The following is a 183433-nucleotide window of genomic DNA, read 5'->3' as shown; positions in this document are numbered from 1 at the left end:
GCATGTATTAGGCACGCCGCCAGCGTTCGTCCTGAGCCAGGATCAAACTCTCCATAAAGTGTTTGACTTGCTCATTCCTTGCTGACGTTCGATTACTCGAACATTTTAATTCAAATCCCATTTGTTCAGTTTTCAAGGAACTTACTTTTCTTAACAACTCTTAGAGTATATCATTTTCAGAAAAGCGTGTCAACCTTTATTTTTTCTTGTGAATTGCAATGTCTCAAAGGCGACTTAAATAATATATCATATTTATTTTAAGGAAGCAAGTGTTTTAGCAAATTATTTTACATTCTATTTTGAGCATATATAATACGCAATTTATTCATTACCTACCTGTATAGAAAAAGATAGTTCGTATTGTGTTATTTATTACTATAGAAGAAAAAGATTCTACCTTCTTTTAAAGCTACCTTTGATCAGCTTTTAAAGTAAATATATGAAACGAGAAAAAATGTCATACGTTTCAATATATCCATCTGTACTTTTCCCGCTTTATTTATATATTACTTAGTACATAATACCTTTTTGCTAATTTGCTAGTTCTCAGTTGTGCTCTATTTAAGGAATTAAATGGATAGTATAGAGCTTATACTGCTTACTGACTTGTTTACTTTTTTAATTTTATAATAGTAGATTCCTTTATCTTTCAATCCGCTATTTATATAGTGATGCGCTTTTAGATTCGAGACTATTGTCTATAGGAGCTTTTTGTATCTGATTGCAATGAAATATGACTGTTCGCTGTATCTACAAAACTCCAACTGATTTTCACTTTTCGATTTACTTATTCATCTACACTATTGGATACACGTACCAACGTACCCTCCACCTCAATTTCATGCAATTTTGCAATCATGAAAAAACCGTATAACCGTAAAGCAATAACGACTGTTAATATAACCGGATAACTGACTTCTTTTTTACTTTTATATCATTTATTCTTCGGGCTACAAACATGATCACCCTCTGTTAAATAGCATACTGTCTATTTAAAGAAAGCCCCTTCCAAAAAAGGGCTTTCTGTCTTCGGGCGATTCCTGTTTATTCAAGCCCCTATGTTCTGACTCGAAGTCTAAAGCAGCGGCTCTGGTAGTCTTTGGCCTCATAGCGAAGAGCCAGACCAAGCTGCATGAGCTGATCCCCTCCATATATACTGCTTTCTTCATCTATATCTGACTTCACTTCATATTCAAGTTCCGGCTTAAGTCCATCCAATCTCAGAATGCGTTGAGGACCATTCGGGATCGCCATTACTTGAAAGGCGTAAACCAGGGCTTCCATTTGATCTTCTGATACAAACATCCAGGCCGATTCATTCTCTTCAAATGGGCTCTTCAGCCGGTACAGATTTCCCTGCTGAACAAGGCTGCGAATCTCCTTGTAGTTGGCAACCTGACGCTGAACAATATCTTTTTCTTCTTCGGTAAATGCCGTGAGATCCAGCTCATATCCAAAATTGCCGGACATGGCGACGCTACCGCGGAACTCCAGCGGTGTAATGCGTCCCACCTGGTGATTGGGTACAGCCGATACATGCGCGCCGATAGAACTCACCGGGTAGACAAGACTGGTTCCATACTGAATCTTGAGTCGTTCCACCGCATCGGTATTGTCGCTGGTCCAGGTCTGCGGCATATAATAGAGCATTCCGGGATCAAAACGCCCTCCACCACTAGAGCAGCTTTCGAACAAGATCTCCGGGAAGTTCGCAGTAATCCGCTCTAGCAGCTCATACAATCCAAGCACATAACGATGTGCAGTCTCAGCCTGACGTTCCGGCGGAAGTGCTGCAGAACCAATCTCTGTCAAAGCCCGGTTCATATCCCATTTCACATAAGAGATCGGAACCGTGGAGAAAATCGCAGCAAGTGAATCATAAATATAATCACGCACTTCCGGACGCGTATAATCCAGGACAAGCTGCCATCTGGCTTCACTGCGTCGTCTACCCGGAACATGCAGGCACCAATCGGGATGCTTGCGGTATAGCTCGCTGTCCGGTGAAATCATCTCCGGTTCGAACCAGAGTCCGAACTGCAGGCCGGCTCCCTGAATACGCTTTGCCACATCAGCGAGTCCTTCCGGCAGCTTGCGGCGGTCCTCATACCAGTCTCCTAACGATGAATTGTCAGCATCACGTTTACCAAACCAGCCATCATCCAGTACGAATAATTCAATGCCCAGCCTCGCACCCTCTTCTGCGATAGCAACCAGCTTGTCGGCATTGAAGTCAAAATAGGTTGCTTCCCAGTTATTGACCAGAATCGGTCGTTCCTGGTCCCGGTACTTGCCACGGCATAGCCGGCTGCGATATAGACGGTGATACGTTCGGGACATCTCTCCCAGTCCCTCTTCGGAATAGACCATAACAGCTTCCGGAGTCTGGAACTCTTCACCGGCATTCAGCTGCCAGGCAAAGTCGAATGAGTTCACGCCAATCCCCAAACGGGTAGAACCAAAAGAGTCCACTTCTGCCACCGCTTCAAATCCACCGCTGTATACCAGACTGAACCCATAGGCGTCTCCCACGCGTTCTGTCGTTTCCGGTGTTACCAAAGCAGCAAAAGGATTAAACTGATGACTGCTCATTCCCCGTTTGCTATCGATCCGTGTCTCTCCCTGCGGAAGTGTTCTGCGCTGTATATTGCTTTCTCGTCCCCATGCTCCCGAAAGATATACCATCTCCAGTTGCTCTTGACCATACATATCGATACTGGCACTCAGGGCACGGCGAAGCCGTAGTGTCTGCTGCCCCTTATTGACCAATCGGGTGGATCGTACGATCACATTGTGATCCCGAAAAATGGAATATCGCAAAACAACCTGTAATCCCGAATAATCATCTTTTAAAAGAAGTTCAAGTGTCTCTGCTTCGGCTTCATGCTCTGTATATACAGCGGGAAGTCCACTTAACACCGGTTTTCCTTTTACCAGCCGATAACTATCGTATTTGAGCTCTGTAATTCGTGTTCCATCCTCCAGTTCAATCTGATAGGCCGGATTACGAAAATCACCACTTCCATACTGCGGATATTCCTGAGGCAGTCGGTCCAGTCCCATTCCCTGCCAAGTATGAACAAGCAGATGATTTATCGCTGCACGATGCTGCAGTCTTCCTCCCCAATAGACATGTACCGGATAACCATCCACGATTTGAATAAGATAGCTCATGCCGGATGATTGCAGATGAAACAAACCTTCTTCTTCCTGTACGATCACATTCATATCAAACACCCTTTCATTTTGATCAGATGATGTATATTCCTGTCTCTGCTTCTCTTCCTGCCTGTATAATATGGTCTGAGGATGGTTAGGTCATTTGCAGAAAACAAGATGTCACTATAGAAATGGTATATGAATACAGGCCAATTCGTATATGGCATAAGGATTAGAAAATATGTCATTAGGCTTGATATTGTGAAGATAAGGAGAATCGCCAATGATTGAGTATCTGCCACGAAGCAAACAGCATACCGAGTTGTATCTGACTCAATTCGGTATAGAGGAATGTATAGCCGGTCATGAATTTGGTCCAGCAGTAAGAACACATTATCTGCTGCATTATGTTTTTGAGGGAAAAGGAATCTTTGAGGTAAATGGGATACGGCACTGTATCGAGCCGGGCCAGAGTTTTTTGATCTGTCCTCATGTAGTGACCTATTATCAAGCTGATCCGATCCATCCCTGGTCTTATGGTTGGATCGGTTTCCATGGAACACTGGCTGAATCGCTGTTGGCACAAGCGGGTCTGACGCTTGCCTCTCCGGTACTTCACTATGAAGACAAAAATCGGATCAATCAGTGTCTGCACGAGATGATGCAGTCTGCCGAGAACTCCAAAGCACGGGAGACCCGTCTTATGGGACTGCTTTATCTGATGTTATCCATGCTGATAGAAAATAGCCGTCATACGCTGCCTGTACCAGTAACTAGCCAGGCGGAAGTTTATGTGGAGCAGGTAAAAGATTTTATCGAAATGAACTTTTCCCAAAAGATTACGGTTGAGGATATCGCACATTGGGTCGGACTCAATCGGAGCTATCTATGTTCGTTGTTCACAAAATTCACAGCAATCAGTATTCAGGATTATCTGATTCAATACCGCATGGATACTGCAGCAACCATGCTGAGCAGCACCGACCATACCGTCGGCAATATTGCTCGTTCAGTTGGCTATAGCGACCCGCTGTTATTCTCCAAAATATTCAAAAAGATCAAAGGAAGCTCTCCCAGAGAATATCGCAGTGCTTCTCTGCTTCACACTCATATGCCGTTTGAATAAGCTCTGTTGATCAGCTTATTCGGCTTAACAGAGGAATAGCTTCCTGTTTATTTGCTGCTCTCTTCCTTTTTATATTCTCGCGTTCTTTCGAAGAAAAGGTTTATAATAAATTTTAGATATTAACTTAAATTTATATACCAAGTTTGAAATCTCTTATGCGTTTCTTTTACTAAGGCAAGACAGTAAAACGCAAATCAAAACAACATATATTGATCTATTTTGCGGGTTACTACGAATATGCGGATAGGGTGTATATGGATCGTAAAAATAAATACAGATCACTGGCTGAATATAACGATAGCCCTGCTGTCTGAATGCAGAGTGTGAAGGAGGAGAATCAATGGGACGCTGGATTGCCGCAGTTCAAAAAGGATTTGGTAAAAAGCTCATTCGATTGCATAGCTGGAATGCATGGTTGGTCGCCCTGCTCGCGATTACCGGACTCGTTCTCGTAGGCGGGTTCTGGAGGGAGATTCTCGGGGAAGGCAGAGTATGGATTCGCTGGATTCATATTATAGGAGGATTGGCGCTGCTGGTACCTGTAGTATACTATCTGTTCCTGGCATCCAAACACTGGAAACAAATCCGGGAGAAACCGAATCAGAAAATGAATGTGATTCTGGTCATGATTCTGCTGGTTGGATGGATCATCTCCGGCATTCTGTTATGGCTGCTTCGGCAAGTAGGCCCTGCTGTAGCAAATACCGCTTTATTTATACATGATCTGCTCACCTGGGTGGGACTGCCTTATATTATTTATCATTCGCTTACACGCACAGCTTGGCTTAAAGATCCGAAAAAGCGCAGTATCCGTCTGTCCGATGATTCTGCTGGAAAACCTGCGAATACAGCGCCAAAGGGAAATGCTGCTGCATCTGTAACAAGCAGACCTTCTGCTGCACAGACTCCTTCTCCTTTTTATACACGTCGTGCCTTTTTGCGTTCGGTGATCGGTGTGGGGCTGGCAGTCTCGGTGGGGCCAACCTTTATCCGCTGGCTGGGCAGCTCCTTGCAGGGCGGAGGCGGCTGGGAAGAAATGGCGGCAAGCAATCCAAACAAAATGATTCCCGATCCCAAGCCGATGCCGGCTTCTCTGCCACCGGAAGGCGGAGGTGCTCAGGGCGAATTCCGCGTCTACACGGTTACACCGATTCCTTCATTTGATAACAGCAACTGGTCGTTTACAATCGATGGCTTGGTCGATCGTCCGCAGACATGGAACTGGGAGCAGTTTTTGAAAATCAAACGCTCGGTACAGGTAAGTGACTTTCACTGTGTAACTGGCTGGTCCGTATACAAAAACACATGGGAAGGCATTCCACTGAACGACTTTTTGAAAATGGCAGGGGTTAAACCAACTGCCCAAACAATCAAGTTCTATTCCGGTGATGGCGTATATACAGACTCGATCACACTGGAGCAGGCGCAGCTAAAAGATATCATGGTTGCTGTACTGCATGACGGCAAAATTATTCCAGCTGATCTGGGCGGACCGGTACGACTGGTTATTCCCAAAATGTATGCCTACAAATCGGTAAAATGGCTCAACCGTATCGAGCTGATTGCAGAAGATCATATCGGATACTGGGAACAGCGTGGTTACGACAAAGATGCATGGTTGCCGGATAATCTGTCCTGATCGTTTTCGTAATGAATATATGTATTTACTGGATCATGATGCAAATCCGATGTATGACCTTGAGCATGTAAAGAAGGTTCAAATACATTAAACATATCGCAAATTAGCGATAGACATACCAAAAAAGACGAGAGCCCTTATTACGGGGGCATCTCGTCTTTTTGATATGCAATTATTTGTAATACAAACGCTCTTGCTTAGAGGCTTGAGTGAGCATAAGACCTCTACATGACAAGGTCTCTACATATATCCTTGTAGATACTTTGGTACATGTATCGCTTGAGACTGCCCCATGCCTCCCAACCCCAGCTCAGATTCGGTTAGCTATTCCAGTTCCAGCAGCTGACGAAGTTGCTCTTCATCTTCGATGACTTCGATACCCAAATCGCGGGCTTTGGTCAGTTTGCTGCCGGCTTTTTCGCCAGCGATAACGATATCCGTTTTTTTGGATACACTGCCAGTTACTTTAGCTCCCAGTTCTTCCAGACGTGCGGCTGCATCATCACGGGTCATCGTATGCAGTGTACCTGTGAGTACTACTGTTTTATTGGTAAAGTAGGAGTCGGATACGACTACAACAGGTGCTTCCGGTACCTGAGGCTGTACGCCAAGTTCCAGCATTTTCTCAATACTTGCGCGCATAAATGGATCTGTGAAAAATTCTACGATACTCTCTGCGACAATCATGCCTACATCCGGAAGCTCCACCAGCTCTTCGGCTGTCGCATTCATGATCTTGTCCAGATCCCGATAATGCTCAGCCAGCATTCGTGTCGTCGTTTTACCTGTATTCGGTATACCGAGCGCATACAGGAAAGAAGCTAGATCACGCGTTTTGCTGTCTTCGATAGCCTGGAGCAGATTGCTCGCTTTGCGTTCGCCAAAACGCTCCAGACTGACCAGATCATCAAACTGCAGGGTATAGAGGTCAGCAGGCTCTCGAACCTGCAGCTCACTTTGCAGCTGCGTCGCCGTTTTGACGCTGAATGTCTCGATATCCATCGCATCCCGGGAAGCAAAATGAGTAATTCGCGCAACGATCTGTGGTTCACAGCCCAGCTTGTTGTTACAGAATAAATGCGCGCCACGCTGTTCCAGCGGGAATCCGCAGGCCGGGCAATTCTCCGGATATACAATCTCTTCGCCATCATTTTCCTCGGATACTTTGCCGAGGATCTCGGGGATAACATCATTGGAGCGGCGAATATAGACACGTGTACCCAGAGCATGCTTCAGGTTTTTGCGTTCAATATCGCCAATATTGTTCAGTGTACAGTTCTGTACGGTTACACCGCCGAGCTCTACCGCTTCCACACGCGCGAGCGGCGTGATTTTACCGGTGCGTCCTACATTCCAGGATACGGATTCCAGAATCGTACTGGTCTCTTCCGCTTCAAATTTGTAAGCAATCGCCCAGCGCGGGAATTTATCTGTATAACCGAGCACTTCACGGGTACGCATATCGGTGATTTTTACAACTGCTCCATCAATCAGATAATCCAGACCGCTGCGGCGTGTCTGAATCTCTTCCAGCTGGGCAATCACATCATCAAAATTCTCGAAATACGAAACATACGGATTGACCCGGAAATGATTATCTTTCAGGAACTGCATCATTTCCTGCTGTGTAGCGAACCGAATACCATCCATGTAACCAATATTATAGAAATAGGCACTCAAACGGCGCTTGGCGGTTACTTTGGGATCCAGGTTGCGCAAAGCACCTGCTGCTGCATTGCGGGCATTTTTGAGTTTGTCTTTGTCCGAAGCTGTCTCGTTATAGGCAGCCAGCACGGACAGGTTCATAATGCCTTCTCCCTGCACTTCAATCTTGCCATCCTTAAAAGGAATAGACAGCGGAATGGAACGGATCGTTTTGATCTGCTCCAGTATGCCTTCTCCGACAACGCCATTACCACGCGTAGCTGCTTGAACGAGGCGACCGTTCTCATAAGTCAGATTGAGTGTAAGACCATCAAACTTGAGTTCGACCGCATAGGTTGGTTCGGGAAGTGGTGTATCCGGGTTCTTGGTATTGTAATCATTGATCAGCTTGCGGGCACGGGTATGCCAGCTGGACAGCTTCTCCAGATTTTGCGCTTTGTCCAGACTCCAGAGCGGAGCCAGATGACGATGCGGCAGGAATCCTTTGAGCAGTTCGCCACCTACGCGCTGTGTTGGTGAGTCCGGCAGGACAACACCACTTTCCTGTTCCAGCTGCAGCAGACGATCATACAGGGCATCATACTCTTTGTCATCGACCAACGGCTCATCCAGTGTGTAATAGTGGTAACTGTAATTATTCAGCTCGGCGACGAGCTTTTCCATTTCGTTCATCGGGTCCATGAATAGCATCTCTCCCGTATCTAATATGTAAGTCCCTGATCAGCCAACGTAAAGGCGATCATGGACTCGGTTATTTCATTTTCGTCATGCACTGTATTCCCTTATTCGAAAAAATAGAACCGAATCCTAAAGTATCCGGTTCTATGAGGAGACATACGATACTGGCTGTCTTATCGTTGGTTAAACCCTATCGTGCTGTATCCGATTTTATTCCACTTTGGTAATAGGTGCGAAGCCTGCCAGCAGACGCTTCAGCCCGGTAGGTGCAGGGAAAGCAATCTGCAGTTCCATATCATTGCCTGTTCCTTTGACTGCAACAATCGTACCGATGCCCCATTTGCCATGAGACACTTTGTCCCCTGCCTGGAATCCATCGCCGCTGCCACTGGCTACCGGCTTCGGTGCCGATCCATTACCTGTAGTAACAGTTACACCGGAAGATGTTGGTGTCTGGCGAGGAACCGCACGTGCGGAAGATCCACTGCCAAAGGCGCTGGAGTTATCCCGTTTGCCGCCAAAGCTGCTGGTCGATCCGCCAAATCCACGGCTTCCGCCTCCATAGCTGCTAGTGCTGCCACGACGATAATTATTCGGTGCCACTTTGGTATCTTCCTTGTATTCTTCGGGAATCTCTTCCAAGAAACGGGATGGTGGATTCGCGGTTGTCCGTCCGAACAATGTACGCATCTGCGCGCAGGAGAGGAACAACTGCTTCTCTGCACGGGTGATACCTACATAAGCAAGGCGGCGTTCTTCTTCCAACTCATCATTATCCATAAAGGCACGGCTATGCGGGAAGACGCCCTCCTCCATACCGATAATAAAGACAGTCGGGAATTCCAGACCTTTGGCACTGTGCATGGTCATCAGTACAACCGCATCTTCTTGCTCCTCCGGCTTGTCCCCTACAGTATCAATATCCGCAATCAGAGCCAGATCGGTCAGGAACGAGATCAGTGATTTGTCTTCGTTGTTCTTCTCGAATTCCATCGTTACCGACAGGAACTCTTCAATATTCTCTACCCGTGCTTTGGATTCGAGTGTATTCTCGCGTTGCAGTTCGACCCGGTATTCCGACATTTCCAGAATCTTCTCGGTCAGTTCGGTTACGGATAGATACTCTACCATCTGATGCAGAGCTGCGATCATATCGTAAAATTCCACCAGTGCATTACGCGTACGACCGGCAAAGCCCAGGTCATCTACAATCTCCAGCACCCGGAAAATAGAAATTCCGCGCTCACCTGCAGCTGCAGCCAGCTTGGCTACACTCGTATCGCCGATACCACGCTTCGGTACATTAATGATCCGCGTTAAACTGATATCATCATCCGGATTAGACAATAGACGAAGATATCCGAGGATATCTTTAATCTCTTTGCGATCATAGAACTTGATGCCGCCGACGATCTGGTAAGGAATATCGGATTTGATCAGAATTTCCTCTATAACCCGGGACTGGGCATTGGTACGGTACAAAATAGCGTGATCCTGATAAGGTCGGCCTGTTTTTACACTTTTATGAATTTCCGAAGTGACGAAATATCCTTCATCATGCTCAGAGTCGGCACGATATACTTTGATCTTGGCGCCACCTTCTTTATCGGTCCACAATTTCTTGGGTTTGCGGCCGCTGTTGTTGCCAATAACTTCGTTGGCTGCACTCAGAATATTGGAAGTGGAACGATAGTTCTGTTCCAGCAGAATCGTCTTGGCTTCCGGGTAATCTTCTTCAAAATTCAGGATGTTGGTAATATCCGCTCCACGCCAGCGGTAGATCGATTGGTCACTGTCACCGACTACGCAGATATTATGGTGCGCATCCGCCAGCATTTTACAAAGCATGTATTGTGCACGGTTGGTATCCTGATACTCATCGACGTGGATGTAGCGGAATTTCTTCTGGTAAAATTCCAGCACTTCCGGCACTTCCTTGAACAGCTGGATCGTCGTCATGATCAAATCATCAAAATCGAGCGAGTTGTTGGCACGCAGCTTGCGCTGGTACATCGTATAGACTTTGGATGCCAGACCTTCAAAATAATCACCGATCTTCTGCTCGTACTGGGCAGGCGTTACCAATTCATTTTTGGCAGTGCTGATCATTGCCTGAACAGCCTTCGGCTCGAATTTCTTGGTATCCATATTCAGATCCTTCATGCAGGAACGGATAACAGACAGCTGATCACCAGAGTCCAGAATGGAGAAATTGGAAGTAAAACCAATCCGTTCGATATCTTTGCGCAGAATACGAACACACATGGAGTGAAACGTAGATACCCAGATCTCGCGGCCATCACGGCCTACCAACTGGGAGACACGATCCTGCATCTCACGTGCAGCTTTGTTGGTAAATGTAATCGCCAGAATTCCCCATGGAGCTGACTTGCGGGAATCAATAATATGGGCAATACGGTGGGTCAGTACCCGAGTTTTACCACTGCCTGCACCTGCCATAATGAGTAGCGGTCCATCTGTGACGAGCGCGGCTTCTTTTTGTCTGGGATTCAGGCGGTTGATTGCATCCTGTATATTTACAGTCGTCATGTAGAAGTCTTGCCCCTTTCAAAATGGGAATAGGATATAAAAATAAAGTGTCAGGCGATTGGCTTGCTTGATAAAAGCCTGTATATGTTGAACCATGTCATGTGGTGTGTACAAATCAAAGCGTGGATAGTGAGTCAAGTATGGTTAAACGTTAATGGGCTGCCTGCTGTAACAGGCACAGATTATTGAGGTACATTGCATTATTACATTAAACTGTTTAAGCAGTTCGTATTATCATTGTTAGGATCACATTGTATTTTGAATCATCCGTATAAATGATCCCTATAAAAGAAAGATTCAGCTTTTCACTGCAGTTACCGTCTCCAGTGCATGATCCAGATCGCTATAGAGGCTGTTGCCCACAATAATTGTATCACAGACCTGCCGGGCTATTCTGGCCGTTTCTGCATCATGAATACCTCCACCGTAAAACACACGGGCTTCACCGGCAGCACGACGGATATCCGCAGCAAGCTCCATGTCTCCAAAGCGGCCGCTGTATTCGATATAAATAATCGGTAGCTTCAGCAGACGGTCAGCTGCCTGCGCATATGCTGCAGCACGGTCGCCATCAATAGCAGTCAATGCATCAGTCAGACGGGCTACCGTCGAATCCGGATTCAGTACAATATACCCTTCCGGCAGCATCCGTTCCCAGGGAATCAAATGGCTGTACTGCTCAATCGCCTGTACATGCTGTCCAAGCAGCCATTTACTCTGGTCGGTGTTCAGCACCATTGGAATCATATACAGATCGAATCCCGGTACAACTGCTTGCAGATCCGATACTTCCAGTACACAGGAAAGCTCATACCTGCGCACACGGGACATCAGATCCACTGTATTGTCATAGGTTACACCGGACGAACCACCAATCATGATAGCATCGGTACCGGACATACAAATACGATCCAGATCTTCGTCCGAGATCAGACGGTCAGGGTCCAATTTGAATACGTGCTGCCACGTTTTAATTTCATCTCTCAACCTTCATTCCTCCGTCTTTCTGCAACCTTCAGAATAAGTCTATGACAGTGCTTGTACAGTGTCAATTTTTTGTTCGTATTTGATGGGAACAAAGTTATATTATACGATATTTCGCCGTGTGTTTGCACCTTAATTTGCAAATAAAAATACCCCGTCTGTAAGAACGAGGTATTGGGATGTAGATCTCTTCTCTAAGGTTGTTCACTTACATTGAATTTTGATGCGTAATTCGGATATTAAATCTTAATACGCATTCTTATTCATAAATCCATTACGGATCGTTTTGAAAATAATCTTGATATCGAATAACAGCGACCAATTTTCAATATAGAAAATATCGTGATTGATTCGTTCCTCGATCGATGTGTCTCCACGCAGTCCATTGCTCTGTGCCCAGCCGGTAATACCTGGGCGAACATGGTGCTTGACCATGTATTTGGGGATTTCCTCCCGGAACTGCTCCACGAAATAAGGACGCTCCGGCCGTGGGCCGACTACGCTCATATCTCCAATCAGTACATTAAAGAATTGCGGAAGTTCATCCAGACTCGTACGCCGGATAAATGAACCAAACTTGGTCTTGCGTGGATCATCCGCTGTTGTCCAGCCCGTATCAATCTGCCCTTCCGGAATGACACGCATAGAACGAAACTTGAACATCATAAATGTACGCCGATTGAGACCAACGCGTTCCTGCTTGAAAATAATCGGTCCGGATGAAGTCAATTTGACTCCAATTGCTACAAACAGCATAATCGGCGAAGTTACGATAATAGCCGCCAGTGAGAATATAATATCGAACAACCGTTTGAAAATTCGATTGGCTGCAATATCCAGCGGAATATCACGTACATTGATCATTGGCATTCCGGCAAAATTATCAAAGTAAGGACGTGCCGGCAGATAGTCAAAGAAGTCAGGAATAATCAGCGTTCGTACCCCTGCTTTTTCACATTCGGCGATAATAAGCGGATACTTGCTATGCGCATCCAGTGGCAATGCCAGAATGACCTCATCGATCATCATCTCCTGCAGCTTGCGCCCCAGATCATCGATTTTGCCGAGCACCGGTTTGTACTTTTTCAATTCAATTCCATCGAATGTACGATAATCGTCCAGGAATCCGACAATCTCGTAGCCCATCTCCGGGTACTGCATCAGATTGTCATAGAAACGCTTGCCGAGAGAACCGGCACCCAGGATAAGCACAAACTGCTTGTTAAAGCCCTTTTGACGAGCACGTTTGAGCCCAAGCTTGATCACATAGCGATATGCCATAATCAGCAGCAGATTCAGTAGGACATACAGCAGCAGGTAGTAACGCGAGATATTAATCTCTTTGAAGAAGAATAACGCGCCAAGCAGCATAAAAATGCTGACTGCGTGGGTCTGTACGATTTTGAGCAGCTCATCGGCAAAACGCTTTTTGCGCTTTGGAGAATACAGACTGCTTATCGTCCCGATCAGGATGGCAATCACCCCGTAGATCAGGCTCCATTTGCCATAGGTCTCGAACGGCAGTGCTCCATACCCTGCGGGAGGGCTGTCATAGGGAAGAATATCACTTTGGAATTTGATAAACCAGGCGATCAGAAAGGAAATTTGAATCACAGAGAAATCCGCCAGAATATACAGTCTGGTCAAAAAGCGCTGATTTTTGCGGATCACGTGTGGACTCTCCTTTCTGAATCGGATACCGGCGCCGGCGTGGCACGCAGCAGTTTATTTTTGAGCAGGGAAAGCATCAGTTTGACACCGATCCCTGTGTAGACAATACCATTGGTAATAAAAGAATACTTTTGCCGATAATGCTTGCGATGGAACAACCACATCGCCCGGTGAAATTCATAAATAATCTTGAATGGCTTGCGCCGGCTGCTGGCACCTTTGTGATGCACGATGAATGTGTCTGCCCGATAATGAATCTCCCAGCCTGCTTCCTTGATCCGGTAACACCAGTCGATATCTTCACCGTACATAAAGAATTCTTCATCCAGTCCGCCGATCTGCTCGATCACTTCACGGCGTACCAGCATAAAGGCACCTACGAGGGAGTCTACCTGGTAGGATTCATCCGGACTGAGATAACCCAGCTGGTAACCATTAAACTTCGGATTGTCCGGGAACAGCTTCGAGAAACCAAAAGCATAATAGAACGATGCCGATGGAGTCGGGAAGCCGCGCTTGCACGCTTTGTCCAGCGAACCGTCCGGTAGAATGATTTTGCAGCCCGATGCTCCTGCCGTGGGGTGTGCATCCATGAAAGACACCATCGTCTCCAGGGTATCCGGCTGAACGATGGTGTCAGAATTGAGCAGCAATGTATATCGTCCCCGGGCAATCTTCATCCCGATATTATTGCCTTTGGCAAAGCCACCATTATCCTGATTAGCGATGAAGACAATATTCGGGTAAGCTGCTGGAATACGCGTAGTGGAATCATCGCTCGAATGGTTATCGACAACGATGATTTCATAGGAATATTGAGTACTCGAACGGTAAACCGATTCGATACAATCCATTGTCAGCTGACAAGTATTGTAATTTAAGATTAAAACGCTAACGTCCATAATAACGCTCCTGCCTGAATTGAAAGCATTCTATAAATAAATGTAAAAATTATTTTTTGAATTGATGAACAGATTCCAATACACTTAATAATCTACTACATCGAAATTATATCATAGATATGAAGTAAAGAGTTAGTTTGAAGATTATTCCAGAAACTCTGTTCTTATTTTCGCTTCATATCATTATGCGAGATATAAATCATCTAAAATATACTCTTAAATATAACCGATTATAATCAGAAAACGAAAAAGCAAATTTTCTATAAAAGATTGTCTATATAATCTGCATTTTCGCAAAAACTTTAGTTTGGCTGCAAAATCAGTTCTTGGAGTAACAAATGCCTGAAGCTGTTCAATCATGCTCTGATTTGTCAGTTGAGCTCCATAGATTTTTTGGAATTCCTGTGCTTGTCTAACTAGTAGCTTCTGATCTCTATGCTTTTTGTAACTGCGCCATTTCTTTTTCACTTTTTGAAAAGCAGTTGCTTCACCGCCAACTGCATTGTTGCTATGCTGCCGGTAATAGATTGAAGGTTGCGGATCAAATTGTACCTTCCCCATACTGGAGATGACTAGGTACATCCACCAATCATGCATCTGAATATTGGATAAGTTAACATCGTCCTGAGTATTCATTAGAAGCCGAAGCGTCTGGTAATTAAATGAGACAGTAGCTCCAACTGCTATATTTTGAATAAGTGCATTATAAAAAGAGGGCTCTCGTGCAGGCTTTCCCGGCCAGATCACAGTGGGATTTAGCTGAGCATCTGTTAACTGAGTTGCAGTAAATATCATTGCCGGAATTGTGATTCCGTATGGTTGTTCTTGTTCCATTTTTTCTAACTGATGTACAGCACGTACAGTTTTATCAGACATCCATACATCGTCCTGATCACAAAAACAAAAATAGGCTGCTTTTTGATCAGCTTGCTGCATTAATGTCCAAAAGCTAGGGATCACACCGATATTTTTTCCCTTTAGCAACTGGATCCGTCCTCTATAGCGATTACAATAGTTTTCTATTATAGCAACTGTGTTATCACTGGAACCATCGTCCCGTATCAATACTTTGATATGTTCATATGGTTGCTGTAATATGCTATCCAGTTGATCACCTATGTATTTTTCTCCGTTATATGTTGATAAAAGCACCTGCATTGTGCGACCAGACATCGATTTTCCCACCTTTCATCCTTTGCTGGGCTTATAGTTTTAATTACATGTTATAAGTGAATAGATATAATTACAAAGGCATTCTTCGCATTATAACAACGAAGAATGCCTTTGTAATTATATCTCTAGATAGATTATAGATTCAACTCACTATTTAGCTTAAATTCTGCTTGTACTCCAATAAGAAAGCTGTTAATCCCTCTTGCCAGGAACGTATATCCTCAAATCCGTTGGTACGAATGGATAGATGTTCCATTGTAGAATTGATCGGGCGTGGAGCAGGTCTTGGGAAATCTGCTGTAGTACATGGTTCAAGCTTGGCAGTAATAGTGATTCCAAGAATATCCTTGGCTTGTTTAAAAATCTCACCAGTAAATTCATACCATGTGCATGCTTCGCTATTAGAAGCATGATAAATGCCGTATTTCTCTGTAAGCATTAACTCCGAAAGAAACTCTGCTAGATCCACGGTATAGGTTGGCGAACCTTTCTGATCATTCACTACTTTCAATTCCGGCTTTTCTTGTCCCAACTTCAGCATTGTTTTCACAAAATTACTACCATGCATTCCGTATACCCAGGATGTCCGCACAATAAAATAGCGACTGGATAACGTCTGCGTTAATACTTCGCCAGCACGTTTAGATTTGCCATAGATCCCTTGTGGATCTGTAGTATCATATTCGTGATACGACGCCGTACTTTTTCCGTCAAATACATAGTCTGTGCTAATATAGATTACTTTAGCCTGGATAGCTTCGGCAGCAACTGTAACATTCCGGCTACCGATAGCATTTACTTTATAAGCACTATCTATGTCTGATTCAGCGGCGTCTACAGCTGTATAAGCTGCGCAGTGAATAACTACCTCTGGATGAAATGAACTTATTACTTGCTGGCATTGCTGCTGATTGGTAATATCCAATTTCGTACGGTCACATGCCATGACCGTATGTCCTTTACGTTCCAATACAGCTACCGTATCTATACCAAGTTGCCCTGAGGCTCCGGTAACAAGAACTTTCATTATTGGTCACCCAGACGGCTGCCATATTGTTTTTGGTAGTATTCTTGATATTCACCTGAAGCGATACGACTCCACCATTCCTTATTATCCAAATACCATTGAATAGTAGCTTTAATGCCCGACTCGAAATTGTGCTTCGGTTTCCAGCCAAGCTCATTCATTGTTTTGGTAGGATCAATACCATAGCGACGATCATGTCCTGGGCGATCTTCTACATATTTAATAAGAGATTCAGGCTTGTCCAGTTGTTCCAAAATCGTTTTGACAATATGAATATTGGTACGTTCATTATTACCACCAATATTGTATACTTCGCCATTTTTCCCTTCATGGATAACGAGATCGATCGCACTGCAATGATCTTCTACATACAGCCAATCGCGAATATTCAGACCATCACCATATACAGGCAAAGACTCATCTGCCAGTGCACGGGAGATGATTAACGGGATCAGTTTTTCCGGGAACTGGAATGGACCATAGTTGTTGGAGCAGCGAGTAATATTCATTGGCAAACCAAATGTCTCATGATAAGCACGTACTAACAAATCACCGCCGGCTTTACTTGCCGAATAAGGGCTATTCGGTGTAAGTGGTGTTTCCTCGGTAAAGAGGCCTGTTTCGCCCAACGTACCGTACACTTCATCGGTAGATACTTGAACAAATTTGGTAATCTTGTGCTTCTTCGCTACATCAAGTAATACCTGCGTACCCAATACGTTTGTTTTTACAAACACGTCCGGTTCCAGAATACTGCGATCGACGTGAGATTCAGCCGCAAAGTTGACAATGATGTCTACTCCTTGCGATACCAATTCATCCATTTTGGAGGCATCACCAATATCAGCTTTGACAAAAGTATGATTCGCATTACCCTCAATAGCTTTCAAATTCTCCAGATTACCTGCATATGTCAATGCATCCACATTGATAATCTGGTATTCCGGATGCTCACGCAGCATATACAGCACAAAATTGCTGCCGATAAAACCAGCTCCGCCAGTAACAAGTAGTTTCATAATTATTCCTCCTATATCAATGAACAAGATTCAGCTTAAACGCTGAATCTTGTCTAATCGTTTGTCTGCAGAACCATATTGATCCTCAGAAATTCAATTCGGCATCTTTTAACAGTGGATGTTTTTTATCTTTCTCCGATAAAATAGGTTCTGAGACAGGCCAGTCAATTCCTATAGCAGGATCATTCCATAATATTCCCCGATCATGTTCAGGTGAATAATACTGATCTACTTTGTAGGATACTTGAGTATTAGCTACAAGAGTACAAAACCCATGTGCAAACCCTTGTGGAACAAGCAACTGGCGTTTATTATCCGTACTCAGAATAAATCCCATCCATTGACCAAATGTTTCTGATTCTTGCCGTATATCGACAATCACATCATAAATGGCCCCAGAAATCACATGGATAATTTTCGTTTGTGCTTTGGGATTTAATTGATAATGTAGTCCTCTCAAAACTCCCGCTTCTACAGAAAGAGATTGATTATCTTGAATAAAACGATGATGTATCCCTAGTTCATTCATTACACGTTCATTATAACTTTCCATAAAAAATCCCCGGTTATCTCCGTGAATAATCGGTTCGAGCAGTTTTGCACCTTCCAGTTTTAGAGCCGTCGACTTCATGGTGTTCCTCCTTACAGTTTGAGCTTACCGAATTCTTCACCAAATACGATATCCTGCGCCAGCTCATTGGCTCTTGCCAGAGAAGCATGAGTTCCTGCATCTGTCCACCAACCCTGCAAAATATCGAAAGATAGATCACCGCTAGCAATATAAGCATTGTTAACATCGGTAATCTCAAGCTCACCACGATCAGAGGGCTTCAATGTTTTAACAATATCAAATACTCGGCTATCAAACATATAAATACCGGTCACTGCAAAATCACTTTTCGGATTTTTAGGCTTCTCTTCGATCGATACAATACGATCTCCTTCCAGCTCAGCCACGCCAAAACGTTGAGGATCCTGCACTTGCTGCAGCAAAAGTTTTGCACCCTTTTTTTGTTCGCGGAAATTTTGTACAAATGGAGCAATATCATCCGCAAATACATTATCGCCAAGAATAACTACCATCTGATCACCGTTCACAAACTGTTCTGCCAGATCAAGGGCCTGAGCAATGCCGCCTGCTTCATCTTGAACTTTATATGTAAAGGTAACCCCCATTTCATGTCCACTTCCCAACAGATTAACAACGTCTCCCATATGCTCCTTACCTGTTACAATCAATATATCCTGAATACCGGATTGTTTAAGTTTTTGCACAGAATGAAAAATCATTGGATATTTGCCTACTGGCAGAAGATGCTTATTAGTCACTTTGGTTAATGGGAATAATCTTGTTCCTGTACCACCTGCCAAAATAATGCCTTTCATAATAAATATGCCTCCGTTCATTTTCCTTTGATAATAAATTTGGTTAGTAAAAAAGTTATAGGTATCGTAATTACAATCGTAATAATAGGTACGATTTTCGTAGACAAACCTGCATACTCAATAAGTATATTAAGCAACACTAAATTAATCAAATATTGTACTATATATACAACAGGATATTTGATGAATTTACGCAATGAGATTTTTTCCTGAAATACAAAGACCGAATTCAAATAATATGATAATAAAATTCCTGCTACATATGAAATGGAATAGGCCATATTATAATTCATAATATTAAGCAGCAACAAATACATGAGATAAGTAACCAATGTATTAAAGCCACCACTCAACAGATACTTGATAAATGGTTTATTCATATACTTCATCAACTATGAATGAAGGTCTGTTTCGACTTTCATCCAATATTCTCCACAAATACTCTCCGATGATACCAAGCATTACCATAATGATACCAAGCAAAAATGTGATTAATGCAATAATAGTCGTCCATCCCTGAATTGGTATTATACCTGATAATGCACCAGCCACTACATAGACACCATACAAAAAACTTAATAATGCCGTGATCACGCCCAACGCTGACATGAAACGAATAGGCATATATGAGAAACTAACAAATGAATCGATAAACAATTTTATTTTTTTGGACATTGTCCAGCGTGATTTGCCTAGCTTGCGTTCTTGGCGAACATATGGTAAATATTCGCGATCATGACCAAGCCAGTAGATCAGACTCATTACATTCGTATTTTTTTCTCCAATATCGATTACTTCGCGGGCAACCTGGCGATCTACCAACAGAAAGTCAAAGCCGCCCTTCGGATAATCTTTAAGAGCAAATTTTTCCAGTAAATAGTAATAGGAATTAGAAAACATTTTCTGCGAAAGTGATTCCTCACGATCAGAACGGGTAGCCAGTACAACCTTTTTACCATTGCGCCATTCCATAATCATATCAGCAAATAGTTCAGGTGGATCCTGTAAATCAGCTGCAATTACACCGATGCAGTCACCTGTGGCAAATTGTAAACCTGCCTGAATAGCCGACATGGACCCAAAATTACGGCTTAGTTTGATTACTTTAATACGATCATCCTGTTTTTTGGCTTCCAATAGTAATTGAAATGAATCATCCTTAGATCCATCATCGACAAATACAAATTCCAATTCACAATCCGGCAATATCTGCTTCAGTTTTTGTAACCTTGGTACCGTATGTGGAATGTTTAAGGCATTAAAGTATATCGGCACCACAATTGAAAATTTAATTTTGTCCGTATTCATTAATGACTTCCACCACTTTCATAACTTCTTCCATAGGCATTACCGGACTGATCGGGATGCTAACTATATGCTTATGAATCTCTTCGGAGATCGGGTATACATGATCATTCCATTCTGCATATGCTTGCTGCTTATGAGGCGGGATCGGATAATGAATGATTGTTTGAATACCATTGTCAGTCATATACTGCATAAAATCCGCACGATCTGCTACTTGAACAACAAATACATGCCACACATGGGATTCTGGATTATGCTTTACAATAGGAAGTGTAATTAACGTATTATGAATATGCTCTATATAATAATTAGCAATATCTCGACGATAGGCATTATCCGCATCCAAATGCTTGAGTTTCTCCTTAAGAATCGGTGCTTGGAATTCATCTAATCGACTATTATATCCTTTGTAAAGATTCTCATATTTTTTATGAGAGCCATAATTTCGTAATGCATACAGCTTAGTATACAATTCTTCATCATTTGTTGTGATTGCACCTGCATCACCAAGCGCCCCAAGATTTTTGCCAGGGTAAAAGCTGAACGCTGCTGCATCGCCCAGATTCCCAGCACGTTGGTCTGCGTATAAAGCTCCATGAGACTGTGCACAATCTTCAATAATTTTCAAATCAAACCTTTGTGCGAGTTCACGAATAGGTTGCATATCACAAGTTTGACCATAGAGATGAACTACCATAATAGCTTTCGTCTTTTCAGTAATTTTCTCTTCAATTTTGGCAGGATCAATATTATAAGTTTGCGGATCCGGTTCGACCAGAATCGGGGTTGCTCCGTTCGCAGAAATTGAGAGAATCGAAGCAATATACGTATTGGATGGAACGATAACTTCATCTCCTGCACTAATGCCGTATGCATGAATAATCAGCTCAAGTGCATCCAAACCATTAGCCACTCCTAGACAGTAACGAGTTCCGCAATAGGAAGCAAATTCGGCTTCAAAGCTTTTCACTTGTTCTCCTAGTATGTACCAGCCAGAATGAAGTACCTGGGCTACGCTCTCTTGAATCGCCTGTTCATGACGCAAATTAATTTTTTTCAAATCCAAAAATTGAATCATGTATGCACCTTGTTCCCTTATAGATTATTATCTTCCTCAATCAAACCATTCACCAAATGATATGATTTTCCACATTTGGAGCAATGCAGTTGCTTATCAAGCTGTTCTCCGCAATTACAAATATATGCGCGAAACTTAGCAGGATTACCAAACCATAACGTATTATTAGGAACATCCTTTGTAACTACTGAACCTGCACCAATCATAGCATATCTCCCAATTGTGTGACCGGCTACAATAGTGGCATTGGCTCCGATAGAAGCCCACTGCTCTAGTCGAGTCTTCAAAAAAGCATCGGGATACTGCTTAGAACGTGGTTTTAAATCATTAGTGAAAGTAGCATTAGGACCAATAAATACATTATCTTCAACTGTAATACCATCCCAAATATAAACGCCTGATTTAACAGTAACATTATTACCAAGTACTACATCATTTTCGATAAAAGTATGATCATTAATATTACAGTTTTCACCAATGATCGCACCTGGTAGAACATGAGAAAAGGCCCATATCCTTGTATCTTTGCCAATATTATTGCTTTCCACAATCGCGTGCGAGTGAATAAAATAATTACTCATAGGCCATATACCTCGATAAATTGATCATAGTCTCGAATATAGTCTTCTGCCTGATACAGCTCAGAAGCCATAACCAGAAGTACACAATCCGGTGAAAAGTCATACATTTCATGCCAATCATTTGGTTCCAATAGAAGTCCTACCGATGGTGAATCAAGCAAAACCTCTTTTTTTCTTTTCGTATTGTCTAAATGAACTTTGCAGCTTCCACATACGCTAATCAAAACTTGTCTGGTTTTATGATGTGCATGAAATCCTCTTCGTATACCTTTTGCTGTACCATAAATATAAAAAACACGCTTGATGTCAAAAGGGATGTTCTTCATTGATTCTACTACTGCCAACGCCCCTCGATTATCACCAAGTTCCTGAATGTCAAAAAGGTGACTCTCATTCACAGAAAAAGCATTATTATTCATTTTTCCCCCATAAGTAGTAAATTATTCAAGTATAAGTCGAACGTCCAAATTAATATAAATAGATTACTACACGAGCTGCAAATTTGATACCATTGATATAAAATTGTTATTTTCAAAAATCGACCCATCTATCAATTGAGTTTGATAATAAAGATGCCATTTTCACTTTGAACTGATGTTATGTCCGGCCATGGTTTCATTTTTTGCAATTTTTTATTTGCTACCTCTATATCCTTCTCTGAAGGTTGTTCAAAGCTATATCCCGTTACTTCATTGAATAGAAACACTTTGGAAAATTGCTGCGATGCAGGTACATTATAATCCCCAAAAGTAGTATATGAAATAGATTTCAAATTTGGGACTCCTGAAATAACCAATTTCGCATTAGGATTGAATGCTTGATCTGCTTCCATACGCTCTACTATTCTGGTTACCATACTGTTTTCCATACTGTTAAGCCTATGTTGATCCAGAGCACTTCTACCGATCCGTCCTATATTTCCTACAATAATAATAATAATAAGCCCTGAGATTAGAACATTTCGATAAGAAGGTTTTAGCTTTAAGAGCATAGTGATTCCATATACAATAATTAATAATAGTGCTTGATACAATCCAAACGCTGTAAATGATCGGGATGAGATCTCTTCAGGACGAAGCAATGAAAATCCAAGACAAGTAACCAAACCCAAGAAAGACAAAATAAATACGCGAATAGATACGCTTGCAAGTCTCGTGATAGAAGTTTTGGCGAACATTCCATTAAAAGTAACGTAAGCAGCCAGAGCAGTAAAAAGGATTCCCCATACAAAAAAGTTAATCAACTGAGAATTAAATGGATTGTTCTCCAGTATAAATCGATCAATATTGTTGAAAACACTTATCCAGTATGGTTTGTGTGTAAAATTATACCACAATTGTCCGATATCATTGCCAGAGTAAGCAAGCTGTGGTGGCCAAATAAGAAATACAATTTTTAATAAGATTGAATATACTAAAAAAGCGACAACATATATTACTAGCGGGATAAACTTTGCCAAAAATGATTGTTGTTCTCTACCTGTATCTTCTTGCTCGAAAATTCGCAGCTCTGCAGGAATAATAAGATTATAAAGAAAGACAAGAAAAACAATGGGATAAAATATTTGATAGGTTGTAAGTGAGATGATATAAAAACCAATTGATAAAAATCCAAAAATAAACCTTCTATTTGTACTATATTTGTGGCCAAATATTAAGCCACCTGCCAAAGCTATAACAGCAAACGCACTGTAAGCTGGCACGATGCTATAATGGAAAATTTCTCCGAAGAACGGATTGCTCACCAGCAAAAGAATTATGCTTAACGACAAGATAAAAGAATTTATTTTTAGCAATCTAGTAATGCAAATACCCAGAAGTGAAAGTGAAGCAATAAATAACAATGGCCCCAAAGGTTTGGTAAGGGGTTGAATATTCATGTAATAAAATAACTGTGATAATATGGCCTGTGTATATCTACCTGTTGAATGGAAATTATATCCTAAAGTTTCCATATTTATATTGTATAATTGATCTAAATAATAATCGTCTATAGAATATAATGTATTAGTTATATACGGTAGGTAATAAAGCACGCCAATACCAAAACTCCACATAAACAATTTATATTCACGGCTATAATTCGAGAACGAAAATGGAGACAATGGTTCAGCCGAATGACGGTTAGTAGAGCTTAAGCGAATAATCAGATATATAACTCCTAAGTAAACTACAAACATTGCAAGGAAAAACAACCAAAACAGCGATACTTTGGAATCAAGCATTAGATTAGCGGATACGACCTGCAAAGAAACTCCTTTTTGATCCGTTAAATCCATCCGGATGCTTTGAACAGAAGTGTTATGGGGAAATGAAATTTCATTCAATCCATTTTTTAGACTATAGTCTACATATCTGCCTTCAGAAAAATCATTTTCTTTATCTGAATAATAAATTTGTGCATAAGAACTATCAATACTTAAATCAGATATATTAAGCTTCAACTTTTGGGGAGTCAATGTCTTTCCAAAATTCACTTCAAGCCACGGATCGTTTGATGTAGCTTTTAATACATTGTTTTCATTCTTAAAATCTTTAATATTAGCCTGTAAATCGCTTTGAGATACAGTCCATGTATTAGAAAAACGCGGAAGTTCAGTTACAATTTTCCCACATAACATTAATGATAAAAAAACGTATAATAGCAATGTACCAATAATACCGAAAGCAATCGATCGGATAACGTTTGTTTTATTTGTCATTCTTTTTTTGCAATCCTCCCAACTAGGATTCCGGATCAATATTCCTTTCCGGCACCCCTTATCGAATTGATAGCCCTTTATTTCAATAACTTGGCCTGCACACGATTAATCGTACCATGTACCTGTCTTCGACATTGAATAATAAAGGGCTGCATATACTAAAATATTTTACTTTACATTACTTTTTCACTTTTATTCGTTAATGTATTTAAAGAGAGATTCGCGCAACTCCTGATTGTCCAAAAACTGCAATTCCGGCTCCAATTCACCTTTTTTTCTGGCTCCATTCAAATAAGAGCGCAAAAGCCAAAGTAACTTGTCATTATTTTGCAGATTAATAGATTCAGCCATCTCTTGTAAATCTTCAATCGCATTACCGCTAAAAATATTTTCACCTTCAAAACGATCCAAATGTGCAGCATAAATCCAACAAATTTCAAATAGCATATGTTTTCTATTGGTACTAATTGTATTAGTACCATGAATCCGGTAACCCATAAGTGCTTCTTCAATTATTGCACACTTTCCGTATTCTGCTGCCCGCAATGCAAAATCCCAATCATGGGCAAAGCGTAAATTACGCATTCCCCCAATAGATTCATATAACTTTTTGGTGAAAACCATATTACTGGTTGTAGAAATGAAATTGGACATCAGCAAATTTTTGAGAAAATCATTGGTAGCAGCAAAAGACAGATTTCGATTTGGAACCGCCCAAGGTTCCATGTTTTTCCAACCTTGTTTAATGCCTAATTTTTTGCTTTTCTCATCAATAACTTTGATATAGGAACACACCAAATGAACATCCTGATTAGTTCTGAGAAATTGAATACATTTCTCCAACCGTTCTTTTTCATAGCAATCATCCGAATTAAGAACAGTCAAATATTGACCAGAAGCCATATCCAATCCACGATTAATTGTATTGTGGGCTCCTCTATTTTCCTGAGTGATAATAGTTATTCTCGGATCATTGAATTTACGTGCAACCTGTACTGAGTTATCTTTGGAGCCATCATCAATGATAATTAGTTCCAGATTGGCATAAGTTTGCTTTAATACACTCTCAATAGCTTCTTCGATATACTTTTCATGATTGTATAGTGGAATAACGACCGAGATTTTCTCATGCTGTTCAATAGCAGTTTTTTTTTTGAAAAACATAGTATTTTAAACTCCTTTTATTGAATTGAACTAAATTTTATGTCCTTGGGAACTATATATCCACGGCCTTCCTGATATGGCTTTGGATCCTTTACAACAATAACTAATGCATCATTAATCCATTGTATCTGCTCATGCGCCTGGTATGTACCGGTAGCCAAAGCAATATCCAATGAATACTTTCCACTTCTCAAGTCAGGAAAAGTCATCTGAAACTGATAATGGTAAGTTTTGCCCTCTAATAAAGGTGTAAGTTCAATTTTTTCAAAATGAGTGTTAGATACTATAACTGCATTTCCCAATGCATCTTTGAGTGTAAAACCGAAAATGGGCATCTCGACCGTTTTATTAATTCTAATTTTAAAATCGATAGATATGGCATCTCCACCTGCTACTACAGTAGATTCTTTACCGGTATCCGAATGTATCAATCTTACCATCTCAAAACTGCCATCTCCATTACCGAATGCTTTGGCTCTAGTAAGACCCGATAAAACATCATGCGTTTCCTCTTCTTGCCCTTCAGCTGCATTACTATAAGTTGTGACCGATTGCATCTCCTTGATATCATAGCTCATGAATGCTTGATATTCATCGAGAATTTTATCAGGACGTCCTTCTTTAAAAATTTTACCTTCGTCCATCCAGATAATCCGATCACAAAAGCTTGCAAGTGCGCCAGTATCATGACTGACAAACAAAACAGTACCTGTCTTTTTTACTTCTCTGATTTTCCGATAGCATTTCTGTTGAAAACGCATATCTCCCACACTCAATGCTTCATCAACAATTAAGATTTCCGGATTAATATTGATAGCTATAGCAAAAGCAAGTCTTACAAACATACCACTGGAATATGTTTTAACAGGCTGATAAATAAAATCTCCGATATCTGCAAATTCAAGAATTGCTTTGATACTCTTGTCTACATACTCTTTACTATATCCCAGAAGAGTACCATTAAGATAAATGTTCTCGAGACCAGAAAGATCACCATTAAATCCAGCACCCAACTCAAGTAAAGCAGAAACATTTCCTTTCACTTCAACTTTGCCTACGGAAGGTGACAATACACCAGCAATCATTTTGAGCAAAGTTGATTTGCCAGAACCATTTTTTCCAATAATCCCTACAGTTTCTCCTCTTTTTACACTAAGAGAAACGTTATCAACTGCATAGAAATTTTTGTGATATTTTTTTTGAGTTACACTTAAAACTTCTTTAACACGATCCATGGGTTGTTTATATAATTTATATATTTTAGTAACATCCTGGATATCAATAAGACATTCTTCCAAGATCAAAACCTCCTGCTCCATATACTACGCTTAATGGATTCACTTATAAAACATCTGCGAAATGGGACTTCATTCTTTTGTAAAATAAAAAGGATATGATACCTATAACTACCGTTACACCCCAAAAGTAGAGCGTCTGCAGTGGATGTTCAAAAAACCATACCCGATTAATTAAAGCATCCCGATAACCATTAATAATGTAATAAATAGGATTCAATTTTACAATCCAACGGAAGCTTTCAGGAATAACAGACTCTTGCCACATAATTGGTGTCAACCATATTCCAAATTGCAGGAAAATACCTACAATCTGAGTAGTATCTCTGAAAAAAACATTCAATGTAGATAAAAAGTAAGATAGCGCCGTGATCAGAGCTGCGAGACAAATATTAAAGTATAAAATACTAAGCAGATGAATGCCCGGGAAATCCCCATACATACTGTAGATTAAAATCAGCAGTACATTAAAAGCAATATTCAAAAAGAATGAAGCCATAACTTTAACCAGAGGGAGTAAAGCTATTTTAAAAACAAGTTTTTTAACAACGAAGGAATAATTGGTAAACGCTCCTGTTGCATTGATAATCGCATCGGTGAAAAAGTTCCAAGGTATAATTGCTGCACATAACCACAAAATGAAAGGAACATCGGAAACAGGCTTTGCTCGAAATCCAATCTGAAAAACAAACCAGAAAATCAAGATAGTCATCAATGGCTGTATAATTGCCCAAACAACACCAAAATAGGAACCTGAGTATCTGCTTTTGAAGTCACTTTTAGACATATTCATTAAAAGATGTCTAGAGCCCCAAATATCACGAATCATATTCAATACAAACTCTCCTTTAATAACTGCATGTTAACGATACTTTTCCAGAGCTTTATGAAATGAATCCCGCATAAGCTGTGCTGCTCTCGCGGATGAGAAGAATTCAATATTTTCCTCAGTATGCGCCAACGAATTTTGTTTATAGGATTCAAGATTCGAATGAAACATATCGACTGCTTTTTGCAGGCTTTCCAAATCGTCCTGTCTTGAGATCAATCCTGATTGTTGTTCTTCTACAAAAAGAGCAATATCTCCAACGTCTGTTGCAAATATAGGCGTTCCAACGCACATTGCTTCAATTGTAACGATTGGTAACCCTTCATAAATAGAAGCAATAAATAACGCATCTATAGATTTAACAAACTGGAATACATTTGCAATATATTTGATACGATGAACCCTGTTACCTAGTTGATGATCTACAATAAACTGTTCTACTTCTGCAGAAAGCTCACCATCGCCTACCATGACAAAATCGATATCATCATACTTTCTGACAATGTATTTGGCCAGCTTCAACATTTTTAATGGTTGCTTCTGCTCTGTAAAGCGACCAATAAAAGCAAAATGTCTACGGCTCGGATCAAGATCAAACTTTTGTAAAACGGCTTCTTTTAAATAGGATTGCTCGTTCATAACCTTGACCTTGTCTGTATCAGCCGCCGGATAAACTAGGTCAATGTCTGCAGCAGAGATTCCATACGTACCAATAAATTTTTCTTCAATTTTTTTATTGATTGCAATAAATCGGTCATAAGCATGAATAGCAGGTTGATCGTAATACTCAATCCACCCATATTTATAATCATATACATCCTGCATTACAATAGGAATATCATTAAATATTTTACGCAATGATGTATTGTTATCCATTGTCCATGGAGAGCTGTTACACATCCAGACAAGAGAAGGTTTATACATTGCTTTTAAGTTTTCTAGCAAATATAAATAATTGTCAAACTCTGAAATTTCCGCAAGGTCGTAATAGTCACTACCCAAGCGTGCTACCTGATAAAATAAACTTCCCTGTTCTTTACGATGACGTTCAAAAGTAATAACAACAAAATCGTACTCCTGCTTCAACCGCTCCATAACTTCAATTGTATTTCGTTCTACTCCCCCTACTGCCATAAATATAGGCAGCACAAAAATGATAGGTTTGGGGTTGACAATAGGTTTCAGTTGAAGCTGATTGTTGACTGTAAGAGTTTTCTTGTTTTTAACAAACAATAAGCTATTATTCGTACAGGTCACAGATCGAATATCAGCAGATAAGTCCACAGTATCATTTAACGTCTCCCTACCAGGCAAGCGAATCAGTTTACCCGTCATTTCCACTTCTCCGCTTACTAGAGACTCATACGAGTATGAAGAAGATAATAAGAGTGCATTCTTTAATGATTTTGCATGAATCAGTGGGAATTCACTTAATCCATTTGATAACAAAACAAAGTCATAATTGTATTCCAGCAAACATAAAACAACATTTAACAATTGACTTTTATCTAATGCTCCATCAAGATGTTCAATGGCATACACATATTCCTGATAGTCCTTTGAAGGGCATGGAGATTGTTCAACACGTACATCTGGCAAAGCAGCTATCGTTTGTTGATACATAGCGACCAAGGGTGCAATCGCTGAAGAATCGGAAAACTGTACCTTAATCCATATTTTTCTTTTCTGCTCGCTTTTTTCGATTATAATTGGATCCTGATTTATTATGGTTGCACGGCGATTCATTAATTTTTTTATGACTTTTTTGAACAATACTATGCCTTGTTTTAATTTTATGAGTATTCTTTTTCCTAGCAGATAATTTATTTGGTATTTTATCTCAACCGATTTTGTAGCACCAGGCAAAATCTCACTGATAATTACAGGATCTATTTGATCGGAGAAATTATAATGGCTGTCTCTTTTTCGAGTTGCATTTGTATATTCAAAATGAATAGGTTCCTTATCTCCGTTGCTTTTAACAGCAACTGCTTTCAAAATTTTTATTTTACAAAAGCTGTCCAGCGCATCAAGACGAATCTTTCCAAGTTCAACTTGAGGAATATCCACTTTCAAATCAATAATTTTAGCACCAGCTGTTCGAAATACTATACTGTTCTGTTCATTAAATTTGTTTTTACGATCATAAAAAATTTGTGCTTTTCCAAAAAACAAATAATTGAAAGTAAATCGTTTAGCCTGTTTGATTGATGCATGATTTTGAACATCAGATCCTAAAGCCAATCCCAAATACATATAGTAACTGAATATGATGGAATAGAACTTGGAACATACTTTTTTCAAAAAGGAAGAGGATCTATTTTTTAGAATTTTTTCGATTATTTTTGTGCCTTGAATCATGAGATAGATAAGCATTCGGCCTACATCTGCCGTAATATCAAAATAATGATTGGCATTTGTATAATCTAAATATCTGTCATGAAATTCATCAATATTAACTTTGATCTCATCATAGCTGAGATCTGGATGTAATTTTTTGAACGTATTTAATTCTTCACCAGCAGATAATTGCCGATTGCAGAATTTCATCACACTATTATAGACATGATCGTGATATGCCAGTGCATTGGGATTGTAAATGATCTGCAAACCATTTTTGTATAAACGATAGCCTAGGTCGATATCTTCAAATCCATATTTCTTGAACTCCAAACTAAACAAACCATCAAGTTCTTCCAGCTTCTCACGGGCCACACTAATATTGGAAGTGTAAAAATGTCGGAAATCTACAATCTCAAATGGGCGCATTCCAACAAATCCAAATTGTTCACAGCCAATGTCTGTAATATGCTTCATTAAATGATTCATTTCGATTCCTTCACGCCATTCGATACATCCCAAAGAAGCAAAGTCACTTCCATGTTTCAGATAGGCTTCGTAATGTTCATTCACAAAATCTAGGGTAGGAAAAATATCATCACCTGTAAAGATAACTATTTCACCCTGCGCATACTGATACGCATGATTTCTAGCACGCGAAGCCCCCCCATGCTTGTTTTCCAACACTCGCATCGGGAGTCCAGTGTGTGCTTTAAGTATATCGACTGAATTATCGCTTGATTCGTCATCGCTAAATATAAGCTCATATTTATACTTAGTATTTTTATCAACTTTTTCCCACTGCCTTAATAAATCGGGTAAGAGTGCAGCACGATTATATACTGCGATTATTATACTTACTTGCATCTAGACACCACCAAATAATGATTATATTAATTTAAACAAATATACCGGATATCAATTTAAAATCCTGCCTTAGTATATAAAAATGTATACTAGGGCAGGATATTAAATAAGTTTTAATCATGTTGTATTTTAAAAGCATTGTACGTTTTGTACATTAAATTTTAGGCTTTTTCTGTTGCCTCTATCATTTTTTTATAAAAATAATCAACAAACTCGCTGATTTCTGACTGACTCAAGATTTTAAAGTAACCTTTAATTGTAATATAGGAAGCATTAGCAAAGTCTCCATCAATCTCAAATTGGGGATCAATATTCATAAATAAAAAACCCTGCTTATGATAATTCAATGCGTTTAATGGAGAAGTCGATTCCACTGTTCCATCAGTCAATACTTCCTCGATACTGCAAATACAAAAATTATCTTCAACAGGATCAAACCTGAATTTGGAAATGTGCTCATAAGCAGACAAATCAAAAGTAATCGAAAACCTGTTGTCTTCCTGATTTAGAAGCACACCGGTTTCTTTTTGTGCTTGCGAGTATTCTTTGTTATCAGTGCCTACGTAAAGACTGGAAAAATGAATCCCGCCTGGATTATCAAACTTGTATACCGAGTCTAACTTTATTGTTGGAATAACTTTATTAGTATTGGAGCATAGTGCAATCATATACTTTCCTGCTGAATCCAGTGACGAATGCTGGAACATTTTTACACCAGCAGTAGTATGCTGATCTTCATAAATACTGGAAACCGTATAGAGCGATTGATTATAAAATTTCGTAACCAGGAATTCCTGATTTAAAAATTGTTTGAATTCATCTTCATAAAATTCGTGAATATGAAATGGATTATGGTATCCACTTTTATCTGTATAAACAAGTTTATTGGGTGTGGAAATAATTAAAACACCATTCTTTTTCAGTACTCTTCTTGCTTCTCCCAGAAAAGTTCGCTGAATACTTGGGTCTACATGCTCGATAACCTCAAAGCTGACTACACAATCAAACTCTTCTCTATCAAAAGGAATAGCTTCCAAAGAACCCTGAATAAATTCAAGATTTTTTTGCGAGGCATAATTCTTATTGCACCAGTCAACTGCTTCTTGTGAAATATCTATACCGACTACTTTTTTTGCAAATTGTGATATTAGAAATGAGCCATATCCTGTTCCGCATCCCGCATCTAATACGCGCATGCCTTTTAGGCTCTCCGCTATACTGCTATAACGGTGCATATGCTCAGCTTCTATTTCCAAGCCGTCGTTATTGGGTATAAATCGTTCACCTGTATAATCCATAATTGTAATAAGGCCTCCTGAGACGATTCAAAATACTAAAACAAATCTTTTCTATTGAAGAATGCATAGTATTTATGTAAAAGCAAGCAAAACTAACCCAATGATATCACTAACTATAATAGCCATGCAAGCACAGAACGACAGAGCTTCCACAAAATAAATAGGCATAAATGTTTAAATTTTATGCGCTTATTTGGAAAGTTGTCTAATTGTTCTTTCAAAGGATCAACTCGTTGGCATAGACAAGTATAACTGTTCTTTATTGCATCTTATTGAATTCCCAGAACTCTTCTACTACTAAAACTAGATGTACATCTTAACGTATGATAAAATTCATTAGAAAAGTTTCTCAAAGTAGATGATAAAAGGAGTTTAAAACATTGGCTAATCCAGTATACGGCAAACAGTTTAAAGCGTCCACTGAGGACGACAAACGCAGTAGCATGTTCTGGGTCGTTAACATCTGTCTTATTTTGTTCCTGTTATGGACCCCATTTCAAATTGCATTGTTTAATGGTCTCGGCGTAAGTTTTGAGCAACCGATTTTCTGGGCAGTCATGGCTGCCGGTGTCCTGTTGATTCTGGGATTGATTCAATTCCACAAAAAAATCAAACTGGAAGATCAGAGAGATATGGTGGCACTGCTCATTATTCTGCTGCCCATCTCGTATATGATCTCCATGTTTTCGGCCGCCTCTTGGCATTATGCCGTAAATATGGTGCTAATACAATGGATGTATGCATTTATTTTCGTGATTGGTGTGTACATGCTGCGTGACCGGTTGTCCAACAAAATTATTCAAATTACCATCATGGGTTCCGCTTATCTGATTATCCTTTTTGGATTCCTCAACTGGTTCGGTCAGGGAGTTCTGGGTGGACATCTGGTATCGTGGTTCTCGATAGCGGTAAGCAACGGTGTGTATGTTGACGCAGTTATGAAGGATTCCAACGGTTGGCGTCTGACTTCTGTATTCCAGTATGCGAATACATATGCTGCTTTCCTGATGGCGATCCTGTTCGCAGGACTATTTAATGTAAGCCGTCTAAAAAGATCGTATGACCACTTTATCCACGGATTTATGCTGGTACCGATCATTTTGTCCCTGATCCTGACGCTGTCACGCGGTGGTCTTGTAGTACTGCCATTCGTACTGCTCGTCCTGCTGCTGATGCTGCGTCCTGCCCAACAAATTCTCTGGATCATTTATATCGTAATCGCCGGTATCGCTTCTGCCGTGATTCTGAATCCGGTAACGACTATCGGTCTGCAGGTCATCAACCAGTATGATGGCGGCGTAGCTGCCAAAGGCTGGGCTTACCTACTGATTACATCGCTGATCGTAGGATTGATCGCTGTAGTTATCGGACGCTTTATTGCTCCAAAACTGGAACATGGCGTAGAAGGCTGGACCGCCAAACGTTTCTCCAGCATTTGGCTGCCGATCGGCTCGGCCGTAGTCGGCGCAATTATTCTGATTCTGCTGATTGCTACGAATCTGCGCAATCTGCTGCCGGAAAATATCCGCGTTCGTTTTGAGAACATCAACTTCCAGCAAAGTAGTGTACTGGAACGTTTTACGTTTTATCGCGATGCCATGAAGCTGCTGCGTGACTACCCGTTCTTCGGCGGTGGTGGCGGTGCATGGGGTGCGGCTTTTGAAGCGTACCAGAATAACCCGTATGTCAGCCGTCAGGCGCATAACTTCTTCGTGCAATATCTGGTCGAAGTCGGGATTATCGGATTCATTGTTTTTATTTTGTTTGTTGGATTTATTTTCTACAAATATATTCGCGGTTATATCAAATCGGATCGCGAGAAAAAGGAATCGCATTTCCTTTACTTTATACTCGTCGTATCCATTCTGATGCACAGTCTGCTCGACTTTAACTTGAGTTATGTTTATATGAGCATTCTGGTATTCCTGGGTCTTGGTGGTATGGCTGCTGCGATGGATGCACAGCCGCTCAAACGACTCAAGCTGGGTACTGGAGCGATTCGTGGTATTTATGTTTCATTGATGGGTCTGGCTGTTATTCTGGTCGCATTTACGGCCCTTCGCTTCAAGGAAGCTTCTGCCGATGTAATAGAAGTAACTTCTATGGCAAATACTCCACAAGCTACGTATGAAGGACTGCGTAAGCCTCTGGATGATGCATTGTCAATCCGTAGCACGTTCCCGGATGCATCCGTCTTCTTGAGCTCCCTGCTTGTACAGGGTTACCAGCAGACCAAAGATGACAAATTCTACAACGAAGATCTGGCTCTGTTAACCAAAACTCATGAAAAAGAGCCATTTAACAAGGACATCCTGAAGCAGCTGGTTACTCTTTATCAGGTACATGGGGATACCGACCAGGCATTCAATTTGATGGTTGATAATATTCCGAAATACAAATGGGATATTTCCTGGTATGAAGGTGTTATTTCTCAGGCTTATATTCTGGGCAACCAGGCTCATGAGAAAAAAGATAAGGCTGCTGAGGATAAATACTTCCAGGCAGGTCTCACGATTTACCAGCAAGTGCTTGATGGTATGCAGTACCTGACCACTTTGCCGGAAGGTCAGCTGCAAGGTCGTGAGTTCGATGTCACTCCGAAGATTGCTCTGAGCATCGGTCAAATTCAGTTGATGCAAGGTAAAAATGCCGATGCAGCAGCAACATTGAAGCGCGGATTGAAAGATGATCTGAGCGATGAGACGAACAAGCAGGTAGCACGTTACTATCTGGCTACTCTGCAAAAAGAAGGACAAAAAGATCAGGCTGTCTATGACAAACTGATTGCTATTGATGCCAAAGAAAAAGAACAAATTGATCAGCTGGCAAAAGTGACTTATTAATCCCAAACATCACCAAATGCAAGCTAATCAAAAGAAAGAGGCTTCTCCTATACGGGAGAAGCCTCTTTTACTTTTTAATCAGATGGCGTGTGATTTTACAATACTCTACTCTTCGATCATGCCGCTCATCACTCATCTATTGTCTATCCTGTTTGAAGTGATTATCGCCATACAGAACCTATGCTTTGCTTATGCAGTAGGGTGATCAATCTCATTTATTACTTTACGCAGATATTCAATAGTGTCTTCCCGCAGTTCCGGATGCTTGAGCGCATAGTGAATCGTTGTCTGGATAAATCCGCTCTTCTCTCCTACGTCGTGACGAAGTCCTTCGAACTGGTACGCCAAAATATCCTGCTGCTCACCGAGCTTGGAAATCGCATCGGTCAGCTGGATCTCACCACCTGCTCCAGCATCCTGCTTGCCCAGAATATCGAAGATTTCCGGAGTAAGAATATAGCGACCCATGATCGCCAGATTGGATGGGGCATCTTCACGCTTTGGTTTCTCCACAAGACCTGTAGCTTTGTAGAGACGGCCCGATTCATCGCCAGGCATCTGGTCGCCGGCTACCAGACCATAGCGGGACACATGCTCCCAAGGAACTTCTTTTACCCCTACAACAGAAGATTCATGCTGTTCATATACATCCATCATCTGCTTCAGACAAGGAACGTCGGATTCCACAATATCATCACCAAGCAGTACAGCAAATGGTTCGTCACCGATAAACTTGCGGGCACACCAGATGGCATGTCCCAGTCCTTTGGGTTCTTTCTGGCGAATGTAATGGATATCTGCCATCTCGGACGATTCACGAACGGCATCCAGCAGCTTCCACTTTTCTTTCTCTTCCAGGTTCTGTTCCAGTTCTACAGAGTAATCAAAATGATCTTCGATCGCGCGTTTGCCTTTACCGGTCACGATAATAATATCCTCGATACCGGAAGCAACGGCTTCTTCAATAATATACTGGATCGTAGGCTTGTCTACGATCGGTAGCATTTCTTTGGGCATGGCCTTGGTGGCTGGCAGGAAACGGGTTCCAAGTCCTGCAGCGGGAATAATCGCTTTGCGTATTTTCATCATTAGATCTCCTTTAGCCATTTATACGGCAATACTTTGAGACTACACTATACTATATTCATACAGTAATTTATACCTAACAGGTAGGCAGTTCCGATTATCCTTACTATAGACAAGTTGGCCTATGTTATTTCAAGAATAATTTATACGACTAAGAACATCTTCTGTTCAAATCATGAACCAATTTATGATATCAAAAAAAGGTACACCGTTCTCTATCCACAACAGAAAACGGTGTACCTTTTATATACTTTTACTTACTATTCGGCAAGGTTATTTATTTATCGATCTCTGCCATTACTTTACGCAAATAGTCAACGGTAGATTCGCGCAGCTCCGGATGCTTGAGTGCATAATGAATTGTCGTCTCGATAAATCCGCTCTTCTCTCCTACGTCATGACGAAGTCCTTCGAACTGATAAGCCAGAATATCCTGCTGCTGACCCAGTTTGGAAATCGCATCGGTCAGCTGAATCTCGCCACCTGCTCCGACATCCTGGTTACCCAGAATATCGAAGATTTCCGGTGTCAGGATATAACGCCCCATGATCGCCAGGTTGGATGGAGCATCTTCACGTTTTGGTTTCTCCACAAGACCTGTTGCTTTGTACAGGCGGCCAGAGTCATCACCAGGCATCTGATCACCAGCGACCAGACCATAGCGGGATACATGCTCCCAAGGTACTTCTTTCACCCCTACTACAGAGGACTCATGCTTCTCGTATACATCCATCATCTGCTTGAGACAAGGAGTATCCGACTCTACAATATCGTCACCGAGCAGTACAGCAAATGGCTCATTGCCGATAAACTTGCGGGCACACCAGATGGCATGTCCCAGTCCTTTGGGTTCTTTTTGACGGATATAGTGAATGTCAGCCATCTCGGATGGTTCACGAACCGCATCCAGCAACTTCCACTTTTCTTTCTCCTCCAAGTTCTGTTCCAGTTCAAAGGAATAGTCAAAGTGGTCTTCGATCGCGCGTTTGCCTTTACCAGTAACAATAATAATATCCTCGATACCGGAAGCAACCGCTTCTTCGATAATGTACTGGATCGTTGGTTTGTCTACAATCGGCAGCATCTCTTTGGGCATGGCTTTGGTAGCTGGCAGGAAACGGGTTCCAAGTCCTGCAGCAGGAATAATCGCTTTACGTATTTTCATTATTTTTTCCTCCGTCTCGAATGTATTGGATAGGGTCTACAGCAGAATCTGCTCCTGCTGTAGAATCCTAAGTAGTGTACAGCCGCTTAACCGCCTGCACGCTGATGGGTTGGTGGCAGTGCTATGTAAGCCGGCAACTCGTCAATCTCACTCTGATATCTTACCCAATTCTGCAGGATTTTACCCAGCAGATTGTTTTCTACAAATGGAAGCAGTTACATATGTGGATAACCTGTGAAAAAGATAAATTTTCTTCTACAACTGTCTAATATGATCCTTAATTCTCTACTTCATTCATTCACAGTCTTTTGATACATCGATGAAATGAACATTTATTCTTTTGCTTCTCATGCTACCTCTATTACTTTTTGAGTACGGTTTGGGTTACGTTGTGGATAGGCTGAGGATAATTGGTGGATTCAATGTATGATATGACGTAAAAAAGATGGAATGCATCACTATACTGGGGATAAACCAAAAAGAGGATGCCATGAATGGCACCCTCCTGTAGATAATGTGGATGATTTGCGGATAACTTTTCCGCAGATATACATCTACTGTACACTGCTCTTATCTATCCACATCAATGTCTGATTATTTCACCAGTTGACCGCGTGTAACGCCCAGTTGGTTGGTTGCTTTGAGACTGCGCCATACCTGGGTACCGCTGATCTCGCCGCGCAGCGCTTTGCTGTACAGTTCGATAACTTCCAGAACCTGCTCCGGCGTCTCTTCCAGGAATTCCACACGGTAGCTAGGTACACCCAGCTCTAGGAAGTCTTTGAGGTATTCTGCACCTGACTGCTCGATCGCATTATATACCGTATTGCGGCAGCCTTCATCAACACGTACCGGATGAGACATACCGATCCGGTCCTGCAGGGAGACGCGGCTGTCTTCACATGGACGTCCACAGTTGGTGAAGTCTGTACCTTCACTCAGGAAAGTACAATATACACAGTGCTCGGTATGGAACATCGGCAGATGCTGGTGGATAACCACTTCCATCTGGGAAGTCTGACTGCGTCCCAGCAGATCGACCATTTGCTGGATATTCAGATCGTAGGATGGAGTGACCATATCTACACCGGATTCCAGGAACAGACTTACTGCTTTGTGGTTCGCAATGTTCAGTGAGAAATCTCCGATCAGCTGTGGATGGTTCTCCTGTGGATGACTCTGGCGACGTGCTAGATAGTAGTACAATGCGCCTGTATTACGCACCAGTACCGCATCCGGCTGCAGACGCAGAATGTTGGCATGGTAGCCATTTTCACCAGGCATATGAATACGCGGCGTTGCCAGCGCAATCTTTTTGCCGGCCGCGCGTACAGCGGCTACAGCTGCCGGGAACTGCTTAATAAACTCAAAGTCCGCATAAATCATCTCTACATCGGTTTTCACAACTGCTTCAACTTGTTCCAGCGTACGACATAGTGCAGTCAGCATCGCTTCGGTTCCCTGAACTGGCGCTGTAGCTGGAGCAATATCTTCGTACGTTGCAATATCACGCTTGATATAGACCGGCGGCTTCGGACGTTCGCCTTCCAACTGTTCGACTGCCTGACGGCGAATCGCGTTCAGCTCACGCATCGGGATAATGATCTCGCCGTGCAGCTGTACTTCCAGTTCATCCAGTTGGAAAATGGTACCGCCCAGACGACCAAATTGTTCTTCCAGCAGTTCAGCAGTCATCGGACGCTTGGCTGCGATTTCCAGTTCCATTTCGGAATCCACACGGATCGTTACGCCTTTTTGCACATCGGTCCAGTAAGTGACCAGAGGCTGGCCGGCATGGCCGATCGCTTTGACATGTACCGGGAATACGCGATACGGCTTGTCTGTCTCGTAGGTCTGTCTCATGCGCTTATCCAGTGCAGGATCGTTAGTTTTCCAGATCTTATCCCCAACATGTACTTTTTTGAGGTTAACGTCACTGCGACCCGGTACGATATCCACAATCCAGCTTTCTCCCGCTTCGCCTTCGAGCTTGACACCCTGACGACGCAGATCGTAGATCCGTCCGCCTTCTTCTTTTTGCGTTGGGTCTCCAGCATCGAATACGATACCATCGCCACGTTTCACCGGAGCTTCCAGGCGACAGACAACGCCGTCACGCAGAATTTTCTCGACGCGACCGAGGTATACGCCGCGGCTTTTCGGGAAAGTACCGTCTACCAGCTTCTTGTTGTTGGTTCCATCGAGGAAGCCATGGGTAAATCCACGGGAAAAGCTTTGTTCCAGCTCGCGAATATCTTCGCGGCTGATCGGTGTGCTGTCCCCTTCAAAATAACGATCAATTGCTTTGCGATATTTGCTAACTACATTGGCTACATAGGTTGGGCTTTTCAGGCGACCTTCGATTTTGAAGGAAGTTACGCCTGCTTCGATCAGCTCCGGCATAATATCAATGGCTGCCAGATCTTTTGGGGACAGCAGGTAAGTCACGTCGCCCATAATTTTCTGTTCGCCATCGACGATCAGATCATACGGCAGACGGCAGGCCTGTGCACATTCGCCACGGTTGGCAGAGCGTCCGCCCCACATTTCCGAAGTCAGGCATTGTCCAGAGTACGATACACACAATGCGCCGTGTACGAATACTTCCATCGGCAGACGAGCCTGTTCGCCGATTTTCTGAATCTGCTTGAGGTTGTTCTCGCGGCCCAATACGACACGTTCCATATTAAACGGCTTGGTGAATTCCACCGCTTCTGGTGAAGTGATGGTCATCTGGGTAGAGCCATGAATCGGGAAGTCCGGCGAGATCTCGCGGATCATTTTAACCAGACCCAGATCCTGTACGATTACTGCATCCACACCTGCATCCACGCAGGCATCGATCAGTTCCTTGGCATCTTCCAGTTCGTTCTCGAAAACCAGTATATTAAACGTCAAAAAGCCTTTGACTCCATAGCTATGCAAAAACGCCATGATCTCCGACAATTCATCCATACGGAAATTATTCGCCCGCGCACGCGCGTTAAATTTCTCCACGCCAAAAAAGACTGCGTCTGCTCCATTAGCTACCGCCGCCCGCATGCAGTCCCAGTCGCCTGCCGGCGCCAGAAGCTCCACGTCTTCTCTTCGTAATGCTGTATTCATGTAGATTGTTATCCTCCCGGATTGCCTGATGCCCAGGCAATACTCTATTCGCGGATGAAAATTCATCCTGATGTTATGATATTCGACATACGACAGTGCTGAATCAGCCAATATTGCTCGCCGACTTCCTGCACCTCAATTTAAAATGATTCTAATTCAGTGTAACAGACATGGGGCAGGGTATCTACAGTATCATTCAAATTTGTATGAAAATTATTGAAATATTAAAAAATACCGTTCTATCAACCTGCACTCTGACATTCAGACAGAAGTAGCTTTGATAGAACGGTATTATGAATATTATAGGGAACCAATAAGCTTTGCATTATCGTTCATTCGAGATAATAAGCTTATTTGCTTAACCATTGGAACGAATTCATCACTTTGGAGATTTCAGCCTGATGGAACGGTGTATTATTGGCTGTATTGAGTTCACTGGACAGAATGTAGGTACGTTTGCCTTTGTTAAAGATGGTATAGCTCGCCTGATACGGTGTTGAAGCATCCGGATAGGATACTGTAAACGTATAGGCTGGTACACCGGCAAACGTTGTTGCCGTGCCTTCGGACAATTGACCGTTGGCGTTCGTCGCAGAGCCCGTTTTGGAAAGACTGGCTTTCCATTTGGCTACTGCTTTCTCCAGAGAGCTGGCATAATCGATAGCAATATTGAAACTACCGCCGCTATGCTGGAAGCTTACACTTGTCGACTCATAGTTATTACTATTCCCTCCCCAGTAACGCGGCACCTGCAGGCTGTAGCCGTAATTTTGGGAAGTACGGGTCACTGTTTTGCTACGATCTTCAGAATAATAGTCTACCGGCAGCTTGCCAAAATTCTCCTGCAGCGCCTCAAAATCCAGCGAAACGGTCGCCAGAATAGATTCCAGATCGGAAGTCAAGGTTGGCGAATCAGCCATCCCACCGTATTCCATGTAATATCGGTATCCATCACGCTGGAACAGAATCTGGTATTCGGTATACCAGATATCTCTGTCATACGTATACTGTACCTGATTAACCAATGCGGTCTGATCGCCGATCTGGCGCTCTGTTGTACTTACATAGCGATAGTGGTCGGGTGTAAAGTTGTCGCCAAACCAGGTCTGAATCTGCTTGGCCCAATCCTGAACTGTTGCGCCAGCCGGGGCACTATAAGCATAGATTCCGGTATAGCCCCCATCTGCCGTTCCTGCCTCCAGCGTATCACTGCTAAGCGACCAATTGGATGGCAAGGACGCCGAGATACCATACTCTTCGTTGGACAGCATATTATCGCTGGCTACCGGCTCTTCACCAGATTCGGTAGAAGCGATATCCTCTGTCGTTTTATTGCCGCTATCAAAGGACATCCGGAACGAATCCAGTAGATCTGCTGCTCCATCAAAGTCTTTGTAGCTGTACGCTTCGGAATCAACATACATCACATAATACAAATTGCCATTACCCGAATACAGTCTGTTCTCGGACAAATAACCTTCTTCGGAGCGACTGATTACTCTGGCGTACTCTCCAGCCGGACTGTTCACGACCTGCTGATCTAACACAGTCTCTCCCAATTCTTGATTATATCCAACCAGATAATCCAGCAGATCTTCAGGATCGGAGTGCCCATACACCGAAGAACTCACTGTATCCGGTTGTACCGATATCTGCAGCAGATACGTACTTTTCTTATCCATAAAATTGACTGTGCCGCTGCTCGAACCTTCCATATAGACCAGGTCTTCCGGATAATTGATTGTCCATTGGTACTGGCTGCTACCTACCAGTTTTTTATCCGCGTGTTCACTTGCGCTGCTGCTATCGCCTGTCTGTGCAGCAGATGCAGGCAGGGTAATGATAATCTGGCCGGATACGACTTTCATTTTGCCGCCGATACCCTGTACGAGTGAACGCAGAGGAACCATCAGCGTATTGGATTTCATTACCGGAGCTGCGTCCAGCGTAATTTTTTTACCGTTAACGGTTGCCGATTTGCTGCCGATTTTCATGGAGATAACATGTTTGCCCGAGGTTACTTGGACGATGTTATTCTCATGAAGCTGTACATCTGCGCGGAATGCCCGGGAGAATAACCCCAGCTGCACCATAGTGACACCGGCTGCTTCATAGGGTTTGACAATGGTTTCTTTTTCCCCGTTAATTGTAGCGGCAGTACTGCCTTTTTTGATTTTGAGTTCCAGCAGTTCAGCTGCAGCTGCTGTATGTACTCCGGCATACGCCGTAGTGAGTGTAATCATGGAGGCCAGCAGGCCGGTGGCAGCGATACGCACCCATTTATTCATTCCATTTCCTCATTTCTATAGTCAAAGTAGATAATCTCTCCGGTAAATCGCCTACTACTGTTCAGGAGATGCTTCCTCTTCTGTCTGGCTGCTGTCGATCAGATCTTCAGGCTGCGCCTGAGCCAGCTTTAGCGTACGACTTACAATGTCTCCTCCGGATTGCATCATCAATTTGACGGTCTGGCCGGGAGCATAAGCTTTGAGCAGTTCATTTAATTCAACTGTTGTGTGGACTCTTTTGCCATTGATGCTGTAGAGCACATCGCCTTCCTTGATGCCTGCTTTTTTGGCAGCTGCGGATTGTACTTTGGTAACGGTCATCGCATCATTCGTCGGCATACCGATCAGCGCGTCTTCGCTCTCCTGCAGCTGTACTCCGATATAAGCACGGCGCACTTCACCATATTCATACAATTGGTCAATAATATATTCCACTGTATCCGCAGGAATGGTAAAGCCCAGATTATCGACGCCCAGTGCTTCGTATTTCATCGTATTAATGCCGATCACCTTGCCGTCCATATTTACAAGCGGACCGCCGCTGTTACCCGGGTTGATCGCTGCATCTGTCTGGAGCAGACTGTAAGAAGCATCTACGGCCCGGTTTACACCACTAATAATACCCGAGGTAGCCGAGTTGCGAAGAGAGAGAGACAGCGGCGTACCGATCGCAATCACCTGCTCGCCTACTTCGGGCTTCTGGTTACCGGAGACAAAGGAAGCTGTTTTGAGTCCGGTTGCATTAATCTTGATCAGTGCCAGATCACTAACCGTATCACTGTAAATTTCTTTGACCAGATAGGTCTTGCTCTGTCCATTAGCCTCGGACGTAATGACCTTGGCGCCTTCCTCCATGCTGTCGATCACATGGGCATTGGTCACAATCCACCCGTTGGAAGCAATAATAACGCCAGAACCAAAAGCAATGCCTTCTTTGTCCTGACCATAACCTCCGTCTCCACTATCATCGCTGCCACTTTCTTCTGCGATTGCTTCCGGTGTAGGTACACCAACGATGCCAACGACAGAAGGAGAAACTTTGGCGATAATCTTGCTGTATCCGGGATGGGTAGAAGAAGCACCCAATTGCGGTGCCTGGTATGTATAATGGGAAGTCCAATCTGCTGCGGAAGCCATTGTCGCATAGGGGGCAGACACGGTAAAAGCCGAAGCCAGTAGTACAAGTGCAGGTATTTTCGAGGAAAACATTTTCAAATTCATCCAGCCTTTCTATAGTTGCTTGCGTGTCCACCATTTAACTGGTAATTACAGTAAAATGAGTCTGAATCCAGAGTACCATATTCCCGTATTCAGGCACAATTACCCAGAAGCCTATCTTTATGTATAAATAGGCAGGCTGTTAAATACAAATAAAGCTTGTTTGCCTTCAACAGCCTGCCCGAACAGAACAAGTAAAGCAGAAAAAGATTAGACCTGACTGCTCTCCAGCTCACGACTGCGCGCTGTGTCGCGTTCAAGAACAGGTTTGAGATAGTGCCCGGTGTAGGATCCTTTTACCTTGGTGATATCTTCCGGAGTACCGGAAGCGAGAATCGTACCACCACCGCTGCCGCCCTCCGGTCCCAGATCGATCAGATAATCGGCTGTCTTGATCACATCCAGATTATGCTCGATAACCAGTACGGATTCGCCGGAATCGACCAGACGATGCAGCACAACCAGCAGACGGTCAATATCATCCACATGCAGACCGGTCGTCGGCTCATCCAGGATGTACATCGTTTTGCCGGTACTGCGGCGATGCAGTTCGGAAGCCAGTTTCACACGCTGCGCTTCACCACCGGACAATGTAGTTGCCGGCTGGCCCAGCTTCACATAGCCAAGACCCACATCGAGCAGGGTCTGCATTTTGCGGTGAATACGCGGGATATTCTGGAAGAACTCCACTGCATCTTCAACCGTCATATCCAGTACATCGGCAATATTGCGGTTTTTGTATTTTACTTCGAGTGTCTCACGGTTATAGCGCTGGCCTTTGCATATTTCGCATGGAACGTATACATCGGGCAGGAAGTGCATCTCGATTTTGATAATACCGTCGCCGCGGCAGGCTTCACAGCGGCCGCCTTTGATATTGAAGCTGAAGCGGCCCTTTTTGTAACCACGTACCTTGGCTTCGTTCGTCTGTGCGAACAAATCGCGGATATCATCGAATACGCCGGTATAGGTCGCCGGGTTGGAACGAGGAGTACGACCGATTGGCGATTGGTCGATATCGATTACTTTCTCGATATGTTCCAGACCACGAATCTCGCGATACTGTCCCGGGATGACGCGTGCCTTGTTCAGATCACGTGCCAGTGTTTTGTAGAGAATCTCGTTGACCAGTGTCGATTTACCCGAACCGGATACTCCTGTTACTGCGGTAAAGACACCGATTGGAATTTTGACATTGATGTTCTTGAGATTGTTCTCCTTGGCACCGCGAATCTCCAACCAGCGATCATCTGTTTTGCGGCGCTGAAGTGGCACAGGAACGAATTTGCGTCCGCTCAAATATTGTCCGGTCAATGAGTTGGGGTCTTCCATAATCTCTGCCGGTGTTCCCTGGGCAATCACCTGACCACCATGAATACCAGCGCCCGGACCAATATCGATAATATGATCCGCTGCCATCATCGTGTCTTCATCATGCTCTACGACAATAAGTGTGTTTCCCAGATCGCGCATATGCTCGAGTGTCTGGATCAGACGATCATTATCACGCTGATGCAGACCGATACTCGGCTCATCCAGAATATACAGTACGCCGGTAAGACTGGAACCGATCTGGGTCGCCAGACGAATGCGCTGGGCTTCTCCGCCGGACAATGTACCTGCTGCACGTGACATGTTCAGATACTCCAGACCAACATTCACCAGGAATCCAAGCCGGCTACAGATTTCCTTGAGGATCAGACGCGCGATACTCTGTTCTTTTTCACTCAGGTGGATATGCTCAAAAAATTGCTTGGCTTCACCAATAGGCAAATCTGTAATATCAGCGATATTATGCTTGTCCACAGTTACTGCCAGAATTTCTTTTTTGAGACGTTTGCCTTTACATACCGGACAAGGCTTGGCACTCATATAACCTTCGATATATTCACGCATGCTTTCGGATGAAGTATCCTTGTAGCGGCGCTCCAGATTGGGAATAATACCTTCAAAAACAACATGGGCTTCCTTGACTCGTCCAAAGTCGCTTTCGTAGCGGAAACGGATCTTTTGTCCATCCGAGCCGTTCAGAATCAGATTGATTTGTTCTTCTTTCAGTTCGGAGATCGGTACATCGGTCGGAATCTTGTAATGCTGACAGACCGATTTGAGGAACTGTGGATAATAGTTGGACAATCCACCGCTCCATGCCTGAAAAGCACCTTCATCGATCGTTTTGCTGCGGTCGGGAATTAGCAGATCACGGTCAACGACCATACGGATACCCAGACCATCACACTCCGGGCAGGCACCAAATGGACTGTTAAACGAGAACATCCGCGGTGCAAGCTCTTCAATACTGAATCCACAGATTGGACAAGCAAAATTGGAACTGAAACGCAGCTCCTCCTGACCGATGATATCAACCAGTAGCTGACCTCCGGACATTTTGAGCGCCATTTCGATCGAATCGGCCAGACGTACGGCTACGTCTTCCTTGACTACGATCCGGTCGACAACGACTTCAATCGTATGCTTTTTATTTTTCTCCAGCTGAATATCTTCGGACAGATCACGCAGTTCGCCGTTTACACGTACACGGACAAAGCCCTGTTTGGAGATTTCCGAAAAAACGCTTTTGTGTTCACCCTTGCGGCCGGAGATGACTGGCGCCAAAATCTGCAGACGAGTACGTTCCGGATATTCCATAATCCGGTCTACCATCTGCTCTACCGTCTGCGAAGTAATCTCGACGCCGTGATTCGGACAATGCGGATGACCCACACGTGCAAATAAAAGACGCAGATAATCATAAATCTCGGTTACGGTACCGACTGTAGAACGAGGATTACGACTCGTCGTCTTCTGGTCAATCGAGATTGCCGGAGATAGGCCTTCAATCGAATCCACATCCGGCTTGTCCATTTGTCCCAAAAATTGACGTGCGTAAGCAGACAGAGACTCGACATAACGACGCTGTCCTTCTGCATAAATGGTATCAAATGCCAGCGAAGACTTCCCTGAGCCGCTCAGACCGGTCAATACTACAAAACGGTCACGAGGGATGCTGATATCAATATTTTTGAGATTATGCGCTCTCGCGCCCTTGACTTCAATATATTTATTCGACAAATAATCCAACCTCCAAATCCGGTGCTTCCGGAATAATCACAACGCTGCTCTTCATTTGTAGTGTAGCTGCCAAATGTAAGAGCTGTGCGTATAAACGGCCCAACTATGATAAAGGTTGCCGGGGATTCCGGTTCTGTATCCGGAGTCACCCAACAACCTTGGATGGTGTATCATGTTCATGCTGTATAAGTCCAACTGTCAACGTTCCGAAACTATCGGGATTAACTAATCTCTGCCCGCAGTTCCAATACCGCATCACGCAGCTCGGCGGCACGCTCGAACTGAAGCTCCTTGGCGGCAGACTTCATTTCGTTCTCCAGACGCTGAATCAGCGCCATCCGGTCGCGCTTGGACATCTTGGCTTTGCCCGCTTCTGCCATATAGTCCGCTTTGCCTTCGGCAACTTTGGTTGCTTCGATCACATCACGTACTTTTTTGCGAATAGTCTGCGGGGTGATACCATGTTCTTCATTATAAGCAATCTGGATCGTACGACGACGTTCGGTTTCCCGCATGGCGCTGGCCATGGAGTCGGTTACTTTGTCACCGTACATAATAACCCGTCCCTCGGAGTTACGCGCTGCCCGTCCAATCGTCTGGATCAGTGAACGCTCCGAACGCAGGAAGCCTTCTTTGTCGGCATCCAGAATAGTAACCAGAGATACTTCCGGCAGATCCAGTCCTTCCCGCAGCAGGTTGATTCCGACTAGCACATGGAATGTACCCAACCGCAAATCCCTCAGAATGGACATCCGTTCCAGCGTCTTGATATCGGAGTGCATATACCTGACCTTGATTCCGACTTCCTTGAGGTAATCGGTCAGATCTTCGGACATCTTCTTGGTCAGCGTGGTAACGAGTACCCGCTCCTCCCGCTCGATGCGCAGATGAATCTCACTGATCAGATCATCAATCTGTCCTTTGGTTGGACGAACTTCGATAATCGGATCCAGCAGGCCGGTAGGACGTATAATCTGCTGGGTCGTTGTCTCGCAATGCTCCAGCTCATAAGGTCCTGGCGTAGCCGATACGAAAATAATCTGATTGATCTTGTCCTCAAATTCTTCAAATTTCAATGGACGGTTATCCAGTGCAGATGGAAGACGGAAGCCGTGATCCACCAGCACATTTTTGCGCGCTTGGTCACCATTGTACATCGCCCGAATCTGCGGCAGGGTCACATGCGACTCATCGACCACAATCAGCATATCATCCGGGAAATAGTCCAGCAGTGTAAATGGGGTATCTCCGCGTTCACGGAAAGTCAGCGGTCCGGAGTAGTTCTCAATACCGGAACAAAAACCGACTTCCTTCATCATCTCGATATCGTAGCGGGTACGCTGTTCCAGTCGCTGTGCTTCTAACAGCTTGCCTTGCTCGTTGAGTACAGCCAGGCGGTCTTCCAGCTCACGCTCGATATTTTTGAGTGCGACTTTCATCGTCTCTTCCTTGGTCACAAAGTGAGAAGCCGGGAAGATCGCGATATGATCGCGTTCGCCAACCAGCTCGCCGGTCAGCACATCAATCTCGGTAATCCGTTCAATCTCGTCACCGAACAGTTCGACACGTACGGCATGTTCACTTTTGGATGCCGGGAAAATCTCGATTACATCGCCGCGTACACGGAATGTACCGCGTACAAAGTTAATATCATTGCGTTGATACTGGATATCAACCAGACGGGACAGAATCTCATTACGCGACTTTTCCATACCTACACGCAGGGACAGCAGCATGCCACCATATTCCTGTGGCGAACCGAGACCATAAATGCAGGATACGCTGGCTACGATGATGACATCACGGCGTTCAAACAGTGAACTGGTCGCCGAGTGACGCAGCTTGTCGATCTCTTCATTGATACTGGAGTCTTTCTCAATATACGTGTCGGAAGACGGGATATATGCTTCCGGCTGATAATAATCATAATAGCTGACAAAATAGTCGACCGAGTTATTTGGGAAAAATTCCTTGAACTCGCTCGCTAGCTGAGCTGCCAACGTCTTGTTATGTGCAATAACCAGTGTAGGACGCTGGAGCTTGGAAATGGTCTGTGCAATAGTAAAGGTCTTTCCTGTACCGGTCGCGCCCAGCAATGTCTGGAACTTCTGACCCTGCTGTACGCCCTGTACGAGCTCTTCAATCGCGGCAGGCTGGTCACCCTGCGGAGTGAATTCCGACTCTATCTCGAATTTTTTGGAGCTGACAACAATATCGTTCATTGCCCTGCATCACCCTATCGTCTAAAATATATATTACGCTTGCCCGATAATAACAAAAGAGACCGTTCATCAGAGTGCCGGACACATAATACTTTACCCAACGTTGGCTGTAATGGCACATCCTGAATAGACGAATCTCATTATTGGTTAATACTTATATAACATAATTTAACAACCTAGTTCCTCGAATAGGAATGTTTGTTCCCTTCTATTATACTCTCCAAATTTTACTTATGCAATTGAAACACGTCTGTAAACGACAAATTTTTCAGACGTTTTTTTCATATTAAGGATGCTTGCTTTCTTAAGCCAGAGAGCCGGCAAGCAGTTAACAGATAACTACTTCCCAGACGCAGAACAGGAGATGGATACATGGATTTAACAACAATTATCGGTATTATTGCAGGGATCGCTGCATTGATTGGGGGGTTTTTATGGGAAGGCGGCGACGCTGGAGGATTGCTTCAGGGAGCCGCAGCACTGATTGTTTTCGGCGGAACCGCGGCAGCTGTTGCCATTAGTTTTCCGGCATCTCATCTAAAAAAGCTGCCGCAAGCAATCCGAACCGTACTCGTTCCGGTTCGTTCGGATAACGAACAGCTGATTGAAGATGTAGTCAATATGTCCATGCATGCCCGGCGCGCCGGTGTACTTGCTCTGGAGCCGCAGGCCGTCTCGCATGAAAATGCTTTTCTGCGCGAAGGTCTGCAGCAGGTAGTAGACGGAACCGATCGGGACGTCATCCGGCAGATTCTTGAACTGGAGATGGCCAAAGTCGAGCAGCAATATGAACAGCATGCCAAAATCTTCGACTCTGCAGGCGGTTATGCGCCTACCATGGGGATTATCGGTACGGTTATGGGTCTGATCCAGGTACTGGGCAGTCTCAGCGAGCCCACCGGGCTAGGTAGCTCGATTGCTGTTGCTTTTACAGCGACTCTATATGGTGTAGCAAGCGCCAACCTGATCTTCCTCCCGCTCGCCTCCAAGATTCGGGCGCGCAGTGAACTGGAGACACAGACCATGGAGATGCTGCTCGAAGGCATTCTTTCGATACAGAATGGCGAAAATCCCCAGCTAGTACGACGCAAGCTGGAGACATTCCTGACAGATACCGATGGTTATTCCGATAATGAACCACGAATGAGGGAGGAATAACGATGCGACGTTATTCTCGCCGAAATAAAAATACCGGACATGATCACAAGGATCGCTGGTTGATTACTTATGCCGATTTGATTACACTGCTGCTGATTTTCTTTATTGTAATGTATTCGGTCAGCCAGATTGATTCGGACAAATATAAAGTACTTACCGAGTCGCTGCAGCTCACTTTCCAGAGTCCTAACTCGGTGCTCGACGGTGGCAAAGGTGTTACCGGTACAGCCGGTCAGAATGTGAACAACGGAGGAACCGACTCCGATCAGAATCAGGCCGGAGAACAGGGCGGCGATAAAGGACAGGAACAGCTGACCAGCCGCGAAGAGGCCTTTCGCAAGCAGGAGCAGGAATTGTCTAATCTGATGCAGGTAATCGAAAACTATGTAAATACCAACAATTTGCAGAATCAAGTATCGGTCGTCGACAAACCACAGGGTATCTCGATTACGCTGAGTGACCAGTTCCTGTTCGACGAAGGACAAGCCGATCTCAAAGCACGTTCACTCGGGACACTCGCACGACTCGCCAGCTTGTTCCAATCGATTAATACAACGATCAGTATCGAAGGCCATACGGATAATCTACCGATCGTCTATGCTTCCCGGTATCAGGATAACTGGGAGCTATCGGGCGCAAGAGCCTTATCGGTACTGCGTTATTTTATTGATACCAAGAAACTGGATCAGGCGAATTTTCAGTATGCCGGTTATGGGGCTACCCGTCCTGCCGCTGATAACTCGACTGCAGTCGGTCGACAAAAAAATCGGCGTGTTGAAATTATCGTACTGCGCCAGCTGCAGGAATAAACCGCTTTGCCTGATAATCCTATCTTCAATAACCAGACATAACAAAAGCACACGGAAACCGGTTGATTCCCGGATGATCCGTGTGCTTTTATTGATGATTCTACTTAGAAATGGTTCTAACGCTTGCTATCATCCGCACGGCGTCTTCGTTTGGGAAGGCCGGAGCTATCATTAGACAATGCCGCTGAATTAGCTGCTGCATCTGGCTCGGCTGCAGCTTGAATGGTATCTTTTGACGAAGCTACGGTTGACTCCTGGGCTATTGGCAGAATCGCGGATGATGCTACATTTCCCGAAGACAAACGCTTTGTACGCGGATGAACCAGCAAATGAAAAGCCGACAACTGCTGAATATCCGGAGAAACCGGCGCTTGATCATCCGGGGCAAAAATCATGCCCAGCTGATGATGATCCCCCGCATAAATCGCTCGCTGCAAAAACTTGCTTTCCCCATGAATATTGAGAATTTCCAGCTTGCAAAAAGCCGGGTTCATTCGCAGTGCTCCATGCAGAGACTGCGGATGATGTACAGGCACTCCGTTTACTTTGTACACCGTCTCGGCGGCCCGAATGCCCAGTTCATGCGCCGGGCTACCCGGGATCACATCGAGGATTCGCAGTCCACGCAGTGTCTCGGTATAGAGAGGAATGCTCTCCAGTTCCTCGCGTCTGCTGAGATAGATGACAACCTCACGCCAGATAAGGGCGATACAGATGATAAGCACGGCTAGCGGTGGCCACCAGAGTGCGCCGGCAGCCAGCACCAGCAGTATCAGACTGCCTAGTAGCAGCCGTTTGGAGACGATGCGCGCTTTGTCTACGGGCAGCCTGCTCTGGGTTAGGATGCTGCAGCCAATCATGACCGGCAGAGCCGTGACAGCCGCTCCTCCACTCCAGAATTCACCGCTATGCAGCGGAGTCCATGGCAGAATAAATCCACCTGCTGCTGGCATCAGCAGCCATAACGGTACCGGCCAAAAGGCTTCCATCGCATAGGCACCTACCGGCTTGCCACGCTTTCCTTCGATGACTACCGGTGAAGACAAAGTAGGCCCCTGCAAGCGGAATAAAACCGCTTCAGCTATTTGCAGTAGCACGGCAATCACCAGCAGCCCTGGCAGATCTGCATGACGAATTGCCTCTGCCGTCTGTCCAATCCAGCCTTCCGGCTGCCACGATGGGGAAAGCAGCAGCCCTACATGAGCTACCATCAGTACAGCCAGTGCATCCATCAGATGTGCCAGACGCAGACGAATCAGTGATAGCAGTACGATGATAATGCCCAGACACCAGACGATTTCTTTTTCGATATGTATGCCAATTCCAAGCATCACTGCTGACACGATACACCCAATAACCAGTCCGGTAAGGACGGTACGGAGTACCCTGCCGGCATAAATATGTACACGTATATTAAACAGTTTGCGTTCCAATAGTCCCTGCCGCCGGTAATGCAGCAGCAATCCAATCAGAAATATATAATAAAACGGCTGCGAAAGCAGCTGCCCTATAGCTCCACCAGTGATACGGAGTGCTTCTCCCAACACTGCCATCACGCTTCACACTCCTTTGCTTTCCATGCATGCCCACTTGCTGTCCAACATTCTTTATTGTACATAAAAAAAGAAGGCTGTGACAGCCTTCTTTTTACAATCCATCGTCTTATCACTCGGATACGATTCCGGCAGTCTCATGCTGTTATAGCATTATACTCCGTGAACTTTACTTTGTTGCGCTCAGCTTCTGCTTAACGCCAGCGATGGCTTTATTTAGTTGTACATCATACTGCGGGTCCTGGATATGCTTGATCAGCTCGGCTTCGAGTGTAGCAGCTGTTTTGGCATCGATTGTGCCGTTAACCGTCAGCTTGTGGGCTTTTTGGAGAGCTTGTACAGCGGCTTCCGTGCTGCGGTCGAAATAACCGTCTTTGCGATCGACTTTATAATCCAGTCCGGCGAGCATAATCTGCGCACTTTTCACATCATTATTGTTCATATCATATTTGAGTGTTTTATCTTTGTTGATCGGTGTCACGGTGTAATAATCGGGTGGTGCCACTTTTACATCGGGCTTGATTCCTTTTTTGTGAATCCAGTCGCCGTTAGGTGTCAGCCACTTGGCAATCGTAATCTTGATCAGACTGCCATCGTTGAACAGATTATCCATGCTGGTCTGTACGGTACCTTTACCGTAGGTAGTCTCCCCATAGAGGGTAGCACCAGCGGACTGCTTGAGAGCACCCGCCAGAATCTCGGAAGCGCTGGCGCTGCCGCCATTGGTTACGACCGCGATCGGATAGTTTACTCCCTGACCGTCCGAATTGGTAACCTGGCGCTGTCCATTTTTGTCCTCGACCTGTACCAGCGCCTTGCCTTTCGGTACAAATTGTTCGGCCATCTCTTCGACAACAGAGAGTACGCCGCCCGGATTGTTACGTACATCGATGACAAGTCCCTTCATTCCCTGCGCATCCAACTTCTGCAGCTCCTCTTCGAAGCGCTGCGCTGTATTGAGGGAGAACTGGGTAATCTCGATTACGCCAATCTTGTCTTTGGTCATACGAGCGTATACGGTCTCCATTGCGATATCATCACGCACGATATCAAATGTCATCGTATCACTGCTGCCGGCACGTTTAACTTCCAGCTTGGCGGTAGAGCCTTTTTCCCCGCGGATCTTGGCAACCGCCGCATTCAGCTCTTTACCGGACAGATTTTCTCCATTCACGGAGACAATGACATCCTTGGCACGCAATCCGGCTTTTTCTGCCGGTGAACCCTTGATCGGAGACACAATAACGACGTTGCCGTTATCTTCAGACACTTCCGCACCAATACCCGTAAAAGAACCTGCAATTGATTCGGAGAATTGTCCGGCTGTATCGGTATCCATATAACTGGAGTATGGATCGCCGAGCGCTTCAAGCATCCCGTTGATCGCTCCATCCACCAGTTTATTTTCATCGACGTTCTGGTAATAATTATTTTCAATCAGACTGGCTACCGTACTCAGCTTGCTCTGTTCCTGGTCAGTGAGTCCACCGCCGCTCAGCGCACCGATTACACCTTGTCCCATTGAAGCTCTTTGCACAAAAGACGGTAGATTGACTACAGCCAGCGTCAGTACGCTGCTGAGCACCATCATGGCAATAACGAGCAGTGCCACCGTGCGTTTTCTCATCGTGTATTACCGCCTCTCTCCATTAAAACAGCCGCTTGCCGGCTTACAGATAACCCATTGGATCAACTGCTGTACCATTTACCCGTACTTCAAAGTGACAGTGTGGTCCGGTTGAGTTACCGGTTGAACCTACTTCGGCAATCTTCTGACCTTTGCTGACACTCTGGCCTACCGATACCATAACGCCTCCGTTACGGATATGACCATACAATGTCTGAATACCATTACCATGATCGATAATAACAGCATTACCATAACCGCTCATCGCTCCGGCAACCACAACCGTACCACCATCCGATGCAATAATAGGCGTACCCTGCGGTGCTGCAAAATCCACACCTGCATGCAGTTTGTAGATACCCGTAACCGGGTTAGTCCGGTATCCAAACGGAGAAGACAGACGAGCGCCAATAACAGGCACACCCAGCAATCCACTTCCGCTGGCCTGATAACTATTACCGCCACCACCACCGCCGCCGGAAGAACTTCCTCCACCGGATGCTGCCGCCGCAGCTGCAGCCGCTGCTGCTTCTGCCGCTGCTCGTGCTTCGGCTGCTGCACGTTCTTGTGCTTCAGCTGCTGTTTTCTCACGATACAAAGCTGCACGTTTGTCTGCAAGATCCCATAATGCCTGTTCCTGCGCTGCCGTTGCTTCCTCGGCATTCTCGATCTGCAGGTCATATTTGGCGATCAGACGTTGTTTTTCATTTTCTTTGGCATCCAGTTCACCTTTGCGTGCTGCTTTTTCGGAATACAGGCTTTTGGCATAGGCGTACTGTGCTTTTAATTTATTTTGAGTCACAATAACAAATTGTTTGTCTTTCTCATGCTGTGCCAAGATATCCTGATCCTGGTCTACAATCATACGCAGCGAATCTGCGCGCTCGACAAAATCGGAAAAACTGGTAGAAGACATCAGTACATCCAGATAGGATACTCTGCCATCTGTATACATCATTCTTACACGCGTATCAATCATGCCTTCACGTGCCTTGATACGTTCTTTGGCTTCAGCCAGGTCTTTTTTGGACTGACGAAGACCCGATTCGGTCTTCGTAATATTGTTGGACACCCGCGATAGCTGGCTGTTCACTTCATTAATCGCCTGCAGTACGTTACTCAAGCTCTTTTGTGCACTTTTCTTCAGCGCTGCCGATTTTTGCTTTTGAGCCTGCGCTTTCTTCTGCTGCAGCTCAGCCTTGTGCGCTTTTTGCTCAACGGCGTTCAGTTCTTTTTGAATCTCGCTTGAAGATTTGGCGGCATGTCCGTGTCCAGGTTGTACCACTGCAGCGGCCAATAACATGATGGCCATGACTGATGCGACTTTTTTCAATTGTTTTCCCATCCTTTTAACATTTATAGGTTTTTGAAATAGTCGATTCCGGCATTCAGCAATTACGTCAACTCTATTATCGGCAACCTGAATGGATACCTTGATAGTTTTCAATCATTTTCTGGTAAATTATAGAATTAAACTTTCAGGAAGCGGCGAATCGATACCGTACTTCCCCATACACCGATCACAATGCCCAGTACAAGCAGCAATCCACCGAGCCACAGCCAGATTTGCTGTAGCGGGATTAGTGTGACCATGGAAGCCATATTGAGTGAAGTCACCGAAGCGACAACCAGCTGATGGTACCCGACAAATAAAATAATAATCGTCACAATCGATCCAATCCCGCCCAGCAGAGCCCCTTCGATAAAGAATGGCCACCGGATAAACTGATTGGTCGCACCTACTAGCTTCATAATACTGATCTCCCGGCGGCGTGCCAGGATGGTAACGCGAATCGTATTGGCAATCAGGAACATCGCCATCAATGCAAGAGCAGCAACCAGAATCAATCCGATATTACGGATCAGTGCGGTTACTTTGAACAGAGTCTGTACCGTCTCTCCACCATAACGCACCTTGAGAATCGGCTTCTCCACATGTTCCGTATTAAGCGCTTCGATCTTTTGGGCAACAAATGGTACGGTTGTCGCTTCAATTACCTGCACACGGAAAGCATCCGGCAGCGGGTTGTTATCTTTGGCGTAGCCTTCTAGGAAGTTCTCGCCACCCTCGCCAAGATTCTTACGCAGTTCTTCCAGCCCCTGATCCTTGGGAATATACTTGATATTGCTGACTTCCGGCATCTTGCTGATTTCGTCCTGCAGCTGTTCACGCAGATCCTGATTCACATTCAGTTCCAGGAATACATTGACTTCAACCTGGCTATCAGCCTGATCTGCCAGATTATTAACATTAAAAACGAGCAGTATAAATACGCCCAGTATAAATAGAGACACAATGATCGAGGTGATGGAGGCTATCGACATCCATCCGTTGCGGAATACGCTTCTGAAACCTTCCCGCATGTGCCGCAAGAAGGTACTAAAATTCATAACCGTACTCCCCTCTGATCTGGTCTCTGACAATCATACCGTTCTCAATCGCCAGTACGCGTCGGCGCATGGAATTGACGATATCTCTATTATGTGTAGCCATAATGATCGTAGTCCCCCGGAAATTAATTTCGTCCAGCAGTTGCATAATCCCGTAGGATGTCTCCGGATCAAGGTTGCCTGTCGGCTCATCCGCGATAATCACCGAAGGATTATTCACGATCGCTCTGGCAATCGCGATACGCTGCTGTTCCCCGCCGGACAGATGGTCCGGGTAACGATTGGCTTTGCTTTGCAGACCGACAAGGTCCAGTACTTCCATGACCCGTTTCTTGATTTGCCGTCTCGGCGCTTCAATAACTTCCATGGCAAAAGCGACATTTTCGTAGGCGGTCAGCTTGGGCAGCAGACGGAAGTCCTGGAAAATGACGCCTATGTTCCGGCGCAGCAGCGGAATCTTGCGCTGCTTGAGCTTGCTCAGATTAAAGCCGTTTACCGAAATCTGTCCTTTGGTCGGCTGTTCTTCACGGTACATCAATTTCATAAAGGTTGACTTACCGGCTCCGGAAGGTCCAACCACGTATACGAATTCATTACGGTCAATTTTTACGGAAACACCCTGCAGGGCATGCGCACCATTCGGGTACGTTTTCCATACGTCTTGCATCTCTATCAATTCATCACTTCCTAAGCACAGGTTCAATTATGACAATAACATTCGCTTCATAGGTAACGGGAAACGCAATAATCATAAGGTTTTGACCAAATTTATGAACAATTCAACAATCTCTATTGTAACAAATTCGTTACCTCTTGAGTACTATAATAACGCGAAAATATCCACAGAATCAAAAAAAGCCCGATTTCATTTTGACAATGAAACCGGACATTTTGCTGTCTTCCCAGACTGCTCACGGGCTCAGCCCTATTTGGTATTCGGTTTGGGCGCAGAGGAATCGGAAGATATCGCGCGACTCCCGCCCATCAATGCTACAGCAATCAGTGCGCCAATGGCTGGAATAATCGCCCATCCAAACGTCCCGGCAACCGATACCGTCAATGCCTGACGGATTGCTTCCAGGATAACTTCCGGTATCCTGGACTGCATCTCTTCCGACAAGAGTGCTCTCGGATCAATAGCAGAGATATCCATACCAGCCGGCTGCGCTCCACCTGCGCCCAGCTGTTCGTTGATTCTGCCGCTGAGCAGACTGCGCTGTACCAGCCCAAACACCGTCACGCCGATCGACATGCCCAGTGAGCGGACAAACGAAAGCGTCGAATTGGCTGCTCCCCGCTGCCGGAAATCAAATTCCTGAATCCCGCTGATTCCCAGCACCGAAAAGGAAAATCCGATACCAAATCCGGTTATCGCCAGATCAGTCACCAGCAGCCAGGTAGGCGTATCTGCAGTCAGCTGGCTCAGCAGGTACATACCAAACGTAAATACAACCGCCGAAAACAGCATGATCCGGCGAAAAGGCATCTTATTGACCAGAAAACCGCCCATCATCGCAGCTATCACCGAACCGATTGTCATCGGCATCAGTGTCAGACCGGAGTTCACTGCTGTTCCTCCAGTAACTCCCTGTACATAGATGGGAATATACAGAGTAACCGTAATAAAGGCAGCTCCATAGAAGAAGGATGCCGCTACACTGCCTGCAAACAGCTGCTTGCGAAACATCGGGAACGAAATAATCGGCTCTGCCGCGCGCCGCTCCACCAGTACAAAGACTGCTGCAAGCACAACGAAGCAGATGAACAAACCGATAATCACTGCCGAATCCCATGCGTATGTACCGCCGCCCAGCTCCAGCGCAAACATCAGGGATACGACTGCACCAACGAGCAGACCCGCACCTGCCCAGTCAATCTTCTGACGCGAACGTTCCAAGGATTCCTTGTAAAAGATAACGATCAGCAGCAAAGATAAAATGCCCAGAGGTACGTTAATATAGAACACCCACCGCCAGCTGAAATACTCGGTAATATAAGCACCAAGCAGCGGACCAAACAAGCTGGACATTCCAAATACCGCTCCCAGTAAACCTGTCATTTTGCCCCGTTTTTCCGGAGGAAACGTATCAAATACGATCGTAAACGCAATTGGTACGAGTGCTCCGCCCCCAATTCCCTGAATCGCCCGGTAAATACTGAGCTCCACAATCGAGTGCGCAGTGCCACACAAGATCGAACCGATCATGAACATCACCAGTCCAAAAATAAAAAAACGACGACGACCGTACATATCGGATAATTTACCGAAAATCGGTGTCCCTGCCAGCGAAGCAACCAGATACGCAGAAGTCACCCAGACAAACTGATCAAACCCGCCCAGATCGCCGACAATCGTCGCAATCGCAGTCGCTACAATCGTGTTGTCGATTGATGCGATAAATATCCCCAGCAGCAGTCCTGCTACAACCCAGCCGGTTTTTAGCGTGCTTTTTTGAGCTACCGCCCTTTGAGCCATAGTTACACACTCCTTATTTTGCTTTCACCATTGTCTTGTGATCACATCTAATCATACATATGTTGATATTAACACAATTTCAATAAAATGACCCATCGGTCATAAAATATATTTAGATACTCATCTTCATTCTCCATTTCCACAGAAAAAGAGACGCTCTCTAGAGAAAGCGTCTCTTTTTTGATTTTTTTTCTTACTGTTTTTGTTTTTCGAAATATTCACGTATGTCTTCCGGCTTATCAGGTTCCAACAGCACATCATTATTTTGGAAAAGAATAATCTGTGGATCTCGCTGAAGGTCAAAGATTTTTTCGTAATTATAAGTCTGATCATCCTTTATATTGATCAAGGATACATTTATTATAGGATCTTCAATTCGGATATGATTATTAATGTAGTCGACATTAGTTTGTAAATCCCTAATAAATGATTCTTCTAGAGACTTCTTGCTGAAAACAATTATTGAAATCTCCTCACTCTTCTTTTGGCTACTTAGTAAATGCCCGATAGCTTTTTCACGGTTATTTGCACTGCAACCTGTAAGTAATACAACAAGTATAAAAAAAACGAAAATTTTACGCATGGGTCCCCCCTTTGATAAATAACTAGTTAAAATTATTATTGAGCTTTTGCATTTACAGTATAACTATAATTGTCGACAAAGGTAGTCCATTGTGCTGGTCCGTTTCCAATTGAAGTAAATTAGTAACTATATGATAAAAATAAGTAAGAAAGGCCTTAAAATTTTATGAATCTTCATGACTAATGAATCACTTAATAATTAGTATTCGACATTCTTTTCGTTTTTATTTATAATTCCACTTTGTCTACATTAAAGTTTAAAATAAAATTCGGAAATCGAGCAAGAACATTCATGTAGCCCTTTGGATCATTATTAGATAATAAAAAGACCCTGATCTTCTTATATAGAAGGATCAAGGTCTTATCATTATTACACTTTTTTACCAACACGCTACAAAGTAACCCCATTTTTGAAAATGGCAATCTCGCGGAAGTTATTCTTCTCGTTATTTACCCAGCGTCCGCTGGCTACCTCGATAATGTAATCGATAAAATCAGCCAGACAATCTTCCATTGTCGTCTCTTCTACCAGCACTCCCGCATTGTAGTCGATCCAGTGCGGCTTGTTGGCGTACAGCGGCGAATTGGTGGACACCTTCATCGTAGGTACAAACGAACCAAATGGTGTGCCTCTGCCTGTCGTGAAAATCACCAGCTGACATCCCGCAGCTCCGAGTGCCGAGGAAGCGACCAGATCATTCCCCGGCGCACTGAGCAAATTGAGCCCGCGTTTTTGCAGCCGTTCTCCGTACTGCAGTACATCCTGTACAGTGGACATACCCGATTTCTGGGTACAACCCAGTGACTTGTCCTCCAGCGTAGTGATCCCTCCGGCTTTGTTGCCTGGCGATGGATTCTCGTACACCGGCTGTTTGTAATCCAGGAAATACTGTTTGAAGTCATTGATCAGATGTACAATTTTACCGAATACCTGTTCATCGGCTGCACGCTCCATCAGAATCTTCTCGGCGCCGAACATTTCGGGCACTTCGGTCAGTACCGTTGTTCCGCCCTGGGCTGCCATATAATCAGACAGTTTGCCGAGTAGCGGATTCGCGGTAATACCGGATAATCCATCGGAGCCGCCGCATTTCAGACCGATTCGGAGTTCGGACAGTGGAATCTCTTCACGTTGGTCTTGCGAAGCACTCTGGTAAATTTGCCGAAGCAGCTCCACACCTGCTTCCACTTCATCCGATACGGTCTGGGAGACGAGAAACTTGACTCTCGACTCATCATAATCACCGATCGCCTTTTTGAAGTCTTCCATTATATTATTCTCGCAGCCCAGACCAAGTACAAGCACACCGCCGGCATTCGGATGTCTGACCGCATCAGCCAGAATCGTCTGGGTATGCAGATGATCGTCACCCAGCTGGGAACAGCCGTAGCTGTGTTTGAGCACCAGTGCATTCTCAAAAGGAGCCAGATCATCCAGTTCTGCCTGGAACTGTTTGAGGATCATCTCGGCGATCCCATTGACACAGCCGACTGTTGGCACAATCCATAGTTCATTGCGAATGCCTACTTCTCCATTCACCCGGCGATAGCCCTGAAAAGTACGGTTTTCCATACGGTAGGGAATCGGAAACGTACGCGGTTCATACCGGTATTCCTCCACACCCGTCAGGTTGGTCTTGGCATTATGTGTATGCACATGGCTGCCTGCCGGAATACGCTGCAGAGCATGACCGATCGGATAACCGTATTTAATAATATTGTGATCGGGTTCGATCGTTTCGATTGCAATCTTGTGTCCGCGGGCTACATCTTCCTGCAGGACAATCTGACGCTCCCCTGCCGGAATGGTCTCGCCACGTTGATAATCGCGCAGAGCCACGACTACATTATCCTGTTCATTAATCTGTATCATCTCAAGCACGATAATAGCCTCCCTGTTGTTTGGATATGCATTTAGACGGCCAATGTGCCATGGGTCATCAGCTCACGCAGCGCCTGGCGGATACCTTCTGTACGAATCTGGTACAGATAACGACTGGTCTGCTCGGTCAGCCCCGGTATTTCGTTCAGATTCATCCCCCAAAAGGAAGTCTGTCCAAATACACTGCTTACCAGCTGCTTCATATCTTCTGTGGTATCCTGATATTGTGACCAGATCTGGCGGAAGTAATCCAGAACAGCACTGTTATCTGCCAGTTGAATCAGCTCACCTTCACGCTCTCCACGGTAAAAGGCGATCAGGGCTGCCAGGGAGAAGGTCAGTCTTTCCGGCAGTCTATCGTGCTTTTCGACAAAAGCAGTCAATGTAGGCAGATCCCGTGTTTTGAATTTGGAAATGGAATTCAGGGCGATGCTCATTACATAATGCTCTACATACGGATTGCGAAATCGTTCCAGCACCGCTGCAGCAAAAGCAGTCAGTTCTTCGGCAGGCAGATCCAGTGTCGGGATAATCTCTTCATCGATCAGTTCACGGACAAAGCTGCCCACCATCTCGTCGTCTACCGCCTGTCCTACTGTCTCCAGTCCATATAGATAGGCTACCGGCGTAAGCGCTGTATGTGCGCCATTCAGAATACGCACTTTGCGCGTCCGGTAAGGCGCCATATCTTCGACGATCTTCACCTGCAGTCCCGCTTTTTCAGCCGGGAACTCCTGTGCAATCCAGGCAGGTCCTTCGATCACCCACAAGTGAAATGGTTCACCTACTACGACAAATGAATCTTCATAACCGAGTTCTGCGGTAATTTGCGGCATACGCTGCTTTGGATAACCCGGTACGATCCGGTCTACCAGACTGCAGCAGAATGTATTGGCTTCTTCCAGCCAGCTGATAAATTCGCTCTCCAGTCCCCATAACTTGCTGTACTGAAGCACAATATCTTTCAGTACTTCACCATTGCGATCAATCAGCTCACACGGGATAATGATGAACCCTTTGGAACGATCCCCATCGAAATGAAGATACCGACGATACAGCAGCGCAGTCAGTTTGCCGGGGTAGCTGCTCTGCGGACGATCTTCCAGTTGATCTTCCGGCTGAAAAGCGATACCGGCCTCCGTCGTGTTGGAGACGATAAAACGCAGTTCCGGTTGATACGCCAGCTCTTCGTACGTTTCATAACGCGCATACGGGTCAATGCCCCGTGTGACACATTCCATCACCCGATGCTCCTGCAGCGCCTGTCCATTTTGTATGCCTTCCAGATAAACAGTATACAGCCCATCCTGCTCATTCAGCTGCTCTGCCATTCCGTTCGCCAGCGGCTGTACAATGACTACGCCTCCATTAAAATCCGCTTTGCGGTTCATCTGATCAATCTGCCAGTCTGCAAAAGCCCGTAAAAAGTTGCCTTCTCCAAATTGCAGTACTTTCTCCGGATACCGCTCTGCCGGATGAGTATTCCGATTCAGTCGTTGCATAATTATCGCCTCCGTTAATTGGTTCATTGTCCACAAGTATTCCTTATAAAAAGCAAGGCTTGCCGAATCTCGGGTGAGACTGCCAGAATCGAGGAGGATCAGAGCAGATACAGATTCAACAAGCCGTTTATTCATACTTTTATTCTAAATTTATGCACACGTTAACAAAATGAATTAAATCACACTTTTAAAGAAAAGAAATTTGCTGCTTTCCCCCGGTTCATAGAAAGTGGTAAGCAGCGAATACACTGCTGTAGTTGCTTTCTATGAACCAGATACTGTAGCAGAATTCGGTTGATAGGTTCAGCTGCCGGATCGGGCAGCTGCAGATTGCCGCTCCATCAATGCAGTTTCCAGGAAAATCAGTTCTTCCCGGTTAGCGTCTTCTTCGATCCGTTCCATGATTTTCTCGGCGCCATGCGCGCTGATCTGTTCAACCGGCCGCTTGACGGTAGTTAATGCAGGATTGGTGTAGCGGGCGAAGTTGATATCATCGAATCCGATAACCGACACATCTTCAGGCACTTTGTACCCCAGTGCATAGGCAGCATTCATCGCTCCGATAGCCATATCATCGTTGGAACAGAATACGGCTGTTGGCGGCGTTTGCAGCTGCAATAGCTGACGCATTGCCTGGTGACCACTCTCGGTCGTATAATCTCCGGCGATCCGATACTCTTGCGGAACCGTTTTGCCGCTCTGCTCGATGGCTTCGAGGAATCCTGCCCGGCGCTGCTCGGTAGACTTGAATCCTTTGATGCCTTCAATAATAGCGATTCGCTCATGACCCTGCTCAATTAGATATCGTCCGGCTTCACGGGAACCCTCCCGGTCATTGGAGACGATATTGACAAAGTGTCCTCCCGGAATCAGTCGATTCAGCACAACCAGAGGAATATTCTGCTCCAGCACATGCTCGATAAACTCGTTATCTGCATCACTCTGACTCATCAGGATAATGCCATCAAAACGCTTACGGTGAATCGTAGAGAAATCCTCGTAATCATCAATCCCGCGTACGAACAAATTGTAGCCGATACCGACCACCGAATTCACTCCCCGGATGGTTGCCGCAAAAAAGCTGCTGCTTGTACCGGTTGAGATACTTGTAAAAAACAGTCCGATCGTATGGGAACGTTGAAGCACGAGACTTTTGGCATTGTAATTGGGAATATAGTTCACTTCACGCGCGATCTCCATAATTTTGCGCTTGGTTACTTCCTTGATCAACGGGCTGTTATTGAGTGCACGAGATACTGTTGTATGAGAGACATTGGCGAGTCTGGCAATGTCCTTGATTGTAGCCGCCATATGCATACCTTCCTTTTCCGTAACTTGAGTATCGATCCGGCTGCATCCTGTAATGACGATACCGAACAGATCAGACGCTTAAGTGTCGTCTGCTTTCCCCTAAGAATACCATACTATGCATATTGACCATAATAAGAACCGCCTTGCTGCGCTATGCTTTTTCTCGCTGCATTATAAATGCCTGGTATGATGCTCTACTGCTGATTGCGCAGTTTCAGCTCGGCAACGATCTCTTCGTGCTTGCTGTCGGTAAGTTTGTACATGAATCCAATAATCAGCATGGCAATAGCGAGTGCGATCGCCGGATACAGACAGAGGAGACCTTTGATCCCAAGCAGTGTGCCTGCGCTTTGTGCTACATTCGGAATATAACCAACCAGTCCAAGTCCAATACCGGACAAAGTACCTGCCAACGATTGGGCCAGCTTGCGGGAGAAGTTGAACAATGAGTAGGTGATACCGTCTTTGCGTTCACCGGATTCCCATTCTCCATAATCGATAATATCCGATACAAATGCCCATGTAATCCCGTTTGGAATACTGATCCCGATAAAGGCAATACTCGCCAGAATTGTGAACAAAACTACATTGGATGGTGCAAGAAAGTTAATCGTATCTGCGACGACGCTGACACCCAGACCAATCATTGCAGTATTGCGTTTGCCGAACTTTTTGACCAGCTTGGGCAGGAAGAGTACCCCGATAAAGGAAGACCCGATAATAATAAAGTTCATGTATGCCATCAATTCCACGTTACCCAGATTATACTGTGCAAAGTATACCAGCATCGCAGATTTGATATTGTAGGCCGAAATGGTAAATACGGTCATCAGTACCAGTACCAGCAGAGGCTTGTTGCTGATAAATGTTTTAATGATTAGCCATGGTGTTAATTTTTCTCTTGGCGGTGCCAGATTCACAGCCCGTTCTTTGGTTCCTTTATAACAGAAGAAGAAAGCGATTACCCCAATCAGCGACATAATCCCCATAACAACAGGATACCCTACTTTGGGATTGGCAAAATGCACGATAATCGGCATGACGATAACACTCGTTACAAACAGTGCACCCAGCGAACCGGCCTGGCGGAAAGAAGACAGCGAGGCTCGCTCTACCGTATCCTGCGTAATGGCTGCGCCCAGTGAACCATACGGAATATTGACAAAGGAATAGCCGATGCCCCAGATCATATAGGAAGCATATGCATAGATCAGCTTGCCCGAAGTCGACAGATTGGGTGAAATAAAGGTAAGTATTGTCAGAATCGCCAGTGCGATGCTGCCCATAATCAGATAAGGTCTGAATTTGCCGCGCGGTCCGATATTTTTGCGATAATCAATACTGGAGCCGACAATCGGGTCACAGAATGCCGCAAACAGTTTGCTCGCTGCAAAGATACCACCGGCTGCAATCGCCGGTATACCAGCAACATCCGTAAAGAATTTCAATAGATATAGCTGCCCAAGGTCAAACATGAATCCGTTTCCAAAGTCGCCCATACCGTAGGATATTTTTTCTTTAAGACTAATCTTGGTTGTGGCTGCCTGTTCTTCGACCTGTACAGGCTTTAATGCTGCTGCTCCCATCTGTAACACTTCCTTCAATTGATATTAGTGAAATATTTCACATTGTTAAATGGAACTTGCCGGATTCTGCCCGGACACCAGCGTATATGCTGGCATCCGGCAAGAAATGTCCGGACTTCTAAATCAAGAGTGACTGCTGACCACTGCAGGAAAGTTAAAATACTGCTCGGCATTGTTGTAACAAATTCCCTCTACCAGGCTGCTCAGCAGCTGTGGATCATTCGGCGCTTCGCCGTTCTCCACCCAGCTGCCCAGCAGATCACAGAGCAGACGGCGGAAATATTCATGCCGGGTATATGAGAGGAAGCTGCGGGAATCGGTCAGCATACCGACAAAGCGGGACAGTACACCCAGATTGCCGAGAATGCGCATCTGTTCGCGGATGCCATCACGATGATCGTTGTACCACCATGAAGTACCGAACTGAATTTTGCCTGGAACGCCTCCACCCTGGAAGCTACCCGCTGCACTTGCCAGTACATGATAGTCATTCGGATTCAGGGAATAGAGGATTGTTTTCGGCAATCCGCCGGCATTCTCCATCGCATCCAGCAGGGAGACCAGCGGCTGGGCAATTACCCCATCATTGATGGAATCATAACCGGTGTCCGGTCCCAGTTTGGCAAAAGCAACTGAATTGTTGTTGCGCAGAGCGTGAATATGCAGTTGCATTGCCCAGCCCAATTCCGCATACAGGCTGCTCAGAAAGACCAGTGTATAGCTCTTATGCTTGGCTTCTTCTTCCGGGCTCACCTGTCCCTGTTCCAGCAGACGAGTGAAGATCTCGCTGACTTCTTCCTTTGTTGTATCTGCGTACATCACTTTATCAATCGCATGATCGGAGACGCGTCCGCCGGCTTCATGGAAGAAGCGTACTCTTTTCTCCAGGGCAGCGAGGAATTCATCATAGCTGCGTATATCGGAACCATGTACTTCGCTCAGTTTGTCCAGCCATGGCTTGAAAGTCGCGCGGTTGACTTCCAGCGCCTTGTCCGGGCGGAAACTTGGCAGTACGGCTGTCTCGAATCCGCTGATTTCGCGAATTTGAGCGTGGTACTCTAGCGAATCGACAGGATCATCTGTAGTGCAGACTACAGTTACTTTGGATTTGGTGATCAGATCACGTGCTCCAAATCCCGGTCCTTGTAACTGCTGGTTTACCTTTTCCCAGATTGCCGGAGCAGACTGTTCATTCAGCAGTTCATGTACGCCGAAGAAACGCTGCAATTCCAGATGGGTCCAGTGATACAGCGGGTTGCCGATCAGCTGCGGTACCGTACGTGCCCATGCCAGGAATTTATCATAATCTTCGGCATCTCCGGTGATATAACGTTCTTCGATTCCATTGGCGCGCATGACCCGCCATTTGTAGTGATCGCCGTACAGCCAAGCCTCGGTAATATTTTTAAATGTTTTATTTTCCAAAATCTCCTGAGGGCTCAAATGGCAATGATAGTCAATAATTGGCATATCTTTAGCTGTCTGATGATACAGTTGAATTGCAGTCTCGCTGTTCAATAGAAAATTCTCATCCAAAAACGTTTTAGCCATGTTCGCCATTCCCTTCGCAATGTATGCTGGTGCTTCCCATGATCGCCTGTCTGAATTCAAATTGTTAACGTTAACATTCACAACTTCATTGTAGCTGTTTTTGGGGAATACGCAATACAATTTGCTGTTTTTTCTTGTTACAGTTATTTGAAAATGTACTGGCTGTTACTGTAACAGATATCACAGATAAAATGGTCAGCTGCCACTCTCTGATTTGTTAATTTCTGTATATCTTACTCCCACTTGCTTTCATTCGTGTTTCTTTTCATTACATTATAGATTGCTGCTCTAGGCAGAGAATAGTTGGATGTTGTTTTCCTGATAGACTTTTGTTTATTTCCGTTGCAGAAGACAATGATCATCGATTTGCTTTTTAAAATTCATCTTATTCGAGATATATAGTCTTATTATTCGCTAGGGATGTCATATAAATTTCTTATTTTCGAGCAGCTAATTATGACTTTTTGCATAGGCCCCTGTAGGGAACTTCCATCATTCGTTTATGATCAGGAAGAAAAAAAGCAGCAATCTCGAAGAGACTGCTGCTTTGGAAGTTACCACTCACCTATCGGTTAGATAGGAGGAGTGGTAACTCTGCTGCGTATATGATTGTCTTCATTTGAACTGATAGTACTTTCTATTCGTACTTTCCATTCGTACTGTCCATAGTCCGATCACCGGTTGTGCGGCTTCCAATCAGCTATGCTGCTCCAGCCATTGCACGGTATGCTGGAGTTTGCCTCCGGCACGTTCGATCGCCTGCTCTACCTGTACAGTCGCTGTACCGCCATATACATTACGGGCATTAACAACCGTCTCCGGCTGCAGCACCTGATAGATCGTATCGTCGAATAGTGGTGAGAAGTTCTGGAATTCGTCCAGTGTCAGATCAAGCAGGTACTTGCCTTCCTGGATGCAGTACAGCACCGTTTTGCCGATAACTTCATGGGCTTGACGGAAAGGCAGACCTTTACCTACGAGGAAATCCGCAATATCAGTCGCATTGGAAAAGTCCTTGTTGACCGCTTCACGCATTCGGCCGGTATTAACTTTCATCGTCGCTATCATCGGTGCGAACAGCTGCAAAGCACCTTCCAGCGTTGCTACGGTATCGAACATGCCTTCTTTGTCTTCCTGCATATCCTTGTTGTAAGCGAGCGGCAGGGACTTGAGCACGGTCAGCAGACCGATCAGATTGCCATATACCCGTCCGGTTTTGCCGCGTACCAGCTCGGCGACATCCGGATTTTTCTTCTGCGGCATAATGCTGCTGCCTGTGCAGAATGCATCGTCCAATTCCACAAAGTTGAACTCGGTGCTGCTCCACAGTACCAGTTCTTCACTCAGGCGGGACAGATGGGTCATGATCAGCGAGGCGCCGGACAGGAACTCGACGATAAAGTCGCGATCGCTGACCGCATCCAGACTGTTTTCATACACGGCATCAAATCCGAGCTGTTCGGCAACAAAATGACGATCGATCGGGAATGTGGTCCCGGCGAGCGCACCTGCTCCGAGCGGCAGTACGTTGATACGCTTGTAGCTGTCCTTGAGACGGTCAATATCCCGTTCGAACATGGACACATAAGCCATCAGATGATGAGGGAACAAGATCGGCTGGGCACGCTGCAGATGCGTGTAGCCCGGCACGATCGTATCCATATTGCTTTTCGCCTGGGTGATCAGGGATTCCTGCAGTGCATGCAGCAGTCCGACCAGCTCGACGACCCGTTTGCGCAGATACAGATGCATATCGGTTGCTACCTGATCATTACGGCTGCGGCCGGTATGCAGCTTGCCGCCGACAGCGCCAATTTCCTCAATCAGATGCTTTTCAATATTCATATGGATATCTTCATCCGAGACGGAGAATTGCACTTCTCCCGCCTGGATCTTGGATAATACTTTGTTCAGACCGGCTTTGATCGTCTCTACATCTTCTGCAGGTACGATGCCGCATTTGCCCAGCATGGTGACATGAGCGAGACTGCCCTGGATATCTTCTTCTGCGAGTGCTTTATCGAAATGGATAGAGGCTGTGTACTCCTCCACCAGATGGTTGGTTTGCTTGGTAAAACGTCCGCCCCATAGTTTGCTCATGCTGTTGGTCACACTCCCTGTTTGGCTTGTGCTGCTGCCTGCTGTACACCTGCATTTACCTTGAGACGCAGTGCGTTCAGCTGGATAAATCCTGCCGCATCGCCCTGATCATAGGCATTGGTCGGATCGGCTTCCATCGTAGCAATATCCGGGTTGTACAGGCTGACCGGACTGCTCAGTCCTGCCGCGATGATATTGCCTTTGTACAGTTTGACTTTGACAGTACCGGTGATGTTCTTCTGGCTCTCGGTTACAAGTGCCTGAAGCGCCAGACGCTCCGGAGCGAACCAGAATCCATTGTAGACCAGATTTGCATAACGGGTAATCAGCGAGTCGCGCAGACTCATCACTTCGCGGTCCATCGTCAGGGACTCCATTTTGCGATGAGCAGTGAACAGGATGGTACCGCCCGGTGTCTCATATACGCCGCGGCTCTTCATGCCGACAAAGCGGTTCTCTACCATATCGACACGACCGATACCGTGCTTGCCGCCCAGCTCATTGAGCTTCTCCATCACTTCCAGCGGTGTCATGGACTGGCCATTCAGCGCGATACAATTTCCTTTTTCAAATTGCAGTTCCAGCATTTCCGGCTGATCGGGTGCATCCTCCGGGGATACGCTGAGTACGAACATATCCTTGTTGCTCTCTGCACTTGCATCAAAGTCCGGATCTTCCAGCACACCGCTCTCATAGCTGATATGCAGCAGGTTGCGGTCGGTCGAGTACGGCTTCGCCGCAGAAGCTGTTACAGGAATACCATGGGATTCCGCATAAGCGATCATCTCGGCACGTCCTGGGAAGTCTTCGCGGAACTTCTCCAGACGCCATGGAGCGATAACCTGAATCTCCGGTGCGAGTGCAGCGGCATTCAGTTCAAAGCGCACCTGATCGTTTCCTTTGCCGGTGGCGCCGTGAGCGATAGCGATCGCTCCCTCTGCACGGGCAATCTCGACCATACGCTTGGCAATCAGCGGACGTGCAATACTCGTACCGAGCAGGTACTGTCCTTCATACAGCGCGCCTGCCTGGAACATCGGATAGATGAAATCTTCGGCGAATTCCGCACGCAGATCGTCGATGTAGACTTTGGATGCACCGGTAGCCAGTGCTTTTTCTTCCAAACCGTCCAGTTCGTCCGCTTGTCCGATATCGGCTGTAAAGGTAATAATTTCGGCATCATAGGTTTCTTTGAGCCATTTCAGAATGATTGATGTATCCAGACCTCCGGAATAAGCGAGTACGATTTTATCTTTAGCCATAAGTAGGTTCCTCCAGTTACTGATTCACTTTGTATTTGTTTATCTGTTTATTTGTTTTTAGCCGATCAGTGCAGCCATAATGGCTTTTTGTGCATGCAGACGATTCTCTGCTTCATCGAAAATGACGCTGTTCGGTCCATCGATTACACCTGCACTCACTTCTTCACCACGATGAGCCGGCAGGCAGTGCAGGAAAATATAATCCGGCTTGGCATAGCTAACGAGTGCTTCGTTTACCTGATATGCCGCAAATGCCTTTTCACGGATCTTCTGTTCTTCCTCGAAGCCCATGCTGGCCCATACATCGGTATAGATAACATCCGCATCCTGAACAGCTTCCTGCGGATCGCGTACTACCTTGATCGTCGCTCCGCTCTCGGCTGCCAGCTGCTCGCACTGCTTGATCACAGCAGGATCAGGTTCATACCCTTCCGGACTCGCTACATACACGTCCAGGCCGACTCGTGCGCCGCCGATCATCAGGGAATGTGCCATATTGTTGCCATCGCCGATGTAAGCCAGTTTGAGCCCTTTCAGCTTGCCCTTTTGCTCTACGATCGTCTGGAAGTCTGCCAGCACCTGACAAGGATGACCCAAATCACTCAGTCCATTAATTACCGGAATATCTGCATATTTTGCAAGTTCCGTTACATTCTCATGCCCGAAAGTACGGATCATGATACCATCCAGATAACGTGACATAACACGCGCTGTATCGGCAATGGTCTCACCGCGTCCCATCTGGATATCATTTTTGCTGAGGAACAGGGCATGTCCGCCCAACTGATAAGTACCTACTTCAAAGGAAACCCGCGTACGTGTCGAAGATTTCTCAAAAATCAGTCCTACCGTCTTTCCTTCAAGCGGACGATAGCTTTCTCCTGCTTTTTGCTTGCGCTTCAGCTCAATCGCCAGTTCGATCAGAAAGTTGATTTCTTCTGCCGTATAATCACTGAGTTCCACAAAATCCTTGCCTTTGAAATGACTCAGTTCCAGTTGGTTCTGCTGTGCTGCATCTGCCATACTCTCTTTTCCCCCTTGTCGGATATGATCCCTGTCTTGCTATTTATACGCCGCTTGGTCCGGATGCGCTGGCTACCGGAGCATATTCATGAATAATATCGCTCACAATCTGCACCGCCTGATCAATCTCCTGCTTCGTAATCAGCAGGTTTGGCAGCAGACGAATCACATTTGGGCCTGCATTGACGAACAGCAGTCCTTTTTCCTGTCCAGCCATAATCATCTCGTTCACCGATGATGTACATTCGATCCCGATCATCAGACCTTTGCCGCGGATTTCTTTGACAAAGGAATGACCGGATAGCTTGTCATGCAGCTGCTGCATCAGATACTCGCCCATTTGGGCTGCATGCTCGACTACATTCTGTTCCTGCATCGTCTCCAGCGTCGCAATCACTGCTGCAGTTGCCAGTGGTGTACCGCCAAAGGTAGAGCCGTGACTGCCTGCCGTAAACGCCTCTTTGAGATACGCTTTGCCGACCATCGCGCCAACCGGGAAGCCGCTCGCCAGGCCTTTCGCCAGCGTGAAAATATCCGGCTCAATACCGTAATGTTCAAAGGAAAGCAGTTTCCCTGTCCGCCCCATACCCGTCTGAATCTCATCGATGATGAGCAGCAGTCCATGCTGCTTGCACAATTCGGCTACAGCCTGTACATACTCCGTTTTAGCCGGATGTACGCCGCCTTCCGCCTGGATCATTTCCAGCATTACCGCTGCCGTATGCGGTCCGATCGCCGTTTGGAGTGCTTCCAGATCATTCAGCGGTACCGTAACAAAGCCAGCCGGCAGAGGATGGAATCCTTCTTTGACCTTGTCTTGCCCGGTCGCTGTCAGTGTAGCCAGCGTACGTCCATGGAATGATTGGTTAAAGGTAATGATTTCGTAGCGTTCTGCACCTTTTACCTTTTGCTGATATTTGCGTGCCAGCTTGATCGCTGCTTCATTGGCTTCGGCGCCGCTGTTACAGAAGAACACAGCATCGCCGGAAGTCATGGAAGTCAGCAGCTGTGCTGCTTTTTCCTGATTGGGAATTTCGAACAGATTAGATGTATGCCACAGCTCATCCAGCTGCTGTTTGAGCTTATCGGCTACCGCTGTCGGAGCATGACCCAGATTGGTTACGCCCAGTCCGCACATAAAGTCCAGATACTTTTTACCGTTTACGTCCCACAGGTAGCTGCCTTGTCCTTTTGCAAAAGCAATCGGATATCTTGCATACGTCGGGAATAATGCACTTTCCTCGTTCGGTTGTGATTGCTGCTGGTTGTTTGCCGGATTAGCCATATGGATCACGCTCCTCTAATTGGTAGTTGGTGCTGTCGTAATTGGTTTGCTATTGGAATCATCTGCTGATGATTGTTTATTTACGAACAATACGTGTCCCCACGGGATCACCCTGGAGTACTCGACTGAGTATCTGTGGTTCACTGCCGTCTACAATAATGACCTGCTGGACATCTCCCTGAATGCAAGCAATCGCTGCTTTTACTTTGGGAATCATCCCACCGTAGATTTCACCAGTAGCAATCATCTCGTCAATTTCGCTGATCGTTACCTGAGGCAGTACCTTCTTCTCGCCGTCTACCGTGCGCATAATTCCCGGCACATCGGTGACGACGATCATTCGCGGTACACCCAGATGCGAAGCAACCGCTCCGGCTGCCGTATCCGCATTGATATTATATCGCTGCCCGGTGGCATCCGCTCCAACCGGTGCAATGACTGGAATATAACCAAGCTGGACAATCGCCCGAATAATGGAGGCTTCCACATACGTTACATCGCCGACCAGACCAACTTCTGCCGAATTGCTTACTGGCCGCGCTTGAATCAGTCCACCATCGACACCGGAGATACCGATCGCTTTGGCATGACTGCCCTGAATACGACGGACAATTTGCTTATTGATGCTGCCGGATAGAACCATTTCCACTACATCCAGTACCTGCTCGGTCGTCTTGCGGAGCCCGCCGACAAATTCCGTCTCGATGCCCAGGCGGGTCAGGTTATCCGATATAGCCGGTCCTCCGCCGTGTACGATGACAGGAGTGATACCCGAATCCTGAATATGTCTCAGATCTTCAAAAAAAGATGCGGGCAGTGCCGCCAGTGTACTGCCACCGCACTTCATCACAAAGGTACGGTCTGCTGCTGTTTCGTTCATGATGGAGTCCTCCTGTTCCGGTTAAGTGCGGTAGGCCGCATTGATGCGGACATAATCATAGGTTAGATCACAGCCCCATGCCAGCGCCTGTCCTTCGCCATAATGCAGATCTACAACGATTTGTACGGTATCGCCCTGTAGATACTTCAGTGCCGCTTCTTCGTCAAAAGGTACCGGTCTGGAGTCGGTCAGTACTACGATATCGCCGAGGCGAATATCGACTGTATTTACATTCACCGGTTCCCCGGCACGACCGACAGCTGCAATCACCCGTCCCCAGTTGGCATCTGCTCCAAACATGGCGGATTTCACCAAGCTGGACCCAATTACGGTTTTGGCAATCGCGCGTGCAGACAGATCACTGACAGCACCGTTCACGACAACTTCCACCAGCTTGGTTGCCCCTTCGCCATCTCGTGCTATCGATTTGGCCAGATGCTCGCATACATGCCGGAATCCTGCTACAAAAGCGTCCCAATCCGGATGTTCCGGAGTCAGTTCTTCATGTCCAGCCAGTCCGCTTGCCATCGCTACCAGCATATCATTGGTACTGGTATCGCCATCTACGGTAATCATGTTAAATGTCTGATCGGTTGTCGTCCGCAACAGTTGTTGCAGATGCTCTCCCGAGATCGCTGCATCGGTTGTCATAAATGCCAGCATCGTTGCCATGTTCGGATGAATCATGCCCGATCCTTTGGCGGCTCCTGCGATATGTACCTGTCGACCATTTACCTGTACAGCAACACAGATTTCCTTTTTTACCAGATCGGTTGTCAGAATCGCCTGACAGAACTCTTCTGCATGTTCCGGTTGATTACCAATTGCCACTGGCAGCTGTGTAATTCCCGAGGTCACGCAGTCCATTTTCAGCAGTTCACCGATGACTCCGGTAGAAGCTACCGCCACATCATCTTCCGCTAGTCCCAGCTGGCTTGCAGTCTGTGAGCGCATGGTATAGGCATCCTGCTCGCCCTGCTGACCGGTACAGGCATTGGCATTGCCACTATTTACGACTACTGCACGCAGTGTTCCATTCATCAGACTCTGCCGTGTGACCTGAAGTGGTGCTGCCTGAAAAAGATTGGTCGTATACACCGCAGCAGCCGCTGCCGGTACGCTGCATACAATAACACCCAGATCATTACGCTCTGTTTTCTTTAGACCGCAATGTAGCCCTGCCGCCTGAAATCCCTGCGGAGTAACAATCGTTCCACTTGGAACCAGCTCAAACAATGATTGTGACATGATAACTCCTCTCGCTTTCCCGTAGGTGCTGTATATGCTGTATATTGTTATACATTTAATATGCAAATAGTAAGATGCTAAGTTATTGGACCTTTACTCCATCGTTACGGATAGACCGGAAGCATATTCAATCCGGTGTTTTCGGCCCAGCCCATCATACGGTTCATATTCTGAATCGCCTGACCGGCTGCTCCTTTGACTAGGTTATCAATGACCGCAATAATCGTGATCCGACCGGTACGTGTATCCAGTGCAAACCCGATATCGCAGTAGTTGGAACCTGCCACTTCCTTGGTCGAAGGCCACTGCCCTTGCTTACGGATTCGTACAAAAGGGCGATCCCGGTAATACTCACGATACAGCTCAATCCATTCTTCTTCGGAATGATTGCCTGATGTCGATCCATACATGGTGCTCATAATGCCACGTGTCATCGGTACGAGATGAGTGGTAAAAGTAACAGTTACCGGCTTGCCGGCTGCTGCACCAAGTACCTGTTCAATCTCGGGTATATGCTGATGCTTATTGACTTTGTAGGCTTTGAAATTCTCGTTCATCTCCGCATAATGCGATGTCAGGCTGGTACCGCGTCCTGCACCGGACACACCCGACTTGGCATCAATAATAATGCTGTCCGTCGTCAGCCAGCCCGCTTCGACACCCGGCAGCAGTCCCAGAAGTGTAGCTGTCGGATAGCAACCTGGATTGGAGATTAGACGTTTGCCGTGTACATCATTGCCTTTGAGCTCGCACAGCCCATATACTGCTTCCTCCAGGGAGGCCGCATCCGGCGCATCATGCTTGTACCACTCTTCGTAGGTGCTGCTGTCCTTGATCCGATAATCACCGGACAGGTCGATGACTTTCAGTCCCGCCTCCAGATACTGGGGAACCAGCTTGCTGCTGACGCCCGATGGTGTAGCCAGGAATACGATATCTGCCTTTTGTGCAGTCTCCGCTGCATCTACACCGTCCAGGTCCATATCCATGACACCGATCAAATGAGGAAACTGATCTGACATCGGCTTGCCGCTGCTCGAAGCCGATATGACCGAAGTGATCTCCACTTCCGGATGTTGATGCAAAAAACGAATCAGTTCCACTCCGCCATAGCCAGTGGAACCTACGATAGCTACTCTTGTTTTAACTGGATTCACGCTCATTTCCCCCTGTCCGTCTTTGCATTCCCGAATATAAGATGTGTATTATTATACATCCGATGTAATATAAATACAACCGTCGTTGCATACAATTACCACAAACAGATAAAATAGCATAAGTACTATACAGATTATGTTACCTTCATACTTTAGGTCGCTCGTTATTACCCATGTAGAACATTATTCTTTGGGTCAAAGGTAACTCTGCTTTATTCATCGTTTCAACATCAGTCGAATACTTTTTACATTTCGTCTGTCGCTCATCAACACTTTATATTCATGTGCTTATTCGATTCATACCGTTATCTAATTCATTTCGATCCTGATTATTATCTAATCCATATCGTGGAAGGAGTTCCTTATGAATACATTCGAAAGACCGGATACAAATACCTCTTTTTCTTTTTCAACTGATACAGCAGCTCTGGCAATATTCGATATGCAGGCGATTCATCACCGGATCACGGATACGCCCGACTGGTGGACAATTCCAGAAGACGAACTCGCCGAACTAAATCAGGGAAATATAGTTGTATGTCATCTACCTGTAGATGGTACTTATGACGTTCAGCTTGTTCAGCAACTGACGGATACCCAGGTGCGCTGTCATCTACATGTTCCATCCGGGCAAATATTTATCGGCGCCGGGGAAGATATCACTGGAGGAGATTTGCAGCCGGATGATCCGACTGTTGTATCCGGACAAATTATCACGCTGCCTCCCGGCAATTATGAGCTTTCTGTTCATCTCAATGATCACAAGATCCAGATATCATTTATCCCTGCCAGAGAACATCATAACTCGCAGATCGATTCTATTCGGCTCGGTTAAATATAGCAGTCTGTTATCCAAAAATTTTGTGTCATGTAAATCTTATATTCATCCTATGATGTATATAACGATGGTTGATTCTTTCACTTTACTTATTCTGCAAGAAATATATTAAAAAAGCGTACAAACCGATTATTCATGACCGGTCTGTACGCTTTTATTTCATTCCAACAGCTAACAATATTGCATCGCTGTCACAATGATGGAATCTTTATTTGTATTTCGTTGAAATAACTGCTTTTCAGCCTGAATTTCATTTGTCCTGTTCATTGTAACCTGTACTGTACATCCTGCTCTTTTGAACCATTTACTCTTGTCTGCCATTGGATGGTCACCACATATTGTGCAGGATCATCCAGGCAACTTGAATCCTTTACCCAGTACTTCATGCGCATTGCTAATAATGACAAACGCATCCGGATCAACCGCTCGCACAATAGTTTTCAATCGACTGGCTTCATTTTGCCCGACAACAACCATGAATACCGTCCGGTCGTCGCCTGTATATCCACCCTGAGCGTTCAGCTTGGTGAGTCCACGATCCAGGTCATTCAGAATCGCCAGACGCATCGGTTCAATCTCATCAGAGATGATATAAGCCACTTTGGAGTTACTGAATCCCAGCTCCACCGCATCAATCATTTTACTCGTTACAAATAGACCGATCAGCGCATACAGTGCCTGTTCCGGCTTGAGCAGCAGGCCTGCCAGCAGAATAACTGTACCATCTGTCAAAATGACACAGAAAGACATGCTAAATCCGGTCAGTTTGTGTATAATCTGCGCCAGAATCGCCATTCCGCCTGTCGATCCCCGGCCGCGGAATACAATTCCCAGACCAATACCCACACCGATCCCGCCATACAGTGCACCCAGCAGTGGATTGGTGGTAGGCGCTGGCAAATCGCGCGTCAAATAAATAAACATTGGCAGTACAATGGTACCCAGCAATGACCGGATGCTCGCCTGATGCCCCAGCAGCAGATACCCTGCCACAAACAGTGGAATATTAAAGACCCACTGTGTATACGCCGGTTCAATCCCCATAACCTCCGAAGCAATAATCGAGATCCCTGCTACTCCGCCGGAAGCAATATGATTAGGCAGCAAAAACAGATTAAATGCCAGTGCCATGATACATGCTCCAATTACGATCAGTGCCGCATCCCAGCTATTACGCAGCGGTCCTGTCAGTGGAATCATTGGCGGCTTCCGCCTGCGTGCATTGGACTGAGAAGATGTTGTCATCATATATTCATTCACCTATACCCCATAAAATTTGCATCAGTTGCCGAACAACCCTTACAGATCGCCTCTTCCTATTGAAGACACATACCTGTCGCGTGTTTTATTTTAGTGCATATTACTTATTTCTGAAAGAACATACGGCAAATAGGTGATACTTTAATCCGGGAGCGGGCCAACGCAGCTACGCAATCTTAGGCTGAATAACTGAGTAGTCACGCAACTATATTGTAATTAGTCCCTCCCTGTATAACTGTATAACTGTATAACTGTATAACTGTATAACTGTATAACTGTATAACTGTATAACTGCCTTATTATGCTGTCCATCCGCATATTATGCAAACTAAAAAAAGCGACCTTCATCTACAAAAATGAAGGTCGCTTTTGATCATCAATCCATTTGCACTATATTTATCCTTTTACTGATCGACTTCAATTTTCAGCTGGCTGCGAAGATATCCATCGATAAATGGATCCAGATCTCCGTCCATCACAGCTCCGATATTCCCGGTCTCTACCTGGGTACGATGGTCTTTGACCATGCTGTACGGGTGGAACACATACGAACGAATCTGGCTACCCCAGGCAATCTCGGATTGCTCACCGCGGATTTCATCCAGCTGCTTGCGTTCTTCCTCGATTTTGCGCTCATACAACTTGGAACGCAGCATCGTCATCGCACGCTCACGGTTTTTGATCTGGGAACGTTCGGTCTGACAACTCACAACAACGCCGGATGGTAAATGCGTAATCCGGACAGCAGAGTCGGTCGTATTAATATGCTGACCACCGGCGCCGCTGGCACGGTACGTATCTACTTTGAGATCTTCCGTACGTATCTCGATCTCGGTATCGTTCGTAATCTCCGGTACCACATCACAGGATACGAATGACGTATGACGGCGGCCTGAAGAATCAAATGGAGAAATACGCACCAAACGGTGTACTCCTTTTTCTGCTTTCAGATAACCGTAGGCATTATAGCCCTTGATCAGCAACGTCACGCTCTTGATTCCCGCTTCATCACCTGGCAGATAATCCATGACCTCTACCTTGAATCCACTCTTCTCCGCCCAGCGTGTATACATGCGCAGCAGCATGGAACCCCAGTCCTGTGACTCTGTACCGCCTGCACCCGGATGAAGCTCCAGGATCGCATTAAGCTTGTCGTACGGTTCATTGAGCAGAAGCTGCAGTTCGAACTCTTCCAGTTTTTTGACCAGAGCCTGTACGCCGGAAGTTACTTCTTTCGCCAGATCTTCGTCATTCTCTTCGTCTGCCAATTCAACCATCAGACTGATATCATCATATTCCTGCTGCAGTTTGTTATACTGGTCTACCGATCCTTTGACTGCATTCATCTCTGCAATGACCGCCTGAGCCGATTCATTGTCATCCCAGAAGTCCGGAGCTGACATTTTCACTTCAAAGTTTTCGATCATTTCGTTTTTGAGATCTAAGTCAAAGAGACCCCCTAAGGTTGGATAATTTTTGAGCCATTTCACGCAGATCATGCTTTACATTCGGTTCGATCATGAACATTCACCTCTTCGTTAGTATACGATTCCTTTATCCGAGAAAAGACACCCACGATAATGGTGAGTGTCTTTCGGTATCTTGTACAGCCTGGTTCGATCACCTGAATTATTTACGTCTACGGCGACGTTCTTCACGAGAAGGACGCTTTTCTGCCGATTCCGAGCTATTCGTGCTGACTTGGCTTGTATCTACAACAGCCTGACGTTCCTGCTGCGTCTGGATTTGCGCTCTCATCACATAGCCGGCAACTTCTTCCTGAATATCGGCCACCATTTGATTGAACATTTCAAATCCTTCAAACTGGTATTCACGCAGCGGATCGGTACCGCCATATGCACGAAGATGGATACCCTGGCGAAGCTGTTCCATCGCATCGATATGGTCCATCCACTTACGGTCAACCGCGCGCAGAACAACCACTTTCTCGAATTCACGGATCGTTTCTTCGCCAATTTCTTTTTCACGCTGCAGATAACGCAGTTCTACACGTTCGAAGAGGTAGTTAACCATCTCTTCTTTTTCCTGCTCATGCAGCTCGGATTCACTGATTGCATTTTCGAGCAAGAAGTTATTGTTTACATAATCAGCCACTTCCTGAAGTTCCCAGTTCTCTGGAATATCATCGTTACAGTGAACCTCAACCACGCGCTCGATACAAGGCTTGATCATCTGCAGAACAACCTCACGGATATTATCCGATTCCAGAACCTCACGACGCTGCTTGTAGATGATCTCACGCTGTTTGTTCATAACATCATCATACTGCAGGACGATTTTACGCATATCAAAGTTACTGCCTTCGACGCGGCGCTGTGCAGATTCCACGGCACGTGTAATCATACGGCTCTCGATTGGCTGGTCTTCTTCAAAGCCCAGTTTTTCCATCATGTTCATAACATTATCCGCACCAAAACGCTTCATCAGCTCATCACCCAGAGACAGATAAAACTGGGTAGAACCCGGATCACCCTGACGACCGGCACGACCACGCAGCTGGTTATCGATCCGGCGGGATTCGTGACGTTCTGTACCAATGATGTGCAGACCGCCTACTTCCGCAACGCCTTCACCCAGGATAATATCCGTACCGCGTCCTGCCATGTTGGTAGCGATCGTTACCGTACCCGGCTGACCGGCACGAGAAATGATTTCCGCTTCTTCCGCATGGTATTTCGCATTCAGTACCTGGTGCTTGATGCCTTTGCGTTTCAGCATTTCGGACAGCAGTTCCGAGTTCTCGATAGAGACTGTACCAACCAGTACCGGCTGATTCTTCTCGTGGCGAATTACGATTTCGTCAACTACTGCACGGAATTTGCTTTGTACGCTCTTGTATACAACGTCTGGAGCATCTTTACGCTGGTTAACACGGTTAGTAGGAACCTGCAGTACTTCCAGACCATAGATTTTTTTGAACTCTTCTTCCTCGGTTTTGGCGGTACCCGTCATACCTGCCAGTTTTTTGTACATACGGAAGTAGTTCTGGAACGTAATCGTTGCCAGCGTCATGCTTTCGTTTTGCACATCGAGGTTTTCTTTGGCTTCAATCGCTTGATGCAGACCATCGCTATAGCGACGACCAGCCATCAGACGACCGGTGAATTCATCGACGATCAGAACTTCACCGTCAGCTACGACATAATCCACGTCACGGTGCATAATGGCATTGGCTTTGAGCGCCTGCACGACATGGTGGTTAACTGTTACATTGCTGTTATCATACAGGTTTTCCACACCAAAGAAGTTCTCGGCTTTTTCAACACCCGCTTCAGTCAGTGCTACGGATTTTACTTTGATATCTACTGTGTAGTCATCTTCGGCTTTGAGGCTCTTCACGAAACGATCCGCTGCAAAATACAGTTCTGTCGATTTCTGTGCCTGACCGGAGATGATCAATGGTGTACGGGCTTCGTCGATCAGAATGGAATCGACTTCATCAATGATACAGAATTGCAGTGGACGCTGTACCATCTGTTCTTTGTAAAGCACCATGTTGTCACGCAGATAGTCAAATCCGAATTCATTGTTCGTACCGTAGGTGATATCGCAGGCATAAGCCGCTTGTTTCTCTTCATGCTTCATACCGCTCAGGTTAACGCCAACTTCCATACCCAGATAGTTGTAGATACGGCCCATTTGCAGGCTGTCCCGTTTGGCCAGATAGTCATTGACTGTAACGACATGAGCACCTTTGCCTTCAAGTGCGTTCAGGTAGACTGGCAATGTACCTACCAGCGTTTTACCTTCACCTGTTCTCATCTCGGCAATCTTGCCTTCATGAAGAGCAATACCACCGATCAACTGTACGTCAAAATGACGCATGTTCAGCTGACGTTTCGCAGCTTCACGCACAGTAGCGAAAGCTTCAGGAAGCAGCTGTTCAAGCGTTTCACCTTTTTCCAGACGTTCGCGGAATTCTGCTGTTTTCCCTTGCAGTTCCTCATGGGAAAGTGCTTCAAATTCCTTTTCCATATTGTTGATGATGTCAACCGTCTTCATGATCCGTTTAACATCACGTTCATTTGTGTCACCAAAGATTTTCTTAACGATACCTAGCATGGTTAACCCCTTTCGCGCTAAACAGAGATGGATTATTGAATAAATGGAAATTACACGACGCTTCCGGGGGATTATTCAATAACCTCAGTTGCAATAAATTGTACCAGTTTCAGGTAAAAGCCGCAACAAATCAGCTATTTCCGGAAGCAAAATCATATAATGCTGAAGCGGAATATTTTGCTTTGTATGGACTATTTTATTGGAAATTGCGCCCAAAATTTCTGGCGCTGAGTGTAAGATATTTTGCTGTGCAAAAATCACTTTTTATCGAACATCGCGTTTCAGTTGCCAAACGCTTAAGCAGTAAGATATTTTGCTATGCAAAAATCACTTTTCATTAAACATCGCGTTTTAAATAACAAACGCTTAACACACTAAATTTCAATAGGGCCCAGGATAAATATATCCCGCGCCTGACGATATCCATATGATATTCATTACTGTAAATGCTAGTGCGTATACTTATACGTATAAAAAGCAGAAATGTTTCATTATGTGTGCGTGCAGTGAAAGCCAGCATTCAACGAAATCCCTTGATTTCACCAGCTTGCCGAGCCGTGGGACTGCAAGGCATCGGACAGGATTCGTCAGCTTTTTGCACTCTATATAGTATACTCCACTTTACGCCGGATTGCACTTTTTTCAGGGCTTTCCTGCCATGTTTCATTTTGCGGCAAGCAGATATTATCGGGAATTCAAAAAGCCCCGTCCAGTTGGACGAGGCTCCATTACATAGGCTTATATTATTCTTGTTCAATCAGGCCGTATTTGCCATCGTCACGACGATAGACTACGTTGACCTGCTGACTGTTAATGTTCGAGAATACGAAGAACGTATGCCCGATCAGATTCATTTGCAGAATCGCTTCTTCAACGTCCATCGGCTTCAGGAGGAAGCGTTTGTTACGGACGATTTCGAACTCATCGCTTTCCACTTCCACGTCTGCATCTTCGTCTACTGCCAGAGCAGCAGCAGTTGGATCTTCTACGAAGAACGCTTTCAGATTTTCGTCATTTTGACGGAATTTCCGGTTTAGCTTGGTTTTGTGCTTGCGGATCTGACGTTCCAGCTTGTCGACAACCGAGTCGATGGAAGCGTACATATCTTCACTGCGATCCTCCGCACGTAACAGCAGACCGGGGAGAGGAATCGTAACCTCAACGGTAAAGCGTCCGCGATTGGAGCTCAGTGTAACCATACCGTCGGATACGGGAGGTGAATCGAAATATCTTTCAAGTCTGTTGAGCTTTTTGTCCACATAATCTTTAATAGCATCTGTGACTTCAAAGTGCTGACCTCGAATAGCAAAATTCATAGAGCATTCCTCCTTTAGGGAATTATAACATAGATGTTAGCGGCAAGTAAAAGGAGCGTTAAAGGAAAGAAGCTGCAATTTATAACAAATTAGTGACCGACTGCTACAGCGTCTACTTAAGCTCGTTACAAGCCAGAACGTTATTGCGATGAGATGGATATGATGTATGCAATTGAAGGTCTATAACTATCCATCAGAGTACATATATTGTAGGGAAATTGGCAGTCGGTATAGATGGTTCTGCTTTCTTTTTAACCTGTTTCCCATAGATTGAATACGCTCCAAAACGGGTATAGGCTGCAGATTTTTGCTTGATCTGCAGCATTTATGACGTCACGAATAGTTAAAGAAGTATATACAGAAAAAGACCCCGGAATGTACCGGAGTCTTAGCTAATTGTTCAAATGTAACCATCGGAATTACCTATGTAAGGTCGGCATGTGCCAGGGGATGATTATAATTTGATAACGTTAGCTGCTTGAGGTCCACGCGCGCCTTCGACGATGTCGAATTCTACGGATTGGCCTTCTTCAAGCGTCTTAAAACCTTCGGACTGGATTGCGGAAAAGTGTACAAATACGTCTCCGCCTTCGTCTGTCTCGATGAAGCCGTAACCTTTTTCTGCGTTAAACCATTTTACTTTACCTTGCATGCAATAACATTCCCTTCGTTATCAAATAAAGTAAGATCTCGCTTACATTTCTGAATATACCATCTCTGGTTGGAAAATGTCAATTGGAAGAGAAAAGGTTTTATTGTAATTATATTACAATAAAACCTTTCGCTAAATAATTTTATTTACTATAAATAAAACACTAAAATTAGTTTAAAATATAAGGTTATCGTGATTTCTTTTCAATATTATATTCAATTTTCATATTGCGAAATTTGCTCTCTACATACTTCTCGCATATCTTTTCCATCTTCATAATAAAGCGTCCATTGAATAATAGAATTTAAAGTAGTATCTAATGACCAATAAGGTTTCCAACCAAGATTATTAGCTGCTTTTGCAGAGTCTAATTTTAATATAGTAGCTTCTGTTTTCTCATCTTGCTTTGTTACAACATATCCAGAAGTTTTATTAGGCCATTTTTCTAACATATGCTCAACAATTGATTGAACAGTTTTCATTTCACTATCCAAAGGTCCGAAGTTCCATGCCTGAGCATATTCTTTTCCTTTTAAAACGAGATTCTCACATAGCAACAAGTATCCTTTTAAAGGCTCTAATACATGCTGCCATGGTCTAATAGCAGAAGGGTTTCTTATTTGAACTTGTTCCTGATTTATTAAGTATTTAAGCAAATCAGGAATTAAACGATCTTCAGCCCAATCTCCTCCACCAATTACATTGCCCGCTCTTGCTGTTGCAACATTAATATTCAATGTCTTTAAAAAAGAGTCCCGATATGCTGCAGTCACCAATTCTGAACATGCTTTACTACTAGAATAAGGATCATGACCTCCTAATGGTTCATACTCTCTATATCCCCATTCCCATTCTTTATTTTCATAACATTTATCTGTAGTAACATTTAAAATAGCCTGTATAGAACTACATGCCCGTGCTGCTTCCATAATATGCACTGTACCCATGACATTTGTTTGATATGTCTCGATAGGATCGTTATAAGATCTTCGCACTAACGGTTGAGCTGCCATATGAATTACTATTTCTGGATTCGCATTTCTCATGGATTCACATAAAAGTTTATAATTATTAATATCTCCAATAATTGAATTGGTTAATACTTCTTCTACTCTGGCTACTTCAAATAATGATGGTGAGGTAGGCGCAGGAAGCGAATATCCAGTAACATTTGCACCCAGCTTATGAAGCCATAGACTGAGCCAACTTCCTTTAAAACCTGTATGGCCTGTTAAAAAAACATTTTTATCTTTCCAAAATAATTCGTTCACTTTATTTTTTGTCATTAGATTTAAGCCCTCCTAACTTAATAGTGTTTACTATAAGAAATAGATTTATAACTTACTATTGTGATAAGTCATTTGGTATATAGTAAATTCAGAGCTTATTTTTGATCTTACATACTGAGACTCGCGCACATTTCCTTCAGCTAATATATGAGCTAATTCAGAAATTTTCGTTTCAGTGCTTCTGTCCTTTTCAAAGGAAATATTTGTAATAAAATCTATATTATATCCTAGCATATTAGCTTGCGAACAAAACACATCAGAAATATATAATTTGGCATTGTGATTATCATTTGCAGAACCTAACATACTATAAATCGATTCAATACTAATCATATTCTTAATCATGCATACAACTTTACCATCATTCTTAAGAAGTTGAGCGCAGACAGTAAGTATAGTTTCCAAGTCATCATCATAAAAATTGAGTGGCCGATCAATATATATTAAATCCATTTTATTTTCAATTTTACTTGATAGCTGGCCAAAATAATCAAATGTAACACTGCTTGCTGCAAAAGTTTTCAAATCGGCTAAATACTTCTGATCTGTAGTGGCACTAAATACCTTAGGAGTTATACCATGTGCAGACCAAATATAATTTTTAATCTGAAGTAATGTTGCTCCACACTTTGTATCGATTCCTAGTATTGATTTAGCATCAGATAATTTATCAAACTGAATCTGAAGATATGCACGATTCATACGTGCATCTACCCAAGCATCCAAACCATACTTTTCATAAAAGGTTTTTCTTCCTTCTTCTAAAGAGTTACTTTGATGATCAATGGAAGTGGTTAAACTCCCATAATGATGAGTAATAGTATCCCCACAGTAAATTAACTTGTACCCTGCTCGTCTGATTCTAAAGCTAATATCATCATCTAAAAATTCTCCTCTATAGAAACGAGTATCATAATAACCAATCGAATCTAATAAAGCGGTAGGGCAACATAATACATTGGGTAATAAAACTACTCGTTCTTCCCACTTACGAGAATTGCTGACATTATATCTTTCTGCTTCCTTTTCAAATTCTTCTTTAGAATTAAATGGAATATCAATTTGCTGCATGTTGGAAATTGAAGTGGCACCTGGTGAGACAAATCCTATCGTTGGATCTGATTCAATACATAATATAAGATTGTACAACCAGTTAGGCGTAAATATAAAATCGTTACATACTGCTGCAGAATATTTGCCTTCTGCAGCCATTAAACCTATGTTAAATCCTTTGACCAAATGAATATTGTATTTTAAATGTATTACTTTTGCATTAGGTATACTTTCGAAATATTCCTTTGTGCCATCAGTGGAACCATTGTCCACTAAAATAAGCTCGTAATCAATATTGTTTGTATGTTTTATGATGCTTTCTACACAATCACGTGTATAATTAATATTATTATAAGCCAGAAGAACTATACTAACTTTAAAGCGTGATTCATTTCCCTTTTCCATAATAATATTATGATCAATCGTATTAATATCAGGATAAAGCTCAGGATATTGGTATTTGTCGATATCATTTTCTAGAATATATGCAACTTCATATTCTAAAATTCTATATAAGGATTTAAAATGAAAACGGAAATTGTATAAAAATGATTCTACATCTTCAATGACAACACTATTTTTAAGACTTTCAATATAAAACTTAATATTACTGTTTATCTCTTTTACTCTTTGAGGTTTTGTAACTTTCTCAACTACGTTTTCAATTAGATCCAATAGATCTGTTAAATCATCTAATAAACTTAAATCCGAGAGATTGATTTCACCTTTATTAATACAGCTTTCTAAATACATAATTCCTTCACGACCAACTTTTAGACTATCCATTAATTCTATAGAAGTGTAATTATTCATTAAACGGCTCCTTTATAATAAACTTATCCCATTAATATTCGCTCTAAAGTCACCCCATTTTTTATCTTTATCAGATATAAGTAATCCGTCTGTAATAGGCCATTGTATATCGAAAAAGCTATCATTCCAGCGAACTCCTGATTCATAAGCAGGCGTGTAGTATTCACTTACCATATAATTAATAGAACTATTGTCCTCTAATGTCTGATAACCGTGAGCAAATCCTTTCGGTACGTAAAGCGATAATTTATTGTCTGCAGATAAAACAGTTCCAAACCATTTACCAAATGTTGCACTTTCTAGCCTAATGTCTATGATCACGTCATAAATTGATCCCTGAAAACAAGATACAATTTTTTCTTCACTAAATGGGGGCTTTTGAAAATGCATGCCTCGAAGTGTTTTTGAATATCGATTAAATGCCATATTAGTTTGAAGCATTTCAAATTCGACACCGTATTCTTTTAAAGTTTTTTTGCAAAAAGTTCTGGCAAAATAACCTCGCTCATCTTCAATAGGTTCTTGTTTAATAATGAATGCATCTTTTAAAGAAATAGGTTCAATTATCATTTTGATTTCCTCTTCTAATTTTTATTTTTGATCTTCATAATTAAACTTTCATTCTTCAAAAGTAATTAGTTTTCCTGTATAGCCTAATTGTTTAAGCTGCTTTTTGATCTGAAGCTTGTGCGAATTGGCAAATAGAATAATATGGTCATATGATTTCACTATTTCTTTAGTAGGGTTAATAATCGGAATATTCATTATATGGTGGTTATGCTTTGCTTGATCACTATCAAATATACATTCGATATCGACCTTGTTTTCAAGCATAGTTAAAAAGCAGGCTGATTCTGCACCTGCTCCCCATCCTGCTATCTTCGAATGGGAACCTAGCTTGGCAAGAAGCGTATTGAGCTCATTCTCCCTTTTCTCACTGAAAGTTTTAGCTTTAGGATTAGAAATCTTTCGCGCGTATAGCTCTAGCAGGTTAGGATTTTCTGCTTCCTGAACACATATAATTGTCAATCCAGCTTGATAAGCCATAATAGAAAGACTTAATATTGAAAAATACTGTATATGATCAGTACACAAATTATTATACAGTTTGTTCTCATATATGCGTTGTCCATTAGGTACTTCTACTAACAGCACTCCGTTATCACTGAGTAGTGTCGCAGCTTGTTTAAATAGTTCCACTGGATTCTCAAGATGTTCCAAAACTTCAATTATAGTAATGGCATCAAATGATAAATTGAATTTCAATTCTCCATGAAAGTAATCATTTACCACTGTAAAACCCTTCTGTCGAGCAACTTCTACAGCAGTCTTCGATGGTTCTACTCCATATACGTTTTTAAAATGTTCTTGAGCTAATTCTAAATAATGCCCTACTCCACATCCAATATCCAATAAATTATTAGCAGAAGTTATAGAAGCTAGCTGTTCGACTTGCTTTACACGAACATTTTTAAAACTAGCACCCCAAAATGAGCCCATTGAATAATTATCGTAATATTCATCACTTACATACATTGGAATCTGAGTGTGTCCGCAAAACATACAGTGATAAATTTCAATGTCATGCAAAGATAAACTTGTAGCATTATAACCACTCATTAAGTCATGGGGGGCTGCTTTATAATCTTCTAAATGAGAAGTAATACTATTGCAAACGCAACAGTTCATACATTAATTCACTCCTTCAATGATCTATTAATTAGAATTGTCAATAAATCTTTTATGAAATTCTCTAATTCCATAACAGGCTGCAATTCAGATTTGTTAAAAATACTGCAAAATTCAAATTGTCTTATCAATTCATTGCCTTCCGGTTTAATAATCTCTACCGGTATAGAAAAATGCTCCCATGCTATTTTCTTTACTAAAGAAGCGTACTGAAAAACGCTTATAGTTTCATTTCCATAAGCATGCATAATACGTTCTTTAGGTCTGTTTTCCAATATCCATTGTATCTTATTACATACATCTGATACCCCCACAAAATTGCGATATTGGCTACCTGAAGTTAATAATGTAATTTTATTATGTTGTATAGCCTCTAAACAGAAAGAGAATGGAATTAAGTTCCATCTTTTAAATTTTTCAATATCGTAAGGTATGCCAAATAAATTAGACGGTCTAAGTATCCAAGAATTCACTTTATTAGAATTGTCAAACATTTTAACAGTTTGTTCTGCATTATGATGAGATAACCCATAATCATTTATCGGAAATCCTTCTGTATGTTCATTAAGAAATCCTTCTTTGTTACCGAATACATGAAAACTGGAAATGTAAATAAAGTCTCTTATATGATTATTCACACAAAAATCTAACGCAGCATGTATTCCAACAGCATTTTCCGAAATAGCAAAATAAGGATCCGTTTTATATAGCAATTCATTTGGTGTTACAGTATGAATCATAGTATCTACACCAGATATTCTTAACTCAGCTATTTTCTTTGGATCTGAAAAATCCATGTTTAAGTCACCATTTTTATTTCTGGTAGCTCTTATAACTTTATATCCATTTTTTTTCAACTGTTCAGTAGTATGGAGTGCAATATATCCATCAGCTCCACTTATTAAAATCGTTTTTTTTTTCATATGAATCCCTCAGTTCAACAAATTGATGTATTAAAGAATGATTGGGCCCATACTTCTTTTTTCGAACTCACTATTTTTTGAGAGCCAGTCTCTGAATCTCTATAGCAAATAGATCCATCTTCCAAATTAGAGTTTCTTAAAAGTGCTTGGTTACCAATTGTCACAAGATTCCCCACTCTACAATTTCCAATTATAGAAGATTGTGGAGCCATAGCTACTCCTTTTCCCAATATAGGGTAAATACCATTAATAGCTCCTACAGTACATCCTTGGTAACAAACAAAAAAGTTACTATATGATGCTTTCCCTAAAACTATTCCACCTCCGTGGATCACCAGGAAAATTTCCGGCATTTCTGCATCATACATACAAGTCAAACCATTTAGCATTTTATTTAGATAGAAAACTTTTGATGCTAATTCTGAATCCTCGTATTCTTTCCATAATGAATTTGAAAAAAACCAAAGAAATAATGTATATTGATCTGAATGTGTATGTGAAAGAAATGTTTTGTTATCATGATGATACGATTTCAAAGCAACATGTTTAAAACAATACTCTGTACGATCCAATGCATTTAAGAAAGATTTATGAAGCTTCTCCTCATTTTTAGGAAACTTATTATCTGGGAAAAAATGATTTAATTGACGTAGTACATATAATTTAAAATCTTCAACTGATAAACTTAACTCAAACATAATACCTCCTTGGCACTTAAATTCGAATAAATAATCTTTTAATTATCCCAAGTTTTCCATGGAGCCTTTTGTTCAGACCACATTTCATCCAGTATGATTTTTTCACGAATAGTGTCCATTGGTTGCCAGAAACCATGATGTTGATATGCATTTAATTGCCCATCTAATGCCAGATTTTGCAATGGTTCCTGTTCAAGTACGGTAGTATCATAACTATTGATATAGTCAAATATTTGCGGCTCAAATACCATGAAGCCACCATTTATCCAACTCCCATCACCTTTGACTTTTTCTTTAAAACCTGTCACTGTCTGTCCTAACAGTTCTAGGCTCCCAAAGCGTCCGTCTGGCTGAACAGCTGAAATAGTAGCAAGTTTCTCACTTTTTCTATGAGCATCTACTAACTCTTTAATATTTATATTTGACAATCCATCTCCATAAGTAAGCATAAATGGTTCGTTTCCTATATAAGGCTGTACCCTTTTAATTCTACTTCCAGTCAAAGTATGCAGTCCTGTCTCTACTAAAGTTACTTTCCACGGTTCCACAGAATTTTTATGGGTTTCTACAGGAATAGGACTGGTAAAATCGTATGTTGTAGCTTCTGACATATGGCGATAATAATTAGCAAAATACTCTTTTATAAAATAACCTTTATAGCCAAGACATATAATAAATTCATTAAATCCATAGTAAGAATATATTTTCATAATATGCCATAATATCGGCTTGTTACCGATTTCAATCATTGGTTTCGGTTTCAAATGCGATTCTTCACTTATTCTAGTACCTCTTCCTCCTGCTAGAATAACTACTTTCACATTAATTCCCTCCTTATATTAAGTTACAAATTAAAACAAATAATCCAAATAATTCTCTTCGTTATGCAGAATAATTATATGTATTACTTGTCTCATTGTAAACTTGATAAATTAAATGGTTCTAGCCCATACATGAACTAGAACCATTTATACTATTCGCGCTTGTCCATTAGAATTCCATTACTTGCATATTGTAATTCATAAGCATTTTTTTGAGATTTTGCTGCATTTCGATGAGCAAGCCAATCAGCTGCATCTCTTTTCAATTCTTTTATTCTACTTGCAAAAAGTAAATCATCTTTCATAATCGACTCAATACACTTCTTATCTTCTTCCGTAATTGAATATTGTTCAAAATATGCTGGTAACATTGATATTAAAGAGTCACGTATTTCAAATAATGACTCTATTTCTTCGTAACTCAACTCACTTATGCGAAGCATATAGTCTTTATTAATTTCCGACAATTTATTAAGCGGATTATCCATGTCTTGCTTCATTAGCATTAATCGGTGCAATTTTATTGGCCTCTACCCAGGACTCGCGTAAGTCTCTCAGATAACCTAATACTTCTTCAGCTGGTTCAACATTCTTCTTAATATTCGCCTGAATCAATAAATAATTCATATATTCATACAATTTCTCAAGACTTCCAGCAATTTCATAAGAATGATTTAAAGTAGCCCGCAGTTCACTAATAATAGTCTGCGCTTTACCAAAATTGGTATTAGATTTAATATGATCTTTTTGATCAACCCCATCAATAGCTGCAAGAATGAAACGAATCGCTCCATCATATAGCATAATAAGAAGTTGTCCAGGAGAAGTTTGTACTGCATTTTGCCGGTATTTTTCATAAGGTGAAGAAATCATATTGCACCATCCTCGAATTTTATATTATGAGCTTAGGTAACTTGAAAGACTGCTCGACTGAGAATTTAATTTAGATAAAGCTGATTCCATGGCTGAGAACTGATTATAATAACGTGTTTCACGATCATTAAGTCGACTGCTTAAGGAGGAGATTCGTTTATCGTAATCTGTTAATTCTTTCGCCATATCACTTTTAATATTAAAAGCTGCAGTGATATCACTACTAAATCTAGAAGTTCCTGCTCTATCAGCCAATTTAGTAATACTATCATTTGTCTTATTATATAACTGATTAAATATTCCTTTATCAGGATCCTGGAAGGTAGAGATAACTGCTTGAGGATTACTTTGTATAGCAACTGTTAACTTCTTTTCATCTAAATATAGTTTACCGCCCTCATTGTAAGCTCCCGTAGTAATACCCATAGCAGCAAGGCTTGTTCCAGATGCACTGTTGCCTAATGCAGAAGTAATAATATTACGCATATCCTGAGTAGCTGATTTTAGTATATCATCGTTTTTCAATGATCCACTTTTAGATTTTGCTGTCCAGGCTGTAATATCATCATCAGTCATTTCTTTCTTCTGATCTGATGTTAAAGGTGCATAATTTTTATACTTTGTCTCTTCAGTTTTGGTCTTCAAAGAATTTAATAAATCATTATAGGCAGTAATAAATGACTTTACCGTCTCTACAACCTTAGATGCATCCGTTGTTGTAGTAATATTAGAAGCGCCTGCTGCTCCAGAAGTAGAAAGAAATGATAATTGAACACCATTGATTGTATTCGTATTGCTATCAAACATAAGTTCGGTTCCATTAATATTTGCCTTTGCCTGTTGTGCTTGTGTAACTACCTCATTTCCCATACCTGCTAAACCAGCAAAACTTCCACTTGTATCTACATTAAGCTTATTTGCTCCAAAATCTTTGGCACTAATATTAAACTTGCCAGTAATTTCATCAAATGAAGCATTTGCTTTAGTATCTGTTTTTGCATTGATTTGATTAACTACAGAAGTGATTGTATCTGTACCTTTGAATGCTAAATCAACATTGTTTATTTTTATTGTATAAGTTGTAGTTGAATCAGCTGAAGCACCGTTCAGTTGAGCCAAAGTGGTAGCACCTGTTGCTTTTACATTACTTGCGGTTGTAAGAGCAGCTCCATTTATATTGTCTTTGGTAGCTAATTGTGTCACTGTAACATTCATTGGTGCACCGGTAGCATTAGCTAAGGCTGTTGCTTTAACAGCACTTGTATTACCCGATATACTAGCTACGTTCGCATTAAGACTATCTGATTTTCTAAATTCCGTTAATTTATTCTGACGGAAATCAACCAATTTGCTGTTAATTTCACGATAGGATTCGCGCTTCCACTCCGTTAGTTGCTTTTGCTGATTTAACTTATCTAATGGAATACGCTCTGCAGTCATCATTTTTTTGACAATTGAATCTGTATCCATACCAGATGCTAGCCCACCGACACGTAGAGCTGATGAAGCTGAAGCCATATAGGACATGATATTGCCTCCTCTGTATAATAAAATTTCATATTGATTTAAGTACGTTTATCCACCAAAATTCCGGCAATATGCATCATGTTAGCTACTAGATCAAGCGTCTTCTCTGGTGGCACCTCTCGTATCACCTCTCCAGTATCCTTGTTTAGTACTTTAACCATGATGCTATGTGTTTCTTTATGCATACTGACTTCCAATGTTGTTTCAGGCCCTGATAATGCTTTAAAAGCATGTTCCAATCGTTTAATAACTTCTTCCTGTCCAGCTGGTATGATAGCACCTTGTTTCTCAAGCCTTTTAACCTCACTTACACTGGCATTTTCCATCAAAGAATTATCTGAAGGTGTAGACGAAGGAGTGATTGATGGAGTATATGAACCACTAGATGAAAATGTAAGTTTAAAATCCATTAAGAACTCACCTCCGTATAGTAATTAGTTAATATATATATCGGTAAAAAACAGATAAGTTTTAGATCCTATCTAAAACTTATCTGTTTTTTATATTTAATTTGCATCTTGCTTATAACTATTTGCGTACCCATTTAGCTAAAGGAAATTGATTTTCGATAATATTCTTCAACTGTTTTTTTTGATCAATTTCATCTAACTTACTCAGTACACGATATAACTTTTCAAAATAAATGTACTCATTAGATAAATCTATGCTCTTTTGGTATAAAAATAAAGCATCGTCCAATTGATTGTTTCTATAACTAATATCTCCTAATAAGCCAGTAGCTATTGCATTGGTTGGCTCCACATTATGCACGTTTAGAAGAACATCTGTCGCTGCATCAAAGAAGTTATAATCGATTAGCAACTGCCCTAGTTTTAATTTCGCTTTTACGCTTCCTTGCATAAGATGAGCGGTGACCTTCTGGAAAGAAACATACTCCTGTACTTTTATTAATAGTTGTGCACTAGTAAGCAAAATCTTTTCTAGATCTGTACTGTATCCTACTTTTTTAATGATTATGCTATCATCAATTAAACTTTGAATTATTTTTTGCTCTTTTGTACTTAAATTCATAAAATCTTTGACCTTTTTGTAAAGTTCCATATCCTGAAGAATAATCGACAAAACGAGAACGTCCATAGCATTTTCTTTTTTTATACTTTCTATATTCATCCATGAATGCTTTGCTTCTTCATAATGTCCAATATATTGAAGGGCGATAGATTTAACATTTTCCTCTAAGTTCAGATCATACTGTTTGATATTGGATTGTAACAATGGGTGTCTAATTGTATATAAAACCTCAATGAGAAGTTTCAGATCCTCAACATTATTAATATTGTAAATAACATCTATATTTTGCTGAATTTCATTTTCTGGTATGCCAGTCCTACTCACAGTATTTAAATATTTGGTTAAAGTTGCAGAAATCTTATTATTTATCTGTATCGATTTTAAAATAGCTTCATAGCTATCCATAATTCTTCCTTGCTTCTCATACAATTCTGACAACAAAAAGTGAGCCAGATAGCTTCCCGAGCCTTCTGTAACAGCTACACCTTTATCACCAATTTCAAAACATTTGTGAAGGATTGCTTCCGCATCTATATAATAACCCTGTTGCATATAAGATTTAGCCAATGAATTTAGTAGATCTGTGTCTTCCTCATAGAGTTCTACAGCATCAGTTAATATCTTCAAGGCCTCTTTCGGCCGATTCATATATTCTAATGTTTCAGCAAGTCTATTCAGCAACTCTGGCTGATACATTCTATTACTGCTTTTCGGATATGCTCTTTGAAAATATTTTAGTGCTTCTTCATACTCTGCTCTTCCTATATATATCTTTCCCATATTGAATAGATTATATCCAGTTGGGTTATCTTTCACTTCCCTTAACATTAAAGGGAAATTACGTTCTTTTTTATCTTTTTCTTCCATCGTCTCATTGTTATATCCGGTGTGAAGAAGTACAGAAGCTAATTCTCCTCTAACCAACTCAGCCTCTTTTTCCTCAATATTTAAGTGCTCATGTAAGCGATTTTTATACAGCAAGCCTGCATCCCGAGCAAACAAGCGAACAGTCATGTGGCTATAAGCATGATTATTAGAAAGTAGATTTTTTATTGTCACAATATAATAATCTTTCTGCTCGGTTATATCTTTTTTTAAATTAGCGTTAGACTCAAAATACTCATCTGCATCTAATATCAGAATATAATCTCCAGTCGCCTTAGAAATTGAATAATTACGAGCAGCAGCAAAATCATCCACCCAATCAAAATGGTATATTTTATCGGTATAATGTTTTGCAATTTCTAAGGTATTATCTGTAGACCCAGTATCTACTAAAATAATTTCATCCACTTGATCTTTCACACTGTTTAGGCATCTATTTAGAACCTTATCTTCGTTTTTAACGATCATGCATAGAGAGATAGTTAGATTCATTATGTTCCCCCATCACTTGATTATATTTATTATAATCCAATCATCGGCAAATCAGTGACAACCTATTAGTAATTTACCAAATAAAAAAGGCCTCTTATATTAGAGACCTTTTGGAAAATTAGCGAAGCAGTTGCAATACACCTTGTGGCTGTTGGTTGGCTTGAGACAACATTGCTTGCGCTGCTTGAGACAGGATCGAGTTCTTGGTTTGTTTTACCATCTCGGAAGCCATGTCTACGTCACGTACACGGGATTCTGCCGCTGTCAAGTTCTCGGAAGAAGCTCCCAGGTTGTTGATTGTGTGCTCCAGGCGGTTCTGTACAGAACCCAGTTTGGAACGTTGTGTGGACACACTAGTGATTGCTGCATCGATTGTGCTGATTGCTGCACTTGCCGTAGCTGCATTTGTTTTTACATCCAGACCTGTTACAGCTTCACCGGTACCGCTACCTACACCCAGACTAGCTGCATCCAGCTGACTGATGGAAAGGCTCATTGTTTGGTCTTTGTTTGCACCAATTTGGAATGTCAATGGGGATGTAGAAGCATCACCATTCAGCAATTTCTTAGTATTGAACTCCGTAGTAGTAGAGATACGAGTGATTTCTTTTGCCAGCTGATCCACTTCGTCCTGGATGTTTTGACGGTCATTCGTTGTGTTTGTATCGTTACCGGACTGTACTGCAAGTTCACGCATACGCTGCAAGATATCATGCGTCTCGTTCAATGCACCTTCAGCTGTTTGGATCAGGGAGATACCATCTTGAGCATTACGGGATGCTTGATCCAGACCACGGATCTGTCCACGCATTTTCTCGGAGATTGCCAGACCTGCTGCATCGTCACCTGCACGGTTGATACGCATACCGGAAGACAGTTTCTCCATCGATTTGCTTTGTGCACCAGAAGCAGAGTTCAGAGCACGAGAAGTATTCAGTGCGGCGATATTGTGGTTAATAATCATTTTGTATTTCCTCCTTGGAATGTAAGCTTATCCACTTCCTTGTGGATGCTTGTTTTTGCGAATGTTACAATCATGTTATTCGTTTATGACTGCTTCTTAGCGCCTAATATATATATCGGATCTATCGCGGGATAATTAATACTTTTTTTCTATTTTTTCAATTAATTACCTTTTAATTTTATGATACGCTGCATAGCAACCTCGTACCCTAATGCTGCGGATTGTTGATAATAATTAATTGCATTTTCTAGATTGCCGGTAGTTTCGTAGTATACGCCTAAATTATAAGCTGCGCGAAAGCTACCTGTTCCTTTTACGCTATCGTACTTATTAGTTTCCCCGATTTCTAAACATTTCAAATAAAACTTCTCAATGTATGAAAAATAGCTAATGTACTTTTGAATATTGCTAAAAACAAGTTCCATATAATAAAAGCCACAAACAAAATAGAAATCAGGGTAATCATAGAAGTGGTGTTGTTCCTTTTCTATGATAGTTAATCCCTGTTCAATGTTATCCTTCATGGCAATTATATTATACAGGTATCCTACAACTAATACTGGCTTAAACCCATCCTCTGGTCTTACTAAGGCATAACTGCGTTCAAAGTATATTTCCGCTTTTTTATATTCGGTATTTATCCTATACTCATTAGCCAATTGATACAAAATATAAGCATCTTTAATATTAGACTTTAATGCTGTCTTTAAAAGCTGGACATTACGCTCTGTTTTATTCGTTTGAAAATATCCATCATGATATACATTAATATTCGTATTAACTCGTTGAAGACCTTGCGACTCCACTTGCTCATGGATACTTCCACTATAACGTATATTTCTAGGCAAGAGCCTGGAAATCAATGCTTGGGATTCCTTTAGTTCACCGTCTTGTTCAAAAATATTAATCTGCTTAATTCTTCCAATACGTAAGGGACCTTTAGTAAAAGCTTTAATCTCTTCCCAAGATTCCCGCTGAATGTATTCATCGCCGTCGAGAACCAAATTCCACTCCCCTGTAGAGTGTTCTAAGGCAAAGTTTCTCGCTTCTGCAAAATTATCATTCCATACGTAGTCGAATACTTTAGCATTATAGCTTAAAGCTATATCTTTAGTGTTATCTTCTGATCCTGTATCTACCACAATTATCTCATCTACTAGCAACTTGACACTATCGAAACAGCGTTGGATTTTAGCTGATTCATTCTTCACAATCATGACTAAAGAAAGAGTTCCCATATATCCCTCCTGCTATATTTACCTTTAAAGACTAATTATAGTATATATGCTAGCTGTCTTATATAAAAAACGGCCTCCAAAAGGAGACCGTTTTAAAGTACATATTAACGAAGCAGTTGCAATACACCTTGTGGCTGTTGGTTGGCTTGAGACAACATTGCTTGCGCTGCTTGAGACAGGATCGAGTTCTTGGTTTGTTTTACCATCTCGGAAGCCATGTCTACGTCACGTACACGGGATTCTGCCGCTGTCAAGTTCTCGGAAGAAGCTCCCAGGTTGTTGATTGTGTGCTCCAGACGGTTCTGTACAGAACCCAGTTTGGAACGTTGTGTGGATACACTAGTGATTGCTGCATCGATTGTGCTGATTGCTGCACTTGCTGCAGCTGCATTTGTTTTTACATCCAGACCTGTTACAGCTTCACCGGTACCGCTACCTACATTCAGACTAGATGCATCCAGCTGACTGATGGAAAGGCTCATTGTTTGGTCTTTGTTTGCACCAATTTGGAATGTCAGTGCTGTTGTAGAAGCATCACCGTTCAGCAATTTCTTAGTGTTGAACTCCGTAGTAGTAGAGATACGAGTGATTTCTTTTGCCAGCTGATCCACTTCGTCCTGGATGTTTTGACGGTCATTCGTTGTGTTTGTATCGTTACCGGACTGTACTGCAAGTTCACGCATACGCTGCAGGATGTCGTGAGTTTCGTTCAATGCACCTTCAGCTGTTTGGATCAGGGAGATACCATCTTGAGCATTACGGGATGCTTGATCCAGACCACGGATCTGTCCACGCATTTTCTCGGAGATTGCCAGACCTGCTGCATCGTCACCTGCACGGTTGATACGCATACCGGAAGACAGTTTCTCCATCGATTTGCTTTGTGCACCAGAAGCAGAGTTCAGAGCACGAGAAGTATTCAGTGCGGCGATATTGTGGTTAATAATCATTTTGTATTTCCTCCTTGGAATGTAAGCTTATCCACTTCCTTGTGGATGCTTGTTTTTTTACACTGGAGCGGCAATTTTAATTGCTTTTGCTTGCTTCCTAGCGTCTATTATATATATCGGAGATGCTTGGGATTATGTTATAGCATTTCATACTTTTTGCATTTTATTTTTTGTTATATCGCTCTAACAATGCTTTGACTTGATTTTGCTGTGGTGCTACGGAAGCCTGATTGGATTCCTGAATTGACAGGTAGATTTCCTGACGATAAATATTGATTTCAGGAGGAGCAGAGATGCCTAGACGTATAGTATCTCCTTCTACGCTCAGTACAGTCACTTCAATATTATCTTGTATGACAATGGTTTCGCCTTTTTTACGTGATAGTACTAACATTCTATTGTCCTCCCTTATCTGTGGTCGATTGATTTTCTTGAGTAAATTGCAGAGGATGTTTAGTCTGATATTTATGATCTTGCAGTACAATTTGTCGTGCTTGATGAGTGGCTTTATTCATGACAATGGGCGCAAGCAGATTGATGGTTGATTGTTCAATCTGCTCATGTAAAGTAACAATACATGCTACACCCAACTGTTCTTTATCGCCAAGCTCTTCCACATCTTGATCAGGCATTTCGAATGCATATTCTGGATAAAACAAAAAAGGATCCACTAATAAAAAAGATAGCGCTGATTCACGAATGGATTGAAGATAACTAAAAGGACTGTCTTCTTCCTGAATCCAAGCAAATGACTTTTCTTCCTCAAATCCCGGAATCCCCTTTTCAAACTTATACAGTTGTTCTTCAGTAATTTCAATCTTACCCCATGCTATCGTTTCTATATTCACTTTCATTCTCCTTTTCTGCATATGGATTTATCGCTTGTCTTCAAGCTATATAATACCAAATTTTTGAATAAACAACTTCATTCTGCTTATATATAATAAAAAGCTATGAACATATATTCAATCTGTTCATAGCTTTACATAGTAGTATCTAACGCAGGAGGCGTAAATTCTACAGATGCGTACTGCTGCATATATATATTAACCTTACCTCGATTGTATTCTATTTCCGGCCGATTGATATTGACTTCAATGTCTACTCCGCCCTGTTGAACCTCTATACTGACAGGAATAAGATCAACACGTACGTCAACATTGTCTCTGGAAGCCGCTCCTCTAAATTCAGCAAATGGCGGATCATTCTGGGAGCGTGATTTCATAATGTTACCAAGTGTATTACCTGGCTTGTAAAATTCCCTCATCCGTTCTCCATCTTTCATTCGCTGGGTTAAACCCTGCAGAAAGATTTGCTGAATATTAGAATACAGACGCTTACTCATTTCCAGATGACTTCCGCCGTCATATGCAGCAAGAGCTCGACTCTGGTCTATAGTGAGCTCAGTCTTAGCCTGACGTATTTCTAAATGTGCAGGTGTTGAAGTAATCTGCATATCGGCTTTAGGTTGCCGAATGGAAAAAGAGCCTGGACTGGTTTCAATACCAATTTTACCAGGCGTTTGTCTAATCTGAACAATGGGTACGGAGCTCATATAATTGCCCCCTTTAGTTTAACAAACTTGATTATCTCAAGAAATCAACTAGCGTTGTTGAGATGATTTTGGCACCCGCAGACAAGGAAGCTGTATAAATATTCTCCTGAGTCTGAGATTTCACCAACAATTTGGCATAATCTGCATCCTCTACTTTGGATTGTAAAGACGTCAAGTTTGTCTCCATATCCCCAAGTCGAGATTGCATTAATTCCACACGGTTAGTTTTAGCACCAATCTCGGATTGAGCCTTAAGCACTTTTTCTACTCGAGTGTCAATATTAGCTAATTGATTAGATAACTCTTTTATATCCCCATTTTTTAGCGCAGCAGAAATATTATTCAAGAGATTGAAAACATTATCTGTTTCCCCTGTCTGTCCAAACACTTCATTCCCCGTTGTATTAATAGGCAGTTTGATATTATCACCTACCATATAATTCACAGTACCTGTGTCAGTTTGCACAGAAGCTCCATTGGTAATATCTTGCGTTCCATCTGCCCCAATAGAAAATTGATATGGTTTCTCGTTGTAATTCTGTCCATTGAAAATATATTTGCCATTCAGCTGACTGTTGGCAATATCGATAAATTGCTCTTTGAGCTGAGCCACTTCGCTATTAATACTATCCAGGGCCGATTGTGGATTGGTATCGTTGGCAGCCTGTACAGTAAGTTCACGCAATTTCTGCATAACATCATTGGTCTGGGTCAGTACAGTATCATTGTACTCCAGCCAGGAAATAGAACTGTCGACATTTTTCTGATACTGCTGGGCCGAAGCTACATCGGCGCGATAGCGCAGTGAATACGTGATACCTACCGGATCATCCGAAGGACGGTTGATCTTCATACCGGTCGACATTTGTTCCTGTGTGTTTTGCATTGCTCGTGCATTCCGGTTCAGGTTCATGAGCAGCTGATTGTTCTTCATTCCATTGGTTACTCTAAGCATCTCAATAATCTCCTTTATCCGTTATTATCTTCCAACCAAGCCAGTGGAGTTAATGAGCTTATCCAGCAACTGATCATAGGTAGTCATGAAACGGGCTGCTGCGCTATAAGCATGTTGGAATTTGAGCAGGTTACTCATTTCTTCATCAATAGAAACACCACTTACCGATTGTCGGCGGGAATCGATCTGAGTCACGATTGTTGTAGAGTTGTCTGATTGACGATTGGCTTCCTGAGCCTGGACACCGAGCTGGCCTACCATGGTACTGTAAAATGAATTGATTGTAGCAGATTGTGTTCCATCTTCATTACTGAACTTGGTACCTGTTAATTGTGAGGTAATGAGCGCCATATCATTATTTCCCTTGATTACTTTGCCATTAGCATCAACACGCATCGATGTGGCAATAGCATTCAAGTTATTCACGATATCCGGATTTACTGTAATACTCCCTGCAGTCAACGTACCATTATCAGATGATGTGAAGAACGGAACTCCTGTTTTGGCTGCTCCATTGGCATCTGTATCCATGGAATATCCCATCTGCTGAAGCCCATTAATACCTTTGACAATGATATTGGTATCTGAAGTCAGTGTACGGTTGGCGCCTGTATAGGTTTTCTCCGTTTTGGTACCATCCGAATTAACAACCTGTACTACCGTTCCTTCCGGCATCACGGAGCCTTTGGGGAAAGTCACCTGCACTTCGCCATTTGCAATAGTATTGGCTAGTTGATTCAGCTGATTGGTATAACCGGCTACATAAGTGTCACGGGCCAAGATCATACCATGCACTTCACCGCCTGTTAGCGTACCGCCTTCATATGCATTATTTAAAAAAGCAGCGTCTACCGTCGTAGGGGTATATCCCTGTACAAGGTTCTGTCCACCCATACTTACGTTATAGCCTTGAGCTGTATCGGTTACATTGATATTGACGAGAGCGGACAGCTTATCAACGAACAGATCCCGTTGATCTCGAAGATCGTTGGCATCATCACCGAGTGCTTCTACTTTGACAATAGACTGGTTTAAGTTGGCGATGGAGTTGACATATCCCTGCACTTCAGAAGCGGTATTGGTAACATTGGTAGTCAAATCAGAAGCATAGTCTGTTAATTGCTTGCTGATCTGATTCATGGAATCGGTTAAAGCGAGGGCGTTCTCTTTGACTACGCTGCGAGCTGTAAGGCTGTCTGGATCTTTACTGAGGTCAGACCAGGAATCCCAAAAGTTCTTAAGTACGGCACTAAAGCCAGTTTCAGAAGGGTCCTGAAAAATCTCTTCGATTTTACTTAAAGAATCTGCCCGTGTGGTCCAGCTATTCAGCGTCGCATTTTCCTGACGGAACTGGCCATCCAAGAATAATTCTCTAACACGAACAACCTGTGTTGCTTCTACACCGGTACCAATTTGCCCTGCGCCTGTGGAATGAGAGAATCCAGGAGCTTCGATTGGACGGGTAGCTGACATTTTTACAGTTTGCCGTGAGTAACCTTCTGTATTTGCGTTCGCTATGTTATGGCCTGTGGTATTGAGTGCCGTCGATTGCGTAATGACACTCCGTTTTGCCGTTTCAATCGAATGGAATGTAGATGTCACTGGTTAACCCCCTATAATTATCCGCGCGTGTCGAACAGTCCTCTGCGCTGCCCTGCACCATACTGGGCTGCTGCCGGATGTTGATACACCATATCCTGCTCAGGCTTATCAACTATTACATCCAGCGAGAATTCAATGAAATCCAAAGACTGTTGAATCAGCTGCTGATTTAGATCGTTTAATTCTTTTAATCGGTCTAATGTGGATTTAAGTTTAGACTGAACGCCTAATAATCTTTTTTTATCTTCCACATCGAACACGAGACGTGCCAATTCAGTCAGCGTAAGATTCAATTGCGACTTGATTCCGCGCTCTTTCAGAAAATCATAGGAAGCCTGCATACGTTCTTGCTCGGTTTGCTCGATCAGTTTGATCAGCTTGGATTCCTGATTCATTACACGAATCATGACATCTATATCATTAGCAACAATACTGTTTTTCTTGCTTTCACCTAGCTCGATCATTTGCTGATGATATACATCCAGCTTATTCAGCACATCGACAAGGTTGTCTAAAGACATGGTTTAATTCCCCGTTCCCTTTAAGAAAGGAAGTAGTTTGTCAGCAAGGGCACCAGCGTCTACTTTGTAAGTGCCTGCAGCTACTTGCTCTTTCAGACTTTGGATTTTTTGTGCACGTTCTGCGTTAGCAGATGCTTGAGTTGCATTGGCTTGCAGCATTTCCATAGCTTCCGGCGAGATGGACACTTCGTCTTTACGGCCTGCTTTTTTCTCGTTAGTGACGGATTTAGCTTCTACATTTCTTTGGTATGGGTTAATTGCGTTTACACGTTGAGTATCGTTAATTTTCATGGTTTTATACACACTCCTTAGTAAATTTGAGAAAGAGTTCCTAATTCTTACCGTTAATTGGATCTGCAAGAGGGACCGTCTTTTCAAAATAGGAAGTCCTTCAGAGGATACCAGGAATCTTGGGTGATATCCAACTTGCTTCATTTCCTGGTATCATAAGGCAACCGATTGTTCTTACTAAGATTATCGACCAGTTTAACTACAAATTTTATAGTCTTAAAGTGGTTAATTACGTAGTAATTTTTTTCATTGCTTAAGTCCTAAACCTGCGTAGCTATGCAAGTTTTAACCCTCTTATAGTACTAGGAAATGTCGTTATTTGACTAGGAATAGGAACACTTCCTAGTTATTGCGGTATTTGTCGACAATTCGATAGGCACCTTGACTAGTAGCTTTGGAATCTTTGGGAGCTTCATCTTCTTGATAAGCATTACGGATATCCTTAGTTAGACGGGTACGGCATGGTTCGCACATGTTGTTCTCACGAATCGGTGTTCCACACACTTCACAGGCATAGCCCATATTCGGTGCATTGGCAATAGAGATACGTCCTTCACGAATAAAGGTGGAGATTTGCTTGATAGATACGTCTACAGCTTCGGACAATTCAGTGATTGTTGTTCCTCTGTTCTCACGCAGATACTGATTACATCTCTCATATTGCTGATCGATATCCTTGATACAGTTTCCACACATTCCTCTAAGATTCGCCACGTATAATTTACCGCATTGCGGGCAGTTTGCTAAGTTCATTTATATTCGCCTCCTGAAATTCATTACATCTATAGGATTGAGCATAACAATTAAAATGTTGTCTATACTTATATCGTAAGATGGAGGCTTTTTTATTAGGTATCATATCTAAATAAATAGTCATTATAACACTTTCATCTTCTTTTTTTAACCAGCTCATATAGTCAGATACATATAGCCCCATTTTCTTATTCTCAATTTGCTTCCTATTTTAAACAGAAACGTGACTGATCAGGAACGTGCCCAGGTTAGAGAAAACACTTCTGCTTTTATATTGCATCGTGCAGCAGCTTGTTGTAGTGCTTCTGCACAGCTGTTAATGGTACTGCCTGTGGTATAGATATCATCAATCAGCAGAACACGAATACAAGCGTCTCGATTATCGATTTTTTTGGATAAAGGGAAATAGTTCTTGGATGGCCTATTTTTCTTTGTATGTGCAATGTGCAGTAACCAATCTGTTGCCTGAGACTGATAGGAGAATACTCCTTCTACATTTTGCATCCTGCCCCGACGGCTTTGTGTGCTTTGTTTGACGGTATGCCGGTTACGCATCAGCAGCGGAATAGACGGTACCTGTATGGCTCCTGACAATTCGTCCGCCATCACTCTTGCCTGATCAAATCCACGACTAACCAGCCGATCCGGACTGGCAGGGACCCATGTAATAATATCTGGTGACCACATTTCCCAGTAAAATGAACTCATCTCCTGCTGCATACGGTAATATCCCTCTTTTAATATACCTCCAATCACTGCTGAATAACCTTCATTTCCATTATATTTATAGGAGGCCAGCCAGGATCTCATCTCTGTATCGTACTCTACTGCACTGCGATTGAATGTGAATTGACGTCCTGCAAAGGTAGATCGTCGACAATCCGGACAATCTATCGAGCGACCACATACTCTGCATACTGGCTGGCGAATCCATGGAATGTATGCAGCGCAGCGGCTGCACAAACCGGGGATTCTGCTATTTGCAGCTGCAGCACGATTACAGGCAATGCAATGAGCATGATAAGGATGCAGATAGGATAATATTCCCTCCCATAATCCAACTAGCTGACGAGTAAACATGTTAAGCTCCTTTAGTTGATATTATTTGCTCTATTTCAATTGGTTCCTATATATAGTAGGAATAGTACATAGAATCGTTTTGTTTATTGCAGATATCCCTGCCGTCTGGCAGTTCGGTTCATCTGCTTGATTTGGTTTACAGCTCTTTTTTGCTCCAGCGTCCAATCCCTTGAAGCAAAAAACACACCTCCGGCCGGATCATCCATAGAACGCCCTGCCCTTCCAGCCATCTGAATTAACGCAGCTGAATCATACAGCTTGTCGTTTGCATCCATAATATATACATCACTCTTCGGAATGGTTACCCCGCGTTCCAAAATAGTCGTTGTAACCAATAGACGAATTTGTTGCTGCCGAAAAAGACTGACTTTTTCCGCACGATCATGATCTTGTGAAGATGTTCCTTCAATATGTATATGAGGAAAGTATTTGCGGATCAGTTCAATGGTCGCTTCGATCCAGGCAATGCGCGGAACAAACAGAAAAATTTGTGCACCTCGATTGATCGACTGGTGTATTTGGCTTTGCAAAGAATTAGGAAGGTGCTTGTTTGTTATACAGCGTGATAATGAAGGTACCTTGAGATGCTTTGGTACAGGCAGCGGATGACGATGATAACGGACCGGAACTTTGGCATGAGCGAGTGTGCCTCGCTTGATCTCCTGCTGCAGATCGGCAGATGGAGTAGCGGATAAGTAAATGAACTTGCCATTTGGCCGACATGCCTGATTCGCTGCATAGCTTAGCATCGGATTGTTATGATAAGGAAAAGCATCTATCTCATCAATAATTACCAGTTCAAAAGCCTCGTGAAAACGCATAAGCTGATGAGTGGTCGAGATGGTCAATGCAGCCTTCTTCCAGCGGTCTTCACTTCCTCCGTAGAGTACCGCTATGTCTATATCGGGAAAAGCTTTGGCGAGACGTGGAGCCAGCTCAAGTACTACATCCCGGCGTGGGGTTGCAATAACTGCCCTGCCACCTGTACGAATAGCATGTTCCAGTAACGGAAACACCATCTCTGTCTTACCTGCACCCGTCACCGCCCACAATAGGAAACGTTCTTTGTTTAATGAGGAGGCTGTATTTCTGGCAGCTGATAGTTTACGAGTACTGGCAGTGTTTTGATTACAAGCCGCAAAAACTGATTTGGCTAAAAATAATAATGCTTGATAGGCAGCTGCTGTCTGTGCCGGACTCAACCCCCAGCGCTGCCGGATGACTTCTGGATTATAAGCCTCTATATAAGAAGGGTTAGATACCCTGCGTAAAGTATTCGAAGCTGTCGGCAATGCATCATCATGGACATGGACAGGCTGCATATCGCCTAGATCTGAGAAATTCCCCTGCAGTAGCAGTCCACATTCCCGGCTTCGTCCAAGTGTCAGACAATCTTCACAGTAACCACAGGCAGCGGAGCCACAGCTGGCACATGAAGTATATCGAATATGATGACTTCCGCAGCGGCGACACCTGACTTCAGCAGCACGCGAGGCAGCTGTTCGAAACGGCAGGGGGCGTTTGGGCTTTGGACGAGCTGGTTTGTACACTGCTGATAATAATGAAATCTGCTGATTGAGATAAGCGAGCTGAAGCGAGCTTTTCAAGCTATGTTCTACATAATCTGAATCTTGCATCATAGCAATACATTCATTCCAAAGCAGGGAACGTCCGCTGAGTGCTTTACTGATATAAGAGGCTTCATGGGTAAGCTGCCTCTTCCACAATGATGAGCCAGGATCACCTTGCAGTTGATCTTCTTCCCAGCTGCTTAAAATATAATAACCTGCTGCTGTCCAACTGTTGTACACATCCCATAATAGATCCCATGTGCCGTGTGTACTTTGATGATTCTGATCTGAATTACTTTTGCCAGATACTAGACTGTTATGATAAACATCCATTAATGCTCTATGAATATAATCTCCCCAGGTATTCTGTCGCATGGAAGTCCGATCCAATGTTATTAGATACGAACAGCACTGCAGTGCCCATCCTAAAGGAATACCTGTGCTTATCAGCCAGATCTGCTCGCTGCGCTGTTCTCGCTTTGTCAACGCTGTCCACCAGACCAGATCTACCCGGAGATCCAGTGATATATGAATGGACCACTCCCGGGCATGCTTGATAGTATACAAAGCCACCTGCATATTTAGCTCCTCTTCTCTATAGGTATAACTTCTTTCTGTTCAAACTGTGCTAAAACGAAAAAAAGCACACTTTCCCTTGTAGGAAAGTGTGCTTCACTTTATTACATCTATTATAGTAGATGATTCAACAAATGGATTACAGAGTAACCCAGCCATGTTTGATGGAGTTGATAACGGCCTGTGTACGATCGTCTACTTCCATCTTCTGCAGAATGCTGCTGACATGGTTTTTAACTGTTTTCTCACTGATAAACAGATATTCACCAATCATTTTATTGCTCTTGCCTTCTGCCATCAGACGCAGTACTTCCGCTTCACGTCTGGTCAATGGATTGTCATCACCAGCAACAAACTTCACGCCGGTCTCGCCATTGTTATTATTGTCTGCCAATGTACCGGTTTCATTAACATATGTCATGCGGCGCAGCTGCTGGATCAGTTTACCCGTTACTTTGGGATGGATATAAGCATGTCCTTCCACTACAGAACGAATAGCATTCACCAGAGACTCGGCTTCCATATCTTTCAGCAGATAACCGGATGCTCCTTTACGCAATGTCTCAAAGACATAGCTCTCGTCATCATGAATGGAGAGAATGATAACCTTGATATCCGGGAAAAGCTCACGTAATTTCTCTGTAGCCTCTACTCCGTTCTCAATTGGCATATTGATATCCATCAATACAACCTCTGGTGGAGTATGGTTACAGAATTCCAGCACTTGAATGCCATCTCCACATTCGCCAATAACTTCAAGATCATCCTCCATATTAAGGATTCTCTTCAGTCCTTCGCGAAACAGTTGATGATCATCGGCTAGCAGTATTTTAATTTTTTTAGAGCCGTAATCATGGTTTTCCATTCTGTTGCCCCTTTCACTTTTCCACGTTCGTCGGAATATGAATTACAATTTTGGTTCCTTGATTTTCGGCAGATTCAATTTCCATTCTGCCGTCCAGTAATTCAACCCGCTCACGCATACCAATTAATCCAAAGTTATTATGGTCCTTGGTGCGCTGCTCTACTTTCTCCAGATTGAAGCCTTTGCCGTTGTCTTCAACAGTCAGCTTCACGATCTGAGCCTGGAATGTAATAATAACAGTTACATAAGTAGGCTCGGCATGTTTGGAAGCGTTCGTCAGCGCCTCCTGAACCAGCCGGTAGATAGCAGCCTCCATGGCTGAAGTAAGCCGATATTCCTTACCTCTTGTTTCAAAGATGGAACGGATTCGAGTTTTTTCTTCAAAATCCTGCACATATTTTCGCAAGGTAGGAATGAGGCCCAGATCATCCAGTGCCATCGGTCTTAGATTAAATATTACTTTTCTCATCTCTTGTAAGCTTGAACGCACTTGTGCTTTCAAATCTACTATTTCGTCCTTAACCATCTGATATTCCTGCTTGGCGATCATTCTTTCCAAAATTTCCGTCCTAAGAACTAGATTGGCAAGCAGTTGTGCAGGCCCATCATGGATTTCCCGGGAAATTCTTTTGCGTTCATCTTCCTGAGCCAAAATGATCTTCAAACCGATGAGCTGACGGTTTTTGGCAGATTCCAGAATTCGGGTCACTTGATTAAGCTCTCCTGACAGATATTCCAGTACGACACCCATCTGCGAACCGATCGTCTCGGCTCGCTCGATGGAGCTTTCCACATTTTTAACCCTCTTTTGCAAATCATCCCGTCTGGCTTTGAGATACATTTCCTTTTCCCGGTATATCATCAGATCAAGCTGTAGCTGAGTCGCCTTCTCATAGGCCTGCTTGATATCCTCTTCATTATACCGCACAAAGTCACGACTTACCTCAGTGAGTCTGATTCGGGAACTGCGATAACCGACTTCGAGCTGATCTACCTTCTCAATCGTCTCTGCTGTCTCTCTCAATACAAGCTCCAGCTCGGTATTGAGAGAAAGCAGTTCTCTTCGAGAAGTATCCAGAATCTCGAAGATCTGATATTTGCTGTTTTCCATTACACTTGTTGCGTTCTTAATGACGTGATCTATCGCATCAGCGTGGAACTCCACTTGATCTTCTCCATTTCTGTAAGTCAATTATATGATACTTTTATATCATATTATAACTTATCATGATTGGACAGTAATCGTCTTGGTTTTTTGATCCCATTTTACAGAAAGACCAAGCTCTTCAGATACCAGACGAAGCGGGACTAAAGTCCTGCCAGATACTACTAAAGGCGCTACACTCGAGTTCTGAAGCTTGCCATTGGTTACATATTGCTTGTTACCAACGGTTAGATCCATTAATGCACCGGAGCGAAGAATGGTCACTCGTTGATTCTTCTGATCCCAACTCGCCTGTCCGCCAAAAGCATCAATGATATATTTCACCGGAATATAGGTAGCATTATTTCGAAGCATTGGAGCAGCATCAATAGACTGGGATTGACCATTCAGCGTTGCTGTTTTCTTGCCTACCGTCATTGCCAGTGTTCCGGTAGGATTGGTAAAGCTGGCTGCCTGGGCAGCACCGGTCAGCTTGATATTATCGATTTGGATGCTTCCGGTTGCAGCACGTTCATCCTGACCCTCTTCTACATTAACCAGATAAATGCGTTTAAGTTTGGCCGGATAGCTGATTCCCAGTGAGGACAGATCCACATTGAGTGTTTTCCAGCCTTTCCAGTTTACGCTTTTCGCCAGATCAATATAGACAGTTTTACCGCTGGCATCTGTTGCTTCAGCACGTAACCAGTTAAAGCTTTGATCGCCATATACATCGACTGCCATTGCTTTTGTACCTGCATTCAGCGTTTTGCCACTCAGCTGGGCATAGGCGTACTTTTTGCCGGTTCCATTTGTCATATCATACGTAAGCTGCAGCACTTTGGAGTTGGAATGATCCTCTGCACCCTGTGTAATCGCTGCTGTACCTGTGACAGAACTTGGGTTACCCAGGAAGCTTACCGTCGTATCTGCACCTTCAAAATCTTCCCATGTGGTGGTTGAACCGCCACCGGTTGTTAATACCATCATTGTACTAAAGCCATCATAACGGGCAATAGCGTAGCCCACTGTAGTACCACTATCCACAGAGTTAATTGTTAGCTGATCGTCTTTGACTGTTCCCTTGAAGCCAACAAATTCCCATTTCAATGTCTCAGGGGAGATCGTCATACTGGAACCATTTTTCAGCTTGGCTGTTACAGGAACCGCAATAGTTGTGCCTGCTTTCAGTGTAGCGGTAGTACTGGATGGTGAGAGACTCTGAATAGCATCAGCTCCTACGATATCCACATTCATGCTGGTACTAATACCATTACTTGTTGCAATGACTTTAGCTGTTCCCGAAGAAGTCGCTTTGAACTCACTGCCTGTCCATTTAATATTGCTGCTGCCTGCTTTCCAGGTAGGCTTAATATTTTCATTATCGATCGGATTGTAGTACGTATCATATCCATTGGCTGTGTATTTGGCAGTCTGACCCAGCAGCAGCTGTTTCGGACCACTGATATTGAAGCCTTTTACACTTCCCTGAGGAGCAGTAGTATATACGCCCAGCCCGTTCACCACGCTGCGCTGGGTCGTACCACCATACTCAGTCTCAAAGGTAAGTTCAGCCTGCTTCTCCCCCAGTGGGCGCGTTACAAGCGTCGTAGAGCCGCCGCCATCGAGGTTTATGCCTTTCCATACTCCAATAGACACCATAAAGGACTGTAGCTCGTACAGCGACATCCCTGCACTATTGTTATTATCCTGTACGGCAATGATGTAGGCATAACGTCCATTCTGGGAATATCCTACTGCGGTACGTGCACGATTACCACCCAATGCATTCACATTACGGGAAAAGGAAGTTGTATTCCCCTGGTCCACCAGGATCGTATGGCCGCCGATCATCATTTTTAAATCGGCAGGATCTACTGTTTTACCGGTAGAGCGAACTTTTAGCGCATAGTCGGTAGAGACTTTTTGTCCTACCTGCATGTGCTGCTGAATATATTTAGCTGCTGTTCCATGAGCTCTTAAAATATAAGCGCCTGCAGGAACCGTTTGTTTGATTCCTTTGTTCAGAGAAATCTGGGTAATAACACCGTCTTGTACAAGAACCTCTGTAGGGGTAGTCGAACTATTAGCCGGACGCTCTACGGCTTTCCAGGCATCCGTATAAATATACATTTTGTTGGTATGACTAAATGTTTTACCCGGCTCGGTCATATAAGAAGCCTGATTAATACCAGCCAGATCAAAGGTAGAACCATCTTCTGCAGTTACTTTACCTTCAAATGTAAACTGTTCAATCATTGGTGTTCCGCTTTTGGTTACACCAAATGCATACATCCCGGAGAGCTCGGATGGACTGGACATCAATACACCATCAGACGCCTGGGCACCCATAGGTACTCCTTCAGCACTCGTATTAAAATAGTCTCCATTAACACCAGCAACCGCTTTGGTCTCTTTGGCCATGCCTTCTACAGACTGCCGGGTCGTAATTTTGCCACCTTGTCCAGTCATTACATTTAGATTAACATATGGATTTTGCAAATCGACTTTGACAACGTCAGCCAGTACAGTAGCAGACTTGCCAGATCGAGTCGTGTTATAACGATACTCCAGCAATTGTGCTCCTGAAGTAATAGTACTTTCATTGGTTTTGGTTGTTGAAGCTGCTTCGGCACGCTGTACCGAAAACCATGATGCTGCCGGCGCACCGATCTCCAGCACAGGTTGAATCCATAACGTGCCAGCAATCGTGATTACGATCCATTTGCGCATCGTTTTTGTTTTGCCATTCATAATATTGAACGCTCCTATTCCTTGAAATTCCATTTTACTTTTCTTTATCTATCTGTATCTTAGACCGGGATATCTACTCATGCACTGCAGTAACACGCATCATGATTAACAAACCGCTAAGCGGCAAAGTTATCCTTATATGAGTTAGACTACAAAAAGGGTAAAAAGTTACGGAACAATCATTACTTTATTGAAATATTGTCATCTTTATTATGAAACGGTTTAACCCAAATCTGAAGATTTATATAGTACAATAATGGATTTCACAATACTACACCTACATATTATAAATTAATAACAGAATCTTGCTGGTACAATAAAAAGCCGCCCGGCAGTTTGACCGGACGGCATACATACATTTCATTATTTATAATTGACACCTTTACCTGTATATACAGTTATTACAAGTATGAATTGTATTACAGACCCGCTTGAGATTTCAGCAGTTCTGCTTTGTCTACACGTTCCCAAGGAAGATCTACATCTGTACGGCCAAAGTGACCATACGCTGCAGTTTGACGATAGATTGGACGACGCAGATCCAGCATACGAATAATGCCAGTTGGACGCAGATCAAAGTTATCGCGTACCAGTTCTACCAGTTTGTCTTCGTCAATTTTGCCTGTACCGTACGTATCTACGTTAATGGATACCGGATTAGCTACACCAATTGCATAGGCCAATTGAATTTCACATTTGTCAGCCAGACCTGCAGCAACCAGGTTTTTAGCTACATAACGTGCAGCATAAGCAGCAGAACGGTCTACTTTTGTAGGATCTTTACCGGAGAATGCTCCGCCGCCATGACGTGCATAACCACCATAAGTATCTACAATGATTTTACGGCCTGTCAGACCAGCATCACCTTGAGGACCACCAATAACAAAACGGCCTGTAGGATTGATAAAGTATTTGGTTTCATCGTCCAGCAGTTCTGCAGGAACAACCGGCAGAATAACATGCTCACGAATATCTTTTTGAATTTGTTCCAATGTTGCTTCTTCCGCATGCTGAGTGGATACAACGATTGTATCTACGCGTACAGGCTTACCATTCTCGTACTCTACAGTTACCTGTGTTTTACCATCAGGACGCAGGTAGTCCAGTGTGCCGTCTTTACGCACTTCAGACAGGCGGCGTGCAATACGGTGGGACAAAGCGATTGGAAGAGGCATCAATTCAGGCGTCTCATTAGCGGCAAAGCCGAACATCAGACCCTGGTCACCTGCACCGATATTCTCGGTTTCTTTTTCCATTTGTTCCGGATCACGAGTCTCCAGAGCTGCGTTTACGCCTTGGGCGATATCGGCAGATTGCTCGTTCAGGGAAGTCAGTACTGCACATGTATTGTAATCAAAGCCGTATTTGGCACGAGTGTAGCCAATTTCTTTGACGGTATTTCTCACGATAGATGGAATATCCACATATTCCGAGTTTGTGCTAATTTCACCAATGACAAGTACCAGGCCTGTAGCTACAGACACTTCACATGCAACACGTGCATTCGGGTCGTTTGCCAAAAAAGCGTCCAGTACAGCATCAGAAATTTGGTCACAAATCTTATCTGGATGTCCCTCAGTTACAGACTCTGATGTAAATAGATGTTTTTTAATATTGGACAACAGTTTCCAACCTCCCATATGGATAATAAGGTGTGAGCGTTGTGCAAAAGACCTCAGTGTGTATATAAAGAGTTTCTACACAAAAAATGAACCCTTTCCATAAGGAAAAGGTTGCTTTACAAGCCTCAGAAGTCATAATAACGTATTTGATACCTGGTGTCAAACTTATTATTTACAAGACTTTATCGAGAAATACTATTAATTTCACACTCTAACCAAGAGCAGAATAAAGACACGATTATTTGCTAATGAGAACCTATTTTATTTATAAAGTTGGATCATTGTTGGCTAAATTAATTATCGAATTTGCTTGATAGCTATATATAATCCTAGCATATTGAGTTCTGTAAACAGAAAATGCATAAAAGTATAACAGTGCTATTTATATCATTAGTAAAATCAAGAAGCTACAGGATAAACAATATAAAATGAACGGAAGATCTCAAGCTTTATTCAATACATGGATAGCTTGCTACAAGACTATGAATAAATCATTCTATAATACTTTATAATTACCGATCACCATGATTGTCGCATTATAACGCAGACTGGAATCTACTTCTACCCCTCGTCCTTCTCTTGGGAATAATAAAAGATGATTGTTTGGTGCTGCCTGAGCACTACCAAGCTCATTGCCTACCGTGATATCAATAAGTCCATTTGCTCCATCACTATATACTTTGGCTTTACCTGTTCTTACAATCATTTGAGTTCCGGCTTCAGCAATTAATTTTTTACCTGGACGTAATTCTACAATATTTACATTAGAACTTGTAGAAGAACCTGTACCATTTAAAGAAGAACTTGCATTCCCCGTTGTTGGTACAGCTGGTGTATTATTGGTTGCGTTTTTATCAGCAGAACTGCTGGATGTATTGGAAGTTGATGAGTTGGGTGGAAGTGTGTTTTTAGAAGTATTGGTATTTGTTTTAGAATCCGTACTGCTAATTGTTCCACCTAATGCTTTTTGAATTTGCTGATCTACATAACTCTTCGTCACTACAGGATCATCTGCAGACCCTAATTGACTACTTGCACTTGTAACTGTTGTTAAAGAGCTACCTGCCCATATTCCAATAACTACAGTTCCTGCTGCCAATAACCAAGTTGAATGTTTTTTCATTTTTTCCTCCAATAAAGTAAAAAGTATAAATATTATTTACTAATATATTCTTTCATTATCTAACTAAGTTATTTCACTTGTAATCTAATACCTATTTATTTACCTATCTATATTAGCGAAAACATATAAATAAATAAAAAACACCCCGGAGCAGTTGCCTACTCCGAGGTGTCTCAGTGAAGGTATGACTACCTTCTATTTTGTAGCAATAATATCAGTGATATTATTTGCTAGTTACTGTTACAGTTTTAGCAGCTGCATCGTATTGTACAGTTGCATCCAGTGCTTTACCAACCCATGCGATTGGCAGTACAGTACGGTTAGCTTTAGTTACAGCTTTAACGTCCATGTTGATTGTAGAACCGTTGATAGTCAGTTGATTAGTTTTCAGTTTCAGCTGAACTACGCGGTCGCCTTTGATCAAAGTAACCATAGAAGTTGCTTTGTCAAACAGGATGTTAGCTTGGGATACACCCAGAGCTTCAGCTACGTAACGAACTGGCAAGTAAGTGCGGCCGTTTTCTACATAAGGAGCAACTTCAGCAGTACGAGTAGTACCGTTTACGCTGTAAGCAGTGCTTCCGATTGTGTAGATTGCAGTTACAGCATTGTCAGTTTGGTCAGCAGGAGCAGTACCGATAGAAGCGATTGCTGCTTGAGCTGCATAACGGTAGCTGTCATGCCACACATCAGTTACGTCATTAGCACCGTGGTAAGCAGTGTTAGCCGCTGCATCACCTTGTACTTTAGCGATGATTTCACCTTGTGGTACAGTACGGTCGATACGCAGGTTTACACCATTGATCGCTACAGTACTTGCAGTAGTACTTTCGCTATCTACGTAGAAACGCAGAACGCCTTGAGTACCGCTGTTGTTGTAAGTGTCTACGGATACGTTACGGATACGCAGGTCACCAGAAGTTACAGATACAGTCGGAGTAGATCCGAATGTCACACCAGCTGGCAGAAGGATTTCAACCAGACCGTTATCATCGTCAGTCAGGGCACCAGCAGCGCCTTCTTTCAGTGTCAGATCGCCGATTGCAGCGTTATCTGTACCGATAGCGATGTTGTAAGTTGCATTAGTAGCGGACAGAGATACGGAAGAAACTGCAGTTGCCAGTTTCACTGTACCAGTCAGACCTTGGCTACCAGCTACAGTCGCGTTCAGGTCACCAGTGAATCCTGGTTGAACAGCGATTTCAACATCTTTCAACGTGATAGAACCAGCGTTGTTAGAGTTATTTTTGCTAGGGAAAGTCATTTTCAGGGTACGACCATCAGTACCAGTGTAAGTGATGTTCGGAGCTACCAGACCGTTTGCAGTGTCAACAGAACCAGTAGTACCAGTTGCATCTTCACCATCTTCGTAAACGGACTGCCAACGAGCACCCTCAGGCAGTTGCAGAGTTACTGTACGACCTTCGATGAAAGATCCTGCTACAGCTTCTTTAACTACTACATCACCGATTTGTTGCTCATCTTGACCAGCTACTACTGTAGTTGGGGAAGCAACAGTTACGCCACCACCGTACTCGCCATAAGAACCTACTACCAGGGAAGATACGTTTGCAGAAGAGTTACCGCTAACTGTAGCAGTTACGTCGCCTTCTTTAGCTTTATCTTCATCATCAACATGATATGCCAGAGCCAGGTCGAAGGAAGAAGCTGTGGAAGACATAGTATCAGTGTTTTTAGCAGAGATATTCAGAGTATCACCATCTACAGAAGTAGTGATATCGGAAGAAGAAAGATCACCATACAGAGGAGTGAAAGTTCCTACTGCATCCCACTCGAAACCAGCTGGCAGTTTAACTTTAACAGCATTACCAGTTTTCAGAGATCTGGAAACAGATTCTGTCAAACGCAGCGAGAAAGTAAAGTTGTCACTGCTGGATTGAGTATCGCGTGCTTCCAAAGCGATTTGACCGGAAGATACCACGTTAGCAACTTTTACGTTACCAGTTGGCAGACCGCTATTTGGAGCAGCTGTGAAGCTCAGGTTAACGTCGCCGCTGTTAGGACCAGTAGAACGGATACCGTTCAGGTTCAGAGCGATAGTAACGTCGTCACCTTGGTTAGTACCTGTAACTCCGATACGTGCGCTAGTGTTGCTCAGACGTTGAGCACTTACATTAACTGGTTGATTGTTGAAATCAGCTTCAGCAACGTTAGTACCGCTGTTTCCAGTGAATGCATCAGATGCAAACTCGAAACCAGTTGGCAGAGTTACTGTCATGTAAGTTGTTTCAGTTGCGGAAGTCAGTGTGTATTGGTCGATGTTAATGTTAACGCGACCCAGGTTTACATTAGTTCCACCAGTAGAAGAGCTCAGTGTTGGAACGTTGATTACTGTGAAACTACCAGATGCATGTGCTGCTGTTGGAGCGATAACACCTGCAACTGGAGCAACGCCCGCCAGCAATGCTGCGCTTGCTGCTACGTTAATAACTTTTTTAGTAGACTTTTTCATAACCTTTTGTTCTCCTCCTTGAATATCATAAACGTTTTTTTTGTTTTTTTGTTTGTTATGGATTTTGTCACTCATCAGTCGTTACACCCCCTTTCCGAGTTTAAGCAAATCCTGTTTTTGTATGATGATATCTGTGACAAAATCACAGAAAATCGTAACCGGAACATTCGTCAATCGAAAACCGCAGTGTCCAAAAGTATTATACATTGCGTCAATGATGCCGTAAAGACATTTTTTCACATTGAGATTGTTGAATAGTTCCATTTGGGTTCGTGTTTATTCAACAACCTGCCAGCATGTGTTTGCTGTTGTTTCATCAGGTTCATATACATAGACGCATGTTTTTTCTAAAAGTTGCGGTTCTTCCAAAAAAAGTTTCGATTTTTTAATCAAATTCTATTTTTGGCTCAACCTTGTTAATTTTACTACACTTTTAGCAGAAACACCAATTCGTCTATCCTGACTGTACTACTTTTTGGTAACTATAGTAGTACTAAACAGCTTAGATACTGTTTAAACAGGCTGGAGCAGTTATTTCATTGAATCATTTGCTGCTTCCAAAACTATAGACGCAGAGGGTTGCGAAAAGGTTGCAGTTGTTGCAAAAGAATTTTTAGTTTTTTTGATTTTATTTTAGAACTCTGTTGAATCTGTTGCGGAAACAAACAGTTATAAGGCAACAGAATTCATCAAAAACCCTATAGCTACAGCATATATTCGAATTATCCCTTTAATATCCGAATTCTTCATTTTTCATTCTAAATCATTAATTTTAATGAGATTATGATTCAATATTTTCTTTCTATTGCTTTCTCCTTACTAAAATTAGAACTATATGTAACTAGAACCTTTTCATCCTTTACATGACATTGAGGATTTACAAAGAAAGAGAGCACCTGATAAATCAGGCACTCTCTTTGCGTTCATTAACTATTAAACTGATTCCTTTACATCTTAGGCAGCAGCTTTTGCCCGATCATAACTCTTGCCAGAATAACATCTGTATCAGAGCGAAGCATTTTGGCTGTTGGATCATAAGTGTAGCCTTTGCTTGCATCATTTGGATCAATAGCCGAACCTGTAATATAACCTTTTTTCGCTACAGCCAGTACCGAAGCACGAGCATAGCGATCAATAGAGTTAAAGTCTTTAAAGTATTTAACCAGACCTTTATTGATTTTGTCCATATCTGTCTCTAGTTTGAGGTTGGTTGCACTCGCAATAATGACAGCTGTATCTTGACGTGTGATATTGTCACCAGGGCTAAACACCTGTGGATCGGTACCACGAACAAAACCTGCGCGAGCGGCTGTCTCAATATAACGGAAATCATAAAGTGCATTTTGAGTAATGGAGCTAAGGTTTGTGTTCAAATCAATGAAATGCTTTGTACCTTGATAGTTCAGTGGAATCTGCAAAGCTTTTACAATAGAGCGTACAAACTCTCCGCGTGTAATATACTGATTAGCTCCGAATGCTGTATCCGGATCTGTAGCATTCATGATCCCTTTGGCAAACAAAGTCTCCATGTAGTTACGTGCATAGCTGTGCTGAACGATATCGGTGTAAGAGTAGCTAAGCTTGGCCACTACATAATATCCAAAACGGTCAAACGGTACAGTAACAGTACGTTTAGAGGCGTTAACTATCCCGCCTACATTATCCCATTGCTTCAATTCAGGATCAAAGTAGAATACTGTAACCAGTTTACCTGCATCTTCAGCCATATCTGGAAGATAAGATAATGTCATTGTTCCCCGTTTTGAAGGAACGAGTTCATTATCTGGGTCACGATTATAAAAGCTTGGTGCTATTGGATCACTTGGGAATGTTACAGGTTGATAAGGATTCTGACCATCTTTAATCGGATCGAATTCTTTTGTGGTAGAAATATCATCTGCAATACCTGGATCAATCCAATACACTTCACTTGCTTTAACAAAATGGGAATTGAAATTATTCACAAAATATTGTCTTCCGATAGTATATTGCTGCTCTACACCTGGTTTTGCATCTTCGAAATCATAACGATCAATTACACCATCAGTGCTATTTGCGATAGCAAACAATAGATTATTATCAGAGAACACTTCTGTTTTCAGCTTTTCAGCGCTATCTGTATCACGACGAACCAGACTAGTACCGGAAGGGAATTTAAGTGCCAACTTCCCTTCAAACACTTTGGCAGAGTTTTTCATGGTCTGCATAAATTGTGCACCTGGAATATTGGTAGGTACATATTTCACTACCACTGTATCTTTGAAGGTTTGATCACCAATTGTTACTGTAACTGGGATTTTCGTTTCTTTGTTAGCTTTAAGATCCTTAACAGTTACACGATAAGCATTTTCAAACTCATTCTTACCATCGCCGTCCATATCAAAAGATGTTTTTTCGGCTTTAATTTTATTAATAGTTACTGCTGTAGCATTTTTGGAGTCAACGATTACATCAATAAAGTTGCTATTAGTCACTTTTTGAGCAGTTAATGGTCTTACAATGTTGTAAGTCCCTGTTAACGGGTCAACTTCAACAGTTGCTGTAGCTGTTGGGCCACCATCACCAGCATTATAAACTGTAAAGCTAAATACTACAGGACTATCTTTCATTTGCTGGTTTCTTACAATAAATGCGAAAGACTGTTTATCATAATCATAGTACACTGTTAAATCCCCTGAAGTAGTACTTGAAGAGTTAAATACCTCTCCTGTTGCTTCTCCATTTTTCATGCCTGCAAAGGCATTGGATAAGTTCCAGGTAAGAGTTTTTCCTTCAGAGTCAACAATTTGCAATTTATAATTCGTTTTAGTTGCAACTTTGCTTAAATTAGCCTCTACTGCTGCTTTGTCTTTACCAAGATCCAAGAAATCAAATGTTCCATACAAATTAAAAGCTTTTTCTTTTGTTGTATAGTTAGTTCCACTCATCGGGAAATTCTCGGTATCTTTTGCTTTTGGTGGTGTATCACTTCCGCCATTGTACTTGAATGGGAATATTCCCAAGTTGCTATCTACAGGAATAACTGGAATATCAGTTGGAACCAGATTTACTTTGATCGTATTTTCATAGGAAGTTTTCGAAGAGCTCAGTACAAATTTAACTGTATTCTCTCCTGAGAACATTGCTTTATAAGCAGCAACACTATCAACTACTGCGAAGTGAAACTTATCTGTATCTTGTTTTAAAGGTACAAGTGTATTGTTAATATAGAAGAAAACAGTCTGTCCTGCTCCGCTATATACAATATCAGACTCATTTGCCACGTTCACAATTTGACCTTTGAATGAATCCAAGGCACTTTCTACTACACTTTTCGCTACATCTGTATCATTTTGACCATACTGTACTACTTGACTATCATAAGCTTTGGTATAACTAACATACGGTCCATACAAGAAGTTAACTGTTGCTGTTACAGCTGTACTTGTGGCTGTTCCTTTGGTAGCTGTGAATGAGAGTGTAGTTGTTCCATTTACAGATACTCCACTCAATTTGTATAGAATTTTTTGCACATTAGTGCCTGCACTCTGAGAACTTATTGGAGTAAGTGTAACTGTAACATCTTTACCACTGCCATCTTTGGCTGTTGTCGTAATTGTAGTACTACCATCACCATTTGCAACTAACAATTCTACTGCTGTTGGCAAAGAGAAAATACTCGCACCATCCAGAGCGGAACTGCTCAATCCTGCTGCTTGAGAAGCAGAAGTAGAAGCAGAATAACCTGGCAGGTAATTCACTTTGGTAATATATGGAGCAGAGCTATCGCGTAATGTGAATCCGAGACTACTTGTAGAAGCTGTACCCGCTTTTAGCTTGATCGTTACATCAACACGTTTGCCATATTCAATACCTGATACACCAGAAATGGTATACTTCATAGTCATATAAGCCGAAGTACTTTCTGCTGCAATTTTCTCAGGTGTAATAGTTCCGGTTTTGGTTACTCCATTAGCTAGAGTATATTCAATATAATCAGTAAGAACAGGTTCGCCTGCAGTTGTTAAAGGAATAACTACTTTACCTGTAATATCTACAGTACCTTTTTTATCTGCGTCAGGAGCTACACTTACATCTGGATATGTCGACAAATCTGCTGAATTAGTCGTTCCTTTTACAGCATAAGTGTCATAAAACGTAGTTTTACCATTAAAGAAAGTAACTTCACGATAAGTAACCAACTTTTGGGTCCCATTGATTACTTGAATTTCTAATGTGTTCTTGCCGCTAACCAAAGTAAGCGGTGCTACCGTAAACTGATAGCTGTTTGTGCTTGATACATTAGCTGTTCTGCTCGCCCCACCATTTACAGATACAATAACCTGCTTGGCATTTGGCGCAGAACCGGATAAGGCAATACTCGCTTTATCTTGTCCAAAACTGATTCCGCTTTGGGATGCTTTGAGAACTGCAGGAACATTTTCATTCAATGCTACTGTGTCTCCATCCAATGTAGCAGACAGATTGTACACTGTTGGACCATCATGATAATCGAAGTAAATAGCTTCGCTGACTACATTTCCTCCGCCAGCTGGGCTAGCTGAAAATTCAACTTTATTTAATCCGGAGTACAAAGGAATATCTGTTACTGTCATCTTGGAGTTATCAATAGTGTAATTGGTTAACCCTTTATTCTCATTGGAAGTGTCTTCCACATAACTAGTACCATTTTTGTATACACGGACTACTCTATACTTGATTGTACTGGCATTCACACCGTTAAATGTACCGTTAATCGTAACACGATTATCTCCGACCACATGTGGTGAGTTTGCGTCATAACTCTCGTTCGGGAAAATAAAGAAGCTCGCTGCCTGGGCCGTATTTCCACCAATCCCCTGCGGCAAAATACCGACCAACAAGACTACCGCCATAAGCATCGATAGTATTTTCTTCAAAATAATGTTCCTCCTTTTATTCCGGTCACCGCTCCAACTCTTTATGGCGGGCTTAACCTGTCTACCTATTTTATCGGCAGATGTACCCTATATTTTAATAAAAACAGGAAATTCCATAAAAAAGCTCCCTTCCAAAGGAAGAGAGCTTTTTTATTCTACTATTTAATTGTCCTACATTATTTTCAATAACCGCATCTTGTTCATCATAAAAGGTAGCTGTTCGATGGGCTGAATTCCTTATATATATTATATAGAAGAAACTCGATAAACCGACCAAAATCTATAAGCGAAACAGCTAATTTTACAGAAAGATAAACCTATATTGCCCGATTATATCCATGACTGTTTACTTATGATTTGCTGCCTCTTGTCGGATCAGGTTTGACCCGCAATCGCGCCAGCAAGCTAAGCAATGGACGTCTTGTTTTGCCTACAAGTCCAATCAATTCGGCACCAATCTGCATCACGAACATCATAATACATATTACAGCAAAGGTAACCCAGTTGGCTTCGTTCAACGCAGCCGATGATTGAATAATAGCCAGAACTCCAAAGAATGCAGCAATACCATAAATCATTAACACCGTTTGACGATGGCTGAGTCCCAGCTCGCGCAGACAATGATGAAGATGTCCTTTGTCCGGAGCGAAGATCGGCTTTTTATGTACCCAGCGGCGAATGATCGCAAAGAATGTATCGGACAATGGAACTCCGATAATAATTAGCGGTGTAATGAATGATACAACCGCGATCTGTTTGAAACCAAGCAAGGACAGCATAGCCAGACTAAATCCGAGGAATAACGAACCGGTATCCCCCATAAAAATCTTGGCCGGATGGAAATTGAAGTACAGGAATCCGATAATAGCACCCAGCAGCAGTACACAAAGCAGCGCAACTGGATAATTGCCCATGATCAGCGACATCGTGAAAATACTACCGATCGCAATTGCCGATACACCGGCTGCCAGACCATCGAGTCCGTCAATCAGATTAATCGCATTGGTTACCCCAACGATCCAGAAGATCGTAAGCGGAATAGAAATCCAGTTTTCGAGTGAGAAATAATTATCCTGGAAAGGAATATCCAGAAAATCGACTTTGATACCGTATCCGAATACTACTGCACATGCAGCAATGATTTGTCCTAGTAATTTAACTTTGGCAGATAATTCAAAACGGTCATCCAGTACCCCAATCAGTACAATGATAGAACCGGCTGTAAAGAATGCCTTCATAAAGTTTGCATCGCGTGCAGGAAGATCAAAAGGCAAAAATGGCAGGACTGCAACAAATGCAATCGTAAACGCCAGGAAAATCCCAAGTCCGCCAAGCCGCGGCATAATTCGTGTATGCACCTTACGGGCATTGGGAACATCTACTGCCCCGATTCGAATTGCAAACTTTTTGACGAGTGGTGTGAGTGCCAACGCTAAGGCAAGCGCCAGGACAAACCCGATAATACAAATAGTTAACATTTTGCTTTTCGACCCCCAATTTATCTCACGGAGCCAATTATACTCCGTTCGAATCTAAACACCAAGCTTTTTTTAAGAACTTTAGGACAAAAATGCATAGAAAATTCAAGGGATTACTGAGCTTTTACCACGCTTTCCTTGTCTTTAAGTACTTTTAGAGCAAATTTGGGAAGAACAAGCATCCGTTTATAACGATAAGGTTCTTTCATGAGGCGATAAAACCATTCCATCCGCAATTTCTGAAACGCCATTGGAGCACGTTTCGTTTTGCCTGAAATGATATCGAAGCTGCCGCCCACACCCATCATAATCGGTACACCCAGTTCCTGCTTATACCGGCCAATCCATGGTTCCTGTGTATCTGCACCCCTTGCTACAAAAAGCAGATCCGGTGCTGCTTCACGAATACCGGCGATGACTTCTGCATCCTGGTCCGGTCCGAAAAATCCGTCTCTGTATCCGGCAATCACAATACCGGGATATAAACTTTGTAACCTGGCGGCTGCAGCCTGAATCACTTCAGGTGTCGAGCCCAGCATATAGACTTTCCAGCTATGCTTCTGACCTACATCCAGTAATCGATGCAGCAGATCGAATCCGGTGACACGCTCGGCTACCGGATGACCGCAAGTAGAAGCGGCCCATACCAATCCGGCTCCATCAGGAACGAGCAGTTCAGCATTTTTCATAATATGCATATACTGCGGCTGTTCCAGTGCTGTCATGATCATAATCGGATTGGCTGTAATAATCTGGTGAGGCTTGCCTGTACCTACAATGGATTCGAGGTAGCTTACCGTATCATTCATATTCAGTTTGGATACATTCAGACCGTAGATTGGCACAGTCGGAATTGTTTGGAATTGATTCATTAGTTATCACCTTTTTGCCAGAAAATATTGAGCTATAAAATGAGCCGGTCTGGCAGCATCCTGTTGTAATGCCTGGATAAGAGGCAGTTTGTTATTCTTCCATTCCTGCCCATGGTCCAGCAGGTATACTGCATCCTCCACCAGACGTGCAGGCTCGGTTACCGAACTGGTACCGGTTGGCTTGATCTGCATCCGGTTCAGGAACTGATCAATTTTGGGATCATAGGAAATGCCCATCAGCGGAACCGACTGTGAAGCTGCATAGATCAGACTATGCAGTCTCATGCCGAGTAATATATTACAGCGGCTGACTTCGGCCAACATCTGCTGTGGGTCGGTAACCTGATCAGCTGTACTGATTATACTACCATTTCTGCTAATGTCTCCAATTTTATCAATAACATAACGGGAAGCCTGCTCATCATCAGGTAAATGAAAAGGCAGGAAACGCAGATGAACCGATCGCTGCGAGCTTAGAAGCTTCAGTCCCTCGGCAATCCCATCCAGTTCACGGCGTTGTTTGTCCCAGAATCGAACGGATATGCCAATCACCGGAATCGAATCTGCTGCCGAATATGATGCTGTCTCTGTCGCCTGATGAGCTGTTCCATGACTGGAAGTTGATGAAGTAGCAGAAGTACCATCCGGCAAAGGAAGCCCCATCACTGGATCAGCTACAACTTCGACGGAAGAAGAATCGATTCCCATCCGGCCCAGCAGTGCAGCTGACTCCTGATCGCGGACAGAGATATAGGCACTTTTGCGAAATACATTACGAATCCACTTGAAAAAGAATGGCCGTTGTACCGGACCTACACCTTGTGCATAAATGAATACCGGTTTGCGCACCCATTGGGCGATATGGACAATGCCCAGATAGTACGGGATGGTGAGCAATCCAGTGGAATCCTGCAGTAAGCTGCCTCCGCCACTGATCAGTCCATCACTTTCCTTGAGCAGCTGGCGAATCTCACCCAGCTTCATCCGTTGTACCGAGCGAACGCCGTACATGCGCGATGTCCACTCTGGATCATTGGACAGGACAACCGGTACGATCCGGATGCCCTGCTCTTTTTCCTGTGCTGCCAGTGAATTCAGTATGGATTTCAGGACCGCCTCGTCACCGCTGTTACGGAAGCCGTAATAGCCCGAGATTACGATTTGAACAGAGACGGAAGCCATTTTTCCCAACACCTTTCAATGATTTGCCAGATAACGATTGCCACGAGTCCCAGAACCAGTCCAAGACCCATTCCCAGCAGACCACGGGACAGGGAAATCAGTACCGGTGAATGAATATGGGCAAATGTGTCTACCATCGACAGCTGACCGATCGAAGCAATGATCAGAATGTAAATGGCATGACGATACTTGGCTGCGATAAACACACCAGCAATAAACAGTGGATGTGCCATCAGGAATTCCTTGTTACGTGGACGAACATTGAACAGTCCTTCCAGTGCATTACGGAACTGCATTTCCAGTGGGGATACGGTTCCGGCATTACCTGTACGCTCCAGATAATAACGACCTACTACAAACACCACTCCCAGTACGATGATCCATGTCAGCGTGACTGGTGATTTCAGCAGTTTACGAAGGCCGGCAAAGCCAAATCCTTCTTTACCACGATAAAAAGCAATATAGATGGCTGTCAGTGCAATCGGTGCAAAATGCAGCAGACTGACACCACGGAATTGATTAATAACCAGCTGATAGGTGATATCATCGAGCAGCCCAATAATGAACAAGGCTCCGGTCAATGACCACAGAGAAGTAATAATGAATAATACTACTGCCTGGATCACACGCTTGCCTGTAGATAAAGTCTGTCTTGATTCATACATGCGGTCTACTTTACGTACGGCATAGATCATCGCAATAGTAGGAATACTGATCGCTGCCAGCAAGGCAATTCCCTGCTCGAGCAGAAGTGCTTTGTGAATCAGGATCAAACCGGCACTACCAATCAATCCCAGTACAAAAGCAATCAGCGTCAAACGACGTACAAAGTAGTACACCAGCAGCGAAATAGCTGCGATAGCTCCAATCAGTACAAGCAGCTTGACGTAGCGCTCCATGGCAAACGTATGGACATCACGCGCAACTGCAGGACCAATCGTGAATCCATTTTTCTGAATATCATGTATGGCATTGCCTCCACCCTGGAGACTGTTAATTACATTATCAATCGAATCTGTCATCTTGGCTTTGGTTGTATCACGCGATACTGCCAGATTCAGATACATCATGCGGATATTACGGTCTTTACTGGCCAGAACAAAACGGTCAGCTACTGTAATCGGATCCAGCTGGGAATCTCCCTCGCTAAGCGAGTACAGACGCACTACATTGTAGTCATTTAAATATGCCAATTTGCTAAATCCATCCTGAGGAGCTTTGAGGTTCTCTATCGCTGCAATCGCGATATGATGTTCCTTAAGCAATTGCGCAAATGCAGTAATGCTCTTTTTCTCAATATCATCATTAAAACCTGTAACGGAACTACCATCGAACAGAATAGTCTTCACGCCATAAGCGGTAAACTGATCCAGCAGTCCGCTCAGCATTGCCTGGCTGTACGGCAAAGCATCATTCAGACGCGGTACAATCTGGAAGCCCATATCATGCAATGTTTTCATTGTGACCGGATCCGGATCAAGCGGCTTGAGACCTGCATCATCCGGCGATGCTTGAATGACTACACCCGGCAGTTTCTGATACGACCATGGAGAAACCGAAATACCCAATGAACCGAACACGCGCTCAAGAACAGGCTTCAACATCTGCGCGTTCTCTTCGCTGGTGAACTGGACATATGTAAAATTTTCGTTGAGTGGAATCACCTGATTTTGGAAATTAGCCACATCCGCAGAACTATACACATGAATTCGTTGTGAGGTTTGCAGTTCACTCAAACTGCTCTGGTATACAGCTGCAGACCCAACCCCTGCATCTTTGAGCCGCTGTAATTGTTGTTGGATATAATCCTGGGGATGAGGCTGATACGACGCAATAGTAATCAGATTACGATAATTAAATACAAATTCCACATTTTTGGACGTTGCTTCTGTCTGAATACGATTATAGGCAATCGGCAAGGAAGCCACCATACCGAGAATAACAAGTATCCATAACCATTTTGCAGAAGCGTTGTTCCAACGCTGCCATTTCTGAACCACTAAAGTACCTCCTTAATAAGATCGTTATATTCGTCTCTGTACTGCTGACAGTCAGGGGCCAAACATAACGAATGGTTCCGCTGCTCAGATAGGACCTGGCAGCGGAACCCCTTCATTCATCTGCTTTATTATATACTGTACGACAAGCAAGTCCTACTATAAATTCATAGAAAAATGCCATTTCAAACAAGAATACCACGCAAAATCAATTAATTCCGGCTATTATCCGTCAACGCGGCTCATTACTGCCTGCTTGAGTGTATTCATGCGTGCTTCGGAATCCGCCTGTGAGTCTCCACGTACTGCAAAGTACACTTTGATTTTAGGCTCTGTGCCGGATGGACGCAGGCAGAACCAGGAGCCGTCAGCCAGCATAAACTTCAACACATTTTCTTTTGGCAGTCCGTTCAGACCTTTGGAATAGTCGAGTGCTTCTGCAACCTGAACTCCATTGATATCGGAAGGACTGTCTGTACGCCAGCTCTCCATGATGCCCTGGATCTGGGCAACGCCGTCTTTGCCTTTGAGTGTGCGGGATTCCAGACTCTCCTGGAAATATCCAAACTGCTCATACAACTCCTGCAGTACATCATACAGTGTTTTGCCTTGCTGTTTGTAGTAGGCAGCAGCTTCACTGATCAGCAGTGCTGCAACTACTGCATCTTTATCGCGCGCATAGTTGCCCGCCAGATAGCCGTAGCTTTCTTCATAGCCAAACAGGAAAGTATGCTCGCCTGTTTCTTCGAACTGGTTCATTTTCTCGCCGATATATTTGAAACCGGTCAGTGTGTTATAGACAGTTGCACCATAATGTTCGGCAATAGCTGCACCCATTTCACTGGTTACGATCGTTTTGACCACTGCACCGTTAGAAGGCAGTTTGCCCTGCTCCTGCAGTTGGCTCAGATAGTAATGGATCATGATCGCACCGGATTGGTTACCTGTTAGTACAAAGTATTTGCCGGATGGATCTTTGACTACTGCACCCATACGGTCACTATCCGGATCGGTACCAATCAGAATATCCGCGCCGACTTTTTCACCCAGTTCAATAGCGAGGGTAAAAGCTTCGCGCTCTTCCGGGTTCGGAGATTTCACTGTGCTGAAGTTGCCATCCGGCTCCTGCTGCTGCTCTACAATAGAGACATTGGTAAAGCCCAGACGCTGCAAACCTTCACGTACCGGACGATAACCTGTACCATGCAGAGGTGTATAGACGATATTCAGGTTTTTGCCGGCTTCACCCTGCAGCAGTTCACGATTCACGCTGATGGATGTTACCGTATCGAGGAAAGCTTCATCCTCTTCACTGCCCAGCCATACGAGCATGCCCTGACTTTCTGCTTCTTCACGGTTAAGACGCTTGATCTCGGCAAATGAAGCAATCTCGCGAATGTTGCTGATAACCTGCTCTGCTTCATGCGGAACAAGCTGGCCGCCGCTGGCATTGTATACTTTGTAGCCATTATATTCCGGCGGGTTGTGGCTCGCTGTAATGACGATACCTGCTGTAGCGTTCAGATGGCGCACAGCAAAAGACAATTCCGGAGTTGCACGCAGTGACGGGAACAGCTTGGTTACGATGCCGTTACCTGCCAGTACAAGTGCAGCTTCCAGAGAAAACTCGGGAGAGAAATGACGGGAATCATGGGCAATAACAACGGAAGGCTTTTCCGTTCCTTTATGTACAGACAGAATGTATTCCGCCAGTCCCTGCGTCGCTCTGCCTACAGTGTAGGAGTTCATACGGTTGCTGCCTGCTCCGATCACGCCGCGCAGACCACCTGTACCGAATTCCAGATCACGGTAAAAACGATCTTCCAGTTCCTGTACCTGTCCATCTAAGCTTTGCAGTTCCTCTTTGGTTTTCGCATCGATTGTCGTATCATTCAGCCATTGATCCAAATTGCGTTGTGCCTGTTCACTAAGGTTTGTCATTATATCCTTCCTTTCTCCACTCGAATGTATTTTCCCAAATCCAATATTCTTTTATTTATTCCACTGTTCAGGCATTATCCCGCGCAGTGAGGGCAAACATAATCTCGCCTTCAACGACTACATTACCGTCTACGGTAGCTACGGCACGTCCCTTGCCAATTGAAGCCTTCATACGGGTGATCTCCACTTCCAATCGAAGTGTATCTCCAGGAACTACCTGACCCCGGAAGCGTACATTGTCGATACCGGCAAACATCGCCAGTTTGCTGCGATTTGCCTCTACTTTGAGAATAGCAGCTGCACCTACCTGAGCCAGTGCTTCAACGATCAGTACTCCAGGCATTACCGGATATCCCGGAAAATGACCAACAAAGAAAGGCTCGTTGATTGTAACGTTCTTGATTCCTACAGCCCGCTTGCCTTCTTCCAGTTCCAAAAGGCGATCTACCAGCAGAAACGGAGGGCGGTGCGGAATGATTTCCTGAATTTCTTGTACATTGTACATAGACAGTCTCCTCTCATTTTCCATCATTATAGATTCTCAATCCATATAATGGAATATATCTTTGGGCATATTTCATTTGCCGTCAGTATGATATATCCATTTATACTCTCATATCATATGTAAGCAATTTTCAGCCATTTTAAGCATCCACATCATTATAACGGTTTCGGCATAAAAAATAAAACTCCTGCCGAAGCAGGAGTTGGTTGTGTAAAACATCGATTATTCTTTTAGGGTGCAAAGACAAGCTGGAAAATATGGGCCCAGGTCTCCGGATACAATATATCCGCAATACTTTTATGCCCCAGAACAGCATAGCCTACGATCATGCCCAGCAGGATCGCTACAACAAAGCCGACAATTGTCAGCATAACACGCATAGTCTGGGTTCCCGCTGAACGGGAAGAAGGGGCTGGCTTCTTCTCCCGTTCTTTTGGTTCAGGAGCAGCCGGTCTTCGGGTTAGCTTCTTGTTTGGAGCTGCTTTTTGAGTCTTAGCTGCTTCCTGAATAGCGGAGCGACGACTAGCCACGGAGCGTATTGGTCAGGTTCATCATTTGGTCACTGGACGAAAGGGCACGCGCTGCCAGCTGATAAGCGCGCTGTACTGTCATCATTTCAGTCATTTCTGTACTCAAATCCACATTGGATGCTTCCAGAAAGCCCTGACGAACTTCGGTAGCTGCAGACATCGGGCCGATTACACTGGCACGATTCTGGTTGGCAGGCAATACGAACAAGTTGCCATCCATCTGTTGCAAACCTTCGGGATGGGTAATCCGGTCAACCTGAATACGTTGTGGTTTAATTGTCTCTTTGCCGGTTGCAGGATCAACGGTACGACTACCTACAACAGTCACTTTGCCTGTACCGTCAGTAGAACGGATAACCCCTTTGGCATCGATATCAATCTGGGTTTTGGCAGGTACTTTTACCGGCTGTCCATTGTCTCCCAGCAGCAGATATCCCTGCTCTGTTGCCATATAAGCACTTTTGGGATCATTGGCTACAGGAACATAATGAAATGATCCTTCACGTGTCCAGCCCTGTTGTCCGTCTACGCTTACTGCAAACATACCGTCTCCCTGGATAGCCAGGTCTGTCGGATTCTGGGTATTCTTCAGCGCACCCTGGGTCATATCCATGGTTACGTCACCCATACGGGCACCGAATCCAACATTATAACCCGGAGCGGTCACACGACCCGGCAGCTGTGAGGCAGCACCCGGCTGCTGTTTGACTGTAGTAAATACATCCTCAAACGTCGCCTGCTTGCCTTTGTAGCCTACTGTATCGGCATTTGCGATATTATCCGATACTACACCCAACTTTTGCTGGATACCGCTCATTGCCACCATTGCGCTGATCATGGAGTTATTCATTATTTGCCTCCTTTGCTTGCCATCTGTTTTGCTCTATTATACACGTCCGATTTCGTTGACGGTTTTCTCAAGACTCTTGTCGTAGAATTGTACTACTTTTTGGTTGGCTTCATAAGCGCGCATTGCTGCAGTCAGATCTACCATGGAAGCTGCCGCATCTACTGTGGAACCTTCCAGATAACCTTGACGCAATTCCACATTGTCGCCTGCTTCGAGCGCTCTTGCTCCTGCTGTATTGGCATTAGCAATACGGAACAATCCATCTCCGCTGCGGGACATCTGACCCGGCTGTGTAACGACTGTAATACCGATACGTCCTACTTCACCGCCTGTGTCTCTCGCTGTAATAACACCGCGGGAATCCACATTGTAGTCTTCCATGGAACCCTGTAGTGTAACCGGGTTACCATTGGCTCCCAACACCTGATTGCCTGTAGAAGTGAGCAGATTGCCTGCGCCGTTCAGTTGGAAGTTACCGTCACGCGTGTAGCCTGTCTCGCCGTCCTTGCCGGTAACTGCAAAGAACGCCTGTGGACGATAGGTTACTGTACCATTGTCTGCTACATATTTACCGGAAGCATCGAAAGGAATATTTTGTCCGGTGGCCGGATCTGCCAGATTAATCTCCGATACCAGAGCAAAGTCGTCCAGTGAATTGGTCTGGCGAACATCACCCTGTACGTTCATGGAGATACTCTCTTCGGCCAGCACGCCTGTATTTAGACGGCCAATGTTACGATTCGTTGCGCCCTGGTCCCCGTCGGTCAAGGAAATCAGCATTTCCGGGAAAGATCGCTCTATGCTTTCTACCTGTTTGTAGCCGGGGGTATTGATATTTGCGATATTCTGAGTCACCGTATCATGGCGACGCTGTTGAGTAATCATACCAGAAGCAGCAGTATAAAGACCTCTTAACATTTCCGGATACTCCTCTCACGTTCTGAATCTAGCCAAAGTCTAACTCTATGGATAAAAACACCGTCATTTATGCATTATATGTTTTATATCGGCTTGGTCAGAACTTTTTTTTAGAGACTTTATCCAAATTATTTAACATAATTCCAGTTCCTTTGACTACACAGTGCATAGGATCTTCAGCTACGAGTACAGGAACATGAAGCTCCTGGGACAGCAGTTCTTCCAGACCATCCAGCAGTGCACCGCCGCCTGTCAAAATAACGCCGCGATCGATAATATCGGCAGACAATTCCGGTGGAGTCTGTTCCAGAACAACTTTGGCGGATGCTACGATCGAGAGAATCGTATCGGACAGAGCAGCCTGTACTTCATTTGCTGTAATCGTAACGGTCTTCGGCAGACCTGTCACCATATCCCGGCCGCGAATGTCCATCTCACGCTGTATACCACCCGGACGTACCGTTGCAATATTAATTTTGATATCTTCTGCCGTACGTTCACCGATCAGCAATTTATATTCATTTTTGATATGGCGCATAATCGCGTCATCGAATTTGTCTCCCGCTACTTTCAGAGAAGAGGAAGTTACAATATCACCAAGAGACAGTACAGCAATATCACTGGTACCGCCACCAATATCAATAACCATGTTACCACTTGGCTCATAGATATTCATGCCGGCGCCGATTGCGGCTGCCTTGGGCTCTGCTTCCAAAAATACCTCTTTGGCTCCACTGCGCTCAGCAGCTTCACGGATTGATTTTTGTTCGACGGACGTAATATTGGTTGGGGCACAAATCAGAATGCGCGGATGGCTGTACCAGTTACGCACGCCTACTTTGTTTATAAAATATTTGAGCATTAGCTCGGTCACTTCAAAATCGGCAATAACTCCATCACGCAGTGGACGAATGGCCACAATATTCTCAGGGGTACGTCCAATCATACGACGTGCTTCTTCACCAACCGCGAGAACGCGCTTGGTATCTGTCTCAAGTGTTACTACGGAAGGTTCGTTGAGCACGACACCTCTTCCTTTTACATGAATCAGTACGTTCGCCGTACCCAGATCAATTCCGATATCCTTGCTAAACATGTCAAGAGCCTCCAAAAGTTGTATTTCCGGTAAAAGAGTCTCTTATCACCACACCGTCTGGGCGAATTCACCAATACAGCTGTCTGCATCCCGGGAACGTTACTATCTATAGTAGAATTCGCATTTCGTCCAAATGCTCAGATCGTCAAACTCTTATCACGGTCAATCTTTATTAAAATTAGCATACTTACGGGGTGTATTCAACGCTATTGTTCGTTATTTGGCGAATATGACAGTCATGTAACCAAACAAAAAGCCAGACCTCGGAAGGCCTGGCTCTTTGTCTATTGTATTTAACCTGTACAACCAGCCTGAATAAGCGGCTGTGCAGGTTGATTTTCAGATCAATTAAACGCCTGTAGGCTGTACATTCAGCATAGCAGCATTCGCTTGTTTGGCTTTGTCACCAAAAGATACGGTCTGTTCCTGCTCGGCAGCAGCCGTTTGGGTATCCGTATCTTCCAGACGCCAGATATTAGCGCCCAGACCGGACAATTTCTCCGCCAGATTCACATAACCACGATCGATATGATGAGTACCGCCTACTTCGGTCGTACCGTCAGCAATAAGACCTGCACAGATTAACGCTGCACCGGCACGCAGGTCGGTAGCACACACTTTGGCGCCTACGAGACTTGCATCTCCGGTTACGATCGATGTTCTGCCTTCGATACGAATACCAGCGTTCATCAGATTGAACTCGTCTACATGCATGAAGCGGTTTTCAAATACCGTTTCAGTAATAATGCTTGTACCTTCAGAAGCAAGCATCAATGCCATCATCTGAGCTTGCATATCCGTTGGGAAGCCCGGATAAGGCAATGTTTTGACGTCTACTGCGCGCAGAGGACGGTCGGCAATGACCTGAACCCCATTCTCATCAGGAATAATCTCTACGCCCATTTCTTCCATTTTCGCAATAACAGGACCCAGGTGATCAGCAATCGCACCTTCAACGTATACATTACCGCCAGTAATAGCAGCTGCTACCATATACGTACCTGCTTCAATACGGTCCGGAATAACGGTGTGCTCGGTTCCCTGAAGCTTCTCTACACCTTCAATGCGAATAACACCAGTACCGGCACCGCGGACTTTGGCTCCCATTCCATTCAGGAAGTTCGCCAGATCCACAATCTCAGGCTCTTTTGCGGCATTTTCAATTGTAGTAATACCTTCTGCAAGTGTCGCAGCCATCATGATATTCTCGGTTGCGCCAACACTCGCTACGTCCAGATAAATCTTGGTACCACGAAGTCTACCTTCGCATTTGGCTTCGATGTAGCCTTGTCCAAGATTAATCTCTGCTCCCATCGCTTCAAAACCTTTGAGATGCTGATCAATTGGACGTGTGCCAATTGCGCAGCCGCCAGGCAGAGAAATGCGGGTATGACCCATACGAGTCAAAAGTGGACCCATCACCAGAAAAGAGGCACGCATTTTGCTTACCCATTCATAAGGCGCTTCGCATGAGGACAATTCCTGTGCGTTCACATGAATCGTCTCATCCTGGTATGTAACCACCGCTCCAAGCGATTCCAATACTTTGTTAATCGTCATTACATCGTCTAGGGAAGGTGCATCATGAATAATACTTACACCGTTTTCTCCCAGTAGTGAGGCAGCAATAATTGGAAGAACAGAATTTTTTGCTCCGCTAACTTTGACATTTCCTGTCAATCGCTTGCCACCGCGGACGATAAATTTGCTCATTAGGGTTCCCTCCGCGCGTCATTTTGCTTATCCGGCATAATAAAGGAGGAATCAATAGTATAACTGGCTGGCGGAGACAAGTCTGTCTTGATGCAATGCCATTCGTATATTATCTATTCGCTCGGTATTATAATGCCCTATTGCATAAATTTTGATTTTTAATATTTGGTATAATAGTTGATTATCCTGCGGTCGTCTCAACATAGAGAGGTACAATGTTGCGCTGTTGAAGTCGCATCATCCAATGCGTAAACCATGAAATAAGTCTAAAACACTTATAACCATCCTCTTTACATTCAAAACATAAATCGCAGAGACTGTGTCCACTGGATATAATCGAGCAAAAAGGCAGATACGAAATGCCCAAGCACAATGGCCAGCAGTAATTGAAGCAACTTACCGGCAGCACTCTTGGGATAACGAATCAGCAGGTCTAGCTTTAGATTTTGCAGTGCCCAAAATGAAAGACCGATGCAAAGAAGCGAGATGAAGATGGATAGCAAACCGTTTGCGCCGACAGCGGCTCCCGCATCTACTGTATTCATTTCAGCTCTTGCCCTCCTTACAAAAATTACTTAGCAATCAGCCTTAATACGGACTATTCTATAATACTTGCCCTTACCCAAAGAATCTAGTCCCAAATTTACAAAAATCACCGTTTTATTGACATAATCGTGTATTTACAGAAAATAACCAGCATTGAGGCCGTTTTTTTCTCATAACATGCATAAATTTACAGCATTAGGCGATCTATTTATATAGGTCGAAATACCTGACATGCCTCTCGAAGAGCAATTATTTTTATTGTTTTTCGTATCTGTTATCCCTTTCTGGGTACAACATTCAGGTTTCGCTGGTAGTCATGGTTAGTCAATCGGAATAAGTGGTATAACGCAAAGAGCCGGACCGTTTTGCACGGACCGGCTGCATACGTTTATCTATTTTCACCTGATGATGATACCTTGATCCGGTTCATCGCCCGCTGCAGAGCAAGCTCTGCACGGCGGAAATCAGTGTGATCCTGTGAACGGTTGTTCAGGCGACGCTCGGCACGCTCTTTGGCAGCGCGTGCACGGTCCACGTCAATATCGCTTGCTTTCTCGGCACTGTCTGCCAGTACAACAACTTTATCCGCGCGAACTTCGAGGAATCCGCCCTGGATAGCATATGTTGTACGCTGCTTGCCAGCCTGGAAAGCCAATGGAGCGACTTTGAGAGGTGTAACCATCGGAATATGACCAGCCAGAATACCCAGCTCTCCATCAATTCCGGTCGCTTTCAGTCGGTCGACCTGTTCGGAAAACACCAGACGTTCAGGTGTAACGATCTCCAGTAAAAACGTGCTCACTTTCATCCCTCCTCACGTTTTGCAGGCATCTGCTTACAGTGTTTTCGCTTTTTCCACTGCCTCTTCAATTGTGCCTACAAAGAGGAATGCTGCTTCCGGAAGATCATCATGCTTACCATCCAGAATTTCTTTAAAGCTGCGCACTGTTTCTTTTACAGGTACATAACATCCTTTGATACCGGTAAATTGCTCTGCAACGTGGAAAGGCTGGGACAGGAAGCGCTGGATCTTACGTGCACGTGATACTGTCAGCTTGTCTTCCTCGCTCAGCTCGTCCATACCCAGGATGGCGATGATATCCTGCAGTTCCTGATAACGAGCCAGAATGCGCTGTACGCCCTGTGCTACGTTGTAATGCTCTTCGCCTACAACTTCAGGACTCAGGATACGGGAGCTTGAAGCCAGTGGATCTACCGCAGGGAAGATACCCATCTCGGAGATTTTACGCTCCAGGTTCGTCGTTGCATCCAAGTGGGCAAACGTCGTTGCTGGCGCTGGATCCGTATAGTCATCCGCAGGTACATAAATCGCCTGGATGGATGTAACCGATCCTTTTTTGGTGGAAGTAATACGTTCCTGCAGCTGACCCATCTCGGTAGCCAGGGTTGGCTGGTAACCTACCGCAGACGGCATACGTCCGAGCAGCGCGGATACTTCAGAACCCGCTTGAGTAAAGCGGAAGATATTATCGATGAACAGAAGTACGTCTTTACCTTCTACATCACGGAAATACTCGGCCATTGTCAAACCTGTCAGTGCAACACGCAGACGTGCGCCCGGTGGTTCATTCATTTGTCCGAATACCATAGCTGTTTTGTTGATAACGCCGGAATCTCTCATCTCGTGATACAGGTCATTACCTTCACGAGTACGCTCGCCAACACCGGAGAATACGGAGATACCGCCATGCTCCTGGGCGATGTTATTGATCAATTCCTGGATTGTTACGGTTTTACCTACACCGGCACCACCGAACAGACCGATTTTACCACCTTTGGCATAAGGAGCGAGAAGGTCGATAACCTTGATCCCGGTTTCCAGCATTTCTGCCTGTGTGGACAATTCGTCAAATTTAGGCGCTTCACGGTGAATCGGGTTTTTGACTTCAGCGACAACATCGCCCGCTTCGTCGATTGGGTTACCGAGTACGTTAAATACACGACCCAAAGTAACATTACCTACAGGTACAGAGATTGGACCGCCCAGATTGATTACATCCAGACCGCGAACCAGACCATCTGTGGAAGACATCGCAATACAACGGACCAGATTATCGCCCAGGTGATTGGATACTTCAAGCGTCAGGTCGATAACCGTACCATTATCCAGTGTACTCTCGACTTTGAGCGCATGCAGAATTTCCGGAAGTTGACCACGTTCAAACTCAACGTCTACAACCGGACCCGTGATACTTACTACACGTCCTTTGTTCATTATCGTTTTCCCTCCTACTGACTTGCTGTATAAAACAATTGGTTTATGTGATTGCCATCTTGCCGTTCATAACCGTTCTTTATGTGTAGACCGATCAGTTTTGTGCGCTGGCGCCGGCTACGATTTCCGTAATTTCCTGCGTAATGGCAGCCTGACGTGCACGGTTGTAGACCAGTTTGAGATCACCAATAAGCTGGGAAGCGTTTTTGGTCGCACTACCCATTGCTGTCATCCGTGCGCCCTGCTCACTTGCCTTGCCCTCAAGAAGAGCATTGTAGATGAGCGTCTGTGCATATCTTGGCAGCAGAACGGCGAGTACATCCTCAGCGGAAGGCTCGTATTCATAGCTGGCTTTGACACTACCCTGATCGGCAGTCTCCAAAGCGTCCATTGGCAGCAGACGTGTCAGCGTCGGAATCTGAGTTAACGGGTTCACGAACTGGTTATAACATAAGTGAAGCTCATCATAGCGTCCTTCTTCATATCCCTGTACAGCAGCCTGTGCGAGTGTCTTGATATCCGCATAGGTCGGGAAATCGGACAGTTCAGCTACCACTTCTGTGATTGGCATGCTGCGACGACGGAAGTAGTCGCGTCCTTTACGGCCAATTACAAATAATTCATACTGGTCTGCCGACGTATGACGTTTGCGTATTTCAGCAGAAACGTGACGAAGTACGTTGGCATTGTAACCGCCAGCGAGTCCACGGTCGGAAGTAACGACCAGATACGCCACTCTTTTGACAGGACGAGTGTCCAACATCGGATGATGTATCCCTTTGGTGCCGGAAGCGATACTCGCTACCACTTCACGCAGCTTGTCGGAATACGGACGCGCCGCCTGGGCTTTCTCCTGGGCTTTGCGCAGCTTGGAGGCAGCAACCATCTCCATCGCTTTGGTAATCTGACGGGTGTTCTGTACACTCTTGATCTGTCGTTTAATCTCACGCATACCTTTAGCCATATGATTTCACCACCTTGACCTTGAATCCACTTCAAAGTATGAGATTTGGAGCAGGACAACCGGTGAATACGAATATCCACCGGACCTGCAGATTCCATCACTGTTCATGAATCGTGCCGTGTGGCGTCCTCCTGAACAGCAATGGATCTTATAAAGGAAAACAATTATTTATATGTCCGTATTAACGGTCAAAACTTAGCTCGTAGCGAAGCCTTTTTTGAATGCATTGATCGCATCAACCAGTGCTTTTTCGTTATCTGCCGTAATATCCTTGGTGTCACGGATGGACTGCAGAACAGCATTGTGGTTGCTGGCCATGAATGCGAGGAATTCCGATTCAAAACGACGTACATCGTTGACTGGAATATCATCCAGATGACCTTTGACAGCAGTATACAGACTCACTACCTGTTGTTCAACAAGCAGCGGTTGGTTAACACCCTGTTTCAGGATTTCCATCATGCGCGCACCACGGTTCAGACGGGAAAGAGTTGATTTATCCAGATCGGAACCGAACTGGGCAAATGCCTGGAGCTCACGATATTGAGCCAGATCCAGACGCAGTGTACCTGCTACTTTTTTCATCGCTTTGATCTGTGCGGAACCACCTACACGGGATACCGAGATACCAACGTTGATCGCTGGACGCTGACCTGCATAGAACAGTTCGGACTCCAGGAAGATCTGACCGTCAGTAATCGAGATTACGTTGGTTGGGATATAAGCGGATACGTCGGATGCCTGAGTCTCGATAAATGGCAGAGCTGTCAGGGAACCGCCGCCTCTTGCATCACTCAGTTTGGCTGCACGTTCCAGCAAACGGGAATGCAGGTAGAAGACGTCACCAGGGAATGCCTCACGACCCGGTGGACGGCGAAGCAGCAAGGAAAGTTCGCGATATGCTGCAGCCTGTTTGGACAGATCATCATAGATGATCAGAGCATGTTCGCCTTTGTACATAAAGTATTCGCCCATTGCACAGCCTGCGTATGGAGCGATATACAGCAGCGGAGAAGGCTCGGAAGCAGATGCTGTAACAACAATCGTGTAATCCAGTGCACCATGACGACGCAGTGTTTCAACAACCTGTGCTACTGTGGATTGCTTTTGTCCGATTGCTACATAAATACATTTTACGCCTTGACCTTTTTGGTTAATGATGGCATCGATTGCGATAGCTGTTTTACCAGTCTGGCGGTCACCGATGATCAATTCCCGTTGTCCACGACCGATTGGAACCATAGCGTCGATCGCTTTGATACCTGTCTGCATTGGCTCATGAACCGATTTACGGTCGATAACACCAGGTGCAGCACTTTCGATTGGACGGTATTCTGTAGCAGCGATTGGTCCTTTGCCATCCACCGGTTGACCCAATGCATTAACAACGCGACCCAGCATCGCTTCGCCTACAGGAACCTGCATGATGCGGCCAGTACGTTTTACCTGATCGCCTTCACGAATATTCGTGTATTCACCCAGGATAATTGCACCGACATTGTTGGCTTCCAGGTTCTGAGCCATACCCATTACTCCATTGGAGAACTCAAGCAATTCGCCGGCCATAACGTTTTGCAAACCATATATACGGGCAATACCGTCGCTTACCTGAATAACGGTACCGACTTCAACGACTTCAATATCGTTTTTGTATTGCTCGATTTGACTTTTAATCAATGTACTGATTTCTTCAGGTCTGATACTCAAGTCAGTCCCTCCTGTCTCTTATGCTTGTCTTTGAAAAGACTTTTCCAAACGTTCAAGCTTGCCCGAAATGCTTCCGTCATACAGAGTATCACCGATCACGACTTTGAGTCCGCCGATCAGCTTCTCGTCAATAACATTCACAACCTTCAGGCGCTTGCCTGATATCTGTCCAAAAGTGGCAGCCACTTCGGCCTGTTCCTGTTCATTCAGCGGATAAGGAGTATAGACTACAGCATCCGCTACATTCAATGTACGGCTGACAATTGCTGTGTAGCTGGTCAGCAATTCGCTGAATACGTCCTGTCTGCCCCGTTCAATCAGCAGCAGAATAGTGCTTAGCAGGATGTCGGATACTTTGCCGGAAAGTACATTTTTCAGTACATTTTCCTTATCCGTCAGCGATATATTCGGCGTAGCGATAAAGTTGCGCATCTCGCTGTCCATTTCAAAAGCCTCAACGACCGCTTTCAGTTCCTGTCCTGTCTCTTCTACCCGTCCATGATCGGACGCTGCTTCAAAAAGTGCTCTGGCGTAGCGGGAAGATACTACCGAGTCCCGGCTCATTGTCTGATCCCTACGTCTTTCAGGTAGTTATCCACCAGTTGTTCCTGCGCATTGGCATCGACTTCTTTTTGCAGCACTTTAGAAGCAATTTGTACAGAGACAGCACCGATTTCACTGCGCAGTGCAGCCACGGCTTTGTTCTTCTCGTTCTCGATATCACGTGCAGCCTCATCTTTGAGACGCATGGATTCTTCTTTGGCTTGATTAAGCAGCTGTTCTGTCTGGCTGTTGCTCGTCTGGCGAGCCTGCTCGATAATATCCTGAGCATCTTTACGAGCCTGTTGCAAAGCTGCTTTTTGTTCTTCTACATATTGAGTCGCCTGCTGGCGTGTCTGAGCTGCTTCATCCATTTGCTGCTTGATCAGCTCACGACGTTTTTCCATGATCGAAAACAACGGACCGAACGCGTAGCGGTTCAACAACCAGTATAGGATCAAAAACGCAATAATAGTAAATACAAAACTGCTCCATACGAAATGCAATTCAGCTCACTCCTTCCCTAACTTCTGCTTCAATAATCATCCGTTACATCCTGTACGCTAAAAAGAAGGCGCGGATGGCTGTGGCCTTCCCCGCCAAGTGATTTGTATATTTCTTATGCTTGAGAGTAGAAAATGAATGCCAGTACGACACCGATGATAGGCAGTGCCTCTACCAGACCTACACCGATAAACATAAGCGTTTGCAGTGTGGATTTTGCTTCCGGTTGGCGAGCAACACCCTCAACTGTTTTACTTACGATCAGACCGTTACCAATACCTGCGCCCAATGCGCCCAAACCTACAGCGATTGCCGCTGCGATAAATGCTAATGCTCCCATGTGAAAAAATCCTCCTTAGAGATATATAAGTAATTGAATGTATATTGAGCCCGGTATGAAGGGTAACCTACTTCCGAACCTTGAAACCGATTGCCTCCGAACAGAACGCAGGCTATTCAAATCAGCCTGTTGTTGCCGATAAAGATTTAATGATCTTCATCCGTCTCAAGCGACTGTGATATGTACACCATAGCCAGAATTGTAAATACAAAGGCTTGGATCGTACCAACGAATATACTGAAACCCTGCCATACAACCAGACCAATAACCGACGCGATAGCGCCGTACCAGACAGCAGACATTTTGAGCAGGACAGCAATCAGTACCTCACCCGCAAAAATGTTACCGAATAGACGCATACCATGCGTCAGCAGTTTGGACAACTGCTCGATGACATTGATAGGGAAGAAGAAGAAGAACGGTTTGAAATAATGAGCAAAATAGTGCTTCGGATTTCTGACGATACCCAGATAGTGAACGAGTACGAACACGATCAGCGCCAGTCCCATTGCCGCAGCCGCATCAGCAGTTGGTGATTTCCACCAAGCGATTTCCACGCCATGGCTTCCATTCGCCAGACCTTCTACAACCGGAGTCAAAGGATGTCCAAAGAATGTCGCACTTGCTGCATTGGTATAATCGAATACCAGACCGAATGGCAGTCCCAGCATATTGCCGACGAAGATAAACATAATCAGCGTAATACCGAGTGAAAGGAAAGGTCTTCCTTTTTTGTAATCCATCGTGCTGGTAATCAGTCCCTGAACGAATTCAACGACCCATTCCATAAAGTTCTGCAGCTTGCTTGGATTATCGACGGAGAGATTACGGATTGACAGTTTGGCCAGAATGAAGACGATGGCACAAGTTACAATCAGCATAATCACAACCGATAAATCGATGTCAAACCCCACGTTTATAATCGGTGATTCATGCATTTTTCTCACCCCTTTCATTAGCGGAGTTACGCTCTTCATGGCGAGAAAGAATAAAACCGATAACGATTAGCGCGAACGGCGCAAATACGAGGCTTCCTGCCAGAGCGTACATTTCAAACCATTGTGGAAATTTCACAGCAAGGATCACAGCCGCCACCGACACGGCTGCACGTTGAGAGAACCCAAGTCCCCTCTTTTTCTTTTCTCCGTTTGCTGCTGCATCCGTAATCAGACGTACTTTGCGAGCCAGATACTTGGTGTTCACGTAACTGACTGCAGAACCTGCAATCAATCCAAAGGCAATAGGACGATAATCCGGTAAAAGCGCAACTACGAGCAGACAAATGGCCCAAAAAATAAAGGTGGTCCGGGTCAGCCAATATATGTAACCTGGTATTTCAATCATTTCTTTCCCCCGTTATTTTCCGGATAATGATGACGATACTGACCATACCTGCAACCAGCCCCGCCAGCACTCCCAGACCTATGCCAAGCCCCGAATGATTCCACATTCCATCCAACCAGGAACCAAACCAGAATCCGGCTAGCGTACACAGGGCAAGATCTACCCCGATTGCACTGACAAGACCGACAGCCTTCCACGGCGATGAATCAGGTTTATTGCTTTGCGGTTCCTGTGTCATAGTATGTTCACCCTCAGAATCCCAGTTCATTGTACTGAATTGGCAAAGTCTTTGTCAAACCATCTGCTTCATCGCATTAACGCGAAGTTCTAACAAAAGAACCTCATAGCTGTGCGGTTTATCACACCTACCTTACAGTACAACTGTATACTGTAATCCGTCATTTCACAAGACTGCTGTAGGCCCTTTTTTGAACGTTGTGTGAAATTCTTCAGGACGCTCTTCCAAAACGCCGTAATGATGCAAAATTGCGTTGACAATCCGCTTGGATGCCTGACCATCTCCGTACGGATTAGCTGCTTTGCTCATGGAATCATACAGTTCCTGATCCGTCAGCAGCGCCTGTGCACGTTCGTAGATCTTCTCTTCATCCGTACCTACCAACTCCAGTGTGCCGGCTTCGATTCCTTCCGGACGCTCTGTCGTATCACGCAGTACGAGAACAGGTACTCCGAATGAAGGAGCTTCTTCCTGCAAACCGCCGGAATCTGTCAGAATCAGGTGGGTATGCGGATAGAAGTTGTGCAGATCCACTACATCCAGCGGGTCGATCAACTGAATACGGGGATGATTGCCCAGAATCTCGTGAGCCGGTTCCTTAACGGCCGGACTCGGGTGAACCGGATAAACGATCGCGATATCTTCGAACTCGTCAGCAATGCGCTTAACTGCCCGGAAAATATTGCGATGCGGCTCGCCCTGGGATTCACGGCGGTGTGCAGTCATCAATATAAGCCGCTTGCCTGCTGCCCATTCCAGAACGGGATGGTGATAATCAGGCTGTACTGTATATTGAAACACATCCGTAACGGTATTGCCTGTGATATACACGCTTGACGCAAGCTTATTTTCTTTGTACAGATTGCCTGCAGACCATTCCGTCGGCGAAAAATGAAGATCGGCCAGAACGCCGGTCAGCTGACGGTTCATCTCTTCTGGATATGGAGACATTTTGTTCCATGTACGAAGACCTGCTTCTACATGCCCTACACTGATCTGCTGCATGAATGCGGCATAGCTCGCGAGGAATGTAGTCAGTGTGTCACCGTGTACCAGCACGATATCGGGCTTGGCTTCACGCAGTACAGGCTCCAGTCCTCCCAGAACGCGAATCGAAATCTCATTCAGCGTCTGGCGGTCTTTCATTACGTCCAGATCATAATCCGGAGTAATATTGAATACTTCCAGAACCTGATCCAGCATTTGACGATGCTGGGCGGTAACGCAGACAACGGATTCGATATGTTCAGGATGCTGCTGAAGCTCCAGGATGAGTGGAGCCATTTTGATCGCTTCCGGACGCACGCCAAAAATAGTCATTACTTTGATCTTTTTCATAATTGTGGTCATACCTCGCTTTACTTAGTTCCGTACAGACGGTCACCGGCATCGCCGAGACCAGGGACAATATAGCCGTGATCATTCAGATGATCATCCAGTGCTGCGACATAAATATCAACGTCAGGATGCACATCGTGTACAGCTTTTACACCCTCAGGAGCAGCAATCAGATTCATCATTTTGATCTGGGTGCAGCCGCGTTTTTTGAGTACATCAATCGCTGCAATCGCCGAACCGCCTGTAGCCAGCATCGGATCGATTACGATCAGTTCACGCTCCTGTACATCTGTCGGAAGCTTCACATAATATTCTACTGGCTGCATGGTATCCGGATCACGGAACAATCCGACATGACCTACTTTGGCTGCAGGAAGCAGCTTCAGGACGCCATCGAGCATACCCAGACCTGCACGCAGAATCGGAATCAATCCGAGCATACGTCCGGAGATTACTTTGCCTTCTGTCTTAACGACAGGCGTCTCCACAGGAATGGATTCCAGCGGAATATCACGTGTAATCTCGTAAGCCATCAAGGTAGCCACTTCATCAACGAGTTCGCGGAATTCTTTGGTATTGGTGTTAACGTCACGAATGAACGTGAGTTTGTGTTGAATTAAAGGGTGATCGCATATCACCAGTTTTGCCATGGTTTGTCCCTCCGGTATGTTCAATAATAACAATAAGTAAGTCCTGCGTATCCATATGTAGTCACATGACCTGTCATAAGGGTAAGGACGGGGAAAAATGCTTTTTCCCGTAAATCTTGTCTATTATATCATTACCTCCGGGCAATTTCATCCGCAACTCTACTGATTTCACGCAATTCTCGAATCCTGTAGTATAACGCTTACAATTTCCAAATATAAGCGGAATCATCCTGTTTTCACCCAGTCCTTATTATTATAAAGGTAAATGGCTTGAATGGGGTAAATTATTTTAATTTTTTCAAAAAAATTTACTGGAAAAGTATGCAAAAACCGGCAAAGGGAACCTCCCTCGCCGGTTTGCATCATTCTGCCGAATAACAGGCTTGGTTCATATCCTGCATTCGCTTATTTTTTATAAGAATATAATTACATATAAACAATGATTAAACACTTTTATTATGATAAAGCTATCTCTAAGAAAGGTACTAATTCTGTTGAATTTAAAAAGTATTCTTAGTATTTAACCTGCTCGTACAGTGGGAAACGATCTGTCAATTCGGCGACCAGCTTGCTTGCCTGCGCCAGTACTGCTTCGTCTTTTGGAGCCTTGAGAGTCATGGCGATGATTTTGCCGATCTGTTCCATGGCCGCTTCGTCCATACCGCGTGATGTTGCTGCAGGTGTGCCCAGACGAATACCGCTTGTTACAAACGGGCTGGTTGGATCGAAAGGAATTGCATTTTTGTTGGTAGTGATACCTACTGCATCGAGTACATGCTCCGCTTCTTTACCAGTGATGTTGATATTGCGTGTATCTACCAGCATCAGATGGTTGTCCGTACCGCCGGATACGATCGTCAATCCTTCATCCACCAGCGTCTGCGCGAGTACTTTGGCATTTTTGACTACATTCTGTGCATAGGTTTTGAACGAAGGCTGAAGTGCTTCGCCAAAAGCTACCGCCTTGGAAGCAATAACATGCATCAGCGGGCCGCCCTGGGAGCCCGGGAATACCGCTTTGTCTATCGCTGCTGCCCATGGCTGACGACAGATGATCATACCGCCGCGTGGTCCGCGCAGTGTTTTGTGGGTGGTTGTTGTTACGAAATGGGCATGCGGCACTGGACTTGGATGCTCGCCTGCTGCCACGAGACCGGCAATATGAGCCATATCGACCATGAACAATGCACCTACATCATTGGCAATAGAAGCGAGTGCTTCAAAATCGATCGTACGCGGATAGGCACTTGCACCAGCCACAATCAGACGGGGACGATGTTTGAATGCTGTTTTGCGCACTTCATCATAGTCGATCAGGAAGTTGTCTTCGCGTACGCCGTAAGCGACGAAGTTATACAGCAATCCGGATGCATTGACAGGGCTGCCGTGTGTCAGATGTCCGCCATGAGCGAGATTCATGCCGAGAACAGTATCACCAGGCTTCAGTGCTGCCAGATATACCGCCATATTGGCCTGTGCACCGGAGTGCGGCTGTACGTTGACATGCTCGGCACCAAACAGTTCCTTGGCACGGTCGCGGGCAATATTCTCGACGATATCCACATGCTCACAGCCACCATAGTAGCGTTTGCCCGGATAACCTTCGGCGTACTTGTTAGTCAGTACAGATCCCATCGCTTCCATAACCGCTTCACTTACGATATTCTCGGAGGCGATCAGTTCGATATTGGTGCGCTGACGCTTCAGTTCCAATCCCATTGCCTCAAGTACTGCCGGATCACTGTTTCTCAATTGCTCCATCATTCGTCATTTCCCCCTGTAGGTCATTATTTATTCAAGCTAATCGCAGACAGGCTGCGTGTAAACACTATTGTTGTTAATCTTCTGTTAATCAGTCGCATGTCCCGCCATCTGCCTGTGGAAGAGGAGCATATACAGCACGTTCTCCACCGATCAGTTTGGGACGACTGCGGGCTGCATTGACGCGGGCTTCACCGATATAACGGATTGCCGGGCGGTAAGGAACCGCTACACGCCGCATATGCATGCCAATCAGCGTCTCGCCAATATCTATTCCTGCATGGGCTTCTACTGTCTCGGCCAGGCACGGGTCTGTCATCGTCTGATACACATAAGCCGCCATCGAGCCGCCGGCTCTTGGAATAGGTACAGCCGCCACCTCTGTCCAGTTGTATCGTTCCAGCGTGGAACGCTCAACCACCAGTGCACGATTCAGATGCTCACAGCACTGAAAAGCCAATTGAAATCCCATTTCCGCCTGTACTTCCCTTATACCTTCCACCAGTGCTTCTGCGATATCCAGTGTTCCGGATGTACCGATATGCTGTCCGGCAATCTCGCTTGTGCTTGCGCCAATTACCAGCAGATGGTGAGGTCCCAGATTTGCTGCTTCCGCTACTTCACGGGTAATCGCTGCAGCATCCTGGCGAATAGATGCTATCTTTTCCTGATCAGCCATTAGTGTTCTCCTGCCTCCTTTGTGCCATTATCACAATGTTCGTCAGCACCGACATGATTCAGCTGCACTTTGCATCATTATTATAGCGCAGGCAGGAGAGCTGCGGCGACATTCCTTACAAAATAGGCACAACCGGACAATTGTATGCTCCTTGCTATAGGCTGTCCAGCCGTTCCTTTATGTATGAATATCACGGTCAGACTCCTTAAGACCAAAAAAAGAGCATGATACACATGCGTATGCATGCTGTATCTGCTCTTTGCCCAGGCGACCGGCCGTATATCCCAGTGCTCCATCGTGGTCAGGTTCCACTCTTGTCGCCAGTTACACCGGGTCTGTCTTGTGCTTACATCATAAGACATGTTTTTTATAAAATCAACACGTTCCTGCGATAAAATTAAATTATCAGGATTCCCGTGGTCGATAAGCTTCCAGCTTGTCCAGCAGCTTGTCGAGTGCAGCACGGATATCAGCTGCCGCCACTTCGTAATCATCTCTGCTGCCACCAAATGGATCTACAATATCAAATCCGGGAATACGCTGCTGAATCTCGATCAGACGCTCGTACTCGGCAGAATCCACTTCTTCTCCCAGCGCACGGCGTATTTCCAGTGAAGCATGAAGACTATCCAGCTCTTCCAGATCAGACAGTACACGAGTATCATTTTCCACATATTCTTTGAGTGTATATACTTTGCCTGCCGCCATTGGAAAACGACTCAGCACATGTTTTTTATGACTGCCGGTCAGCGTCAGTACAAGATCTGCCCATGCGATCGTATCACGGGTCAGAGAAGATGAAGTCAGACGATCATGAATTTGGTGATCTTTCAGTACAGCTTCGGCATGATGGGATACGGACATGCCATCCACCGCCGCTACGCCTGCCGAACGTACCTCAACCGGTATTCCGCGCTGCTGTGCCAGCTTTCGCATAAATGCCTCTGCCATGGGACTGCGGCAGGTATTGCCTGTACATACAAATAAAATACGATGCATACCATGCACCTCCGTTCAATGGATTCAGATCATTGTAATGCTTAACCTTTATTATAGCAAAAGACATTCCATCATTCACCTGAACCGGCAGGTTATGCTGTAAAAACCAATCAGATATATAGGATCCGGCCGCCGGCTGCTTTGGACAGACGATTCATCACTGCCATGCCCACACCTTTCTCATTACAGCCTGTAGCCAGAATAAAGGTGATTCCGTGAGCATCCAGTGTACGCAAACAGGCATAGAGCCGATTGGCCGCCACCTCTGGTGTAGACCGGCTGCCCAGCGATAAGTGAAGCGCCGATCCATAATCAGCATGGTCTTCATCGAACAGCAAAACACCTGTCCGTTCCCCTCGCTGCTCTGCCTGATACAGCTGCTCATTGATATAATGACGCACAGCTGCAGAATCTTCCCCATGTACGATAGTCATACTGCCGCGCGGGGCATAATGCGCATACTTCATACCCGGCGCGCGTGGCGTTGCATCGGCCGATACACCGGACAGACCCGGATCGATCATGACAGCTGGTGCTACCGTAAGCAGCTGATCTTCCGTAATACCGCCCGGTCTCAGAATCATAACTGTTCCATCCTCCTGCACCTGAATAACAGTAGATTCTACCCCTACTCCGGCGCTGCCTCCATCGACGATTCCCTGAATACGGGAAGACAGATCTTCTGCTACATGTTCTGCAGTCGTGGGGCTGGGACGGCCCGAACGGTTGGCACTTGGAGCAGCCAGCGGGCAGCCTGCCGCTGTAATCAGACGCAGTGCCACTGGATGATCAGGCATCCGTACTCCTACCGTATCCAGTCCGGCTGTGACATAGGGAGATACCGCTCCCGGCTTCACCGGCATCACAAGGGTTAACGGTCCCGGCCAGAAATGCTCCATCAACCTGCGCTCCACCGGTTTGATATCAGTAACCAGATGCTCCAGCTGTTCCAGCTGCGAAATATGCACGATGAGCGGATTGTCGGAAGGTCTTCCTTTGGCAGCGAATACAGCTTCTACTGCTGCCGAATTCCCTGCATCTGCACCCAATCCATATACCGTTTCTGTAGGAAAAGCAACAATTCCGCCTTGTCTCAGAATCTCGCCAGCCTCTGCAATATAATGTTCAGCCTTCTCTATCTGCTGCGCATCCCAGATTTGCACCGGCTGATCTGCAGAAGATGGAGAATGCCCTTTTTCCGTCCAATCGTTCATCATGTAATGCCTCCCTGTCTTCTATACCATTCCATATCTATCCTGTATATTTTCCCGATTCATGCAGAAAAGGAGACCCGATGACAAACTCCCGGTTCTCCTCCTATGACCTGACGTCATCTGCGATGAAGTGCTGACATTCTGGTGAGCATTCCTAAATTCGGGGCATCTGCATGTCCCGAACCTATTCATATGCTGCACTGTCTGTGAGTACTCTATGTACTCCATTTAATTCAGTGTATAACGACTTCCTGCTTCCATTGAAACCTCTTCCGTATCCAGCTGATTATGAATACGAATACTCATGACCAGGCCCATACAGGCCATATTCATAACCAGTGAAGTACCGCCAAAGCTGATAAACGGCAGCGTAATCCCGGTCAGTGGCATCAGACCGATAAACATGCCGATATTTTCAAATATCTGATAGAGCAGCATCGCCACTATACCAATAATAAGATAAGGCCCGGCTCGTTCCCGGCATTCCAGAGACACCAGCACCAACCGATGAATCAGGGTAAAGTACAGCAAAAGCAGTACAGCTGCCCCGACAAATCCGAACTCTTCGGCTACTACCACAAAGATGGAATCCGAATACGTCAAAGGTACACGTTCTGCCTGCACCGAGCTGCCTTTCATAAAGCCTTCGCCACTGAGTCCTCCCGATGCGATCGCGAGCTTGGCATTACGGGTATGGTAAATCGCCTTGGGCGTAGCTTCATCCGGCATCAGCCATGGATCGATCCGCTCCATCCAGTGGTCACGCTTGATATCATTCAGATACGTCTTGATCTGATCATGGTAAGCTACATAGCTGCGAATACCGACCACAACCATCGCAACAGCAATCGTTGTAAAAATAATCGCCTGTGTATATTTGATATTACCGATCCATAATAGAGCTACCATAATAATCAAATAACTCAGCGCATTCCCCAGATCATTCTGCACCATAACAAGGGCAAAAGGAACAAAGGTCACGGCAAGCAGTGGTGTTATGTCCCGCCAGAATAACAGTTTGATCTTTTTCTTGGCTGCGAGCATCGTCGAAAGAGAAATAATCAGCACCAGCTTGAATAACTCGGCTGGCTGCAAACTCAATCCACCTATACTCAGCCATCCCTGTGCATTATTCAGCGTCTGTCCAATAATCATAACGAGCAGCAGCAGGGCAATACCACCAATGTAAATATACTTGGCATACTTGATCCACAAGCGATAATCCACAAATGCCGCTACAAAAAAGACCATAAATCCAGCCAGATAGTAAAAAGCCATTTTGGAAGTGGAGCCTCCAAAACGTGAGCTGCTATGAGTTGCGCTGTAAATGACCACCAGACTTATCGCCATCATGATCAGTAAAATCGTAAACAATGTCCAATCGATCCGCTTCAGCTTTGTGATCATGCCTGTCTCCTTTTCGCATTCAACCTGTACTGCTTCAGATTAGGATTCCAATTACATGACGTTCAATACCGGCAAGGTCCTTGATAATATGAATTTGTCCGTAGCCTGCTGCGCGAACCATCTCCGCAACATCCGGAGCCTGTCCCTGTCCAAGCTCAAAAGCAATCAGCTCCGGCATACTGGCGAGCAGATTCAGCTGGTCAATCATGATCCGGTAAGGACCGAGACCATCGGGTCCGCCTGCCAGTGCAGTCAGCGGCTCATGCTCTCGTACCTCCGGCTGCAGCCCGGCGATATCTTCATCCGGAATATAGGGAGGATTGGAGACCAGAATATCTACACGACTGCCGGCAAAGGGCTCCAGCAGATTGCCCTGCTGCCAGCCAATTTCTATCCCCTGCTGTCTGCTGTTATGCTGGGCCACCTGCAGGGCATCCGGCGAAATATCACTGGCTACTACCTGCCACTGCGGACAAAGACGGGCAATCGTCAGCGCGATCGCTCCGCTGCCTGTACCGATATCCACGCAGATTCGCGGAAGTCCATCCTCACGTGCAGGAAGGCTCTGACCATACTTCACTACGGCTTCCACCAGCAGCTCTGTTTCCGGTCTTGGTATCAATACCGAAGGATTCACGTGGAACAATTCTCCGTAAAATTCCTGTTCCCCGATAATATACTGCGCCGGCTCTCCCTGGGCTTTGCGATTAACCACACTCTCCCAGGCTTCGCGCTTGTCTGCCGGAAACGGATCGGGCAGCGCCATATAATAAGCAGCTCCCGACAGATCCAGCACCCATTCCAGCAGCAGCTTGGTATTGGATTCCGGCTCCATCACCTGCTGCTGTCTTAAAAAAGAAGAAGCCTCAACATAGGCTTCTCTTATACTTTGCTGCGACTGCATTACGAACAGCTGTTGATCCTGTGTCAATCGATTACGCCTCTTTGGCCATCAGATCAGCTTGTTCAGCCAGTGTCAGCGCAGATACGATTTCTTCAATCTCGCCGTTCATGACCTGATCCAGCTTGTGAAGTGTCAATCCGATCCGGTGGTCGGTTACACGACTTTGTGGAAAATTATACGTACGGATACGTTCACTGCGATCTCCCGTACCTACTTTGCTTTTACGTTCGCCGGCGTATTTGGCTTCTTCTTCCTGACGCATCATATCGGAGATACGGGCGCGCAGAACCTGAAGTGCCTTTTCCTTGTTGGAGTTCTGGGATTTGCCATCCTGACAGGTCGCTACGATACCGGTCGGCATGTGGGTAACCCGTACAGCCGATTTGGTCGTATTAACGGACTGACCGCCCGCGCCGCTGGAACAGAATGTATCTACACGAATATCACGGTCATGGATCGCAATATCCAGTTCTTCCGCTTCAGGCATAACGGCTACCGTCGAGGTAGAGGTATGAATACGGCCGCCTGATTCCGTCGAAGGGATACGCTGTACACGGTGTGCACCGCTCTCAAATTTGAGTTTGCTGTAGGCACCGCGTCCATTGATCAGGAAAGTCACTTCCTTGAAACCGCCCAGATCGCTGACGTTGGTATCGAGTACTTCTACGCGCCAGCCCTGTGTATCTGCAAAGCGGGTATACATTCGGTACAGATCCGCTGCGAACAAAGCCGCCTCGTCTCCACCTGCCGCACCACGAATCTCCACAATAACGTTTTTGTCGTCATTTGGATCTTTGGGCATCAACAGAATATGAATCTGCTCTTCCAGTTCGTCCTTGCGGGCAGACAATTCATCAATCTCCATCTTCACCATCTCGCGCATCTCGTCGTCGAGCTTCTCGCTTTGCAGCTGCTTGGCTGCATCCAGCTCTTCCGTTACCCGGCGATATTCGGTATATGCTTCAAATGTCGGCTGCAGATCCGACTGTTCCTTGGAATAATCACGCAGACGCTTGGAATCACTTGCCACGTCCGGATCACACAACAACTCGCTCAATTTCTCATAGCGGTCCGCTAATGCCTGTAAACGATCTAACACGGAAAACCACCTCTTCATATATTCAATAGTTATTTATAACATTCAAAAAAACATGCTGTACGGCGTTCACTGGATCTATTGAAACAGTCATTACAGCAGTGCTTCAGATCAAAATGACATGACTATAAAAGGAATACCCTGCTTCCAACCGCATCACAGATGTACGGGATACAGCTGTTAGTATGCGTCAAATACAGGGTTACGACTCTTGATTATAGCATAGAAATATCCACTTTCCTATCTTTAATATCCCGTTTTATCCATTTTTTTAAATACAAATTCCAGTACATATATGTCTGAATTTGGCTATTGCTGCGCAGAGTATCTATAATGAACATATCGGCATAAACACCTCTGATGCAGCTTGTCATGAAATACAATGATTACGGCCGATTGAACAAAAAAAGATTAATCGTAATACCCAATCATCTGAATCTCAAGGAGGCAAATCATGACCATGACTCAACGACACATTGGCAAGCAGGGACTTGTTGTATCTGCACTCGGTCTGGGCTGTATGGGAATGTCCGAATTTTATTCAGGAAGGGACGAGCAGGAATCACTGCGCACCCTGGAAGTGGCTTTTGAGAATGGTATTACTTTTTATGATACGGCTGATATGTACGGGAATGGGCATAATGAAGAGTTTATCGGCCCTTTTATCCGTCAGCATCGCCAGGATGTGATTATCGCCACGAAGTTCGGTAATGTGCGCGGCGAAGACGGCTCTTATCTGGGAATTAGCGGACGCCCTGAATATGTACGCGAAGCATGCGAGAAAAGTCTGAAGCGGCTGGGTGTCGATACGATTGATTTGTATTATCAGCACCGGGTCGATCCCGATGTGCCGATCGAGGAAACGGTTGGTGCGATGGCTGAACTGGTACGCGAGGGCAAAGTGCGCTATCTGGGACTCTCCGAAGCATCGGCTGCCACGATTCGCCGGGCGCATGATGTATTCCCGATCTCGGCTCTGCAGACTGAATATTCTCTATGGAGCAGGGATGTAGAGGATGAGATATTACCGCTGTGCCGTGAGCTTGGTATCGGATTTGTACCTTACAGTCCACTGGGCCGCGGGTTCCTGACCGGTCAGATAAAGTCTTTTGACGATCTGGAAGAAGGTGACTATCGCCGTTATTCGCCACGCTTCCAGGGCGAGAATTTCCAGAAAAACCTCGATCTGGTCGCCCGGATTCGCGAGATTGCTGCAGAGAAAAACTGCCCGCCTTCCCAGCTGGCACTGGCCTGGCTACTAGCCCAAGGAGAAGATATCGCTCCTATCCCAGGTACCAAAAAGACCAAATACCTGTTGGAAAATGTAGGCGCGCTGGATATTTCCTTTACCCAGGAAGAACTGCAGCGGATTGATGCTATCGCACCCAAAGGTGCAGCTGTTGGTGAGCGCTACCCGGAAGCAGGAATGGTGAACGTTAATCGTTAAGTATAATCTTGGATACTGCTTGGTCTGATCGCTAAAGCAGTAATCAATAATCCGCGAACGGTCTGTCAAATGGCAGATCGTTCTTTTTTTGCTGACAGATACACGGTTATGCCGATTGCCTGCTGTTAATCAGTTAAAAGTGGCTTTCTGATTACAAATCTGGTTACGAATGACGGTACGATTGATTCTATATACTCTTTTCTTACCTGTTTTATTTTATCTATATTGTTATGAAAAAGAATGCAAAAAAGCCTTATTCCGATCCGCAGACCGTATACGATGTGTATACGATCGAGCTGATGGAATAAGGCTTGTGTACAGGCAAGATCCTGTGGATCTTCGTTATTTTATACGTTGAAACGGAAGTGCATTACGTCGCCATCCTGCACGACATACTCTTTACCTTCCAGGCGCAGCTGACCGCGCTCTTTGGCGCCGTTCATAGAACCGGCATTCACCAGATCCTCGTAGCTAACCACTTCGGCACGAATAAATCCGCGTTCAAAGTCGGTATGAATCACACCGGCTGCTCCAGGAGCTTTGGTGCCTTTGCGGATTGTCCAGGCGCGTACTTCCTGTACGCCGGCTGTAAAGTACGTATACAGACCAAGCAGACGATACGCTGCTTTGATCAGACGGTTCAGGCCGGATTCGGACAGACCCAGTTCTTCGAGGAACATCGCTTTGTCTTCTTCTTCCATTTCGGAAATATCCGCTTCGATCTTGGCACTGATTGGCACGACAACCGCATTTTCGGCTTCGGCGAATTCTTTGACTTTCAGCACGTACGGGTTGGTATCGGCTTCGGTTACGCCGTCTTCACTCACATTCGCTGCATACAGTACAGGCTTCATGGTCAGCAGATGCAGATCGCGAACGATCAGACGCTCTTCATCACTCAGCTCTACACTGCGGACAGGCATATCGTTATACAGGGCTTCTTTGATGCGTTCCAGTACTTCGACTTCCTGGGCGTATTGTTTGTTGCCGCCCTTCATGTTCTTTTTGGAACGGTCAATACGCTTCTCGACACTGTCCAGATCGGCCAGTACCAGCTCCAGATTAATGGTCTGGATATCGCTGATCGGATCGATTTTGCCATCTACGTGGGTGATGTTCTCATCTTCAAAACAACGTACCACGTGTACGATTGCATCGACTTCACGGATATGGGCGAGGAATTTGTTACCCAGTCCTTCGCCTTTGCTCGCGCCGCGTACGAGACCGGCGATATCAACAAATTCAAATGCAGTAGGGACGGTTTTTTTCGGTTCAACCAGTTCGGTCAGTTTGTCCAGACGCTCATCCGGTACTTCGACGATACCGACGTTAGGATCAATGGTACAGAACGGATAGTTGGCGGATTCGGCACCCGCCTGGGTGATTGCATTAAAAAGTGTGGATTTCCCGACGTTAGGAAGCCCAACAATACCAGCTTTCAAAGCCATTTATATGACAACTCCTATTAGTTGAATTGGTAAGCGTTCGATCTGAATTTCCACACTATTATATATGAGAACCCAAGGCGTGGCAAACGAACTATACGATAAATTTATCCGATTGCCCTTTGAGTTCGTGAGCAAGGGTCTTCAGGCTGCCGGATATCTCGGACAGTTCCGAAACGGACTTTTGCTGTTCCAGGGCGCTGGCAGCCACTTCCTCGGTCATGGCAGAGGTCTCTTCGGTTGCGGAAGCAATATAGCCCAGATGCTCTTCCACCTCATGGCGGATGTGCTGCATACTGTCGGTTTTTTGCGACAGATCCAGCGCCAGCTGATGCACCTCACCGGATACCTGACTCACCTGTTCAAAGGATTCCATACATTCTTCAATCTGCACTTCCTGGCGATTCGCCGATTCCATATTGGCTTCAAACTGTACGTTGATCCGGCCGATCTGCTCGACAAACTGACGCAGCATGTTATCGATCTCTCCGATCGACTGCTCGGACTGCTGTGCCAGATTACGCATCTCGCTGGCTACAACCGAGAATCCTTTGCCTGCTTCACCGGCGCGGGAAGCTTCTATTGAGGCGTTAAGAGCCAGAATCTGTGTCTGCTTAACGATACTCTGCACCTGTCCACTGATGCTGGAAGCTTCGCGCGACTGTTCTGCCAATATTTCAGACTGCTGCTGGATCTGACGTACACGCTCTACGTTTTCTTTTCCCTGTTCCAGCAATTGTTCATGTTCATGTCTGACTTTGCTGCTTACGCTGGACAGCTGTTCGGCTGTCGTACTGAACTGGCTGACATAGCTGCCAATCTCATCGATAATACGACCCAGCTGGGTCGACTGCTGTACCGATTGTTCAGTCTGCTCCGACTGCTGCGTAGAACCAAGCGCAATCTCCTGAATAGCCCGTGATAATTCCTCCGTCTGACGCAGCGTGCCTTGGGCTACTTCGGCAATATACTGCGAGGAATCCTGCAGCGTACCGGAACCCGACTGAATACTGGTAATCATCTCGGTAATATGCTGGATCATGGCATTGTTCAGATCACTGATCTCGCCCAGCTGGTCACCGGTAATACGTTGTGAGCCTACCGTCAGATCTCCTGCAGTCACTTTCTCCATACTATGCTTGATCTCGCCTACCTGATTCAGCGTACGACGGATAAACAGCATGGCGCACAGAGCTGCAAGAAGTACCACTCCGGCAAAAATCGGAATAACCAGTTTGTAAGCCTGGGTTAGCGTTTGTTCATACACCGTATTAACTGTTTTGGCAGAGATATCGATACCCAGATAGCCTACGATCTGACCGCTCTTGTCCTTGATTGGTGTAAAAGTAGAGAATAAATCTCCCCATTCCGGATCGGATACTACATCAGTCGTTACACTCTGACCTGCAGTCAGCCTGGTGCTCGCATCTGTGTTAAAACTCATGTCATCATTGTAGGCACTGTAGCCTTCGTCGTCCCAACTCGCTCCATCCACCGTATAAAACCATTTATTATCGGCATAATTGAACAGATAAACATAGAGCGCGCCGGACTGCAGACGCAGATTATTGATCTGGGTCCTTAAGTCTTTGTATTCCTGGCTTTGTTCGGGTTCACTGTACGTATATAATTTACGGATATCCTCCGTATTCAGCTGTGCTGCTGTATGAGTCGCCAGCGTCTCATTGCTGTGCTGAAGTGTAGATAGCGCGGACTCCTGTATCAGACGCTGCGTTGTCCACATGGTCAGCGATCCAATAATAAATAGTGGCAGCAGAATAATAAGATATAATTTGGGACGCAAACCCAGTCTGATTTGCTGAAGCTTCTTCAATTTCTCTTTCCTCCCTGCATTTATGAACATGATATAATAGTACGAATTACCTATTTAATATCGTCCGCAGAGTGCGACTTTTGTAGAGTGTTTCAGAAACTTTCTTAATTTCAAAATATTATTCATAACAGACTTCGTCTAACTACAGACTGCATACCAACCAATAGCGCATAGCAAAAAGCCCGGATAGGATTCCGGGCTTACACGGTTATAGGAAGATGCTATTCGCGTCGATACAGACGATCTGTCTGCTGCAATTCATCTATACTGGCAGCCCCTACGCCAAACATGGCAGCCGATAATTCGAATTCTACACGCTGTAATACCAGATCCAGTGCTTCGACCGATTCTACTGCTGCGCCCAGCAGAGAGCGGCCAAATCCTGCCAGATCCGCACCCAGCGCAATCGCTTTGGCAGCATCGACGCCATGACTAAGTCCTCCGCTACCGATCAGCGGAATCTTCGGCAGCTCTGCACGTACATCGCGTATACATTCAGCCGTTGGTGTACCCCATCCGGCAAAAGCTTCCGCTGCATCGCGGCGTACCGGATCACTGCTGCGGAATTTCTCCACCTGGCTCCATGACGTTCCGCCTGCACCTGCCACATCGATAAAGGCTGCGCCAGCATCCGTCAGACGGCGTGCCGTACTGCCATCAATGCCCCAGCCAACTTCCTTGATACCAACCGGAACTTCCAGCTGCCGGGCTACCTGTTCGATCCGGGATAACAGTCCCGCAAAGTTCACATTACCCTCCGGCTGAAAAACCTCCTGCAGACTGTTCAGATGCAGTACCAGCGCACTCGCTTCTGCCAGTTCCACAGCACGTCTGCATTGCTCGATACCGAATCCGTAATTCAACTGCACAGCTCCCAGATTGGCAATTACCGGTATCGTCGGAGCTTCCTGACGTACGTTGAATGTACTGGCCAGCTCATCCTGTTCGATGGCTGCACGTACCGAGCCGAGTCCCATCGCCCAGCCGCGACTCTCTGCAGCCTGGGCCAGACGCCGGTTAATCTGTCCGGTCGCCTCACTACCGCCTGTCATAGAGCTAATCAACAGCGGCGCAGACATCGGAATATTCAAAAATGATGTACCAAGATCGATACTGCCAAAATCGATCTCCGGCAGTGCCTGATGCCGAAACCGATACTGCTCCATTCCCGAAGTAATTCCTGCTCCAGCAACATCTTCCTCCAGACAGAGCCGCACATGTGCACTTTTTCGATCCGAAATATTTCCTGCTATAGGGTTCTCCTGATTCATGAGCCCCTCCTCCCTGAAACCGGCCCTGCCACAACCCTATACTTACAGACTGTCTGCATATTGCCGGTCACTTCCTTGTATTCATTTGGCTTATCCTGTAAGCCCTTCACTTAAATATACCAGCAATCCAAAGTAATCCAAACAAGATTGTTTATACCCGATGAGTAATATATCGGGTACGACCGATGAGTAGTATATCGGGTACAACCGATGAACAGTATATCGAACGTGACCGATGTACAATATAAAAGATACCTCGCACAAGCAACATAGAAACTAGGTAGAAAATCAATATCTCTACTCCCACCTGTCAGCCCCAGCCTGTCGTCTCTCCCCAATTAATAACTCATCGGCTATAACATATCTGCAATATGCCGTCCTACAAGCTGCCCGGATAATGTTACTATTGGTGTGCCTCCGCCAGGATGCGTGGTACCGCCTACGTACCATAATCCCTGCACATCCGGGCTTCGGTTACCCGGTCGGAAAAAGGTCTGTCGCGGACCATTGGAGGATATACCGTATATCGCACCACGATGGGCGTAAGTATCCCGCTGGATATCCTCGGGCGTATAATGTTCCCAGACGGGTCCCTGGCGAATTCCCTTTAACCCGTAGCCTTCGAGCATACTGCCGATCTGCTGACCATACTGCTGACTCTGCTCCTGCCAGTTCCACTCCTTCGATACATAGGGCGCGTTTGCCAGAATGAACAAATTGCTGCCTCCCTTGGGCGCAAGCTCCGGCTCGGAGTAGCCCGAATGGCAAATATAGAGCGTAGGCTGCCGGGGCGGCTGCTTTTGTCCAAAAATCGATTGAAATTCCGGTTCATACTGCTCGGGGAAAAACACGGTATGATGCAGCAACTGATCATACTGCTGCTGTACGCCTGCCAGTGTCACAAATCCCGACAGGGAAGGCTCATACGCATCAATCCGCCGATTCCCAAGAGAAGGACGCTGCTGTTCAGACAGCAGCATCTGGCTGGCACTGAGCACATCTCCATTTACAATCACCAGCGGTGCCTGCCAGGTACCGTGGTTCGTGTCTACTCCGGTTACCCGGCCGGAAGCCGTAATGATGCGATTGACCGCTGTACCGGTAACGATCTGTACGCCAAGCTCCAACGCCAGCTTCTCCATCCCGCGGATAATCTGGTGGGTTCCTCCGCGTACCCCATATACTCCCTGATTCGCTTCTACATGAGCGAGCATCGCAAAAATAGAAGGTGCCTGATACGGCGAAGCCCCTACATATGTCGCATATCGTCCCAGCAGCAGCAGCGTATTAGGATGACGAAAATACTTGCGCAGCAGGGTTTGCAAGGTGGTAAGCGGACGAACACGCAGCAGACTTTTGCCCATGGAAGGCTTGATCTTGTCTTTCCATGACAGCAGCAGCGTATTCAAAAACTGTGCATCCGCTTCTCTATACAGCGCTTCGGATTCCTGCAGAAAACGTGGATAGTTCATCGCATCTTCCGGACTGTAGGCAGCAATCTGCTGGGCGGTATAAGATGCATCCCGGCTCAGATCAACTATAGAACCATCTGCAAAAATATTGCGTGTACGCGGCTCCAGTTCATACAGCTCTACATAATCTTCCATCGATCGTCCCGCATATTCGAACACACTGCGAAATACATGCGGCATCGTAATCGTGCTCGGCCCGCGGTCAAAATGATATCCTGACCGCTCTACCGGCTGCAGCTTGCCGCCTACGACAGACTGCTTCTCCAGTATCGTTACTTCATACCCTCTGGCTGCCAGTGTAATCGCACATGACAATCCGCCAAAACCGGCGCCGATAATAATTATTTTGCGGCTGCCAGAATGTGAATTACTATTCATCCGTACGTCCTGCCTTTCCAGCTGTAACCTTTGCCTCTGATCCCGGCAAGCCATGAATCCAGCAAAATAAGGATCATACAGAGCGCACTGACTGGCAGCAGCACTCCCATCCAGAATGGCTTGCCGCTGTGATGATCAATGATTCCTTTGCTCAGCATACCGATAATGATAGCTGCAGCCGACCAACCGATCACATCCGGCTGTATCGTAACCAGACCATAGACCAGCATGATGACCGGCCAGAGAAACAGCAATGTATACAGCACCGTAATGCACAGTACAAGCAGCGGATTGCGGCCGGTACCGGCAAACATGTTCTTTTTGTAGCCTTCCCATACCTGGGCGGCATTGCGATACATCCGCGCCGATGTATGACGCTGCACATCAGCCAGTGTCACCGGATCACCGGCTTTTTTGACAGCTTTGGCCAATTCCATGTCTTCAACAATATGATTGAAAATATGCTTGTGACCCCCGCAGCGTATATAGCTGTTCCGGTGAATCATCATCCAGGCTCCGGTTACCGCCAGATAAAAAGGACGGGGGCTGCGCCGCACCATCATGATCGGCAGATGATACCCTATAACAAAAGCCATCATGGGCACAACCAGACGCTCCAGCCAGGTACCTGTCTCCATTCGCGGAAAGCCGCTAATCATACCGGTCTGCTGGGAGCGTGCAGTAATCATTGCCGCCTCCAGCGCTTCCGGTCCCAGCCTTACGTCCGCATCGACAAACAGCCACCATTCTCCCTGCGCCTTCTGAGACAGCTGGTGACAGGCATAAGACTTGCCCATCCACCCTTTCGGCAACGGCTGTCCTTCGTACAGCTGCACACGGGAATCCTGCTCTATCACATGGCGCACTTCTTCAGCGGTTCCATCCTCGGAATGATCGTTGATCACGAGCACTTCCAGTTCGATGCTATCCGTCCGGCACGCCAGCACCGATTCCAGGCATTCACGGATATTAACCTCTTCGTTGCGCACAGGTATGAGTACAGACAGCATCGGCTTTTCTTCGGACGAAGAGTTAATGCTCTTCGCGGAAGAAGTTGCCGCACGAGAAGAATCTGTAACGGTATCGCTGTATGTATGAGTGTGAGCGATATTACTGTTCTGCTGGCTGCAATCATACTGCTGTTCCCATCCGTATGAATGCAATTCGTTGCCCAGTTTCGGCATCTGCCGAAGATTCCAGATGGTGAACAGCAGCTGTATTATCAGCCAGAGCGTTATTGCCTGCAGCATAAGCTCCATAGGTTCACCTTTTCCTGATTCTGCGATAGTGGTCGTACTTGTCATCCGTAGAGCTTCTGCGCCGGATCAGATCTCTGGCTCCAGGCAGTTCTCCATCGTTCGTCAGCGATACGGCACGCTGCTGATCCAGCTGGCTGGTAATTAATTCCTCCAGCTGGCTGGCACAGGCGCGGGCAGATAGTCTGCTCCAGTCCTGGTAGACAGGAGCACCGATATGTAGCGAAGCCTGCAGCCGGGCATGCTGGTACAACCCGTAATATAATGTCACCGGAATCACCGGCACGGAACCAGCAGTCTGCCGCAGCAGAAGTCCAATTCCCGGCCGAAAAGTCAGCGGCCGCTCTTCCAGATGACGTATTTCTCCCTGCGGAAACATCCATACCCGTTTGCCCTGATTCAAGAGTTCTGCGGCATAACGCAGGGACAACCGAATATCACCCGGACTGCTTTTATCAATAGAAAAAGCACCCAGCTTGCCAAAAAAAGTATATCGTCTCAGCTGACGCTCCTCCATCATGACATAATGATCACCTGCCGACGCATGGCGAAATGCATGATAGATCAGCAGTCCATCCCACCAGGAGCTATGATTCATAATGTATACGGCCGGCTGATTCGCAGCTATACTGTCCAGCTCTCCGGATAGGGTAAAGGAATGAAAATTCCGGCGCAGCAGATACCATTCGTTATACCGGATAAAAATCCGGTCAAACCAGGGCGATTTATGAGCGGGTATCATATCGGTAGCTCCCTTCTGCGAGCAGAATCCCAAGAACAGCCGCCAACATGGAGCCTTCGATGCCTGCTTTCCAGGCGAGCAAACCAAACAGCAGCAGCATGCCCTGGTACAGGAATGTCGCATGCCGATGTACCTTGCGAGTGATAAATAAGTTTGGCAGTGTCAATGAAAGCACCCCTCCCACTACAAACCACGCGACAAAATTGCTCCATGGCACTCCGTAAAATCCACCTGTTCCGCCCCAGTGCCAGAATCCGCGCGCATGGGCAACCGGGTCCAGCACCAGATCCAGAATAATAATCCAGACGCCGATTTTCACTGCACGCAGCAGACGTACAGACCAGGTACGTACTGCAGCAGGTGCCTGTCCCTCTCTCTCGATCCGTGCGCTGCTAAGCAATGCACCGCCTGCTACTACACCAATCCAGGCAAAACCCAGAGTCCATGGCACTCCGAAAATCAGACTGCCGAGTAGCGGCGTATATTCGTACTCTCCAAATGGCCAGCCGGTATGTACACCGATCCATTCCAGAGACATACCCCCCAGCCAAATCAGAAGAGCCAGCAGCAGCAGACGCAGCCATTTTTTATGTACGCTGCCACTGACTGACTGGTCGGACAGTTGCCAATAGACCTCTTGGCGCTTCATCAGATACAGAGCATACAGCGCATAAAACACCAAAAAGAGTCCATTGGAAAAGTCCAGCGCCTTGGGTACATCAATCGTTAACAGCAGGGTAGCGCCGATCGCATACCAGATCCAGAATAGCCAGCCCATCAGGAGACGGCAGGCCGTTCCAGCATTTCCAGATCGACGCCATGCCGTATAGCCACCTGGATCAGCAGCTCACGCTTGCGTGTGTCATCCACATAGGCACGCCGGGAAAACACATCATATTCATTCTCGACAATCACATCCATAATACCTGCATAGAATGTCGCTGCCAGTTCTACAGTAAATGCGCTTCGTTCTGGATAGGCTTGCAAATCGCCAAGACCTGTCGCAAACCACTGTTCCGCCAGCAGACGCAGCTCATCCATCAGGGCACGAAAACGATCATCGATCACACCGTTCTCCAGCTCCTCTTCGGTATATCCATGCTTGCTCAGCAGCTCCAGCGGTATATAACGGCGACCTCTGCGGCCGTCTTCGCCAATATCACGCATAATATTTACTATCTGCATCGCTTTACCCAGCGCAATGCCGGAATGACGAATCTCTTCGCTGTGCTCTCCCTTTAGTACAGGCAGCAGCATCTCGCCCACCGTACCCGCTACCAGATAACAATAATGTTCCAGCTCGCGCATCGTGGAATATCGTGTAAACGTCAGATCATACGTCTGCCCATCCATCTGCCGCTGAAACGGTGCCCGTGACAAAGACGGAAATGCCTCAAACAGCCAGCGTAAAGAAGGCCAAATAAAGTGTCCTTCCGCCTGTTCCAGATTGGCAAACAGGGATTGCAGCTCCTGAATCGTATAAAGGGATTGTTCCGGTTCATCCACACTGTCATCAATCATCCGGCAAAAGGCATAGATGACATGAACCGCTTCCTTCTGGGGACTGGTAAGCCAGCTAAAAGCGTAATAAAACGACGACGAGCCATGACGGATCATTTCCTCGCAGCTCTGCAGATCTGCTTCACTTGCATATTTCAAATTCCCAACTCCTTTACAATTTGCTGTACAGCCATTCTTGCGCCCTGCATCACAATCGGTACACCGCCGCCAGGATGCACAGAAGCTCCGGCTGCATATAATCGGCGTATTCCGGGAAACGGCCGTGGCTGAGGACGATATACTCCGGACTGTCGAAGAATCGGTGCAATACCAAAACTTCCGCCTCCATATAATCCGCTGCGCAGTGCATCGGCAGGTGTGCGTACCCTCATCCATTTAAGGGAATCGCGCAGTCCGGTAAATCCTCTCTCTTCAGCAGAATCGAGCACTTGCTGAACAAGCCGGTCGGTATCCTTTTCCCAATCAATCCCCGCTTCATCCGTCACCGGTATCAAAAAGTACAATACACTCTCACCTGCAGGAGCCGCCTCGCTATCCAGTGCTACCGGATTGAATACATAAAAGGACGGATCACGCGGCAGCTGGCGCTTCCGGAATGTCTCACGCAGACTGTTGTTCAGACTATCCGGCAGGAAAAATTGATGTGTCAGCATCTCCGACCATTGACGCTGTACACCTGCATAGATCAGCACACATCCGGTCGACGGCTGATAAGGTGTACGCCGCGGCTTGATGGGCGGCTCACTATTAGATAGCAGCGAATTAATATAAGGGAAGTCTCCATTATACAACACGGCATCAAATGCCTGCTTCTCTCCACTGGCCTGTACACCCAGACAGACACCATGGCGCACTTCGATTTCGTCTACCGGGCAATTCAGGTGGACCGTTACACCACGCTCTGCCAACTCTTCACCGAGAATCTGCGGCAGTCTGCCATATCCACCCTTCAGCATCCAGACGCCAAAAGCATGTTCCGCATAAGGCAGCATCGTATACAAACCCGGCGTCTTCTCGGGAATCCCGCCAATATACAGACTCTGTAGGGAATACGCTTCACGCAGCTGTTGGTGCCGAAAATACATACCGGCTGCACTGCTCAGATTGCGATAAGCGCGCAGACTGCGCATCAGCGACAGATTGCTTCCGCTAAAAAATTGCTGCCAGGCTGGAAAGTCCCTTTCCAAAAAAGAAGCCTGTCCACGCGGGAAAAGGGGACTCATTTCACGGATAAACCGCTCAAAATTCTTGCCTTCTCCGGGAAATACCCGCTCTACTTCCTCTGCCTGACGTTCCGGCTGACGATGCTTGGCCAACACTTTGCCATCCGGATAATGAATCCGGTACAGCGGGTCACATTCGATTAGCGGTAACCGTTCGCGGCTGATGCCTGCTTCTTCCAGAATGCTGTATAGCATCTCCGGCAGCAGTACAATCGTCGGTCCCTGATCGATACGCTGATCACCCTCTTCTTCAAAGGCAATTCGTCCGCCGAGTCGATCGCTTCGCTCAAATATCGTTACATCCGCATCGCGGTGGCTGAGTAACAGCGCTGCTGTCAATCCGCCGATACCACCACCGACGATGGCGATTTTCTTGCGGCGGCTCATGAATGTTCCGCCCCGGCCAGTACCGATCCGGCATCCATTTTGGTAGAACGTGTAACCCCATCCTGCTTGAAGATCAGCGATGTGCTGATTCGCGCCGATTCAAAAATCGTCGGCAGTCCACTGCCCGGATGTGTGCCTCCGCCAACCAGCCATACACCATCCACTTCTTCAAACTGGTTATGCGGACGGAAAGCCATCATTTGTCCCAGATTATGAGTCAGGTTAAAAGTAGCCCCCTGATACACATCCAGCTGCTGCTCCCAATCCAGCGGAGTGAAGAAACTCATCTCCTCGATCCGGTCGCGCAGTCCCTGCAGCTGCGGAATCTGTTCGGCACGGTTCAGCATCTGTTCCTTAACCTGCTCACGCTTCGCTTCCCAGTCGGTCTCGCCGGTCAGATTCGGAGTAGGCATCAGAATGTATAATGCCGACTTGCCTGCCGGAGCGAGTGTATCATCCAGTACCGAAGGATTGTGTACATAGATCGATGGATCTTCGGATAACGTTTTGAACTTGGTGATCTCGTCGACATTTTTATGATAATCGGCAGAGAAATGTACAGAATGGTGTTCCAGATCCACTGCACCATCAATACCCAGATAGAGCATGGCAGCCGAACAGGAATATTTTTTCTGTGCGAGCTGCTCAGGTGCATATTTACGCAGTACACCGGGTTCGAACAGCTGATTCATCGCTGTAGCAAAATCGGCATTGATCACTACATGATCGGCATTCACCTGCTCTCCATTATCCAGCACTACTCCGGTAGCCTTGCGTCCCTGTGTAATCACACGCTGTACCCCTCTGGAAGTATGTACGCGTCCACCATGTTCGGAGATTACCTTTGCCATCGCTTCAAATACGGAGTTCAAACCGCCTTTGGGATGAAAAAGACCATAGCGATGCTCCAGATAAGACAGAATGGTAAATGTACCCGGACATTCCCATGCGGACATTCCCAGATATTTGGATTGGAAGGTAAATGCCTGCTTGAGCCGCTCATCCTTGAAATAGCGGGATAGACGTCCATAGACCGTGTCATTCAAATGCAGCTTGGGCAGCGCACGAATCACATCTGCACGCATATAATCAGCCAAACCGGCAAAAGGACGGCGCAGCAAAGGCATCACTTTATCCAGTTTCACATCTTCTTCTTCCAGATAGCGGTAATATCCCTGCTCATCACCGGGGAACAGACGGGCAATCTGTGCTGCCGTGTCCTCACGATCCCGGGAAGGCTTGAATACCATATCGCCAAAATGCAGGCTATATAGCGGTGTCAGTTCCTGCATATCTACATAGCTATCCAACGAACGGCCGGACATCTCAAATAATTCTTCGATCAGATGAGGCATCATCAAAAATGTAGCCCCGCGGTCAAACTGGTATTCCCCCAGGTGCAACCGTGAAGAGCGCCCGCCTACAACAGGCTGCTTCTCATACACGTCTACCTCATACCCGTGACTGGCCAGCAGCATACCTGCTGCGAGTCCTCCGGGACCTGCTCCGACAATAACTGCTTTGCGGGTAGATTGAACTGCTTTCATTACATCCCCTTTTTCCTCTGTGATAGCGTTATTCAGGTATTACGTGTAACAACAATAGATACCTATTACCTATATATAAACGTGCGATACCCCCTTTGCAACCATACGTCACAGATTTTACAAAATTAAATTTTATTCTTTTTAATCACCTGTTGATTTGCATATATTTACCATGCGTCAAAAAGCATGTTTTGTTGTTATATGGATACATACGTGACATGATTCATTTTTCGACCGTTTTCTATCTTGAAAGGAGCTTCAATGCGCATGAAAGCATTTTCCAAACATACTCCGCCTATCCACGCTTCGGGACGAGGCAAACAGCGATCCAGCTGGCGTGTCATCTCCCTGCGTTCCTTGCTGGGATTGCTAATTCTCTGGCTGATCGTAGTCATGATCTACCAGACCCACAAACCTCTTCCCCCAGGTGTATCCTATGAAAGCCCGCTTTATAATGTGGATCATGTGAATTTCTACTATGATCTGACCTATGCTGCCCCTGGTACCAAAAACAGCTTTACCCAGAAAAGGCAAATCTACGACCGTATCGTCAAAATGATCGGTGAAGCCAAAAACTACATCGTAATCGATATGTTTCTGTTCAACAATTACGTACATAAAGGGCAACAGTATCCCCAGATCAGCGAACAGCTCACCAACAAGCTGATTCAGCGCAAGCAGCAGGTACCCGATCTGCAAATTGTATTTATTACGGACGAAGTGAATACGGATTATAACTCCAGCCCCAATCCACTATTGGAAAAAATGAAGAAAAACGGCATCGATGTCATTATGACCGATGTGGACCCGCTGCGTGATTCCACGCCAGTTTACTCGGCGGTATGGCGCACCTTTTTCCAGTGGTTTGGTCAGGAAGGCAATGGTCATATTCCCAATGCGATGGCAACGTCCGGTCCTGATGTGACGTTCCGTTCGTATCTCAAATTGATGAACGTCAAAGCCAATCACCGCAAAGCGGTTATTACCGAGAACAGTGCACTTGTCTCCACCGGTAATATTCATGATGCGAGTGCATATCATTCCAATGTTGCCTTTGAAGTACAGGGTCCGATTACAGCCGATCTGCTGCGGGCAGAGCAGGCAGTCATCGATCTGTCGGGCAGCAATGTAAAATTGCCGGAATATGAAGATAAGGCGCAGCCAGCTACTGCCAGTAGCAATGCCGCCAGCAATACCGGACCGGATGCCTCTACATCCGCTACAACCGACAAAGGAGATATTCAGCTCCGCTATATTACCGAGGGCAAAGTTTATGATCGCCTGCTGGAAGCGATTCAGACTACCCGTGAAGGAGATACCCTGTGGATGGGCATGTTCTATCTGGCAGACAAGCAGGTAACGAGCGAACTAGTGAACGCCTCCAAACGAGGCGTGAAGATCCAGTTGGTACTCGATCCGAACCAGAATGCTTTTGGCCAGGATAAAATCGGTATTCCCAATCGCCCGGTCGCTGCCGAACTTAACAGCGAGACCGGTGGCAAAATCGGCGTCCGCTGGTACAATACGACCGAAGAGCAATATCATACCAAGCTGATGTATATCGACAGCGGTTCAGGCAATGATCTGATTATCGGCGGATCATCCAATTTCACCCCACGTAATCTCAAGGATTATAATCTGGAAAATGATCTGTGGATCTCTGCTCCGGGTGATAATGCACTGATGAAAGAAGTAAATGACTACTTTACCATGCTTTGGACCAATAAAGGAGAACAATATACCCTGCCGCTGAGTGCCTATCAGGAAGATAGCACCTGGATCAAGGATATCGCCTACCGGCTGCAGCTGATTCTGGGCTTCACCACTTTCTGATAATGTTTATTATTTCAACTTATGTACAGGGTCATAGATAATTGTAGACACTGTATGGTCTATTTATTTCCGGCTTCACTATAACTACTGAACACGCCTGTTCCTATTGAGGAGCAGGCGTGTTTGACATCTCAGTCATATTGTGGCAGAATACGTTAGACTAACGACCGTTAGGAAGGTGATCGAATGAGTGTAAAGGCACAGCTGCTGCATATTGGACTGTCCCATTTTGCCCAAGATGGTTATGAAGGAGCTTCGCTCTCCAAACTGGCGGCAGAAGCCGGTATCAAGAAGCCCTCCATCTATGCGCATTTCAAAAGTAAGGAAGATCTGTTTCTCCAAGTACTAAATAGGGCGGCGAGAGCACTCAAGCATCAGATTATGCGCTATATGATCGCCCATCGTGATCAGCCGCCGGAGCAAAGGCTGCGCGATACGATTTCTTTTCTACAGGAGTTGTATAACAGCGATGATACGATAAAATTCGTTGTTCGCATGGCTTACTTTTCTCCCGAGAATCTGCGGGAAGCTGTGACTCCGCTGATCTACAACCTGCTCGATGTACTGGAAGCCCGGCTGACGCGGCTAATCGAGCGCAGTATCGAACAGAATGAAATGTCGCTGTGCATCTCTGCAGAGACAGCAGCGCAGGCCTATATGACCTGTGCGGACGGTATCATTATCGAGATGCTGTACGGACAGTCCCATCGCTCGGTGCAGCGGCTGAATTCTACATGGCCGATATACTGGCGCGGGATTCAGGCTGCAGTACAATAACAGGCTGGACTATTATTCAAGACACACTGGATGTGCAATATAAAGGGGATGAGAAACACCATGAATCGCAACTGGTTATATGTATTTATTGGCGGATTGATTGAAGTGGTATGGGTATCCGGTCTCAAGCATGCCGAGACGGCGGGCGAGTGGGCACTTACAGCAGCAGGAATCGCAATTAGTTTTTATCTGATTATCAAAGCTTCCAACCGGCTACCGGTCGGTACAGTCTATGCAGTATTTACCGGTATCGGCACCGGAGGAACAGTAGCCGCCGAGATGCTGATCTTCGGGGAACCGTTCCAGTGGATCAAGCTGCTGCTGATTCTGCTGCTAATGGCAGGCGTGATCGGACTGAAGCTGGTTACCGATAACGAAGGCAAGACTCCGGCAAAGGTAGGTGAAGCGTAATGTACTGGTTGACACTTGTTATTGCAGGAGGATTCGAAGTCGTCGGTGTTATTACAATGAACCGGCTGGTACGCCAGAAATCCGTATTGAATGTACTTATGATGATACTGGCATTTGCAGGCAGCTTTTCTTGTCTGACCTATGCCATGAACGGGATCGCCATGGGTACTGCTTATGCCGTATGGACAGGCATTGGTACGGTCGGGGGAGCAATTGTCGGCATGCTTATGTATAATGAAGCCAAAAGCGGCTGGCGCATTCTGTTTATCGCGATGATCATCACCTCGGCTGTAGGGCTGAAGCTGATCTCCTGAGCAGACACTGCGAGCGGTCTGCGAATTTCCGGTAAAAGGCGGTGGCTTTATGATTACGACTGTAACTCTTAATGCAGCACTGGATATCATTTACCAGATCCCTTCTTTGCAAATGAACCACGTACACCGCGTACCGGGACTGACACTGCCGGGAGGCAAAGGCGTCAATGCCGCCCGGGTCATTCGCCAGCTCGGAGAGCCGGTAACTGCGGCCGGTTTCACTGCCGGTTACAATGGGCAGAAAATGCAGCATCTGCTGGCAAGAGCACAGGTGGACTGCCAGTTCACCGAAGCCGATGGCGAGACAAGGCTGGCCATTACGATTCTGGAACAGCAGCAGCAGACACAGACCGAGCTGATCGAGCCCGGTCCGCTGGTAACTTCCGTACAGATCGAGCAGCTGTCACGTACGCTCGAGACACTGGCCTCCCAATCGGACTGGGTACTGTTCTCCGGCAGTCTCCCGCAGGGATGTCCGGAGGATCTGTATGCCCGGCTGATCGGTATTGCCCGTGACTCCGGAGCACGTACCGCTCTCGACAGCAGCGGTGCAGCTCTGCACCATGGTATTGCAGCAGCACCCGATCTGATCAAGCCTAATGCTCAGGAAGCTTGCGACTGGGCGGGTATTGTCACAGGCGGACTGCCTCCTTCGCCAGAACAGCTACGGCAGGCGTTAACCGCGATGCTGGATCAAGGCAGCTCGATGGCGACGATCTCTCTGGGAGCAGATGGCGCTGTGGCTGCCGAACGGGAAAGCGGTCGTTTTTACCGCATTCGGGTTCCAGAATTGCAGATTATCAGTGCACTGGGCAGCGGAGATGCCATGGCTGCCGGAATGGTGACTGCTGCCAGCCGCGGCGGTTCCTTTGTCGATATGCTGCGTCTTGGTTCTTCCTGCGGCAGTGCTTGCGCTCTGCAGCCTGCTGCCGGCATGATTGATCTGGATGATGTGCAGCACATCGGCACACAGATACAAATAACCCCTGAAGCCTGAGGCTCAGGGGACATTTGTATGTGAACCAAATCGGACATCCATAAAAATCTCACCGGTATCATTATCCCGGATAACAAAGTTGATCTCATCAGGGACCAGTTCCCGAAGTGCATACTGCCGGGCCCAGTCCAGCGATGGAAATTCCCTGACCTGCTCGAGTGACTTGACGACAATTTTTGACTTCAAGCATCGGTACGTATGCAAGGCGGTATCCCCCTTTAGTTATCATTGGACAGTACCTGTCGGTTTGACGCCTTTTTAAGATGATTTTGGCAAATATAAATGTTCAGATAACAGAGAATAGATCATATTGTAAGCGTCTATCCGTCTTGTACTGCATCATTCGGCTGCTTTATGAATAAAATGAAAGGAATCGACTGTCCGATCGGTATAACAGCGATTAGCGGAACAGCTGCTGCTCGGCAGCATATACACGCAGATTATGCAGATCTTCATTCAGATAAGCAGATACGGTCTCTGCCCAGGTCTGGTACAGTGTATGATCTGCGGCGGCATCCAGTTCGTGGCAAAATGCCGGTACCCAGGGCAGCATATAATTTTCGAGAAAATCAGCCTGTGCCTTAATCGCTGTATGCTGTTCCAGTATATTGCCCTCGTTCTCGGCCATGCGCTCTGCCAGCAATGACATAAATTCCAGTTCAATGCCGATATGATCATCGGTCTCCTGACCCATCTTTTTAAAAGCAATACCTGCCCGTGCATAAATGGAATTCAGCGTAGCTTCATAGCTCCAGCGTTCCTGCTCACTGAGCAGATATTCCGATGCGCGCGGATGATGCGGCAGCCGCTGTTCGGTGAACAGTTGATCATATTGCACACACTCATCATAAGCATACTGAATAATATTGGTCAGAGGTATATTCTCAAGCATACTAATCAGCGGATTGCTTTGCCCGGACAGAATCCGGATACGTCCAGCTTCCTTGCGCCATTCAATCAGCTTGGATAGCGTAGGACGCCGCTGCAGCATTTCGCTCAGCAAACGGTAGGTCATGACCCGGCTGTACAACCAATCTGTCTTCATGCATGTTTCCATCTTTACTGTCATGAGAATACACTCCTTGTGATATTATTCACTTATGATATGTCAGCGCTTGCAACAGAGCAACCAATTACGGTAATAAGCGACTTGTCAGCGTCATCTGTCTACATTTATATATAAGATTCTGTCAAAATTGAATATTGTATTTCTTATTTTTATTGTACCCGAATTTGGTATAAATAGGGGGCGAATCGCCATACGTTCATAAAATAGTCATGTTTATCGGCGGATCCGCTCCATCTGTTCATACCATGCCTTTTCATCTGTCTATGCTTTACCAATTAATGAACATTATGATTGCTATCTATATGCTGCAGTGCCAGTTGATAGGCTGCAGGGTCGTTCATATTATGCAGACACCAGGGAGACAGATCATCATGAGATTCACTGCGTTCTATCAGCAGCTCTGCAAGCGGCAGTTCGGCGACGGTATGTTGATGCAGCCAGTCCATTACCCTGAGCTGTCCGCTGCGTAGTGCAATCTCTAGCGAGGCATAGACACTGCGATGATAGACTGCATACAGGGGATGATGGCGGCCTTCATGCGTCGGTAGGATTACCTGTATCGGCTCGTCCTCCTGAGCCCGTGTGTGTACACGCTCCAGCATGATCTCCAGCAACCGTGTACTGGCAAAAGGCAGATCGCAGGCGCTGAGCACATACCACTGTGCATCCAGACTGCTCATACCTGCATACAATCCGGATAATGGCCCCTGACCGGGAAATGAATCCTCGGCGATCGGCAGCTGCAAAAAATCATAGCTGCGATCAGTCGCTGCTGCCAGACAGAGCTGTGATACACAGGGCTGAAGTGCCGATACAACCCGCTCGATTACACTGCTATTGCCGATCTTCAGCAGGGCTTTGTCTGTACCCATACGCCGTGACTGTCCACCAGCCAGAATAATGCCAGCGGTATCGCTGTACTTTTTTTCTTTTCGGTTCATGTTCGCACTTCCTCTTGTTCAGCTTGATAGATGGTTCTGGATTGAACTTGATTTGCCTCGTTGTCTTCCTGCTAACAGTATACTTCATTCTTGCTTTGATACTGCTGGCACACTGTTCAGCCCTTCCACATCCGATAGTACCAAGTTGATTATTGCAAAAAGGTGACAGCAGAGTAATCACGAATCCATCGTTAGCCGAAATTCACCCAAAATGGTTTGTATCCCCTTTCAACAAATGATACAGTGAACTAAAAGTTCTCGGAAAGGATTGGCCTTCCATGCGTTCACATTCGTCTTCGCCTGCATTCTTCTCCCTTCGTTGGTATACTTTTTTCATATATGGAACGATGGTTATTTTCACAAGTTTCTTCCAGCTGTATTTGCAGGATATAGGTATGAGCCAGAGCCAGATTGGCGCGCTGATGGCGATTGGTCCTTTTATTTCGCTATTTGCCAATCCATTCTGGGGATACTACAGCGATCGGCTGCAAAATACAAGATTGATTCTGCTGATTATGATGACCGGTACGCTGCTGCTTGTACAAATGGTATTTCATGTACATAATTACACGCTGATATATATCGTTATGGCCTGTTTTTTCTTTTTCCAGACACCGATGTTTGCACAGACCAGCACGCTGATCCTCAATTATATCGATGGTACGCCGCATAAGTTCGGCGGTTTTCGGTTGTACGGCTCACTGGGTTGGGCGCTCACTGCTGTAGCTGCCGGCCCGGTGATCGATCATCTCGGTGTGTCCAAAATCGGCATTGTGTTTACCGTACTGCTCCTTGTGGCTATCGGACTGATGCTGATTATGCCTCCGCAGACCCGTTCGCCTGGTGGAGCTGCTTCCCTGAGCTGGAGTGCACTGCGGCAGTTCAGCGGTAACGGCTACTTTGTCGGCTTTATCGTACTCGGAGTACTCGTCTCTATTCCCAATATGATGAACAGCACGTTTCTCTCTCTCTATGTGATTGAACTGGGAGGCAGCAAAGGCATGGTCGGCTGGGCCGTGTTCGCCTCGTCGATTTTTGAAGCGGTATTGTTTTTGCTGTTTGACCGGTTTCTGAAGCGCCGCATTTCCTTTATGCTGGGCTGGCTGGCGATTGTGAGTATTCTGTTCACGCTGCGCTGGCTGCTGATGGCCGAAGCCGTCAGTCCAATGCAGGTCGTATTTATCCAGCTACTGCATGCTGTTACGTTTGGCGGTTACTTCTATGTCGGTACCCAGCTGACGATGATGTTTGTACCCAATCGTTTTCGCAGCTCCGGACAGGCCATTTATACGATGACCTGGAGCGGACTTGCCGGAGTGATCGCCGGGTTCCTCGGCGGATGGCTGTTCCAGAACTTTGGCTCCGAACAGATGTATCTGGTTGGCATGCTGCTGTCGTTTAGCGGAGCGGTAGGATTTATAATAATGTGGATAAATGTACGCCGTACCGGATACGAACTGCCGGATGAAGATTAATACAAACCAATCCGATAATTCGTGTGCAGACATTCGTTTTCATTGACTATTTCTATAACTCCTCACTAATCGCAAACTTGTATCTTCCACCAGATGAATCGAATTGATGAGTATAAATAGAATTGATCGTCTTCATATTTCTTATGGATACTCGAACCCAAGCAAAAAAGCCGGAACTGTTTGTACAGTCCGGCTTTTTGTGTTGATGTTACTTTATTCATTTATAAAAGGCCCTGCCCGGATCAGGCTTTTGGCATTTTGAACGAGCTCTTCATGGATACGACCAGGTTAAATACCGGGTCTCCAGGCATGGTGTATTTCGGATCGGCACTGAAATAGCCATGACGGAAAAATTGATAACGGTCATACGCTTCGGAGTTTTTGAGTCCAGGCTCCACGAATCCGTGTACCACTTCCAGCGAGTTCGGATTGATCGAATCCAGGAATGTTTTCTCCGGGATATCGTCATTGCCGCCGCTTGTTTCTTCTACCAGTTCTTCCTCTTCCGCTTTGATCAGCGGCTCATACAGACGGAATTCGGCAGGTACAGCCTGAGTCGCCTCCACCCAGTGAATCGTTCCTTTAACTTTGCGGCCGGTAAAGCCGGTACCGCTCTTGGTCTCTGGATCGTAGGTACAGTGAATCTCTACCACATTGCCATCTTCGTCTTTGATAAATTCGTTACATTTGATAAAGTACGCATGCTTCAGGCGCACTTCATTACCAGGGAACAGACGATGGTATTTGCTTGGCGGCTCTTCCATAAAGTCGTCCTGCTCGATATAAATCTCACGGGAAAATGGAATCTGACGGATACCCATCTCTTCGTTCTCGGGGTTATTCTCTGCATCCAGCATCTCCACTTGTCCTTCCGGATAGTTGGTGATTACTACTTTGAGCGGACGCAGTACACCCATCGTACGCGGCACACGCAGCTTGAGATCTTCACGGACAAAGTGGTCCAGCATTTGCAGATCTACAATCCCCTGACTTTTGGAAATGCCGGTCTCGTATACAAAGGAGCGCAGAGCTTCCGGTGTAAAGCCGCGGCGACGCATACCAGAGATCGTCGGCATACGCGGATCATCCCAGCCATCGACGATCTTCTCGTCCACGAGCAGCTTGAGCTTGCGCTTGCTGGTCAGTGTCTGAGCGAGATTCAGGCGACCGTATTCATATTGATGCGGCTCGGCATTCACTTCACATTCACGAATAATCCAGTCATAGAATGGACGCTGATCCTCGAACTCCACTGTACAGAGGGAGTGCGTAATATTCTCGTACGCATCTTCCAGTGGATGGGCAAAAGTATACATTGGATAGATGCACCATTTGCCGCCTGTGTTGTGATGCTCCAGATGAGCGATACGGTAGATAACCGGATCCCGCATATTGATGTTGGGCGATGTCATATCGATCTTGGCACGCAGCACTTTTTCGCCGTTGGCGAACTTGCCTTCACGCATCTGGCGGAACAGTTCCAGGTTCTCTTCCACACTGCGATTACGGTACGGGCTGTCTTTACCTGGTTCAGTCAATGTTCCACGTGACACACGAATCTCGTCGGCAGACTGATCATCTACATAAGCGAGCCCTTTATTGATCAGCAGCTCTGCTTTTTCATACATAAAGTCAAAATAGTCGGAAGCAAAGTACTTGCCTTCCCATTCATAACCCAGCCATTTGACGTCTTCTTCAATAGAATGTACATATTCTTCGTCTTCCTTGGCAGGGTTCGTATCGTCAAAGCGCAGATGCGTCTTGCCGCCGAATTCATCCGCCAGTGCAAAGTTGACCCAGATCGCTTTGGCATGTCCGATATGAAGATAACCGTTCGGTTCCGGCGGGAAGCGGGTGACCACTTTGTTCACCTTGCCGGACTTCAGGTCTTCGTTAATGATGGTCTTAATAAAATTAGAAGGAGTCAAATTATGGTTCTCCACGCCTATCAACCTTTCGTCGTTCAGTTTCTGTTGCGAATAAATCTATTATAACGGTTCTGAAAACTTAGGCAAGGATAGCGCCTTCATGAAGCGACTCCAGTCCTGCCTGCAAACGCTATAATTGCGGCTAAATGACTTTGACGGAACGCAGTGAATACGGTAGCATATAAGTTAAATCGCCTGTAGGAGGATGTTTATGCAACCTTTAAAACTACCACGGGACACCCGCGAACTGCTGATCGCAGATATCCAACAGTTTTTTGAAATGGAACGGGGAGAACGTATCGGTGAACTCGCTGCTGATACGGTCCTGGATTTCTTTTTGAAATCTGCCGGTCCCCATGTGTATAATCAGGCCTTATCGGACTGCCGCACACTCGTCAATGAGCGTATGGCAGGACTGGAAGAAGACATCTACGCGCTGGAACAGCGTTCTCCACTCCGGCCACGCTAGATGCGAATGCTGCCGATATTTTATTCAGGAAAGAGAGGAATTTCCCGCATGTTTACATATATATTGGATGATGACACGGAGCTGAGGCCGCTGGAGCCTGCCCATGCCCGACATATTTACCAGCTGATCGACCAATCGCGTTCCTATCTCCGCCAGTGGCTATCATGGGTCGATGCGACGACATCGGTTCAGGCAAGCGAAGACTACGTTCGCGCTGCACTGACCCAATCGATGGAAAATGGCGGCTTCACTGCTGGCATCTGGTACAAGGATCAGCTGGCTGGCATTATCGGATTCCACGAGATTAACTGGAATCACCGTACAGTTGGAATCGGCTACTGGCTGGGCGAGAATTATCAGGGACATGGCCTGGTAACCTCCGCGCTGCGTGTAATGGTTGACTATGCACTGCTGGAGCTGAACCTGCACCGGGTCGAAGTACGCTGCGCCACCGCCAACAAGCGGAGCCGCGCTGTCCCGGAACGTCTGGGCTTTATTCTCGAAGGCATTATACGCGAGACCGAACTGCTGCCATCGGGTTATGTGGATCATGCCGTCTATGGCATGCTGCAGCAGGAATGGAAGCTGAAGCGCTAGACAGCTGTCCTTTGATATAATATCTCTCAAATATCTGTTATCTTTCGGTATCAACTCCAATAGACCGGGCTTTCGCTCCGGTCTATTTTTGCTGCCTGTTTTGGTATTTGGGTAACCGCTCCTATTTCTGGCGCACATCCATAGGGCATGCCAACACAGATTTCACTTGTTCATGTATACCTTGTTCAATAGACGGCGAACCCGTGCTTCGAGCTCCACTATACTGAATGGCTTGGTCATATAATCATCTGCTCCTACCCGAATGGCTTCGGCTATTCCATGTTCGTTATCGATACTCGTCAGCATCAGCACCGTATAGACCGAAGAGGAATGCGCCATGGAGCGAATCCGTGCCAGCACTTCCATTCCATTCATCCGCGGCATCATCCGATCCAGAATCAGCAGGTAACGCCCCGGTTCTTCGTTCCATGGATCATCCATAAAGGCAAGACCGTCCGGATATGTCCGCAGCTCAAGCGGCTGATCTCCGCCAATATCACGCAGCTGACGTTCCAGAATGCTGCGAATTAACGGATCATCATCTACAATTACAAGCCGGATAGGCAGCTGGCTGCTGCTTGGCTGGGCTGCTATTAATGATTCAGTCATACTACTCTCACCAGCACTGTACTCTTCGGTCATAGTCAGCATCCGGGTGATCCGGGTCAGTGCTTCGCTGACAAGTCCCGGATCATTGGGATCACCCTGTACTGGTAAAATAGCATATCTTATCTCCAGCTTCGATTCCTCCAGCATACTTTTCATATCACTGATATGCAGCAGGTTATCCATAAAGGCAAAGCTCTGTTCCCGCGTAAACTCCGGCTGCAGCAGATAGAAATGCCCCGAGCGCTCGTGTACCCATATATCCTCTACCCGGAGCTGCATCCGGATATAATCGGAGAACCGGCGCAGCTGCCGATCTCCGGCTTCATACCCCATCTGCTCATTATAACCGCGCAGTCCCTGCAAATGAACGGCAATCAGATTAGCTCCGGTCCGCTGCCCGGCAAACCTGGGTAGCTGCTGATTAAGAATGTTCATTGTATAAGCGCCTGTATTCTCATCCAGCATCAGCAGTCGGTTTAACCTCCTTTTGCGGGCGACCAGCTTACGGACGCGCAGTGAGAATTCATCCAGTTCCAGCGGCTTGGCCATAAATTCATCTGCACCCGCTTCATAAGCGCGCATCCGCGTTGCCTTGTCACTGCGAGCACTAATAATGATCACCGGAATCAGATGCAGTTCACACAATTCATGAATCTGATTCAAAAAGCGAAATCCATGCGAATCCGGAAGAACCAGATCCAGCACCAGACAATCAGGCTGCATATCATAGAACCATCGCAGTGCCTTGTCCGGATAGGGAGTTGCCAGTACCATCAATCCCTGTGTTTCCAGCTCATCCTTGAGCAGGGTCAGCAGTCCAATATCATCATCCAGCACCAGCACCGTGCCTGAAGCAGCTACATTACGCTGTAATACACTATCCTCTTCCATCGCTTCTGGCAGACTGGCTGCAGCCAGCTCCTGCTCGGTCATCCGGGAAAGCTCCATCAATGGTTCCAGCATACCTGCCAGCTGCCGGCTCGTAAAAAGACGTTCTCCTTCCTCTTCAAATCCCATCAACAAACGAATAGCCTCTGCATACCATCCAGGCAGACCGATTGTTCCTGCCGTACCTTTAATCGAATGAATCATGCGGTACACTTCACTCTCCGGTGTCCGGGCATCCGGAGCCAGCATTTTCTGAAGCTGTTCCTGTACCTGCCGTTTGAATAACAGCTGATATTTGCGCATACGCTCCATATCATGGCCTCCATTTCATTTCATCAGAATCGGTGACATCAAGGTTGGATACTTCTGTACGGATATTTCGCTTGGGGATGGGAACGAATAGAGACGCCTGACTTCCTTTTATTATAGTTATAATTAGAATTTTTTGGTAGATTGCTTGTATGTATTACTTAATAGTTACCTTGCCCTTTGAAACAGGATCATCTGTCATCAATCAGCTATTTCGGAATAGTATTCTTAATTTGCGGCATCATCCATTTTACCGCTGCTCGGAATAAACAGGTTTTAGGTATTCTTTACATGCTTTTAAGTTTCCTTTAAGCCGGGGAGGTTAAGATGAGGAGGTAACATTAGCAAGACAGCATGAAAAAAAGTGAGGTATCCATATGAAAAGCACGAACACCTATCGCCGTATCCGCAAAGGGAAAGCGATGATCAGCACACTGCTGCTCGGCATCGCGATCAGCAGTCTGTTACTCGGGGAACAAGCCAATGCGCAGGCGATTGCCACAACATCCTCTTCTTCCGTAACCCGTGAACAGCAGGACCCTTTCCTCGGTGCGCTTGGCGCTGCTTCAGATGAGGATGTCTATGATGAACTGTATGAAGGCCGTACACTGGCCGAGACTGCCCGCCGGAATAACAAAAACCCACAGGCCATTATTGACCTGCAGGTCGCACAGATGAACGAGTTGCTTACACAGCGGCTGATTGACGGAACTCTTTCACCGGATACATACCGGGCACAAAAA

Annotated in this window: 148 protein-coding genes, 1 rRNA gene and 1 riboswitch (1 of these 150 cut by a window edge); of the genes, 17 read left to right on the top strand and 132 right to left on the bottom strand. The window is 44.9% G+C overall.

Features of this window, described 5'->3' with window-relative positions; all coding sequences use genetic code 11:
- Positions 1-58, bottom strand: a 16S ribosomal RNA gene (locus WH46_RS24275); the annotation flags it as partial.
- A gap of 998 nt (positions 59-1056) precedes the next feature.
- Positions 1057-3228, bottom strand: a complete 2172-nt coding sequence (locus tag WH46_RS17860; protein WP_046227725.1) for an alpha-galactosidase — start codon at positions 3226-3228, stop codon at positions 1057-1059.
- Between the two features lie 214 nt (positions 3229-3442).
- On the opposite strand from WH46_RS17860, the gene WH46_RS17855 reads away from it, so the two are divergent.
- Together WH46_RS17855 and WH46_RS17850 are read left to right on the top strand one after the other, a co-directional pair.
- The gene (locus tag WH46_RS17855) at positions 3443-4285 is read left to right on the top strand and encodes an AraC family transcriptional regulator (RefSeq protein WP_046227724.1); all 843 of its coding nucleotides are present in this window, start codon (positions 3443-3445) and stop codon (positions 4283-4285) included.
- 340 nt (positions 4286-4625) lie between these two features.
- Entirely contained in the window at positions 4626-5924 is a 1299-nt protein-coding gene (locus tag WH46_RS17850) for a molybdopterin-dependent oxidoreductase (RefSeq protein ID WP_046227723.1), read from the top strand.
- 324 nt (positions 5925-6248) lie between these two features.
- Here the strand turns inward: WH46_RS17850 and ligA are convergent, their stop codons facing one another.
- The 21 genes from ligA to WH46_RS23510 all read right to left on the bottom strand — a co-directional run bounded on the left by ligA (position 6249) and on the right by WH46_RS23510 (position 32440).
- Positions 6249-8270, bottom strand: coding sequence for an NAD-dependent DNA ligase LigA (gene ligA / locus WH46_RS17845; RefSeq protein WP_046227722.1), 2022 nt, complete (start codon positions 8268-8270; stop codon positions 6249-6251).
- A 207-nt stretch (positions 8271-8477) separates the two neighbouring features.
- Complete coding sequence (gene pcrA / locus WH46_RS17840) at positions 8478-10817, bottom strand: DNA helicase PcrA (protein WP_046227721.1); 2340 nt, start codon at positions 10815-10817, stop codon at positions 8478-8480.
- Between the two features lie 297 nt (positions 10818-11114).
- Positions 11115-11804, bottom strand: coding sequence for a heptaprenylglyceryl phosphate synthase (gene pcrB / locus WH46_RS17835; RefSeq protein WP_046227720.1), 690 nt, complete (start codon positions 11802-11804; stop codon positions 11115-11117).
- 243 nt (positions 11805-12047) lie between these two features.
- Positions 12048-13472 carry an undecaprenyl-phosphate glucose phosphotransferase gene (locus tag WH46_RS17830; protein ID WP_046227719.1) on the bottom strand — a complete coding sequence of 475 codons (1425 nt, stop codon included), beginning with the start codon at positions 13470-13472 and terminating at the stop codon, positions 12048-12050.
- Positions 13469-14374: a glycosyltransferase family 2 protein gene (locus WH46_RS17825; RefSeq protein WP_046227718.1), complete on the bottom strand. Its 906-nt coding sequence runs from the start codon at positions 14372-14374 to the stop codon at positions 13469-13471. The genes WH46_RS17830 and WH46_RS17825 overlap by 4 nt, the downstream gene beginning before the upstream one ends.
- 216 nt (positions 14375-14590) lie before the next feature.
- Positions 14591-15547, bottom strand: coding sequence for a glycosyltransferase family 2 protein (locus WH46_RS17820; RefSeq protein WP_046227717.1), 957 nt, complete (start codon positions 15545-15547; stop codon positions 14591-14593).
- Positions 15548-15701: 154 nt separating this feature from the next.
- Entirely contained in the window at positions 15702-16574 is an 873-nt protein-coding gene (gene rfbD, locus WH46_RS17815; RefSeq protein WP_017815625.1) for a dTDP-4-dehydrorhamnose reductase, read from the bottom strand.
- Positions 16574-17593, bottom strand: a complete 1020-nt coding sequence (rfbB, locus tag WH46_RS17810; RefSeq protein ID WP_017815624.1) for a dTDP-glucose 4,6-dehydratase — start codon at positions 17591-17593, stop codon at positions 16574-16576. Before rfbB ends, rfbD begins: the two co-directional genes overlap by 1 nt.
- Positions 17594-17678: 85 nt before the next feature.
- On the bottom strand, positions 17679-18224 hold the full coding sequence (rfbC, locus tag WH46_RS17805) for a dTDP-4-dehydrorhamnose 3,5-epimerase (RefSeq protein ID WP_046227716.1): 546 nt from the start codon (positions 18222-18224) through the stop codon (positions 17679-17681).
- 11 nt (positions 18225-18235) lie between these two features.
- Positions 18236-18979, bottom strand: coding sequence for a sugar phosphate nucleotidyltransferase (locus tag WH46_RS17800; RefSeq protein WP_017815622.1), 744 nt, complete (start codon positions 18977-18979; stop codon positions 18236-18238).
- Between the two features lie 17 nt (positions 18980-18996).
- Complete coding sequence (locus WH46_RS17795; RefSeq protein ID WP_269430635.1) at positions 18997-19359, bottom strand: GtrA family protein; 363 nt, start codon at positions 19357-19359, stop codon at positions 18997-18999.
- Positions 19352-20287 carry a glycosyltransferase family 2 protein gene (locus tag WH46_RS17790; RefSeq protein WP_017815620.1) on the bottom strand — a complete coding sequence of 312 codons (936 nt, stop codon included), beginning with the start codon at positions 20285-20287 and terminating at the stop codon, positions 19352-19354. The genes WH46_RS17795 and WH46_RS17790 overlap by 8 nt, the downstream gene beginning before the upstream one ends.
- A complete protein-coding gene (locus WH46_RS17785) occupies positions 20268-21365 on the bottom strand; it encodes a DegT/DnrJ/EryC1/StrS family aminotransferase (RefSeq protein ID WP_046227715.1) in 1098 nt (365 codons plus the stop codon). Before WH46_RS17785 ends, WH46_RS17790 begins: the two co-directional genes overlap by 20 nt.
- 17 nt (positions 21366-21382) lie before the next feature.
- On the bottom strand, positions 21383-21946 hold the full coding sequence (locus WH46_RS17780) for an acyltransferase (protein WP_046227714.1): 564 nt from the start codon (positions 21944-21946) through the stop codon (positions 21383-21385).
- Positions 21943-22365 (bottom strand): sugar 3,4-ketoisomerase, encoded by a 423-nt coding sequence (locus tag WH46_RS17775; protein WP_017815617.1) that lies wholly within the window; start codon positions 22363-22365, stop codon positions 21943-21945. The genes WH46_RS17780 and WH46_RS17775 overlap by 4 nt, the downstream gene beginning before the upstream one ends.
- Before the next feature lie 131 nt (positions 22366-22496).
- Positions 22497-24647: a glucosyltransferase domain-containing protein gene (locus WH46_RS17770; protein WP_046227713.1), complete on the bottom strand. Its 2151-nt coding sequence runs from the start codon at positions 24645-24647 to the stop codon at positions 22497-22499.
- Positions 24648-24839: 192 nt separating this feature from the next.
- Complete coding sequence (locus WH46_RS17765; protein WP_046227712.1) at positions 24840-25811, bottom strand: glycosyltransferase; 972 nt, start codon at positions 25809-25811, stop codon at positions 24840-24842.
- Positions 25812-25828: 17 nt separating this feature from the next.
- Positions 25829-27109 (bottom strand): ABC transporter ATP-binding protein, encoded by a 1281-nt coding sequence (locus WH46_RS17760; RefSeq protein ID WP_017815614.1) that lies wholly within the window; start codon positions 27107-27109, stop codon positions 25829-25831.
- Positions 27110-27152: 43 nt separating this feature from the next.
- Positions 27153-27935, bottom strand: coding sequence for an ABC transporter permease (locus WH46_RS17755; protein ID WP_036630733.1), 783 nt, complete (start codon positions 27933-27935; stop codon positions 27153-27155).
- Between the two features lie 33 nt (positions 27936-27968).
- The gene (locus WH46_RS17750) at positions 27969-31142 is read right to left on the bottom strand and encodes a glycosyltransferase (protein ID WP_046227710.1); all 3174 of its coding nucleotides are present in this window, start codon (positions 31140-31142) and stop codon (positions 27969-27971) included.
- Positions 31143-31303: 161 nt separating this feature from the next.
- The gene (locus WH46_RS23510; protein ID WP_052714284.1) at positions 31304-32440 is read right to left on the bottom strand and encodes a class I SAM-dependent methyltransferase; all 1137 of its coding nucleotides are present in this window, start codon (positions 32438-32440) and stop codon (positions 31304-31306) included.
- Positions 32441-32820: 380 nt separating this feature from the next.
- Between WH46_RS23510 and WH46_RS17740 the strand changes: the two genes are divergently transcribed.
- The gene (locus tag WH46_RS17740) at positions 32821-35283 is read left to right on the top strand and encodes an O-antigen ligase family protein (protein ID WP_046227709.1); all 2463 of its coding nucleotides are present in this window, start codon (positions 32821-32823) and stop codon (positions 35281-35283) included.
- Between the two features lie 189 nt (positions 35284-35472).
- Here the strand turns inward: WH46_RS17740 and galU (WH46_RS17735) are convergent, their stop codons facing one another.
- The 7 genes from galU (WH46_RS17735) to uvrB form a co-directional block, all read right to left on the bottom strand.
- Entirely contained in the window at positions 35473-36369 is an 897-nt protein-coding gene (gene galU, locus WH46_RS17735; protein WP_017815609.1) for a UTP--glucose-1-phosphate uridylyltransferase GalU, read from the bottom strand.
- A 277-nt stretch (positions 36370-36646) separates the two neighbouring features.
- Entirely contained in the window at positions 36647-37534 is an 888-nt protein-coding gene (galU, locus tag WH46_RS17730; RefSeq protein ID WP_046227708.1) for a UTP--glucose-1-phosphate uridylyltransferase GalU, read from the bottom strand.
- A gap of 594 nt (positions 37535-38128) precedes the next feature.
- Positions 38129-40639, bottom strand: a complete 2511-nt coding sequence (locus WH46_RS17725) for a U32 family peptidase (RefSeq protein ID WP_046227707.1) — start codon at positions 40637-40639, stop codon at positions 38129-38131.
- Between the two features lie 350 nt (positions 40640-40989).
- Positions 40990-42927: a stalk domain-containing protein gene (locus WH46_RS17720; RefSeq protein ID WP_046227706.1), complete on the bottom strand. Its 1938-nt coding sequence runs from the start codon at positions 42925-42927 to the stop codon at positions 40990-40992.
- Between the two features lie 54 nt (positions 42928-42981).
- On the bottom strand, positions 42982-44136 hold the full coding sequence (locus WH46_RS17715) for a S1C family serine protease (protein ID WP_046227705.1): 1155 nt from the start codon (positions 44134-44136) through the stop codon (positions 42982-42984).
- Between the two features lie 219 nt (positions 44137-44355).
- A complete protein-coding gene (gene uvrA / locus WH46_RS17710) occupies positions 44356-47217 on the bottom strand; it encodes an excinuclease ABC subunit UvrA (protein WP_046227704.1) in 2862 nt (953 codons plus the stop codon).
- A 221-nt stretch (positions 47218-47438) separates the two neighbouring features.
- Positions 47439-49439 (bottom strand): excinuclease ABC subunit UvrB, encoded by a 2001-nt coding sequence (gene uvrB, locus WH46_RS17705; RefSeq protein ID WP_017815497.1) that lies wholly within the window; start codon positions 49437-49439, stop codon positions 47439-47441.
- Positions 49440-49811: 372 nt separating this feature from the next.
- Here uvrB and WH46_RS17700 point away from each other — a divergent pair, with 372 nt between their 5' ends.
- Both WH46_RS17700 and WH46_RS17695 read left to right on the top strand, forming a co-directional pair.
- Positions 49812-50597 carry a flagellar motor protein gene (locus WH46_RS17700; protein ID WP_017815496.1) on the top strand — a complete coding sequence of 262 codons (786 nt, stop codon included), beginning with the start codon at positions 49812-49814 and terminating at the stop codon, positions 50595-50597.
- A 2-nt stretch (positions 50598-50599) separates the two neighbouring features.
- Positions 50600-51406 carry an OmpA/MotB family protein gene (locus WH46_RS17695; RefSeq protein ID WP_017815495.1) on the top strand — a complete coding sequence of 269 codons (807 nt, stop codon included), beginning with the start codon at positions 50600-50602 and terminating at the stop codon, positions 51404-51406.
- A 116-nt stretch (positions 51407-51522) separates the two neighbouring features.
- Here WH46_RS17695 and WH46_RS17690 read toward each other — a convergent pair whose 3' ends face one another.
- The 19 genes from WH46_RS17690 to argC all read right to left on the bottom strand — a co-directional run bounded on the left by WH46_RS17690 (position 51523) and on the right by argC (position 76828).
- On the bottom strand, positions 51523-52959 hold the full coding sequence (locus WH46_RS17690) for a PDZ domain-containing protein (RefSeq protein ID WP_052714283.1): 1437 nt from the start codon (positions 52957-52959) through the stop codon (positions 51523-51525).
- 169 nt (positions 52960-53128) lie between these two features.
- Positions 53129-54586 (bottom strand): S41 family peptidase, encoded by a 1458-nt coding sequence (locus WH46_RS17685; RefSeq protein ID WP_017815493.1) that lies wholly within the window; start codon positions 54584-54586, stop codon positions 53129-53131.
- A gap of 43 nt (positions 54587-54629) precedes the next feature.
- Positions 54630-55919: a murein hydrolase activator EnvC family protein gene (locus tag WH46_RS17680; RefSeq protein ID WP_046227703.1), complete on the bottom strand. Its 1290-nt coding sequence runs from the start codon at positions 55917-55919 to the stop codon at positions 54630-54632.
- 137 nt (positions 55920-56056) lie between these two features.
- The gene (gene ftsX, locus WH46_RS17675) at positions 56057-56977 is read right to left on the bottom strand and encodes a permease-like cell division protein FtsX (protein ID WP_017815491.1); all 921 of its coding nucleotides are present in this window, start codon (positions 56975-56977) and stop codon (positions 56057-56059) included.
- Positions 56967-57653 carry a cell division ATP-binding protein FtsE gene (ftsE, locus tag WH46_RS17670; RefSeq protein ID WP_017815490.1) on the bottom strand — a complete coding sequence of 229 codons (687 nt, stop codon included), beginning with the start codon at positions 57651-57653 and terminating at the stop codon, positions 56967-56969. The genes ftsX and ftsE overlap by 11 nt, the downstream gene beginning before the upstream one ends.
- A 249-nt stretch (positions 57654-57902) precedes the next feature.
- Positions 57903-59453 (bottom strand): MDR family MFS transporter, encoded by a 1551-nt coding sequence (locus WH46_RS17665; protein WP_046227702.1) that lies wholly within the window; start codon positions 59451-59453, stop codon positions 57903-57905.
- Between the two features lie 193 nt (positions 59454-59646).
- The gene (locus tag WH46_RS17660; RefSeq protein ID WP_046227701.1) at positions 59647-60036 is read right to left on the bottom strand and encodes a lipoprotein; all 390 of its coding nucleotides are present in this window, start codon (positions 60034-60036) and stop codon (positions 59647-59649) included.
- A 390-nt stretch (positions 60037-60426) separates the two neighbouring features.
- Entirely contained in the window at positions 60427-61917 is a 1491-nt protein-coding gene (locus WH46_RS17655; RefSeq protein ID WP_046227700.1) for a UxaA family hydrolase, read from the bottom strand.
- A gap of 32 nt (positions 61918-61949) precedes the next feature.
- Positions 61950-63419, bottom strand: coding sequence for a tagaturonate reductase (locus WH46_RS17650; RefSeq protein WP_231584375.1), 1470 nt, complete (start codon positions 63417-63419; stop codon positions 61950-61952).
- Positions 63420-63722: 303 nt separating this feature from the next.
- Positions 63723-64730 carry a LacI family DNA-binding transcriptional regulator gene (locus WH46_RS17645; protein WP_046227698.1) on the bottom strand — a complete coding sequence of 336 codons (1008 nt, stop codon included), beginning with the start codon at positions 64728-64730 and terminating at the stop codon, positions 63723-63725.
- Positions 64731-64924: 194 nt separating this feature from the next.
- A complete protein-coding gene (locus tag WH46_RS17640) occupies positions 64925-66316 on the bottom strand; it encodes a glycoside-pentoside-hexuronide (GPH):cation symporter (protein WP_046227697.1) in 1392 nt (463 codons plus the stop codon).
- A 123-nt stretch (positions 66317-66439) separates the two neighbouring features.
- Positions 66440-67867, bottom strand: coding sequence for a glucuronate isomerase (gene uxaC, locus WH46_RS17635; protein WP_046227696.1), 1428 nt, complete (start codon positions 67865-67867; stop codon positions 66440-66442).
- 696 nt (positions 67868-68563) lie between these two features.
- Positions 68564-69967 (bottom strand): argininosuccinate lyase, encoded by a 1404-nt coding sequence (gene argH, locus WH46_RS17630; RefSeq protein ID WP_046227695.1) that lies wholly within the window; start codon positions 69965-69967, stop codon positions 68564-68566.
- 8 nt (positions 69968-69975) lie between these two features.
- Entirely contained in the window at positions 69976-71229 is a 1254-nt protein-coding gene (locus WH46_RS17625) for an argininosuccinate synthase (protein WP_046227694.1), read from the bottom strand.
- 57 nt (positions 71230-71286) lie between these two features.
- Complete coding sequence (gene argF / locus WH46_RS17620; RefSeq protein WP_046227693.1) at positions 71287-72252, bottom strand: ornithine carbamoyltransferase; 966 nt, start codon at positions 72250-72252, stop codon at positions 71287-71289.
- A 43-nt stretch (positions 72253-72295) separates the two neighbouring features.
- Positions 72296-73537 carry an acetylornithine transaminase gene (locus tag WH46_RS17615; protein ID WP_046227692.1) on the bottom strand — a complete coding sequence of 414 codons (1242 nt, stop codon included), beginning with the start codon at positions 73535-73537 and terminating at the stop codon, positions 72296-72298.
- Positions 73538-73613: 76 nt separating this feature from the next.
- Positions 73614-74417: an acetylglutamate kinase gene (argB, locus tag WH46_RS17610; RefSeq protein WP_046227691.1), complete on the bottom strand. Its 804-nt coding sequence runs from the start codon at positions 74415-74417 to the stop codon at positions 73614-73616.
- A 21-nt stretch (positions 74418-74438) separates the two neighbouring features.
- Positions 74439-75665 carry a bifunctional glutamate N-acetyltransferase/amino-acid acetyltransferase ArgJ gene (gene argJ, locus WH46_RS17605; protein WP_046227690.1) on the bottom strand — a complete coding sequence of 409 codons (1227 nt, stop codon included), beginning with the start codon at positions 75663-75665 and terminating at the stop codon, positions 74439-74441.
- A 104-nt stretch (positions 75666-75769) separates the two neighbouring features.
- Positions 75770-76828: an N-acetyl-gamma-glutamyl-phosphate reductase gene (gene argC, locus WH46_RS17600; protein ID WP_046227689.1), complete on the bottom strand. Its 1059-nt coding sequence runs from the start codon at positions 76826-76828 to the stop codon at positions 75770-75772.
- Positions 76829-77186: 358 nt separating this feature from the next.
- Here argC and WH46_RS17595 point away from each other — a divergent pair, with 358 nt between their 5' ends.
- Positions 77187-77657: a DUF6386 family protein gene (locus tag WH46_RS17595; RefSeq protein WP_046227688.1), complete on the top strand. Its 471-nt coding sequence runs from the start codon at positions 77187-77189 to the stop codon at positions 77655-77657.
- A 351-nt stretch (positions 77658-78008) separates the two neighbouring features.
- On the opposite strand, the gene WH46_RS17590 is transcribed toward WH46_RS17595, so the two are convergent.
- The 3 genes from WH46_RS17590 to secA all read right to left on the bottom strand — a co-directional run bounded on the left by WH46_RS17590 (position 78009) and on the right by secA (position 83003).
- Positions 78009-78908 (bottom strand): YitT family protein, encoded by a 900-nt coding sequence (locus WH46_RS17590; RefSeq protein WP_046227687.1) that lies wholly within the window; start codon positions 78906-78908, stop codon positions 78009-78011.
- 416 nt (positions 78909-79324) lie between these two features.
- Positions 79325-80441 (bottom strand): peptide chain release factor 2 gene (gene prfB / locus WH46_RS17585; protein ID WP_156172301.1). Its coding sequence is split into 2 segments (ribosomal slippage): positions 79325-80368 and positions 80370-80441, totalling 1116 coding nucleotides; the frame shifts between segments, so codons are not numbered across the junction.
- A gap of 108 nt (positions 80442-80549) precedes the next feature.
- Positions 80550-83003 carry a preprotein translocase subunit SecA gene (gene secA / locus WH46_RS17580; protein WP_046227686.1) on the bottom strand — a complete coding sequence of 818 codons (2454 nt, stop codon included), beginning with the start codon at positions 83001-83003 and terminating at the stop codon, positions 80550-80552.
- Between the two features lie 35 nt (positions 83004-83038).
- Between secA and WH46_RS24125 the strand changes: the two genes are divergently transcribed.
- Positions 83039-83344 (top strand): hypothetical protein, encoded by a 306-nt coding sequence (locus WH46_RS24125; RefSeq protein ID WP_156172300.1) that lies wholly within the window; start codon positions 83039-83041, stop codon positions 83342-83344.
- 402 nt (positions 83345-83746) lie between these two features.
- Here WH46_RS24125 and hpf read toward each other — a convergent pair whose 3' ends face one another.
- The 65 genes from hpf to prfA form a co-directional block, all read right to left on the bottom strand.
- Complete coding sequence (gene hpf / locus WH46_RS17575) at positions 83747-84319, bottom strand: ribosome hibernation-promoting factor, HPF/YfiA family (RefSeq protein ID WP_017815471.1); 573 nt, start codon at positions 84317-84319, stop codon at positions 83747-83749.
- A 454-nt stretch (positions 84320-84773) separates the two neighbouring features.
- Positions 84774-84971: a cold-shock protein gene (locus tag WH46_RS17570; RefSeq protein ID WP_017815470.1), complete on the bottom strand. Its 198-nt coding sequence runs from the start codon at positions 84969-84971 to the stop codon at positions 84774-84776.
- 215 nt (positions 84972-85186) lie between these two features.
- Positions 85187-86257, bottom strand: coding sequence for a CDP-glucose 4,6-dehydratase (gene rfbG / locus WH46_RS17565; protein ID WP_046227685.1), 1071 nt, complete (start codon positions 86255-86257; stop codon positions 85187-85189).
- 48 nt (positions 86258-86305) lie between these two features.
- On the bottom strand, positions 86306-88126 hold the full coding sequence (locus tag WH46_RS17560; protein WP_046227684.1) for a glycosyltransferase family 2 protein: 1821 nt from the start codon (positions 88124-88126) through the stop codon (positions 86306-86308).
- Between the two features lie 12 nt (positions 88127-88138).
- Positions 88139-88696: a dTDP-4-dehydrorhamnose 3,5-epimerase gene (gene rfbC / locus WH46_RS17555; RefSeq protein WP_046227683.1), complete on the bottom strand. Its 558-nt coding sequence runs from the start codon at positions 88694-88696 to the stop codon at positions 88139-88141.
- A 48-nt stretch (positions 88697-88744) separates the two neighbouring features.
- Positions 88745-89815, bottom strand: a complete 1071-nt coding sequence (locus tag WH46_RS17550; protein ID WP_046227682.1) for a class I SAM-dependent methyltransferase — start codon at positions 89813-89815, stop codon at positions 88745-88747.
- 8 nt (positions 89816-89823) lie between these two features.
- A complete protein-coding gene (locus WH46_RS17545; RefSeq protein WP_052714281.1) occupies positions 89824-90738 on the bottom strand; it encodes an NAD-dependent epimerase/dehydratase family protein in 915 nt (304 codons plus the stop codon).
- Positions 90739-90752: 14 nt separating this feature from the next.
- Positions 90753-91436 (bottom strand): LbetaH domain-containing protein, encoded by a 684-nt coding sequence (locus WH46_RS17540; RefSeq protein WP_052714280.1) that lies wholly within the window; start codon positions 91434-91436, stop codon positions 90753-90755.
- Positions 91437-91474: 38 nt separating this feature from the next.
- Positions 91475-92257 (bottom strand): glucose-1-phosphate cytidylyltransferase, encoded by a 783-nt coding sequence (rfbF, locus tag WH46_RS17535; RefSeq protein ID WP_046227681.1) that lies wholly within the window; start codon positions 92255-92257, stop codon positions 91475-91477.
- A gap of 152 nt (positions 92258-92409) precedes the next feature.
- Positions 92410-92745 carry a hypothetical protein gene (locus WH46_RS17530; protein WP_046227680.1) on the bottom strand — a complete coding sequence of 112 codons (336 nt, stop codon included), beginning with the start codon at positions 92743-92745 and terminating at the stop codon, positions 92410-92412.
- On the bottom strand, positions 92738-93130 hold the full coding sequence (gene fliS / locus WH46_RS17525; protein WP_046227679.1) for a flagellar export chaperone FliS: 393 nt from the start codon (positions 93128-93130) through the stop codon (positions 92738-92740). Before fliS ends, WH46_RS17530 begins: the two co-directional genes overlap by 8 nt.
- 24 nt (positions 93131-93154) lie before the next feature.
- Positions 93155-94657: a flagellar filament capping protein FliD gene (fliD, locus tag WH46_RS17520; protein WP_052714279.1), complete on the bottom strand. Its 1503-nt coding sequence runs from the start codon at positions 94655-94657 to the stop codon at positions 93155-93157.
- A gap of 38 nt (positions 94658-94695) precedes the next feature.
- Entirely contained in the window at positions 94696-95067 is a 372-nt protein-coding gene (locus WH46_RS17515) for a flagellar protein FlaG (RefSeq protein WP_046227678.1), read from the bottom strand.
- Positions 95068-95185: 118 nt separating this feature from the next.
- The gene (locus WH46_RS17510) at positions 95186-97066 is read right to left on the bottom strand and encodes a TPR domain-containing glycosyltransferase (protein ID WP_046227677.1); all 1881 of its coding nucleotides are present in this window, start codon (positions 97064-97066) and stop codon (positions 95186-95188) included.
- 118 nt (positions 97067-97184) lie between these two features.
- Positions 97185-98030 carry a flagellin Hag gene (gene hag / locus WH46_RS17505; RefSeq protein WP_046227676.1) on the bottom strand — a complete coding sequence of 282 codons (846 nt, stop codon included), beginning with the start codon at positions 98028-98030 and terminating at the stop codon, positions 97185-97187.
- A gap of 161 nt (positions 98031-98191) precedes the next feature.
- Positions 98192-99268, bottom strand: a complete 1077-nt coding sequence (locus WH46_RS17500; protein ID WP_231584374.1) for a tetratricopeptide repeat-containing glycosyltransferase family 2 protein — start codon at positions 99266-99268, stop codon at positions 98192-98194.
- A gap of 104 nt (positions 99269-99372) precedes the next feature.
- The gene (gene hag / locus WH46_RS17495) at positions 99373-100218 is read right to left on the bottom strand and encodes a flagellin Hag (protein WP_046227675.1); all 846 of its coding nucleotides are present in this window, start codon (positions 100216-100218) and stop codon (positions 99373-99375) included.
- Positions 100219-100381: 163 nt separating this feature from the next.
- Positions 100382-100612, bottom strand: coding sequence for a carbon storage regulator CsrA (gene csrA / locus WH46_RS17490; RefSeq protein ID WP_046227674.1), 231 nt, complete (start codon positions 100610-100612; stop codon positions 100382-100384).
- 1 nt (position 100613) lies between these two features.
- Positions 100614-101072 carry a flagellar assembly protein FliW gene (gene fliW, locus WH46_RS17485; RefSeq protein WP_156172299.1) on the bottom strand — a complete coding sequence of 153 codons (459 nt, stop codon included), beginning with the start codon at positions 101070-101072 and terminating at the stop codon, positions 100614-100616.
- 128 nt (positions 101073-101200) lie between these two features.
- A complete protein-coding gene (locus WH46_RS17480; protein WP_046227672.1) occupies positions 101201-101773 on the bottom strand; it encodes a DUF6470 family protein in 573 nt (190 codons plus the stop codon).
- A 31-nt stretch (positions 101774-101804) separates the two neighbouring features.
- Complete coding sequence (gene flgL, locus WH46_RS17475) at positions 101805-102728, bottom strand: flagellar hook-associated protein FlgL (RefSeq protein WP_046227671.1); 924 nt, start codon at positions 102726-102728, stop codon at positions 101805-101807.
- 24 nt (positions 102729-102752) lie between these two features.
- Positions 102753-104330 (bottom strand): flagellar hook-associated protein FlgK, encoded by a 1578-nt coding sequence (flgK, locus tag WH46_RS17470; protein WP_046227670.1) that lies wholly within the window; start codon positions 104328-104330, stop codon positions 102753-102755.
- 17 nt (positions 104331-104347) lie between these two features.
- Positions 104348-104851 carry a flagellar protein FlgN gene (locus WH46_RS17465; protein ID WP_017810943.1) on the bottom strand — a complete coding sequence of 168 codons (504 nt, stop codon included), beginning with the start codon at positions 104849-104851 and terminating at the stop codon, positions 104348-104350.
- Between the two features lie 3 nt (positions 104852-104854).
- Positions 104855-105142: a flagellar biosynthesis anti-sigma factor FlgM gene (gene flgM / locus WH46_RS17460; protein ID WP_017810944.1), complete on the bottom strand. Its 288-nt coding sequence runs from the start codon at positions 105140-105142 to the stop codon at positions 104855-104857.
- Positions 105143-105484: 342 nt separating this feature from the next.
- Entirely contained in the window at positions 105485-105895 is a 411-nt protein-coding gene (locus WH46_RS17455; protein WP_017810946.1) for a TIGR03826 family flagellar region protein, read from the bottom strand.
- A gap of 231 nt (positions 105896-106126) precedes the next feature.
- Complete coding sequence (locus WH46_RS17450; protein ID WP_156172298.1) at positions 106127-106975, bottom strand: ComF family protein; 849 nt, start codon at positions 106973-106975, stop codon at positions 106127-106129.
- Positions 106976-107058: 83 nt separating this feature from the next.
- Positions 107059-109119, bottom strand: coding sequence for an ATP-dependent helicase ComFA (locus tag WH46_RS17445; protein WP_407944418.1), 2061 nt, complete (start codon positions 109117-109119; stop codon positions 107059-107061).
- Between the two features lie 142 nt (positions 109120-109261).
- On the bottom strand, positions 109262-109987 hold the full coding sequence (locus tag WH46_RS17440; RefSeq protein WP_017810950.1) for a response regulator: 726 nt from the start codon (positions 109985-109987) through the stop codon (positions 109262-109264).
- A 13-nt stretch (positions 109988-110000) separates the two neighbouring features.
- The gene (locus WH46_RS17435) at positions 110001-111152 is read right to left on the bottom strand and encodes a sensor histidine kinase (RefSeq protein ID WP_017810951.1); all 1152 of its coding nucleotides are present in this window, start codon (positions 111150-111152) and stop codon (positions 110001-110003) included.
- Between the two features lie 60 nt (positions 111153-111212).
- A complete protein-coding gene (locus WH46_RS17430; RefSeq protein ID WP_156172297.1) occupies positions 111213-113885 on the bottom strand; it encodes a stalk domain-containing protein in 2673 nt (890 codons plus the stop codon).
- 419 nt (positions 113886-114304) lie between these two features.
- The gene (gene metK, locus WH46_RS17425; RefSeq protein WP_197088286.1) at positions 114305-115525 is read right to left on the bottom strand and encodes a methionine adenosyltransferase; all 1221 of its coding nucleotides are present in this window, start codon (positions 115523-115525) and stop codon (positions 114305-114307) included.
- Positions 115526-116003: 478 nt separating this feature from the next.
- Positions 116004-116630, bottom strand: coding sequence for a hypothetical protein (locus tag WH46_RS17420; protein ID WP_046227666.1), 627 nt, complete (start codon positions 116628-116630; stop codon positions 116004-116006).
- A gap of 223 nt (positions 116631-116853) precedes the next feature.
- Positions 116854-119178: a copper amine oxidase N-terminal domain-containing protein gene (locus WH46_RS17415; protein ID WP_046227665.1), complete on the bottom strand. Its 2325-nt coding sequence runs from the start codon at positions 119176-119178 to the stop codon at positions 116854-116856.
- Positions 119179-120050: 872 nt separating this feature from the next.
- Positions 120051-124001: an S-layer homology domain-containing protein gene (locus WH46_RS17410; RefSeq protein ID WP_046227664.1), complete on the bottom strand. Its 3951-nt coding sequence runs from the start codon at positions 123999-124001 to the stop codon at positions 120051-120053.
- Positions 124002-124351: 350 nt separating this feature from the next.
- Positions 124352-125479 carry an MraY family glycosyltransferase gene (locus WH46_RS17405; RefSeq protein WP_026135943.1) on the bottom strand — a complete coding sequence of 376 codons (1128 nt, stop codon included), beginning with the start codon at positions 125477-125479 and terminating at the stop codon, positions 124352-124354.
- 113 nt (positions 125480-125592) lie between these two features.
- Positions 125593-126351: a WecB/TagA/CpsF family glycosyltransferase gene (locus WH46_RS17400; RefSeq protein ID WP_017810958.1), complete on the bottom strand. Its 759-nt coding sequence runs from the start codon at positions 126349-126351 to the stop codon at positions 125593-125595.
- Between the two features lie 6 nt (positions 126352-126357).
- Positions 126358-127533, bottom strand: a complete 1176-nt coding sequence (gene csaB, locus WH46_RS17395) for a polysaccharide pyruvyl transferase CsaB (RefSeq protein WP_017810959.1) — start codon at positions 127531-127533, stop codon at positions 126358-126360.
- Positions 127506-129533 carry a DUF5693 family protein gene (locus WH46_RS17390; RefSeq protein ID WP_046227663.1) on the bottom strand — a complete coding sequence of 676 codons (2028 nt, stop codon included), beginning with the start codon at positions 129531-129533 and terminating at the stop codon, positions 127506-127508. The genes csaB and WH46_RS17390 overlap by 28 nt, the downstream gene beginning before the upstream one ends.
- Positions 129534-129755: 222 nt before the next feature.
- Positions 129756-131471, bottom strand: coding sequence for a phospho-sugar mutase (locus WH46_RS17385; RefSeq protein ID WP_046227662.1), 1716 nt, complete (start codon positions 131469-131471; stop codon positions 129756-129758).
- A gap of 67 nt (positions 131472-131538) precedes the next feature.
- A complete protein-coding gene (fabZ, locus tag WH46_RS17380) occupies positions 131539-131976 on the bottom strand; it encodes a 3-hydroxyacyl-ACP dehydratase FabZ (RefSeq protein ID WP_017810962.1) in 438 nt (145 codons plus the stop codon).
- Positions 131977-132206: 230 nt separating this feature from the next.
- Positions 132207-132506, bottom strand: coding sequence for a DNA-directed RNA polymerase subunit beta (locus WH46_RS24120; RefSeq protein ID WP_152425759.1), 300 nt, complete (start codon positions 132504-132506; stop codon positions 132207-132209).
- Positions 132499-133356, bottom strand: a complete 858-nt coding sequence (locus WH46_RS17375; protein ID WP_017810964.1) for a flagellar hook-basal body protein — start codon at positions 133354-133356, stop codon at positions 132499-132501. The genes WH46_RS24120 and WH46_RS17375 overlap by 8 nt, the downstream gene beginning before the upstream one ends.
- A gap of 36 nt (positions 133357-133392) precedes the next feature.
- The gene (locus tag WH46_RS17370; RefSeq protein WP_017810965.1) at positions 133393-134274 is read right to left on the bottom strand and encodes a flagellar hook-basal body protein; all 882 of its coding nucleotides are present in this window, start codon (positions 134272-134274) and stop codon (positions 133393-133395) included.
- A 97-nt stretch (positions 134275-134371) separates the two neighbouring features.
- On the bottom strand, positions 134372-135370 hold the full coding sequence (gene mreB, locus WH46_RS17365; RefSeq protein WP_017810966.1) for a rod shape-determining protein MreB: 999 nt from the start codon (positions 135368-135370) through the stop codon (positions 134372-134374).
- A 348-nt stretch (positions 135371-135718) separates the two neighbouring features.
- Positions 135719-137083, bottom strand: a complete 1365-nt coding sequence (gene murA, locus WH46_RS17360; RefSeq protein ID WP_046227661.1) for a UDP-N-acetylglucosamine 1-carboxyvinyltransferase — start codon at positions 137081-137083, stop codon at positions 135719-135721.
- Positions 137084-137379: 296 nt separating this feature from the next.
- Complete coding sequence (locus tag WH46_RS17355) at positions 137380-137628, bottom strand: DUF1146 family protein (protein ID WP_017810968.1); 249 nt, start codon at positions 137626-137628, stop codon at positions 137380-137382.
- Positions 137629-138017: 389 nt separating this feature from the next.
- Positions 138018-138431: a F0F1 ATP synthase subunit epsilon gene (locus tag WH46_RS17350; RefSeq protein ID WP_017810969.1), complete on the bottom strand. Its 414-nt coding sequence runs from the start codon at positions 138429-138431 to the stop codon at positions 138018-138020.
- A gap of 33 nt (positions 138432-138464) precedes the next feature.
- On the bottom strand, positions 138465-139865 hold the full coding sequence (atpD, locus tag WH46_RS17345) for a F0F1 ATP synthase subunit beta (RefSeq protein ID WP_017810970.1): 1401 nt from the start codon (positions 139863-139865) through the stop codon (positions 138465-138467).
- 94 nt (positions 139866-139959) lie between these two features.
- Positions 139960-140829: an ATP synthase F1 subunit gamma gene (gene atpG / locus WH46_RS17340; protein WP_046227660.1), complete on the bottom strand. Its 870-nt coding sequence runs from the start codon at positions 140827-140829 to the stop codon at positions 139960-139962.
- A 195-nt stretch (positions 140830-141024) separates the two neighbouring features.
- The gene (gene atpA, locus WH46_RS17335; protein ID WP_017810972.1) at positions 141025-142536 is read right to left on the bottom strand and encodes a F0F1 ATP synthase subunit alpha; all 1512 of its coding nucleotides are present in this window, start codon (positions 142534-142536) and stop codon (positions 141025-141027) included.
- An 18-nt stretch (positions 142537-142554) separates the two neighbouring features.
- Positions 142555-143100 carry a F0F1 ATP synthase subunit delta gene (locus WH46_RS17330; RefSeq protein WP_046227659.1) on the bottom strand — a complete coding sequence of 182 codons (546 nt, stop codon included), beginning with the start codon at positions 143098-143100 and terminating at the stop codon, positions 142555-142557.
- A complete protein-coding gene (gene atpF / locus WH46_RS17325; protein WP_017810974.1) occupies positions 143097-143582 on the bottom strand; it encodes a F0F1 ATP synthase subunit B in 486 nt (161 codons plus the stop codon). The genes WH46_RS17330 and atpF overlap by 4 nt, the downstream gene beginning before the upstream one ends.
- A gap of 113 nt (positions 143583-143695) precedes the next feature.
- Positions 143696-143920 carry a F0F1 ATP synthase subunit C gene (gene atpE / locus WH46_RS17320; protein ID WP_017810975.1) on the bottom strand — a complete coding sequence of 75 codons (225 nt, stop codon included), beginning with the start codon at positions 143918-143920 and terminating at the stop codon, positions 143696-143698.
- A gap of 146 nt (positions 143921-144066) precedes the next feature.
- Positions 144067-144858 (bottom strand): F0F1 ATP synthase subunit A, encoded by a 792-nt coding sequence (gene atpB, locus WH46_RS17315; RefSeq protein WP_017810976.1) that lies wholly within the window; start codon positions 144856-144858, stop codon positions 144067-144069.
- A complete protein-coding gene (locus WH46_RS17310; protein WP_017810977.1) occupies positions 144851-145264 on the bottom strand; it encodes an ATP synthase subunit I in 414 nt (137 codons plus the stop codon). Before WH46_RS17310 ends, atpB begins: the two co-directional genes overlap by 8 nt.
- Positions 145257-145502 (bottom strand): AtpZ/AtpI family protein, encoded by a 246-nt coding sequence (locus tag WH46_RS17305; protein ID WP_017810978.1) that lies wholly within the window; start codon positions 145500-145502, stop codon positions 145257-145259. The genes WH46_RS17310 and WH46_RS17305 overlap by 8 nt, the downstream gene beginning before the upstream one ends.
- A gap of 165 nt (positions 145503-145667) precedes the next feature.
- Positions 145668-146840, bottom strand: a complete 1173-nt coding sequence (wecB, locus tag WH46_RS17300; RefSeq protein ID WP_017810979.1) for a non-hydrolyzing UDP-N-acetylglucosamine 2-epimerase — start codon at positions 146838-146840, stop codon at positions 145668-145670.
- 20 nt (positions 146841-146860) lie between these two features.
- On the bottom strand, positions 146861-147490 hold the full coding sequence (gene upp / locus WH46_RS17295; RefSeq protein ID WP_017810980.1) for a uracil phosphoribosyltransferase: 630 nt from the start codon (positions 147488-147490) through the stop codon (positions 146861-146863).
- A gap of 513 nt (positions 147491-148003) precedes the next feature.
- On the bottom strand, positions 148004-149254 hold the full coding sequence (locus tag WH46_RS17290) for a serine hydroxymethyltransferase (RefSeq protein ID WP_017810981.1): 1251 nt from the start codon (positions 149252-149254) through the stop codon (positions 148004-148006).
- 88 nt (positions 149255-149342) lie between these two features.
- Positions 149343-149930: a TIGR01440 family protein gene (locus WH46_RS17285; protein ID WP_046227658.1), complete on the bottom strand. Its 588-nt coding sequence runs from the start codon at positions 149928-149930 to the stop codon at positions 149343-149345.
- Positions 149931-150184: 254 nt separating this feature from the next.
- Positions 150185-150268: riboswitch (ZMP/ZTP riboswitch) on the bottom strand.
- Between the two features lie 67 nt (positions 150269-150335).
- Positions 150336-150929 (bottom strand): low molecular weight protein arginine phosphatase, encoded by a 594-nt coding sequence (locus WH46_RS17280; protein WP_017810983.1) that lies wholly within the window; start codon positions 150927-150929, stop codon positions 150336-150338.
- Positions 150930-151039: 110 nt separating this feature from the next.
- Positions 151040-152146 carry an L-threonylcarbamoyladenylate synthase gene (locus WH46_RS17275; RefSeq protein WP_046227657.1) on the bottom strand — a complete coding sequence of 369 codons (1107 nt, stop codon included), beginning with the start codon at positions 152144-152146 and terminating at the stop codon, positions 151040-151042.
- 225 nt (positions 152147-152371) lie between these two features.
- Positions 152372-153550, bottom strand: coding sequence for an FtsW/RodA/SpoVE family cell cycle protein (locus tag WH46_RS17270; RefSeq protein WP_046227656.1), 1179 nt, complete (start codon positions 153548-153550; stop codon positions 152372-152374).
- Positions 153551-153584: 34 nt separating this feature from the next.
- The gene (prmC, locus tag WH46_RS17265) at positions 153585-154481 is read right to left on the bottom strand and encodes a peptide chain release factor N(5)-glutamine methyltransferase (protein WP_407944417.1); all 897 of its coding nucleotides are present in this window, start codon (positions 154479-154481) and stop codon (positions 153585-153587) included.
- Between the two features lie 4 nt (positions 154482-154485).
- A complete protein-coding gene (prfA, locus tag WH46_RS17260; RefSeq protein ID WP_017810987.1) occupies positions 154486-155553 on the bottom strand; it encodes a peptide chain release factor 1 in 1068 nt (355 codons plus the stop codon).
- A 457-nt stretch (positions 155554-156010) separates the two neighbouring features.
- Here prfA and WH46_RS17255 point away from each other — a divergent pair, with 457 nt between their 5' ends.
- Complete coding sequence (locus WH46_RS17255; RefSeq protein WP_046227785.1) at positions 156011-156997, top strand: aldo/keto reductase; 987 nt, start codon at positions 156011-156013, stop codon at positions 156995-156997.
- A gap of 347 nt (positions 156998-157344) precedes the next feature.
- On the opposite strand, the gene ychF is transcribed toward WH46_RS17255, so the two are convergent.
- From ychF to WH46_RS17205, 10 genes are all read right to left on the bottom strand, one after another.
- Positions 157345-158445, bottom strand: a complete 1101-nt coding sequence (gene ychF / locus WH46_RS17250) for a redox-regulated ATPase YchF (protein ID WP_017810990.1) — start codon at positions 158443-158445, stop codon at positions 157345-157347.
- Positions 158446-158536: 91 nt separating this feature from the next.
- The gene (locus WH46_RS17245; RefSeq protein WP_082208442.1) at positions 158537-160276 is read right to left on the bottom strand and encodes a methyl-accepting chemotaxis protein; all 1740 of its coding nucleotides are present in this window, start codon (positions 160274-160276) and stop codon (positions 158537-158539) included.
- 221 nt (positions 160277-160497) lie between these two features.
- A complete protein-coding gene (gene fni, locus WH46_RS17240) occupies positions 160498-161547 on the bottom strand; it encodes a type 2 isopentenyl-diphosphate Delta-isomerase (RefSeq protein ID WP_046227654.1) in 1050 nt (349 codons plus the stop codon).
- A gap of 353 nt (positions 161548-161900) precedes the next feature.
- Entirely contained in the window at positions 161901-163397 is a 1497-nt protein-coding gene (locus tag WH46_RS17235) for a phytoene desaturase family protein (protein ID WP_046227653.1), read from the bottom strand.
- On the bottom strand, positions 163394-164701 hold the full coding sequence (locus WH46_RS17230) for a glycosyltransferase family 2 protein (protein ID WP_082208441.1): 1308 nt from the start codon (positions 164699-164701) through the stop codon (positions 163394-163396). The genes WH46_RS17235 and WH46_RS17230 overlap by 4 nt, the downstream gene beginning before the upstream one ends.
- Positions 164661-165395, bottom strand: a complete 735-nt coding sequence (locus WH46_RS17225) for a lysophospholipid acyltransferase family protein (RefSeq protein WP_046227651.1) — start codon at positions 165393-165395, stop codon at positions 164661-164663. The genes WH46_RS17230 and WH46_RS17225 overlap by 41 nt, the downstream gene beginning before the upstream one ends.
- Complete coding sequence (locus WH46_RS17220) at positions 165379-166173, bottom strand: carotenoid biosynthesis protein (protein WP_046227650.1); 795 nt, start codon at positions 166171-166173, stop codon at positions 165379-165381. The genes WH46_RS17225 and WH46_RS17220 overlap by 17 nt, the downstream gene beginning before the upstream one ends.
- Positions 166173-167054 carry a phytoene/squalene synthase family protein gene (locus WH46_RS17215; RefSeq protein WP_082208440.1) on the bottom strand — a complete coding sequence of 294 codons (882 nt, stop codon included), beginning with the start codon at positions 167052-167054 and terminating at the stop codon, positions 166173-166175. Before WH46_RS17215 ends, WH46_RS17220 begins: the two co-directional genes overlap by 1 nt.
- Complete coding sequence (locus WH46_RS17210; RefSeq protein ID WP_046227649.1) at positions 167051-168526, bottom strand: phytoene desaturase family protein; 1476 nt, start codon at positions 168524-168526, stop codon at positions 167051-167053. The genes WH46_RS17215 and WH46_RS17210 overlap by 4 nt, the downstream gene beginning before the upstream one ends.
- On the bottom strand, positions 168523-170073 hold the full coding sequence (locus tag WH46_RS17205; RefSeq protein ID WP_046227648.1) for a phytoene desaturase family protein: 1551 nt from the start codon (positions 170071-170073) through the stop codon (positions 168523-168525). Before WH46_RS17205 ends, WH46_RS17210 begins: the two co-directional genes overlap by 4 nt.
- A 267-nt stretch (positions 170074-170340) precedes the next feature.
- On the opposite strand from WH46_RS17205, the gene WH46_RS17200 reads away from it, so the two are divergent.
- The 5 genes from WH46_RS17200 (at position 170341) to WH46_RS17180 (ending at position 174405) form a co-directional block, all read left to right on the top strand.
- A complete protein-coding gene (locus tag WH46_RS17200) occupies positions 170341-171906 on the top strand; it encodes a phospholipase D family protein (protein ID WP_046227647.1) in 1566 nt (521 codons plus the stop codon).
- A 186-nt stretch (positions 171907-172092) separates the two neighbouring features.
- The gene (locus WH46_RS17195; RefSeq protein WP_046227646.1) at positions 172093-172683 is read left to right on the top strand and encodes a TetR/AcrR family transcriptional regulator; all 591 of its coding nucleotides are present in this window, start codon (positions 172093-172095) and stop codon (positions 172681-172683) included.
- A gap of 60 nt (positions 172684-172743) precedes the next feature.
- A complete protein-coding gene (locus tag WH46_RS17190; RefSeq protein WP_046227645.1) occupies positions 172744-173094 on the top strand; it encodes a DMT family transporter in 351 nt (116 codons plus the stop codon).
- Complete coding sequence (locus tag WH46_RS17185; RefSeq protein ID WP_046227644.1) at positions 173094-173408, top strand: DMT family transporter; 315 nt, start codon at positions 173094-173096, stop codon at positions 173406-173408. Before WH46_RS17190 ends, WH46_RS17185 begins: the two co-directional genes overlap by 1 nt.
- Before the next feature lie 49 nt (positions 173409-173457).
- Positions 173458-174405 carry a 1-phosphofructokinase family hexose kinase gene (locus WH46_RS17180; RefSeq protein ID WP_046227643.1) on the top strand — a complete coding sequence of 316 codons (948 nt, stop codon included), beginning with the start codon at positions 173458-173460 and terminating at the stop codon, positions 174403-174405.
- 3 nt (positions 174406-174408) lie between these two features.
- Here WH46_RS17180 and WH46_RS17175 read toward each other — a convergent pair whose 3' ends face one another.
- The 3 genes from WH46_RS17175 to mobA all read right to left on the bottom strand — a co-directional run bounded on the left by WH46_RS17175 (position 174409) and on the right by mobA (position 176415).
- Positions 174409-174609, bottom strand: coding sequence for a hypothetical protein (locus tag WH46_RS17175; RefSeq protein ID WP_017811004.1), 201 nt, complete (start codon positions 174607-174609; stop codon positions 174409-174411).
- 196 nt (positions 174610-174805) lie between these two features.
- Positions 174806-175474, bottom strand: coding sequence for a TorD/DmsD family molecular chaperone (locus WH46_RS17170; RefSeq protein WP_046227642.1), 669 nt, complete (start codon positions 175472-175474; stop codon positions 174806-174808).
- Between the two features lie 275 nt (positions 175475-175749).
- Positions 175750-176415, bottom strand: a complete 666-nt coding sequence (mobA, locus tag WH46_RS17165) for a molybdenum cofactor guanylyltransferase (RefSeq protein ID WP_052714277.1) — start codon at positions 176413-176415, stop codon at positions 175750-175752.
- Between the two features lie 278 nt (positions 176416-176693).
- On the opposite strand from mobA, the gene WH46_RS17160 reads away from it, so the two are divergent.
- Positions 176694-177890, top strand: coding sequence for an MFS transporter (locus WH46_RS17160; protein WP_046227641.1), 1197 nt, complete (start codon positions 176694-176696; stop codon positions 177888-177890).
- A gap of 242 nt (positions 177891-178132) precedes the next feature.
- On the opposite strand, the gene WH46_RS17155 is transcribed toward WH46_RS17160, so the two are convergent.
- Positions 178133-179842, bottom strand: coding sequence for a glutamine--tRNA ligase/YqeY domain fusion protein (locus WH46_RS17155; protein ID WP_046227640.1), 1710 nt, complete (start codon positions 179840-179842; stop codon positions 178133-178135).
- Between the two features lie 187 nt (positions 179843-180029).
- Here WH46_RS17155 and WH46_RS17150 point away from each other — a divergent pair, with 187 nt between their 5' ends.
- Both WH46_RS17150 and WH46_RS17145 read left to right on the top strand, forming a co-directional pair.
- On the top strand, positions 180030-180287 hold the full coding sequence (locus WH46_RS17150) for a DUF2164 domain-containing protein (RefSeq protein WP_046227639.1): 258 nt from the start codon (positions 180030-180032) through the stop codon (positions 180285-180287).
- Positions 180288-180335: 48 nt separating this feature from the next.
- Positions 180336-180884: a GNAT family N-acetyltransferase gene (locus WH46_RS17145; protein ID WP_017811010.1), complete on the top strand. Its 549-nt coding sequence runs from the start codon at positions 180336-180338 to the stop codon at positions 180882-180884.
- A 162-nt stretch (positions 180885-181046) separates the two neighbouring features.
- On the opposite strand, the gene WH46_RS17140 is transcribed toward WH46_RS17145, so the two are convergent.
- Positions 181047-182693 (bottom strand): response regulator, encoded by a 1647-nt coding sequence (locus WH46_RS17140; protein ID WP_017811011.1) that lies wholly within the window; start codon positions 182691-182693, stop codon positions 181047-181049.
- A 374-nt stretch (positions 182694-183067) separates the two neighbouring features.
- Between WH46_RS17140 and WH46_RS17135 the strand changes: the two genes are divergently transcribed.
- A protein-coding gene (locus WH46_RS17135; RefSeq protein ID WP_017811012.1) for a hypothetical protein crosses the window boundary here: on the top strand, positions 183068-183433 show its 5' portion. Its footprint extends 60 nt past the window's final position; only the first 366 of its 426 coding nucleotides appear in the window; the start codon lies at positions 183068-183070; the stop codon falls past the right edge of the window.

Origin of the sequence: Paenibacillus dauci, from assembly GCF_000971985.1 — a bacterium.
GTDB lineage: Bacteria > Bacillota > Bacilli > Paenibacillales > Paenibacillaceae > Saccharibacillus > Saccharibacillus dauci.
The sequence above is the reverse complement of the archived record's forward strand: the minus strand, read 5'-3'. Positions and strand labels throughout refer to the sequence as shown.

What these genes read in the sequence shown, in the direction of transcription:
- WH46_RS17860 (WP_046227725.1), bottom strand. Translation starts at nt 3,228, where the DNA reads ATGAATGTGATCGTACAGGAAGAAGAAGGTTTGTTTCATCTGCAATCA.
- WH46_RS17855 (WP_046227724.1), top strand. Translation starts at nt 3,443, where the DNA reads ATGATTGAGTATCTGCCACGAAGCAAACAGCATACCGAGTTGTATCTG.
- WH46_RS17850 (WP_046227723.1), top strand. Translation starts at nt 4,626, where the DNA reads ATGGGACGCTGGATTGCCGCAGTTCAAAAAGGATTTGGTAAAAAGCTC.
- ligA (WP_046227722.1), bottom strand. Translation starts at nt 8,270, where the DNA reads ATGGACCCGATGAACGAAATGGAAAAGCTCGTCGCCGAGCTGAATAAT.
- pcrA (WP_046227721.1), bottom strand. Translation starts at nt 10,817, where the DNA reads ATGACGACTGTAAATATACAGGATGCAATCAACCGCCTGAATCCCAGA.
- WH46_RS17825 (WP_046227718.1), bottom strand. Translation starts at nt 14,374, where the DNA reads ATGGACGTTAGCGTTTTAATCTTAAATTACAATACTTGTCAGCTGACA.
- WH46_RS17820 (WP_046227717.1), bottom strand. Translation starts at nt 15,547, where the DNA reads ATGTCTGGTCGCACAATGCAGGTGCTTTTATCAACATATAACGGAGAA.
- rfbD (WP_017815625.1), bottom strand. Translation starts at nt 16,574, where the DNA reads ATGAAAGTTCTTGTTACCGGAGCCTCAGGGCAACTTGGTATAGATACG.
- rfbB (WP_017815624.1), bottom strand. Translation starts at nt 17,593, where the DNA reads ATGAAACTACTTGTTACTGGCGGAGCTGGTTTTATCGGCAGCAATTTT.
- rfbC (WP_046227716.1), bottom strand. Translation starts at nt 18,224, where the DNA reads ATGAAGTCGACGGCTCTAAAACTGGAAGGTGCAAAACTGCTCGAACCG.
- WH46_RS17800 (WP_017815622.1), bottom strand. Translation starts at nt 18,979, where the DNA reads ATGAAAGGCATTATTTTGGCAGGTGGTACAGGAACAAGATTATTCCCA.
- WH46_RS17795 (WP_269430635.1), bottom strand. Translation starts at nt 19,359, where the DNA reads ATGAATAAACCATTTATCAAGTATCTGTTGAGTGGTGGCTTTAATACA.
- WH46_RS17790 (WP_017815620.1), bottom strand. Translation starts at nt 20,287, where the DNA reads ATGAATACGGACAAAATTAAATTTTCAATTGTGGTGCCGATATACTTT.
- WH46_RS17785 (WP_046227715.1), bottom strand. Translation starts at nt 21,365, where the DNA reads ATGATTCAATTTTTGGATTTGAAAAAAATTAATTTGCGTCATGAACAG.
- WH46_RS17780 (WP_046227714.1), bottom strand. Translation starts at nt 21,946, where the DNA reads ATGAGTAATTATTTTATTCACTCGCACGCGATTGTGGAAAGCAATAAT.
- WH46_RS17775 (WP_017815617.1), bottom strand. Translation starts at nt 22,365, where the DNA reads ATGAATAATAATGCTTTTTCTGTGAATGAGAGTCACCTTTTTGACATT.
- WH46_RS17770 (WP_046227713.1), bottom strand. Translation starts at nt 24,647, where the DNA reads ATGACAAATAAAACAAACGTTATCCGATCGATTGCTTTCGGTATTATT.
- WH46_RS17765 (WP_046227712.1), bottom strand. Translation starts at nt 25,811, where the DNA reads ATGTTTTTCAAAAAAAAAACTGCTATTGAACAGCATGAGAAAATCTCG.
- WH46_RS17755 (WP_036630733.1), bottom strand. Translation starts at nt 27,935, where the DNA reads ATGATTCGTGATATTTGGGGCTCTAGACATCTTTTAATGAATATGTCT.
- WH46_RS17750 (WP_046227710.1), bottom strand. Translation starts at nt 31,142, where the DNA reads ATGCAAGTAAGTATAATAATCGCAGTATATAATCGTGCTGCACTCTTA.
- WH46_RS23510 (WP_052714284.1), bottom strand. Translation starts at nt 32,440, where the DNA reads ATGGATTATACAGGTGAACGATTTATACCCAATAACGACGGCTTGGAA.
- galU (WP_017815609.1), bottom strand. Translation starts at nt 36,369, where the DNA reads ATGAAAATACGCAAAGCGATTATTCCCGCTGCAGGACTTGGAACCCGT.
- galU (WP_046227708.1), bottom strand. Translation starts at nt 37,534, where the DNA reads ATGAAAATACGTAAAGCGATTATTCCTGCTGCAGGACTTGGAACCCGT.
- WH46_RS17725 (WP_046227707.1), bottom strand. Translation starts at nt 40,639, where the DNA reads ATGAATACAGCATTACGAAGAGAAGACGTGGAGCTTCTGGCGCCGGCA.
- WH46_RS17720 (WP_046227706.1), bottom strand. Translation starts at nt 42,927, where the DNA reads ATGAATAAATGGGTGCGTATCGCTGCCACCGGCCTGCTGGCCTCCATG.
- WH46_RS17715 (WP_046227705.1), bottom strand. Translation starts at nt 44,136, where the DNA reads ATGTTTTCCTCGAAAATACCTGCACTTGTACTACTGGCTTCGGCTTTT.
- uvrB (WP_017815497.1), bottom strand. Translation starts at nt 49,439, where the DNA reads ATGAACGATATTGTTGTCAGCTCCAAAAAATTCGAGATAGAGTCGGAA.
- WH46_RS17700 (WP_017815496.1), top strand. Translation starts at nt 49,812, where the DNA reads ATGGATTTAACAACAATTATCGGTATTATTGCAGGGATCGCTGCATTG.
- WH46_RS17695 (WP_017815495.1), top strand. Translation starts at nt 50,600, where the DNA reads ATGCGACGTTATTCTCGCCGAAATAAAAATACCGGACATGATCACAAG.
- WH46_RS17690 (WP_052714283.1), bottom strand. Translation starts at nt 52,959, where the DNA reads ATGGCAGTGTTGGGAGAAGCACTCCGTATCACTGGTGGAGCTATAGGG.
- WH46_RS17685 (WP_017815493.1), bottom strand. Translation starts at nt 54,586, where the DNA reads ATGAGAAAACGCACGGTGGCACTGCTCGTTATTGCCATGATGGTGCTC.
- ftsX (WP_017815491.1), bottom strand. Translation starts at nt 56,977, where the DNA reads ATGAATTTTAGTACCTTCTTGCGGCACATGCGGGAAGGTTTCAGAAGC.
- WH46_RS17665 (WP_046227702.1), bottom strand. Translation starts at nt 59,453, where the DNA reads ATGGCTCAAAGGGCGGTAGCTCAAAAAAGCACGCTAAAAACCGGCTGG.
- WH46_RS17660 (WP_046227701.1), bottom strand. Translation starts at nt 60,036, where the DNA reads ATGCGTAAAATTTTCGTTTTTTTTATACTTGTTGTATTACTTACAGGT.
- WH46_RS17650 (WP_231584375.1), bottom strand. Translation starts at nt 63,419, where the DNA reads ATGCAACGACTGAATCGGAATACTCATCCGGCAGAGCGGTATCCGGAG.
- WH46_RS17645 (WP_046227698.1), bottom strand. Translation starts at nt 64,730, where the DNA reads ATGGCGGCTACAATCAAGGACATTGCCAGACTCGCCAATGTCTCTCAT.
- WH46_RS17640 (WP_046227697.1), bottom strand. Translation starts at nt 66,316, where the DNA reads ATGGGAGCAGCAGCATTAAAGCCTGTACAGGTCGAAGAACAGGCAGCC.
- uxaC (WP_046227696.1), bottom strand. Translation starts at nt 67,867, where the DNA reads ATGGCTAAAACGTTTTTGGATGAGAATTTTCTATTGAACAGCGAGACT.
- argH (WP_046227695.1), bottom strand. Translation starts at nt 69,967, where the DNA reads ATGAGCAAACTATGGGGCGGACGTTTTACCAAGCAAACCAACCATCTG.
- WH46_RS17625 (WP_046227694.1), bottom strand. Translation starts at nt 71,229, where the DNA reads ATGGCTAAAGATAAAATCGTACTCGCTTATTCCGGAGGTCTGGATACA.
- argF (WP_046227693.1), bottom strand. Translation starts at nt 72,252, where the DNA reads ATGGCAGATGCAGCACAGCAGAACCAACTGGAACTGAGTCATTTCAAA.
- WH46_RS17615 (WP_046227692.1), bottom strand. Translation starts at nt 73,537, where the DNA reads ATGGCTAATCCGGCAAACAACCAGCAGCAATCACAACCGAACGAGGAA.
- argB (WP_046227691.1), bottom strand. Translation starts at nt 74,417, where the DNA reads ATGAACGAAACAGCAGCAGACCGTACCTTTGTGATGAAGTGCGGTGGC.
- argJ (WP_046227690.1), bottom strand. Translation starts at nt 75,665, where the DNA reads ATGTCACAATCATTGTTTGAGCTGGTTCCAAGTGGAACGATTGTTACT.
- argC (WP_046227689.1), bottom strand. Translation starts at nt 76,828, where the DNA reads ATGAGCGTGAATCCAGTTAAAACAAGAGTAGCTATCGTAGGTTCCACT.
- WH46_RS17595 (WP_046227688.1), top strand. Translation starts at nt 77,187, where the DNA reads ATGAATACATTCGAAAGACCGGATACAAATACCTCTTTTTCTTTTTCA.
- WH46_RS17590 (WP_046227687.1), bottom strand. Translation starts at nt 78,908, where the DNA reads ATGATGACAACATCTTCTCAGTCCAATGCACGCAGGCGGAAGCCGCCA.
- secA (WP_046227686.1), bottom strand. Translation starts at nt 83,003, where the DNA reads ATGCTAGGTATCGTTAAGAAAATCTTTGGTGACACAAATGAACGTGAT.
- hpf (WP_017815471.1), bottom strand. Translation starts at nt 84,319, where the DNA reads ATGAATTTTGCTATTCGAGGTCAGCACTTTGAAGTCACAGATGCTATT.
- WH46_RS17570 (WP_017815470.1), bottom strand. Translation starts at nt 84,971, where the DNA reads ATGCAAGGTAAAGTAAAATGGTTTAACGCAGAAAAAGGTTACGGCTTC.
- rfbG (WP_046227685.1), bottom strand. Translation starts at nt 86,257, where the DNA reads ATGACAAAAAATAAAGTGAACGAATTATTTTGGAAAGATAAAAATGTT.
- WH46_RS17560 (WP_046227684.1), bottom strand. Translation starts at nt 88,126, where the DNA reads ATGAATAATTACACTTCTATAGAATTAATGGATAGTCTAAAAGTTGGT.
- rfbC (WP_046227683.1), bottom strand. Translation starts at nt 88,696, where the DNA reads ATGATAATTGAACCTATTTCTTTAAAAGATGCATTCATTATTAAACAA.
- WH46_RS17550 (WP_046227682.1), bottom strand. Translation starts at nt 89,815, where the DNA reads ATGAACTGTTGCGTTTGCAATAGTATTACTTCTCATTTAGAAGATTAT.
- WH46_RS17545 (WP_052714281.1), bottom strand. Translation starts at nt 90,738, where the DNA reads ATGAAAAAAAAAACGATTTTAATAAGTGGAGCTGATGGATATATTGCA.
- WH46_RS17540 (WP_052714280.1), bottom strand. Translation starts at nt 91,436, where the DNA reads ATGTTTGAGTTAAGTTTATCAGTTGAAGATTTTAAATTATATGTACTA.
- WH46_RS17530 (WP_046227680.1), bottom strand. Translation starts at nt 92,745, where the DNA reads ATGGATAATCCGCTTAATAAATTGTCGGAAATTAATAAAGACTATATG.
- fliS (WP_046227679.1), bottom strand. Translation starts at nt 93,130, where the DNA reads ATGATTTCTTCACCTTATGAAAAATACCGGCAAAATGCAGTACAAACT.
- fliD (WP_052714279.1), bottom strand. Translation starts at nt 94,657, where the DNA reads ATGTCCTATATGGCTTCAGCTTCATCAGCTCTACGTGTCGGTGGGCTA.
- WH46_RS17515 (WP_046227678.1), bottom strand. Translation starts at nt 95,067, where the DNA reads ATGGATTTTAAACTTACATTTTCATCTAGTGGTTCATATACTCCATCA.
- WH46_RS17510 (WP_046227677.1), bottom strand. Translation starts at nt 97,066, where the DNA reads ATGAATCTAACTATCTCTCTATGCATGATCGTTAAAAACGAAGATAAG.
- hag (WP_046227676.1), bottom strand. Translation starts at nt 98,030, where the DNA reads ATGATTATTAACCACAATATCGCCGCACTGAATACTTCTCGTGCTCTG.
- WH46_RS17500 (WP_231584374.1), bottom strand. Translation starts at nt 99,268, where the DNA reads ATGGGAACTCTTTCTTTAGTCATGATTGTGAAGAATGAATCAGCTAAA.
- hag (WP_046227675.1), bottom strand. Translation starts at nt 100,218, where the DNA reads ATGATTATTAACCACAATATCGCCGCACTGAATACTTCTCGTGCTCTG.
- csrA (WP_046227674.1), bottom strand. Translation starts at nt 100,612, where the DNA reads ATGTTAGTACTATCACGTAAAAAAGGCGAAACCATTGTCATACAAGAT.
- fliW (WP_156172299.1), bottom strand. Translation starts at nt 101,072, where the DNA reads ATGAAAGTGAATATAGAAACGATAGCATGGGGTAAGATTGAAATTACT.
- WH46_RS17480 (WP_046227672.1), bottom strand. Translation starts at nt 101,773, where the DNA reads ATGAGCTCCGTACCCATTGTTCAGATTAGACAAACGCCTGGTAAAATT.
- flgL (WP_046227671.1), bottom strand. Translation starts at nt 102,728, where the DNA reads ATGCTTAGAGTAACCAATGGAATGAAGAACAATCAGCTGCTCATGAAC.
- WH46_RS17465 (WP_017810943.1), bottom strand. Translation starts at nt 104,851, where the DNA reads ATGTCTTTAGACAACCTTGTCGATGTGCTGAATAAGCTGGATGTATAT.
- flgM (WP_017810944.1), bottom strand. Translation starts at nt 105,142, where the DNA reads ATGAAAATTAACGATACTCAACGTGTAAACGCAATTAACCCATACCAA.
- WH46_RS17455 (WP_017810946.1), bottom strand. Translation starts at nt 105,895, where the DNA reads ATGAACTTAGCAAACTGCCCGCAATGCGGTAAATTATACGTGGCGAAT.
- WH46_RS17450 (WP_156172298.1), bottom strand. Translation starts at nt 106,975, where the DNA reads ATGTTTACTCGTCAGCTAGTTGGATTATGGGAGGGAATATTATCCTAT.
- WH46_RS17440 (WP_017810950.1), bottom strand. Translation starts at nt 109,987, where the DNA reads ATGGAAAACCATGATTACGGCTCTAAAAAAATTAAAATACTGCTAGCC.
- WH46_RS17430 (WP_156172297.1), bottom strand. Translation starts at nt 113,885, where the DNA reads ATGAATGGCAAAACAAAAACGATGCGCAAATGGATCGTAATCACGATT.
- metK (WP_197088286.1), bottom strand. Translation starts at nt 115,525, where the DNA reads ATGGGAGGTTGGAAACTGTTGTCCAATATTAAAAAACATCTATTTACA.
- WH46_RS17420 (WP_046227666.1), bottom strand. Translation starts at nt 116,630, where the DNA reads ATGAAAAAACATTCAACTTGGTTATTGGCAGCAGGAACTGTAGTTATT.
- WH46_RS17415 (WP_046227665.1), bottom strand. Translation starts at nt 119,178, where the DNA reads ATGAGTGACAAAATCCATAACAAACAAAAAAACAAAAAAAACGTTTAT.
- WH46_RS17405 (WP_026135943.1), bottom strand. Translation starts at nt 125,479, where the DNA reads ATGTTAACTATTTGTATTATCGGGTTTGTCCTGGCGCTTGCCTTAGCG.
- WH46_RS17400 (WP_017810958.1), bottom strand. Translation starts at nt 126,351, where the DNA reads ATGAATCAATTCCAAACAATTCCGACTGTGCCAATCTACGGTCTGAAT.
- csaB (WP_017810959.1), bottom strand. Translation starts at nt 127,533, where the DNA reads ATGGCTTCCGTCTCTGTTCAAATCGTAATCTCGGGCTATTACGGCTTC.
- WH46_RS17385 (WP_046227662.1), bottom strand. Translation starts at nt 131,471, where the DNA reads ATGACAAACCTTAGTGAACAGGCACAACGCAATTTGGATCAATGGCTG.
- fabZ (WP_017810962.1), bottom strand. Translation starts at nt 131,976, where the DNA reads ATGTACAATGTACAAGAAATTCAGGAAATCATTCCGCACCGCCCTCCG.
- WH46_RS17375 (WP_017810964.1), bottom strand. Translation starts at nt 133,356, where the DNA reads ATGAATAACTCCATGATCAGCGCAATGGTGGCAATGAGCGGTATCCAG.
- WH46_RS17370 (WP_017810965.1), bottom strand. Translation starts at nt 134,274, where the DNA reads ATGTTAAGAGGTCTTTATACTGCTGCTTCTGGTATGATTACTCAACAG.
- mreB (WP_017810966.1), bottom strand. Translation starts at nt 135,370, where the DNA reads ATGTTTAGCAAGGATATCGGAATTGATCTGGGTACGGCGAACGTACTG.
- murA (WP_046227661.1), bottom strand. Translation starts at nt 137,083, where the DNA reads ATGAGCAAATTTATCGTCCGCGGTGGCAAGCGATTGACAGGAAATGTC.
- WH46_RS17355 (WP_017810968.1), bottom strand. Translation starts at nt 137,628, where the DNA reads ATGAATACAGTAGATGCGGGAGCCGCTGTCGGCGCAAACGGTTTGCTA.
- atpD (WP_017810970.1), bottom strand. Translation starts at nt 139,865, where the DNA reads ATGAACAAAGGACGTGTAGTAAGTATCACGGGTCCGGTTGTAGACGTT.
- atpG (WP_046227660.1), bottom strand. Translation starts at nt 140,829, where the DNA reads ATGGCTAAAGGTATGCGTGAGATTAAACGACAGATCAAGAGTGTACAG.
- WH46_RS17330 (WP_046227659.1), bottom strand. Translation starts at nt 143,100, where the DNA reads ATGAGCCGGGACTCGGTAGTATCTTCCCGCTACGCCAGAGCACTTTTT.
- atpE (WP_017810975.1), bottom strand. Translation starts at nt 143,920, where the DNA reads ATGGGAGCATTAGCATTTATCGCAGCGGCAATCGCTGTAGGTTTGGGC.
- atpB (WP_017810976.1), bottom strand. Translation starts at nt 144,858, where the DNA reads ATGCATGAATCACCGATTATAAACGTGGGGTTTGACATCGATTTATCG.
- WH46_RS17310 (WP_017810977.1), bottom strand. Translation starts at nt 145,264, where the DNA reads ATGATTGAAATACCAGGTTACATATATTGGCTGACCCGGACCACCTTT.
- WH46_RS17305 (WP_017810978.1), bottom strand. Translation starts at nt 145,502, where the DNA reads ATGACACAGGAACCGCAAAGCAATAAACCTGATTCATCGCCGTGGAAG.
- wecB (WP_017810979.1), bottom strand. Translation starts at nt 146,840, where the DNA reads ATGAAAAAGATCAAAGTAATGACTATTTTTGGCGTGCGTCCGGAAGCG.
- upp (WP_017810980.1), bottom strand. Translation starts at nt 147,490, where the DNA reads ATGGCAAAACTGGTGATATGCGATCACCCTTTAATTCAACACAAACTC.
- WH46_RS17290 (WP_017810981.1), bottom strand. Translation starts at nt 149,254, where the DNA reads ATGATGGAGCAATTGAGAAACAGTGATCCGGCAGTACTTGAGGCAATG.
- WH46_RS17285 (WP_046227658.1), bottom strand. Translation starts at nt 149,930, where the DNA reads ATGGCTGATCAGGAAAAGATAGCATCTATTCGCCAGGATGCTGCAGCG.
- WH46_RS17280 (WP_017810983.1), bottom strand. Translation starts at nt 150,929, where the DNA reads ATGCATCGTATTTTATTTGTATGTACAGGCAATACCTGCCGCAGTCCC.
- WH46_RS17275 (WP_046227657.1), bottom strand. Translation starts at nt 152,146, where the DNA reads ATGATGAACGATTGGACGGAAAAAGGGCATTCTCCATCTTCTGCAGAT.
- WH46_RS17270 (WP_046227656.1), bottom strand. Translation starts at nt 153,550, where the DNA reads ATGATCACAAAGCTGAAGCGGATCGATTGGACATTGTTTACGATTTTA.
- WH46_RS17255 (WP_046227785.1), top strand. Translation starts at nt 156,011, where the DNA reads ATGACTCAACGACACATTGGCAAGCAGGGACTTGTTGTATCTGCACTC.
- ychF (WP_017810990.1), bottom strand. Translation starts at nt 158,445, where the DNA reads ATGGCTTTGAAAGCTGGTATTGTTGGGCTTCCTAACGTCGGGAAATCC.
- fni (WP_046227654.1), bottom strand. Translation starts at nt 161,547, where the DNA reads ATGAATCAGGAGAACCCTATAGCAGGAAATATTTCGGATCGAAAAAGT.
- WH46_RS17235 (WP_046227653.1), bottom strand. Translation starts at nt 163,397, where the DNA reads ATGAATAGTAATTCACATTCTGGCAGCCGCAAAATAATTATTATCGGC.
- WH46_RS17230 (WP_082208441.1), bottom strand. Translation starts at nt 164,701, where the DNA reads ATGACAAGTACGACCACTATCGCAGAATCAGGAAAAGGTGAACCTATG.
- WH46_RS17225 (WP_046227651.1), bottom strand. Translation starts at nt 165,395, where the DNA reads ATGATACCCGCTCATAAATCGCCCTGGTTTGACCGGATTTTTATCCGG.
- WH46_RS17220 (WP_046227650.1), bottom strand. Translation starts at nt 166,173, where the DNA reads ATGGGCTGGCTATTCTGGATCTGGTATGCGATCGGCGCTACCCTGCTG.
- WH46_RS17210 (WP_046227649.1), bottom strand. Translation starts at nt 168,526, where the DNA reads ATGAGCCGCCGCAAGAAAATCGCCATCGTCGGTGGTGGTATCGGCGGA.
- WH46_RS17205 (WP_046227648.1), bottom strand. Translation starts at nt 170,073, where the DNA reads ATGAAAGCAGTTCAATCTACCCGCAAAGCAGTTATTGTCGGAGCAGGT.
- WH46_RS17200 (WP_046227647.1), top strand. Translation starts at nt 170,341, where the DNA reads ATGAAAGCATTTTCCAAACATACTCCGCCTATCCACGCTTCGGGACGA.
- WH46_RS17195 (WP_046227646.1), top strand. Translation starts at nt 172,093, where the DNA reads ATGAGTGTAAAGGCACAGCTGCTGCATATTGGACTGTCCCATTTTGCC.
- WH46_RS17190 (WP_046227645.1), top strand. Translation starts at nt 172,744, where the DNA reads ATGAATCGCAACTGGTTATATGTATTTATTGGCGGATTGATTGAAGTG.
- WH46_RS17185 (WP_046227644.1), top strand. Translation starts at nt 173,094, where the DNA reads ATGTACTGGTTGACACTTGTTATTGCAGGAGGATTCGAAGTCGTCGGT.
- WH46_RS17180 (WP_046227643.1), top strand. Translation starts at nt 173,458, where the DNA reads ATGATTACGACTGTAACTCTTAATGCAGCACTGGATATCATTTACCAG.
- WH46_RS17170 (WP_046227642.1), bottom strand. Translation starts at nt 175,474, where the DNA reads ATGACAGTAAAGATGGAAACATGCATGAAGACAGATTGGTTGTACAGC.
- mobA (WP_052714277.1), bottom strand. Translation starts at nt 176,415, where the DNA reads ATGAACCGAAAAGAAAAAAAGTACAGCGATACCGCTGGCATTATTCTG.
- WH46_RS17160 (WP_046227641.1), top strand. Translation starts at nt 176,694, where the DNA reads ATGCGTTCACATTCGTCTTCGCCTGCATTCTTCTCCCTTCGTTGGTAT.
- WH46_RS17150 (WP_046227639.1), top strand. Translation starts at nt 180,030, where the DNA reads ATGCAACCTTTAAAACTACCACGGGACACCCGCGAACTGCTGATCGCA.
- WH46_RS17145 (WP_017811010.1), top strand. Translation starts at nt 180,336, where the DNA reads ATGTTTACATATATATTGGATGATGACACGGAGCTGAGGCCGCTGGAG.
- WH46_RS17140 (WP_017811011.1), bottom strand. Translation starts at nt 182,693, where the DNA reads ATGGAGCGTATGCGCAAATATCAGCTGTTATTCAAACGGCAGGTACAG.